A 190,306-nucleotide genomic window follows, 5' to 3' on the forward strand; every position below is an offset into this window, starting at 1 on the left:
GCGCTCGGCGTACGCCAGGTCGTCGCGCCAGAGGCGGCCCGCCGTCCGGCGCATCAACGGCCGCAGGGCGGGCGCCGCGGCGCGCGCCAGGGCGAAGCCCCGGCGGTCCGAGGACGCGACGACGGCCTCGACCACCACAGTCCGCGGGTGCGTGGCGCCGGGTGCGGTGAGCGGCGTGGCATGGGTCTCCACCACTGATCCGGCACCCTCACCGTCGGTGATCCGCATGACCACCGTGCGCGGTCCCGGCGCGGTGAACACGGCCCGCACCGGCACCACCAGCCGGCCCGCGGCCTTGAACGACACCTCGACGGCGAACGCGTCTTCCCCACCGTCCTCAGGAGTGCGGGCCACCTTCAGGCCGACGAACGCGTAGGGGTGGAACCAGGAACCGTGCCAGGGGTCGAGCCGGTTGGCGACCACGTCCTCGGGCTCGCACCGGCCCGCCGCCGTGAACACCGCGTCCACCGCGTTCCCCGGTGCCGGTCGCGGCGGCACGACGGGGCGCTCCAGCGGGCTTTCGCCCCCTGCCGGGTCCAGCCGCACCCAGACCAGCACTCCGTCGTCGTGCACCGGGTACGGCTCCCATCCGGCGAACGGCCCGCCGTCCAGGGACAGGCCGTGCCAGTGGCACATCAGCGTGCCGCACACCACGCGACTGTCGCGCAGCGGGGCCCCCAGATGGGGGCACGCCCCCGGGCCTGCTCGCAGTGCGCCCTCCTGCGACCGCCACAGGACGACCTCCACCCCTGCGATCGTCCTGCCGTACGGGCGGCCCTGTGCCCCGATCTCCCGGGAGGCCCCGACGACGTACCAGTTGCCCGACGGCCGGGCGACGGCCCGCTTCAGCGCCTGGGCGATCAGGGCGGGTTTCGCCTCGCGCCAGGCCGGGGCCTGGTGCTCCCAGCGAACGGCCCGCCGCACCCGCAGCGGTGACGTCCAGCCCCGGTTTCCTCGCGGGGCGTTCACCGCAGAGAGCCCTTCGCCCCGGTGACCGCGTCCTGAGCCGCGACGGGCGGACCGGTCCGCATCCGCGCTCCCAGGATCCGTGCGAGCCCGCCCGCGGCGGTGACGACCCGTCGTCGGCGCGGCACCACGGCACGGCGGTGCAGTACCCGGTGGCCGTCGGCCGCGATCGCGTCCAGGATCCCCCGGTACAGGACGAACGCCGTCCGGATGCAGGGCCGCACGTGCGGATCCAGCATGGCGATGCCCGGTTCCGCCTCCCGGTAGACGCTCCGGATCATCGCCTCGGCGTCGGCGAAGGCGGCCCGGATGCGCGGGTCGTGCCGCCCGGTGCGACGGCTCCACTCGAGCAGGGGCCGCTGCACTCCGTGAGCGGCGAGCAGGTCCGCCGGCAGGTAGACGCGCCCGCGGTCCAGGTCCTCGCCCACGTCCCGCAGGAAGTTGGTCAGCTGGAAGGCCACGCCCAGCGCGGCTGCGTGCGGGGCCGCTTCCTCACGGGGCACGACCGTCCCGAGCACGGGCAGCATCTGGAGGCCGATCACCGCTGCCGAACCGTGCATGTAGGCACGCAGATCGGCGTAGGTCGGGTAGTCGGTGACGGAGAGGTCGCTGCGCATGGACGCGAGGAAGTCGGCGAACAGGACGTGGTCGATGGCATAGCGCTCGGCGGTGTCGGCCACGGCCCTGACCACGGGCTCCACCCCGCCTCCGGTACGGAGTGCGTGGGCGAGGTCGCTCTCCAGCAGCCGCAGCAGGCGGTCGCGTTCCCCGGGCGGCTGCCGGCGGTCGAGGTCGTCCACGATGTCGTCGGCCCAGCGGGCGAAACCGTACAGCGCGTGTACGGCACAGCGGCGTTCCACCGGCAGCAGCCGGGTGGCCAGGAAGTACGTGCGCCCGTGCTGGGCGTTGAGCCGCCGGCACCGGGCGTAGCAGGCGCGCAGGGCAGGCCCGGTGATCCCGGCGGCGTCCAGTTCGCGTCGGTTCATCGGTTCTGCCCTTCCAGGACGGGGGGACGACGGCGGACGCCCGTCGCGCGGGGAGGGCCCGTGATGCGGGCCGCGGCGAGCTTGCCGCTGACGAGTACGGTCGGCACGCCCACCCCGGGTGTGGTCCCGCAGCCGGCGAGGACGACGTTGTCGTAGCCGCGTACGAGGTTGCGCGGCCGGAAGGGGCCGGTCTGCGCGAACGTGTGCGACACGGAGAAGGGGGTGCCCGCCGCGTGTCCCTGGGCCGTCCAGTCCACCGGGGTGACCAGCAGCTCCTGTTCCGTCGAGGCCTCGAAGCCGTCGAGTCCGCGGCGCTCCAGCTCGGCCAGCAGGCTGTCCCGGTAACGCGGTCCCAGGCCGCGCCAGGTGCCCGCCGACGGGCCGGTCGTGGTGTTGGGGCACGGGGCGAGGACGTAGTGCAGATGCCTGCCCCGCGGCGCGAGGGACGGGTCGTGTGCCGTAGGACGGGTGATGAGCAGTGACGGGTCGCTCATCACCCGCCCGGCCCGGGTGAGTTCGTCGAAGGTGTGCTCCCAGGCGGTGCCGAAGGAGAGCGTGTGGTGCGCCAGCTGCGGCCAGGTGCGGTCCGTGCCCGCGTGCAGGACCACCGCCGACGGCGCGTGACGCAGCGGCACGGCGCGGCGCGGCGCCCTTCCCAGGAGCCGGTGGACGACGGGCAGGTCCGGTGTCAGGACGACCGCGTCGCAGGCGATCCGCTCGCCCGATGCCAGTCTCACGGCCCGTACGCGCCCCGCCGAGCGTTCCAGTGCGCTCACCTCCGCGGACCAGCGGAATTCTCCGCCCGCGTCGGCGGCCGCGTCCGCCATCGCCCGGGGGAGGGCGTACATACCGCCCTTCGGGAACCAGACGCCCGCGACCGTGTCCATGTAGGCGATGACGGCGTAGGCCGCGAGCGCGCGGGCCGGGGCGACTCCCGCGTACAGCGACTGGAAGGAGAACACCCGGCGCAGCCGTGGGTCCGAGAGGAACCTGCCGATCTGCCGATCGAGCCGGCCGAAGCCCCCCAGAACCGCCAGCCGGGCGAGGTCGGGGTGCAGGAGCTGGAAGGGCGAGTCGAAATTGGTGTCGATGAAGCGGTGCATCTGCGCCTGGTAGAGCTTCTCCAGCCAGTGGCGCAGCCGACGGTACCCCGCGGCCTCCGACGCCCCGGCGAATCTCCGCACCTCGCACTCCATGGCGTCGCCGTCCGTGTGGACGTCCAGCCCGCTGCCGTCCGCGAAGCGGGCCCGGTAGGCCGGGTGCAGCGGGATGAGCTCCACCCGGCGGTGGAGGCTGTCCCCGACAGCGGCGAAGGCCTCGTCGGCCAGGTGCGGCATGGTCAGGACGGTGGGCCCGGTGTCGACCCGGTAGCCGCCGAGTTCCAGCCGTCCCGCCCTGCCTCCGGGTCCGGCGTCGCGCTCGACGACGGTCACCCGGCGGCCCGCGCCGAGCAGGTGGAGGGCCGTGGCGAGACCGGACAGGCCCGCGCCCACCACCACCACGTGGTCCGTGGGGCCGGACACGGTCCTCATGCGTGCTCCCCTTTCCGGCCGGGTGCGGTGCCCACGGCCCTGGCCACCAGCGCGGCGAACTCCCGCCGGGAGTGGTCGTCCGCTCCGGCGGCCGCGAAGTGACGCAGGCTCGATGCCGACAACCCGGCGATCTCCTCCTCCACCACCGCCCGCGCACCCGTACGTTCCAGGGCGGCGCGCATCCGGTCGGCCGTTCCCCGGCCGGGTGCGGCGCCTTCGGGGCCGAGTACGGCCAAGGCCTCGGTGTCGTTCGACTCGGCGGCGAGCCGGAGCGCGACGGCGAGGAGGTAGGTGAGTTTGCGCCCTCGCAGGTCCTCGCCCGCGGGCTTCCCCGTGACGGCCGGGTCACCGAACGCGCCCAGCAGGTCGTCGCGGAGCTGGAACGCGAGACCCACGCTCCGTCCGGCGGACCGCAGCGTGTCCGTGGTGCGGGTGTCCGCGCCGGCCAGGGACGCGCCCAGGGCGAGCGGACGCTCCACGGTGTAGAGAGCGCTCTTGAGCGTCGCGATACTCCGGGCCTGGGCGGGGTCGGAGGAACCGGTCGCCTGCGCGCGCATGTCCAGGTACTGGCCGGCGACCATCTCCCCGCGCATCGCCTTCCACTCCCGGTGCAACCGGTCGCCGTTCGGGGAGGACAGCGCGGTCTCGGTGAGCAGATCGTCGGCCCACGCCAGCGCCAGGTCCCCGGCGAGCACTGCGGCGGTGGCCGAGTAGGACGCGGCGGAGCCTCTCATACGGCCGGTCCGGTGCATGCGTGCGAAATCGGCGTGCACGGCCGGTGCTCCGCGACGCAGCGGCGATTCGTCCATCACGTCGTCGTGCACCAGCGCGCAGGCCTGCAGCAGTTCCAGGGCCGCACCGATGCGCAGCGGCGTCCGGGGGTCCCCGGCGCCTCCGGCGGCCAGCCACCCGCACCAGACGAAGGCCGTACGCAGCCGTTTTCCGCCGTGCAGGACGAACTGGGCGACCCGGGAAGCCACCTCCTCGGCGAACACCGTGTCAACCTGCCGGGCTTCGCGCAGTCTGGTGTGGAGGTGCTCCGCGAGGACGGCGTCGACGGCTGCGGCTGCCTCCGCGGCGGTGCGCGGGGCCTGCCAGGGGCCGGCGCCTCCACCGGCGCCGGGGTGAGGGCCGGCGCCTCCGCCGGGCACTGCCCGCGTCGTCCGTGGACCGAGCATGGAGAGCCCCTTTCGCCCGGTTGTCCGCTGTCGCGTCCACCGCTGCCTGCAGCCGCGAGGACCGCGGCTGCCCCTATGCCTGCCCGGCGCACGGCCCAGACGGAGCGGAGTTCACCCGGACGGCGGGTCGGACAGGTCAGGACGGCCCGGGGCTCGCGGCCCCACGCGTCGAGGACACCGGACCGCTGCGCATCACGGCAGCGGCCGCACGCCGGGGGCCTCCCCCGCCCCTGCCCGTGGCGCGGAGGGCGCACCGTCCGCCGAGCGGCTCGGCCGCTGCCGATGCCGTGGTCACGTCATGGCCGGGGGGCACCACGTACGGGGTGCTTGCTCATGGCGGAGCCCCGGTCGAAGGCGTGGACGGTGACGGCCACCCGGACCACGGCCGCTGTCTCGCCGCCGGACAGGTCCAGGCGTGCCGGGGCGTACGCGTTCCCTGCGCAGCGTCCACCTGTGGGTGGCACTGCCCGAGACGCACCGGGACACCGGTCGCGACTTCCGGCACCACGCGCCGGAGCCGGTCCACCGGGAGGGAGCCGTGATCAGGGTCTTCCTCGGTTCCCTCGCCGGAGAAGACCTCTTCGGTCCGGGCCTTCCCCCTCTGCTGGAAGCCGCGACCGTCCCCGGCCCGTATGCCACCACGACCCTCACCACCGGCCCGGCCTTCGAACACGGTCTCCTCGCCGGCCGGTGGGCAGGGCCCGAGCTCGGCTACCTCGGCCCCGGGAGCCACGCAGTGACCCTGGCCGACGAGACGGACGCTCCCGCCCGGGCGGTGCTGTGAGCGGCACCCCGTTCGGGGACCGGATCGTCATGTGGTGGGACGTCGCCGGCCGTAGCCATGAGGACGTCGTCGAGGCACGCCAGCACCGGGAGCCGGCCTCCGACCGCTTGGGGTGTGCCGACGGCTGTCCAGGCGGCCGAATCCCCGGCCCTCCCCGACGCCACGATCGCACCGCGTGGCAACCCCCACACGTCTGAAAGGCGGCACACGATGACCCGGGCCGCCGTCCCCACCGTCCGGAACGTGGACGCCAGGCACTGCTACGAGACCCTGTTCGACGGGGCGGGTGCGGGGTTCACCGCCTACCGCGACCACGACGGACAGCGTGTGTTCTTCCACACCGGGAACGATGACGCCCACGCGGGCCGAGGGCCGGCCTGCGTGCTCGTGCAGGAGGTGTGGGGCCATGTGCGGGCCCCGGCAGGCGCGTCGTGCCGGCCTGCCCGTACGTGGCGAAGTTCCTCAGGAAGCACGAGGAGTTCGCCGGCCTCACCGGCCCGGTCGTGCCCGGGATCATCAGGCAGTGGCTCGAGGCCGCCCGTGCCCCGGCCCGCCCGAACAGCGGCCGGGGCACGGCGCGGGCGCCGTCAGGCCGGCCGCAGCTCGAACCAGTCGAAGGCCGGTGCGCCCAGGGTCGCGTACATGCCGATGACCCGGCCGGTGAAGCCGCCCGCGACCTCGGTGGTGAGGTAGCGGCCGTCGAGTTCGGCGAGTACCTCGAACTCCCCGTCACCGGTTTCGTATCCCAGACGAAGGGTGTCAGGGCCTCCGACACGGAGGCCGGACGGTGCGGCGGCTCCGGGGTCCTCGGGACGTGCGGTGACGGTGGGCGGCAGGACGTCCGTGGTGGTCACGTCCACCCGCAGGGTCAAGGGGCCCGTGGACACCGCTCTTTCCGCCACCGTCTGACGCACCGGACCGATGCGGGCGACCGCACGTACCACCCCGCCCTCCGTCTCCACCTGGTAGTGGTGCGCCTCGTCCAGCCGTACGGCCAGGCCGCCGCGGCCTCCTCGGCCGATGTCGACCCGCGTCCGGGCACTGCAGTCCGGATCGCGCTGACGCCTTCCCACGAACAGCGCACCGGGCCTGTCCATGCCCTCCGCACGGGCCCGCAGCACCAGGTGGCCGGGGCGCTCGTCGAGGCGCACGGCGTCCGGGTCGCTCCGTCTCGGCGTCACCCAGCAGGGTGCGAGCGCGGGGGCGTCGAAGTCGTCGCGGTACGGCTCGGCGGGCCAGGGACGCGGAACCAGTTCCGGCGCGGGGGCGCGGAGTTCCAGGGGCCCCGGCAGCGGCCATTCGTCCTCCCACCTGACCGGCACCAGGAACGTCTCCCGGCCCATGCCGTGGAACTTGGGGGTGTCCCCGCGGGGCCGGGTTCCCAGCAGCACCATCCACCACGTGCCGTCGTGCGCCTGCACCAGATCGCCGTGGCCGGTGCTCTGCACCGGATGTCCGGTACTACGGTGGGACAGTACGGGGTTGTCCGGGTGCGGTTCGAAGGGCCCGGGCAGAGAACGGGCCCTGGCCACCGACATCGCGTGTCCGCGCTCCGTTCCGCCTTCCGACAACAGCAGATACCACCAGGCACCGATCCGGTAGAGGTGCGGGCCTTCGGGGTACTGGAGCCCGCTCCCCGACCACATCTCCACCGGCTCACCGAGCAGTTCACCCGTCTTCGGCTCGATGCGCGCCCCGCGGATCCCGTCGTGGGAGAACACGCACCAGCAGTCTCCCCGCTCGTCCCAGGCCAGATCGGGGTCGATGCCGGGTACGGCGACCGGCACGGGCTCCGACCACGGTCCTGCGGGATCCTCAGCGGTCACCAGGACGTTGCCCGCGCCTGCCACCACGGTAGTGATCATCCAGAAGCGGCCGTCGTGGTGCCGCAGCGTAGGGGCGTACACCCCGCACGAGGACGGGGCCGCGTCAGGAAGCGTCAACTGCGAAGGGCGGTCCAAAGCGTGCCCGATCAGCCGCCAGTGCACGAGGTCCCTGCTGTGCCACAGCGGCACCCCGGGTACGTACTCGAAGCTGGACGTCGCCACGTAGTAGTCCTCGCCCACGCGGCAGATACTCGGATCCGGACTGAAGCCCGGTATCACGGGATTGTCGAAGAACGCCATGGTCCGTCCTCGGATCCGGGGGCCAGGGCCGATCCCCAAGGCCGTGGTCGTTGAAGCGCTTCGAAAATGACAGTCGGGCGGAAGAGTGTCAATAGACCCTGCAGAAAGCACGACAGAGGCGGACGGGGAGTCGGAGGCGTGACGCTCGTTCCCGGCACCGGGGGTCAGCGCGTCCTCCGGGGAAGTTCGCTCTGTTGAAGCGCTTCGACAGGGTGTCGCGCGTGCACTCCCTGCTGCGGGGCCCGGGCGGGGCGCCGGAAGCCTCGTCATCCAGGCGGTTTCGGGCCCCCGCGTTCCGGCCGCGTCGCACGGCCCGTCGCCGACCCGGGTGCCCTCCGGCATCCGCGCCCGGTCGCGGTGCCCACGCCGCCCGGCCGACGTCACTCCGTCCCGCGAGCGTGCGGCCCGTCGGCGGCGGCCCGGGCGGCTCTCTGCGGCCTGACGCGTGATCGCCGGTGCCGGGGCGGCACGACAGGACCCGCCCCCGGGGAGGAGCGGGTCCTGTACACGGGCGGGAACCGCTGTTCAGCGGGTCACTTCAGGGCGGGCGGTGCCGCGTCCGCCGAGGTACCCCACCGCGAGGGCTCCGCACCGACCTCGAAGGACAGGTCACGTGTGCCGCGGATGTCGTCGGTGGTCAGGCAGGTCTTCCCGTACGCGGCCCCGTCCGTCCGCGCCGAACGGATGTAGCGCGCCGGGTTCGAGGTGTCGAAGCGCACGAAGGCGCCGTTGCGCTCGGCGGCCGCGGACGAGGCCTTCGAGCCCTCGGTGACCGTGTCGCCCTTCCACGTGCCGGAGGTGCTGAAGGGCCGGTCGAAACAAGTGATCGTGTACACCGTGTACGGCTTGGTGTCCTGGCAGAAACCGCTGCCGGTGACGGCCGTGCCCGCACCGCGCATCCAGTGGGTCCATCTCATGGAAAGCGCACCTCTCAAGACGTAGATAACGTTGTCATACGTACTGTGCGAGCATTCTTGGCCTGTACACATGTACTCGTCAGGAGCCGCGCGGGGCCGAGGCCATCGAGCGGAGTGCCCCGGCGGAAAGATCCTCCACCCGCCGGCGCCCGGCTTCCGCGTACGAAGCGCTTGTCCCGTCAGCGCAGTGCCGCGTAGACGATGAGGTTGTCCATGGGATGGCCGTCGGCGTCGAAGGCCCCGTCGCAGGTGATCAACCGGAGCACGCGCTCCTCGGTGGCCCCGTAGACCTTCTCGGTGGGGAAGGCGTTCTTGCTGACGGTCTCCGTGCCGGTGACCGTGAAGCGGGCCTGCTTCCCTCCCCCGTCGGACACGGTGATGTCCGCACCTTCGGTGATCGCGTGCAGGTCGTGGAAGACGGCCTTGCCGAAGCGCGTGTCGTTGTGGCCGATGAGTACGGCGGCACCGGGCTCTCCGGGCACGGCACCACCCGCGTACCAGCCGGCCGTCATGCCCTTCTCGGCCGGCGGGACCTCGACCGTGCCGTCCTCGTTGAGTCCGAGCCGCAGCAGCGCGGTGTCTATTCCCAGTGACGGGACCGTCAGCCGCGTGGGCGCAGGCGCCTTGGGGGTTTCCGGTGCACGGGGTGCGTCCGGGACCGCCCTGACGGAAGGTTCGGGTGCCTCGGCCGTGCCGCATCCGCTGAGGGGGGTGAGCAGCAGGCAGGCTGCCGCCAAGGACACGGCTGCCCGCCTTGACGCGTGCGAGGGGAGGGGCATGAGTACTCCGGGTGCGGTGAGCGGGTGGAAGCGGGGGCACGAACAGCGGGTGGCGCCGCCCCCCGTGCGGGGGCGGCGCCGTCGCGGGGTGGGGATCAGCCGTTGCGCTGTGCGGTGGACCGGCGGCGCAGTACGAGGACGCCGGCGCCGGCGAGCACTGCCGCGCCGGCCGCGGAGCCGTACAGCGCGGTACCGGCGGCATCCCGCGCCGGGCGCTCCCCGGCGTCGACTCCGCCCCGCGGCACCGTCCCGGCCGGCACGGACTCGGCCGGGACCGGAGTGGCCGCCTCGGTGGGTTCGGCGCGCTCGGGCGCGGGGGTGGCGCTCGGGCTCGCGGTGAGCTCGGTGGGCGCCGGTGCGGGTGTGGCGTCGGCGACGGCCGCGGTGGCCGGAAGCAGGACCGCGCCCAGGCCGGCAACGGCGAGGACTGCGGTGCGCAGGGTCGGGCGAAGGGACATGAAGAACTCCGATTCCAGCTCGGCGTTGGTGGTGCCCGCGCACGGATGCGCGTCGGGCGCCGGGCATGCCCACAGACTGGAGTGGAGTTGTGAGGAAGCTGTCAGACCGCCGTGTTCATCGGATCAGGGCCGGCCGCCGGAAGCCGCAGGGTGAAGACCGAGCCCTGGCCCGCCTTGCTGGTGACGCCGGTCGTCCCACCGTGCGCCTCGACGAGCTTGCGGACGATCGCCAGTCCCAGGCCGCTGCCCCCGGTCCGGCGGCTGCGGGACTTCTCCGCGCGCCAGAACCGGTCGAAGACGTACGGCAGGTCCTCCGGCGCTATGCCGCTGCCGGTGTCCGCGACCTCCATCACCACCGTTCCGTCCGCTTCCCCGGACCCGGCCGCGTACGCCCGCAGCGTCACCCGTCCTCCGGCCGGGGTGTGGCGTACGGCGTTGGACACCAGGTTGCCGATCGCCTGCCGCAGCCGGACCGGGTCGGCCGTCAGCTCGGGGACCTGCTCGTGCCCCTCCACCAGGCCCACGCCGAGGCCGACCCCGGCCGCGTCGGCCTGGGCCTGGTGGGCCGCCACCACATGGGCGAGCAGTTCGTCGATCCGTACGGGTTCGGGGTGCAGGCGCAGGGCGCCGGCATCGGCCGCAGAGAGGTCCTGGAGGTCGTCGATGATGTGCTGCAGCTGCAGCGCCTCCTCCAGGAGCGAGGAGACGAACGTCGCGTCCGCCTCGGCGACGCCGTCCTGGGCCCCCTCGAGCCATCCCCGGATGTTGCTCAGCGGGGTGCGGAGTTCGTGTGCGACATCGCTGACCATCACCTTGCGCTGTTCCTCCAGCCGGGCGCGGTGTGCCGACATGTCGTTGAAGGCGGCGGCCAGGCGGCCGATCTCGTTGTCCGCGGTGACCACCACCTGGGAGGGGTCCTCTCCGTCGCGCATGCGCTGGGCCGCTCCCGTGAGCGCGTGCAGCGGCCGCACGAGCCGGACTCCGGCGAGGACCGAGGCACCGACGGTGAGCGCGAGGACGAGCGCAGCGACACCGGTGATCTTCGCCGTGTTCGAAGGGGAGAGTTCGAAGCCGGGAACGGCGCCGCCGCCCGGGTCGCTGATGAACAGCAGCGCGGGTGAGGCGACGTACGAACTGAGCTGTTCCTGGCGGGCGATGCCGATGCACGAGGCGATGTCCCGGTCGTTCTCGCTGTCGGGGAGGGCGGGGGTGGGCATCATGGTGGGCAGGGAATCCTGCGGAACACTGACGCTGGGCACGGGCACTGGCACGGCTGACGCGGCCACAGGCTCCTCGTCCGTGTCCCATGACAGGTCGAGATCGAGCCGTACCGCTTCTCTCCCCTGCCGGTCCAGGCACGCGTTGACGAGTTCGTTGAGCTCGCCGAGCGCCGTCTCCTCCGTTCCGGTGGGGCTGTCCAGCGCGTCCGTCGGGCACCGGCTGCCGCGCACACGGTCCGGGTCGTTGCCCACGATCTGGATGCGGGGCCTCCCGCTCGGCCCCTCGACGACATCGGAGGCGATCCCGGACCGGCTGAGGCACTGCACCGTCTTCTCCGCGGTGCGCCTCAGGGACCCGCGCTCGGCCTCGGTCAGCCTGAACGGGCCGACGGCCCGCGGGTCGACCCGGTCGCTTCCGGAGCGCTGTCCCCCGTCCGTACCGGGAGCCGCGACCGTGACGGATCCGGCTTCCGACCCCGGCCCTGAGGAGACGGCGGCCACGGACAGCGGGTCCACGACCGCCGACGCCTGGGGAGGCAGAGCGGGCGGCGGCGGGGAGGAGCCGGCCGAGTCCGCGAGGATCTCCCGGCCCTGCGTCGTCAGCGTGATCCGCCTGCCGGACATGCCGGCCAGCTCGTCCACAGTGGCTCCCACGCCCTCCCAGGTGGGGTGCCCCGCCGCGTACGCGAGCAGGGAGTCGAGGACACGGGTGTCGGCGGCGAGATTGCGGCCCTGCTCCTGCTCGATCGCTCCGGACGTGGTCTGCACGGCCAGCCACGCGGTCGCGGCGACCGAACAGGCCGCGACCAGCGCCGACACCGCCAGCAGCCGACCGAGGAGGCTCTTGCGCAGGGGCAGCCGCAGACGCTGCCCGCCGGGCTCAGTTCGCCGGGGCACGCGGGACCCCCTTCAGCGGGTCCGTGAGCTTGTAGCCGACTCCGAAGACGGTGAGCAGCCGGGCCGGGCGCCGGGGGGCGCGCTCGATCTTCTTGCGGAGGTTCATGACGTGCACATCGACCGTACGGCTGCTGATGTACCGGTCGAATCCGTGGAGTTCGGCGAGCAACTGCTCCCGGGTGAAGACCCGGTCGGGCTCGGCAGCCATCGCCGCGAGGAGCCGGAACTCCCCCGGGGTGCACTCGACTCCCGCTCCGTCGACCGCCACCTCGTGGCGCACGGGATCGACGGCGAGCGTCCCCACCCGCAGCACGTGGCTGTTCTCGCGTCCCCCCTCCCGCCGGGTGCGCCGCAGGAGTGTGCGTACACGTGCCATGAGCTCGCGCGGGCTGTAGGGCTTGGTCATGTAGTCGTCCGCACCGAGGTCCAGCCCGAGCAGCAGGTCGTCCTCCGTCGCCCGGGCGGTCAGCATGAGGACCGCCAGCTCCCTCTCCTCGGCGCGCAGGATCCGGACCACGTCGAGTCCGTCCGCCCGCGGCATCATCACGTCGAGGACGAGCAGGTCCGGCGCCCCTCGCCGGGCCTGCTCCAGTGCGGCGAGGCCGTCGGGGACCACCGTGACCGCGTGGCCTTCGCGTTCGAGGTAGCGGCGGACCAGCTCGGCCTGTTTCGCGTCGTCTTCCGCGACTATGACGTTTGCGCACACGGGGATGATCGTAGAGGAGGCCCCGAACCGCGGTTTCCCGCCGGTGGAACGGGCCGGCCCGCGCGGCGGCCGGCGGAGAGGGGGCGTCGCCCCTGTCCGCGGCAGCGGTCGCGGGACCGACCCGGTGTTCAGAAGCCTCAGGCGCTCAGCAGACGCCGTCACCCGGCTCGGGATTGCCCAGGCCGAACAGCGGGCGCAGTTTGAGCCCGAGCCAGGTACCGGCGAGTGCGACCGCTCCCCACAGCCAGCCGCTCAGGCTGCCCGAGGACACACCCGCCAGGTAGGCCCCGATGTTGCAGCCCCCGGCGAGCCGGGCACCGACACCCATCAGCACACCACCGAGCACCGCCGCGACGGCCGTACGCCACGGAATGCCACGGTGCAGGGCCCAGGTGCCGCCGAGCGCTGCGGCCACCGCCGCACCGATCATGATGCCGATGTCCGTGAGGCTGGTCCTGTCGGCGAGCACCGGGCCCGCCAGCATCTCCGCGTTGCCGGGCCGGCGCCACCAGGTCCAGTTCTCCGGGTGGCCGCCGAGCGCGCCTACGAGTTCCGAGCCCCACAGGCTGAACGCACTCGTGACGCCCCAGGCTCCACCGGAGACCAGCAGCACGCCCGCGCCGAGGACGGCCAGCGCCAGTGCGCCGACGGCCAGCGGCCACGAGCCGCGGAGGGCCCGTACGGCCGCGGTGCGCGCCGAGGGCACGGGGCCGAGGGGAGGCGGGTTACGCCGGGCCTGGACCCGTCGCGTGATCACGACGACCAGCGACAGCGCGGCGAGGGTCACCGCCCAGGAGCCGAACCAGCCGATGTGGTCGGAGAGGACGACCGGTTCCCAGGCGGGGAGGTCCTTCCACAGGTCGAACTGCCAGGCGGCGAGCGTGGCGCCCGCGATGAATCCGCCGAGGGTCAGGAGCACCGAGGTCTGTCCCGATCCGACGGCGAAGAGGGTGCCCGAAGCGCAGGCGCCGCCGAGCTGCATCCCGATTGCGAAAAGCAGCGATCCGACGATCAGACCGACTCCGATCGCTCCGCCGGACGGCGTCGGCTGCGCTCCGAACAGCCCGGTGCTCGTACCGATGATCAGCGCGAACAGTGTGGCCGTGGTGCCGAGCAGCAGCGCGTGCGCCCGCAGCCCGGTCCCGTTGCCGACGGCGATGAACTGTCGCCAGGCAGAGGTGAAGCCGAACCGGGAATGGAAGAGGGCGACGCCCAGGCCGAGCCCCAGCAGGAGCAGCACTCCCGGTTTCGCGCCGTGTGCGAACCACACATAGGCGGTGAGGGCCACGGCGAGCAGCCCGGCCACGACGAGTGGCGTCCTGCGCACCGGGGGCAGGGCGGGGGCCTCCGGCTTCGGCACCGAGGTGGGGGAAGGAACGAACAGGGCGGGCAGTGCGCGCGGCGGCGCGGCCGGCCCGGCAGGTGGCGCGGTGGTCACGAAAGGTCTCCGGATGGTGCTCGGACGGACGGCGGCATCAGCTGCCGGCGGCGCGGTACGCGCCGCCGACGCGGGATTCAGCCGCGACAGAGTCCGTCGTCGACGCACCACGCCGAATGCGCGAACAGTGCGAGGCACAGCAACAGGGCCGATACAGACATGCGTACGAATATACGGATGGCGTCCCTCCGGATGCCTGCCTGTCTCACCATGCGGAAATCTTTTTGAGACGGCATCCCGCCGTACCTCACCGGACCGGCGGGCGCGAGGGCCCTGTTGCGGCGGAGTGGGACCGGGCGGCTCGGTACAGGCGGGCCGGTGATTACCTCAGCGGTAATCGACCCTCCGCGACAGATGCGGCACGCTGCGGTAGCAGGCAGGACGACAAGCGGTCGGTGAACCGCCGCCCGGCCGGACCTCTCGCCACTGACGCACGAGACCCGGCCATGCCGTGAACGCGCCGCTCAGGTGCATCCGTACAGACGAAAGGACACCGCTGTGACCCTGCATGAGGACGCTGTCGAACGCTACTTCACCGCCTGGAACGCCTCCTCGCCCGAGGAACTGGCCAAGGCCGTCGCCTCGGCGTTCACCGAGGACGGCACCTACACCGACCCGCTGGTCGAAGCGAAGGGCCACGAGGGGATCGTGGCGGCGATCACCGGCGCCCGGCAGCGGTTCCCGGGTTTCACCTTCGAGCTCACCGGTACGCCGGACGCACACCACGACCTGGTGCGCTTCACCTGGGACCTGGTCTCCGTCGCCGACGGCTCCGCTCCCGCCGCCGGCTTCGACGTGATCACACTGGCCGACGACGGCCGCATCACCGGCGTCGCCGGCTTCCTGGACCGCCTGCCGGGGGCGTGAAGTCTTCCCCCTCAGCGTGCCGTCCGGAGGGCGGTGGCCGTCTCCGTGTCCGCGGGCAGGAACGTCTCGACCGCGAGCTCGGAGACGGTCACGTCCATCGGCGTGTTGAACGTCGTGACCGTAGAGATGAACGACAGCACCCTGCCACCCGCCTCGATCCGGAGCGGCAGCGCGTACGGGTGGGCCGCCGGGCCGTGCCCACAGGCGGGCACGGCCGGACCGGAGGAGGTGGCTCCGGCCGGCACCGGATAGGCGGCGACCTCTTCGTACAGGCCGTGCAGCGCCTCCGAGGAGCGGAGCGCCGCTTGCCGCTCCATCCGTTCCAGCAGGTGGGCCCGCCACTCTCCCAGGTTACCGATCCGCGGGGCCAGGCCCTGCGGGTGCAGGGTCAGGCGCATGGCGTTCATGGGCGGCTGCAACAGGTGATCCGCCACCCCGTCGAGCAGCGCCTGCACGCCCCTGTTGGCGGCCACCACGTCGTACATCCCGTCCATCACCAGGGCGGGGTGTGGTTCGTAGGCGGTCAGCAACTGATCCAGTCCGGCCCGGAGCGCCGTCATCGCCGGGGCGGTCAGCGGCGTCTCCGGATACGAGGGAGCGTAGCCCGCAGCCAGGAGCAGAGCGTTGCGGTCCCTCATGGGGACGTCGAGCTGCTCAGCCAGATGCAGCACCATGGAGCGGCTCGGCGTGGACCTGCCGGTCTCGATGAAGCTGATGTGGCGTGCGGAGCTGTCGGCCTTCAGGGCCAGTTCGAGCTGTGTGACCCGTCGCAGCTTGCGCCAGCCGCGCAGCAGGCTCCCGACGTTCACGTCATCGACCGTCCTGGTCATGGCAGTCGTCATGGCCAGGACGGTATCCGATCGAGAGGGCCCCTCGCCTGCTTCCGACGGATCACACAGGGCGGGCCGGACCGCGCCCTGGCCCGGCGGCACAGGACCGGTGCGGCCGACCTGCTGGACGCCTGATCCGGCACGTGCCTGTGCCGCGTACGGCGCGCCGAACCCTTCCCGCACTTCATGACCACGACGCCGCATACCGGTCCGGATCAGAGCCCGTTCGGCACCCGGCTCCAGATCGCCCGGCTCGACCGCATCGCTGCCTCACCGCACGCGGCGGCCGGGCTCGCGGTGAACTACGCGGGGTCGCCGCTCCCTTGACCGTGAGGGCGTCCGGTCCCGCAGACACACCCGCGGGACCGGGCGCCTCCTCACTCCGTGTCGAGGAGAAGCCCTGCGCCCCGTTGACACGGGCGCAGGCCGCGAGCGAACTCGCACGGCCCAACAGCAGAAATATTTTTCCTTGCGAACACCCCTCTACCGCCGTGGCGTTGGCCCTCTCTGCGGGACAGCCCAGCCGCCATGACGCCGTGACAGGAAGCGAGTGCCCCGTGGCTGCCCCGACCGCCTCCCGGGACAGCCGCCGGCAGCTCGGCCGGGGCCGCTCCCTCCTCGAAGCCCGCTGCACCCCGGGGCCGAGCCTGCCCGGCCGCGCACCGCCGGTCGTGACGCTCCGTGAACCCGGGACGGCTCCCTCGCCGTCAGGCCCCGGGCGCGTACGTGCGTCCGCCCCGCCGGTACGCGATCTCGCCCAGCAGGATGTCGACGGCCAGGAAGACCGCCAGCGGGATGCCCAGCAGCGGCACGAAGTACCCCACGACCGCGGCACCTGCCATCAGCGGTACCAGGACGAGGGGCGGAATCTTCTGCCACGCGCCGCGCGGCGCCGCGCGGCCGAAGGCGGAACCACGTCCGCGCTGCCACCACATCCGGTAGCCGAGGAGGACGAGAACGATCAGACCTGTGGTGAGGGCGGCGAGCACGATCTGGTTGACGAGCCCGAACAGGACGCCGGTGTGCGCGTCGATCCCCCAGCGGGACAGCTTGGCGAGCAGCGGATAGTCGGCGAACCGCACCACATCGGTGACCTCGCCGGTGGCCGGGTCGACGGCGACCGCGTCCGGCTTCTCCGGCCAGCTGCGCTGGATCTGGCGTACGACGTAGGCGGAGGAGGCGTCGGCCGGAGGCACGATCTCCACCGGGTTCGAGAGCCGCTCGCCACGAGCGGCTTCCAGCACGGCGTCCAGGCCGACGTCCTTCCCCGGGGCCTCACCGGATCCGCCCGCATGCATGTGCTCGGCGTGTTCACCCCCGGGCCCGATGCCCGCGGAGACCGTCGGCGTCGTCTGGCTGATCGCCTCGCGCAGATCGGAGACGCTCCGGCCGGCGTACGTCGACCAGGTCAGACCCGTCGCCGACAGGAAGAAGAGTCCTGCCGCCGCCCACACGCCCACTGTGCCGTGCAGGGAGAGCGTGCGCCTGCGTCCGCTCGCGCCGCGCATCCTGCGGCGGGCCCTGCGCCGCCCGAACCACAGGACGAGGCCACCGCCGGCTGTCACCCACAGCCAGCTCGCTGTAGAGGCGGCCCGTCTGGCCCAGGTGCAGATCTCGGTGGAACTCGTCGATCCAGGTACGCAGGGGCAGCGCGCCGCTGGAGCCGTACTGCTCCAGCGCCCCGGTCAGCTCGCCGGTGTACGGGTCCACGAACACGGCAAGGGTGTGGGCGGCGTCCACGCCCTCCACGCCGGACAGCAGTACACGGGTGGTCGCGCCCTCCTCCGGAGCCGGACGGACGGCACTGATCTCCCCCTCCGGACGGGCTTCACGGGCCGCCGCGACCTGCCGCGAGATCGGCAGCTCGCTCGTACCGGCGGGGACGCTCAGTTCATCCGCGTAGACGATCTTTTCCGCCTGGTACGAACCGGTGTAGAGGAGGCCTGTCACGGCGGCGACCAGGAGGAAAGGTGCGATGAGCACCCCTGCGTAGAAGTGCAGCCTCAGCACCAGGGGGCCGAGCGGCGACCATGCGGTGCGCCCGGAGGAGGTGCCGGGCTCTCGGACCTCCTGCTCCGCGGAAGAAGTGAGGACCGGTGGTTCAGCGGTCATGCCTGCTCTCCTGAAGGCGTGGGGGCGTCGGCAGACCGTCACCGACCGGTCCAGAAGTCGGATGCGGACGTAGGCCAGTTCCCGGCACTCACTGTGATCCGCGTCACGGGGTGAGGTGCCGGAGGGAGAGCCGGCCCCCTGTCGGCGTCCACGGCTTCCGGGGAGCCGTCCCTGCGGGCCGGCCGGTACGGTCCTGCAGTCCGGAGCCGCCCGGCCCGGACCGCTTCCGTGTAGCGCGCACGGTCATGGTCCTCGGCCGGACGTCTCACGCGCCGGAACCACCGCCGCGCCCGGACCCAGGGACCCCGCCTCGTCGACGACGGTGACCGGCCCGCTGTCCGCAGGGCAGCGGATCTCCTGCGCGCCGCTCTCGACGGCGGTGCCCCGCCGGCCACCGACGAACAGCTCAGGCATGGCGCCCCCGGCTCGCACCTCGCACGAGGAAGGGAGCGAGGGCGAGGCCGAGCCTGTCGGGCGACCCGGTCGGATGTGACCCCGGCCACACCTGCCCACTCCGTGATCAACACTGCTTTCCGGCCGAAGCCTGGCTTTTCGCGCGAGAACCATTGGAGTATCACAGCAGGTCAGACGGTAGTTTTGGGTTGTACCACCTGATTCTGTCCACATGCCGGACACGCCGCGCGGGTGCCGCGCACCGGCTCCGAACTGCCCGAACGGTCATTCGGTAGGCATGGCGCGTGCGTGTCGGGCCGGAAAGCACTGATCGATGTGCGCTCACTGCCTGCAGGCATCAGACTCCCCACCGCAGTCACCCCCCGAGCGAAGGAGAAACACGAATGCGTGACAAACTCTGCAGAATCGGCGTCATCACCACGGTTTCCACACTCGTCCTGACAGGCACAGCCGCCATGGGAGTCGCACAGGCCCGTCCCGCGCAGTCCGCCGGCCTCTACGCCCCGTCAGCCCTCGTCCTCTCGGTCGGCAAGGGCGACGCGGCCACGGCCACCGTCCAGCGGGCCGTCACCCTGAGCTGCGCGCCCCGCCCTGGCGGAACTCACCCTTCGCCCGCCGCAGCGTGTGCGGAACTGCATTCGGTCAAGGGCGAGTTCACCCAGCTGACCGCACCGAGGCCGCAGGGGAACTGCACGCGCCAGTGGGACCCGGTGGTCCTCGATGCGACCGGTGTGTGGCAGGGCCGCCGCGTCTCCTGGTCGGCCACCTTCGGCAACGCGTGCGAGATGCGGGCAAGCCTGGCCGAAGGACCGGTCTTCTCCTTCTGACCTGCCATGTCCAGCGGGCCCACACCGGGGCCCCGGCCTCGACCGGAGCGGGAGGCGCTCTGGGGCGCCCCCCTCCCGCTCCGGTTCGCCGCGCGGCAGGCGGTGCCCGACACCCAGGGTGGCCCCGTCCTCAGGGCGGGGCCACCGGTATCAGACGGTCACCGGGTGACCGTCCACTTCTGGTTCGCGGCGCCGGTGCAGGTCCAGATCTGCAACCGGGTGGCGTTGGCGCTGCTGCCACCGGCCACGTCCAGACACTTGTTCGCCTGCGGATTCACGATGTCCCGGGCGGCAGGCGTCGCCCACTGCTGCGCCGCCGAACCGTTGCAGTCCCACAGCTGCACCCGGGTCCCGTCCGACGTACCACCCGACGCGACATCCAGACACTTGCCCAGCGCACGGATCGTCCCGTCACCGCCCACCGTCCACCGCTGCGCCGCCGTGCCGTTGCAGTCGTACAACTGCACCGCCGTACCGTTCGCCACCGCGCCACCCGCGACATCCACGCACTTGCCCGCCAGGCCCGTGATGGGCCCCCCGCCGCCCGGCTGGTCGCCGCCTGAGCTGACACGGACGTAATCGACGAGGAGTTGCTGGGGGAAGGCCGTACTTCCGTCGGGGTCACCGGGCCAGTAGCCCCCCACCGCGAGGTTGAGGATGACGAAGAACGGCTTGTCGAAGACCCACTGCCTCCCACCGAGATCGGCGGGGGTGCGCCGCTGGTAGACGGTGCCGTCGACCGACCAGGTGATGGCGCCAGGGCTCCAGTCGACGGCGAAGGTGTGGAACGCGTCGGCGAACGCCTGCCCGCCGGGCAGCGTGTAACCCGCGCCGATGCCTCCGCTGCCGGAGTAACCGGGGCCGTGCAGGGTGCCGTGCACGGTACCGGGTTCGAAGCCGACGTTCTCCATGATGTCGATCTCACCGCTGTCGGGCCAGCCGACCTGCCCGATGTCGTTGCCCAGCATCCAGAAGGCGGGCCAGATGCCCTGCCCGCGCGGAATCTTCATCCGGGCCTCGACACGGCCGTATGTGGTCGTGAACTTGCCGGACGTGTTCAGCCGTGCAGAGGTGTACTCACACCGCCCGTACCAGCACTGGTAGTTACCCGGGTTCTCCTTGCGTGCGGTGATGACCAGGTTTCCCTGGCCGTCGAGAGCGGCGTTGCGGTTGCCGGCGGTGTAGTACTGCCGCTCGTGGTTGCTGACGTTGTCACCGGTCTCGATCTGCCACTTGCCGCCGTCGACGGCGGAGCCGGCGGGCCCGTCGAACTCGTCGGAGAACGTGACGGCCGCAGGCGCGGCGGTGCTGTTCGCGGTGGCCGCGGGCACCGGCGGAGGCGCGCCCTGCGCCTGCCCGGCGGACAGCGACGCGAGACCGAGCGCCATGACGAGGGACACGAGCAGGTGTCGTGACGAACGGGGCGAACCCATGCCTTCTCCCTTCGAGGAGCGGAATACTGACGCGTTCATGTCAGTTTTGAGAATCGAGCGGCACCGCGTCGACCCCTTCCCGCCCCTCGCGGGCCGGACAGAAGGAGTGAAGGGGTGGGAGTCCACAGTTCACTTCTCACTTAGTTCGGTTCTTGATTTAAGGAATGAACAGGGGCCGTGTCAAGGGTTTGGTATAGACCGGAGCCGTGTGTGTCACGGGCCGTTCGAAACCGTCCGGTGCGGCGTCGGCGGATGGTGTCATGGAGACTTGAGATGCTGGAGGCAGCCGCTGCCGGCAAAATCCTCGCAGCCGGCACGGAGGGGCGTGACAAGAGCGCTCCGTGCCACTGACACACCGGACCGACGCCGACGAGGGGGACACGATCGACACCGCCGAAACGGGCCGGCGCCCGCTGGACGCCACCAGCGTGACGAACGCCAGGAACACCCTTCTCGAACTCCTCGGCCGCGCCGGAGTCTTCCGGGGCGAAGCCGAAGAGCTGATCGCGCTCGTCGAGGCCGGCGCGATCGCAGACGCACACAGCGAAGTGGGCAGGAAGCAGGAGGTCCGCGCCGAGGACGGGGACGCGTACGGCGCCGGCCGGTACGACGGCGCCCGGGCCGTCGGTGAGGAACTCGCCCGCGTCGCCGAGCGGGCTCTCGAGCGGGCCATCGGCCCGGCCGTGTCCGGCTCGGCGGGGGATGACGCCGCACCGGTCCGCCATCCTGTCGGGAGGATGGACGTGGAGCGTGCGAAGGTCGCTGTGACACCGCTCTTCCTCGCCTTCAGCGACACCTCGGACCTGGACCCCGAGGTGTCGGACGAGGTCCTCACCGCGCTGCTCGGCACGATGAGCGTCGTGGAACGGATCGGGTACGCCGGAAGGCTGACGCGGTTCGCCGAGTCCCATCGGGAGCGACTGGCTCAGCTGTACGCGCACTACGGACCCCGCAGCCGCATCGCCGTTCACGGCCGCTACTCCCTCCTCCACTCCCCCACGAGCATCGCCGTACTCGAACGCCTCATCGCCGCACCGTCGGCGCTCCGGGCGGAATGGGAGCACGCGGAACTGCCTCCGGCGTGGCTGGAAGGACTCGCGGCGGCCTGGCGTGCGCCGGGGGCACCGCAGGGTTGACACCTGCCCCGCCCCTCGGGCCGGCGGCCGGGGCAGGTGCGGGGCACCTGCCCCGCACCTGCCCCGCACCGGTCGAGAAGCCCGGGAATCAGCTCAGTGGTTCGATCCGGACGTTGCGGAACCGCACTTTGTTCCCGTGGTCCTGCAGACGGATCGCTCCGGCCGACGGACCCTCCGCGAGACCCGCACCGGTCGGTCCGTCGATCGCGATGTCATCGTGGATCTTCCGGCCGTTCCACAGCACCGTCACCCGCGCGTCGGCGGTCTTGCGGCCGCTGCCGTCGAACCGCGCCGCGCGGAAGGTGATGTCGTACGTCTGCCAGGTCTCCGGAGCCGTAGCCGCGTTCACGTCCGGCGCCTTCTTCTGGTAGATCGCCCCGGCCTCGTTCGTGTCGGGGGTGGTGTCTCCGTAGGAATCGAGGATCTGGAGTTCGTAGCGGTCCTGGAGATAGATGCCGCTGTTTCCCCGGTCCTGGCCGGTCACGTCGTCCGGCAGCAGCGGCACCCGGAAGTCCAGGCGCAGCTTGAAGTCCTGGTAGGCGTCCTTGGTGCGGATGTCACCGCAGCACACCTCCATCGACTGCTCGTCGGCCCGCGGCCATTCGACGCGCCTGCCGTCCGTGTGCTGCCACTGCTCCTGGGAAGCGGTGGTGCCGTCGAAGAGGGTGACGGGCGCACCGTGAGGGAGCACGGTGATCATGTCGAGGTTGACATGACCGGCGTCACCGGGATCGAAGCGGTACGAGACGGTGTTGGGCCCCGCGTGCAGGCGGACCCGCTCGGTCTGCGTCGACCAGGCATCCCAGGTACCGGTCGAGGGGAGCTGCGTCTGCCTCAGCTTCTTCCCGTTGACGTGGAGGGACAGTGCCTTGGTGCCCTGGTAGGGGTCGGGGCCGTTGGAGTAACGCAGGTTCACGGCGTAGTCGCCGGCCCTGGGGACCGTCACGTCGAAGGTCGTGGTGGCCTGACCCTCCGTGTGGTAACGGTCGACGAAGCCACTGCCCGAGTAGCCGGGGTGGTCCGTGTTGATGCCGGCCGTCCCGGTGAGCCGCGCCTCCTCCGCCTCGTACAGCGTGGCCGGCGGCGGCTGCTTGCCCGGCAGGGCGTTGAGCGTGTACCAGGCCTCCGTGCTGTACAGCGTCTCGCCGGACGCGGAGGCGAAGGGACGCGGGGAGCGGAGGTGTACGACCCGGCCGGGCTTGAGCCCGTCGAGGAGTACCCGCACGGTCTGTCCGTCGCCGGCGAGCGTCGCCGAGCGCACGGCGAGCTGCTCCTCACCGACCTTCGGACCGCCGTAGTCGGACGTCGGGGTGTAGCGCCACTGGTCCGCCTGGTAGCGGGATGCCAGCTCCTCCGCGGTGGCCTCCGACAGCGGCTGGGTGTACTCCACGTCGAAGCCGCCGGGGACCGCGCGCATCTCCTTGATGTCGAAGGTGTTGCCACCGTTCGGCGTGAGCTTCTGCAGGCCGAACTTCAGTTTCCCTTCCTGGCCCCAGTTACCGTCGGCGCCGAGCCCGCCCGCGTATATCGCACCGTCGGGCCCCATGGTGATGCGGTTGACGCCTGCTTCGAGTCCCTGTGTGTAGCGGAACACGGCTCCCTGGTACTGCCCCTTCACCTTTTCCAGGTAGGCGCGCTGGAGTCCGCCGTAGGTGACGTCACCGATGAGCATCTGCCCGGCGAACCTCCCCTCCTTCAGATGGAGTGGTGTGCTCGGCGAATTGGCGACCTCGTTCTGGGGCAGCCAGAGCACCGGCTGGGTGACGGGCCTTGTGTCGAAGGGGCCCGGCGGCTGGGTGTAGTGGTTGAAGAAGCGGTCCTTCTTGATCTGGACGAGCTTCGACGCCGGCAGCCAGCCGCCCTGGTTGTCCGTGGTGAAGATGTCGCCGCCGGGGCCCCAGCCGATCCCGTTCGGTGTCCGCAGGCCACCCGCGACCGGCTGGATCTTGCCCGTCTTCTTGGACACCTTGTACGTCGTACCGCGGCCCGGAGCCGGCTGCGGAGTGGTGGTGGCACCGCCGTAGTTGATGGCGACGGACAGGTTCACGTAGAAGTGACCGTCACGGTAGAGGAGCCCGAAGGCGAACTCGTGGAAGTTCCCGCTGTACGGCCAGGTGGCGGTCGTACGGTATTCGTCGGTGACGAAGTCCTTGTTCTTGTCGACGAGTCGGGTCAGCTCGTGCTTCTGTGAGACGTAGAGCGAACCGTCGACGTACTTGATGCCCATGGGCTCGCGCAGGCCTTCGGCGATCTTCTTCACCGTCACCTTGTCGCGGCTGGTGTCACCCGTGACGTTGCCGAGGAGATACACCTCGCCGGTCCGGGTCTCGGAGCCGCCCCACGTGGACAGTGCCAGACGTCCGCCGGGCAACCAGTCCATGCCGGTGACCTGGGGTTCGAAACCGTCCGGGCGCAGGTCGGTGAGGTCGAGGTCGGGGCGCACACCGGCGAGCGGCAGGCCGTCACCCGGACTGTCCGCGCCGGATTCGCACTCCTTGCGGCCGGGTGCGGTGACCCGGACGACCCCGGCATCGGTGCTCAGGGATTCGCGGGGGATGACGCCGAAGTCTGCGGCGCCCGGTGGCTTCCACGCGAGCGTCAGCTGCTGATCACCGCTTCGCTCGAAGTAGTCCACCCTGAACGGGTGTGAGCCTGCTGTGAGTTGGGCGAACCCGTCCTTGGGTTCGGCGCCGTGCAGGCCGTCGTGGTCGATGACTTCCCGGTCATCGATGACGAGCCGCGATCCGTCGTCACTGTTCAGGCGGAAGGCGTACGTCCCGTCGGCAGGGACGACCAGGTAGCCGGAGACCTCTGCCACGAAGTTGTCGGCGTAGCCGCCGAAGTCTCCGGTCGTGGACCAGTCCACGGTGGGCATCAGTTTGTCGTAGTTGGGCGTCTGGCCGGGCTTGAGCGTACACAGTTCGCTGAGCGGCACCTGGGTGTCGAAGACGCGCAGGGTGACGCCCGGCTCCTGAGGCGGGATGTCGTCGGGCGCCGCGGCGGCCGGGGGTGCGGCCCAGACGCCTCCCGCGAGGAAGCCCCCGACGAGCAGGGTGGTGAGCTGTTTTCGGGCACGCTGGAACAGCCGTGGATGCATCGGTCCTCCAGAGGGGGTCGCACTCCGGTCGGGCTGTACTGATCCGCGATATGGCACTACGCCTACGGTTGCGCCGCCACGCTAGGGGGCTTCTGCTGGAGAAGTCCATACTTTGTCATCTGCAAGTTCAAAGTCCTTCCTGTGCAGAAGAGTTGATCCCGGACAAGGGGAGACAGAACGGCGTCGGGCCGTCTGATGCCGATGAGGGGTACGAGTCCGCACGCGGAGCCGGCGCCCGGCCGCCGGGCGGACAGCCGGAAGCCGGCCAGCGGCGCGTACCGGGCCCGCAGCCCGTGCACGGTGAAGCCGGCCGGCACCGCCGGCCCCAGCGACACACCGAGCACGGCGGGGAGGGCGCGGCCGTGGGCCATCCCGGTCAGCCCGTACACCGGCGCGGCCGGGCCTGGCGAGAGCAGCAGGGCCCCGTAGCAGGTCGAACGCCGTCCGTTGTGCTTCGACGGCGGCAGCGCGGCACGTGGCGGCGGGCGAGCAGAGCGGCGGCCACACCGGTCAGCGGTGACCGCGAAGCCGAGTTCGCCGGCCTGTCCGCCACCTCGGTGGCCTTCTTGCAGGCGGCCAGATTCCTTGCTCATCACCCCGGACCGCGCTCGTCCGTACCGCCGCCTTGTGGCACCTGTCCGCCGCCGTCACCGGCACGCCCGCCTTCCCGGGCACTTCCGCGCCGGCGTTCGCGTGGGCCCTGCATCCCACCTCTGCCGTCTGTGGGGCTCCAGCCATGACGGCATCTCAGTTCACCGCCCGCACCGGGCCGTCCGACCGCGGGCCCTTCACCGGCATGGTGGGCTGGGGCGACGCACGGGGTGACGGCGCGTGGGTCGTCACGATCGGCTGCGCGGTGCCCGAGGAACGCACGCTACGGCTGCGCGAGGGCGGCGTCGCCGCGTCCGGACTCGGGGCCGAGACCGGGGCCCGGGTTCCGCACCTTCCTCGGTGCCGTGGGAGCCGAGCTGTGAGCACGGAGCTGTGTCCGTCCGGCGGGGCCGGCCGAGTGGCGACGGACGGCCGCCACCTGCTGGATGGCGACCTGGACGAGACTCGGCCCACGGGCTGCCGAAGGCACCGAGGAGCCGCCCCTAACTGCTGGAATCGGCGGGTGACGGCTCGGCGTGGGCGAGCGGGAGGGTGAAGACGAAACGCGTGCCGGGGGTATGACCGGTGTCCAGGGTGATGGTCCCGCCGTGGTACTCGACGATCTTCTTGCAGAGGGCGAGGCCGATGCCGTTGCCCGGATAGGTGTCACGGGTGTGGAGGCGCTGGAAGATCACGAAGATCCTCTCGGCGTACTCCTGGTCGATACCGATGCCGTTGTCGCTCACGGCGAATTCCCAGCGAGGCTCGTCGCCCTCGGCACCGTCCGCGGGCCCGTGGGCGCTGATGTGGATCCGGGGCACGGTGCCCGGAGCACGGAACTTGACGGAGTTGGAGATCAGGTTCTGCAGCAGGACGCCGAGCTGGGTCTGGTCACCGTGGACCGCCGGAAGAGGATCGTGGGTGAGGACCGCCCCGGCCTCCTCGATCACCGTGGCCAGGGAGTTGACCGTACGACGCAGCACGGTCTCGAGGCTGACGTCGGCGTCGTCGGCGTGCAGGCGGCCGACGCGGGAGAACGCGAGGAGATCGCCGATGAGCGTCTGCATACGGTTGGCTCCGTCGACCGCGAAGGCGATGTACTGCTTGGCCCGGTCGTCGAGCTGATCCGCGTAGCGCCGTTCCAGGAGCTGGCAGAAACTGGCGACCTTGCGCAGTGGCTCCTGCAGATCGTGGGAGGCCACGTAGGCGAATTGTTCGAGCTCCTCGTTGGAGCGGCGCAGCTCCGTCGCCTGTTCGTCGAGCTGGGCCCGGGCGCGGTCGCTGAACTCCAGCTCCCCGGCCAGGCGTCGGCGCATCCCGTCCACGTCCGTCGCCAGTGCCCGCAGGTCGGCGGGGCCGGAGAGTGCGATGGAATGCTCGAATCGGCCGTCCGCGATCTCCCGGACGTCCGTGCGCAACCGGTCCAGCGGGACCTGGACGCCGCGGCGCAGCCCGGCGAAGGCGAGCGCGATGAGGGCGAGGACCACGCAGGCGATGGTGGTGAAGACCATGTTGCGCAGATCGCGTGCCGCTCGCAGGTCGTCGCGCGCCTGGTCCCGCTCGGCCTCGATGTGGGCCTGCTGTTCGGTCAGTGCGGCACGGACGGCGTCGAACGCCGCCTTGCCCGACTCGGTGTGCTGCTGGGCGGAGCCGACGGGGTCGGCCGCATCGCTGACGGGCCGGGCGGTGGTGGCCTGCCACCGCCCGGAGAGCTCGCGCACCCGGGCCAGATCGGCCGTCGCCCGCTCGACGCCCTCCGCCAGGCGCGCTAGTTCCCGGTCCGCGGCCTTCTCCTGGGCGACCCCGTCCCGGTACGGCTCCAGGAATTCGCGCTTCCCCGTCATGCCGTATCCACGGATGCCCGTCTCCTGGTTGATCAGGGCGCTCTCCATCCGGACGGAGGCGATCAGAGCCGGTGACCAGCGCTCGGTGAGCCGCCCGTTGACGTCGGTGGCATGACCGAGGGCCCAGACGCCGCAGCCGGTCAGGGCGAGGAGGAGCACCAAGGCTGCCGCGGAGCCGGCTCCCAGCCAGCCGCGGGTGGTCCATCCACCCTGGACGGACCGCGGCGGCAGTATCACCGGGTCCTGCTGAGGGGTGTCGATCTGCACGGCGGGTCCATCCTCCCTGGGCCCGGTGGCACACCGGGCGGGCGCCACCCTACCTGCGGGGACAACCGTGGTTGTCGACGGGGCACCTCGGCGTCTACGGTGCATCCATGGCAGCAGAGACGCAAGTGAGCTCCGAGCAGGAGGAACTGGCTGTACGGGCTCGACAGGCCGTCGCCGAAGCCACCCGGCAGCTCGTCCTCTGCGCGCCGGTGCCGGATGCCGGCACGCGGGGCCCGGACGAGCCCCGCAAGGACGCCCTGGCATCTCTGCGCGCCCTGGCCTACCTCGGCCGGGCCGTGGAGGAGTGCGCGGCACTGGCCGCGCGGACCGCCGCGCAGGAGGGCGCCGGCTACCCCCAGCTGGGGGAGGCCTGGGGCGTGAGCCGCCAAGGGGCCCGCAAACGCTGGCCCGGGCTCGTCTTCACCAGCCGTCCCGCATCACGCCCGCTACCCCATCACCAGACCCGGAGCTCACTCATGAACGGCCTCGTCCCCCGCACGTACACCGTCCTGCTCGTCGAGGACGACATGGCCGACGCCATGCTGATCGAGGAGGCCCTGACCGAGCACGGCATGGCGCGCGGCATCCAGCGGGCCGACGACGGGGTCGCGGCTCTGGAGTACCTCCGCGACCCTCGTACGGACCGGCCGGACCTGATCGTGCTCGATCTGAACATGCCCCGGATGAACGGCCGCGAGCTGCTGAACGTCCTCAAGAACGACAGCGACCTGTCAGGCATTCCCATCGTCGTGCTGACCACGTCCGCCGCACCGGACGACATCGAGGACGCCTACCGCCAGCACGCCAACGCCTACGTCACCAAGCCCGTCAATCTCGACGACTTCATGCAGACCGTGCAGAGCATCGATTCCTTCTTCCTCGACACCGCCACCACCCTCCCGCCCCGCCCGGGTGACGACGGCTGAACGGGCGGGGCGGAAGACGGCCAGGGCTTCAGATCGTCGCGGCGTCGATCACGAACCGGTACCGGACGTCGCTGTTCAGCACTCGTTCGTACGCCTCGTTGATCTCGGACGCGCCGATCAGTTCGATCTCCGCGCCGAATCCGTGTTCGGCGCAGAAGTCCAGCATCTCCTGGGTCTCCCGGATACCGCCGATCCCGGAACCTGAGAGGGACTTGCGACCGCCTATCAGGGAGAACAGGTTGACGGAGACGGGCTCCTCAGGAGCGCCCACGTTCACCAGCGCACCGTCCGTCTTGAGGAGGGAGAGGTAGGCGTCGAAGTCCAGCGGCGCCGAAACCGTCGAAAGGATGATGTCGAACGTGCCGTGCAGCTCCTCGAAGGTCTTCGGGTCGCTGGTGGCGTAGTAGTGGTCGGCACCGAGCTTCAGCCCGTCCTCCTGCTTGCGCAGGGACTGGGAGAGGACGGTCACCTCCGCGCCGAGCGCATGCGCGATCTTGACGCCCATGTGACCGAGGCCTCCCATGCCGAGGACCGCGACCTTCTTGCCGGGGCCGGCGTTCCAGTGCTTCAGCGGGGAGTACGTGGTGATTCCCGCGCAGAGCAGCGGGGCGGCCTCGTCGAGCGACAGGCCGTCGGGGATGCGGAGGGTGTAGTTCTCGTCCACGACGATGTGCGTGGAGTAGCCGCCGTACGTGGGGGCGCCGTTCCTGTCCAGTCCGTTGTACGTACTGGTGCTGCCCTTGAGGCAGTACTGCTCGAGGCCCGCCTCGCAGTTGTCGCACTCGCGGCAGGAGTCGACCATGCAGCCGACGCCCACACGGTCGCCCACGGCGAACTTGGTGACACCGGAGCCGATCTCGGTGACGACGCCCGCGATCTCGTGGCCCGGCACCATCGGGAAGGTTCCCTCGCCCCAGCCGTCGCGGGCCTGGTGGATGTCCGAGTGGCAGATACCGGCGAACTTGATGTCGATCAGGACGTCGAACTCGCCGACGGCGCGGCGCTCGATGGTGGTGCGCTCCAGCGGGGCCTTGGCGGAGGGGGCGGCGTACGCAGCGACGGAAGTCATGCGGGGTTCTCCTAAGGAGTGGGCGTGCGCCCGGCAGTCTTCGGTCCGGACACGTCGTCCAGCTTGCCCCAGCTCCCAGGCTTCACCCAGGCCACGGTTGTGCGTACGTCCGGTGGTCCTACTACTGGTGGGGTCAGGACGGTGTGCGTACGACCGTGGATACTGAACCCATGGATGAGCAGCCTGAAGCCCGGCGGCAGCCCTCCGGCACCCCTGGTGGTGGCGGGCACACCCTCGACCGGCGCGCCGAGCTCAGTGAGTTCCTGCGCAGCCGGCGGGCACGGCTCAAGCCGGAGGATGTGGGGCTTCCCGACTTCGGGCGGCACCGTCGCGTCCCGGGACTGCGCCGCGAGGAGCTGGCCCAGCTGGCCGGGGTGTCCGTGGCGTATTACACCCGCCTCGAACAGGGCAACGGACAGAACGTGTCCGCAGAGGTACTGGGTGCCATCGCGTCCGCGCTGAGGCTGACCAGCGCCGAGCAGGCGCATCTCATGCACCTCGCGAAGCCCGGGCAGCACAGGAAGAAGCCGTCCATGCGGCAGCAGCGGGTGCGTGGGTCCCTCTGTCAGCTGCTCGACACGATGGAGGGTGTTCCCGCGTACGTCACCGGGCGGCGTTCGGAGATCCTGGCCTGGAACCGGATGGCGGCGGCGGTCTTCGGCGACTGGTCCCAGCTGCCCCCGCAGGAGCGGAACTGGGCGCGGCTGGTGTTTCTGAAGCCGGAGTACCACGAGTTGTTCGTGGAGTGGGACCAGAAGGCGTCGGACATCGTCAGTTACCTGCGGATGGACGCCGGCTGCCATCCCGACGACCCTCGTCTTTCCGCACTCGTCGGTGAACTGTCCGTGAAGAGCGAGGAGTTCCGGCGGTTGTGGGCCAGACACGACGTGAAGGAGAAGAGCCACGGCGTCAAGCGGCTGCATCACCCGCTGGTGGGCGAGCTGACGCTCTCCTTCGAGACGTTCGCTCTGCCCGACGACGCGGAGCAGTCGGTCGTCGCCTACTACGCCGAGCCCGGTTCGGCGTCCGCCGAGGCCCTTCGCCTGCTGGCGAGCTGGGGCACGGACGCCATGCGGGCGGGCACCTCGGTTCCCGGGAGGCAGTAGGCCCGCCGAGGTTTCAGCCCGCCGGTCCCGACGACTCCCGGGACGGCGGCCGCCTCCCCCCGGCGGTCAGCGCGGTGACGAGGGGTGCCGCGCCCCGGAACGCGGGGCGCGGCCCAGAGAGGCGGTACTAGTTGCAGGCCCCTACGGTGAGGTAGTTGTCGACGACCACCTGGCTGCCGACCTTCATGTAGGAGTACGCCTGACCGCAGTACCCCTTGTTCTGGTAGACGGGCCCGGCGTAGGAGCTGTACGTGCCGAAGTCCTCGGTGTCGGGGGTGGAGGTGTAGTTGTCCTTCAGACGGATGCCCATGGAGTGCGCGGCGCCGGTGTCGTTGAAGAACACCGCACAGATCGGCTTGTCGTAGTAGCTGTCGCCCGTGGTCTTGCCGTTGGTCCAGGTGTAGGTGGTGCCGTAGGTGCTGTAACGGACGGCCCTGACAGAGACGGTATAGCCGGATCCGCATACGTTGGCAGCGGCCGCGGCAACCCCCGCGTCGGCCGCGATGATCTGCTTGGTTTCGCTCGTCGCCTGCTTGTCGACCTCGACACCCTTGATGTCCACGGTCGCGATCGACGCGCCGGCCTTCGGTTCGGCCTGACCGGCCGCCGACGCAGCGGGCGCAGTCATCGTCACGGCAAGCACGGCGGCACAGATGCTCCCTGCACGCACAGCAGTCTTCACGTTTTCCCCTTGAGGTGACAGTAAGGTGGTTCTGGCGCACGGAGAGTATCGCGCCGAACGCACATGCGAGCGTATTTATTGATCCAGCCGGCCGACGGAGGGCCGGCACTCGGTGATCTACGGGCGTTTTTCCGCCACCCCTCACCTGTCCGTCAGCGCCGGGGTGAGAGCGATGCCGTGCAGGAGCCGAGGCAGCCCGGACGACAGTTACCTGGGCGAACGAACTCGTCGACCACGGAAGTGGCGGAGGGACCAGGGTCACGATCCGGCCAAAAGGCGATCATCAGGCTGAACATCGACGGCACCGGACGCACGTCCGGGCCGGTAGGCACCTCTTTGTTCGGCTTGATCGGGAACGTCCCGAACTCCACAGCACGGCGTACGTGACAGGAGGGCCGGGCCTTCTCCGGCGGTCCGCTCAAAGACCCCTACGTCACGGGTCCTGCCGAGGAAGAACGGCTCCTCGGGCAGCGGCACCTCCTGTCCGCCGAGCCGCCTCGGCGGACCCCGGGAGACCGGTCACACCCGTGACAGCCCAGGAGCGGAATCAGCCAATGTGCTGACCGCGCTTCCCCGGCCCGTACCGCTTCCCTCCACAGCGTCCCCACAGGTCACGTGAGAGGGGCCGCGCCTTCCGGCGCATCGCCGGCATGATCCATTTTTTGCCATGTCCCCAACCAGTCCCTGTTACCTGACGTCACCGTGCCTAGAGTGATCCAGCGCTCAGGGGATCAGGTCTCACCACCCGGTCTCCGTGTGTCGCCGGGGGGCAGGCGGTGCTGACGCAGCACCACGCACGACAGCGTTCCTCCCGTCGCGTCAGCACGAGGAGGAACGGGGGTGTGACAGCTGCGATGAGGGCGGCGACGCTGCGGCCTGGGCCATTTCGGCCATCCAGTCCCTGGCTTTCCGACCGGGCGGAAACGCCGGTCGATGACTCCCCGCCCACACTACAGAGCCTGGACACTCCTTCGTCTCTTCGCCAGAAACCGTCGGCAGCGGCGGGCCGGGCCCCTGCCGCCCTTGCGCGTGCTCAAAACAGGCACGTACATCTTCCGAAGGAGGTCGGCCGAAAAGCGACAGACCAAGGTGCGCGCCGACGGCAACCGTGGTTCGTGCCGCCCCCGTTCCTCGGCTTCGCCACTGCACCGGAACCGGCAGGACGACCCCTCCGGGACCGGCTCATGGCTGACTGCGGCCCGTGTTCCTCGACGCGAGCGTGAGACCTGTCGGCCCTCTCTTCTGCAGCGGACCTGTTCACCCCTACCGACGTACCCGCCCCGCGCGACCACGCGGAGATTCCGCTGTGCCCGCGCATGAGCCTTTCATCGCCTCTCACACAAGGAAGCCAACGCTTTGAGACGGGTTAGCAGATACACGCGAGCGCGTGTTCACATCAGCTGCGCCATAGCCACTGCGGTGGTGCTCGGGACCGTCACGCAGGCGCAAGCCGCCCCGCCGACGCCGCCCCCGAACGCCGCCGAAGGATGGTCCGATCCCGCCGCGCCCCGCGTGAAGGCGGACAAGGACGGCCACAAGGACCGCGTTCCCGCCAAGGAGCGCGGCAAGGTGCTCGGCAGTGGTTACGCCAAGTCCTCCGACACCGCGTGGACCACCATCGGTGATGCCACCGGGTTCCACCTCATGACCGCCGACGAGGCCGACGGCTACCGCTGGAAGACCGCGGCGTCCCTCTCCGAGCCCGGGTTCTTCGACACCGACACCTGGATCGGCAACGCCTGTGTCACCGCCTCCGGTGACCGCGCCCTGGTCGCCTACGCGCCGCGCACTTTCACCAACAAGCCCCAGCTGATGGCCCGGGGCGCGTTCACGGCGGCCGTGGACCTGAATTCGGGGCAGATCACGAAACTGCCGTTCCAGGCGAGTCTCGCCTACTTCTCGCCCGGCTGCGGTGACGGCGAGCAGGCGGTCCTGTCGCAGTTCAGCGACGAGAACATGTCGGACAGGAACGAGACCCGTCTGATCACCGTCGATGCCCGTACGGGCAGGACGGTGAAGAAGACCACGGTGGAGGGTCAGGTCACCTCCGCGGTCCCCACCCGCAACGGCATCGTCGCCGCGCAGGGCAACGCGATCGTGCGGATCACCGGGAGCGGGAAGTCCGAGCTGGTCACCCGCACGGACAACACGCCCTTCAGTCTGTCGGTCACCAAGGACGGCGGGATCGCCTTCCTGGACCGCACGCACGATGACCGGGCCGCGAAGAGCGTGCGGGCCCGAGCCGCCGACGCGAAGCCCGTCGAGGCCGCGTCCGCCGGCACCACCTCCGAGGTCAAGTACCTGACCGGCGGGCAGCTCAAGAGGAAGGCCGTCAAGGCTGTCGAGGCCCGGACGGTCGCCGAAGGCGACCTGACCGGTATGGACCTCACCCGGGCCGCGGACGGGACCGCCGTCGTCACCGGCGCGGCGAAGAACGTCGGCACCCTGCCCGGGAACGTGCGCAACCCGGGCGGGATCGACAAGGACGCCGTCGTCTCCACCAAGGCCCGTGCGGTCGTGAACACCGCCTGGGCCGACGGCAAGGACACCCGTATCCGCGCCTCCGAGTACGAGACGGCGCGTACCGCCCGTATCGAGATGAACCACCTGCCTACCGGCCACAAGCGTGTGTTCGAGGCCAACCCGGCCGCGTCCCCGGTCAACGCGGACCCGGCCGAGGGCGAGGACCGTTCCCCGGCCCTGGGCGCCGCTCCCGCCAAGGACGGCGGCACCGCGGGCGGCAACAAGGTGATGCTGGACATCTCCGAGCCGGAGTCCGAGCGCACCTGTGCGGTGGAGCGGGGCAACCCGCAGAAGCAGGCGTTCCAGCCGAAGCCGCGGCAGATCGAGTGGGCTGTCAACCGGTCCATCGAAGGCACCCTGGACCAGCACGTGCGCCGGGCCGCCAACTGGAAGAACATGGGCATGGGCGCCTATACGCCGCAGGCCCTCGTCGGCGGTCTCACCCCGCTTGCCGGCGGCGGGCGCATCCCGGCCCAGGTGTTCCTCGGCATCACCGCCCAGGAATCCAACATGTGGCAGGCCACCCGCTTCGCCGCACCGGGCACCACCGCCAACAGCCTGATCGGCAACTACTACGGCCTCGTCCACGACGAGCACGGTCAGGTCGATGACCCGTGGGCCATCAGCTGGCCTGCCGCGGACTGCGGCTACGGCATCACGCAGGTCACCGACGGCATGCGCCTGCCCGGCAAGCCGTACGAGGACGGCGAGGTCCGGCCGTCCAAGCCGCGCGCGTACCAGGAGGCCGTCGCACTGGACTACACCGCGAACGTCGCGGCCGGTGTGAACATCCTCGCCGAGAAGTGGAACCAGACCCGCAACGCCGGCCTCACCGTGAACAACGGTGACCCGAAGGGCATCGAGAACTGGTTCTTCGCCCTGTGGGCCTACAACTCCGGTTTCTACCCCCAGTCGGCAGCGGGCGAGAACGCCGGCAAGTGGGGCGTGGGCTGGGCCAACAACCCCGCCAACCCGACCTACAAGCCCAACCGCACTCCGTTCCTGGAGAACTCCAGCGGCGGTGACGACTACTCCCACGCCGCCAAGCCGCAGTACTGGCCGTACCCGGAGAAGGTCATCGGGTGGGCCGCACGTCCGCTGGAGGCCCTGGAAGCGCCGGGCACCCTCGTCCACGGCTTCCGGCCCGCCTGGTGGACCGATCCCGTGTTCCGCACCCTGGCCAAGCCGCCGGTCAACCTGTTCTGCGACGGCTCCAACGAGTGCGACCCGGACAAGATCAAGGAAGGCGCCTCGAACGACTCCCCCGCCACGGGCCCGTGCCAGCGCACGGACTTCAGGTGCTGGTGGAACAAGAAGGTGGAATGGAAGAACTGCGCCTCTGATGCCTGCGGCTTCGAGCTCTTCCGCTTCAACAACACCTACCCGGAGGAGGCGGACGGCAACTCCCACCCGCCCCGGTGCAACTCCGGACTCCCGATCGGCACGACCATCGTCGACAACGTGAACTCCGGTCAGCGGCTCGCGGGCACCGACTTCAGACGATGCACGGACACCGCGCAGACGTCCGGTTCGTTCAAGTTCGACTTCTCCACGCCCTCGGCCAAGATGGACACCCACCAGCTCGGTGTGGGCTACGGGAACCACATGTGGTTCTCCACCACCCGTAAGGCCAGTTCCCCGGGCGATTCGCAGCGGCTGAAGGTCACCGGCACCTGGACCGGCCCCAGCACCGTCAAGGGCTGGACCCGTGTCCTGGTCCACATGCCGAACGTGGCCGCACGCTCCCAGCAGGCCAAGTACACCGTCTCGGGAACCAACTCCACCTCACCCCACCGTGTCGCCCCGCAGCGCATCCGCAGCAACGAATGGCGGTCGCTCGGCGTCTTCAACTTCACCGGAACCGCCTCGGTGGCCCTGTCCAACATCACCGACGATGTGGGGGTGGACATCGCCTGGGACGCCGTCGCCTTCCAGAGGCTGGACGCCAACCCGACGCACGTGGTCGGCATGGGTGACTCCTTCGCCTCCGGCGAAGGCGCCGACACCGAGGGCGGCAAGGACTACTTCCGGGAGACGGACTACAAGGAGGACATCGGCGACGACGAGATCGTCAACAAGTGCCACCGCTCCAAGCAGGCCTGGATCCGGCAGGCCTCCCTGCCCGGCAGGTCCCAGTCCATCGGTGCGATCTCCGACGACTACGGCAACGTCGACCTGAGCTTCATCGCCTGCTCCGGCGCGCGTACCTACAACGTCTGGGCGGGTGGCCAGAACCAGCAGAACTCGTTGCCGCAGATGGACCTCGGTTACCTCGACCAGAACACGGACATCGTGACCATCGCCATCGGCGGTAACGACTCACTGTTCACGGACGTGTTCAACGAATGCGTCTGGGCGGCCGGGTTGAAGCTCTGCCAGAACGCCGAGATCGAGAAGCGGAATCCGGACACGGGCAGCAAGACCGGCGAGATGAGCGGTCCGCTCAAGGACTTCATGCCCGGCTGGATCACCAACGAGGTCAAGCCGAGGATCGTCAAGGTCCTCAACCAGATCAAGACCCGCGCACCGCAGGCCAAGATCTACCTCGTGGGTTACCCGCCGCTCCTGTCCGGGAACGGTCAGTGCATCCCCGGTATCGGAACCGAGGAGGCACCGTGGCTCAACGACGTGGTCGCTCCGAAACTGAGCCTGGAGATGAAGGCCGCCGCGACATCGGTCGGAGCCACCTTCGTCGACCCCGCGTCGGACTTCCTGGGCAAGGCGATCTGCGGTGACCCCGAAACGATCAACGGTGCCGTCTTCTCCGGACAGTCGGAGGCCGACAACGATCTGCCCGCGCCGTCGATGAAGTCGTTCCACCCGAAGATCTCCGGTGCTCGGCTCTACGCCAACGCCCTGGAGCGCGCCCTGTAGTAACCGAAGGGACATGCGCCATCCTGTGGCCATCGTCCGCACACACCCGGTGGGCCCCGACGCACCCGCGTCGGGGCCCATCGGCCTGCGAAGATCAAGGACTCCCGCGATGCAGTACTCACGACATGCCAAAGGCGCCCTCGTCGTCGCCCTCGCCACCGCGGCCTGCCACACCCTCATGTCCGCCGGCTACACGTGGGCTCGCGGCCGCGGAGCCTCGAGCGGGGACACGATGTTCGCCGGCGCCTTCGAGTTCCTGCTCACCACGGCCGCTTCCTGGGCTTTCATGCCTCTCCTGCTGTCGGCCGGCATGCGGATGATGCGGGAGACCGGCAACGTCGCACTCGTGGTCATCGGCGGACTGATCTGGGCAGGGATCTCCGGGTATCACATCGACGACATCGACCGCCCGGGCGGGCACATGCCGGTCCTCGCCCTCGTGGCATACGTTCTTCTCGGTACGGCGCTGGCCGGGCTCGCCCCAGGCCGCCGCCGCTGAGCGCCGGGGAAGTCACGCGATCCGGCCCACGGCCAGGCCCGGCGGGCAGAGGACCGGTTCGTCATCGACCGCAGAACGCCGGGGTCACTGCGTATGCTCATGGGCATGGCATGCCGCATCAGTGAGCTGGTCATCGACGCAGCCGACCCCGATCTGCTCGCCACGTTCTGGAGCAAGGTCCTCGGCTACGTCGAACTCGGCCGGGAGGCCGACGGGAGCATCGAGATCGGGCCGCCCGACGCCGGCTTCGGCGGCCCGCAGCCCACTCTCGTCCTCAGTCCGAGCAGCGACCCACGGGCCGGGAAGACACGGCTTCACATCGATGTCAACGCCACCGACCGCGACCAGGACGCCGAGCTGGAGCGGCTGCTCGCTCTCGGCGCCAGGCCCGCCGACGTCGGCCAGACCGGCGACGAGAGCTGGCACGTCCTGGCCGACCCCGAGGGCAACGAGTTCTGCCTCCTGCGCGCCAGGCTCCGGCCCGCCTGACCGGCGTACGCTCTGCCGTCGAGCCGCTCGGCCGCCGTGCCCGGGACCGTCGGTACCGTGCGGGAGCACCGGCCGTCCGGTTCCGTGGCCGGAGGAGGCCGGTGGCTGACCCGCCGGCAGCCACCGGAGGGCCACAGAAGCACGCCTCTCGCCGCTCCGGCCCCGGCCGGTTCACCGGCGTCGACCAGGCCGGCCGCCTCATGGGCTTCCTCCGCTCGCGTACCGGCCGAGCGCGCGGAAGACCACAGGGGCATCCATGACACCGTGACCGGTGGTACGCACCGACACCGGGGTCCCGCGAGGCGGTCGGACGTGGAGCGGCAGGAGCCCGCCGCGCTTCCCTGAGCGCCTTGAAGCAAGGCGTGCGCAGGGGACACCGACGGGACCTGAGCGGCGGGCCCGGCACGGAGTGGACATGAGGGACGGCTCGTGCGGGACGGGCGTCCCTCCCGGCACCGTTTCCGATGTGCCGGCCCTCCGGAGCCCGTTGCCCGGCCCACGCGGGCCCGCGCGCTCACAGTGACCGATGCGCCGGGCCACGTGAGGACGGGAGGGGCCCGGCAGCTCCATGGTCGGGCGAACCGTTGCCTCACGACGCTCGTGCCGAATCCGGCCGGCCCGTTCTTCACCGCCCTGGCCGTCGGCATGGAGCAGGCCGCTCGTGAGGCCGGTCCCCGAAGCCCGGCGTGACGGCCCGCACCGGGCCCGGCTCTTCCTCACTTATGGATCATCATTTGTCTAATCTATCGTTTCTCGATAGATTTCTATCGCAGTTCAATCGAAGGGGAGATCATGGGAAGACTCACCGTGCTCGCACTGCGGGCCGTGCTCGTGCTTCTGCTGACCGGGTCGGTATTCGTACAGGCAGTGATGGTGCCACTGCTGGCCATCGATTTGAGAGGGATGGACGCGGACATCGAGTACGTCCGGGCGCCGCTCCTCGCGATCATCGTGCTGGGCGTCGTGACGGTCGAGGTCGTTCTGGTCTGCGTATGGCGACTGGTGACGATGGTGCGCCGCGGGACGGTGTTCTCCCACGCCGCCTTCCGGTACGTGCATGTGGTGATCGGCGCGGTCGTGGCAGCCGCCTGCCTCGTCTTCGCGCTCGCGGCCTTCCTGGCACCGGGTGAAGCCGTCGCGCCGGGTGTGGTCCTCCTGGTGGGCGGAGCCGGGTTGGCGGTCCTGGGGGTCGCGCTCGTCGTGCTCGTACTGCGCATGCTGCTCGCCCAGGCCGTCGAGCGCGATGTCGCGGCGGCACAGATGGAGGCCGAGCTGGACGAGGTGATCTGATGCCGATCACGGTCGACATCGACGTCATGCTGGCGAAACGGAAGATGTCCGTGGGTGAGCTCGCGGATCGTGTCGGCATCACGCCCGCCAACCTGGCCGTGCTCAAGAACGGCCGGGCGAAGGCGGTTCGTTTCACGACGCTGGCCGCCCTGTGCGAAGTGCTCGAGTGCCAGCCGGGAGATCTGTTGCGCTGGGAGGGGCCTCCCGGTTCGCCCGCTGACTGATCACCCGGCGGCAGACCGTGCACCACGGCCCGGAAGCGCGCTTGCGGCGGGCACCGATGACAAGGCCTCGGTCGTGAAGCTGTCGCCGGCCGTGGTCTTCCACTGCGTCGTCTTCATGGGACTGAGCACGTTCCTCCCGCTGTACGCCCAGCAGCGCGCCGGAGGCAGTACGGCCACAGGCACAGTGACGCTGTCCGTCCTGTACTTCGGCGGCGCGGTGGGCTCCGTGCCGGGCGGCAGCCTGGCCGGCCGCTGAGACCGGGGCGCTGCCGCCCGCCGGTCGTACCTCCTCACGAGCGGCGCCGTGGGCCGTGCTCACCCCCGGCCCGGTGTTCCGCCTTTTCGTGGCCCTGGCCTCCATCGGCCTGTGCGTCCCCCTTATCCCTGCACGTCACACTCGGACTGGCCGTCAGCGTCGGCGGCCTGGCCGGCCCCCTCATCGGCGCTCTTGCCGACGCGACCTCCCTGCGCCGCCCCGGCACCGCCGATCCTCATGCCCGTGCCGAACTGGCTGCCGTTCCGGACCCTGTCCGAGCCCCTCGCTTCGAAGCCCGGCACGACGGCCCGGCAGACCGAGGCCGGCACGGGTGCCGCATTCCCCCGGCGAACCCGGTGACCGGCGCCCGGCCGTGGAGGCGGTGAACCGCTCCCGTCTCGTCACGGGAAACCCTTCCCGATGAAGCGGGTGCCGGGACGGTTGCGGGGTAGTCGAGCCGAGACACCGGCAAACACAGCTCAACGAGGAGGTTTCGTCATGGCGGGCTCGCTTCGAACTCCGGCACCGGCCCCGCCCCGTAGGACGGGAGGTGACAGCCGGTGTTTCCGACAGATCGAGGAAGGCAGGGTGATGTGCCCATGAGCACGGCAGAGCGGCAGACCCACGCCACCGACGACTCGGTGAGCGTGCTGGTTTCGCGCGCCTCACAGCAGATCTCGGAGCTGGTCCGCGAGGAGATGCAGCTGGCCCGGGCGGAAATGGCCCAGAAGGGCAAGCGCTACGGGAAGGGCGGCGGCCTCTTCGGCGCCGCGGGCTTCCTCGGCATCCTGGCGGCCCAGGCGCTGATCGCGACCTGTATCGCGGCTCTCGCACTCGTGCTGCCGGTGTGGGCATCAGCCCTCGTCGTCACGGCGGTACTGGCGGCCGTGGCGGCCGTGGCGGCCGTGGCCGGGAAGAAGCAGATCACCGAGGCCGGCTCCCCCACCCCCGAGCAGACCGTCGACAGCGTCAAGGCCGATCTGGCCGAGATCAAGGAAAAGGCACACCGATGAACGAAGAATCCCGGACCAACATAGGCACCCCCGTTCCCGATGCCTCCGACTCCGAGGAGTTGCGCGAGCAGGTCGAGCGCACCCGCGACGAACTCGGGCAGACCGTCGAGGCACTGGCGGCCAAGGCGGACGTCAAGGCGCAGGCGAAGGAGAAGACGGCCGCCGCGAAGGAACAGGCATCGGAAAGGGCGGCCCTGGTGGCCGACCAGATCCGTGCGAAGGCGGAGCAGGCCACACAGCTCGTCAAGGACAAGACCCCCGATCCCGTACTGGAGAAGACGGCCCAGGCCGCTGCACAAGTCCGGGAGACCGCGAACCGGGCGGGACAGTACGCCGCGGACAAGGCCCCCGAACCGTTGCGCGAGAAGGCCGGCCGGGCCGCGTCCTTCGCGCGGGCCAACCGAAGTCCGCTCCTCGCGGGCGGTGCTCTGCTCGCCGCCTTCATGCTGGTGCGCCGGAGCAGGGGGCGCCGATGAGTGCGTCCAAGATCGCCTACAAGCCGGTCGGGCTGGTGCTCGGCGCAGCGAGCGGCATCATCGCGACCACCGCGTTCAAACAGGCGTGGAAGATCATCGAAGGCCATGACGACGCCCCTGACGCCTTGGACGAGGACCGTTCCTGGCGGCAGATCCTGCTCGCCGCCGCCGTCCAGGGCGCCATCTTCTCCGTTGTCAAAGCTGCGGTCGACCGCTCGGGCGCCGTGGCCACACGACGCGTGACGGGCATCTGGCCGGGCTGACCCGCCCTGGTACCGGCCCGCTCTCCCAGCGGGCCGGTACCGCCCGGCAGCCACCCCGTCGACGGGCGCCCTCGGTGCATGCGCGAGCAGTGGCGGCGCGGCACAGGCGGCCGCGCCCGGCACAGCCCGTCGGCGCGACGGTACGTACGGGCAGCCGGCCTCTTCGCCCCGGACACAACCGGGGTCCGGCCCCGAGCCCTCACCTGCCGCAGATCCTCCCGGCACCCCGAACGCCTCCGAGCCCACCGGTGATCAGCATATTGCGTCCGCTGAGTCCGTCCGCCGCCGAGGAATCCTCGTCACGTCCCGTGTGCGGCCCTACGGACCTTCCCTGACGCGACGGAACACATCGAACATCCATGCGCCTCCAGGGGGACGTGACCAGGGCTGCGGTGCCAGGGATTTCACGGAGCCAGACGGGCGACCGCGAACCCGCGGCCTCCTGGACCAAGTGGAAGACAGGGCGCCGTCTGCTTGCTGCCGACGACAAGCAGCTCGCACCACCGCTCCCCCGCGCGACGGAGCACGGCGGGGAGACTCTGCTCTGCCGCACTCGACCGCCGTGTCCACCGTCTCCAGGGGGAACGGGCGAGATCCAGCGGGACATCACCGGAAAGACGTACGGCCTGCGGCCGGCCGCGGTGCCGGACCTTGCTCGCCGGAGAGCGCACCGGCGGGCCGAGCAGGAGCCCGGCGTCTACGGCCACGAGCCGCACGACTCCAGGACGCCGGGGCGGCGTTCCGCGTGTGCCGGGGGACGCCGAATCGCTTGTGTTCCTCCCCCGCCTTCCGCGAGCACCCACCCGGACGGACGGGGCGCCAGGCCGGGTTCACCGGAACCTCCGTGTCCTGTTCGCAGTGGCGCGGATTCCGCCGGGCCGTCCCCACCTCGTCGCCGTCCCCATCCGGACACGACAGCCCTCATCCGGTCTCTTTGTCCCGCTACTAGAGGAAGTTGTAGCTCAGTACGTCAAAGGGGTATCTGGCAGGTGTGAAAGCCATTACCTTCCTGATTTGAACCGGACAACAAGGAACGAGTGCCCTCTCCTCCCCCTGCGGGCACCCGTCCCGCTGGCGCGACGGCGCGCGCCTGTGCTTCACCCCGACCCCGTCACCACACGGAGGATTCGCGTGCACAGGAGACCCACCCGGCCCCTCGCAGCACTCGTCTGCGGCTTACTCGTCACCGCCGGCGCCCTCACCGCCGAGCAGAGACCGGCCGAAGCGGCGCCGACGGCCGCCGAGGAATTCCAGCAGGTCACCCTTGCCAAAGGAGTGGCCGAGACCGGTGAGCCGATGACACTCGCCGTCCTGCCCGACAGGTCCGTCCTGCACACCTCCCGGGACGGCACCCTCCGCCTCACGGATGCCGCCGGCACCACCGGGGTCGCCGGGAAACTGGATGTCTACTCGCACGACGAGGAGGGCCTCCAGGGCGTCGGAGTGGACCCGGGCTTCAGCACCAACCGCTTCGTCTACCTCTACTACGCCCCGAAGCTCTCGACCCCTGCGGGAGACGCCCCCGCGAACGGCTCGGCAGCCGACTTCGCACCGTTCGACGGGGTCAACCGGCTCTCACGGTTCGTCCTGCGCACGGACGGCACCTTGGACACCGCCACCGAGAAGAAGGTCCTCGACGTCCCCGCGAGCCGCGGCCTGTGCTGTCACGTGGGCGGAGACATCGACTTCGACGCCCAGGGCAACCTGTACCTCTCCACCGGGGACGACAGCAACCCCTTCGCCTCCGACGGCTACACCCCCATCGACGAGCGGCCCGGCCGCAACCCGGCCTACGACGCCCAGCGTTCGTCGGCCAACACCAACGACCTGCGCGGCAAGATACTGCGGATCAAGGTCGGCGCGGACGGCGGCTACTCCATCCCGTCGGGCAACCTCTTCGCCCCCGGCACCGCGAGGACCAGGCCCGAGATCTACGCGATGGGCTTCCGTAACCCGTTCCGGATGAGCGTCGACAAGCCCACCGGCATCGTCCATGTCGGTGACTACGGTCCCGACGCGGGCACGGCGAACGCCTCCCGGGGGCCCGCAGGGCAGGTCGAGTTCAACCGGATCACCAAGGCGGGCAATTTCGGCTGGCCGTACTGCACCGGCAAGAACAGCGCCTACGTCGACTACGACTTCGCCACCTCGACGTCCGGCTCCGCCTTCTCCTGCGCCGCGCCCAGGAACACCTCGCCGAACAACACGGGCCTGACCGATCTGCCTCCGGCACAGCCCGCCTGGATCCCGTACGACGGAGACTCGGTACCCGAGTTCGGCAGCGGCTCCGAGTCGCCCATGGGCGGCCCGGTGTACCGCTACAACGCGGCGTCGGCCTCCACCGTCAAGTTCCCCGAGACCTTCGACGGCGACTTCTTCGCCGGTGAGTTCGGACGCAAGTGGATCAAACGCATCGAGCAGGGAGCCGACGGCACCGTGCAGTCGGTCAATGCGTTCCCCTGGCAGGGCACGCAGGTCATGGACATGGCTTTCGGTCCGGACGGTGCGCTGTACGTCCTCGACTACGGCACCGGTTACTTCAACGGCGACGCCAACAGCGCGCTGTACCGGATCGAGCACGTCACCGGAGGCCGCTCCCCGCTCGCCAGAGCCACGGCGGACCGGACCTCGGGGAAGGCCCCGCTCACGGTGAGGTTCTCCTCGGCCGGAAGCTCCGACCCCGACGGCGACCCCTTGAGTTACGCCTGGAAGTTCGGCGACGGCACCACCTCGACGGCGGCCGACCCCTCGCACACCTACAGCACCGACGGCCGCTACACCGCGGAACTGACCCTCTCCGACGGGACCGGGAACACCGCGACCGCCTCGGTCCTCGTCACCGTCGGCAACACCGCGCCGACCGTCGGCCTGGAGCTCCCGGCCGACGGTGCCATCATCGACCCGGGCGCCGCCGTGCCCTTCAGGGTGACCGTCACCGACCCCGAGGACGGTGCGATCGACTGCTCCAAGGTCAAGGTCACGTTCATCATCGGCCACGACAGTCACGGTCACCCCCAGACCTCCGCCACCGGCTGCTCCGGCACCGTGCAGACCATCGCCGACGGAGAACACGACCCCAACGCGAACATCTTCGGCGTCTGGGACGCCGAGTACACCGACAAGGGTGCGAACGGTCAGCCCGCCCTGACGACCCACGACCAGAACATCAGCCAGGGCAGCAAGCGCCAGGCCGAGCACTACGGCGCCTCCGCGGGTGTGAGCGTCATCGACAAGGCGGCGGCGAACGGCGGGAGGACGGTCGGGAACATCGACGACGGCGACTGGATCTCCTTCGAGCCGTACATCCTCGGCAACGCCACCTCCCTGACCGCGAGGGTCTCCTCCGGCGGCAGTGGCGGAACCCTGGAAGTGCGGGCCGGCTCCCCCACCGGCACGCTGCTCGGCTCCGCGGCCGTCCCCGTCACCGGAGGCTGGGAGACCTTCCGGAACGTGTCCGCGAACCTCACCGACCGCCCCGCCGGCACCACCACCCTGTACCTCGTCTTCAAGGGCGGCAGCGGATCTCTCTTCGACGTCGACGACTTCACGTTCACCCTCGGTGGAACGCCCGCCCGCAGCGGCCTGATCACGGGGATCGGCGGCAAGTGCGTCGATGTCGCGAACGGGGCGAGTGCGGACGGGACGCAGATCCAGCTGTGGACGTGCAACCAGTCGGCGGCCCAGAAGTGGACGGTCGCCACGGACGGCACACTGCGCGCACTGGGCAAGTGCATGGACATCAGCGGCGGCGGCACGGCCGACGGCACAAAGATCCAGCTCTACGGCTGCAACGGCACCGGCGCCCAGAAATGGGCACCGCAAACCGACGGCACCCTGAGGAACCCGCAGTCCGGCAAGTGCCTCGACGCCTCCGGCGTCTCCTCCGCCGACGGCACCAAGCTCCACCTGTGGACCTGCCTCGCCGCCACCAACCAGAAGTGGAACCTGCCATGAGCCGACTCGTGCGCCTCGCCACCTGGGCAGCCTGCGGCCTGCTCGCCTCAGTTGCCTTCCCCGCAGCGCTCTCCACGGCCGCCGAGCCCGAACCCCCCGTCCGCCCGGTGGCGACGGCCGCCGACCCCGCGTACGACGTGCTGGTCTTCTCCAGGACCGCCGGTTTCCGCCACTCCTCCATCGACGAGGGCACGGCCGCCCTGCGTGAACTGGGCGCCGCCAACAACTTCACCGTTACGGCGACCGAGGACTCCGCCGTCTTCACGCCGGCGAATCTGGCCGGCTACGAGAGCGTCGTCTTCCTCTCCACCACCGGCGACATCCTGAACTCCGCTCAGCAGACGGCGTTCGAGGGCTACATCGAATCGGGCGGCGGCTACGTCGGCATCCACGCCGCAGCCGACACCGAATACGACTGGAGCTGGTACGCGGGACTGGCCGGCGCCCTGTTCCGGTCACACCCGGCGATCCAGCCTGCCACGGTGAAGGTGGAGGACCGCGCCCACGACGCCACCGCCCATCTCGGTCCGGCCTGGCAGCGGACCGACGAGTGGTACGACTACCGCACCAACCCGCGCACCACCGCTCATGTGCTGGCCTCGCTCGACGAGTCCAGCTACAGCGGCGGCTCCATGGGCGGCGACCACCCCATCGCCTGGTGCAAGGACTACCGGGGCGGCCGCGCCTTCTACACCGGTGGCGGCCACACCGAGGACTCCTACGCCGACGCCGCCTTCCGCCGTCATCTGCTCGGTGGCATCCGCTGGTCCGCCGGCATGACCGAAGCCGACTGCCGGCCGGAGACCGGCTACACCACGCTCTTCGGTACCTCGGGAACGCCCGGCTGGAAACAGGCCGGGCCGGGCACCTTCACGAACGCCGACTCGACCCTCACCTCCCAGGGCGGCCTCGGCCTGCTCTGGTACCAGGCCGAGGAGTACGAGTCCTACTCGCTGAAGCTCGACTGGCGGCAGGCCGGTGACGACAACTCCGGCGTCTTCGTGGGCTTTCCCGCCTCCGACGATCCGTGGTCGGCCGTCGACAACGGCTACGAGATCCAGATCGACGCCACGGACGCCACGGACCGCACCACGGGTTCCGTGTACGGGTTCAAGTCCGCCGACCTGGGCGCCCGCGACAAGGCCCTGAATCCTCCCGGCGAGTGGAACACCTACGAGATACGGGTCGAGGGCGAACGCCTGCGGGTGTACCTCAACGGAGTCCAGATCAACGACTTCACCAACACCGTCCCCGCCCGCAGCCTCCAGCAGGGCCACATCGGCCTGCAGAACCACGGCGACGGCGACGACGTGTCCTTCCGCAACATCCGCATCAAGGAGCTCGGAGGTGCCGACGGTCCCAGGGAGGGCGTCATCACGGGGATCGGCGGCAAGTGCGTCGATGTCGCGAACGGGGCGAGTGCGGACGGGACGCAGATCCAGCTGTGGACGTGCAACCAGTCGGCGGCCCAGAAGTGGACGGTCGCCACGGACGGCACACTGCGCGCACTGGGCAAGTGCATGGACATCAGCGGCGGCGGCACGGCCGACGGCACAAAGATCCAGCTCTACGGCTGCAACGGCACCGGCGCCCAGAAATGGGCACCGCAAACCGACGGCACCCTGAGGAACCCGCAGTCCGGCAAGTGCCTCGACGCCTCCGGCGTCTCCTCCGCCGACGGCACCAAGCTCCACCTGTGGACCTGCCTCGCCGCCACCAACCAGAAGTGGGACCTGCCCGGCTGAGCACCCCTCGACTCCGTCGTCGTCGCGGGAGGCGGTGACGACGGAACCGGCCGCGGAACCGGGCCGGTGACGGTGGCGGGGTGCGACGCCGAAGCGCCCCGCCACCGTTCCTCCGTATCTGGCCGGCACTCAGGCCGGCACTGTCCTCCGGGCTCCTGGACCCGTGGGCCGACCGCACGGCGCGGGGGCGGATGTTCCCCGGAGCGGCGGCTCCGTGCCTTCACAAGGCCGGACACGAAGGCGAGCACAAGCCCTGTGATCCGGCCTGCGTCGTCGGTGGCGGACATGTTCACGGTGAACCCGCCATCGCTGTGGTCGCACCCTCCGGGTCCGCTCACCTCAGGAGCTACCGCTCCGTCTTCGCCGGTGCCGTCGAGAGGAAACGTGCCGGTATCACCGGTGGCCGTCCGGCGGCGTCTTGTCCCACGCACTCCCCCGGACCACTGCCGCAGGGGAACGACGACGGGAGAGAGCGGTACTTCACCGTGCCCGTGGCGCAGGAGCGTCGGGGTTCTCGCACACTGGGCGTGCGGAGCGTCCAGCGGTTCGACAGCACCTGTGCTGTCGGTGCTGATCCGGTTGTTGGTGAACTGCCCGTGGACGACGTCGCGGGCTCGCCGTCACCGCTGACGGTGCGTCCGGGCACTCCCCGTGGACCCCGGTGCCCTTCCGGTGTTCCGGAACACGCCGGGCGTGGGCTCGTACCCGGCAGGTGCCTGCGTGCCGATGCGTCACGAGACGTCGGCGGCCCCGGTATCCATCGACGCATACGTTGCGTCACCCTCCACACGGATGTCCTCGGCCGGGATTCGATGCGGCGATGTCACCCCTGGCCGAACCGGTTGTCCGAGCCTTGCCTGCGCCGCGGGTGCCGCCCACGCGATGCATACGCCGACCGCCCCCGCCACTACGCTCAAAGCTGTGAGCCCGCGCAGAGCGCGGCGGATTCTGTACCGCAGAAGCCTCATTTTCCCACCCCTCACTCGTCGCGCCTCGAAGAACAGGCGCTCGACTACCCACAACAGGGCGGAACATGCCGAAGCCGGTGAACGGCCGTGCCGGCCCCGGACGGGGAACACGACCGGGGCCACGGGCTCTCCGATCGCTCGCGGCAGCGCCGCGGCGCGGGTGGTATGGCCGCGAGGACCTGGGGTAGGCGGGCGGGCGAACGGCTCGTGAGCAATGACGGGAAGGAGACCCACGGTGCTGATGGCCCACCCCGCGGTACTGCGGAACCTGGTCGAGCAGTACGACACGCTGCGCATACTGCGCGCGGAGAACGGCGACGCGCAGGTGCAGCAGCGGATGGACGACATCGCCTACACGCTCTGTGTGGCCACAGGAACCAGGGACATCGATTCCGCTCTCGTTGCCGCACGCCATCGGCTGCCAGGCGCGCGCCCCGAGGACGACTCCCTCCTCACCGCCTGAGAGAACCGGGCATCGAGTCGGTCCCGCCCTCGCCCTGACACCACATATGAGTTCCGGTACCCGCTCGGGAGACGGCCGGCCGCGCTCGGCCGGTGCGGGCGCGGTGGCGGCGGTCGCCGACAGCGTCCGCGCGTCCAACTCCTCAGGGCTCGATACGGTGTCATGACGACCGCGGCGGAGCACGCACCTCTGCTGCTGTCCGCTCGTGGAGAAGCCGGTCGGATCAGTGAACCGCCGGAGCCGAACACGGGCGAGGCCGACGCCCGGCAGGGCTCCGAAGGCCGTCACCACCGCCGGTTCACGGTCGCCTTGCTGCCGGTCACCAGGCTCGCCGGCGGAACGTCCTCGGTCACGACCGCCCCGGCGGCGACCACGGCATCACGCCCGATGCTCACGCCAGGAAGGATCGTGGCACCGGCGCCGATCCACACGTTCTCCGCCACATCGATGGGCGCGCCGCTCAGCCACTCCCGTCGTTCCACAGGATCGACCGGGTGGCCGACGGTGATGAACGTGGCTTTCGGGCCGACCATCACGCGCTCACCGAGCCGGATGCCGGCGTAGTCCAGGAACGTGCAGTTCTGGTTGATGAACACGCGCTCCGCGAGGTCCAGGTTGAGGCCGTGGTCCGTGTAGAAGGGCGGATAGACCGTGACTTTGCTCGGCAGTGGCCTGCCGAGGATCTGTTCGAACAGTTCCGCCTTGCGCGCTTCGTCAGCGAAGGGCAGGACGTTCAGGCGAGTGGTGAGTTCGGTGACCTGCAGGACTCTCTCCGCCATGGCCTGGAACTCGGTGCTACGAACACGCATGAGACGGTCGCCGGACATGCCGCATTCCTTTCCGGTGTGCCGGTGGCCGGGAAGAGGCACCAGGCGCTGGTGGGGGGAGCTGCTGTCGGGAGACAGCCGGATCATCTCTGCCGGGGCCCGGGCCGGGTCCTGGACCTGGACCTGGGGCCGTGCGCGGTGTCGCTGTCGCCGTGCCGTGGTGCCGTCGCCCAGGACGGGAGCCATGCCGTCTCAGGGAGTCCTGGCAGGCTCGCGAGGTGGGTGATGATTCCCCGGAGTCCTGGATGCGGGTTCGTTCCGGGGAGGAGGAGGGAGAGCGGGTACGCGAGGACCGGGTCCACCACAGGGATGCGGCGCAGGTCGTGGTTCGCCGGCCAGTTGTACCGGTCGCGTGCCCCCACGAGGGTGGCCACGTCCGCGGAGCCCGCGAGGGTGTCGAGAAGTACTTCGTCTCCGAAGTGCGGTCCTGCCGCGTCGATCCGTAGGTCGAAATCGGTGGCGAGCTGATCGTAGAACTCTGCCCATTCGCTTCGGGGCGCGATACCCGGCACCCATATCCGGTGCTTCCGCAACTGCGGTGGTGTCAGACTCCGCGCGGAGGCAAGGGGATGTTTCGGGCCGACGAGAAGTTCCAGCGGGGAATCGAAAGCGTGAATCATGTGCACGTCGGGGGGCAGTGCGGCCGGATCGGTGACGGTACGGAACGACGCGTCGATATCACCTGCCGCGACGGCGGCGACGGCGGCGCGTGGGTCGTCGACCCGAAGGGTCACCACGTCGAGGTCGGTCCCGGGATGCGACTGCCAGTAGTCGTGGAGAACAACGGCCTGCGCGCTCCGCAGGCCGAGGACGTCGATCCGCAGCGCCCGGGAACCCGGCCTCACCGCGGTGACGGCACGCTCGACACCGGCGACGATGCTCCGCGCGTGGGGAAGGAACGCCTGGCCGTCGAGCGTCAGCTCGACCCCTCGGGCGGTACGCGTGAACAGACGGACTTCCAGCTCGCGCTCCAGGGCGGCGATCCGCTTGGAAACCGCCTGCTGAGTCACGCCCAGTTCATCGGCCGCGTGCCGCAACCGTCCGAGCTGGGCCGCCCGGACGAATGATCGCAGTGCCTCGGTGTCCACCGGTTCACCTTAGACGTGCACAACCGATCGTTGTGGCTCGCCGGGGACCGGTTGTTCGTATCGGCTCCGGCGCGGCCGGTCACGGCTCCCACCGGCTCCGGGGCGACGTGACGAGGGCGCTCGGACGGGCCGTCTGCGCAGCGTACGGCTGACACGGCAGCTGAAGCAGGCGCATCCGTCCTCGGCGGTGCCGTCCCGTCGGCACGTAGCCGTACTCCCTCACCCGTGACGGTCCGGCCCGGCCGGCGGCCGCTGCGGAGAGCCGGCGGGGGAACCGTGCGTGAGGGTGCGGAGCACAGGCGGGAGCGGCCGGGCACGGGAAGCCCATGAGGCGTTCGGACCGGATCTGTCGGACGAGCACCGTTTCACGCCTCGGAGGGCGCGTCGCCCTTCGCCCGTCCGGCGCCGGTGGAATCCGTCGCGGTGGTGCGCTCCGGCCCGCCGCCCGTGCCGCGCCGGGCCCGCCCTGGGGCCGTGCCGCGCTCCCCACCGGCCAGGAACCCGGGGGGACTGCCGCACACCGCGAAGGCCACGGCGGTTCGCGGAGGACCGCGTCATCACCACCACGGTGGTCGCGGGCCCGGTGGCTCCGCGCCGCCTGGCCCCTGCCGCCACCCCTTGCCCCGGCGGGCCGTTGCCGTCGTGCGCCGCACCTCCCCGGACGCCTGGCCTTCGGTTCGGCCCCGGCCCGGCGGCCCCGGGCTCTGCCGACGGTGCCGCTGGAGGCCCCCACGTCCCGCTGCCGTGGCCCCAGGAGGCCACGGCAGCGGGACGTGGGGGCCTCCGTGGTCGTGCGATACGTGGGGTCCTGGCAGTGGTGCAGCCGTACCGGTGCCTGCGGGACGATCAGCACGCCGATGCCCGCCGTCATCGGCCCGACCGCGTCGGCGGCCGTGGCAGGGCCCTCGGGAGCGGGGCGGCCCGGCGGGTGCTCCTGGTCCAGGGTGTCCTCCGGGGCGCGGCACCAGTTCCTCGGTGAGGCCGGCACAGCCACCTCGTCGACCGCCGCGAAGGGGTGCCTCAGGGGCCGCGGCCGCCGTCGTCTCCTCGTGGAGAGGGATCGCCCCGCGGTCGTCCCCTGCCGGCCGGGATCCGGACGAACCACGCATGGGCCTCGCAGACCTCGGTGCCGGGCGCCCGGACGAAGGGCGGGGGTGCCTGGCAGCCCCCGTCCCGGATGCGCGCCCCCTACGAGGGCGTCACCGCGGGCACGTGGAAGAGCCGACACACGGGAGAGGCTTCCGAGCCCGTCACCTCGCTTGGTCACCTGCCGTAGTCACCGGCCGACCCGCCGGAGGGTCCGGGACAGCGGTGGTCCCGCCGTGGCCAGCGGTCGCGCACTCGCTCGGTACCCTCGTCCTATGAGGTCGCACCATTCCGTCCAGGCCGTGAAGCGCCCCACCGCGGCGCGGAAGCCGGGTGTGTACGTCGTGGCCCCCCTCGCCGAGTTCCGGGAGGGCGTGGTCTCGTGCACCGAGTTCGACGCGCTGCAGGCCTGCCCGCCCCAGTGGCCGCGTGACCCGCGCCGGAACGGCCCGCACCCCGTCGTCGCGGTAAAGCCGGGCATCCCCGTGCCGTACCTCCCCCGCGGCGGTGGCACGGAGGCGCTCACGACGCAGCGGATCGAGCACTGGGGGAAGAGCACCCCGGGGCCGGAGCACGCCACGCAGGCCGAGGTCCACGAGGAGACCGTCCGTCTGAAGGCGGAGCAGGACCAGAGGGCGTGGGAGCGCGCCCGGAGCGCCACGCACCCCCGTCCGTGACCTGATCCCGGCGCCTCCAGCCCGGCCGTGCGCGCCCGGGCCCCTCGTACCCGTCGCAGTCCGCGTACGGGTGCAGTCCGCCCAGGAGGGACAATGGAGGCGTACAGCCGCGCACACCGCCGCCCCTCGCACGTCGCATCAGGAGTCACCATGTCCGAGCGCACCTCGTCCGCCGCCCAGCCCGACCTACAGGCCGACTGCGGGAACTGCTTCGGTCTGTGCTGCGTGGCGCTGCCCTTCTCGCGGTCCTCGGACTTCCCGGTGGACAAGTCCGCCGGTACGCCCTGCGGAAACCTCCAGGAGGACTTCCGCTGCGGCATCCACGAGCGGCTACGTGACAAGGGATACAACGGCTGCACGGTGTTCGACTGCTTCGGCGCGGGCCAGAAGGTCTCCCAGGTCACCTTCAAGGGTGTCAGCTGGCGCGAGGAGCCGGACTCGGCCCGCGCGATGTACGAAGTCTTCCCCGTCGTGCGCCAGCTCCAGGAGCTCCTGAAGTACACCGCGCAGGCCTTGGACCTGCCCGCGGCCCGGCCCGTCCACCGGGACCTGCGCCGCGCGTACGAACGGATCGACGCGCTCACCCGGGACACGGTCGAGAGTCTGCTCGCCGTGGACGTGGACGCGCTGCGCGGCGAGGTGAACCCGTTGCTCCTGCGCGCCAGCGAGCTGGCCCGCGCGGCGGTCCCGGGGCGCAAGAAGAACCACCGGGGCGCCAACCTCATGGGCTCCCGGCTGCGCGGCGCGAAGCTGCGCGGTGCCAGCATGCGCGGCGCCCTCCTCATCGCGGCCGACCTGTCCGACGCCGACCTGCGCGACGCCGACCTGATCGGCGCGGACATGCGGGACACCGACCTGCGCGGGGCGGATCTGCGCGGCGCGCTGTTCCTCACCCAGCCGCAGCTGAACGCCGCGCGGGGCGACGCCCGCACGAAGATCCCCCATCCCCTGGAGCGCCCGTCGCACTGGGCGGCCTAGCCCCCGCCCGGCCCCGCCGGGTACTCTCCTGCTTCCTTCCTCGTCACGTGCCGCCGGAGCCCAGGTCGCACTACTGTGACCTGCGAACTCTCATCCAGCCGGGACCGAGGGCCAAAACGGTGTCTCCGTCGGGACCCACCGCGGGGTTCTCCAACCGGTGCCACTACAAGGAGCACGAGATGACCGGGGGCGTTCTCCCTCAGGAACAGATACCGCTGTTCAACCCCTTCGCCGAGGGGTTCACCGACGATCCGTACCCGCAGTACGCGACGCTCCGCGAGACCGCTCCGGTCTATCCGCACCCCTTGGGGTTCTGGGTGGTCACCCGGTACGAGGACGTGTTCGGTCTGCTGCGTTCAGGCGCATCGGTCGAACTGCGCAACGTCGACGCCGGCGCGTTGGAGAACCTGCGGCAGAAGGACGAGTCGCGCAGGACCCCGCTCATCGACGGCTTCTCGATGATCGACCGGGACGCCCCGGACCACACCCGGCTGCGGCGCTTGGTGCAGAAGGCGTTCACGCCGAAGTCGATCCAGGCGCTCGCACCCCGCATCGGTGAACTCGTCGACGGCATGCTCGACCGCGTCGCCGCGGCGGGCGGCGCGGACCTGGTGCCCGCGCTCGCCTCACCACTGCCGTTCACGGTGATCGCGGAGATGCTGGGCGCCCCGCCCACCGACCACGAGCGGATCCGGGAGCTGAGCGGCATCCTCGTCCGCTCCCTGGAACCCGTCGCCGACCCGGCCGTCATGCAGGAGATCGAGAACGCGGACGCGGAACTCGCCGTCCTCACCGCTGAGATGATCGCCTGGAAGCGGCGCAACCCCGCCGACGACCTCATGACGGCCCTGATCGAGGCCGAGGAGGACGGCGACAAGCTCAGCGACGACGAACTGATCGCGCAGATCCAGCTGCTGTACATCGCGGGCCACGAGACGACCGTGAACCTGCTCGCCAACGGCACCCTCGCGCTGCTGCGCCACCCCGAGCAGCTCGCCGCGCTGCGCGCCGACGCGGGCCTGATGCCCAACGCCGTCGACGAACTGCTGCGCTACGACAGCCCGCTGCAGTCGAGCCGCCGCATCACGCTCGAGCCGACCGTGCTCAGCGGCGTCGAGATCCCCGCGGGCGCGATGGTGGTCGCCGCTCTCGCCTCCGCGAACCGCGACGCCGCGCGCTGGGGCGAGGACGCGGACACGTTGCGCCTGGACCGCGAGGGGGCACGTGCACACGTGGCGTTCGGCTCCGGCTCGCACCACTGCCTCGGGGCGGCCCTGGCGCGCCTGGAGGCGAGCATCACCTTCGAGCGGATGCTGAAGCGGTTCCCGGACCTGTCCCTGGCCGGTGACGTGGCCTGGAACGGCCGCATCAACGTGCGTGGCGTGGCCTCGCTGCCGGTGTCGGTCGGCTGACCGGCCCGTTCCGGCATGCGCCTGAGAGGGCGTCAGGGGGGCCACCGCGCCGCGGTGGTCCCCCTTCGCCGTGCCGGCGGGGTCAGACCTGGGCGGGCGCGGCCCGGGTCACCTCCTCCAGGCCCTCGCACAGCCGCCGCATCGACGCCGCGTTGTTGCCGAACTGGTTGATCGCGAACGCACCCCGGTGATCGGGGCCGTAGCCGTGCTTGAGGAAGTTGGCGAAGGAGCCGCTGGCGCTCAGATCGACGAAGTAGTGGCGCGCCGGGTCACGGAACGCGGTGGTCATCAGCTCGTCGAAGCGTACGCGCCCCCGGATGACGTCCCACACGTAGTCGTCCCAGCCGGTCAGCGCCGCGCCGTCCAGCTCTCCGGCGTACGCACACGAATACACGGGCAGATGTGGCGAGTTCACCCTGACCGCGCGTCCCAGGCTCCGGCACTCGTGCTGGATGTCGTCGACGAGGCCGGAGTGGAAGCCGTGGCGCACCGGCAGGCGCACGGCGATCACTCCTTCCCGGTCGAGCGCGGCGCGGGCCTCGCTGACGCGCCCGGCTTCGCCGCTGACGACGAAGTTGCCGGTGGCCTCCCCCGTGAAGTTGACGCCCGCCAGGGCGAGTCCGGCGAACAGGTCGCGGCGCTGTCGGTGGAGGGAGGGCGGAGCGAGGACGCTCAGCATGCCACCGGGACGGCAGCGGAGCCGAAGGAGATGGGCCTGTTTCATCACGAGGTCGAGGCCGTCCTCGAAGGACATCGCCCCGGCGACGGTGGCCGCGACGTACTCGCCGAGACTGTGGCCGAGGACCGCGTCGGGCCGGAAGCCCTCCGCGCGCAGGGCCTCGGTGAGGCTCCAGCCGACGCTGTAGAGCGCCGCGTGCGTATGCAGGATGTCGTCGAAGTCCTCGCCGCGCCGGGTGCCGTCGTGCATCGCGGCGACGAGGGACGTGCCCTGCGCCGACTCGTACAGGGCGCTGCAGCGGTCCATGGCTTCCCGGAACGCCGAGTGGGTGTCGTACAGCTCCTTCCCCATGCGGTAGTACTGGGTGCCCTGGCCGCCGTACATGAAGACGATCTCGGGGCGCCGCAGGGTCCGGTGGAGGGCGGGGCTGGGTCCGGCGGGGGCGGCCGGGGGCCGCGGGGCTGCGGGCTCCTCTACGGCCAGCGGTTCCTCGCGGATCTTGGCGGCGAGCTTGGTCAGTACGTCTCCGGGGCCGATCTCCCGGAAGTCGTCGTGACCGCTTGCCAGCAGCCGGGAGAGGGACTCGTACCACCGCACGGGGCTCGATATCTGCCGCACCAGCAGGTCGGAGTACCCGGTCGTGGGGTACGGGCGCGCCGTGCAGTTGGCGATCACGGGGATCCGCAGCGGGCGGAACTCGACGCCCGGCAGATGGCGGGCGAACTCCTCCTGGACGTCGGTCATGCAGCGCGAGTGGAAGGCCGCGCTCACGTTGAGGGGGATGAACCTCGCTCCCGCCTCGGTGTACGCCGCGCGGACGTCGGGCGCGTGGATCTCGTCGTAGACGCCGGAGAGGATGCACTGGCTCCGGGAGTTGATGTTGGCGATGTCGATGCCGGAGTACGGCAGCGCGGCCAGGATCTCCGCGACGCGCTCCTGGTCGAGGTTGATGACGGCGGCCATCGCGCCCTTGGGGGCGCGGCTCATCAGCTCGCCGCGCCTGCGTACGAGGTCGAGCCCGGTGACGAAGTCGAAGGCGCCCGCGACGAACAGGGCGCTGTACTCCCCCAGGCTGTGCCCGGCGACGACGGCGGGCGGGGCACCGCCGGAGTCCACGTGGTCGAGGTACTGCAGGGCGCTGACCGCGTAGAGGGCGGGCTGGGTGTACTCGGTGCGGTTGAGGACCCGGTCCGGGTCGTCGACGCACAGGTCGCGCAGCGAGTAGCCGAGCAGCCGGTCCGCGCGGGCCACGAGGTCGGGATACCTCTCGAACAGCTCCTTGCCCATGCCCTTGCGCTGGGAGCCCTGTCCGGGGAATACGTACACGGAAGTCATGTGATCACTCAGCCGTCGCGAGAGGTGCCGGTCCGCCGGGGGCGGCGCCGGGGGTGGGGTCGGAGGAGGGCGGGGTGCCGCCCGCGGCCAGGACGCCGTAAGCGGCCAGGCGTTCGGTGAGCAGGGCCGCGGTCTCCCGCAGCAGCCGCTCGGCGATGACGTCGACCCTGCGGCCGCGCCATGGCTCCAGGTCGGTGCCGCGCACCCAGGTGTTGAACGCGCCGAGGGCGGGGCCGCAGTGGATCTGGTAGTCGACGCGCTGGTCGGCACCGCGCAGCGCGAGGCGCGTGGAGTGGACGAAGTACCAGCGGAAGACGTGGGCCATCTTCTGCTTGGGGCTGCGCTCGACCTCCGCGAGCCGGTCCGGGAAGCGGTGTGCCAGATGGGCGCGGGTCTCCTCCCACACCTCGTCGAGGGAGCGTTTGAAGTACTTGTTCTCCAGGGTCGTCCGGGTGCGCGGGTCGAGGTCGTCGAGGGAGTCGTGCCGTACGTAGAGCTCGTACAGCTTCTGGGCGCGGGCGGGGAAGAACGTGCTCTTCCTGACGGCCTGGACGCGGGCGCCGACCTCGAACATGTCGCCCGCGGGTGCGTACTCGGTGTCGTGCACGCCGAGACCCTGGAGGAGGTCCTTGACCGCGTCGCTGGTCCCGGCCTCCACGGTGCACTGGTTGATGGAGCCGGTCACGAGGAAGTCGGCGCCCAGGGTCAGGGCGGCGAGGGCGGCTTCGGGGGTGCCGATGCCGCCCGCGGCGCCGACGCGCACGGCGGCCCCGTCCGCGTAGCCCTGCTCGCGCGTCACGCGGTCACGCAGGGCGCGCATGGCGGGCATGAGGACGTAGGCGTTGCCGCCGTCGGTGTGGCCCGCGGAGTCCGCCTCGACGCACAGGTCCTGCGCCAGCGGGAGGCGGGCGCCGAGTGCGGCCTGCTCAGGGGTGATGAGGCCGTCGTCGAGCAGACGGCGGACCAGGGGTTCCGGGGCGGGTCGCAGGAAGTGTTCGGCGACCTCGGTGCGCGACACCTTGGCGACGATGTGGTGGTCCTGGCGGAGCCGCCCCTCGGCGTCGGTGCCGAGGCCCGCGAGGCGGTAGTGGACCAGCGGCAGGGTGGGATGCAGATAGGCGGACGCCTCGACGGACCGCACGCCGTGGCGCAGGTACAGCTCGACGGTGCGGGCCTCCAGGGCGGGGTCGGCCGGATTGTTCAGGAGGTTCATGCCGAAGGCGCGGCCGGGTGCGAGGCCCTTCCTGATGCGGGTGATCGCGTCGTCGATCTCGTCTAGGGGGAGCCCGCCGGTGCCGAAGAAGCCGAGCATGCCCGCGTTGCCGAGCGCGGTGACCAGGCCGACGGAGGCGATGCCCTTGTACATCGCTCCGGCCGCGTAGGCGTAGTCGACGCCGTGTGCCGCGCGGAAGTGCGCGCTGCCGAGGGCTCGGGGCGACAGGGCGGGGGGCTGCGGCGCGGCGGCGGGCCGCTGGTGCTGTGGTTCCACGGTGGTCTCGCTCGGGGACGGCTGCGGGGGCGGGTCCGGCACCGGGGTGACGGTGGCGTCCGGCGTCGCGGTCTCCCAGGGGAAGACGCCCTCCTCGGCGTAGCGCCGGATGGCCCGCACGTTGTCGGGGTCGCCGAAGACCTGGCGGTTGGTGGCGAGGGCGACGTCCTTGGTGTGCCCGGTCAGCGGGGACAGCTCGCGCAGATACGCCTTGTAGCGGGTGACGCCCTTCTTCGAGAGCCGTCCCAGGCGCTGGAGGTGGCGCTTCAGCAGGGCCTCGCTGGGGGTGCCGAGCGCATCGACGAGCCCCCACTCGTGGGCCTGCCGGGCGTCGATGGTCTGGGTGGTGGCGGCCAGGTAGTGGGCGCGCTGGAAGCCGGTCCTGCGGATCAGGTAGGGCAGCACGACGGCCGGGATCAGGCCGAAGAGCAGCTCGGAGAGGCTGAAGGAAGCGCTCTCGTCGGCGATCACCACATCGCAGGCGGCCACCAGGCCGACGCCGCCCGCGTTGGCCTTGCCGCGCACGTGCGCGACGGTGAGCACGTCGGCGTACGCCATGTGGCGGAAGAGCTCGTACATCGGCTCGGGGTCGAAGGACGTGTCCCGGCCCGTGCGCGCCGCGTCGCTGATCACACCGAAGTCGGCGCCGAAGCAGAACACCTCGGGCAGGCCTTCGAGGACGACGACGGTGGTGTGCTCCGCGCGGGCGGCGCGCGTGACGACGTCGTCGAGTTCGTGGACGAGCGTGGCGTTGATGGCGTTGCCCGCCTCGGGCCGGTGGATCTGGGCGAAGAGCACGCTGCCCTGTTCGCGGACGCGCAGGGTGGAGTAGGTCAGTCGGTCCATGCGTACTCCCGGTGGAACTCCTTGATCGCGCGCAGGACGAGGCGCGGTGACGCGCCTGCGGCGCCCTGTGCGGTACGGGCGACGAAGTCCTGGTTCACGACGGTGTCGCGGGTGCCGACGCGGACGAACGCGCTCTCCTTCAGCAGTTGGTCGTACTGGTCGAGGGAGAGCTCGTAGCGCGCGTCGAGGTGGTCCTCGATGCCCATGGCCCGCAGTCGCTCCGCGCCGTCCGGGGTGACGACGCCGCTGTAGAACTCCGAGCAGCAGCCGGATCCGTACGAGAAGAGTCCGATGCGCCGCGGATCGGGGAAGGCACCGTTGCAGATGGTGCCGGCGAGGGAGAGGAAGACGGTCGCGCCCATGATGTTGCCGACGCGGCCGCAGTAGCTGAGCCCCGGCGTGACGCGGCGCTCGAAGTCCTCGGCGACCTCGGCGCCCCTGGCCTTCGCCACCTTGCGCATCATGGTGCGGTGGGCGCCCTTGACCATGCCGCCGAAGGGGGTGTGGAAGGCGAGGTACTGGAAGGTGTCGCGGTAGTTCGCGCCCTCCACCTTGGCCTCGTAGGCGCGGTAGGCCTGCTCGCAGCAGTCCAGGTACGACATCAGGGACAGGTCGACGTCGCCGGCCTCGCTGTCCGGGGCGGGGCGGCAGGTGTCCATCACCTCGTAGCCGTAGGTGCCGCTGGCGCCGATGTCGAGCTGGAAGACGTGCGGGGCGTCGCTGACGAGCAGGGCCACCGCGCCCGCGCCGCCGCTGGGTTCGGCGTAGGCCCAGTCCTGCGCGGCCACGTCGTCGCCGTCCTCCAGGATGTAGCGCGAGATGTCGGTGGCGATCACCAGGGCCTTGGCACCCGGCGAGGTGCCCGAGAGGATGAAGTTGCAGGCCATCTGGAGGCCGGCGGTGCCCGCGTAGCAGGCCTGCTTGAGCTCGAACATGCGGCAGTTGCGGCTCAGGCCCAGCTGGTCGTGCAGGTATGTGCTCGCCGACTTGGAGAAGTCGAAGCCCGACTCGGTGCAGGTGATGAGGAGTTCGATGCGGCCCTTCTCCTCCTCGCTCATCCGGTCGAGGAGCGGCCGGGCCGCGTTGGCCCCGAAGGTGACCGGGTCCTCGAAGGGCAGCGCGACCGTCTTCTCCTTCATCAGGAGGTTGTTCAGGCGTGTGAGGTCGAGCTCGCGGTGCCGCGCCAACTGCATGACGTCGAGCACGGCCGAGCCGCCGAACACGTTCATCGCTTCGATACCGACGCGGGACATGGGGTTCGCCGTTCTGCTCTCTATGCGGCGCACGCGCTCAGGCACAGTGCGGTGTTGATGCCGCCGAAGCCCATGCTCAGGCTCAGGCAGTGCTGGATGTCGGCCTCGACGGCCTCCCCGCGCACCCAGCGCGGGGCGTCGTCGACGGGCGCTGTGAGGTTACGCGTCGGGTGCAGCCGCCCGTGCCGCATCTGCAGCAGGGAGGCGGCCGCCTCGACGGTTCCGGCGGCCGTCAGAGCGTGGCCGGTGATCGACTTGGTGGCGTTGACCGCCGCGTGGGTGAGACCGCAGGCCTTGAGCGCCGCCACTTCGGTGTCGTCGCCCGTCGGGGACGCGGTGCCGTGCGGGTTGACGTAGTCGATGTCCCGGGCGGTGAGCCCGGCACGGCCCAGGGCCTGGCGGATGGCCGCGGTCTCGCCCGCCAGGGACGGGTCGGGGTTGCGGTTGCCGTCCAGGCGCACGGACCAGCCGCTGAGCCGGGCGTACGGGGCGGGGGCGTCCGGGCGGGCGCCCCCGCGCTCGACGACCAGGGCGGCGCAGGCCTCACCGTAGACGAAGCCGGACCGCGCCTCGTCGAAGGGCCGGCAGGCCTCGGCGGGCGCGTCGGCGTGGCCCTCGCCCGCCATGGCGCCCATGGCGTGCAGGCCCAGCAGCTCCCAGTACGACAGGTCGGCGAGCGCGCCCAGGGCCACGCACACGTCGACGCGGCCGGAGGCGACGGCCTCGGCCGCTTCGATGACCGCGAGCTGCCCGCTGGCCGAGGCCCCGCCCACGGTGTGTGCGAAGCCGCGGATCCCGAAGGCGCTCGTGCACAGGCCGCACAGGTCGGTGTCCAGGAACGACAGACCGTAGCCGGGCCGCAGGAAGTGCGGCTTGGCCCGGTGCCGGTCGTGGGCCCGGACGAGTTCGCGCTGCTGGAGGTTGCTGCCGCCGATGACGAGCCCGACCCGGTCGGCGTCGTAACCGTCGAGGCCTGCCTCGGTCCACGCCTCTTCGAGGGTGGTCAGGGCGACCTGCCCGGTGAGCGACGCGGTGCGCAGCTCCCGGGCGCCGAGCCGGGTGGTCGGCGCCTGGGCGGGCAGTTCGGCACCCACGAAGCGGGTACCGGACTGCCGCCCCGGCCGGTCCATGACGGCGAACCGGTGCTCTCCCGCGAACAGTGCCCGGGCGAAGTCGGCCTTGCCCCGGCCCACGGCGGTGGTGACGCCGATGCCGGTGACGACGAGTTCTGCGGAGTCGCTCACGTCACCCGGCCCTGACCGCTGCCGTGTCGCTGAGGTGCTGGGCGAGCTCGCCCAGGTTCTGCGGCCCGTGGGTGTCGACCAGGGGGATGTCGAGGTCCATCTCCTCCAGGACGGTCATCACTATCTCCGCGCGGTCCATGGAGTTCGCGCCGAGCGCGTCCAGGGTGTCGGTCTCGCTGAAGTCGTGGCCGGCGAGTTCCGGGAGGATCTCGCGGACGGCGTCGACGATCAGGGTGAAGGTCTTTTCCTTGGTCATGTGCGCGCTTTCGCTGGATGGGGTAGGACGGGTGGGGCGGTCGGGACGGGCCGCGGCGTGGGTGGTGCTCATCCGGCACCGCCGTCCGCCGCCGCGTCGCGCAGCCGCGCGAGGCTCGCCCCGGGGTGCGTGACGATCTTGAGCAGCAACCTCTCGTAGGTGGCCGCGAGTTCCCGGGCCGTGCTCCTGGTGTAGAGGTCGGTGCTGTACTCCAGGTAGCCGCGCAGGCCGTCGGGAGTCTCGCGGACGACGAGGTTGAGGTCGAACTTCGCCGTGCCGCTGTCGGTGGGCAGGGGTACGAAGCCGAGGCCGCCGGGGTCCTGCGGCGTGGCTTCGGCCGCGGGCACCAGGTTGAACATGACCTGGAACAGCGGCGAGTGCGCCGGGTCGCGCTCCGGCACCAGGGCCGCCACGAGATCGGCGAACGGGACGTCCTTGTGCTCGTGGGCGGCCGCGGTGACGCCCTTGGCCTGTGCGAGGAGCTCCTCGAAGGCCTGCTCGGGCCGTACGTCCAGGCGCATGACCAGGACGTTGATGAAGTAGCCGACGAGGCGCTCCAGCTCGGGCCGGGGGCGGTTGGTCACCGGCGATCCGATGGCGAGCTCCCGGTCCTCCGTGCGGGCGCCGAGAAGCGTCGCGAACGCCGACAGGAGCGTCAGGTACAGCGTGCCGCCGCGCTCCTTGCTGACGCGCTTGAGCTGGTCGAGCACCGCGGCGGGGACGTTCACCTGGACCGAGGAGCCCTGGTACGACTTCGTCCCGGGCCGCCGGTAGTCGGTGCGCAGCGCGGTGCGGGCCGGCAGGCCCGCGAGCTGGGAGCGCCAGTAGGCCTCCTGCCGCGCACGGGTCCCGGTGTCGCAGGAGCGGCGCTGCCAGAGCGCGAAGTCCGCGTACTGGACCGGGAGTACGGGTAGCGACGGCTCCTCGCCGCGGCTCAGCGCCTGGTACAGGACGTTGAGTTCGGCGATGAACACGCCGGTGGACCAGCCGTCGAAGATGCCCCAGGGACGGGTCACCACGGCGACGTGCTCGTACGGCGTGAGCGTCAGGATGTGGACGCGCAGCATGTACCGGTCCTCGGGCCGGAACGGCCGGGGCCGCTCGGCACGGAGGAACTCGGTGACCGCGCTGTCGCCCGTGACGTCCTCGAAGGCGACGGTGAAGCCGGTGGTGTCGTTCACCCGCTGTACATAGGTGTCGCCGCGCCGCAGGTAGCTGGTGCGCAGCACGGCGTGCCGGGCCACGAGCCCTTCGAAGGCGCGTGCGTAGGCCTGCCGGTCGAGCGGGCCGATGACGCGGTAGGCCATCTGCACGTTGTCGTACGACGAGCCGAGGTGCTCGCGCGGGTCGAGGAACCACAGCTCGCTCTGCTGGAAGGAGAGCGGGCTCTCGTCGCCGGGCCCGGTGAGGGGCACCAGCGGGACGGTCTCGCCGGCCGGGCGGCCCGCCGGCGCGTCGAGTGCGGCGGCCAGCTCGCCGAGGGTCGCGCCTGCGAGGATCGACTGGAGCGGCAGCTCCTTGCCGGTCTCCTGCTTGACGCGGATGGTGAGCCGGGTGGCGAGCAGCGAGTGCCCGCCGAGGTCGAAGAAGCCGTCCTGGAGCCCGACGCGGTCGAGGTCGAGGACGTCCTGGACGAGGCGGCACAGCGTCCGTTCGGTGGCGGTGCGCGGCGCGACGTAGACCTCCTTGTGCACGTCGGCCTCGTCGGGCGCGGGCAGCGCCCGCTTGTCGACCTTGCCGTTGGGGGTGAGGGGCAGCTCTTCGAGGGCGACGAAGACGCTGGGGACCATGTACTCGGGGATCCTGCCCGCCAGGTGGTCCTTCAGGGTGCGGGTCAGTGCCTGGCCGGTGGTGGCGATCTGCGGCACGTTGGCCAGGTGGGCCGCGCCGTACGCGCTCCGGGCGCGGCCGGCCGGCCGCTCGCCCTTGGCGAGGATCAGGTCCAGACCGTCGAGGCGGTCCTGGGACCAGGTCACGGCGGTCCGGTAGCCGAGTTCCTCGGCGTACGCGAGGACGTCCTCCAGGGCGTGCACCCGCTGGACGGCGGCGTCCGTGAGGCGGTTCGCGCCCAGGGGCTCGACGTGCTGCCGGCCGGTGGTGCCGTGCAGACTCTCGCCGGCCCGGACGTCGTCGGCGACGCGCGGGTTGTCGAGGCCCGTGACGCCGAACCGCGGACGGCTTCCGTCGGCGAGCAGGGCGCGCAGTTCGTCGGGCGTGGTGGCGGTCAGCCACGGCAGGTCGTCCTCGGGTGCGGTGGCCGGGCCCTTGGTGAGTACCACGTCGTAGCGGTAGCTGAGCATTTCGTTGCCGCCGGTGCCGCGCTTGACGGTGATGTCGACGGAGCCGATGTCCCCGAACCGCCGGGGCAGCCCGGCGAAGTAGCTCGGGCTGACGAGGAGTTCGGTCTCCTGCTGGCGGCGGCGCTGGACCTGGCGGGCCAGGGCGGACACGGAGGTGCGCGCGGACAGGCGGCTGCGCTCCACGGCGGTGACGTGCGCGGAGAACAGGTCGAGGTTCCTCACGTCCCCGACGAGGATCCGGCCGCCGTCGGCGACGAGCGGCAGCAGCCGTTCGATCACCTCTTCCAGGTAGAGCCGGTTCGGGAAGTACTGGGCCACGGAGTTGATGACGACGGTGTCGAACTTCTCCGTGCCGCCGTCGCCTCCGGGCAACGTCACCGACCGGGCGTCACCCTGCGCGAGGGTGACGTGCGACCAGCCGCGGCGGTCGGCGCCACGCCGCACTCCGGCCAGGGCCGAGGCGGAGATGTCGACGGCGTGCACGGCTTCGCAGGCTCCTGCGTAGCGGAACAGCAGCAGCCCTGTTCCGCAGCCGACCTCCAGGAGTCTGCGGGGCCGCAGCTCCTCGATCCGGTGGACGGTGCCGTCGATCCACTCGCGCATCTCGTGCTCGGGGATGGCGGTACCGGTGTAGCTGCAGTTCCAGCCGACGAGGTTGAGGCCGTCACCGGAGTCGTCGGAGCCGGTACCGGTCGTGGTGGCGCTCGTCTGCTCGTCCGCGTCGGTGCCGTACTGGTCCTCGAAGAGGTCCTGCCACTGCTCCAGCCGGTCGGCGTTCTGCTCGCGCGCGGTGGCGTCCAGCCAGTCGGTCGTGGGCCGTACGTAGGCGACGAGCTTCTTCGTCTCGCCGTCGGCCTGAGTGGTGACGACGGCGCCGCGCACGGCGGGGTGGGACTGGAGCGCGTTCTCGATCTCGCCGAGTTCGACGCGGAAGCCGCGGACCTTCACCTGGTCGTCGACGCGGCCGACGAACTCCAGGGTGCCGTCGGGCAGTCGGCGCACCAGGTCGCCGGTGCGGTACAGACGGGCGCCGGGCTTCGTGGCGAAGGGGTCGGTGACGAACCGCTCCTTCGTCAGTTCGGGATTGCCGAGATAGCCGCGGCCGACGCCCGCGCCGCCCACGCACAGCTCGCCGACGACGCCGAGCGGCACGGGCCGCAGGTGCGCGTCGAGCACGTGGGCGGTGGACTGGGCGATGGGCCTGCCGATGGGGATGACCGCGTCCTCGGCGATGTCCCGGGGGATCACGTGGCAGGTGGAGGCGATGCTGTTCTCGGTCGGCCCGTAGGCGTTGACGACGGTCAGGCGGGGGTGGGCCGCGTGGAGGCGGCGTACGTCCTTGGCGGAGAAGGCCTCGCCACCGACGCCGAGGTACGTCAGTGGCAGCCGCCGCCCCTGCGCGGCCTCGGCGAACGCGGGCAGGAAGGCCGCGGACAGGGCCATCATCGTGACACCGGAGTGCTCGACGCGGTCCAGGAGCGCGCCCACGTCCTTGGAGTCGCCGTCGTGCAGGACGAGCCGTCCGCCGCACAGCAGCGGGCCGAGTACCTCCTGGGAGCCGACGTCGAACGAGATCGAGGAGTGGTGGAGCACGACGGTCTCGTGGTCCGCAGGGAAGTAGTCCGGGTTGCGTACGAGCCGGACGACGCCGCGCTGTTCCACGAGGACGCCCTTGGGGACGCCGGTGGAGCCCGAGGTGAAGATGGCATAGGCCAGGTGCTGGGGTGTGAGGCCGGTGTCGGCGCGCGTCAGGTCGTGCTCCGGGCGGCCGGCGAGCAGCTGTGTGCCGTCCCCGGCGTGTTCGCCGGTGTCGAGGTGGACGATCCGGGGGCGCTCGCCCCCGTCCGCGCCGGCGAGCGGCTCGGACGGCAGGTGGGACTGGCTCAGCACGATGGCGACGCCGGAGTTGGTGACCAGGGTACGGATGCGCTCCTGGGGGTAGTCCGGGTCGATGGGGACGTACGCGCCGCCCGCCTTGAGGATGCCGAGCAGGCCGGTCACGAGCTCGGGTGAGCGGCGGGCGCACAGGCCTACCAGGGTGTCGGGGCCGACGCCCTGCTCACGCAGCCAGTGCGCGACGCGGTTGGCGCGGGCGTTGGTCTCGGCGTACGTCAGCCGCTGCTCGCCGTGTTCGACGGCGATGGCGTCGGGGCGCTTCCGGACGTGCTCCTCGAAGAGTTCGAAGAGGCAGTGGTCCTCCGGGTAGGGCTTGTCCGTGTCGTTCCACTCGGTCAGCAGGCGGTGGCGTTCCGCGGCCGGAAGCACGTCGATGTCGAGCGCCCGTGTGCTGTTGCCGTCGTCGGTGGCGAGGGCGTCGACGAGGCCGGACACCGCGGCTTCCACGTAGCCGAGGACGGCGTCCGGCGAGAGCGCGGCGTCGACCTGGGCGTTGAGGGACAGTTCGGTGCCGGTGTCGTCGACGGACACACCCACCGGGTAGTTGGTGCGGTCGAGGGAGCCCAGCCAGCGGATGCCGAGGCCTTCCAGGGTGGCCGGGCCCAGGTCGCCCCGGCGCGGCTCGAAGTACCGGAAGTTGATCATCGAGCTGAACAGGGTGGCATCGCCGTCCAGACCGCTGGAGCGCTGGGCCAGGGTCAGCGCGCTCTGCTCGTAGGCGATCAGTTCCTTGAGGGACGCGTCCACGGCGGACACCAGGTCCTTGACGCTGCGGTCGGCGAGGCGTACCCGCAGGGGCAGGGTGTTGATGAAGTTGCCGAGCATCCGCTCGACGCCGGGCACGCCCTGGAGGCGGCCGGACAGGACGGTGCCGAACACCACGTCCTCGCGCCCGCCGGTGGCCGCCGTGACCAGGGCCCAGGCGGCGTGGAAGAGCGCGGCGGGGCTGATCCGCAGCCGCTGGGCCTGCTCGCGCAGACGGCTCGTGAGGCCGGTCGGGAGGGAGCGGCGCAGATCGCGCACGCGACTGCCGTCGCCGTGCACGTCCACGAGTTGGAAGGGTGTGGTGGGCTCGGTGACGTCGCCCAGTTCGCGGCGGAAGTACGCCTCGGCGTCGTTGGCGGCGAGCTGGTGCAGGGTGTGGCCGACGAAGTCGCGGTAGGCGGGGGCGGGGGGAAGTGCGCCGGCACGGCCCGCCATGTGCGCGGCGAGCTCTTCGAGGATGAGACGCAGTGAGGTCGCGTCCTCGATGAGGTGGTGGACGCGGAACAGCAGGAAGTGCCGTGCGGAGTGCGGGTCGGCGGCGACGGCGAGCCGCAGCAGCGGCGCCCGGTCGAGCGTGATCGTCCCCGGCTCTGCGAGCCAGGCGCGTGCCTGTTCCTCGGCGGCTTCGGAGTCGGCGGCGTCCAGGGTGCGCCGCTCCACTTCGAGGCGGACGTCGCGCAGGACCACCTGCACGGGTTCGCCGAGGCCTTCGGTGACGACGGCCGTACGCATCACGTCGTGCCGGTCCACCACGGCCTGGAGGGCCGCCACGAAGGTCTCGCACGTCTCCTGGTCGGGGGCGGTGAGCAGGATGGGGATGACGTACGGGTCGCCGGCGGGGTCCATCAGGTGATGGAAGAGGATGCCCTCCTGGGAGGGCACGAGCGGGTAGACGTCCTGGACGTTGAGGGCACCACCGGGCACACGGGAGACGACGGCGTCGACGGCGGCCTGGTCCATGCGGACCAGGGGCAGCATTTCGGGCGTGATCCGCTCGCAGCCCTCCGGGATCGCCGGTGCGGGCACGGTGTAGCCGGTGGCGGCCGGTCCCGCACGGTCGAGGTCGGCGGCGAGGTCGGCGAGCGTGGGGCTGCTGAAGACGCTGCGGACGGTGACATCGAGGCCGCGTTCCTTGAGACGGGCGATGAGGACGGTGATGAGCAGGGAGTGACCGCCGAGCGCGAAGAAGTTGTCGTGCGCGCTGATGCGGTCCTCGTCGAAGCCGAGGAGTTCGGCCCAGGCCGCGGCGAGGGTCCGCTCGGTCCCGGTGCTCGGCGCCACGTGGGCGCGCTGCGCGAAGGCCTCGATGCCGGGTGCGGGCAGGGCCTCCCGGTCGAGCTTGCCGTTGCCGGTGACGGGGAGTCGTTCCAGGGCCACGAAGGCGCTGGGGACCATGTAGTCGGGCAGGGTCCGGCGCAGGTGGCGGGCGAGTTCGGCGCGGTGGTCCGTCTCGCCGGCTCCGGGGTGCAGGACGGTGTAGGCGACGAGCTGCCGGTCGCCGGGGGTGTCCTCGCGGGCGATGACCCGGGCGTCCTGGAGGGCGGGGTGTTCGGTGAGGCGGGCCTCGATCTCACCCAGCTCGATCCGGAAGCCACGGACCTTCACCTGATCGTCGTTACGCCCCAGATACTCCAGCGTACCGTCGGGCAGCCAGCGGGCCAGATCACCCGAACGATACATACGCGCACCCGGCTCCTCACGGAACGGATCGTCCAGGAACCGCTCGGCCGTCAGCTCCGGCCGGTTCAGATAACCACGGGCCACACCCGCACCACCGACATACAACTCCCCCACCACACCCACCGGCACCGGCTGACCACGCCCGTCCAGAACATAGGTACACAAGTCGGGAATACGCTCACCGATAGGACTCACCGAACGCTCGGCATCGGCCTCACCGATCACCCGGTACGTCACATGCACCGTGGTCTCGGTGATGCCGTACATGTTGACCAGCCGAGTGCCCTTGTTCACCGGCCGGCGCAACCACGGCCTGAGCGAAGCCACCTCCAGCGCCTCACCCCCGAAAACCACCACACGCACCGCGTGCGGCTCCGGATCCTCCCCCTGCGCCGCGATCAACTGCCGGAAAGCACTCGGAGTCTGATTGAGGACCGTCACCCCCGCCTCGCACAACAACCCGTAGAAGTCCTCCGGACTACGGGTGACCGCCTGCGGCACCACCACCAGACGACCACCATGCAAAAGCGCACCCCAGATCTCCCAGACGGAGAAATCGAAGGCGAAGGAATGGAACAGCGCCCACACATCCCGGTCACCGAAACCGAACCAGCCATCGGTCGAGGTGAACAACCGCACCACATGACGATGCTCGACCACCACACCCTTGGGCACACCCGTCGAACCCGACGTATAGATCACATACGCCATCGCGGACGGCGTCAGACCCGGCACAGCCAGGTCATCGGCCGACAACGCCGCCCACCGGCCGGCATCCGCACACACATCCACGACCGGGACCGACGGAACGACCAGACCCTCGGGCAGCACACCGTCCCTGACCAGGACACGAGGCGCACTGTCCGACAAGATGTGCGCGACCCGGTCCGCGGGCGATGCCGGATCCAGCGGCACATAGGCACCACCCGCCTTCAGCACCGCGAGCACAGCCACCACCAGATGCTCACTACGCGGCAGACAGAGCGCCACGAGCACCTCCGGCCCCACACCCAGACCACGCAGATACCGCGCCAGCCGATTGGCCCGCGCATTCAACTCCCCGTACGACAGACCACGGCCCTCGAACTCCACCGCCACCGCATCCCCCCTCGCGGCAACGACCTCCTCGAACCACTCATGCAGACACCGCCCCACCGGCTCCACCACACCCACCTCGTTCCACCCCACAAGCACCCGACGACGCTCCTCGGCGTCAAGGGTGCTGAGCCGTGAGAGCCGCTCCCCCGGCGCGGCGACGACGGCGTGGAGCAGCGCGGTGTAGTGGCGGACGAAGCGTCCGACCGTCTCGCGGTCGAAGAGACCGGTGTTGTACTCGACGGCGCCGATCAGCCCGTCGGGGGTCTCGCGCAGGTCGAGCGTCGCGTCGAACTTGGTGATGCCGAAGTCGAACTCGATGAGGGAGACGTCGAGGTCCCCGAGACGCACCTCGCGGTCGGTGTGCGCCTCCTGGAGGACGAACGCGACCTGGAACAGCGGCGAGTGGCTGAGGCTGCGCTCCAGATGCAGGGCGTCGACGACCGCTTCGAAGGGCACGTCCTGGTGGCTGAAGGCCTGCAGGGCCATGTCCTTGACGCGGCCGAGCAGACCGGTGAAGGACGGGTCGCCGGACAGGTCGGCGCGCATCACCAGGGTGTTGGCGAAGAAGCCGATGAGTCCTTCGGACTCGATGCGCTGGCGGTTCGCGACGGGAGTCCCGATGGCGATGTCGGTCTGCTCGCTGTAGCGGTGCAGCAGGAGGGCGTAGACGGACAGCAGCGTCATGTAGAGCGTGACGTCGTGCTGTGCGGCGAGGGCCTTCAGCTGCCGCAGCAGTTCCTCGGGCAGGTGGAAGCGCTCGTGCGCGCCTTCGTACGTCTTGATCGCCGGGCGGGTGCGGTCGGCCGGCAGGGGCAGGCGCGGGTCGACGCCTTCGAGCCGGCGGGTCCAGTAGCCGAGCTGGCGGTCCTGCACCTCGTCGACGAGCCACTGACGCTGCCAGTGCGCGTAGTCCGCGTACTGGATGGGCAGCGGCGCGAGCGGCGACGGCTCACCCGCCTGGAACGCCTCGTACAACGTGACCATCTCGCGGAAGAACACACCGAGCGACCAGCCGTCGGAGACGCTGTGGTGCATGGTCACGAGCAGGGCGTGCTCGTGCTCGGACTCACGGAGCAGGCGGACGCGGATCAGCGAGTCGCGGGCCAGGTCGAAGGGCTCCACGGCCTCGCGCTCGCAGATCGACGGCAGCCGCGCGGGGTCGGTCAGCTCCTCCTCGCCGACCGTGAAGTCCCGTCCGTCGCCGATCTCCTGGTACGGCACGCCGTCGCGTTCGACGAAACGGGTCCGCAGTGCCTCGTGGCGCTGGACGATCGTCTCCAGGGCACGCAGCAGGGCGGGGCGGTCGAGCGGGCCGCTCAGCCGCATCGCCATCGGGATGTTGTAGTACGCGCTGGTGCCGTCCAGCTGCGCCAGGAACCACAGGCGCTGCTGGGCGAAGGACAGCTGGACCGGCTCGTTCCCGGCGTGCGGGCGGGGGCCGATCGCTTCCAGGGCCGACAGGTCGACGCCCTGCTTCTTCAGCATCGCGACGAGGGCGCGCTGCTTGTTGGCGGGCAGCGACTTGATCTTCCGGATCAGGTCGAGGGAGGTGCCGTTGTCCGAGGTGCTCATCGGTGTCGTCGTGGTCACTTGCTCCGGCCTTCCCACGCGTCCAGCTCTTCTTCGCTCATGTTCTCGATCAAGTCGATGCTCTCCAGGATCGCGGCGACGTCGAGTTCCCCGCCCTGCGGCGCGACGGGCGCGCGCCGCTCCAGCTCGGCGGCCATCGCCGCGAGCGTGGGCCCCTCGAAGACGGCCTGCACGGTGAGCTCGGCACCCGTCGCCTGGGCCAGGCGGTTGACGAGGCGGGTGACGAGCAGCGAGTTGCCGCCGAGGGCGAAGAAGTCGCTGTCGACGTCCAGGGTGTCGGCGTCGGTGCGCAGCAGCTCGGCCCAGACGCCCGCGATGGTCCGCTCGGCCTCGGTGCGGGGCGCGACGCGGCGTCCGGCGGGCCGCTGCCGGTCCTCGGGTGCGGGCAGGGCCCGCTGGTCGAGCTTGCCGTTCTGGGTCAGGGGCAGCTCTTCGAGGAGGACGTGCGCGGCCGGGATCATGTACTCGGGCAGCGTCGCGCCCAGTGCGGCGCGTACGTCGGCGAGCAGGGCGGCCCGGCCGGACCAGCGCGGCGGGGCGGCGGCGGACCCGGCCGTCCGCCGTGCGCCCTGTTCGCCGGCGCGGCGGGCGTAGACGTTGTAGAGGGTCGTGTTGCGCAGCAGGCGGTTGTCCTGCTCGCAGACCACGTCGTAGCCGAGCGCCTTGAGGAGGGTGACGATCTTCTCCAACTGCCCGTCGACGTCGTGAAGTTCGACGACGAGCTGTCGGATCTTCGGCCAGTCCCGCCAGTGGATGCCCTTGAGCACCTCGTACTCGGCGTTCTCCACGTCGACCTTCAGCAGGTCGATCCGCTCGAGCGACTCCTCCGCGATGACTTCCGAGAGGGTCCGCAGGCGGCAGGTGAACTGCTCGCTGTCGAGGCGGGCGTCGACCACGGCGTCGACGAGGTCGTCCCCCGCGGTGGTGCCGTCCGCGCCCTCGTCGGTCAGCTCCTCCTGGTTGCGCAGATAGGAGCGCACCAGGTCGTGGGCCTGTTCGGTGGTGGTGACGCTGGAGGAGATGACGGTGTTGTGGCGGTAGAAGGTGAAGGTCTCCTCCTTCGCCTCGGCCGCGAAGCCGCAGTCGTGCACCTTGGCGTTGAGGCCGTGGAGCGCGACGTTGCGGCGCAGCGAGTCGAACACGGGCGGGATCGGCTCGAAGGCGTGGATCCGGGCGCCGGGGCAGCGGCTGCCCACGAACAGCGTGAACAGGCCGATGTTGGCTCCCACGTCGACGACGGTGTCGCCGTCCTCGATGGTGATGCCGTTCCGCAGGTATTCGAGGTGCGTGAAGATCTCGTCGTAGACGAAGTCGGTCTCGCTCCTGTTCTGCTGGAACACCGTCATGCCGTTGGGCAGTTCGTAGGTCCGCGCGAGCGCTTCCGGCTCGGTGCGGCCCAGGCGCAGGAGCTCGCGCACGGCCGGCGCGGCCTCGGGAGACGGTACGACGTAGGCGACGAGGCGCTGGTCCTGGTCGTCGTAGTCGCGCACCAGGACGCGGGCGTCCTGGAGGGCGGGGTGTTCGGTGAGGCGGGCCTCGATCTCACCCAGCTCGATCCGGAAGCCACGGACCTTCACCTGATCGTCGTTACGCCCCAGATACTCCAGCGTACCGTCGGGCAGCCAGCGGGCCAGATCACCCGAACGATACATACGCGCACCCGGCTCCTCACGGAACGGATCGTCCAGGAACCGCTCGGCCGTCAGCTCCGGCCGGTTCAGATAACCACGGGCCACACCCGCACCACCGACATACAACTCCCCCACCACACCCACCGGCACCGGCTGACCACGCCCGTCCAGAACATAGGTACACAAGTCGGGAATACGCTCACCGATAGGACTCACCGAACGCTCGGCATCGGCCTCACCGATCACCCGGTACGTCACATGCACCGTGGTCTCGGTGATGCCGTACATGTTGACCAGCCGAGTGCCCTTGTTCACCGGCCGGCGCAACCACGGCCTGAGCGAAGCCACCTCCAGCGCCTCACCCCCGAAAACCACCACACGCACCGCGTGCGGCTCCGGATCCTCCCCCTGCGCCGCGATCAACTGCCGGAAAGCACTCGGAGTCTGATTGAGGACCGTCACCCCCGCCTCGCACAACAACCCGTAGAAGTCCTCCGGACTACGGGTGACCGCCTGCGGCACCACCACCAGACGACCACCATGCAAAAGCGCACCCCAGATCTCCCAGACGGAGAAATCGAAGGCGAAGGAATGGAACAGCGCCCACACATCCCGGTCACCGAAACCGAACCAGCCATCGGTCGAGGTGAACAACCGCACCACATGACGATGCTCGACCACCACACCCTTGGGCACACCCGTCGAACCCGACGTATAGATCACATACGCCATCGCGGACGGCGTCAGACCCGGCACAGCCAGGTCATCGGCCGACAACGCCGCCCACCGGCCGGCATCCGCACACACATCCACGACCGGGACCGACGGAACGACCAGACCCTCGGGCAGCACACCGTCCCTGACCAGGACACGAGGCGCACTGTCCGACAAGATGTGCGCGACCCGGTCCGCGGGCGATGCCGGATCCAGCGGCACATAGGCACCACCCGCCTTCAGCACCGCGAGCACAGCCACCACCAGATGCTCACTACGCGGCAGACAGAGCGCCACGAGCACCTCCGGCCCCACACCCAGACCACGCAGATACCGCGCCAGCCGATTGGCCCGCGCATTCAACTCCCCGTACGACAGACCACGGCCCTCGAACTCCACCGCCACCGCATCCCCCCTCGCGGCAACGACCTCCTCGAACCACTCATGCAGACACCGCCCCACCGGCTCCACCACACCCACCTCGTTCCACCCCACAAGCACCCGACGACGCTCCTCGGCGCTCAGGACCGGCAGGTCCAGGGCGAGGCGCTGCTCCGCGCCCTGGGTGGTGAGGGCGTCGACGAGGTGTTCCATGGCTGTTTCCAGGTAGCCGATCACCGGCTCGGCGTCCTGGGCCTGGTCGATCTGCGCGTCGAGCGAGTAGGAGTGTCCGAGGTCGTCGACGGACAGGGCGACGGGGTAGTTGCTGCGCTCGATGACGCCCGCGAGGGACTTGACGCCCGCGCGTTCCAGCTCGGTGTCGTCGATGCGGTCGTCGGACTCCAGATGCCGGTAGTTCAGGATCGCGTTGAACAGCGGCGTCTCCGGCGGTACGGCGCTGTGGCCGTGGGCGACGGCCAGCGGGGTCTGCTCGTGGCGCACCAGGTCGCGCAGGGCCCGGTCCGTGGCGCTCACCAGGTCACGCACGCTCGCCCCGGTCAGGTCGACGCGCACGGGGAGGGTGTTGATGAAGTTGCCGAGCATGCGTTCGATGCCGCGCGGGCCCTGGAGGCGGCCGGACATGACGGTGCCGAAGACCACGTCGTCGCGGCCCGAGCACGCCGCCACGACCAGGGACCAGCCCGCGTGGAACAACGTGGCCGGGCTGACCCGCAGGTCCCTCGCACAGGCCCGGATCCGCTCCCCGAGACGGGCGTCCAGCGGCCGGCGCAGGTCGAGGACGCGACGGCCGTCGCCGTGGACGTCCTGGAGCCCGAACATCACGGTGGGCCCGGTGACGTCACCGAGCCGGTCCCGGAAGTGGTCCGCGGGGTCGAGCTCGCGCGCGCGGTGCTGCACGTGGGCGATGAAGTCGCGGTACGGCGCGGGCGGGGCGAGTTCCTCCGTACGGCCCGTCATATGGGCGACGACCTCCCGGAACAGCAGGCCGAGCGAGGTCGCGTCGTCGATGACGTGGTGCAGGTTGAGCACGGCGTACCAGGTGGCCGTGCCGGGCTGCCGGGCGGCGCGCAGCCGGATGAGCGGGGCGCGGTCCAGGCGCATCGCCTGCGGCCGGGAGAGGAGTTCACGGATCTCGGCCTCGGCGTCGCGGCCCTCGGGTACCTCGAACTCCTCCAGTTCGAGGCCGGCGCGGCGCACCACGACCTGGACGGGTCGCGACAGGCCCTGGGTGAGGATCGCCGTGCGCAGCGCGTCGTGCCGGGTGACGGCCGCGCGCAGGGCGCGCACGAACCCGTCGAGGTGGGACCTGCTCTCGAAGGAGAAGACACCGGACAGCACGTACGGGTCGCGGCCGCTCTCCTTGAGGTGGTGGAAGAGCATGCCTTCCTGGAGGGCCGCCAGCGGGTACACGTCCTGGACGTTGGGAGCGCCGCCGGGCACGGCGGCGGCGACCGCCGCCAGCTCGTCCTCGGTCAGGGAGACCAGGGGCAGCATGTCCGGGGTGAGCCGGTCGCAGTCCGCCGGGATGCTGTTCGGCGGGACGGTGAACGCCGTCCGCGCCGGGGCGGCGCCCGCCGCGTCCTGCGCTTCGGGGTCTTCCGCGGCGTGCACCGCGTCGATCGCGACGGCCAGGTCGGCGAGCGTGGCGGCGCCGAACGCGCTGTGCAGCTCGCAGTCGAGCCCCGCGTCGTGCAGGCGCGCGGTCAGCTTCGGGATGAGCAGGGAGTGCCCGCCGAGCGCGAAGAAGTTGTCGTGGAGACCGATGCGCTCCGTCTCGAATCCGAGCAGGTCCGCGCAGACCTCGAGCAGGATCTGCTCAGTGGGGGTGCGGGGAGCGACGCGGTCGCCGGCGACGGCGTACGCGTCGGTGCCGGGGGCCGGCAGCGCCTTCCGGTCGAGCTTGCCGTTCGCGGTCAGCGGCAGGGCGTCGAGGCGGACCAGGGCGCCCGGGACCATGTACTCGGGCAGCGACTGGCCGAGGTGTCGCACCAGGGTGTCGTGGAAGTCACCGGTGTGCGTCTCGTCCAGGACGACGTAGCCGACGAGCCGCGGGTCGCCCGGGCTGTCCTCGCGGACGAGGACGGCGCAGGCCCGCACGGCGGGGTGGCGGGAGAGGCGGTCCTCGATCTCGCCGGGTTCGATGCGGAAGCCGCGCAGCTTGACCTGGTTGTCGAGGCGGCCCAGGTACTCCAGGGTGCCGTCGGGCAGCCACCGGACGAGGTCGCCCGTACGGTACATGCGGGCGCCGGGGTCCGCGGCGAACGGGTTCGGGACGAAGCGCTCGCGCGTCAGGCCGGGGTTGTTCAGGTAGCCGCGGGCCAGGCCGACGCCCGCGATGTGCAGCTCGCCCGCGCAGCCCACGGCCTGCCGCCTGCCCAGGTCGTCCAGGACGTGCAGCTGGATGTTCTGGATGGGGCGGCCGATCGGCACCGTGTGCGCCGTCGTGCCGGGCGGGCAGGACCAGTGGGTGACGTCGATGGCGGCCTCGGTGGGGCCGTACAGGTTGTGCAGGCGAGCGCGGTGCTGGGCGTAATGGCGTGCGGGCAGCTCCGGCGGCAGGGCCTCGCCGCTGCAGAAGACCTGGCGCAGCGAGGTGCAGCGGGCCCAGTCCTCCTGGTCGAGTACGAGGCGCAGCATGGGCGGCACGAAGTGCGCGGTGGTGACGGAGGCGGCCCGGATGAGCGACACCAGGTACGCGGGGTCCTTGTGGCCGCCCGGTGCGGCGACGACCAGGCGCGCGCCCGTGATGAGGGGCCAGACGAACTCCCACACGGAGACGTCGAAGCTGAACGGCGTCTTCTGGAGCACGACGTCGTCGGGGGTCAGCGCGTACTCGTTCTGCATCCACTCGACGCGGTTGACGGCCGCCCGGTGCTCGACCATGACGCCCTTGGGGCGGCCGGTGGAGCCGGAGGTGTAGATGACGTACGCGAGGTCGGTGGGGGTGATGCGGGCGGGCGCGTCCTGGGTGCCGGGCGCTCGGGGCTCCCGGCCGTCGTCGGGAATCGGCTGCCCGTCGGCGTCCAGGCGGAGCACCGTGCGCGCCCCGGTCGGGGCGGGCGTGCCGGTGGCGGACCGGGTGAGGACGAGGGTGGCCCCCGAGTCCTCGATCATGTACTGGATGCGTTCGGCCGGGTGGTCCGGCTCCAGGGGGAGGTAGGCGCCGCCCGCCTTCATGACCGCCCACAGGGCGATCACCATCTCCGCGGAGCGTTCCATGGAGATGCCGACGACCGTGTCCGCGGTGACGCCGCGGCGGCGCAGCTCGGCGGCCAGGGTGTCGGTGCGCGCGGCGAGTTCGGTGTAGGTCAGGGACCGCTCGCCGTACACGAGGGCGGTGCGGTCGCCGTGGCGGGCGACGGCGTCGGCGAGCAGGTCGGGCAGGCTGCGGTCGGCGGAGAAGGACCGGCCTGTGTCGTTCCACTCGTCGAACCGGCGGAGCTCGTCGTCCGACAGGTGCGAGGCCTCGGACAGCCGCTGCTCCGGATCGTCGACGAGGGTGCGCAGCAGGGTCTCGTAGTGGCCGAGGAACCGTTCGACGTCCGCCGCGGCGAAGCGCTCGGCGTCGTACTTGAGGTGCAGCGTACAGGCGTCGGCGGCGTGCTCGACGACCTCCAGGTGGAGCTTGAACTCCCCCTCCTGGGATATCCCCTCCACGAACCGCAGTGAGCGGGCCAGGTCCAGGCCGCGCACGTCACTGTCCGTGAGACGCATCATGCGCTGGTTCTGGAAGACGTACGACACCTGGAAGACCGGGGAGGTGTCGGGTTCCGTGCGCAGGTTCAGGTCCTGCACCATGCGCGGGAACGGGTACGCGGCGTGGTCCAGGCCGTCGGCCATGACGAGCGTCAGGTCGCGTACGAAGTCCGTGAACGGCACGTCGCCGCGCACGCCGTGGCGTACGGGCAGCATGTTCACGAAGTAGCCGACCGCGTCGTCGTAGGCGGCGTCCGGCCTGCCCAGGGACGGCACGCCGACGATGAGGTCGCGCTCACCGCTGTAGCGGTGCAGGAGCAGTTCGTACACGGCGAGGAAGAGCACCGCGGGCTTGACACCCCGGTCCGCGCACAGGTCACGCACCCGCGCGGCGAGGGCCGGGGGCAGCGGCAGGGTGACCGTCTCGCCCACCACGGGTGTGCCGGGCGCGGGGGCGCGCTCGATGCCGAGGCGCAGGACGGGCAGGTCGCCCGCCAGGGTGTCCTGCCAGAAGGCGCGGTGGCGGGCGCCGTCGGGACCCGCGAGGAAGTCCGCCTCCCAGCGCACGAACGCGTCGTAGGCGTCGTGCCGCGCGGACGCGGGCTCGGGGGTGCCGCCCCGGAGCAGGGTGTCGTAGGTGTGGAGCAGGTCGCGGAGCAGGACGGGGGTGGACGCGCCGTCGAACACCAGGTGGTGCAGGACGAGCAGTACGAGGGTCTGCGGTGCGTCGGCCGTGCCCGCGGTGTACACGGCGGCCCGGGCCGGTCCTTCCTGGTACAGGTCGAAGGGCGCCTTGGCCTGCTCACGCACGAGGGCGAGCAGGACGTCGTCGGGCAGCCCCTGCGGCACGGTCCGGTGCCGGAAGGGTATGTCGCCGCCGTCGGGGCGCCGCACCAGGTACGGGGTGCCCTCGTCCTCGACGACCACGCTGTGCAGCAGCGCGTGCCGGGACGTCACCTGCCGGAAGGCCTCCTCGAAGACCGCGGTGTCGAACGGCGCCGACGTGCGGAAGCAGACGGGGACGTTGTACACGTCCGACGCGGGCCTCAGCTTGTGGAGCAGCCACAGCCCCTTCTGCCCCTCGGACAGGGGCCGCCGGCCCGTGTCCTCCGCCTGCGCGGGGTCCTGGAGTCGTTCGTAGAACGCGAGCACGTCCTCGGCGGTGCAGAGGCCCGCCTTGAAGCCCGCCAGAATCTGATCCTCGTTCACGCGCCCGGTGCTTCCTTCATGAGTGACTTGAGTTCTTCGAGGCCGACGTGGCCCCGGCGGAACTCCTCCAGGGCCTTGGCCCGTGCTTCGCGTACGTCCGGTGCTTCGGGTGGCTGCGGGGTCTCGCGCGGTCGCGCGGCCCCGGGTATGTCGTGCCGGCCGGTGCCGGCCGGTGCGCGCTTCGCGGCGAGCCGCTCCGCGATGCGCTCCAGGGTGGCGAGTTCGACGATCTCCCGCGTGGTGAGCGTGAGCCCGAGGTCGGCCTCGACCCCGCGCCGCAGACGCACCCACAGGACCGAGTCGGCGCCCAGGCTGTGCAGGTCCTTGTCCAGCGGGAGTTCGCCGGGGGCGAAGCCGAGGGCGTCGGTGAAGTGGTCCGCGAGGTAGCGGAGGATGTCGTCGCCGGGCTCGCCGCCGTCGGTTCCGGTGGCGGTGACGGAGGGCCGCCCGGTGTGCGTGGGGGCCGCGGCGGGCGCGGGGTCCGCCGTGAGCGTGCCCGTGTGCCCCACCCAGTACCGCTTGCGCAGGAACGGCGTCGTCGGCAGCGGTACGATCCGGCGCTTCTGCCCGGTGTTCAGTGCCTGCCAGGGGACCCGGCCGCCGCGTACCCACAGCTCGGCGAGCCGGTCCAGTTCGCCGTCGGTGACGAGTGCGCGGACGAAGGCCTCGCCGTGGCCGCCGGTGAGCAGGCCGCCCAGGGTGGCGGCGCCGGCCTCGGCGTTGCCCCGGTGCAGCGGGACGTGCGGGGGCCGGTCGGCCAGGAACTCCGCGAGCGTGCGCAGCAGGCCGGCGCGGGAGTCCGTGATGAACGCCAGGCGTTCGGCCAGGGCCTCCCTTCCCGCCCGCAGCGTGTGGGCGATGTTCGCGAGCCGGACGGTGTCGCCCGCGCCCGTGTCGTCCGTCCGCTCGACGAAGTCGTGCAGCAGGCGGGCCGCGGTGCGCAGCCGCTCGGGGTCACCGGCGGACAGCAGGATCAGCTCCGGCGGCCTCGGCCGCCACGCCGCCTCCGCGTGCTCGTCGTGCTCGTCGTGCTGGTTCTCGGGTGCTTCCTCGACGACGAGGCTGACGTGGCTGCCGCCTGCTCCGACGGAGTTGAGCAGGGCGCGGCGGGGCACGCCGGGGCGTGGCTCCCAGGGCGTCAGCGTCTCGCACAGCCGCAACGGGCCGTCTTCCAAGCGGAGTTCGGGATTGGGTACGCCGACCGCCGTACGAGGTGCCAGTTCCCGGTGACGCAGCTGGAGGACGACCTTGGTGAGCTGGGCGATGCCGGAGGCGGCCTCGGGGTGTCCCAGGTTGGACTTCACCGAGCCGAGCGCGATCGGCTCGGTGACGTCGCCGAACACCTCGCGCAGCGCGCCCGCCTCGACGGCGTCGCCGAGCGCGGACCCGTTGGCCGCGGCCTCCACGTAGCTGATGGACGCGGGGTCGCAGCCCGCTTTCTCCAGGGCCCTGCGGGCCACGTTGACCTGCGTCCTGCGGCTCGGCGCCATGAACTGGCCCGCGCGGCCGCCGTGCAGCGAGGCACTGCCCCTGATGACCGCGAGCACGGTGTCGCCGTCACGGCGTGCGGCGGCCAGCGGCTTGAGCAGGACGGCCCCCACCGCCTCGGCGGGCAGGTAGCCGTCGCCGTCGCGGAAGCTGCGGCTGCCCGGGTGGCTGCCGAGCAGGCCCGCCCGGGACAGCGCCCGGTACTTGTCGGGGTGGACGGTCAGGTTCACGCCTCCGGCGATCGCCAGCTCGCTGTCGCCGCTCAGCAGGTCGGCGCAGGCCAGGTGGACGGCGGCCGCCGAGGACGCGCACATGCCGTCCACGGCGAGGCTCGGGCCCTCCAGGCCGAAGAAGTGAGAGACGCGGTTGGCTATGAGGTTGTACGACGCCGCCGAGGTCAGGGCGGAGCGCACCACATCGGCGGTGTCGGCCCGGTACATCTGGTACATCGCGCCGACGTACACGCCGACCCGGCGGCCGTACGTGTGCTCGACGGCCTCCTGGGTGACGCCGCTTTGCTCCAGCAGCTGCCACACCGTCTCCAGGAACAGCCGCTGCTGCGGGTCCATGGTCTCGGCCTCGCGCGGCGAGATGCCGAAGTGCAGCGGGTCGAACTGGTCGACGCCGTCGAGGAAGCCGCCCCACTTGCCGTAGCTCTTCCCGGGCGCGTCACGGTCCGGGTCGAACACCGCGTCGTGGTCCCAGCGGTCTGCGGGGACCTCGGTGACGCAGTCGGCGCCGGAGCGCAGCAGACCCCACAGGGCCTCGGGGTCCGCTGCGCCCGGATAGCGTCCGGCGAGGCCGATGACGGCCACGCCTTCGTCGCGCGGATCCCGGACGGGCGGCACCGGTACGGGCCGGGCCTGTTCCGGCCGGGTCAGCTCGCGCCGGGCCTCGGCGGCGGGCGGTGCGGGAGCGGGTCCGGGCGCGGCGGGGGCCGGTTCGCCGAACAGGGCGCGCAGCGCGTCACCGTGCTGGGCCACGAAGTACTCGGCCAGCTCCCGGACCGTCTGCACCTCGAAGAACAGCGTCTTGGGCAGGATGCCGAAGTCCGTCTCCAGCTGGGCGATCAGATTCATCGCCACGACGGAGTCCATTCCGTAGCGCTCCAGCGGCACCTCCGCGTCGAGCCGGTCGGTGCCGAGCTTGAGGCCTGCCGCCAGGTGGGCGCGCAGATGGCGCCGGGTGCGGTCGAGGAGGGCCCGGTCGGCATCCGCCGCGGCGGAGGGCGGCGCCTGGGCACCGGTCCGCGGCGCGGCCACGGCCTTCGGCTCGGCCTGCGGTGTCCGCGCGGGGCGCGCGACCAGGCGCGGCAGGACCGCCTCGCGCCGCCCGGCGACGACGAGGAGCTGACCGTCCGCGAGACCGCTGCGGCGCGCGGCGACGCCGGTGCGCAGGGCGCCCAGGCCGCTCTCGGTGTCCAGCGGGACGAGGTCCATCCGCCGCAGCCGTTCCTCGACGGCGGCGTCCGTGCCCATGCCGCCGTCGGCCCACAGGGGCCAGTTCAGGGACAGCGTCAGGCCGCGGCGTGCCCCGGAGGCCGCGAGGCGGCCCCGGTGGGCGGCGTAGGCGTCCATGAACGCGTTGCCCGCCGCGTAGTCGGCCTGGCCCGCGTTGCCGAGTGCGCCGGTCGTCGACGAGTAGCACAGGAACAGCTCCAGCGGCTGGTCCCGGGTCAGTTCGTCGAGGTGGACGAGGCCCGCGACCTTCGGCGCGAGGACGCGCTCGAATTCCTCGTGCGTCTTGTTCACGACGAAGTTGTCGCGCAGCACACCCGCGGCGTGCACCACGCCGGTCAGCGGCCCGTGCGTACGCGTGATGTGTGCGACCAGACGTGCGACGCCGGCGCGGTCGGTGATGTCGGTCCGCCGGTGGTCCACGGTCAGGCCCGCCGCACGCAGGTCGTCGAGGGCCCGCCGCTGGGTGTCGTCGAGCGCCGAGCGCCCGGTCAGTACGACGGTGGCGCCTGCGGCGGCCGCGGCGATGTCCCGGGCCGTGACGAGACCGAGGGCTCCGGCGCCCCCCGTGACGAGGTACACGCCGCCCGCGCGCCACGGGGTGGTGCCCGCGCCCTGTGCCGCGGCGAGCTCCGTGAGCCGCCTGACCTCACGGCGGCCCGCACGGTAGCGGACCTCGGGTGCCGTCCCGGGGTCCGTCTCCGCGCGCAGCCGCTCGGCGACGAGGGCCGGTGCGGCGCCGTCGAGGCAGTCCACGAGCTGGGTGCGCAGCTTCGGGTTCTCCAGCGTCACGGTACGCAGCAGACCGCTCAGGCCGCCGAGCACGGTCCGGCCCGCCGGCTCCTGCTCGTGGTCGCCGACGAGTACGACCTGGAGCAGTGCGCCGCCGCGCGCTCCGTCGGCCAGCAGGGCGCGCGCCCGTGCGAACACGTGCCGTGCCGCCGTCGAGTACGCGGTCTCCAGAGGGATGTCGGCCGCCAGGTCCACGGTCTCGTGGTGCACCGCGTCCGGCAGGAGGGCCGTCAGGGCCGTGGCCGGCGTGGACTCCTCGCCGGACGCGAACCGGCCGACGAGGATCACGTGCCGCTCGGCGACGGACTCGGCCGGCACGTCGGCGGCGGCCTCCTCGGCCTCCCAGACGGGGTGCGTCAGGAGCACGTGGTCCGGCGTGGCGGTCCCCCGGATCGCCGTCACGTCCCCGTCCACGTCGAACCAGTGGCGCTCGCGGGCGAAGGGGTAGCCGGGGAGGCTCAGGCGGCGCGGGCGCGTCGCGCCGTCCGCCGCGTACAGCCGGTCCCAGTCGACGGCTTCGCCGCGGGCCCATCCGGCCGCGCACTCCTGGGGCCCGGTGGCCGCGCCGTCAGCGGTGGCCGGGACCTGGTCGGACCGGACGCGGCCGCGCACCCAGTCGCCGGAGGCGGCGGGGTCGGCCAGGAACGCGTCCAGGATCCGCCGGACGGACCCGAGGGAGTCCGCGGTGAACGCGAGGCGTTCCTCGAGGACGACGCGGCCGGTCTGCAGCGTCCAGGCGAGCGCGGCGAGGTCGCCCTCGGCGAGGTCGTCCGTGCGGGCACGCAACCGTCGTGCCGCTTCGACCAGTTGGTCCTCGGTCGCGGCCGAGAGGGGCACGGCGACGGGACGCGGCCGGGGGGCGGGCTCGGGCTCAGGCTCGTACGCGGCCAGGACCACGTGCGCGTTGGCGCCGCCCGCGCCGAAGCTGGAGACGCCCGCGACACGGGGCCCGTGCCACGGCGCGAGGTCGCGCTGCAAGGTGAACGGCGTCCCGTCGAAGTCCAGATGGGGGTTGAGCGTGCTCGCGTGCAGGCTGGGCACCAGTTCGCCGTGGCGCATCTGGAGCAGCACCTTGGTGACGCCCGCGATGCCCGCGGCGCTCTCGCAGTGGCCGATGTTGGACTTCACGGAGCCGATCGCGCAGGTCGGCGCGGCCGCCCCGGTGGTGCGCCCGAACGCCTTGACCAGGCCGGTCAGTTCGATGGGGTCGCCGAGGGAGGTGCCGGTGCCGTGCGCCTCCAGATAGCTCAGCTCGTGCGGCGCGACACCGGCACGGGTGAGCGCGCGGGTGATGACGTCGCCCTGGGCCGCCGGGTTCGGCACCGAGAAACCGTGGGTCCTGCCGCCGTGGTTGAGGGCCGTGCCCTTGATGACCGCGTGGATCCGGTCGCCGTCGGCGAGGGCCCGGTCCAGGGGCTTGAGCAGGACGGCGCCGACGCCCTCACCGGGCACGTAGCCGTCGCCGCCCGCGCCGAAACTGCGGCAGCGGCCGTCGCTGGAGGTGAACTTCCCCTGGCTCAGCATCACGTACTTGTTCGGGTGGACGCTGACGTTGACCCCGCCCGCGACGGCCGCGGCGCACTGACCGCTCCTGATCGCCTCGCAGGCGAGGTGGATCGCGGTCAGCGAGGAGGAGCACATGGTGTCCACGGCCATGCTCGGGCCGTGGAAGTCGTAGAAGTACGAGATCCGGTTGGCGACGGACGAAGGACTGCCGGACAGCGCCACGCGGTGGCCCCGCGCCTGTGCCTGGGCGCCGTACAGCTGGTACTCCTCGTACATCACGCCGACGAACACGCCGACCTTGCCCGCGGGGACGAGGCCCGCCTCGGCGTCGCCCCGTCCGGTGGACTGCCGGGACAGGGTCTCGCCGGTGTAACCGGCGTCCTCCAGGGTGTGGTGGACGCACTCCAGGAACAGCCGCTCCTGGGGGTCGAGGAACTCCGCCTCGCGCGGCGAGATGCGGAAGAACAGCGGGTCGAAGCGGTCGACGCCGTCGAGGAAGCCGCCCCACCGGGAGGTCCCCTCGTGGTCGCGGGGGTCCCAGCGGTCCGCGGGGACCTCGGTGACACAGTCGCGGCCGGAGCGCAGGTTCCGCCAGAACTCGTCGAGGTCCTCCGCCAGCGGGTAGCGGCCGCTCACGCCGACGATCGCGATGTCGGTGACGGGGGCGAGGCCGCCGTCCTGGCTGCCGGGTCGCGCCGGGGCGGGGTGGTCCACGGCCGGGGCCGCGTCCTGTGTGAGGGGCCGGGCGCCGGCGTCCGGACCGAGTGCGGTGCGCAGCCGCTCCGGATACGTGCCGGCGAAGTGCTCGCTCAGCGCCCGGATCGTACGGACCTCGAAGAACAGCGTCTTCGACAGCTCCCCGAAGGCCGACTCCAGATGGTGTGTCAGCTCCATCGCCATCATCGAGTCCATGCCGTAGAACTCCAGCGGCGTGTCCACGTCGAGGCGTTCGGGGGCGATGCCGAGCGCCGTGGCGAGCTGGTCGCGCAGGTACGGCAGCGCGCGCTCGGCGAGGTCCGTGCCGGCAGCCGGCCCGGCGGGGCGCACGGTCCGCCCGGTGGCCTCCGGGACCGCTTCGGCGGGCAGTTCCCGCGCGAGCAGGCCGGTCAGCTCGGCGCACACCCGGCCCTCGGTGTCGAGGAGGGTGATGTCCAGTTTCACGGGCGTGCCGCCGGGGTGGCTGCCGTCCTGGTACCGGATCCAGGCGTACGCCGTGGCCGGGGTGGCGGCCAGGACGTCCACTCCCTGGAGGGCGAAGGGCAGCGCGGGCCGCGTGGGAGCAGCGCCTCCGGCGTCGTCTCCGCCGAGCCCGAGGCCGATGGTGGCCTGGAGGGCTCCGTCGAGGATGCTCGGGTGCAGTCCGTAGGCGTTGGTGGTCTCCGCCGCTCCGGGCAGGCGCAGTTCGGCGAGTGCCTGGGGGCGGCCCGCGGGGTCGGTGCCGACGGCCAGCGTCGTCAGGGAGCGCTGCGCCGGGCCGTACTCCATGCCCACGCGGTCGTACCGGTCGTAGAGGTCGGCGGCGGTGAAGGCGGTCCCGGCGCAGGCGGCGCGCAGGTCCGCGAGCGGGAGCGCGGGACGCCGGGCGGGCGCGTCGGCCAGGTGCGCGCGACCCTGGCTGGACAGCGTCCGCTCGCCGTCGGGGCCGACGGTGTGAAGCGTGTACGCGTACGTGTCCGTGCCCGCCGGCTCCAGGTCGAGGAGCACCTCGAGGCGGTCGCCCGTGGCGCAGGTGGCGGGCCGCAGCCACACCACGTCGCTCAGCCGGACGCGATCCGCCGCCCCTGTGGTGCGGGCGACGGCCGCACGGGCCATCTCCAGGTGCGCGGCGCCCGGCAGGACGCGCAGGCCGCGCACCTGATGGTCCCGCAGGAAAGGCTCTGTGCCGTCGAAAACGGTGCGGTACGCCGTCACGGTGCCGCCCGTGCCGGGGGCGCAGGGCACGGGCCGGTGCAGCATCGGGTGCGCGCGGGGCGTGCTGTCCGGCCGCTCGCCGGTGGGCGCGGTGCCGCGTCCCGCCCAGTAGCTCTCCTCGGCGAACGGGTACGTCGGCAGGCCGGTCCGCACGGGCCGGCTCCCCGGCCCGTACAGGTTCTGCCAGTCGAGGGGGTGGCCGGCCACCCACCGGGTGAGGGCTTCGTCGTACTCCCCCGCCGCGAGGTGGCGGTCGCGGGCCGGTCCGGTCCCGGGCGTGGTGCTCGTCCCGCGGGGCGCCCTGCCGCGGTGCCAGCCCTCGTGGGCCTGCGGGTCCGCCACGAACGTGGTCAGCCGGTGCTCCAGGTCGGTGAGCGAGGTGACCCGGGTCGCGAGTCGCTCCTCCATCGCGTCGCGGCCCACCTGGAGCGTGAACGCGAGGTCGGCGAGGCGTCCCTCGTACCCGTCCCTCAGGTGGTCTCGCAGCGCGTGGGCACGCGCGACGAGCTGCTCCTCCGTGCGCGCGGACAGCGGGATCAGCGCCACGGACGGTGCGGATGCCCCGGCCGTGGGCCCGGTGCCCCTGTGCGCGTCGGCGTGCGATCCCATGGCCGCGTGTCCCCCGTGTCCCTCGGTGCGGTGGTGCCGCTCCTGTCCGTCCCCGGCCGGGCCGTGGCCGGCGCGCTCCTCGATGTGCTCCTCGATGACGACGTGCGCGTTGACGCCGCCGAAGCCGAAGGAGCTGACGCCCGCCCGGCGCGGCAGCGCCCGGCCCTCGGCGTCGCGCGGCCGCTGCCACGGCTGCCGCTCGCGGACGACTTCGAACGGGCTGTCCGCGAAGTCCAGATACGGGTTGAGGTCCGCGCAGTGCAGGCTCTCGACCAGGGTGGCGTGGCGCATCTGGAGCAGCACCTTGATGACTCCGGCCACGCCTGCGGCCAGCTCCAGGTGCCCGATGTTGCTCTTGACCGAGCCGAGGCCGCAGCGGGCCGGGGCGTCGAGGTGGCCCGGCGCGCCCTCCGTCTCCGCGTACAGCTCGCCGAAGGCGCTCTTGAGGCCGTTCAGCTCGACGGGGTCGCCGAGTTCGGTGCCGGTGCCGTGCGCCTCGATGTAGGTGACGGTGCGCGGGTCGACACCCGCGTCGCGGTAGGCGCTCTTGAGGAGGTCGGCCTGAGCGCGCGGGTTGGGCGCGGTGAGGGAGTGGGCGCGGCCTCCGTGATTGACGGCGCTGCCACGGATGACGCCGAGGATCCGGTCGCCGTCGCGCCTGGCGTGTCGCAGCGGCTTCAGGACCAGGACGCCGACGCCCTCACCGCGCACGTATCCGTCGGCCCGCGCGGAGAACGTCTTGCAGCGGCCGTCCTCGCACAGCATGCCCGCGCGGCTGTAGCCGATGTGCAGGTCGGGGCTGACAATGGTGTTGACGCCGCCGACGACCGCGAGGCCGCTGCGGCCGGAGCGCAGCAGCTCGACACCACGGTGCAGCGCGACGAGGGAGCTCGAACAGGCCGTCTCCACCGGCTCGCTGGGCCCGTGCAGGTCGAGCAGGTAGCTGACGCGGTTGGGACCCACGGAGCCGGAGACGCCGGTCGCGGCGTACCCGTCCTCGCCCGCCCGCTCGCCCTTGACGAGGCTGCCGTAACCGCTCGGCGCGGTGCCGATCAGGACGGCGGTGTCGCTTCCGGCCAGGCCGGAGGGCGCCTGGCCGGCGTCTTCGAGTGCCTGCCAGGCATGGGTGAGCAGCAGCCGCTGCTGCGGGTCCATGGTGCGCGCCTCGCGGGGCGAGATGCCGAAGAACAAGGGGTCGAACCGGTCGACACCGTCGAGGAACCCGCCCCAGCGCACGGGCTTCTTGCCGCGCGGGGTCTCCGGGTCCTCCTCCAGGGCACGCCAGTCCCAGCGGTCCCCGGGGATCTCCGTGATGCAGTCCTTGCCCGCGTACAGGTTGTCCCAGAAGGCGGACAGGTCGGGCGCCTGCGGGAAGCTGCCGCTCATGCCGATGACGGCGATGGGCTCGGCGGCACCGGGTGCGCCGGCGCAGGACCGGCCGGCCACGGGCTCGTCGGAGGGGCCCGCCTCGGACGGTTCGCCCTCGGAGGGGGCCTCCGCGACGGGGGCCGTCAGCTCCGGTGCCGTCTTCGCGAGGTGTGCCGCCACGCTGTCCACCGTCCGGTGCTCGAAGAACACCGTCGGTGCCAGGAGCAGGCCGAACCGCTCGCCGAGACGGCTCGCGAGCTCGGTCAGGCTGATGGAGTCGAAGCCGTACTCGCCGAACTCACCGTCCCCGTCGATCTCCTCGGCAGGCACCTTCAGCTGCCCGGACACCTCGTCGATCACGGCCTGCCGCATCTCGTCCAGACCCGGTGCGGCGACCGGTGCGGGCCGCACAGCCCGTGCCGGCTCCGCGACCGGCACGGGGGCGGGTCGCGCCGTGGGGCCCGCGGACGCCGCGGGCGCGTGCTCGGCGATGTGGGCGGCGAGCGCGCCCACGGTGGTGTGCTCGAAGAAGACGGTGGGCGCCAGGCTCAGCCCGTGGGTGTCGTTCAGCCGCTGCGCGAGCTCGGTCAGGCTGATGGAGTCGAAGCCGTACTCGCCGAACTCACCGTCCCCGTCGATCTCCTCGGCAGGCACCTTGAGCTGCTCGGACACCGCGGCGGCCAGCGTGCGCTGCCACTCCTGGCGGCTCGGGCGCGCTGCGGCGGCGGGTGCCTCAGCGGCCGGGGCGGACAGCCGTACCGGCTGCTGCTCCGCGGTGATCTGTGCGGCCAGGCGGCCGAGCAGCCGTTCGCGGTCGCCGCAGAGCAGGAGCGTGTGCCGGGCGCCGCCCGCGACGGCGGCGGTCAGGGCCCGCAGTCCGTCTCCGGTGGGCAGGGGCGTCACGCCGATCCCGCGCAGCCGTTCCAGGGCCACGTCGTCGAGGCGCATGCCGCCGTCGGCCCACAACGGCCAGCCGACGGACACGGCACGGCCGGACCTGAGGCCGCGTGCGGCGAGCTCGGCCCGGTACTCGACGTAGGTGTCGAGGAACGCGTTGGCCGCCGCGTAGTCGCCCTGGCCCGCGCTGCCGAGCACGGCCGCCGTGGAGGAGAAGACGACCAGGTGGTCGAGGGGCAGGTCCGCGGTGGCCTCGTCGAGGTTCACCAGGCCGGTGGTCTTGGGTGCCAGGACTGCGGCCAGGTCGCCGTCGAGCTTGGTGGCGAGGTAGCCGTCGCGGAGCACTCCGGCGCAGTGGAGGACGCCGTGCAGCGCGCCGTGGTGGGAGACGACATCCGCGACGAGCGCGTCGACGGCCCCCCGGTCGGTGACGTCCGCCTGCCGGTACTCCACGGTGACGCCCGACGGGGCGAGGGCGGCCAGGCGGGGCCGCGCGGCCTCGGCGGCGGAGCGTCCCACGAGGACGACCGTGCCGGTGTGCAGGGTGCGGGACAGCTCACCGGCGACGTGGAGGCCGAGCCCGCCGGTGCCTCCGGTGATCAGGTACACGCCGCCGTCGCGCCACGGCGACGCGGCGCCCCCGTGCGCGGGCCGCGCCTCGGCCTCCGTGAGCCGCCTGGCGTACCGCAGGCCGCCCTGCTGCCGGATGTGCTGCTCGGTGTGGGCACGGGCGCCCGCCTCGACGGCTTCGGCGAGCACGTCCGCGGACCGGTCGTCGGCGGTGTCGAAGGGGTCGAGGTGTTCCAGGAGCTGGGTCCGCAGCCACGGGTGCTCGAGCGCGGCCGTGCGCAGCAGCCCGGCCACTGCGGTCAGCACCCGGGCGGCCGGGGCACCGTGCCCCAGGACGACGATCTGTGCGAGACCGCCGTCCGGCACGTCTCCGGCGGCGATCCGGGTGCGCAGCTCGCCCAGTACGTCCGAGGTCAGATGGGCGTACGCGGCGTCCAGCGGACGGTCCGCGGCCACGTCGGTCGTGTGCAGCACCACGGTGCGGGGCAGCCGGGTGCGCAGGGCGCCCGCCGCCGGACCGGCGCCGGGACCGACGAGCCACACGACCCGGTCGGCCGCCTCGGCGCCGGAGGCGGCGGCCGGGGCGGGCAGGGGCCTCCAGCACGGCTCCAGGGCCAGCAGGTCGCCCGCGGCTCCCGGCACGTCGGCGCCCTCCGCGGGTGCTTCGCCGGACAGCCAGTAGGAGTCCTGGGCGAACGGGTACGTGGGCAGGGAGAGCCGGGCCGGGCTCCGGTCCGGCGCGAAGAGCAGCTCGAACGCGACGGCCGCGCCCTGGGCGTACTCCTCGGCGAGCGTCCGCAGCCGGTCCGGGTCCGTCAGTTCCCGGGCCGCTCGCACATCCGGCCGCGCCGCGCGCCGGGGCTTGTGGTCACCGGTGCACGCGGACGGCTCACTGCCGTTCTCCAGCCAGGCGCGCAGCCGCGATACGGCCTCCGCCGTGGTGTCCACGACGAACGCGAGGCGATGGCGGAAGTGCTTGCGGCCCCGTCCCAGGGTGTGGCTGACGTCGCGCAGGCTCAGACCGGGGTGCGCGTCGAGGTGGGCGGCGAGCTGCCGTGCCCGGTCCTGGAGCTGTCCGGCCGTCCGGGCGGACAGCGCGATCAGGCGGGAGCCGTCGGCGTGTCCGGCCACCGGGGCCGCCTCGGTGCCGGGGGCCTCGGCCAGGACGACGTGGGCGTTCGTGCCGCTGTAACCGAAGGAGCTGACGGCGGCCAGGCGCGGCCGGTCCGCACGCCGCCACTCGCGCGCCCGGGTGTTGATGTAGAAGGGCGTGCCGACCAGGTCGATGTGCTGGTTGAGGCGCTCGTGCTGGGCGGTCGGCGGCAGCGTCGCGTGCTCCAGGGCGAGGGCGGCCTTGAGGACGCCGGCCACTCCCGCGGCACACGCGGTGTGGCCGATGTTGCTCTTCACCGAGCCGACGGCACAGTGGCCGCGGCGGTCGGTGCGCGCGGTGAAACTCCCGACGAGCCCGTCGATCTCGACGGGGTCGCCGAGGGCGGTGCCGGTGCCGTGCGCCTCGACGAGCTCGATGTCACCGGGGTCGATGCCGAACTTGTCGTACACGTGCTTCTGGAGCCGGGCCTGCGCGTCCGCGCTGGGGGCGGTGATGCCGTTGGACCTGCCGTCCTGGTTCACGCCCCAGCCCTTGATGACGGCGTGGATCCGGTCGCCGTCCGCCTGTGCGTCCGCGAGCCGTTTCAGGAGCAGGACGCCCACGCCCTCGGCCGGTACGAAGCCGTTGGCACGCTCGTCGAAGGCGTAGCAGCGGCCGTCGGGCGACAGGGCCCGCAGCTGGCTCATCGCCACGTGCACGCCGGGGCCCGGAATGACCCAGACGCCGCCCGCGAGCGCGGTGTCGCTGTCACCGAGGCAGAGGCTGTCGCAGGCCTGGGCGATGGCCACGAGCGACGACGAGCACGAGGTGTCGATGGAGAGGCAGGGGCCCTTGAGGTTCAGCGTGTAGGAGATGCGGCTGGCGAGGATGGCGCTGTTGGTGCCGAGGTTCTGGTGTGCGCTCAGCCCGGCCGCGTCGGCGGTGGCGCCGTAGCCGTTCACGGAGCAGCCGACGAAGACGCCGCACCGGGTGCCGGAGAGGTCGTCGGGGTTGTAGCCCGCCTCTTCGACGCAGCGCCAGCTCTCCTGGAGCAGGACGCGCTGCTGCGGGTCCATGGCGGCGGCCTCGCCGGGTGAGACGGAGAAGAAGAGCGGGTCGAAGCGGTCCGCGTGCTCCAGGACGCCCATCCACTTGCTGGAGGACTTTCCGGGCACTCCGGACCGCTCGTCGTAGAACTTCTCCACGGGCCAGCGTGAGGGCGGCACCTCGGATATGCAGTCGCGGCCTTCGAGGATGTTCCGCCAGAACGCCTCGGTGTTCTCCGCGCGGGGGAACGCGCCGGACATGCCGATGACGGCGATGTCCACAAGGCCGGGGGCGCGCTCGGGCCCGGCCGCGGGGGCGGGCTCCGGGGACGCCTGGGTGACGGGCTGCGGCTCGGGCCCGGCGCCGGCGGTGGGCCCGGGCTCCGCGGCCACGGTCGGCTCCGGCTCGGCGGCGGACCCGGGCCACGGCGCCGCGGCGGCCTCGGGCTGTGCGTCCGCCCCCGCGCCCGGGGCCACGGCACCGTGCTCCTGCGTCAGATACCGTGCCAGGTCGCTGATCGTCGGATGCCCGTAGACCGTGGTGGCGGACAGTGAGAGCCGCAACCGTGTGTTGAGGGACCGGGTCCAGGTGACGCCGGAGATCGAGTCGAGGCCCAGCTCCACGAAGGGCGCCTCGTCGTCCAGTTCGGACGCGGTGAGTTCCAGCTCCCCGGCGAGGCTGGCCCGCAGCCAGGCGGCGAGTGCGGACTCCGCGGCGTGCGCGGATGCCGGGGGCACGGAGGCGGGCGCACCGGGCTCGGGCCCGGTCCCGGGCGTGGCCTCGGCGGGGGCCGGGACCGTCTCTTCCCCGTCAGCGAGCAGCCCGGCGAGGTGACCCGCGAGTTCGTCGACCGTGGGATGGCTGTAGACCTGGGTCGCGGAGAGCGACAGCTGGAAGTGCGTGTTCAGCTTCCGGGTCCAGGTGACGCCGGAGATCGAGTCGAGGCCCAGCTCCGCGAAGGGCGCCTCGTCGTCGATGTCCGACGCGACGAGCTCCAGTTCCGACGCGAGGCTCTCGCGGAGGTACACGGCGATGTCCGGGCGCCGCGGCGCGGACATGCCGCGGGCCGCCGAGGACCCAGGGGGTGTGGCACTCATCTGTTCTCCCATGGCGCCCTCGATCAGGGCGGACAACGTACGGAACGTGGGGTGACCGCAGACCTGGGTCACGGTGAGGGAAAGCCCGAGGGTTCGGTTGACCTCGTGCAGCCACTGGACGCAGCTGAGCGAATCGAGACCCAGCTCCACGAGGGACGCGTCGTCACGGCTCGGAGCCACTTCGGTTCCAAGGACGACGGCCAGCGTGTCGCGCAGGTACCGGTGCAGGTCGCTTCTCGGGTGGATTTTAGTACGTGACGCCTGCATCAGGAATCGGCCCCTTCCGCCGCGGCTCCGGGCCCGCTGCCGTCCTGACCTGCGGCACCGGCCGGGGCGATCTGCTCCAGACGGCGCCGCAGCGCCGCGTTGAAGGTGAGAGGCGCTTCGAGCATCGCGAAGTGCCCGACGCCGTCGACCAGTTCCACCTCGACGCCGTAGCGGCGCGCGGCGGTCAGGTTCGTCGGCATCCAGGACGTCGAGTTGATCAGTACGACCGGTACGTCGAAGTGCTTGGGCACGTCCTGCAGATAAGTGAGCATCTCGCGGAAGGCGGCGGACACCACGGCCGCTCCGGTCTCCTCGCGGGTACGCGCTACCAGGGCGACGAGGTCGTCGGGCGCCCCGTCGAGGAACAGCTCCCGCGCCTCCATCGGCTGCTCGCTGAACGTGCGCACGAACCGGTCGAGCTGCTCGGCCGACAGCGCCTTGGGCTCGAAGTCGTGCAGCGTGTCCACGCCGACCAGGCCGCGGACCCGGCCGCCCAGGAGCCGTTCGGCGGCCAGCATCACGGGTCCGCCGAGGGAGTGGCCGACGAGGATCACGTCGTCGAGGCCCTCCTGGCCGACGACGGCCACGACGTCCTCGGCGAACGCCTCGACGGTCCACCTCTGCCGTGACCTCCCCGATCCGCCGTGCCCGGCGAGGTCGGGAGCGACCACGGTGTAGCGGTCCGCGAAGTGCTCCAGTTGCCGGTCCCAGTACGACGCGTCGCAGCCGAGGCCGTGGATGAGGACGAGGGCCGTCGGCCCGTGGCCGCGCACCCGGTAGCGGATGCGGTTGCCGTCGGCGGAGACGGCCGTCGCGGTGGCCGCCGGGGCCGTGCCGTCCGGCTTGCGGGCGATGACTCCGGCGTGCTCCATGTCGGGGGCGGGCGCGCCGTACGACTCCCGGTCCACGCCCACGGTGCCGAAGAACCCGGCCCGCTCCACGACGAAACCGGCGGCCTCGCACTCCCTGCGGAACACCTCGGGGTCGATGGTGTTGATCAGCGGCGGACCACCGGCGACATGGGCGGCGTCGAAGTGCGCGGCGACGTCGTCGATGTAGCCGGGCCACGGGTCACCGGCGTTCCTTCGCGCCTCGTAGTCGGCGGCCTTGGACGCCCAGTAGCCGAAGTACGGCGAGTCCGAGCTGAGGAAGACCTTGCCGCCCGGCACCAGCCAGTCGTACATCTTGCGCAACGTGAGCCGGAAGTCGTCCGGGGCGAGGAAGTGCATCACGCGGCCGGCGTGCACGGCCGTGAAACGTCCGGCCTCGAAGTCGACGTCGGGCAGCATGCCCTGGCGCAGCGACAGACGCTGCCTGGCCTCGTCGTTGACGCGCTGTCCGAGGATGTCCAGGTGCTTCTGCTCCATGTCGAGCGCCACGACCCGTGCCCCGCGTTCGAGCGCGGCGATGCTCGCCACGCCGTACGCGCAGCCCAGGTCCAGGGCCTCGCCGTCGCTGTCCCCCGCGTACTGCGCGAATTCCTCGGAGTACGGGATCAGCCGCTCGACCATCACACCGGTGCGGTTCAGGGTGGCGACCATCCCGCCGAAGTCGAGGTCGGCCGCCGCCTTGAGGTCCTCCAGGACGTCGTGGTCGCGGGTGACCGGGCGCACAGCCGCGGTGGCGGGCTCCACGTCCGGGCGGGCGGGCGCAGGGGGCAGGGGCACCAGGGACACCTGCGGCCTCACGGCGGCGGGTGTGTCCGGGGTACCGATCCGGTGCGGTACGTCCGCCAGGTCCCGCAGGACGACGGGTTTGCGCGGCCCCGCCGGGACGGCGGGGGCCGGACCCTGTTCCGCCGCGGTCACGACGGCGGGGGCCGGAGCCGGGGCCTGCTGCTCGGCACGCACCCAGTAGCGGTTCCGCGCGAACGGGTACGCGGGCAGCCGCAGGCGCGTGACACGGCGGCCGTCGGGCCGGGCCACGGTGGCCGGGACGGTGTGGCCCGCGACGTAGCCCTGCGCGACCTCGACGAGGGCCGCCCGCCGCGCGGCCGGATCGAGCGCGGCGTCCCGGGCCCTGCCGGCCGCGCTCCGGAGCCGGTCGACGTCCTGCGCCCGCGCGGTGAAGCCGCGCGGCACGACGCCTTCGAAGCACGCGTCGGCCGCGGCGGCCCGCGCGCGGCGCCAGGTGCGCCAGAGAGCGGCGGCCTCGTCGAGGGAGCTCACCACCAGGACACACCGGTGCCGGAAGTGGTGACGTCCGGTGAGGAGCGTGGCGCTGAGCCGGGGCAGGTCGGCGTCCGTCAGGGCGCCGCTCGCGATCCGGTCGAGCAGGGCGTCGACAATCCCCTCCAGAGCCGTGTCCGTCTTGGCTGAGACGGGGAGGAGGTGGGCGGGCTGAGCCGGGGTGGCGGTGGCCGGCCGGCCCGTGTACTCCCGCACGACCACGTGGGCGTTGGTGCCGCTCATGCCGAACGCGCTGACCGCGCCGGTGCGGTGGCCGTGCCGGGGTGCGGGCCACTCCTTCGTCGTCTTGTTGACGTAGAAGGGGCTCGTGCTCCAGTCGATGTACTCGTTGTCACGCTCGCAGTGCAGGCTCGGCGGGATGGCGCGGTGGCGCAGCGCCTCGGACAGACAGACCAGGCCGACCAGGCCGGAGGCCGCGAAGGTGTGGCCGACATTGGGCTTGGTCGAGGTGAGGGCGCAGAACCCGCGCTCGTCCGTGTGCCGGGCGAAGGCCGCGCGGAGCGCGCCCACCTCGACGGGGTCGCCGAGCTTCGTGCCGGTGCCGTGGGTGACGATGTAGCCGATGTCCGCCGGGTCGATACCGCCCCGCTCGTACACGGACTCCAGGAGCTCGCGCTGGGCGTCGCCCGAGGGCGCGGTGATGCCGTTCGTCCGGCCGTCGTAGTTGAGGCCGCTGGCCGTGATCACACTGTGCACGGGGTCGCCCGCGCTCTCCGCGTCCGCCAGCGGGCGCAGCACCAGGGCCGTGACCGCCTCGCCGGGGACCATGCCGTCGGCGTCCTGGCCGAACGTGGCGCACCTGCCTGTGGCCGACAGCATGCCCGCGTCGCTCATGGCGGCGAGGGCCTGCGGGGTCAGGACGAAGTTCGCCGCCGCGACGACGGCGATGTCGCACTCCCCCTGGAGCAGGCTCGCGCGCGCCTGGTGCAGTGCCGCCAGCCCCGACGAGCAGGAGGTGTTGACCGCGAGGACGGGCCCCTTCAGGTCGAGGAAGTACGACAGGCGCGCGGCGAGGACGCCGTCGTGGTTCGAGGTGAGGTTGCCGCCCGATCGGTCGAGGAGCCGGTAGTCGCCCTGCTCGACGCCGACGAACACGCCGACCTTGAGGCCCTCCAGCTCCTGCGCGCCGAGAGCGGCGTCCTCCAGCGCCTTCCAGCATTCCTGGAGGAGGTGCCGCTGGCGCGGGTCGAGCGCCCGCGCCTCCTTGGGTGCGATCTCGAAGAAGGCGGCGTCGAATTCGTCCGCCCAGTCGATGCTGCCCATCCACCGGTAGGGCTCCGGAGCCCCCTCGTCCCGTGCCGGCGCCGCGCCGAAGCGGGCGGGCGGCAGCTCGCGCACCAGGTCCTTGCCCTCGGCGAGCGCGGCCCAGAAGGCGTCCACGTCGCGGCAGCCGGGGAAGATGCCGCTCATGCCGATGACGGCGACGGCGGCGGGGGCGGGGGCGGAGGCAGTGCCGGTGACTTCGGGCGCGGGCTGCGGGGCCACCAAAACTGCCGGGGCCACGACGGACTCGGGCAGCTGGTCCCCCAGCCGGCCGGTCAGGTGGTCGGTCAGGCGCCGTACGGACGGGTGGTCGTACAGGACGGTCGGCTGGAGCGGCGTGCCGAGGCGTTCGGCGAGCCGGTGGGCGAGCTGGGTGAGACGGATGGAGTCCAGGCCCAGGTCCTGGAAGCCGCTGTCGTCGTCGAGCTGGTCCACGGGGGACTTCAGGACGTGTGCGGCGACCTCACGCACCACGTCGGCCAGGGCGGCGCGACGCCGGTCGTGCGCCACGGCCGGCTCGCGCGCGGGGGCCGGTGCGGGACCCGGGTCCGGTGCGACGGCCGTCAGCGGCCGTCGGCGGGCCGCGGGCGCGACGGCCCGTTCGGCCAGGGCCCGGGCCTGCTCGGCGGGCGCGTGCAGCACCAGGGGCGCGGCCGTGCCGGACCGCTCCGCGAGGAGCCGTTCGAGGAGGGCGAGCGCGGTGCCGGTGGCGAGGGGCCGCTGGCCGCTGGCCGCCAAGTACGCGGTGACATGGTCGTGGTCGGCCTCGCGCTGGGCGGCGGCACCCATGCCGCCGTCCTCCCACAGCGGCCAGGCGACGGCGAGCAGCCGTCGCTCGCCGCGCTCGGCGAGGGCGCGCGCGTACGCCGACTGGAAGCGGTTGGCGACCGCGTAGTCGCAGCTGCCGAAGTCGCCGAGGGTGGCGGAGCTGGACGAGAAGAGACAGATGAACTCCGTGGAGCGCCCGGCCCGGGTGCGGGCGAGGGCCCGTTCGACGGCGAGGGTTCCGTGCACCTTCGCGGCGAGGACGCGCTGCGCCGCGTCGCGGGTGGAGTCCGTCACGGCGAGCCGCTGTGCCGTGCCCGCGGCGTGCACGACACCGTCGATGGCGTGCAGTCCGGACGGCAGTGTGCCGAGCGCCTCGACGAGGGCCTCCTCGTCGGTGACGTCGGCACGGCGGCAGACGACCGCGCCGCCGTGCTCGCCGAGCCCCGCGGCCCAGGCCTCGCCGGCGGGGCTCAGGGGCGAGCGGCCGAGCAGGACGAGGTTCGCGCGGTAGACGCGGGCCAGGTACTCCGCGACGCGACGGCCGAGACCGCCGAAGGCACCGGTGATCAAGTACGTGCCGCCCTCGCGCAGGGCGCCCTGCCCGTGCGCGGTGGCGTCGGGCAGGCTCCGCACCTCGCAGACGTGCCGCTGTCCGCCCCGGTACAGGGCAGCGGTCTTCTGCTCCTGGTGCTGCTCGGTCAGGAGCAGTTCCGCCCAGCGGCTCGCGGGCGCGGCGCCCTCGTGCAGCACGACGCGCAGCGCGGTGCCGGGCAGCGGTCCGGCCAGGGAGCGCTCGTAGCCGATCAGGGCGTCGAGGGCGGCCTCCTCCACGGCGTCGTCGAAGTGGCCCGCGACGAGGACGTCGGGGACGGCTCCGCCGGTGGCGGCGAGGGCCCGCACAAGCACGCCGACATCGGCCAGTTCGCGCAGTGGCGGCCTGCCGCCCGCGCGCTCCGTGGGCCACAGGTGGTGGAGGGCGTCGACGGGACCGTGGGCTTCGGCGACGGCGGCGAGCACCCGCGCCAGGGCACGCTCGTCGGCGGGGTCGACGCGGTGACCCGGCAGTTCGGCCGAGGCCGGCTCCGGGGTGCCGGCCTCGGCGATGAACACCAGGAGGGTGCCCGGTGCGTGCCGCAGCGCCGCGGCCCGGTAGGCGTCCTGGGCCGCGCGGTCGGACAGGAGGACCACGACCACGCGCCGGGCGCCGGCGTCCGCGACCGCCTCGGCGTCGCGCGCCACCCACCGCTCCTCGAACAGGTGGGGGGCGACGGCGGTGTCCTCCGCCGGGGCCGGGTGCTCGGCGCGCAGCCAGAAGTGCTGTCCTTCGAACGGGTAGGCGGGCAGGCTCAGCCGGCGCGGGCGCGGCCCGTCCGCGTACAGCCGCCGCCAGTCGACGGGCTCGCCCGCCTCCCAGAGGCGGGCCGCCTTGTCGAGCCTGCGCTCGGCGATCCACTGGTCCAGCAGGGCTCGCCGGTCCTCGTCGTCCAGGACGCCGAGGGCGCCGGGCAGCTGCGCGGGCACCTGTGTGCGCTCCGCGAAGTCCTCGAGGGCGGCGACGAGTTCAGCCACCGTCCCGGCCACGAACGCCGCCCGGCACGCCATGGCTGTGCGGCCCACCTGGAAGGTGAAGGCGACATCGGCGAGGCCCGCCGTCTCCCCCTCGTCGGTGAGGTACCGGGCCAGGTCACGTGCGTAGTGCCGCAGGGCGCCGGGAGTCCGCGCGGACAGGGGTACGAGGTGGGGGCCGGGCAGGTCCGCGCCGGGGCCCTCGCGCGGCGGGGCCTCTTCGAGGACGGCGTGGACGTTCGTCCCGCCGATGCCGAAGGAGCTGACGGCGGCGCGCAGCGGCTCGTCCGACGGCGGCAGCGGGGTGAGCCGGTCCACCACGTGGAACGGGGAGTTCGCGAAGTCGATCTGCGGGTTGGGCGCCTCGTGGTTGATGGTCGGCGGCACCGTGCGGTGGCTCAGGACGAGGGCGGTCTTGACGAGGCCCGCGAGGCCCGCCGCCGCGTCGAGGTGGCCCAGGTTGGCCTTCACCGATCCGATGCCGCAGAAGCCGGTGGCACGTGTGTGCCGCCGGAACGCCTCGGACACCGCATTCACCTCGACGGGGTCGCCGATGACGGTGCCGGTGCCGTGGGCCTCCAGGTACCGGACGGACTCGGCGCGCACCCCGGCGCGGTCGAGCACGGAGGTGATCAGCTCGCTCTGGCCGGTGAGGCTGGGCGCGTAGTAACCCGCCTTGCGGGAACCGTCGTTGTTCATGCCGACGCCGCGCACCAGTGCGTGGACGTGGTCGCCGTCGCGCACCGCCGCGCGGGCGTCCTTGAGGAGGACGACGACGGCTCCCTCACCGCCGACCATGCCGCGTGCGTCCGCCGCGAACGGCTTGCAGTGCCCGTCGGGCGACAGTGTCATGCCCTCCTCGTAGAGGTAGCCGACGGTCTCCTCGCCGTACATCGCGCACCCGCCGACCAGGGCGTGCGTGGTCTGGCCCGACTGGATGCCCTGGCAGGCCAGGGCGAGGCCGGCGAGCGCCGACGAGCAGTTGCTGTGCACGAACAGGCTCGGTCCGCGCAGGCCGAGCCGGTGTGACACGGTGGTCGGCACGGTGCCGGGCTGGGCCTGCAGGAAGCCGACCAGCGCCTCCGAGTCGCGGCGGGTGCCGGGACCCGTGACGGGCGCCTGGTAGAGGGAGTTGGCGGTGGACATGTACACCGCCGCGTCGGCGATGTCCTCGGGCAGGTACGCGGCGTCCTCGACGGCCTTCCAGGAGTGCTGGAGCAGCTGCCGTGCCTGCGGGTCCATGAGTTCGGCGTCGCGTGCCGAGACCTGGAAGAAGGCGTGGTCGAACAATCCCTTGCCGCGCATGCTCGCGCGGACCGGCACGTGTGCCGGGTCCTGGATCAGGTGCTCGTCGACACCGAGGCGGCGCAGCTCGTCCGGCGGGCACAGCTCCACGCTCTCCGTGCCCGCGACGAGGTTGCGCCAGAACGCGCGGTGGTCGTCAGCGCCGGGAAGGCCGACGGAGACGCCGATGACGGCGACCGCGCCTTCGAGCCCGGTGGGCAGATCCGGGGCGCCCGGGGCCGGCTCCGCGGCGCGGGGCGTGTCGTCGGCCGGGACCGCGGCGCGGGGCGTGCCGCCCGGCCGGTGCCCGGCGCCGAGGACCACGCGCAGCCGGGCGGCCGTGCCGGCCGCGTCGACACAGCCGAAGACGTCCGCCGACGTGAAGGGCACGCCGAAGCGCTCGGCGACGCGGTCGGCGAGCACCACCGCGAGGACGGAGTTGCCGCCCGCGTCCAGGAAGGCGTCCGTGGGACGGAGCCCGGCGACGCCGAGCACGTCCCGCCACACGGCGAGTACGTCGCTGTCCTGGACGGTGCCGACGGCACCCGGCCGGGCCGCGCTCCGTTCCCCGGCGGGCGCGTCCGGCAGCGTGATCGGCCGTCGCGCCAGGGCGAGCCGGTCCACCTTGCCGTTCGGGGTCTGCGGCAGGTCTTCGACCGGCAGGACGAAGGCGGGCACCATGTACGCGGGCAGGGTGCGGCGCAGGTGCCCGGTCAGCTCGCGCGCGGTGGCGTCCGCGCCGGTCCAGTAGGCGACGAGCTGGGTGGCGCCGGTCGCGGGCTCGGGCCTGGTGACGACGGCGCACTCGCGTACGGCCGGGTGGCGGGTGAGGGCGTGCTCGATCTCGCCCGGCTCGACGCGGAAGCCGCGCACCTTCACCTGGGAGTCGATCCGCCCCAGGTACTCGACCGCGCCGTCCGCGAGGCGCCGTGCCAGGTCACCGGTGCGGTACAGCCTGCCACCGGGTGTGAACGGGTCGGCGGGGAACCGCTCGGCGGTGAGTTCAGGTTTGTTCAGGTAGCCGAGCGCGAGTCCGTCGCCCGCGATGCACAGCTCGCCGGGCACTCCGACCGGAGCCGTGTCGCCGCCCTTGTCGAGGATGTGGATCCGGGTGTTGTCGATGGGGCGCCCGATGGTGACGCGGCGGCCCGCCTCGACGCGGGCCACCGTGGACCACACGGTGGTCTCGGTGGGCCCGAACAGGTTCCACACCTCGCCGCCGAGCGCGGTGAGGCGCTCGGCGAGGGACGCGGAGAGCGCCTCACCGCCGCACAACACGCGCAGGCCTTCGGCGTTGGTCCAGCCCGCGTGCAGCAGCATCGTCCACGTCGCGGGGGTCGCCTGCATCACGGTGGGCCGCACGCGCGCGATCAGCTCGGCGAGCCGGTCGCCGGAGCGTGCGGTCGCCGGGTCGCTGAGGTGGCACTCGGCACCGGTGACCAGCGGCAGGTAGAGCTCCAGGGCGGCGATGTCGAAGCTGTGCGTCGTCACCGCGAGGACCCGGTCGGCCGCGCCGAGGCCCGGTCGCTTCGCCATCGCGCACAGGAAGTTGGTGAGCGCGCGGTGGGGTACCACGACGCCCTTCGGCAGGCCCGTGCTGCCGGAGGTGTAGATGACGTACGCGGGGTCCCCGGCGCCGGGAGTCACGTCGTGGCCCGGCTCCTGGGCTGCGGGGCCGGCACCGGGGTCGTCGAGCAGGAGCATCCGCTGACCGGGCCGGTCCAGGTCCGCCGACCGTCCGCGCAGCGCGGTGTGGCTGAGGAGGACGGTGGGCGCGGCGTCGTCGAGGATGTGGGCGATCCGGTCGCGCGGGTGGTCCGGGTCGAGGGGGATGTAGGCGCCCCCGGCGCGCAGGGTGGCGAGCAGGGCGACGACGAGGTCGACGGAGCGCTCCAGGTGGACGGCGACGAGACGGCCCGGTCCCACGCCGATCCCGCGCAGCCGTGCGGCGAGCTCCCGGGTGCGCTCGTCCAGGCGTGCGTACGTCACTGATTCCGTGCCCGCGACGAGCGCGACCGCGTCCGGGGTGCGGGCCGCCTGCTCGGCGAACAGTTCGTGGACGCACCGCTCCGGCTGGGTGACGGCGGTGTCGTTCCACTCCACCGCGAGGGTGTGGAGCTCCTGCGGCGAGGCCGCCGAGCAGTCGTCGAGCCGCAGCGGGTCCATGCCCGGGGCCGATTCCAGGAGGTGGGCGTACTGGCGCAGCAGCCGGTCCACCGTCACGGCGTCGAACAGGGCCGGGTCGTACTTCGCCTTGACGGTGTACGCGTCCTCGGCGGCGTGCGGCTCGATGACCTCGATGACGAGTTCGTACTCGCCCTCCTGGTGGATTCCCTCGACGTAGCGGACACCGGGGGATCCGGCCGTGACGTCCTCGTGCCAGTCCTGGTACATGAAGGCGTGGCGGAACACCGGCGCGGAGCCGTCGGCCGTGCCCAGGCCGAGCTCGCGGACCAGCGGGCCGAACGGGCAGGCGTGCGCGAGGGCGTCGAGCAGGGTGCCCTGGACGTCCGTGCACAGCTCGGTGAACGTGCCGCTGCCCGACATCCGGCTCCTGACCGGCACCATGGTGACGAAATGGCCGACCGTGCCGTCGAAGCGGCCGCCGGGCCGGGTGCTGACCGGCATGCCGACGACGATGTCGTCCTGCTGGGTGTACTGCCGCAGCAGGACCTGGTGCGCGGCGAGGAACACCGCGGACGGGTAGACACCCCGCTCGCGGGCGAACCGCACGACGCGGTCGCCGAGGTCCGCCGGGAGCCGCAGGACCTCGGTCGCGCCGTGCCGTCCCTGGTCGGGAGCGGAGCGCGGGCGGTCCGTGGGGAAGGCCGGGGCGGGCGGCAGCGCGGCCAGTTGCCCGCGCCAGAACGCGAGCCGGGCCGTGCCCTCGTCCCCGGCGAGCAGGGCGGCCTCGTCCGCGACGAACTCCGCATACGGGGCGGACTCGGCGGCCGGGAGCGGCGTGGCGCCCTCGGCGGCACTCCGGTAGGCGGCCAGCAGGTCCTTGACGAGGACGACGGCGGAGGCGCCGTCGAGGACGAGGTGGTGGGTGTTCAGGAGCACCCAGGAGGCGGCCGTGCCATGGGCACCGTGGAAGACGCTCAGCCGGCACAGCGGGCCGTTCTCCAGGTCGAACGGTTCCCTGGCGTGCGCGCGCACATGGGCGCGCACCTCGTCCGGGTCCGTCGTGGTCAACTCGTGCTCGGTGACCGCAGGCCGCGCGGCTTCGGGCCGGGCGAACACCAGCCGGTCGCCGTCGCGTCGTACGACGGCCGCGAGCAGCAGGTGACGGGTGAGGACGCTGTCGAAGGCGGTGCGCAGGGCATGCAGGTCGAGGCCGGACACCTGGAAGCAGAGCGGCACGTTGTACACGCTTGCGCCGGGTGCGGACTTCTGGAGGCTCCACAGACCCCGCTGCCCTTCGGACAACGGGTGCGGCACGAATTCATGCTCCTCGTCCGGGACTTGGTCCCCCTGTGGGCGTGCGTCACCGAGATGGGCGGCCAGGGCGTCGACGGTCCGGTGCTCGAAGAGCGCGGCCGACGCGAAGTCCGGGTGGAGCTCGCCACGCACCCGCCGGGAAAGGCGTACCAGACCCATCGACGACACGCCGAGCGCGGCGAACTCCCGGTCGGTGGACACCTCGTGGGGGGCCCCGCCCAGCTCCTCGGCGAGTGCGGCGCGCAGCCAGGCGCGGACGTCGGCGGTGCCGCGCGCGGAGAGCGGTGCGGTACGCGAGGCGGGGTGCGGTTCCGGACGTGCCTCTTCCGGGCTGCCGCCCGCGCTCTCCTCGGCCCGGGGCTGCTCGATCCCGGCGGACTCGTACCCGCGGTGGTTCGCGGCAGGCCCCTGCCCGTCGTTCGCAGCGGGCTCGTACCAGTGGTCGCGCCGCGCGAACGGGTACGTCGGCAGGCTGACGCGGCGCGGCGGGCGCCCGGCGTACAGCTCGCTCCAGGCGACGCTCGCTCCGGCCAGCCAGTTCCGGGCCGCCGCGTGCGGGTCACCGGGCGCGCCACCCGCCACCGAAGGCCTCGCACCGGTGCCGGTGAGGTCGGCGTACCGGTCGGGGTCCGTGACGCCGTGCTCACTGAAGTCGGCGAGTGCGGAGGCGAGTTCGTCGGTGGAACGGACGACGAGCGCGAGGCGAACGGGCAGTTCGTCGCGGCCGGTCTGCAGGGTGTACGCGATGTCACACAGCGGCATCGGGCGTCTCTCGCGCTCCGCATCACCCAGGTGCGTGGCCAGCCGCCCGGCGGCCGTGCGCAGCCGCTCGGGCGTGTGCGCCGACAGGGGGACCAGGCAGGCCTCGCCGGCCGCCGCCTCGTCGGTGCGTGTCCCGCCGTCGGACATGTTCTCGTATCCCTCGATGATCAGGTGTGCGTTCGATCCGCCGGCGCCGAAGCAGGAGATGCCCGCGCGCCGCGGCAGGGGGTGCCCGTCGGCGTCGACCGGGTTCCAGGGGGTGAGCTCCCGCTGGACGTGGAACGGTGACTGCTTGAAGACGATGCCGGTGTTGAGGTCTTCGGCGTTGATCGAGGGTGCGAGCGCGCCGTGGCGCAGCTGCATCAGGACCTTCGTGAGGCCCGCGATGCCCGAGGCGCTCTCGCAGTGGCCGAGGTTGGACTTGAGCGAGCCGACCGCGCAGTACTGCCCCGGGCGGTCACCGGTGAAGGCGCGGCTGAGCGCGGAGATCTCCAGGGAGTCACCGAGGGGGGTCGCCGTGCCGTGGGCCTCCACATAGCTGACCGTGTCCGGTGTGATCCCGGCCCGGGCCAGGGCGCGGGTGACGACATCGCGCTGCGCGTCCAGGCTCGGCATGCTGTACCGGCTGGTGCGGCCGCCGGAGTTGACGGCACTGCCCTTGATCACGCCGTAGACGTGGTCGCCCGCGGCCACCGCGTCGCGCAGCGGCCGCAGCACCACGGCACCGACGCCCTCCGCCGCGAGGAAACCGTCCGCGTGCTCGGAGAAGGGGCGGCACCGCTCGCCCGACGACAGCAGGCCGTGCTCCCGGAGCACGTCGAAGTGGTCCGTACCCAGGAGCAGGTTGACGCCACCCGCCACCGCGCAGTCGCTGTCACCGGACAACAGGCTCTGCACGGCCAGGTGCAGGGCCGTGAGCGACCCGGAGCAGGCCGTGTCGACGGCCACGCTCGGCCCCTGGAAGTCGAAGAGGTACGAGGTGCGGTTGGCGATGGACGAGTAGGCCGTGCGCCCGTCGTACGTGGCGTTCATGACGCCCACGAACACGCCCACGCGGCCGTGCCCGGCGAGAGCGGCGGTCGTGTAGCCCGCGTCCTGCACGGCGCCGTGCGCCGATTCGATGAACAGCCGCTCCTGCGGGTCCATGGCTGCGGCCTCGCGCTCGTCGATGCCGAAGTACTCGGCGTCGAAGGAGGCCACGTCGCCGAGGAAGCCGCCCCAGGGACGCTCCCGGCCCTGCCAGTCGCACCACCATCGGTCGGCCGGGTAGGGCGCGGTCGCGCTCTCGCCCCGGGTCAGGTTCTCCCACAGGCGGGTGGGGCTTTCGGCACCCGGGTAGCGCCCGGCGAGGCCCACGACGGCGATGTCGGCGGGCTGCCGCCCGGGTCCGCGCCGGGGTTCGGGAGCGGGAGCGGTCCTGACCTCGGCGGTCAGCGGTGCCGGGTGGGTGTCCTCCAGCGGCAGCGCCGCGGGGGTCGCCGTGCCCAGGACCTCGGCCAGCCGCGCCGCGTGCGTCTTCGTGACGTACGCGGCCGCCTCGCGGACCGTCGAGTGGTCGAAGAACAGCGTGCTGCTGAGGTCCTCGAAGTCGCGGCCGAGCCTGTCGTTCAGCTGGACCACGAGGATGGAGTCGAGACCGAGGCCGAACAGGTCGGCGTCCGCGTCGAACCGTTCGGGGTCGAGCTTCAGCGTCTCGGCGACGAGGCCGGTGACGTACGCGACGGCCTTGTCGGTGAAGGAGGTGCCACAGGCTCGCGCCGTGTCGGCCTGCGGGCCGCCGGTGCCCCGTCCTTCGAGGCCGAAGAGCGTCCCCAGCTCCGGGCGCCGTCGCTCCACGAAGTGGTCGACCAGCTCGTCCAGCGTGCGCAGTTCGAAGAACAGTGTGCTGCTGACGTCCTCGAAGTCCCGGGCCACGGTGCTGTTCATGCCGGACACGAGGATGGAGTCGAGGCCGTAGTCGTGCAGGTCCTTGGCCGGGTCGAGGTCTCCGTCCGCCAGGTGCAGGGCGTCGCGCAGCAGCCGCTCGAAGTACTCGGCGGTCCGTGCGCGCAGCTCACCCTCGTCGTACACCGGAGGCACCGCCGCGACGGGCTCACGCCGGGTGCCGGGGACGGGAGCGGTCACGGTGGCGGCGGGCCGGGGCGCGACCGGGGCGGGGACGGGGGCCTGGGGGCCGTCCGTCGTCCGGAACCGTCCGTCGCTCTCGGCGACGAGCAGCATCTGCCCCAGGGCGTGGGCCTCCGTGTCCGGCTGGGCACCGGTGCGGAACCCTTCGTCCTCGAGGACCTCGCGCCAGCTCTCGGCGGAGAGCACCGGGCTGCCGGGGATGCGCAGGGCCGCGTCCCGGTACAGCCACCAGCCGTCGGTGAGACCGAAGGTGACGTGCGCGAGGAGTGTGTTGCGGCTCATCTCGTTGAGGAGGAGCAGGCCGCCTTCCCGCAGGGCCGCCTTGACGTTGCGCAGGGTGCGGGAGATGTCGGCGGTGGCGTGCAGGACGTTCGTGGCCACGACGACGTCGAAGCCGCCGAGGTCGACGCCCTGCGGTCCGGGCGCGTGTTCGGCGTTGAAGATGCCGGTGGTCACGTGCGGGTAGCGGGGCTTCAGGAGCTCCTCGGCGCGGAACAGGAACGCCTTGGACAGGTCGGTGTAGTGGTACTCGGCGATGCGGTCGCCGAACGGTTCGAGGGCCTCCAGGACCTTGACGCTGGTCGCGCCGGTCCCGGCACCGACCTCCAGGACACGCAGCCGCCGTCCCGGTTCGGCCGCGCCCCAGGCTCGTACGGCGTCGGCGAGGAGCACGCTGAGCCGGTCGTTGAAGTAGTCGACGACCGGGTCGCCCCGGTAGACGCCCTCGACGCGGGACAGTGAGGAGCCGGGAAAGAGGATCTCGGTGCCCTGGCGCGCGCCGGTGAGGACGTCCGGCAGGGCTTCGAGGCAGGACTCGACCAGGTCCGCCTGCGCCCGCTGGCTGGCGCCCGCCTGCCAGCCGTCGCGCTCGGCCCGCCACCGGCGCCACAGTGCGGCGCCGTCCAGGTCCCGTGCGGCGAGGGCGGGTCCGGCCTCGGCGAACAGCCGGTGGCTCTCCTCCAGCCAGCGCGCGTACCGGGGCAGGACGCGGTGCCCGTCCTGGTCCGGGCGTTCGGCACCGAGGTCGCGGAGCGTCACGTACAGCAGGTCCAGGGTGAGTTCGCACATGCGTGGGTGCGGCAGGAAGCGGCGCAGCCGCTCCACTTCGCCGTGCGGCGGGCGGTGGGCGGACACGACCGCGTCCCGCACGGAGGGCAGCCCCGGCCGGTGGTGGCCCTGCCGCTCGTCCAGGGCGAGGTCGCGCAGCGCCTCGTCGCCGAAGGTGCGCATCAGCGCGATCTGGCCGTGCTCGCCCGCGAGGAAGGACTCCAGGGCGGTGAACGCCTCGTCGGGGTCGAGCGAGTCGACTCCGACGGCGGCCATCCGCTCGCGGTAGAAGGAGTCGCTGACGACGCCGGCGACGCCCCAGTACCCCCAGTTGACCGTCTTGGCCACGGTGGTGCCGCGCCGGTTCAGGGCGTGTGCGAGGGCGTCCTTGAAGGTGCAGCCCGCAGCGTAGTTGGCCTGCCCGGGGGCCCGCACGAAGCTCTCCACCGAGGAGAAGAAGAGCAGGAAGTCCAGCGGTTCGGCCCCGAAGACGTCGGCGACGCGGACACCGACGTCGGCCTTCGAGGAGAGGGCGGCGCGGAAGCGGTCCTCGTCCATGTGCGCGAGGGTCTTGTCGGCGAGGACGATCGCGGAGTGCACGACGCCGTCGACGCGCGGGTGGTCCCGCTTGATCCGCGTGTGCGCGGCCCGCAGGCTCTCGTGGTCGCGGGCGTCGGCCCGGACGTACGAGGGGGCCGCCGCACCCGCGGCACGGGCCCGCGTGGCGAGGTCGGCGAGGCTCCGCTCGACCCCGTCGGTCAGGGGGCGCCGCCCGATCCACACGATCGTCGCGCGGTACCGGTCCACCATGTACCGGCTCCACAGTTCGCCGATGCCGCCCGCACCGCCGATGACGACGTAGACGCCGCCGTGCCGGTAGGGGACCTCGGCCGCTTCCGGGGCGGTGGTGGGCAGCAGTTCCTGGGAGAACCAGCGGCCGCCGCGCAGGGCCACCGTGGTGCCGGGGCGCACCCCGGTGAGCCGCCGCTCCTCGCCCAGGCGGTCGCCGGCGTGGTCGCCGGAATCCTGGTGCGGCAGGTCGACGAGGTCGATCGTCCAGCGCGTGTGCTCCCGGGCGAGGCTGCCCGCCAGGCCGTGGACGCTCGCGTGCGTGGGCGCGACCGGGTCCGGGTCGCGGACGAGCTGGGTGCCGAACGTGTAGAGGGACCAGGCGAGGTCGCGCGTGCCGTGTCCGAGGGCGAGCAGGGCCTTGACGACGCGGAAGACCTCGACGGCGCCGCGCTCCTGGCCCTGGACCATGCCGTCGGGGTTCTCGGCGGGGGCGACCCAGACGATCCGGGCGATCCGGCCGTCGGTGGCGGCGCAGGCGGTGCGGATCAGTGCGGTGACCGCCTCGACGGACGCGCCGTCGGGCAGGTCGACGCGCTGGTGGCCGGGGTGGAGCGCCGCCAGTTCGGCACACAGCCTGCGGTCGGCGTCGAGGACGAGCACCGCGCCCCGCGGGCTCCCCGTGCCGGGGGCTTCGGCGGGATGCCGGGGTTCCCACACCGGCAGCAGCGTGCGCAGCCGGGAGGCACGGCCTGTCCCGGGGCGGGCGGGCTCCCGGCCGTCGGGCGTGGCCAGGGCGCGGTAGGCGAGGCCGCGCAGTGTGGCGCAGACCCGGCCGGCCGGGTCGAGGAGGTCGATGTCGAGCACGCGTTCCGCCCCGGCGGAACGGTTCGCCGTCGGACGCACCCAGGCGTACATCGTCTCGCCGAACGGCGCGTACACGTCGAGCCGGTCGAGCGCGAAGGGCACCCGCGTCGTCCCACCCGTGCCCGTGGGGGCCATGGCGGAGTCGAAGGCCGGGTCCAGGCCGAGCGAGGCGTGCACGGCGGCGTCGAGGAAGCTCGGGTGGAGTGCGTACGCGCCCGCCGTGGCGCGCAGGTGCGCGGGCAGCCGCAGTTCGGCGAGCACCTCGCGGCGCCCGTCGCGCTCGCCCCGGTGCAGGATGTGCACGAGGCGGAAGCCGGGACCGTAGGCAACGCCCGCGCGGGCGATGTGCGCGTAGACGTCCTCGCCCGCGAGGGGCCGCAGGCGCAGCCGGTCGCGCAGGTCGCCGAGGCCGACGCGGGGCGGCGGCGCGGCCGCCTCGGTGGTGGCGCGGCCCTGGACGCACACCTGGTCGCCGTCCGTCAGGAGGGCGAAGCCCAGTGGTCCGGCGGGGACCGTGGCGTCACGGGTGAGCGTGAACTCCACCTGCCTGCCGCCGTCGCCCACGACGACAGGGCGCGCCCACGTCACGTTCTTCACCACGGTGCGCTGCCCGGCCGCCTCCGGCAGGGCCCGCCGCACGGCCGTGCAGGCCATCTCCAGGCTCGCGACGGCGGGAAGCAGCTTCTTGCCGTCGACGACGTGGTCGCGCAGGACGAACTCGTCGCCGGAGAAGGCCGAGCGGTAGCGCTGTCCGTCGAGCCGCGACACGTTCTCGTGCAGCAGGGGGTGCGCGAGCGATGTGCCGGGGGCCGCGTCCGGGCGGGGCCCGGCGGTGGCGCGGGCGTGCGGCACACGGGCCTGGTACGGGTGGGGCACCGGCGCGAAGGCGTAACCGGGAAGGCTCACACGGCGGGCGGGCCGCTGTCCGGTGAGCGGGCTCCAGTCGGCTTCGGCGCCGCGCACCCAGGCCTTCGCCGCCTTCTTCAGCTTGCCTTCGGCGAGCCTGCGGGCGAGCCGTGCGGTGTGGTCGCGCGAGGCGCCGTCGCCGGTGCGTCCGGCGGCGGGTCCGGTGAAGCGGTGCGCGGTGTCGCCGCCGTCCGGGGCCCGCACGAACGCGTCGAGTTCGGCGGCCAGCCGTTCCAGGTCGCGCACGACGAACGCCACGCGGCAGGCCATGGCGACCCGGCCGGTGCGCAGTGTGTGCGCGACGTCGTCGAGGCTCAGCGCGGCGGCGCGGGGCCCGGTCAGGTGCCGGCGCAGCTCGGCGGCCGCGCGCACCAGGTCGTCGCGCGTGCGGGCGGACAGCGGCACCAGCTGCGGCGCGTCCGCGCCGACGGGGCGTGCCGGGGCGGCGTCGGGGACGTACTCCTCGAAGACGGCGTGGGCGTTCGTTCCGCCCAGGCCGATGGAGCTCTGGGCGGCGCGGCGCGGACCGGCTCCCCTAGGCCACTCGCGCAGCCGGTCGACAACCTGGAACGGCGATTTCTCCAGCCGCAGCTGGGGATTGGGCTCGCGGTAGTGGAGCGTCGGCGGGAGCTGCCCGTGGTAGAGGCTCAGGAGCACCTTGACGCATCCGGCGAGTCCGGCCGCGGTGTCGAGGTGGCCGAGGTTCGTCTTCACCGAGCCGATGCCGCAGTAGCCGGTGTCGTCCGTGAACGCGCGGTACGCCTCGGTGAGCGCGGCCACCTCCACGGGGTCGCCGAGCTTCGTGCCGGTGCCGTGGGCCTCGACGTAACCGATGGTGCGCGGGTCGACGCCGGTGCGGTCCAGGACCTGCCGGATCAGCCGGGACTGGCCGTTGACACTGGGGCTGTAGAAGCCGGTGGCGTCGCCGCCGTCGTTGTTGACGGCGATGCCGCGCAGCAGCCCGTAGACGTGGTCGCCGTCGGCGACGGCGTCGGCCGCACGGCGTATGAGCAGGGCCACGACGCCTTCGCCGCCCGCCATGCCGTCGGCGTCCGCGTCGAACGCCTTGACGCGGCCGTCGCCGGAGAGGTTGAGGCCCGCCTTGTGGATGTAGCCGAGCCCGTCGACGCTGTTGGCCGAGGCCGCCGCCACCAGGGCGAAGTCCGTCTCACCGGTCTGCACGGCGCGGGCCGCGAGGGCGAGCGCGCTCAGCGAGGAGGAGCAGTTGGAGTGCACGGACATGCTCGGACCGCCGAAACCGAGCTGGTAGGAGACCATGGAGGCGACGGTGCCGCTCTGGCTCATCACCCACGACAGGTACTGCCGGGGGTCCTCGATGACCGCGGCGGGCGTCTCGCCGGTGTCGTCCGGGGCGCCGTAGTGGTGGTTGCCGGTGGAGACGTACACGCCGGTGTCCGGGATCTCCCGGTGGTCGCGGCCCGCGTCCTCGACGGCCTTCCAGGCGTGCAGCAGGACTTGACGGAACTGCGGGTCCATCAGCTCGACGTGCTGGGGCGAGAGCCGGAAGAACGCGCCGTCGAACTCCTCCTTGCCGTCGAGCCCCGAGCGCAGTGGCACGAAGTCCGGGTCGCGCAGCACGCGTTCGGGCACGCCCGCCGCACGCAGGTCAGCCTCGCTCCAGCGTCCGGCGGAGGCGTGGCCGCGCTTGAGGTTCTCCCAGAACTCCCAGTGGTCGCGGGCGTCGGGGAAGTGGCAGGAGATGCCGACGACGGCGACGGCGTCCTCGGGCAGGGACACGCGCTCCGGCGCCCCGGCACCGTCCGCACGGTCCGTGCCGACCGCGGGTTCCGTGCCGCCCTCGTGGGCCGGCGTCTGCTCCCGCACGTACGCGGCGGCATCGGCAGCGGTGGCGTACTTGAACAGATCGGCGGCCGCGAACGGCACCCCGAGCCGGCGGCTGATGAGGTCCGCGAGCACCACGGCCGACAGCGAGTTGCCGCCGGCTTCGAAGAAGGAGACGGACGGGGTGAGGTCCCGGACCTCCAGGACCTCCTGCCAGCAGGCGAGGACGTCGCGCTCGACGTCACGGGACGGCCGTGCGGTCCGCTCGGCGCGCGCGGGCGGGGCCGGCACCTCGCGCCGCATCAGGGCGGTGCGGTCGACCTTGCCGCTGCCCGTCAGCGGGACGGCGTCGAGCGGCACGTAGAAGTCCGGAACCATGTAAGCGGGCAGCAGCGCGCGCAGGTGCTCCTTGAAGGCGCCGGCGTGAGCACCCGCGCCGCGCGGCACGTAGTAGGCGACGAGTTGCTTGGCGCCGTCCTCGCCGCGTGCGACGACGACGCATTCGGCGACGTCCCGGTGCCGGCCCAAGTGGTACTCGACGTCGCCCAGTTCGATGCGGTAGCCGCGGATCTTCACCTGGAAGTCCTTCCGACCCAGGTAGTCGATCTCGCCATCCTCGGTCCAGCGGGCCAGGTCCCCGGTGCGGTAGAGCTTGCCGCCGGGCACCAGGTCGTGGTCGACGAACTTCTCCGCCGTGAGGTCGGGCCGGTTGACGTAGCCCTTCGCGAGGCCTCTCCCCGCGATGCACAGCTCACCGGTCTCCCCCTGGGGCACCGGCCGCAGGTGCTCGTCGAGGATGTGGACCTGGGTGCGGGCGACCGGCCTGCCGATGGTGGTCGGCCGGTCGTGGCGGACGAGACCGCCGGTGGAGTACACGGTCGTCTCCGTCGGCCCGTACAGGTTCCAGGCCTCGGTGCCGGTGTCGCGGAAGAACTCCTTGAGCGTGCGGGGCAGCGCCTCACCGCCGCAGAAGACCCGTACGCCCTCGGGGTTGCGCCAGCCCGAGTGGAACAGCATGCTCCACGTCGCCGGGGTCGCCTGCATCACTGTGGGCCGCACCCGGGCGAGCCGCTCCTTGAGCCGCTCCACGTCCTTGATCGTCGGACTGTCGCAGACGTGCACGCGGGCCCCGCACACCAGCGGCAGGAGCAGCTCGACCTGTGCCATGTCGAAACTGACGGTGGTGACGGCGAAGAGGGTGTCCGTCGCGTCCATGCCGGGCTCGCGGCGCAGCGAGCCGAGCAGGTTGGTGAAGCCCCGGTGCGGGATCATCACGCCCTTGGGGCGGCCGGTGCTGCCCGACGTGTAGATGACGTACGCCAGGTCGTCGGCGGTCACGGGAACGGCGACCGGTCCTGTGCCGAGGGCGGCCGCGAGGGTTTCCCGCTCCTCGTCGAGCACGAGGAGCGCGGGCGCGGCAGTGCCGTTGCCGTCCGCCAGACCGCGGGCGCGGGCCTCGTGCCGGGCCTGGGTGACGATCATCGGGGTACCGCTGTCCGTCACGATGTCCGTGAGCCGGGCGGCGGGCAGCTCCGGGTCGAGGGGGACGTAGGCCGCGCCCGCCTTGAGGATGCCGAGCAGGGTCACGACCAGGCCGGGCGAGCGGTCGAGCAGTACGGCCACCAGGTCACCGCGCCGTATGCCCCGCGCCACCAGGCAGGAGGCCAGCGCGTCACTGCGGGCGCCGAGCGCCTCGTACGTCAGGATCTCCTCCTGACCGGCCACGGCGACCGCGTCCGGGGTGCGGCGCACCGTCTCCTCGACGAGGTCCTGCACGCACCGCTCGCCGCCCCGCCTCCGCAGTGCGGCCACGGTCGTGCGCGGTTCCTCGCACACCGCCGCCAGGACGTCCAGGAAGCGGGCCGCCAGCTCCTCCACGAAGACGTGGCCGTACAGCTCCGGCTGGTACTTCCAGTACAGCGCGTGACCCCCGCCGCTGCGCCACACCTCCACGGAGAGTTCGTACTCACCTTCCTGGTGCAGCTCCTCGACGAGCCGGTACGGCCGGTCGGCGTCGGCGATGCCGTCGAGGACGTCCTGGAAGACGAACGCCGTCTGGAACACCGGGGAACGTCCGGCCGGGGTGTCGTGCGCAAGCTCCCGCACGAGCGCCGGGAAGGGGTAGCCGTGCAGCAGGTCGTCGGCGACGTCCCGCTGCGCGCGGGTGACGAGCCGCTCGAAGGGCTCCTCGGGCGGGAGCGCGACACGGACCGGCACCATGTTGATCATCAGGCCCACGGTCCGGGCGAGGACGTCGCCGTCGCGCTCGTTCACCGGCATGCCGACGACGAGTTCACCGGCGTCGGAGTACGTCGCCAGGGTCGCCGCGTAGGCGGTGAGCATGGCCGTGGACACGAAGGTGCGCCGCGTGGCGGCGAACTCGGCGACGCGTGCGGCCAGTTCGGCGGGTATCTCGGTCACGAGGGTCTTCCCCGCGAAGCGGTCGGCGAGGGCCGTGCGGGGCCGGTCCGCGGGCAGGTCGAGGACGGGAAGGGGCGCGGCGAGCCGGTTCCGCCAGTACGGCAGGCACTCGGCGCCGCGCCCGGCCAGGGTGCGGCGCTCCTCGCGGACGAAGTCGTGGAAACCCGCGGCGGCGGGGAGGTCGCGGCCCTCGGGCGGGGAGCCGTTCACCCGCGCCTCGTACTCCTCGAACAGCGCGCTCATCACGAGGTTCGCCGACGTGCCGTCGAAGACGATGTGATGGACGACGATCAGGACGAGCGACTCACCCGCCGGGCGGTCGAAGACGCGGACGCGGAAGAGGGCGTCACCTTCCTGTCCCGCCGCCCCGCCGAGGGAGAAGGCCCGCTTGCTCGCGTGCTCGACGGCGGCCAGCGCCTCGCCCTCGTCGAGCGTGCCCGTCAGGTCGACCCGCGCGAAGTCGAGCGCGCGGGCGGGGTCGACGGACTGCGTCGGCTCGCCCGCGTCCTGGCGGATCACCGTGCTCAGCGCGGGGTGGCGCACGAGCAGCGCCCCGCAGGCGTCCCGGAACGCAGCCGCGTCCAGGCCGCTGACGCGGAAGCACAGCGGCACGTTGTACGCGGCCATGTCCGGGTACGCCCGCTGAAGCGCCCACAGTCCGCGCTGGCCCTCGGAGAGCGGGTAGGACCCCGGCACGTCCTGGGGCTGCCGCTCCCCCGTCCGGTCGCGCAGGTCGCGCAGGAGGCCGCCGACCTCACGGGCGTCGACCTTGCCCGCCTTGTAGTCCGCGATGAGGGCGCTGAGCTCGTGCTTCACTTCTGGTGACTCTCTTCGTCGAGGAGCGCGATGGCGTCGTCGAGGTGCAGGGCGCCGGCGCGCAGACCTTCGAGAAGGTCCAGGACGTCGGGCACGGCGGGCCGTTCTTCCGGCCGGGTGGCCGGGCGGTCCGGCTCCGCAGTCTGCGGGCGCGTGGCGACCAGGCGTGCCGGGCCGGCGGGCCACCCGGCCACCAGGTACCCGGCGAGCTCGGCGACGGTGCCGTACTCGAACAGGGCGCTGGGCACGAAGCCCGGCGCGACCGTCGCCGCCAAGTCCTTGCTGAGGCCGACGGCGCCGAGCGACGTCAGGCCGAGCTCGATCAGCCCCGCGTGCGGGCCGACGTCCCGCACGGGCCGTCCCACGCGGGCCGCGACGAGCTGACGCAGATAGCCGCGGACCTTCTCCTCTGCAGGAGGACCGGTCCGGTGGGCGGACGCCGGCGGCTTCGCGCCGTCCGGCACGAAGTGCCAGTGGGCGGTGCCGGTCACGAGGGACGGTTCCTCCGTGGCCGGCGCGTCGGCGGCCCGTACGGAGGCGGTGGGTGCGGAGGCGGTGGGTGCGGGCGCCGTGGCCGGCGCGGTCGTTGCGGGTACCGCCGTCGTGACCCAGTGGCGCCGCCTGGCGAACGGGTACGTGGGCAGGTGCACGCGCCGCGGGACCGCCGTGCCGTGCGGGGCGGGCCAGGCGACCGCGTAGCCGTCGAGCCACAGCTCCACGACCTTGGCCCACTTGCCCTGTGCCGCCCACCGGTCGACGAGTTCCGCGCGTACGTCGTCCTCGTCGAGGAGCCGGGCCTCCCCGGACGTGTCCGCCGCGCGGCCGCGCCACACCTGGACCCCGGCGCCGTCGGCGTCGGTGCCTCGGGCCACGGCCTTCAGGCCCTCACGGACCTCGTCCAGGTCGTGCGCGAGGATCACCGCCCGCTCGGCCAGGGCCACGCGCCCGGTCTGCAGGGTGCGGGCCAGGGCTGCGGGGGCGAGCGTGGCGCCCTCCTCGGTGTCCAGGAAGTACAGAAGCTTCTCCGCGTAGGCGCGCAGCCGGTCTCCGTCGGTCGCCGACAGGGGTACGAGCACGGGACCCGCCGCGTCACCGCGCAGGGCGTGGCCGAGCACCGGCGGCGCCTCCTCGACGACGACGTGGGCGTTGGTGCCCGTGGCGCCGAACGCGCTCACTCCGGCGCGGCGCGGCGTGCCGGGGCCGCCCGTGTCCACCGTCCACTCCGCGAGCTCCGTCTGGAGCCGGAACGGCGAGTCGGCCAGGTCGAGGTACGGGTTGGTCCCGGTGCCACCGACCAGCGGCGTCAGGGTCCGGTGGTGGAGCTGGAGGACGGCCTTGGTGAGTCCGCTGATCCCGGCGGCGGCCTCGGCGTGGCCGATGGCCGACTTGACCGAGCCCAGGGCGCAGAAGCCCTTGGCGTCGGTGTGCTTCTCGAACGCCCGGCGCAGCCCCTGTACTTCGATGAGGTCGCCGATCTCGGTGCCCGTGCCGTGGGCTTCGAGGTAACCGATCGTCCCGGGGTCGACCCCGGCGCGCTCCAGGCAGGTCTCGATGAGCTCCGTCTGCGCGGCGACGGACGGCACCCGGATCCCGGGGGTGCGCCCGGAGTGGTTGACCGCGGTGCCCTTGATGACGGCGTACACGGCGTCGCCGTCGGCCAGCGCGCGGTCGAGTGGTTTCAGGAGCACCGCGCCGACGCCCTCCGCCGCCACGTAGCCGTCACCGCCGGCGCCGAAGGAGCGGGCGGGCGTCTCGCCCGCCAGCAGGCCGAGGCTGCCGTACGTGCGGTACTTGGCGGGATGCAGCGAGAGGTTGACCCCCCCTGCGAGGGCCGCGTCGCACTCGCCGCGCCGCAGGCTCTCCACCGCCAGGTGCACGGCGCTCAGCGACGAGGCGCACACGGCGTCGACCGCGAGGGACGGGCCGTGGAAGTCGCAGAAGTGCGAGACACGGTTGGCGATGGCCGCGGCGTTCAGCGCCAGGGGCGTGGCCGGCCCTTCCGGGCCGCCGGCCGCCGCGTCGTGCTGCACCAGGACGTAGTCCTTGTGCATGACGCCGGCGAAGACGCCGACGGCCCCGCGCCGGCCGCCGTCCTCGGTCCTCGAGAGGCCCGCAGGCGTGTATCCGGCGTCCTCGACGGCCTCCCAGCACACTTCGAGGAACAGCCGCTCCTGCGGGTCGAGCTGCGCCGCCTCCGCGTCGGATATCCGGAAGAACTCCGCGTCGAAGCAGTCGGGGTCGTCGAGGAAGCCGCCCAGGCGGGACACCGGCCGCCCCGAGGGGGTCGTCCCGCCGCCGAAGGCGTCGGGCGCCCAGCGGCCTTCGGGGACCTCGCCGACGCAGTCACGCCCGGTCTTGAGGTTCTCCCAGAACTCGGCGATGCCACGTGCCTTCGGGTACCGGCCGCCTATGCCGACGACCGCGATGTCCTGCCCGGCGGCCGGGGTGGCCGGGAACGGGGCGGGGCGCGGCGCATCCGCGCGCTCGGGTACGCCGCGGACCTCGGCGGGGACGACGGGAACCTCCGCCGGCTCGGCCGCTCCACTTGCCCCGGCCGCCCCACCTGTCTCGACCGGCTCGTGGTGGTGCGCCAAGTGCCTGGCCAGTGCCGTCACCGTAGCGTGCTCGAACAGCAGCGTCGGCGCGAGCTCGGTTCCGAGGCGCTCCCCCAGCTCCGCCGCTGTCCGCAGCAACGTCGCGGAGTCCAGGCCCAGCTCGTAGTAGCTCGCGCCCGTGTCGATCCGGTCCGCGGGTACGCCGAGCCGGCCGGCGACGACCGACCGTACGAGCGTCCGCATCGCGTCGGCCGCTGCCGGTGCGGCCGCGGAGGTGTTCCTGTCCACCGGCGCGGGCACGGCTCCGGGCGCGGGCTCCGGCGTCGCGCTCCGCGCGGGATCGATGTGCCCGGCGTCACGCACCGCCTTCGTGGTGAGCCCGGTCAGCTCGCCCAGCTTGCGGCCGTGGTCGTCGTAGAACTCCATCCCGAAGGTGAGCAGTTCGCCCCCGCGCCTGATTCCGCCGCGCCGCACGCGCGTGTGGCAGGCGCGGCCCAGGGGCGCCGCGGCCCTGAACGAGGCGTAGTGCAGGGGCAGGAAGAGCCGCTGCTCGCCGCCCAGGGCGACGGCGCTGGCCGCCACCGCGCTGCCGTCGATGAGCGCCGGGTGGAACGAACGTACCCTCGTTCCGTCCTGGACGACGGACTCGTCGACCGCCACGCTCACCCAGATGTCGTCGGGCATGGTGCGCACCGAGCCGACGGCCTTCATCACGCCCGAGTGGACGAGTTCCTGCGAGCGGAAGCTCCGGTAGATCTCTGTGAGGTCGCGCGCGCCCTCACCGGAGGCGCGCAGCGCGGCAAGGACACCGGCGGGAACCGTCTCGTCGAAGGCGGTGGTGCTGTCCGTCAGGCGCAGGTCGGCCGTCACGTACGGCGCCGGAGCCTCGCTCTGCGCCGCGTCGGTGACGGTGATCCGCCAGGTGTCCGCGGTCGTGGCACGGGCCTCGACGCGGAGTTCCACGGCGGCACCCTCGTCCACGGCCAGCGGCCGGTAGATCGACAGGTCGCGCAGCGCGAGCCGGGCGGGGGACGCGTCCGGTGCCAGGTCGGCGCAGCAACCGTACAGGAGGTCGATCCAGGCGAGGCCGGGCAGCAGCCGCCGTCCGTAGACGCGGTGTCCGTCCACGACGGCGTCGCGGGCGTCGACGTGCCGCGTCCACACCCGTGCCTCCGTCGCGGTCTCGGGCGTGCCGCTGCCGACAGGTGCGCCGGTACGGACGTCGCGGCGGTCGAGCTCCGGGAGCGCCACGGGTTCCCGGAGCTTTCGGCCGGGGCGCGGTGTCCCGGGCCGGCCCAGGATGACGTGCCCGTTCGTGCCACCGTCGGCGAAGCTGCTCACCGCCGCGTACGCCAGGTCCACGGGCTCGGTGTGCCGGGGCAGGCGGAGCACGGCGGGGTCGATCGTGAAGTGCTCCATGGGCTGTTCGCCCGAAAGGAACGGCACCGTCCGCTGGTGGTGCACCATCAGCGCCACCTTGATGAACGCGGCGATGCCCTCGGCGCAGAGCGGGTGCCCGATGTTGGGCTTCATCGACCCGATGTGCAGCGGCACGGTCCGGTCCGTTCCGTACACCTCCTGGACGGCCTTCAGCTCCAGGAGGTCCGTGAGCTCGGACCCCGAGCCGTTGACGTCCAGGTGGCCCACCTGCTGCGGGACGCATCCGGCCGCGCGCAGCGCCTCCCGCATCACCTGCTTCTGGGCGGTGTGGCTGGGCGTGGCGGGCCCTGCCGTGCGGCCGTCGTTGTTGACGGCGAGGCCCTCGACGACGGCGTACACGGTGTCACCGTCGCGCTCGGCGGCGGCCAGCGGCTTGAGCAGGACCACGCCCGCGCCCTCGCCGAGGACGACGCCGCCCGCGCGGCGGTCGAAGATGTGGAACTCCCCGTCCTCGCGCAGCAGTCCGCGACGCCGGAACAGCTCGTGCGCCTCGGGGCCGGCGAGCAGGCTGACGCCCGCGACCAGGGCCAGGTCGACGGAGCCGGCGGCCAGCGCGTCGGCGGCGACCTTCATCGCCGTCAGCGCGGACGAGCAGGCGGTGTCCATGACCATGGCGGGACCGTGCCAGTCGAAGAACTGCGAGACGTTGGCCGCCAGGTAGTTCTGCCCCACCGTCATGATGGGGTTGCGGGCGCCGTCGGCCGACGTGCCGTCGGGTCGCCACCCGCTGCGGGCGCCCACGTACACGCCGGTGCGCGAGCCCTCCAGATCGGCCGCCCGGTAGCCGGCGTGATGCACGGCCTTGAGGCTCTCCTCCAGCAGGACGAGTGCCTGCGGGTCCATGGCGCGGACGTCCTCCGCGTGCAGCATGAAGTGACCGGCGTCGAAGCCGTACGCGTCGTCGACGAGCCCGGCGCGGAAGCCGGTCGGCCGTCCCCAGCGCTCCGTGGGCACCTCGCGCACGGCACGGCGGCCCTGGGACAGCAGCTCCCAGTACGCGTCGAGGCCGGGCGCACCGGGCAGCCGGCAGGCCATCCCGACCACGGCGACCCTGCGGCCGCCTCCACGCCCCGCCTCCCCGTCCGCGGCGCGCGGCTCGGTACGGACGGGCGGCGCGGGGACGGCGACGGACGGGACCGGGCCGGGGACGGCGACGGACGGGACCGGGCCGGGCCGCGCCGGAGCTCCGCCCGGCTCGCGGTCCTGCCCTGGCTCGTCACCGAACTGTGCGGCGATCTCGGCGGGATGGGTGTCGAGGAGCCAGGCCACGAGTTCGCTCAGGGTCGGGTACTCCAGGAGGACCGACGGGCCGAGCGGCACGTCGAGGCGCCGGCGGATCCGCTGGAGGACCTGCGCGAGCAGGATGGAGTCGGCGCCGTAGTCGGCGTAGGAGGTCTCCTCGTCCAACTGGCCCGACTTGAGTCCGAGTTCACCGCTGAAGGTGTCACTGAGGAAAGCGGTGAGCCGGGCACGCGGGGAATCGGCCCCGGAGGCGTCCCGCCGGACCTCGACGGTACGGCCCTGGGGCGCCGAGGCGGCCGGGGCCGCCGGGCGTGCGTCCAGGAGGGCGGCCGCGTCGAAGCGGTCGGCGTCGACCCGGACCGGCATGACCACGGGACCGCGCGGCACGGCGAGGATCTCGTCGAGGAGGGCGAGGCCCTCGGCGTTGCTGATGCTGAGCAGGCCCGTGTCGGTGTACGCCTTGTTCGTTACCTCGCCGAAGCCGGTTTCGCGCCAGCTCGGCCACTGGACGCTGGTGACGGGCAGTTCGTGGGCGCGCGCCTGGGCGAAGTAGTCCATGAAGGAGTTACCCATGGCGTAGTCGCTCTGTCCGGCGCCCAGGGCCGGCAGGGCCGCGGAGACCGACGAGAAGAGCACGGCGAAGCGCAGGGCGCTCGGGTCGAGCGCCCTGAGCAGGTGCACGGTGCCGTCGATCTTGGGTGAGACGACCCGGGCGATGCCGGCCACGGGCTTGCGGACGAATGCCGGGTTGTCCGCGTCGACGAGACCCGCGGCGTGCAGCACGCCTGCGACCGGCCCGAGCGTCGACTCGACCTGCGCGACGGCCGCGGCCACGGCGGCCGCGTCGTCCAGCGGCAGCGCGAGTACCCGCACCTCGACGCCCTGTGCCTCCAGGGCGGCGACGGCATCGGTCTTCGCCCGCACGGCGGGCGGGCAGACGTCCGGGTCCGTCCACAGGTGGCGGGGCGGCAGGGCCTCGCGGCCCGTCAGGACGAGCCGTCGTACACCGTGCCGGGCGACGAAGTGCCGGGCGCACAGCAGCCCGATGCCCCGAGTGCCGCCGGTGACCAGCAGGACCTCGTCGGCGGCGAAGGCAGGCGGGGTGCGCGGGGGCCCGGTGGGCGCCGGGGACTCGGCGAGGACGGGGGCGAGCCGGATGCCGTCGCGGTGGCAGACCTCCGGCGCGCGCCCGTCGTCGAGGAGCTCCCGGTGGACGACGGCCGCGAGCGCGGCCGCGTCCCGCACGCCGGGGTCCAGGTCCACGTGGCGGGACGCGAGGCCCCGGTACTCGCTCTGGAGCAGCCGGTAGAGCGCTGCCCGCGCAGCCCCCGCCAGGGGCACACGGCGGGACGCACCGGGCCGGGCGGTCCGGGAGGCCCCGGGCGCCGGGGTCTCGGGGGTCTCCAGGCCCTGGGTCACGAACAGCAGCCGGATGTCCCGCGACGCCTTCGCGTCGAGCACGCCCCGCAGCAGCGCGAGCGCGCGGCCGGAGGCGCTGTCCTCCGCGATCCGGTCGATGTCCCCGGCCGGGGCGGTGTCGTCACCGATCCCGGTCAGGTCGATGAGGGCGGAGCACGCGGCGGCACGCCGGCCGACGAACCCGTCCGCGCCGGGGTCCGCCGCGTCCAACAGCGTGGCGTCACCGACGAGTCCGGCGATCCGCTCGGCGAGGTGCCGCGTGCCGTGGTCGTGCAGGACGAGGACGCCGGACGACCCGGACCGCTCGGGCGCGGACGGGGCGGGGCGCCACTGCTTGGTGAGGAAGAGCGCCGTACCGGACACGGGGCCAGAAGCATCGGGCACCACGCCGGAGGAGGCGGCGGAAGCCGCGGAAGGGCCGGGTGCGGCAGCCGCGGCCGTCCGCGTGGCCTCCGGTACCCAGTGCCGCTCGCGCGCGAACGGATACGTGGGCGCGCTGATCCTGCGCGGCGCGGCGACCGCGTCGGTATGCAGGTCCTGCCAGCCGGGCGCGGCGCCGCGCACCCACAGTTCCAGGAGCTCGGTCAGCTTGCCGCGCCGCGCCAATGAGGCGACGGTCTCGGAGAGTTCCTCGGCGGGGACGATGGCCAGCGCCTTCCGGTCCCGCTTGGCGTTGCCTCGGCGGACGCCGTCGACGGCGGTGTCACCGGCCAGGTGGCGCTCCAGCTTGTCGGCGAGCGCGGTGAAGGAGCCGGCGACGACGCCGAGGCGCTCGTCCATGGCCTCGCGCCCGGTCTGGAGGGTGTACGCGAGGTCCGCGGGGGTGACGTCGGCGGTCTTCGCCGTGTCCCGCGCGAAGTCCAGCAGCCGCTCGGCGTAGGCGCGCAGCCGTTCGTCGTCCTTCGCCGAGAGCGGGAACAGCTGCGGGCCGTGTCCGGCCGGGGCCGGGCGGCGGTCGGTGTGCTCGGCCACGATCAGGTGCGCGTTCGCACCCCCGGCGCCGAACGAGGAGACTCCGGCGATCCGTGGCTGCGGACGCCCGTCGACGACGGGGCGCTCCCAGTCGCGCAGCTCCTGGTTGACGACGAACGGTGTACGGGAGAAGTCGATGTGCGGGTTGAGCGTCGCGGAGTGCAGCGACGGGGTGATCTGGCCGTGCTGGAGCTGGAGCAGGACCTTGGTGAGCCCTGCGATGCCGGCGGCGCTCTCGCAGTGGCCGATGTTGGACTTCGCCGAGCCGAGGTAGCACTGGGCCGTGGCTGTCGCGCCGTCCGGCGACGCGGCGGTGAAGGCCTGGCTGAGACCGGTGATCTCGATGGGGTCGCCGAGCTTCGTGCCGGTGCCGTGCGCCTCGACGTAGCTGATCGTCCTCGGGTCGACCCCGGACTCGTTCAACGCGTCCTGGATCGCGGCCTGCTGGGCGCGCGGGTTGGGCACGGTGTAGCCGTTGGTGCGTCCTCCGTGGGACACGCCGCTGCCCTTGATGACGCCGTAGACGTGGTCGCCGTCGCGCTCGGCGTCGCGCAGGGGTTTGAGCAGGACGACGCCGACGCCCTCGCCGGGTATGTAACCGTCGCCGCCGACACCGAAGCTCTCGCAGTGGCCCTGGCTGGAGATGAACTGGCCGGTGCTCAGGCCCAGGTACTTGTTCGGGTGCACGGTCACGTTGACGCCGCCCGCGAAGGCCAGACCGGTGCGGCCGCCGCGCAGGTCGCGGCAGGCCAGCTCCACGGCGGTGAGCGAGCTGGAGCACATGGTGTCCACGGTCATGCTGGGGCCGTGCAGGTTCAGCACGAAGGAGACGCGGTTCGCGACGCTCGCGTAGCTGCTGCCGAGGGCATGAGGGTTGCCGCGGCCCGCGCCCTCGTCGGGGAACAGCAGTTGATACTGCCCCCACATCACTCCCGCGTACACGCCGACCCGTCCTGCGGGGCCCTCGCCGGTGGCGCCCCCGAGCTGTTCCCGGGTGTACCCGGCGTCCTCCATCGCCGTCCAGGCGTGCTCCAGGAACAGCCGCTCCTGCGGGTCCAGGTAGTCCGCCTCGTGGGGCGCGATGTTGAAGAACAGCGGGTCGAAGCGGTCCACCTCACCGATGAAGCCGCCCCACTTGCTGTAGTGGCGGCCGGGCACGGTGCGGTCCCGTTCGTAGTACTCCCGCCAGTCCCAGCGGTCCTCGGGTATCTCGACGACGCAGTCGCGTCCGGCGCGCAGGTTGTCCCAGAACTCGCGTACGTCCCGCGCTTCGGGATAGCGGCCGGACAGGCCGATGACCGCGATGTCCAGGGCGGAGTCCTCCGCCACGGGGACGTCGTGGCGCTGCGGCCCTGGGGTCTTCCGGGCGGCCGTCGCGCGCGCTGCCCCGGGCGTCGCGTGCTCCACGGCCGCGGGCCGCACCCGCGCCTGTCCGGGGCCGTCCGCGAACATCTCCTCCAGGACGGCCCGATGGCCGCCGAGGAAGTAACCGCCGAGGTCGGCGAGCGAGTGGTACTCGAACAGCAGCGTCTTCGGCAGCGAACCGAAGGTCCTCTCCAGGCCCGACGTCAGCTCGGTCGCCAGGATCGAGTCCATGCCGTACGAGCCCAGGGGCTCGGCGTCGTCGATCTCACCCGGCGGCAACTGGGTGAGACGGCACAGCTCCGCCTTGAGGAACTCCAGCGTGCGGGCGCGCAGGGCGCGGTCGTCGGGCTCGCCCGCGCTCGTGCCCCGCGGGGGTGCGGGCCGGGCGGTCTCCGGGGCGGGCGCCGCGTCCTGGAGCGCCCGTACGCCCGCCGCGCGGTCTCCGGCCCAGACGACGACGTGGGGCTCGGCGCTGTCCAGGGCGCGGTGGAACGCCTCGATCCCGGCGTCCGTGGCCAGGGGCAGGAAGCCGCCGCGCAGCCGCAGGGCCCTGCGCGTGTCCTCGTCCGCGCCCATGCCGCCGCTGTGCCACAGCGGCCAGGCGACCGACAGGGTCCGTCCGCTGCGCTCGCCCGCGGTGACACGGGTGCCTCGGTGGTGTGCGAACGCGTCGAGGAAGGCGTTGGCCACGGCGTAGTCGCCCTGGCCCGCGTTGCCGGTCACGCCCATGACGGACGAGAACAGTGCGAAGAAGTCCAGGTCGAGGGCTTTGGTGGCCTCGTCGACGGCATGACAGCCGGCCAGCTTGGGAGCGAGGACGCGGCGGAATTCCGCGACGGACTTGCTCCGGAGGAAGGCATCGTGCAGGACCCCGGCAGCGTGCAGCACGCCGTGCAGAGCCTTGTGACGTCGCGTCAGCTCGCGGACGAGGCGCTCGGTGGCGCGTTCGTCCGTGACGTCGAGGACGTGGTACTCGGGGCGCGCGCCCTCGGCACGCAGTACCGCGAGTTCCGCCTCGATCGCCGGGCCGAGCGGGGACCTGCCGGTCAGGCACAGCACGGCTCCGGGAGCACGGCGGGCGATGTCCCTGGCGAAGATCCGGCCGAGGCCGCCCGCGCCGCCGGTGATGAGGTACACGCCGCCCGCCCGCCACGGCACGGGCGCGGCCTCGGACAGGGCCGTCTCGCCCAGCGGTTCCCAGCCGAGGACCTTGCGGGCGCCGTCGCCGTGGCTGACCCGCTGGTCGCCCGGGCGGCGGCTCTCCGCCTCCAGGATCTCGGCGAGGTACGCCGCCGGCACGTCGGCGGGCACCGCGACGACCTGGCCGACGAGGGCGGGGTGCTCCAGGTGAGCCGTGCGCAGCAGCCCGGACAGCGCCTGGTGGAGTGCCTGCTCGCCCTCCGCGTGGGTCAGGACCTGCAGGAGGACGGATCCCGTCGGCCTGCCGACGAGCAGCCCCCGTATCGCGCGGAGCATCTCGACGGCGTGCTCGGCGACGGCGTCCGGCACCGGGGCGGCGGTCGCCGTCCGGGCGGCGGCCTGCTCGGGCGGCTCCAGAAACGTCACTTCCGGTGCCAGGCCGCGCAGTTCGTCGAGCCGGTCGTCGAAGCCGCAGGCGAGCACGAGCCGCGCCGTGTGCGTGGGGGCCGTGGCGGCCGCCGGGGCGCCGGTCTCGCGCCACACCGGGCGGAAGAGCGTCACGTCGTGGGTGGCCGCTTCCGTGGTGGCCTCCGTGGTCTTGCGCATGGAGTAGCCGCGCAGCCGCGCGAAGATCCTTCCTCGGGCGTCGCAGAGGTCGAGGTCCCACCGCCGCACCTGACGCGAGGCGGTCGGAACGGCACGGATCCAGGCGTACGCGGAACGCGGCGTCGCCCCGTGGACGTCGACGCGGTCGAGGGCGAAGGGCAGCGCGAGACCGCCCGGTTCCGCCGCCCGGACGTCCGGCGCGAAGGCCGCCTGGAGCGCGCCGTCGAGCACGCTGGGGTGCAGGACGTAGTCGTCGAGGGTGGCCGCGACCTCGCCGGGCAGGGCGAGCGTGGCGAGGAGCTCGCCGTCTCCCAGGCGGATCTCACGCACCGCCCGGTGCGCGGGGCCGTAGTCGAGTCCTGTGGTCCGCAGCGTGGCGTAGAAGTCGTCGGCGTCGAGCACCGCCGCGCCCGTGCGGGACCGCAGCGCGTCCAGATCGAGGGGCTCGGGCGGGGCCGTCCGCGTGCGCGAGGCGACTCCACGCGCATGGACGACGCCGGCGGCGCGGATCTCGAAGGCGACCGGGCTGCCCATGGTGACCGGTCCGTCCGCTGAGCCCGGTCCCTCCCCGGCGGCCGGGCTGTTCACGCCCTCCGTGACCACCGTGCGGACCGTGCGCGTCCCGTCCCGTACGACGACGGGCCGCGACCACACCACGTTCTCCAGGCGCAGCACCTCGACTGCGCCGGCCGGGGCCGTGTCCTCGACGTCGTCGGCGGGCAGCGTGCGGCTCACGGCCTCACGTGCCATCTCCAGGGAGGCGACGGCCGGCAGCACCGGCTCGCCCGCCACCCGGTGGTCGCGCAGGAAGAAGTCCTCCGCTGCGAGGGTGGACTCGAAGGAGGCAAGGGCGTCCGCGTCCGCTGTTGCACGCGTCTCGCGCTGGAGCAGGGGGTGCCGGGGCGTGGCCGGCACGGCGGGCCGGCTCCGGTCCGCGCCGCCTCGCGACCGGTCGTCGGCGGGCTCGTCGGCGATCCAGTGGTGGTCGCGGTCGAAGGCGTGCGTGGGCAGCGGCACGCGGCGCGGCCGGGCGCCGCCCTCGTAGCACGCCTCCCAGTCGACGCGGGCACCGCGCACCCACGCGGCCAGCACGTCATCGGCCGCCGCGCCCGGGGCCACGTCCGCGACGTCCCGCTCGGCGCGGCCGCGCAGCACGGCGGACGACGCGCCGTCGCCCGCCACGAAGTCCTCGAGGAGCGCGGTGAGGGAGGCGATGCTCGTCACCGGGAGGCCGAGCCGCTCGGACAGTTCCACGCGGCCCACCTGCGTGGTGTACGCGATGTCCCTCAGGACGGCGGCGGCCGGCCGCTCCTGGCGCAGGTGGTCGAGCAGGCGCTGCGCCTGGCGCAGCAGTTGGGACGTGCTGCGGGCGGACAGGACGACCATGCAGGGCTCATCGGCGCCCCGCCCGTCCTTGTCCGGCGCGGTCCCGGCCTGCGGGAACTCCTCGACGACGACGTGGGCGTTGCTGCCGCCCGAGCCGAAGCTGCTGATCCCGGCGACACGGGCGGCGCGTCCGTCGAGGTCCCAGTCGGAGAGCCGGGTCACGACGGAGAACGGCGAGGCGTCCAGGTCGATGTGCGGGTTGGGGCGCTCGTAGTGCAGTGAGGCGGGCAGCTGCCGGTGCTGGAGGGCGAGGACCGTCTTCAGCAGCCCGGTGATGCCCGCGGCGGCCTCCAGGTGACCCAGGTTCGTCTTCACCGAGCCGAGCGCGCAGGGCACGTCACTTCCGGCGAACGCCTTGGTGAGTCCCTGGACTTCGATGGGGTCGCCGAGGGCGGTGCCTGTGCCGTGCGCCTCCACGTAGCCGATGTCGCGCGCGCTGACGCCCGCGTCGGCGAGGGCGGCCTCGACGAGGCTCGCCTGGAGGGCGGCGCTGGGCACGGTCAGGCCGCCCGCCCGGCCACCGTGGTTGGTGGCGCTGCCCTTGATGACGGCGTGCACCGGGTCACCGTCGGCGAGGGCGGCGGCGAGCGGCTTCAGGAGCAGGACGACGCCGCCCTCGGAGCGCACGTAGCCGTCGGCCGAGGCGTCGAAGGTCTTGCACCGTCCGTCGGGCGACAGCATGCCCGCCCGGTGGTAGGCGATGCTGTCGGCCGGGTGGCACAGCACGTTGACGCCGCCGACCAGGGCGGTGTCGCACTCCCCCGCGCGCAGCGCGCGCAGGGCCGTGTGCACGGCCACGAGGGAACTGGAGCAGGCCGTGTCGAGCTGCACGCTCGGGCCGCGCAGGTCGAAGAAGTACGAGACGCGGTTGGCGATGACGGCCATGGAGGTCGCCAGGCCGCTGTGGGCGCGCACGGGAAGGCCGCGGGTGTCCATGACGCGCTGGTAGTCCGAGCCGCTGGCGCCGACGAAGACGCCTGTCCGGGTGCCCGCGACACCGCTCGGCGCGTATCCGGCGTCCTCCAGACAGGCCCAGGACAGCTCGAGGATCCAGCGCTGCTGCGGGTCCATGTGCCGGGCCTCGTACGGGGTGAGTCGGAACAGGCCCGCCTCGAAGGCCCCGGCGTCGGTGACGAAACCTCCCCGGTCGATGCCGGGGTGGGTGTCGGGCCCGGTGCCGTCGGGCCACTGCCAGCGCCCCTCGGGCAGGGTGCCGATCGCGCTGCCGCCGGAGGTGAGCAGTTCCCACAGTCCGGCGCGGTCCTCGATGCCGCCGGGCAGCCGGCAGGCGGTGCCGATGACCGCCACGTCCCGGGAGTCGTCGGGGCGCGTGGGCCGGACGGTCACGGCCGGCGGCGGGACGTCCGCCGTGTGGCTTGTTTCCTCGGTCCTGAGGTCCTGCAGCCAGGAAACGATCAGAGCGCCGGTGTTGTGCTCGAAGAAGAAGAGCGGGGCGAGTGCAATTCCGTATCGGGTCTCGATCTTTTCCTGAAGATCCAGAAGTCCCGCCGAGTCGAATCCCAGCTCGAAGAGTGGACTTTCCAGAGGGTTCTCGATTCCCTCGTAGTCACCACCGAGTATCGCGTCGAAGAACTCCTGTATTTCCTCGGCGAGTTGCTCGCCGGACGGAATCGAGGCCGCCACTGTCGCCCCTCCCCCGCCCTGGAGAATTCGCACTCGTTCCTGACGGACCGAGAGGTCGTAGACGACGAGTACGCCGTTTCCCTCGTTGACCAGGTCACCGGGTCGATATCCCGGGACGAGCGCGCGGATCTCGGCCCCGTGCAGCTGGTGCATGCGCAGGACGGTGTCCAGGCAGCGGCCCTGGGCGTTCGTCGCGCGGATGTACACGGCCGGCTCCGCTTCCGGGTGCCGGCCGAAGTCCCGGCACCGGGTCACCCCGACCGCGGTCTGCACGGACGGCTCCCCTTCGGCCCACGTCAGCAGGTGTTCCAGCAGCATGTCACCGAAGCGGGAGCTCTGCTTCGAGGGGTCGACGTTCAGCGAGAGGACCTGGGCGACCGGGCCCTCGGGCCGGTGCAGACGGTCGGCGGTGTCGAAGGTCGCGGAGAAGACGTCGTCCGGACTCCCGATGCGCTGGGAGTAGATGACCGCGTGCACCGCGTTGTCGGACTCGACGACGAACTGACCGACGGGATAGGAGAAAAGACGCCGCCGGATGACTTCCTCGGAGACGCGCAGCCGCTCGGGCCAGCACAACTCCTCGAGTTCGAGAAGTCGCGGCATATCGGAGAGGCGGGCATGCCGAATGACGTCAGTGCGCTGCTGAACCATGTGTATGTACGCCCCGTCCCCCGTGCCCGGCGTTTCCCCCCGTCGAGCAGCCGCCCTGCTCACCTACTCACTGACGGCTGTCCCGCAACTCTGCGTCACGAAAGGGTCAAACGTCAAGCGCGACTATCCAGGCCTCGTCCGGCACCGCCTGTTCCACTTGTCCGGGATTCCTGGCGGACCGATGATCCGGTGGGTGCGAGCTGCGGAAATGGACTCACGAGCCGGTCGTCGCGGTGGCTCGAAACATACTTCAGCGCTCCAGGCCCCCTCCGATGTCACGCCGGGGGCGCGGGGAGCTTAGGGTAGCCATCGCCCGCGCACCACTCGCGCGAGCACCACCGGCGGGACCGGGCACACCGGCCGGCCCGTACCACCGGCACGAGCGGAGAAGAGGCACCGTGATGGCAGCGACCGGCAGCGCCTGGATCCGGCGGTTCCATCCGGCGCCGGAGGCGGGCGACCGCGTCGTCTGCTTCCCGCACGCGGGAGGCTCGGCGTCGTACTACTTCCCGTTCTCGGCCGCGCTCTCCCCGGCGGCGGACGTGCTGGCCGTGCAGTACCCCGGCCGGCAGGATCGCCTCCAGGAACCGTGCATCACGGACATGTCGATCCTCGCGGACGAGCTCACCGATGAGCTCGCGCGCTGGGCCGACCGGCCGCTGACGTTCTTCGGACACAGCATGGGCGCCACGGTCGCCTTCGAGGTGGCCCGGCGTCTGGAGGCACGCGGTGTCATCCTGCGCGGCCTCTTCGCGTCCGGGCAGCGGGCACCGTCGCGGCAGCGCGAGGAGCACGTGCACCTGCGCGACGACCAGGCCCTCGTCGAGGAGCTGAAGCGCCTCAGCGGCACCGACTCGGAGCTGCTCGACGACGAGGCGGTCCTGACCATGGTGCTGCCCGCCATGCGCGGCGACTACCGTGCCGTCGAGTCATACCGCCACCGGCCGGGGCCGCCCCTGAACTGCCCGGTCCTCACGCTGGCCGGCGACAGCGACCCCTTGGTCGAGGTCGCCGAGGCCAGGGCCTGGGCGCAGCACACCGTGGCGCCGTTCCGGTTGCGCGTCTTCCCCGGTGGCCACTTCTTCCTCAGCGCTCACACCGAGTCGATCGTGCGGGAGATCACCGACCACCTCGGCGTCACAGCCCCGGGCCGCTGACCTTTTCCGTCTTTCCGCGTACCCGACCGCACCGGACGGAACACAGAGAACAAGGAGCTGGGAGCGCTGGAGCTCGACGAGTACGCGTCCTTCGACGCGGTGGGACTGCGTGAGCTGATCCGGACGCGCCAGGTGACCGCGGCCGAGGTCGAGGACTGCGCGCGGCGCGCTCTGGAGCAGGCCGACGACGAGCTCAACGCACTGACGCAGCCGCCCTTCGACCCGTCCCTCGCCCACGAGCCCGAAGGCCCCTTCGGCGGGGTGCCGTTCGTCATCAAGGACAGCGGGCCCTTCGCGCAGGGCGTGGCGTTCACCATCGGCAGCCGTGCCGTCAAAGGGGCGTACGCGCTTGCCGACCATGACCTGATGGCCCGGTTCCGCGCCGCGGGCCTGGTGGCGCTCGGGCAGAGCACCGCACCGGAGTTCGGCCTGAACTTCGCCACCGAGTCGGTGCGCTACGGCGCGACGCGCAACCCCTGGAACCCCGAGCGCGGTGTGGGCGGGTCCAGCGGCGGGGCGGCCGCCCTGGTCGCGTCGGGCGCGGTGCCGTTGGCGCACGCGAACGACGCGGGCGGGTCCATTCGTGTCCCGGCCTCGTCGTGCGGCCTCGTCGGCCTCAAGCCGGGCCTGGGGCGTACGCCGTGCGGACCGATCAGCGGTGAAGTCGCTTTCGGGCAGTTGGTGGAGTTCGCGGTCACGCGTACCGTGCGGGACACCGCCCACCTCCTGGACGCCGTCTGTGCGCCCGCCGTCGGCGACAAGTACCAGGCGCCGCCGCCCGCACGGCCGTACGCCGAGGCGATCCGCACCGACCCCGGACGGCTGCGGATCGCCCTGACGACCGAGCCGTGGACGGGTGGCACCGTGGACCCCCAGGTCGCCGACGCGACGGTCACCGCGGGCCAGGTCCTGGAGTGGATCGGCCACGCCGTGGCCGGCGACGGACCGGACGTCCACGGCCAGGCCGTCATCGAGGCCGCGATGCTGACGGTCGTCACCACGGGCGGTGCCGTGCTGCGCGGCGCGCCCCGCAGGCCCGACCCCGCGCAGCTGGAGGCGGTGTCGCGGCGCGTGCTCACCGAGACCGAAAGGTTCACCCTGCTCGACGTGATGACCGCGACGCAGGCGCAGAACGAGGTGACGCGGTCGCTCGGCCGCTTCTTCCAGGAGTACGACCTGCTCCTGACGCCCACGCTCGGTCGTCTGCCCGCACCGCACGGGACCCTCGACTACGACCACGACGGGCACTCGGCGCGCTCGTGGCTGCACCGCCTGTTCACGTACGGGCCCTTCACCGCCACGTTCAACGTGTCGGGCAACCCGGCGATCAGCCTGCCGCTCGGCCAGAGCCGTGACGGCCTGCCCATCGGTGTGCAGCTGGCCGCCGCGCACGGCCGTGAGGACCTGCTGCTCCAGGTGGCCGCACAACTGGAGCAGGCCGTCCCCTGGCGGGACCGCGTCCCTCGGGTCTACGTCGGCTGAGCGCGCCGTGGCCTCCCGGACCTTCAGCGACCGTCCCGCCCGCGTCGTGGATCAGCCGCTGAAGGACGCTCGATCATGCTTCGAGCCACACCACGCATCTGTGTCTCCGCCTCGTGTGCTCAGCGGCGCTTCCCCACCCCTGTATGTCTCCTGCAACCGCCGTGGAGGACATACCGGTGTACCGATGCCGGCTCTCCTGCGAGCGGTGACCTGGGTGCGACCGCGCCGAAGCGAACCGGCGCCGGATGGCCGTGATCGGCAGCAGGTGGGTCACCGGCACACCGCCGGCGGTCCGGGCCTCCTCTCGGCACGGTCCTGCCCGGAGTCGGCCCGTGGGCTCGCCGACGAGCTGCCGGAGTGTGAGCCACGGTCCCGGGCCCTGCGGCGTTTCCGGAACGGACGGGATACGCGACGGAATGGCGCCGGCCTCACCGGCATGACCGCCAGGGCACTCCGGACATCACCGGCAGGACGGGGCGGAAATGCCGTCACCAGGGCGTGGGTGACGTGTGAGGGATCCCGTGGCAACTGCACGGCAGAGGACTCAGCCGCCCACCTCGTCACGGGCCGGCCCGCGGCTTCGCCCGATGGGGAAGACTGAGCACATGAGAGACATCGTTTTCACGCGCAGGAGCGGCTGGATCCCGAACGTGATCCGCGAGGACGGTGAGCTGAAGCTGATGCTCGGTGCCGGGGCCGACGCCAACCACGCGCCTCGCACGTTCACCTTCTCGATCGGGGAGGCCCATCTCGCGGTGATCCGGGAGGACCTGGCCAGACACCTGCTGCTGTGGAGTGCGGTCCTTCCGCTGTGCGACGCCGCCGGAACCCGGGGCCGGCTCGACGAGAACGCTGCCGCCGCGCTCCTGGACCCGGTCCTCCTCTCCGCACCCGCGGACGTCGACGCGCTCTTCCGGCACATCCGGTGGGACAGGGGCCGGCTCATCGCCCATGGGGCTGACATCGATCTGCTCGAGCGCGGTCAGGTCTGCGCGGCGATGCGCGCGGCGACAGAGACGTCCGACGCGAAACGGGCTCAGGAGTACCACGCGGGCCGCCGCCGCGCCGAGCGCGGAGTAGTGCTCGGTCCGCTCGACGCCGCGGTTCTGATGTACACGGGCCAGTACCTGCACGGCGCGACGGTTCCGAGGCGGATACCCGATGCCGTCGACCCCGCGCTGCTGCCCGGGGTCATGCGTGTGATCGCCACTGCGGAGCAGGCGTGCGCCGGAATGCGGATCGGCCGCGATCCGCGACGGGGAAAGCGTGCCACGGACAAGCGCGACTGGGATCGGATGGCGGTGACGGTCGACGCGGCCGTCCGTCGCGCACACCCTGAGCTCGTCGATGACGCGGTGCGTACCGTGAGCTTCCTGATGTGCTCGGAGGCCGCGGAGCGCTCCAGGAACACGCCCGTCGAGGATGACCAGGAGGCTGCCGGCGACCGCGTCGGCTCCGGCGGGAGTGCGAGGAAGACGGTTCTGTCGTTCACCGACGACAAGGGTGTCGAGAGGAAGTGGAGCGCCGACGGCCCCCGCACTGCCACGGCGGAGTTCTGGGAGTTCGTCGGCGAGCGCTCCGCCGCGGACAACGAAGTGTTCACCGTCGAGGACGAGGAGATGGGTGAAGGGATTCAGCTCCACTTCTACGCGGACTCCGTCGCCCGGATCACGACGGTGCACGAACGTGAGGGAGGGTCGGATCCGGAGTACCGGGTCGAGTACAGCCTGGTCGACGGGATCGGCGGGTACCGGAACCTGTTGAGCGCCTTCGTCCACGGGGGTTGCGCCGCACTCGACCAGCACGGCTCTTGGATGTCGGATGCCGCTGAGTTGGAGCGCGCGCGCCGGCGGCGTGACGCCGGGTGGTCCCGGCGGAGCGTCTCCCGCTGTGTGCGCTCGATGGCGGTTGACCACCCCCGTACGTCTCCAGCGGCCGCCGTGAAGGACACGCCGTAGCCCCCTCCGGTGCAGGGCTGATGCGTTCTCAGGTGGTGGTGGCCGGCGTGGTCGAGGTGAACCGTGGGTATGCGCGCAGTCCAAGGCAGCTGTCGGCACCGGATCCGGCGACGGCGGTCACGATGCGGCGCCGCCGAGGGCGGCGACCGGGCACGGTGCGGACAACCTCGGTCAGCGCGTTCGTGCGCTGCGTGCCGGCGTTGCCCACGAAGCCGCGCGGCGGCGGCAGGTCACCGCTGGGGCCGGCCGCTACCGGTCAGGGTCCGACCACGCACTCGGCCTGCTTCCTCCCGCAGCCTGAGAACGCCTCACTCCTGTGCCGTCCGGCGGTTCGGCGGTCTCCAGACCGGCGTACGGCACGGGGCCGATGTCCGGAGGAGACCGCGAGCCCGCGCCGGCTCGTGATCGCTGCACGGTCGTGGCCGGACGATCGGCTTCGTTCCGGTGGCGCACATCACGCGCACGGTCCCGGACTGCGGGGAGCGCTGGGGCCGGTCGGCGGTCTCGCGGGTTCCGCGGGCACTCACGGACGAACCGAAGGCCGCCGGCCCGGACGGCTCGGCGAGGTCCGCGACGACGGATACGCCGGTCATCGGGAGAGCGGCCTCATCGCTCGTTCGAACGCCTTCTCCCGAGACGCCGGTATCCGTCCTGAGGGGCGCTGTCACCGGCAGCTGCCGGACGCGATCCGCTCCCTGGCCGCAGGCGGGATTCCGTGACGGACGATGCCCGCGGAGCCCCCCGCCCGGAGCCGGGTCCACGCCTTCGTCCGCCGCTGTCGCGGGCACGGGCTGGTCGCCGAGTTCCACGACCGGCTGCGCGGGAAGGTCCGTGAACGCGAGAGCCGCGCGGCCGGGACCACGGCGGGGACCACCGACGCGCAGTCGGTGCGGACCGACACGACGGTGCCGCCCTCCTCACGCGGTCGGTTACGACGGCGCGAGGAGGGCGTGTACAGGATCCCCGGGCGGTCCGGCGCTGTCAGCGCCGGGGCAGGACGAGCGCGCACAGGGCGAACACGATGGCGCATGCCGCCTGGACGAGCATGCAGATCGCCAGCGCGCTCGTGTAGTCCTGACCCGTCGGGGCTGTGGAACCGGCCAGGGCCGCGGCGAGCAGGCCTCCGGCAACGGCGACGCCGAGGCCCATTGCGGCTTGTTGTGCGGTTTGGAGCACGCCGGACGCTGCTCCCGCAGACGCTGGAGGGACCTCGGCGATCATCGCTCCGACGAGCGGTCCGAACATGAAGGCCTGACCGGCACCGACTCCGACCAGGAGGACCGCGAACGTCCACGGGTCCAGACCGGCTCCCTGGAGGAACGCGGAGACGGCTGTGATGCTCAGGAGCGTGGCTTGGACGAGTCCGCCGATGACGAGGAGCCTGCGGAAGCCGAAACGGGGCGCGAGCTTCCCCGACCAGATCGACACGGTGAGGAAGCACAGGGAGAACGGCAACAGCACGAGGGCCGCGCGCATGGGAGACCATCCGAGCCCGGTCTGCGTGGAGATCGCGTAGAGGAACGTGAACCCGCCGAACGCGGACTGGAGCATCAACGCCATCACCAGCCCGATCCGGTAGGAGCTGAGCCGGAACAGGGGCGGCGGAACGAGCGGAACGCGGTCACCACGGTGCAGCCGCAACTGCCACCGCCAGAACGCCGCGAACAGTACGGGCGTTGCCCCCAGCAGCGCCCGGCACCAGACCGGCCGGCCGAGCGCGCCACCCTGGGAGATCGGGATCATGAGTGCCAGCAGGGCGAGTCCGAGCAGTGTCGTCCCGATCAGGTCGAGCGAGCGGTGGCCGGGCGCACTGGTATCGGGCAGCCAGCGCAGCGCGGCACCGAACGCGATCACGCCCATGAACACGCTCATCGCGAAGATCATTCGCCAGGGAGCACCGGGCAGGGGGACGGACAGCAGCACGCCGCCGAGGACCTGGCCGATCGCCGTGGCCCCGCCCGCTGTCGCACCGAACAGCGCGACGGCCCGGGCACGTTCGGGTCCCTGGGTGGACGCCGTGATCGTCGCCAGCACCTGGGGAACCATGGCCGAAGCAGAGACTCCGGTGAGGGCCCGCGCGGCGATCAACACGGTGACACCCGGGGCCAGGGCCGCGACCAGGGAGAACAGGGTGAACCCGGCCATGCCGAGCAGGAAGAGCCGGCGTCGCCCGTACAGATCCCCGAGCCTGCCCCCGAGGACCATCGGAATGGCGAACCCCAACGCATACACCGACACCACCAGCGACTGCTCGGCAGCCGTGGCCCCCAGAGAAGCACCGATGTCGGGCACGGCGATACCCGCCGCCGCGAAACTGACCACCGACAACAGCAGTGCCGACAGTGTCGTCAGGAGCCGGGCCGTCCCCAGTCCCGGAGCCGGAGGTTCGGACAGACCTGGTGCGGGCGGCGGCGCGGCGCGGTCGCCCTCCCTGCCGGGTTCGCCGGTACGGGAGAGGGGAGTGCCATGCGGTGCGGAAGACGTGGTCATGCCGTCGATCATGAAGCGCCGCTTATCCTGGAACCAGGAGCCTGTTCATGGGGGTACTGCCACCACCCGGATACCGGGGTTCTCCGTACGGGAGGATGAACACATGACAGAGACCGGGCCCGCCGCGATCCGGCGCGAGGTCGGTGAGTTCCTCCGCAGCCGGCGCGAACGGGTGACGCCGCAGCAGGTAGGTCTCCCGTCCACAGGGCGACGGCGGACACCCGGCCTACGGCGCGAAGAGGTCGCCGTCCTCGCGGGGGTGGGCGTCACCTGGTACACCTGGCTCGAACAGGGCCGTCCCATCAACGTCAGCGCACATGTCCTGCAGGCAGTCGCCCGGGCCCTGCGACTGGACGACACCGAGAGGCGGCACCTGCACCGGCTCGCCGGGTCGAGTACGCCGAAAGCCGAGCCCTCCGGATGTGACCCGGGGCTCATCGCGGCGTTTCAGCCCGTCCTGGACAAGCTCGACCCGTTCCCTGCGTGCCTGCAGACCCCGCTGTTCGATGTGGTGGCATACAACCGTGCCTACCGGTTCCTGTTCACCGACATGGACCTCATCCCGCCGGGGGAACGCAACTGCGCGGTGCAGTTCTTCACCGACCCTGACTGGCGCAGCCGCTACGTCGACGGCGACCTGGTTGCCGCCCGGATGGTCGCGAGACTGCGCGCCGAGGTGGGCGCCGACATCGGCGCCCCTGCCGCTGCCGGGATCGTTGACGAACTCCGGGACCGATCGAAGGAGTTCGCCCGGCTGTGGGCTCGTCACGACGTACTGCCCCAGCAGTACGAGACGAAACGCCTCGAGAGCCCCCTCGTCGGGCATCTCCGGCTGAACTTCGTCTCCACCAGTGTCTCGGAGACGGGACACCGGATGACCGTGATGACGCCGGCCGATGAGTCCACCGCCCTGAGCCTGACCCGGCTGGCGGACCTCACTGTCGCGACCACGCGGGTGCGGCGCTGAAGGGAACCGCCGCACGGGGCGCGGGTGCTGTTGATCCCGGGCCGTAGCCGCAGGGGCTCCTGGAGGCTGTCACGGCTGCTTCCACTCTCCGGGAAACGTCCTCGCTGTGCACTCGGCGGCGGTCCCTGACCCCGAAAGGACTCCAGCAGCCGCCGTAGAAGCTAGGCGCCACGAGGCCGGGCGCGTTGCGTCAACCGAACCGGAACGGGCTGTCCGTCCCGGTCCGGGCCAGGATCCGGACCGGGCCCCGAAACCGCGCCGCCGACTGGTCCCACCGGGCCCCGAGCCCTCTCGTGCTCCTCTCGTCCCACGGGTAGCGGCGGCCGCTGTGCTGTGGGTCACGTTCGCGCGTGGCGGGGTGTGCCCCTGCTGTGAAGGTCGGGCATTCTCTCTCGGCGGCCGTGCGAAGGGGCACGGCCCGGTGACCGGCTGGGGGAGAGATGTCGCGACACGCGGGCGGGGAACAGCAGCGGGGGACGGACCGCGGGAGAGGCGTGATCGAGGGGGCGTTCGCGCTCCTGGAGGCGTTGCGCAGGTGCGGCGGGGAGGCAGGGCTCACCGAGATCGCCGCGGCCTGCGCCCTGCCCAAGGGGAGCGCGCACCGGCTGCTGGAGCAGTTGCTGCTGGTGGGCGCGGTGGAGCGGCGGGGCAGCCGCTACCGCGTCGGCTCGCAGCTCTACCGTCTCGGGCAGGCGTGGGAGCCGCACCCGGGCTTACGGGTGGCGGCCCGTCACCCGCTGCACCGACTGCGGGCGGCCACCGGGGCGAGCGCCCTGCTGACCGTCCTGCACGACGGCCGGGCGCTCACCGTGGCGTCCGTGCCGGGTGAGGTGGAGCCGCTGGTGCCGGTGCGGAACGGGATGAGCTTCCTGCTGGACACGGCGGCCGGCCAGGTGCTGAGCGATCGGGGCCGGGCCGGCTCCGGCGGCAGGCTGCCGGGGGCGGTGCTGGAGTGCGCGGAGGTGATGGACGGGGTGTGCTGCGCGGCGCTGCCGGTGCGGGGACGCGACGACCGGACCGTCGCCGCGATCGCCGTCATGACGTTGTCCGCGCAGGGGCTGCAGCGGGCGGCCCAGGAGGCGGCGCGGGCGGCCGCGGCCGTCACCGCGGCCCTCGTCCGGGCCGGTGCCTCGCCCCGTCTGCCTCCCGTCCTACACTACTGACGCGCCGTCAGATATGGCGTTCTTGACGTGACCGGCTCTTCTCCACGCACCGGTTCCGCTCAGTGGAACGCGCGTAGAACGGCGGACAGCTGTCCGGCAGTCTGTTCTTCGAGCCGGTCGGGGGACCGGCGAAAACCTGAGACCACGGGGGACAAGATGACCGTCCGACGACTGACCGCCTTCGCCCTGACGGGCGCACTGGGCCTCACCTCGCTGGTGGGTGCCGCCGGCGCCGCGCAGGCCGATCCGGTCGACTACGTGCAGATCCAGCTCGTCGACCTGTACTGCGGCGACGAGAGCGAGGGCGACCACGACGAGGCCTATCTCAACATCGCGGCGAACGGTGGCAAGGCCGTGAAGCTCTGGCCCGCCAACGCGTCATACCAGACCATGGGCACCGGCTACCGCCGCGCCCTGGACGAGAGCAACGGCAACGCGCTGCTGGTCCTCGGCAAGACCGAGTCCCGCACGCTCTCGTTGTGGGACTACGACAGCACCAGCAGCGACGACCGGCTCGGCTCGGTGACCGTCACGGGCAACGAGGCCGGCGCGGAGACGCAGTACCGGGTGCTGGAAGGCTCCGGTGGCGTCTACACCATCGCCTACCGGGTCGTCGACATCTGATTCGCCGTTCCGGCCGGGCCCGACCGGTCCGGCCGGAACGCGGCAGGAGCACGGACGCAGTACCGTCCGGCGGGGTCCGCACCGCCGGACGCGCACATGACGACCGTCCGGAAGAAGGCGTACGTGGTCCCCGACGGCACCGTGCTGACGATCGGCCGCATCGCCGGCGACCGGCCGTACCACTCGGGGAGGAAGAAGCACCACGGGATGAACGCGCAGGTCCTCGCCGGTCCCGCCGGACGCCTGACCCGGGCCTCGGACGCACTGCCGGGAGCCACGCGACCTGACCGCGGCGCGGATCCACGGCATTCCCGCCGCCCTCGCCGCAGACGACGTCAGGTGCTGGGCCGACAAGGCGCATCAGGGCGCTGGCCCTGCGCTCCGTGTCCCGGCCCGGGGCAAGCACCAGCGCGGCTGGCGCCGACGTCACAACCGCGACCACGCCAAGACCCGCACCCTCGGCGAACGCGCCACGGCCATCCTCAAGTCCTGGCGGCTCCTGCGGAAGCTCCGCTGCAGCACCACCCGGATCACAGCCGTCGTCCGTGCCGTCCTCGCCCTCGAACTCACCACCTGGTCAAGAGGGAAAAGGCTCCCTACGTTGTTCTGCGGGATGGGGGAGCCCTTTCAGTGTTCATGCCTTCGCGGACGACCTGCCGGACACTCCCGGTCTCGCGACGCCTCCCGCTGCGTTGACCGCGAGTGCCGGGCAAGACGCTTCGGCGCAGCCCTGCGACGCCGAAGGTGGCTGAGCCCTGCGATAACCCCCTCGATGCGGGTCAGTGGGGATCGCTGGTTGCCCTGACCGAACGCGGAAAAAGAGAGCGAAGCAGACGAAAGTGTGTCGTATTCGCCGCTCCTCCTTGATCTCCCTCATGAAGCGCTGACGCCGCGTTGCGCGGGACATGCGGACTAGCTGTGGTGTCTCAGGACGTTGGTTCCACGGCCTCCTCGAAGGTGAGCTGCTGCGGGATCGTGTCGAGTGGCTTCGGCGGCTGGTCGAACACGATGCGGTAGTCGCTGCCGGAGGTCCGGCTGATGGGTGGCCGGCCTCCGAGCGCGGAGTGCGGGCGCTCGTGGTTGTAGTAGTTGAGGAAGTTCGCGAGCGCGGCCCTGCGTTCCTGCCCGGAGGTGTAGGCGCGCACGTAGGCCCACTCGCGGGCCAGCGTCCCGTTGAACCTCTCCACCTTCCCGTTTGTCCGTGACGTGTACGGCCTGGTGCGCTTGTGCTTCGTTCCCGTCACGACCAGGGCAGCGGCCCAGGTGCGAGAGCAGCAGCAGGAGCCGTTGTCGGTGAGGACGCGGCGGATCGGCGTGATGTCATGGGCGGCGAAGAACGCGACGGAACGATGCCGGAACGCGGCTGCGGTCACGGCCTTCTCGTCGTCCAGAGCCTCGGTGCAGGCGTGCCGGGAGTGGTCGTCGATCGCCGTGTGCAGGTACGTGTAGCCGACCTTTCCGGTACCGGGACCGGTGCGCTTGGCGGCCCGTGCGGCTTCGGTGCCGCGGTCGTGCATTCGCCAGCCACCACCGGTGGGGATGCCACCGGGCTTCTTGACGTCGACGTGGACCAGGTCGCCAGCCCGGTCGTGCTCGTAGCGGACGACTTCGCGCAGTTGCTCGCCGGTGGGCGGATCGAGGTCGCGCAGGCGGCTGAGCCCTCGCCGGACGAGGACTCGGTGCACGGTGGCCGGTGCCACGGTGATGCCGTACAGCTTCTGCAGTTCGGCGGCGAGCCGGGCGGACCCGTACTTGGTCTGGCGCCGCAGCGCCTCTACCAGATCGGCGATGTCCTCGCTCGTGCGGTTGGGGCTGGCGATGGGCCGGGAGGAGCGATCCGTCAGGCCGTCCCCGCCGTGGGCGAGCCAGCGGGCGTACCACTTGGCCAGGCAGCGGCGGGAGATTCCTGCTTCCGCAGCGACGTGTGCGATCGGACGTCCGGCATCGACCCGCAGGCACAAGCGCAGACGTCCTTCAGGGGTCAGCGGTGCGTTCCGATGTCCCCTGCTGGTGGCGCTCCTGGACTCGGCGGCCGCGTTCACCGGGAGCCCCTGAGTTTTCGGGGCTCCCGCGTGAGCAGCTGTGCGTGGCGTCAGCGTGCGAACTTTTCGATGGCCTCCGGGGTGACGGGGGTGAAGAAGTTGACGAGGTTGCCGTCGGGGTCGCGGAACAACAGCGACCGGTTGCCCCAGGGCATCGTGGTGGGCTCGTTGACGAAGTCGGTGACGAAGCCGGTCAGGTTCTGGTGAACGCGGTCCACGTCGTCGACGAGGAACTCGATGATCACGCTGTGGTTGTCCGCCGGGCGGGCAGAGCCCGGGGCGAACAGCGGGACGGTGCGGGTGCCGGCGATCGCGAGGGTTGCGCCCGCGGTCTTGAGTTCGGCGAAGTCCTCGGTGGCCCGTATCGCCTGCATCCCTGTAGCTCGCTCGTAGAACTCGACGAGGCGTGCGACGTCGCTGGTGATGATGCGGATCGAGACGAAGTCCATGGGTATCTCCTTGGTTGTGCTGGAGGCGTGCAGTCTCAGGCTAGGAGAAATAGTGGACAGAATCGGTCCTGTATGCGCGTTAGGCTGCGAATATGTCACGACCCACCGGCCGCGTGCTGAGACTCCTGGAGCTACTGCAGTCGGGCGGCACCCGGACTGTGGCCGAGCTCGCCGACCGTCTCGGCGTCGAAGGGCGCACTGTGCGGCGGTATGTGGACCAACTGATCGAGCTGGACGTGCCCGTGGAGTCGGTGCGCGGCCGCTACGGCGGGTACCGGCTGGCTCCCGGGTACCGCTTGCCTCCGCTCATGCTCAGCGACGACGAGGCGCTGGCCGTGCTGCTCGGCCTGGTCGCCGGCCGCCGGGCAGAGCTGACGACGACGGAGCGCACGGCAAACGAGACGGCGTCAGCGAAGATCCGGCGGGTGCTGCCCAAGCACATCGCCCGCCGGCTCGACACACTCCTGGAAGCTCTCGCCTTCACGGATCAGCCCGGCGAGCTGGACCACCCGGACGCCGGGCTCCTGCTCACCATCGCCGATGCGGTGCGCCACCGCCGACCGGTCTCGATCCGCTACACCGACCGCGACGGACGGCGCAGCGAACGCACACTGCACGCGTACGGGATCGTCGCCCATGCGGGCCGGTGGTACGTGACGGGCAAGGACGCCCAGGTCGGCGAGGACCGAACCTTCCGGCTCGATCGCATCGCAGCCGCGAGGGCCCTGCCCGGCTCATTCGAAGCGCCCGTGGGTCCCGGTCCGGCACAACGCGTGTTGTCAGGATTCGCCACGGCCGAGTACAGGCATCAGGTCATCTTGCGGATCCACGGGACAGTTGAGCAGATCCGCGCCCACCTCCCCGCCGGCGTCGCGAGTCTGGAGGAGCACGAGCCCGCGGCCGGCCAGGACCCGGCGGCCGAGCACTGGCTGCGCGTCGAGCTACGGGCGGAGCGGCTCGACTGGTTGCCTCCGGTACTCGCCTCACTCGACCGGCCGTTCGCCATCGAGCACCCCGATGAACTCCGCGCCCTCGTCATCGCGCTCGCCGATCGCTTCACGTCCTATGCCCGCCAAGCCTGACAGGCGAAGAACCAATGTCATGAGACGGCACACCTAGCCGCACGCCAGTTGACGACTAAGGGCTGTCCCGCCATGAGCCGACGGCCGTCCTGGTTCGTATCTTCCTCGGCCGCAACGCACAACCAGGGGATTCAACGGGCCTGCCCGAGCGAGGCGCACCTGCCGACAATCGGCCACAGGTTCGGCCATGCGCCCCACCCGCCCCCCGGTGTCTAGCCTCGACGGCGGCTCCTACCCCCTAAACGACTCCAGCAGCCGCAGCCACACCTCGCTGATCGTCGGGTAGGCGGGGACCGCGTGCCACAGGCGATCGATCGGTACTTCGCCGGTCACGGCGATCGTCGCCGAATGCAGCAGTTCGCCGATGCCCGGTCCGACGAAGGTGACGCCGAGCAGGATCTCGCGGTCCAGGTCGACGATCATCCTGGCCCGGCCCTTGTACCCCTGTGCGTACAAGCCGGAGCCGGCGACCGAGGCCAGGTCGTGGTCGACGGCGCGGACCCGGTGACCCGCCGCTTCCGCCTCGGCGAGCGTGAGGCCGACCGAGGCGGCCTCCGGGTCCGTGAACACGACCTGGGGGACGGCGGCGTGATCGGCGGTGGCCGCGTGCGCACCCCAGCGGCCCGTCTCCAGCACGGGGTTTTCCTGCGCTCGGGCCGCGATCGCGGCTCCGGCGATGCGGGCCTGGTACTTGCCCTGGTGGGTCAGCAGGGCACGGTGGTTCACATCGCCGACCGCGTACAGCCAGTCGCTGCCTTCCACCAGGCAGCTGTCGTCGACGGCGAGCCAGGATCCGGGTGTGAGCCCCACCGTGTCGAGGCCGAGGTCATCGGTGCGGGGGGCACGGCCGGTGGCGAAGAGGATCTCGTCGGTCTCCAGCCGTTCCCCGTTGTCCAGTTCGACGGTGACCGGGCCGTCGCGGCCCGCCCTGCGCACGTCCCTGGCCGACACTCCCGTCAGGATCCGCACACCGGCGCCGGCCAGGGCCTCGGCGACCAGCTCACCCGCGAAGGGCTCCATCCTGGGGAGCAGCCGCTTGCCCCGGATCAGCATCGTCACCTCGGCGCCCAGTCCCTGCCACACGGTGGCCATCTCCACGCCGACCACTCCCCCGCCCACGACGACGAGACGGCCCGGCACCTCTTTGGCGCTGGTCGCCTCGCGGCTGGTCCACGGCCGGACGTCCGCGATGCCGGGCAGTGCGGGGACGACAGCCCGGCTCCCGGTGCAGACGGCGACGGCGTGCCGCGCGGTGAGGTGCTGTTCCGACCCGTCGGCGGCCGTGACGGACACCTGCCGGACCCCGGTCAGCCGGCCGGTGCCGCGGTAGATGTCCGCGCCGACGGACTCCAGCCAGGCGACCTGGCCGTCGTCCTTCCAGTGGGAGGTCTCCTCGTCGCGGTAGGCCAGGACGGCGTCCGCGTCGAGCGGCCCCTGCACCGCTCCGCTCAGACCAGGGACACGGCGTGCGTCGGCGCGGGCGAGAACCGGACGCAGCAGTGCCTTGCTGGGCATGCACGCCCAGTACGAGCACTCACCGCCGATGAGCTCGGACTCGATCACCGCGGTGCTCAGTCCGGCGGCCCTGGCGCGGTCCGCCACGTTCTCACCCACCGGACCGGCCCCGATGACGACGACGTCGTATTCCCTGTTCTGCACACCAGCAACATCATTCATGGGAACAGTGTCCTCGCGGGTGTGCGTCGCGGCCACATGGGCAGGCGGAATACCGCACGTGGCGTCGCGGTTGTGCCGGACAGGTCCGAGCAGCCCCAGGAAGAGGTACAGAGTATGAGCACTGTAGAGCTCACCAAGGAAAACTTCGATCAGGTCGTGAGCGACAACGAATTCCTGCTGATCGACTTCTGGGCTTCCTGGTGCGGTCCGTGCCGGCAGTTCGCCCCTGTCTACGATTCGGCGTCCGAGCGCCACCCCGACCTGGTCTTCGCCAAGGTCGACACGGAGGCGCAGCAGGAACTGGCAGCTGCCTTCGAGATCCGGTCCATCCCCACGCTGATGATCGTCCGAGAGAATGTGGCCGTCTTCTCGCAGCCCGGCGCGCTCCCCGAGTCCGCCCTGGAGGATGTCATCGGTCAGGCGCGCAACCTCGACATGGACGAGGTGCGCAAGTCCGTCGAGGAGCAGCAGCGGGCGCAGCAGGCACAACAGGAGCAGCAGTAGCCCCTGAGGACCTGCGGCAGACGTGAGGTCGGCCCGGCCGCTCTCGGCCGGGCCGTCGTCGTGTGACGGCGCCGGTTCAGCTGTTCCGGGGTGGCCCGGGTCGCGGCGCTTCGCCGCCGTGGTACCCCTCTGCTGCCTCCGTCCCGCCGATGTGCTCGGCGATCCTGACGGTGAGGCCGTAGGTCAGCTCCGAACCGTCCACCAGGAGGGCCTCCACGGTGTGTGAGGCCGGGTCGATGTCCGCTTCCATGCCGTCCCCGGTGTAACGCGGGTAGCCCGATGTCCCGGTGTCCCCGGTGGCTGCCACGACCGCGGAGCGGATGGCGGTGCCGGGCGCGGGTGTCCCGGCGGCGGATTCCTCCGGTTCCGGGAACAGCAGGATCTCGTAGCTCTGCGGATGGCTCATGCCGACGACGCTAGACATCCGCGGCCTGCCGCGCATGTCGCAACGCCTTGGCCGCCGTCAGGGAGGCGCCCGAAGACAGCAACGAGTCCGGTTGCTCACTCGTGCGCACCGGAGGGGAACGGTGCGGCCATGAGGCCGGGTCTGCGGCCCGTTTCGCCGCCCCGCTCCACGAATCGGACCGTACAGGTCCTACGGTGTTGCGATGACGTTCCAGCACACCAACCACAGCAGCGACAGCACGACCGACTTCCCCGGTCGCAGCGGACCGGCCGCCACCGCGCAGGCCGAACCCCACGATGTGGGACCCGTACGGACCTCGTACGCTCCCGACCGCGACGGCGCCCCGGATCCCGGTGAGATCGTCTGGACCTGGGTTCCGTTCGAGGAGAGGGACGGGCGCGGCAAGGACCGGCCGGTTCTCGTCGTAGCCCGGGAGGAGGAGGGCACCCTTCTCGCCGTACAGCTGTCCAGCAAGCAGCACGAAGGGGACCACGAGTGGATCGCGCTCGGCGCGGGTCCGTGGGACAGCTCGGGACGGCCGTCCTGGGTGGATCTGGACCGGGTACTGCGGGTGCATGAGGACGGGATGCGGCGCGAGGCCTGTGCGCTGGACCCGGGCAGGTACGACCTGGTCGTGGGGCGGCTGCGGGAGCGCTACGGCTGGAGCTGACCGCCGAACGCCCGGGCGAAGGCCGCCGGGACCGCGGAATCGGGATCACGGTCCGGGACGCCGGAGACGATCTGCTCGAAGTGACCCGCGAACCGCCCGCCGCCGGTGAGCAGGACGCGGAACGCGTCGGTCACCTCGGCCGGGTCGTTCATGAAGACGCCGTAGCCCACGCGCCCGGTACCAGCCGCCGGTAGCCACGGGCGGCCTCGAGCACCCGCTCGGCGCGGTCCGCCGGGGCGGCGGGTGTGCGAGGGACCAGGCCGGGGCCCGGCGGCGGAGGACTTCGGCGTCGGGTGCGGGTGAGGTGAGGGATCCGGCGGCACACGGGGACTCCAGCAGTCTGCCCCGGCCGTCGCGGAAGACCGGCACGCCAGGTGGGTGGATGACCCGGCCGGTGTGGAAGCACCGCGCTCGGCACGGTGATGTGCGCAGGACCCGGGGGCCCGCAGCAGCGTGGCGTGGAGTGCGGAACCGCGGCACAGGGGCTCCTCCTGGGCCTGCGCACCGTTCAGACAGCCGCCGCCGGGGTTGCGGGCGGAGGCGTGGTTCGGCACGGCGACCTCGGCGGCCGCCTCACCCCTCATCCGCCGCGCCGCCTGCAGGCTCGTCTCGTCCGCCACCTCGACGACCGGGCTGCGATCGGTGTCCAGGACGGTCATGGGCACGTACAGCCGAGTGCCCGGGAACGCGTCGGCCAGAGCACGCTCGATCGTCACCTCGCGCTCCTCGGGGTGCGGCACCGTCCGGCCGGCACGATGGACTCGGTCTTTCGCGCGATGCCGCGCAGTGGTGCGCGCATGGGCGCGTCCCCGTGTGGTGCATACGGGGCATGCTGGATGCCACGGCGGCATGGACGCAACCGGTTCTCCGCCACTGAGGGGCACCCTTGTGCGAACTGCCGGTAAGGGTTTGGGTGGGAAGGAAGCACCCGAAGAGGAGGCCCAGCATGCCCCCGGACACTCTTGGCCGGCACGGCCCGCCCGTCGACGGCGCGCCCCTCGGTGAGGAAGAGGCGGAGGGTCTCCTCCACGGCATATGTTTCAAGACGGGACCGCCCCGGACGGTCGGGGTGGAGCTGGAATGGCTCATTCACGACCGTGAACATCCCGAGGCCGTCGTCTCCCACGACCGTCTGCGCGCCTCGGCGGACGCCGTGCGCGCGACCTCGCTGGACGCTGCCCTGACTTTCGAACCGGGTGGTCAGCTGGAGCTGAGCTCCCGCCCCGCGGGCTCCCTGATGGCGTGCATCGACGCCACGGCCGCCGATCTGGCCTCCGTACGTGACACCCTCGGCCGTGCCGGGCTGGTCCTGGCCGGCATCGGTGTGGACCCGTGGCATTCGCCTCGCCGTCTGCTGCGGGAGCCGCGTTACGACGCCATGGAAATCGCGCTCGACCGCTCGGGTTCCGCCGGCCGCGCCATGATGTGCACCTCCGCCTCCGTCCAGGTCTGCCTGGACGCCGGGGAGGAGGAGCCGGGGCCACTGGGTTACGGGCGGCGCTGGCAGCTCGGGCACCTGTTGGGCGCGGTGCTGGTCGCCGCGTTCGCCAATTCGCCGTTCCGGCGGGGGCGGCGCACGGGCTGGCGTTCGACCCGGCAGGCGCTGTGGGCCGATCTCGATCCGCACAGGACGCTCGCGCCGCAGAGCCTTCTCGCGCCCCGGGACGCCTGGGCCTCCCACGTGCTCGCCACACCCGTGATGTGCGTCCGGACCGATGACGGTCCCTGGGACGTGCCGGACGGTCTGACGTTCCGGGACTGGATCCGCGGCGGCGGGCCGAGGCCGCCGGTGCGGGCCGATCTCGACTATCACCTCACCACGCTCTTTCCCCCGGTGCGCCCGCGCGGGCATCTGGAGCTGCGCATGATCGATGCCCAGAGCGGCACCGACGGCTGGCTGGTGCCGCTGGCCGTCACCACCGCTCTGTTCGACGATCCGGAGGCGGCGGAAACCGTGTACCGCACCGTGAAGCCTCTGGCCGAGACCGCGGGGTCTCCCGCAGCCCCCCGCAACCCGCTCTGGACGGCTGCGGCCCGCGAGGGGCTGAGCGATCCGGAGCTCGCGGCGGCGGCAGCCGTGTGCTTCAGGGCCGCGCTGGAGGCGCTGCCCGGGCTCGGGGCGAGTGACCACGTCATCGGTACGGTCGCCGCCTTCCACGAACGTTATGTGGCCCGGGGCCGGTGTCCGGCCGACGATCTCCCCGACCCCGCACAGGGACCGTACGGAAAGGGCTTGGTCCGATGACTGGCACTCCTGCTCCGCGCACCGGCCGGGAACCGGACGCGGAGACGCTGCGCGAACGCACCCTGGCCGCACTCCTCGGTGCCCGCGAGCGCACCGCCCTGCTCACCGACAGCGTCGACGATCACGACCTCACCGCACAGCACTCCCCCCTGATGTCGCCGTTGGTCTGGGACCTGGCGCACATCGGCAACCAGGAGGAGCTGTGGCTGCTGCGGGCCGTGGGCGGCCGCGAGGCGATGCGCCCCGAGATCGACGGACTGTACGACGCCTTCGAGCACTCCCGGGCCAGCCGGCCCTCGCTGCCCCTGTTGGCGCCCGCGGAGGCACGGACGTACGCCGCCGAGGTACGCGGCCGGGCCCTGGACATCCTCGGTGGCGCGCCGCTGCACGGCGGGGGCCGTCCGCTGGAGCGGGCGGGATTCGCCTTCGGCATGGTCGCTCAGCACGAACAACAGCACGACGAAACGATGCTGATCACCCACCAGCTCCGGTCGGGTCCGGCGGTGCTCACGGCTCCGGAACCCCCGGGACCGTCCGGCGCAGCCGGGCTGCCCTCCGAGGTCCTGGTCCCCGAGGGCCCCTTCACCATGGGGACCTCCACCGAACCCTGGGCCCTGGACAACGAGCGCCCCGCGCACCGGCGCGAGGTGGCGGCGTTCCACATCGACACCGCCCCGGTCACCTGCGGGGCCTACCAGCGGTTCATCGAGGACGGCGGCTACACCGACGAACGCTGGTGGGCGCCCGAGGGCTGGGCGATGGTCCGCGGACACGACCTGGCCGCCCCCCTGTTCTGGCACCGGGACGCCGGGCAGTGGCTGCGGCGGCGCTTCGGGGTGACCGAGCCCGTGCAGCCGGACGAGCCTGTCCTCCACGTCAGCTGGTACGAGGCGGACGCATACGCCCGCTGGGCGGGCCGGCGCCTGCCGACCGAGCCGGAATGGGAGAAGGCCGCCCGCCACGATCCCGTCTCCGGGCGTTCGCTGCGCTATCCCTGGGGCGACGGCGACCCGACACCCGAACGGGCCAATCTGGGGCAGCGGCACCTGCGGCCCGCAGCAGCCGGCGCGTACCCGGCCGGCCGCTCGCCGGCGGGCGCGGGCCAGCTGATCGGCGATGTGTGGGAATGGACCTCGAGCGACTTCCTGCCCTATCCGGGCTTCGTCGCGTTCCCGTACCGGGAGTATTCGGAAGTGTTCTTCGGGCCGGGGCACAAAGTACTGCGCGGCGGTTCGTTCGCCGTGGACCAGGTAGCCTGCCGCGGCACGTTCCGCAACTGGGACCTTCCCGTCCGCCGTCAGATCTTCTCCGGGTTCCGCACGGCGAGGGACGCCTGATGTGCCGCCACATCGCTTACGTCGGTTCCCCTGTGGCGCTCGGCGAGATACTCACCACCCCTCATCACGGGCTCGTGCGCCAGTCCTGGGAACCCCGGCGTCAGCGGTACGGCACCGTCAACGCCGACGGGTTCGGAGTCGGCTGGTACGCGGACGGGGACCCCGTGCCGGGCCGCTACCGCGGTGCCGGTCCCGTCTGGGGCGACGAGACCTTCGCCGATCTGGCCCGGGTGGTGCGCAGCACGGCACTGCTCGCCGCGGTCCGTGACGCGACGTTCGCCGGGGCGGACGGGGAGGCGGCCGCTGCTCCCTTCACCGAAGGGCCTCTGCTGTTCAGCCACAACGGTGCGGTGCGGGGCTGGCCCGGCTCCCTGGCGCCTCTGGCCGGTGCTCTGCCGCCCGAGCGGCTGCTCACCCTGGCTGCGCGGAGCGATTCGGCGCTGATATGGGCGCTGGTGCTGCACCGGACGGCGCAGGGTGACGAGATGGCGCAGGCGGCCGCGGACACGGTTCTCGATGTCGGCACCGCCGCACCCGGTTCACGCCTCAATCTGCTGCTCACCGACGGTTCCACCGTCGTGGCGACCGCATGGGGCGATTCCCTCTGGTTCCTCCATTCCCCGGGCCGCCGCACGGTGGTGGCCTCGGAGCCGTACGACGACGATCCGTCCTGGCGCGAGGTCCCGGACCGTACTCTGCTGGCGGCGACGCGCACCGATGTCCTGCTGACCCCGCTCAAGGAGCCCACTGCGTGAGTCCCTTCCTGCTGACCCGCACCCTGCCTGCGGACGCGACGGACGCGGCGCTGCGCGCCGACGTGCTGAGCGGTCTGACGCGGCGCCCGAAGGCGCTGCCGCCCAAGTGGTTCTACGACGCGCGCGGCAGTGAACTCTTCGAGGAGATCACCCGGCTGGCCGAGTACTACCCGACGCGTGCCGAACGGGAGATCCTGATCGCCCGTGCCGATGCCATCGCCGCGGCGTCCGGGGCACGGACCCTGATCGAGCTGGGGTCCGGCTCCTCGGAGAAGACGAGGCATCTGCTGGACGCGCTGCCGGCGCTGCACACGTATGTGCCGGTCGATGTCAGCGAGAGTGCCCTCACGGGCGCGGCGGAGGCGCTGCTGGCCGAGCGGCCGGGGCTCTCCGTGCATGCGCTCGTGGCCGACTTCACACATGCCCTGGAACTGCCCGAGAGCCCCGGTCCGCGGCTCGTGGCGTTCCTCGGCGGCACTCTGGGCAACCTGCTCCCGGAGGAGCGTGCGGAGTTCCTGCGGTCCGTGCGCACGAGGCTGGTGCCCGGGGACGGGCTGTTGCTCGGGACGGACCTGGTCAAGGACGAGGCCGCTCTCGTCGCGGCGTACGACGACGCCGCCGGGGTGACGGCCGACTTCAACAAGAACGTACTGGCGGTGGTCAATCGTGAGCTGGGAGCGGACTTCCCGGCCGGCGACTTCAGCCATGTGGCCCTGTGGGACCCGGACCACGAGTGGATCGAGATGCGGTTGCGTGCCCGGCGGGCGCTGACGGTCAAGGTCCGGGAGCTGGATCTCGTGGTGCGGTTCGAGCAGGGCGAGGAACTGCGTACGGAGGTCTCGGCGAAATTCCGTGAGGAGAGGGTCCGGGACGAGCTGGCCGCGGCGGGGCTGCGGCTGGATCAGTGGTGGACGGATGCGGCGGGCAGGTTCGCGCTGTCGCTGGCGACGGTGGCCTGAGCCGCACGCACCGGTGTCCGCCGTCCGGGTCCGGCATCCACGGGGACGGGCGGGAGGGTCCGGGTCTCTGCGGCGAGGCCGGCGGCGGGCACCACGCACCACAGCGAGGCGGCGAGACGGATCGTCCCCGGCGGAAGCCGCGGCCCCCGCTGTGCTCCTTACCGCCGTCCGGCAGCCGATGCGGACCGGGCGGACGGTGGTGCCGACGTCGACCGCGGCCTGGAAGGCGGCGGGCCGGAGCCGGCCGCCGTCGCTCCGGCCGTACCGGGTGCTGCCCTGCGGGACACCGCCGCCCGTGACCCGGGGGCCGGTGCCCCGGGCGCCGGGCAGCACGTACGTCGTCCTGGCCGGTGGCCGGGGAGGCCCGGTAGCCCAGGGGAACGGCGGGGCAGGAACCTGACGCGGCGCGGGTACGCCTGCGGGAGCGGGTGGGGCGAGGGGCAGCACGGCCATGGCAGTGTCCGGGGGCGGATCGGCGGGGCGGTCGCCGGGCTGTCGCGGGAGCGCGGGGCCCGGCCCCTCCTTCTTCCGTGACCGGCTGGAGCCGGCATGACCGCTGTGGAGCACGGGGGTGGGCGACGGCTGGATCCCGTGGTTCGCGGGCCCGGGCCTCCGGTGCCGGTCAGCCGGTGATCAGCGCGGAGGTGATGCGGTCGGACGCCTTCCTCGCCTCTTCCGCCGGATCGCCGCCCTTCAGCACCGCCGTCATGTACGGCTTGATGGGGTTGTCCGCCTCGACGGCCGGCCAGTGGGGCGAATTGGGGGTGGCGCGGCCCTCGGTTGCTCCCTCCGCCATCGCGGAGGCTCCCTCCTGGCCTTCGACGGCACGCGCGAGGGCCGGCTTGTTGGGCACGTAGCTCATGGCCCGGGCGAGCTCCGTCTGCCACTTTTCCCCCGCGAGGGCCTTGACGACCTCGATGCCCTCCGCCCGCCGGTCGGCGTCTTCCGGCACGATGAGGTCGGACCCTCCGGTGAAGACCGCGCCCGGCTTCTTCGCACTCCTGCCGGGAATGGGGAAGTAACCCAGCCTTCCCTTGAGTCCGGGGTTCTGCTGTTCGATGAGCGCGGCGCTGCCGGGCACGGAGATGATCTGGGCGACGTCGCCCTCCGCGAACACATCGGTCTCCGGCGGCGACTGCTCGTCGGCGTCCACGGGTCCGTCGCCGAGCGCCTGGAGTGTCTTGTAGAAGTCCATCCCCCGCAGTGCTGCGGGGGAGTCGAGTGCGCCCTGCCAGCCGCCGCCGCTGTCGTCGGCCAGCTCTCCGCCCTCGTCCCAGACGAAGCCGGCGAGGACGTACCAGTTCTGCCCGGCGAGGTAGATGCCCTGCCGGTCGGCGGTGTCCAGTCCCTCGCTGATGTCCACCCACTCCGCACGGGTCCGGGGGAGTTCGGTGATGCCGGCCTGTGCGAAGAGGTCCTTGTTGTAGATCACGACGCGGTTGGCCGCGTACCAGGGGATCCCGTACTGCCCGCCGTTGACCTTGCCCGGTTCCGCGAGCCCCGGCAGCCAGTCCTCCCCGCCCAGGTCACGCATCGACTCCAGGGTGAGATCGCGCAGTTCACCGCTCTTCGCGTACTGGGCGACCTGGGTGTTGCCGACCTCGATGACGTCCGGTGCGTCGTCCCCCTCGATCGCCTCGAGGACCTTGGGGCCGATGCCGCCCCACTCCTGAACGATGAACTCCAGTTCGACAGAGGGGTGCTCGGTCTCGTACGACTCCTTGAAGCGGTCCACGAAGTCCTGGGAGGCACTGCCTTTCATCAGCCACACCGTCACCGTGGTGCGGTCGGCGCCGCCTGTCCCGGGAAGGTGCCCGCAGCCGCTCAGCACGAAGGAGGAAACGAGCGCGACGGCTCCGGCCAGTATGCGGATCTTCACGGGGTCACCTTCTGCGAAACGGCACGACGGCAGGACAGGACCCGGATGGGGGGACTGCGGGCGACGCTCGCACGGGTGTATGGCCCGGAGTTTGGTATGGACCAATCCACAGGTCAAGTCCCTGGCGCCCACAGGTCACCGACCGGGACACCTCGCGCGCCGACGAGGAGTGAGGCACCGTGGAATCACGAAAGGAGACATTAGATGTCCAATCACACCTACAGGGTCACCGAGATCGTGGGAACCTCCGAGGAAGGGCTGGACGCGGCGATCCAGAACGGCGTCGCGAGGGCCTCCGAAACGTTGCACAACCTCGACTGGTTCGAGATGACCCAGGTCCGCGGGCATATCGAGAACGGCCGCATCGCCCACTACCAGGTGGGACTCAAGGTCGGCTTCCGGCTCGACGAGAACGCCTGACCGGCACGTCGGCCGGGGACGCGGCTGCGGAGCCCTGCCTCAGGTGCGTCCCTCGCGCTCCTGCGCGTCCTTCAGCGTCGGCGGGGTGACGGCCCATCGGGCACGTACGACCGTGAATCCGGCCCGCTCGGCCGCGTCACACACCAGCTCGTCGTCATCGACGAGGACACGTACCTCGCGTTCCCGGCCCAGCCGCTCCAGGATCTCCAGTTTGGTGCGGCGGGCCGGCCGCCGGTCGGCGTTGCGCCGCATGTGGACACTGCCCTTCGGCAGCCCCTGCCGCTCCAGCCAGGCCAGGGTGTCCCTGCGGCACTTCTCTGGCCTGCCGGTCAGATACACGATCTCGCATTCCCCGGCACGCGCCAGCACCAGGCTCACGCCTGCCTCCAGCGGGGGATCATGGGGCGCCGCCGAGAAGAAGCCCTCCCAGTCGCGCCGCGAGCCCTCCAGGAAGTGCTGCCGATGGCCGGTGTCGGCGAGCGTGTTGTCCAGGTCGAAAACGGCCAGCGGCCGGGTGTCGTCACTCACGGTGCCCACCCTAGAAGCCGCAGGAGGACACGACGGGGACGGGTTCCTCCGCTCCGGCGCGCGGTCCTCAGCGACCGGGTGCCTTGCGCAGCTGTTCCTTGTCCGTCGAGGACCGGCCCCCGGGGCCGGGCTTCCTGGCCTGCTCGTACGGCTGGCCCTTCGCCGGTCCCTGCGCTCCGCTGCGGGAGTGCCGCCCACCGCGCCCGGAAGCCGGTTCGGGGTTCCGGAGGGACGATCGGCTCGTGGTCCCGGACACTCCCGAGCGGGCCCGCTCCTTGTTGACGGTGCGCGCCGCGATGTCCTCGGCGCGCTTCGTGGGCGTGCCGCGCTTCCCGGCCCCCTCCTCGATGCGCTCGTACCGACGTCCACGCCTGGAGCTGGACCCTGCGTGCATGACGCCTCGCCTCGCTGTCCGACGGTGATGTCGCGCCGCGGCACCCGCACCTGCCGGGCGAGGGAGCCGGACGGGGCACGGCGTCCGGCAGGTGCGGGTCGCGGAGCGTGGCCGTTCGAGATGCAGGCGGGCCCCGGCGCTGCTTCGCTGAGAAGGTCTGCTCCCCCACAGATCCAGGAGTGATCATGAGCGTTGCAGGTGAGTCCGGCGGCCGTGCCCAGCAGCTGCGTGCCAAGGCACAGGAACTGAACGAGGCGGCGGAACGCGCCACCGACCCGGAGCAGCGGCAGCGGCTCCAGGACAAGGCCCGCCGCCTGCGGGAGCAGGGCGAGAAGGAGAGCTCCATGAACGACCGGGGCATGGACCCGATGGTGTAGGCCCGCGGACCGGGCTGCCGGTGGTCCTCACCTGTGCGGGAGGATCACCGGCAGAAGCACGCCCATCCCGCCGATCCCTCACGGAGCCGTACCACCGATGTCCACCCCCCATGATCCGTACGTCCGGGTGCGCGGCGCGCGCGAGCACAATCTCCGCGATGTGGACGTCGACATTCCGCGCGATACCCTCACGGTCTTCACCGGCGTCTCCGGATCGGGGAAGTCCTCCCTGGCATTCGGGACGATCTACGCGGAGGCCCAGCGCCGCTATTTCGAGTCCGTCGCCCCCTACGCCCGTCGGCTGATCCACCAGGTCGGAGCCCCCGACGTGGACGAGATCACCGGGCTGCCGCCCGCCGTGTCGCTGGAGCAGCGCCGGTCGGCTCCCGGGGCGCGCTCATCGGTGGGTACGGTCACCACGCTGTCCAATTCCCTGCGCATGCTCTTCTCGCGCGCCGGTGACTATCCGCCGGGTGCCGAGCGGCTCGACTCCGACTCCTTCTCGCCGAACACGGCGGCCGGGGCCTGCCCCGAGTGCCACGGCCTGGGGCGGATCCACCGCACCACCGAGGAGCTGCTCGTACCTGATCCGTCGTTGTCGATCCGGGAGGGGGCGATCGCGGCCTGGCCCGGAGCCTGGCAGGGCAAGAATCTGCGCGACGTGCTGGACGCCCTCGGTCACGACGTCGAGCGGCCGTGGCGGGAGCTCGAGCCGGCGGACCGTGAATGGATCCTGTTCACCGACGAGCAGCCGGTGGTGACGGTCCACCCGGTGCGCGAAGCGGGCAGGATCCAACGTCCTTACCAGGGGACGTACATGAGCGCGCGCCGTTATGTGATGCACACGTTCGCGGATTCCAGGAGCCGGACGCTGCGGGCGAAGGCGGAGCGCTTCCTGACCGGCGCGCCGTGTCCGGTGTGCGGCGGCAGCCGGCTGCGGCCGGAGGCCATGGCGGTCACCTTCGCCGGCCGGACGATCGCCGACTTGGTCTCGCTCCCCCTCACCGCCCTCACCGAGATCCTGCTGGAGGCGGGTGACGGGAGCGGCACGGCACGGGTGCTGACGGCCGACCTGCTGGCCAGGATCGGCTCCGTGACCGAGCTGGGTCTCGGCTACCTCAGTCTCGACCGCACCGCCCCGACCCTGTCCTCGGGCGAACTTCAGCGGCTGAGGCTCGCCACGCAACTGCGGTCAGGGCTGTTCGGCGTCGTCTACGTGCTGGACGAGCCGTCGGCAGGCCTCCACCCCGCCGACACGGAGTCACTGCTCGGTGTGCTCCGCAGGCTCAAGGAGGCGGGGAACTCGGTGTTCGTGGTGGAACACCAGATGGATGTGGTGCGGCAGGCCGACTGGCTGGTGGATGTGGGGCCGCTGGCGGGCGGGCACGGAGGCCGGGTCCTGCACAGCGGCCCTCCGGCCGGCCTCGCCGGGGTGAGCGGATCCGCGACCCGGCGGTTCCTCTTCGGTGAGGGCCCGGCGCCGGTGCGCGAGCCTCGCACCCCCTCGGGGTGGGTCACGCTGCGCGGGGTCGACCTGCACAATGTGCGCGGTGTCGACGCCGCTTTCCCGCTCGGCGTGCTGACCGCGGTCACCGGCGTGTCGGGGTCGGGCAAGTCGACCCTGGTCGGGCAGGTGCTGGCGGGGGTGCTCGCCGACCGGCGGCCGGCGGAGACGGCGCAGGACATGGCCGCCCCGGTGGCGCGGGGCTGTGCTTCGGCGGAAGGCCTGGACGCGGTGGACCGGCTCGTGCAGGTCGACCAGCGGCCCATCGGCCGTACGCCCCGGTCCAACCTGGCCACCTACACGGGATTGTTCGACGTCGTACGGAAGCTCTTCGCGGACACGGAGACGGCGCGGGCCCGGAAGTACCGGGCGGGCCGGTTCTCGTTCAATGTCGCGGGCGGGCGGTGCGAGACCTGCCAGGGCGAGGGATTCGTCTCGGTCGAGCTCCTCTTCCTGCCCAGTACGTACGCGCCCTGCCCGGACTGTCACGGTGCGCGTTACAACCCTCGGACGCTCGAGGTCACCTTGCGCGGTCTCACGATCGCCGGGGTGCTGGACCTGACGGTGGAAGCGGCGGCCGGCTTCCTCGCCGGAACTCCGGCGGCCGAGCGCAGTCTGCGGGCCCTGCTGGACGTGGGGCTCGGTTATCTGCGTCTGGGACAGCCGGCGACGGAACTGTCCGGTGGTGAGGCGCAGCGGATCAAGCTGGCCACGGAGCTGCAGCGTGCCCGGCGGGGGCACACGCTCTATCTGCTGGACGAGCCGACGACGGGCCTGCACCCGGCCGATGTCGAGGTGCTGATGCGGCAGCTGCACGGTCTGGTGGACGCGGGGAACACGGTGGTGGTCGTGGAGCACGACATGGCGGTGGTGGCCGGCGCCGACCGGGTGATCGACCTGGGTCCCGGTGGCGGGGACCGGGGCGGCCGGATCGTGGCCACCGGAACGCCCCGGGAGGTCGCCAGCGCTGGGGGGAGCCGCACGGCCGCGTACCTGACGGAGGCACTGCGGACGGGCTGACTCCCCGCGCTCGGCAGGATCAGCGGCGCACCTTGCGGTTGGCGCGCAGCCACTCCTTGTTCATCGCGGTGATCGAGGGCAGCGGGATGCCCTTGGGGCAGGCGGTGGCGCACTCACCGGTGAGTGTGCAGCCGCCGAAGCCCTCGTCGTCCATGGTGGCGACCATGTCGAGCACCCTGGTCTCCCGCTCGGGGGCCCCTTGGGGGAGGACGTTGAGGTGGTTGACCTTGGCGGAGGTGAAGAGCATCGCCGAGCCGTTCGGGCAGGCGGCGACGCAGGCGCCGCAGCCGATGCACTCGGCGTGCTCGAAGGCCGAGTCGGCGTCCGGCTTGGGCACGGGGATGGCGTGCGCGTCGGGCGCGGTGCCGGTGGGTGCGGAGATGTATCCGCCGGCCTGGATGATCCGGTCGAAGGAGGAGCGGTCGACGACGAGGTCCTTGATCACCGGGAAGGCCGAGGCACGCCACGGCTCGACGTCGATGGTGTCCCCGTCGCCGAAGGACCGCATGTGGAGCTGACAGGTGGTGGTCCGCTCGGGACCGTGGGCGTCGCCGTTGATGACGAGGCTGCACGCGCCGCAGATGCCTTCGCGGCAGTCGTGGTCGAAGGCGACGGGCTCGTCACCCTTGAGGATGAGTTCCTCGTTGAGGGTGTCGAGCATCTCCAGGAACGACATGTCCTGCGAGATCCCGTCGACTTCGTACGTGGCCATGGCGCCGGGCGCCTCGGCGTTCTGCTGGCGCCAGACGCGCAGGGTGAGCTTCATGCGTAGCTCCGCTGAGTGGGGTGGACGTACTCGAAGACGAGGTCTTCCTTGTGCAGGACGGGGGCCTCGCCGGTGGCGCTGAACTCCCAGGCCGCGGCGTAGGAGAACTCCTCGTCCCGGCGGGCGGCCTCGCCGTCCGGGGTCTGCGATTCCTCACGGAAGTGGCCGCCGCAGGATTCGGCACGGTGCAGTGCGTCGAGGCACATGAGCTCGGCGAGCTCCAGGTAGTCGACGACGCGGTTGGCCTTCTCCAGCGACTGGTTGAACTGTTCGCCCGTGCCGGGCACCTTGATGCGGCGCCAGAACTCCTCGCGGATCCGCGGGATCCGGTCCAGGGCCTCACGGAGCCCTTCCTCGGAGCGGGCCATCCCGCAGAACTCCCACATGAGTTCACCGATCTCACGATGGAAGGAGTCCGGGGTGCGGTCCCCGTCGACAGACAGGAGGAGGTTGATCCTGTCCTCGGTCTCGGCGACGGCTTCGGTGACCGCCGGGTGTCCGGCGTCGATCTCCTCGGTGTGCGGGTTGCGGGCCAGGTAGTCGTTGATCGTCGACGGCAGGACGAAATAGCCGTCGGCCAGTCCCTGCATCAGCGCGGAGGCGCCGAGACGGTTGGCTCCGTGATCGGAGAAGTTGGCCTCACCGATGGCGAAAAGACCGGGGACCGTGGTCTGGAGGTCGTAGTCGACCCAGAGGCCGCCCATCGTGTAGTGCACGGCGGGGTAGATGCGCATCGGCGTCTCGTACGGGTTCTCCGCGGTGATCCGCGCGTACATGTCGAAGAGGTTGCCGTACTTCTCCTCGACCTTCTTCCTCCCCATGCGCGCGATGGCCTCGGCGAAGTCGAGGTAGACGCCCTGGCCGCCGGGGCCGACGCCGCGGCCCTCGTCGCACACGTTCTTCGCGGCACGGGATGCGATGTCACGGGGCACGAGGTTGCCGAAGGCCGGGTACATGCGTTCCAGGTAGTAGTCCCGCTCGTCCTCGGGGATCTGGTTCGCCGGGCGGTCGTCGCCCTTGGCCCTGGGGACCCAGATGCGTCCGTCGTTGCGCAGCGATTCACTCATCAGCGTCAGCTTCGACTGGTGGTCGCCGGTGCGCGGGATGCATGTGGGATGGATCTGGGTGAAACAGGGATTCGCGAAGTAGGCGCCCCGGCGGTGGGCACGCCAGATCGCGGTGGCGTTGGAGTTCATGGCGTTCGTCGACAGGTAGAAGACGTTGCCGTAGCCACCGCTGGCCAGGACCACGGCGTCGGCGAAGTAGGTATCGGTCTTCCCGGTGACGAGGTCGCGGGCGACGATGCCGCGGGCCTTGCCGTCGACGACGATCAGGTCGAGCATCTCGGTGCGGGGGTGCAGTTCCACGTTGCCCGCGGCGATCTGGCGGGACAGTGCCTGATAGGCGCCGAGGAGGAGCTGCTGCCCCGTCTGGCCGCGGGCGTAGAACGTACGGGAGACCTGGACGCCGCCGAAGGAGCGGTTGTCGAGGAGACCGCCGTACTCACGGGCGAAGGGGACGCCCTGGGCGACGCACTGGTCGATGATCTCCACCGAGATCTCGGCCAGGCGGTGGACGTTGGACTCACGGGCGCGGAAGTCGCCGCCCTTGACGGTGTCGTAGAAGAGGCGGTGGACCGAGTCGCCGTCGTTGCGGTAGTTCTTGGCCGCGTTGATCCCGCCCTGCGCGGCCACGGAGTGGGCCCGCCTGGGCGAGTCCTGGAAGCAGAACTGGACGACGTGGTAGCCCTGTTCGGCGAGTGTCGCGCCGGCCGAGCCACCCGCCAGGCCGGTCCCGACGACGATGACGGTGTGTTTGCGGCGGTTGGCGGGGTTGACGAGTCTGGCCTGGAAGCGGCGGGTGTCCCAGCGCTCGGCCACCGGGCCCGTGGGTGCCTTGGTGTCGACGACGGGCTCGCCGGTGCGGTAGTTCGTGTAGTCGCTCATGTCAGCTCACCACTCCGGTCATCACGGCGACGGGCACGGAGACGAAGCCGGCCGTCAGTACCACTGCGAGGACATTGGCGAGGGTCTTCAGTACGCGGTTCCGGGTCGCGCTGCCCACGCCGAGGGTCTGTGCCGCACTCCAGAACCCGTGCTGGACGTGCAGCCCGAGGGCGAGCACGGCAGCGATGTAGATGACGTTGCCGTACCAGGTCGAGAAGGTGTCGAGCACGTTCTGGTAGGGGCGCCCGGACTGGAATCCTCCGGTGTGCACGGTGCCGGTCGTCAGGTCCAGGATGTGCCAGACGATGAACAGCGCGAGGATGACGCCGCCGTAGCGCATGGTCCGGGTGGCATAGCTCGAACGCGCCTTCCTGTGGACGTACGCCGTGGGGCGCGCCCTGAGATCGCGGCGGCTCAGCTGGTACGCGGAGGCGGCGTGCAGGACGACGGCCGCGACGAGCACCACACGGACGATCCACAGGGCCCACTCGTGGTGCAGGAAGGGCTCACCGAGGGTCCTGAGCCAGTGCGCGTAGTGGTTGAACTCGTCGGATCCGAAGAAGATCTTCAGGTTGCCCAGCATGTGGACCACCAGATAGCCGAGCATGACCAGTCCGCTCACAGCCATGATCGTCTTCTTGCCGACGGACGAGTCCCAGAGCGTACGCGTCATGGACGGCCGTCGGTCCGCCCGCGTTGCCAATGCCATGGACACGACGCTAGAGGCGAAGGGCATCATCAGTCCAAGACATGAAATGACTCATCTCCATAGGCGGCACCTATGGACCCCGCTATCGTCGGCTGCATGCACTTCCAGCAGCTCGCCTATTTCGTAGCCGTGGCCGAGGCCAGACACTTCACCCGGGCCGCCGAGGAGGTGCACGTGTCCCAGCCCTCGCTCTCCCAGCAGATCAAGGCCCTGGAGAACGAGCTGGGTGCCGAGCTGTTCAGCAGGGCACGCGGCAACATCGCGCTGACCGACGCGGGCGAGGCACTGTTGCCGCTCGCCCGCAGGATCCTGGCGGACGCCGACACCGCACGGCACGAGGTGCAGGAGCTGGTGCAGCTGCGCCGGGGGCGGATCAGGCTCGGCGCCACCCCGAGTGTCTGCACGGGCCTGCTGCCCGAGGTGCTGCGTGCCTTCCACGGCGCCCACCCCGGGATCCAGCTGCTGATCGAGGAGGGCGGTTCCCACGACCTCGTACGGCAGCTGGCCCGGGGTGCGCTGGATCTCGCGCTGCTCGTGCTGCCGCTGCCCGCCGCCTCACCCGCGCTCACCACGGTGGAGCTGCTGCACGAGGACCTCGTGGTGGTCTCGTCGGCCTCCCGGCCCGCCCCCGGACGGAAGGGCTCCGTGCACGTCGCCGATCTGGAGAACGAGCCGCTGGTGATGTTCCGGCACGGTTACGACCTGCGGGAGCTGACCGTCGCCGCCTGCCGGGCGGAGGGTTTCGAGCCGTCGTTCACGGTGGAGGGCGGTGAGATGGACGCCGTACTCGGATTCGTACGCGCGGGCCTCGGGATCGCCGTCGTCCCCCACATGGTCGCCGCGCGGGCCGGCCAGGGCCTGCGGACGACGCCGCTGGCCTCGCCGGGTCTTCGGCGCACCATCGCACTGGCGCACCGCAGCGATGTCGAACCGCCGCGTGCGGCGCGCGAGCTGCAGCGCATGCTCCTGGGGGCGGGTCCGCCCACCGTGTCCTCGGCCGCCGGCGGGCCCGCCCCGGCCGGCGGCTGAGAGGGGCCCTCAGACCGCGTCCGCCAGCAGCAGCGAGTGGATACGGTCCGGGGCTCCCGGACGCGCGTAGTACCAGCCCTGAGCGGTGTCGCAGCCGAGCTGTCGCAGCTGCTCGGCCTGGGCGCCGGTCTCGACCCCCTCCACCGTGACCGCGAGGTCCAGGCTGTGGGCGAGTGAGACGATGCCCTCGACGATCTTCAGGTCGACCGGGTCGGCCGGGTGGTGCTGCATGCCCTGGGTGAAGGAACGATCCAGCTTGAGCACGCTCACCGGCAGGCGCCGCAGGTTCGCCAGATTCGAGTAGCCGGTGCCGAAGTCGTCCAGCGCGATGTCGACGCCCATCTCCGCCAGCTGGCGCAGCGGTTTGAGCAGATCGTCGTCCGCGCCGATCAGCGCGGACTCGGTGACCTCCAGGCAGAGGGCCCCGGGCTCCAGGCCGGAACGTTCCAGCACGTCGACGGTCTCGGCGACCAGCCTCGGGTGGTGCAGCTGGGTGGGCGAGAGGTTGACGTTGATCCGCAGGGGGCCGCCATCGGTGTGGCGCTCCTGCCAGAAGTTCGCCTGGCGGACGGACTCCTCCAGGACCCAGCGGCCGAGCGGAACGATCAGCCCGGTGTGCTCGGCGAGCGGGATGAACCGGTCCGGGCCGAGCACACCGTGCTGCGGATGGCACCAGCGCACCAGCGCCTCGGCGCCGTGCACACTGCCGTCCCCGAGGTGCACCAGGGGCTGGTACTCGATGAAGAACTCGTTGCGGTCCAGTGCCGTCGGCAACGCCGTGGTCAGTCCGTGCCGGGTGATGGCGCGGGCATCGGCCTCGGCGTCGGCGAGAGCGAAGCGGTTCCCGCCCGCCGCCTTGGCCCGGTACATCGTGATGTCGGCACTGCGCAGCACCTCGGCCGCGGTGCGTTCGCCCGACGGGCCTTCGACGAGGCCGATGGATCCGCGTACGGTCAGCTCCCGGCCGTCGAGACGGATGGGGGTGGCGAGCGCCGAGAGGATGCGTCCCGCCAGTTCGTGGACCTCTTCCTGCGTACGCGGCCCGGTCGTGAGGGCCACGAACTCGTCACCGCCGAGCCTCGCGACCATTTCGCCGGGGGCGGTCGCGCAGCTCTGCAACCGGTCGGCCACCTCCACCAGGAGCCGGTCCCCCGCCGCATGGCCCAGGCTGTCGTTGATCGCCTTGAAGCCGTCCAGGTCCAGATAGCAGAGGCCGAAGCGCATGCCCTCCCTGGGCGCGAGAGCCTTCTCCAGGCGTTCGAAGAACAGCGTCCGGTTGGGCAGGCCGGTGAGCGCGTCGTGGGTGGCCTCGTAGCGCAGCCGCAGATTGAGCAACCGCCGCTCGGTGGTGTCCTCCAGGAGGGCCAGCTGGTACTGCGGCCGCCCCTCCGGGTCCCGCAGCAGCGAGACGGTGAGGTTGGTCCACAGCACGGTGCCGTCGTTGCGGTAGTAGGGCTTCTCGACGTTGTAGTGCTCGCGCTCGCCACGCACCAGTTCTTCGTAGTACTTCCATACGTACGGCGAGTCCTCGGGATGTACCCACTCGTTCACCTTGTGGCTGCGGACGTGGTGCTCCAGACCGCCGAACATCCGGGTGAGGGTGTCGTTGATCTCCAGGATGTTCCCGTCGAGGTCGGCGATACCGATCCCTACGGCGGCGTCCTTGAAGACAGCGCGGAAGCGCGCCTCGGTCGCGTGCAGCGCCTGCTCGGCATGCGAACGGGCGGTGAGGGCCGAGCGGGCGATGGCCTCCTGCTCGGCGAGTGTCCGTTCGCGCAGCGCCTGGCTGAACCCGCCTGCGAGCGCGTGCTGGATGCGTGCGCACCGGGCCCGGCTGTCCTCGGTCGACAGCTCCACCGGCCCGTTGCCACCGCAGTAGAGGACCAGGTAGGAGTCGACAACGCCCAGTGTGGAGCTCAGGGCGTCGGGGTCCGTGCAGTGCGCGGCGACCAGTGCGGCTCCGACACGGTGCGCGGGCGTCGCGTCGAACACCCGTGTGTGAAGGATGTCGTTGAGCTCCCGGGCGAGTGGCAGCAGGTGTTTCTCGAACTCCGGACGGGTCATGGAGGTGGCCGTGGACGGAAAGATCGCCCTGCTCCAGATGGTGGCGAATCTTCGGAGCCGGCCTTCGGGACCGTCGGGCTCCGCGTCCGGCTCGCCGGACGACTGGGCGGGAATGCTCACGCCTTGCGTCCAACCCCGGCGAAGCCCGAGTAGGCGAACGGGTCTTCCTGCGCGAGCGTCTCGGGGGACTCGGGGCGCCACTCGGGCATGGCGACGAGCCCGGGCTCGATCATCTCGTACCCCTCGAAGAAGCGGCTGATCTCCGTGCGCGAACGCATGATCAGCGGATTGCGGATGGTGCGGTAGACATCGACCGTTCCCCCCGCCTCCTCCTGGCTGAGCGGCATCCTCTCGTACGAGGCATGGGTCAGGACCAGCAGACTGCCCGGAGCCAGTGCGTCGCGGAGCTCGGCGACCGCCGCGTACGGGTCGTCCGCGTCCTCCAGGAAGTGGAGTACCGCCACCAGGAGGAGCGCCACCGGCTCGTCCAGGTCGAGGAGGCCGTTGATCTCCGGGTTCGCCAGGATCTCCCGGGGCTTGCGCAGATCCGCGGCGGCGATGACCGCACGCTCGTTGCCTTCGAGCACCGCCTGGCTGTGTGCGACCGCGACGGAGTCGTGGTCGACGTAGGCGATCCGGGCTTCGGGGTCGGCCGCCTGGGCGACTTCATGAACATTGCCGAAGGTCGGTATGCCGGATCCTATGTCCAGGAACTGATTGACACCCGAAGCGGTGGCGAAGCGCACGGCCCGTCGCATGAAGGCACGATTCGCCTGCATGACCTTGGGCAGACCCGGCATGAACTCCATGGCCTTGCGGGCCGCTTCCCTGTCCACCTCGAAATTGTGCGAACCGCCCAGGTAGAAGTCGTACATGCGAGACACGCTCGGCACCGAGATGTCAATGCCCTGCGGTGCCCAGGCGGGACGCTCCATCGATGTCTCCAACAAGTCGCCACGGCGATCCGGCCATGTTCATGGTCAGTGTTGACCAGAGGCTACTGATCGACCGCCAAGAGAGCGAGTGGAAACGGAAATTAGAGATCCGTTATTGGTCACACACCGGAGGCATGTGCGGCCGGCCCGTCGCTGCGTGTACACATTCGACAACGGACCGGTACCGCCGGAGTCCCGTGAGTGCCGTTCGGGGATCCGATCGGCTTCGCCCCGGGCGAGGCGTTCCGCCACGTATTCGTGTCGGCTTCCGCTCACCTCTGCCGCCCGTCCGGAACGCGCGTCCGCGTCTTTCCTGACCCTGGGTACGACCGATGAGCAGGCACGGGCCCGTAGAAGTCCGGGAAAATTTTCGACAGGCGCACATATGAATGGCCGAATGTCCCTCCATCAGGCGAATCAATACCTCTCGCCGCGTGTCCACCGGCTGGAGGGAACATGCTGCCCGGCGTGTACGGATCACGCATATGGCGGCTGACAGCCGCCACCCTGCTCCTGCTGCTCTCCGCTCCGCTGCCGGCGGCCGGCGACGACTGCGCGGTTGCCTCCATCGGGCAAGGGGACGGCGGCTCGTCCGTCGCGGTGGCGGGCGAGGGGTGGTGCGGTGCGGTCATCGGCGAGCCCGAACCTGAACCGGTACCGCCCCCGCCACCCCCGCCACCTCCACCTCCACCTCCGCCTCCCCCACCGCTTCCACCACCCCCGCCCCCGCCCCCGCCTCCTCCCCCTCCTCCGCCTCCCGCACCCGCGCCCCCACCCGCACCACCGGAACCGGAAGCGGAATCCGCGCCGTCGCCGTCTCCACCCGTCGCGCGCCCCACACCACCGATCCCGGCGTCCGTGGCCCTCCCCACCTACAGAAAACCGCCTCGCAAAACAGTGCGGACCGGGCCGTCACTGGTCTCGCTCACCCTTCTGATCACCGCACCCGCCGTTTTCGCCGTGGCCGTGCTGCGACCCCGCTCGTCTCGCTGACCGAAAAAGGGAACCCATGTCGGAATGGCTTGTTCTGACCATTGCGATGGCGTCGGCATGTGCTGTCGTCCTGACCATCGCCGTACTGAGCAACCGTCGCCTCGCCGACGACGACGATCCGTCCGAGACGCCTGACGTCATCGAGTACATGACGATGATGATCGGCGTGGTGTATGCGATCGTGCTCGGCCTGGCCATCGCGGGCGTCTGGGAGGGCCGTAGCGCCGCCCAGGAGTCGGTGCGACTGGAGGCGCAGGCTCTGCACGAGGTGAGCGCACGTTCAGCCGTCTACCCGGCCGAGGTCCGCGACCGCATCCGCGCCGACGTCGACGCGTACGTGGCCCATGTCGTCGGCGACGAGTGGAGGTCGATGACGGACCACGGGAGTCTCACCGAGGAGGGCACCAGACTTCTCGACCGGGTGCGGGCCGACGTGACGGAGTACAAGCCCCGGACGGACCACGAAGGGCAGGCGTACCAGCCGCTGGTGGACCAGGTGGCCGCCGTCGACGACGCACGGGGGGCCCGGGGGCAGAACGCGGGCGCGACGATGCCGGGGGTGGTCTGGTTCGGCCTGATCACCGGGGCCGTGGTCACCGTCGGGCTGATCTTCACGCTCCAGATCCGCAGAACCTTCCGCGAACTGCTGCTGGCGGGCCTCTTCAGCGTACTGATCGCATTCCTGCTCTTCCTGATCTGGGACTTCGACGCCCCCTTCGGCAGGGGCATCTCGGCGACCACGGCCCCCTTCGTCGACCTGTTCCCGAACGCCGCGGAGAGATAGGAGCACCCTCCCGACCTTGTCCCCCGGCCGGTCGGGGGACAAGGCTGCCCCATTCGCCTGACACCGATAGCGGTCGATATGTGACACTCATACCGTTTCGGGCATCGAGGTGCACGTCTCATGTCTCGCGGAAATCCGTTCCGCGGCTGCTCCTCGGGACCCGGAGGATTCACCATGCGCGCGATACGTGTCGCACCCGTCGCCCTGCTGGGCGCCGCCGCCTGTTTCCTGACGGCACCGGCCGCATCGGCCGATGTCTCCAACGGCGGCACGTCCACCTCGTTCACCCCGACCATCACTCCGTCGACGGTCGCACCGGGAGGCCGGGTCACACTCGGCGCCATGGGCTGCAGAAGTGACGCGACCGCGTTCTCGGGCGTGTTCGACACGACCACCATCCCGAGCGGCAGGTCTGCCACGGCCACGGTGGACCGGGACGCCAGGCGCGGCGCGGTCTACGAGGTGACCTTCCGTTGCGGCACCACCACACGATCGGCCAACCTGACCATCACGAGCGCCGCCACGAGCTCCCCCACGGCCCTCCCCACCACGGCCCCCACGACCAGCTCCACCGCTTCTCCCAGCGGCGTACTGGGCGGGCTCGGCGGCAGCGTCGACACGATGGACCCCGCGGAGATCGCGGCCGGTTCCGCCTTGGTCGCGCTCGCTTCGGCCGGCGCCTTCCACGTCCTGCGCAAGCGCCGTACCAGCCGTCAGCACTGACGGCCCGCCACCGCATACGGCACACGGAAGTCGCCCCGGGTCCTGATCGAGGACTCGGGGCGACGGGCGTATCGGGCCGGACGGGAGGTTCGACGCGTCAGACCGCCGCATTGCTCATCCGGCGACGCACGACGAAGACGGCACCGCCGAGGGACGCCGCCGCGACAAGGCCACCGCCGACCTGCATCTCGACGGAACTGGGGCCCGTCGACCCCCCGAGCCCGCCCTGCGCGCCCCGTGAGGGAAGCACGGTGAAGCGAGCCGTCGCGACCTGGTCACCATTGCCGCCCTGGCCGCCGTTGCCACCCTGACCGCCGTTGCCACCCTGACCGCCGTTGCCACCCTGACCGCCGTTGCCGCCCTGGCCGCCGTTGCCGCCCTGGCCGTGCTCACCGCCGTTGCCGCCCCGGCCGCCGTCATCGCCCTGGCCGCCGTCACCACCGTTGCCGCCGCCGAAGTTGTTGTTGCTGTCGTTGCACCTCACGGACAGGCTGTACTGACCGGGCGTCGCGTTGTCCCGGATACGCGCCGTGGCGTAACCGACCCGGCCCGGTGAGAGGTTCACCGTCGGGAACGCGTTCGACCACACCCTGCCGCCGGAGCGCCCGCAGCCCTCTGCACTGATCTGCATCGTGGCGCCCTGGTGCACCGAAGACGGGTTGACGGTGACATTGGTCGGAAAATTGTTCGGGTTGCTGCCCGGCCCGCCGCCGGCGGCGGCCAGCGGGGCAGCGAGCCCGACTGTCGCGAATGCGGTCGCGGTCACCGCGAGAACGCGTGAAGCACGCATTTTCGAACCTCCAGCGGGAAGCGCCCCGGAGTCTTGTCCTCCAGGATCAGTCGACGCATACGCATCCCATGACAAACCCTCACCAAATACCGCATGTACCGCACTTCGGCACTACTCCACCCCGGTGAGCCGACACGCCGTGGGCCGAGCCCTGAATCTGACGGAGGCGCAGGTCACGGACCGTCAGGATTCTTATCCGTTGATTACTCCGAAAAGAAGACACCGCCGTCGGTGCCCGGTCGGCCACCACCCGTTCGCCCTTCCCTGATCGCCTCGGCGCGGACCCGCGCCTAGCGTGGCCGTGTCGCGAACGAAGGGAGAGCCATGGGCCGGGACCAGTGGGGCGCCGAGCGGAGCAGACGCACACCGTGGGGCGCGATCGCCCTGGTGATGCTGACCGGGCTCGCTCTGATGCGCAACGGTGTGGAGACGTCCCCCGGGCCGCCGCAGCCCGCTGCCGCGGCCTCGGTGGCCGGCCCCCGGGACACCGCGGTGTCCGCGCCGGTCGAAGGCGAGCCCGTACAACCGCTCGCATACGCCCCCGCCGAGCGCATCCGGATCCCGTCCATCCAGGTCGACGCACCCGTCGTCGATGTGAACCTGGACCCGGCCGGCTGGATCGAGGCGCCGCCCGCCCAGGACCCGAATCTCGCCGGCTGGTACCAGAACGGCATCGCCCCTGGTCAGCGTGGGACCGCCGTGATGGTCGGCCATGTCGACAACCTCGCCGGCCCTGCGGTCTTCTACGGGCTGGGTTCTCTCGGCAAGGGCCGGCAGGTCGAGGTGTCCCGCTACGACGGCCGGGTCGCGGTGTTCGAGATCTACGGTGTCGAGGTCTTCTCCAAGAACGACTTCCCCGGAGCACGGGTGTACGGCGACACCGGGTACGCCGAACTCCGGGTCATCACCTGCGGCGGGGCCTATTCGAAGGCCGGAGGTTACGAGGGGAACGTGGTGGTCTTCGCCCGGCTGGTCGAGACGCGATAGCCGGGGGCGGAAGGGTGCACCGCTCCCGTCAGCTGCGGTGCGGGACGGTCGGGCGGTAACCCTTCCCGATGAGCGCGGGCAGGTACCGGCGCAGGGCCGCCACGCTCTGGGACCGGTTTCCGCCCGCGTCGTGCGACAGCACCACGACGCCGGGCGCCGCGCCCTTGTCGACCCGGCGGACGATGGTGTCGGTGCCCGGCGAGGTCCAGTCCAGCGTGTCGAGGGTCCAGGCCATCGGTTCCATTCCCATCGCGGCGCCGATCTCGAAGGAATTGCGATTCCAGGCGCCGTACGGGGCGCGGTACCAGAGGGGCGGAGCACCCAGGGTCTTCTCGACCACTTCGCTGGTGCTGCCGAGTTCGTCCCGGATCGCACCTCGGGAGAGCTTCGGGATCAGGGGGTGCGACCAGGAGTGGTTGCCGACCACGTGCCCGTCGTCGGCCATCTCCCGGAGCAGGTCGCGATTCTCCACCGCCATCTCGCCGCATACGAAGAACATCGCGCGGGCGCCGTATCTTCGCAGCGTGGCCAGGATGTCCGGGGTGTACCGCGGGTCGGGTCCGTCGTCGAAGGTGAGCACCAGGGCGTCGCTTCCGGGCGCGGGCAGCTTTTCGATCGGCCGGGTGCGGACGGGTGGCGCCGCGGGCAGGAAGCGGGGTGGTGCGGTCGAGGTCATGGGGCGCAGCCGGTAGGCACCGGAGCCCGCCTGGGCGCGTGCCGGGGGCCCGGAGGCCGGGGGCGGCGGCGCACCGCCGGAGCGTGCGGGTGTCCTGACCGGGCCCGTCGGGATCAGGTGCACCGCGGTGGCGGCCCCCAGTGCGAGGGCGAGGCGCAGCACGGTGCGGCGTTCCGCTGGAATCTGATCATGTTTCATGACCAACTGCTCGCACGGAGTTACGCCCGCGCCCGTCGTCGACACCGGGTGTGCGGTGTTTTGCACCCGATGGACGGAGTGCCTCTGCGGTATCCGGCGGGAAGGGTGCCGGGCCCTCGCGGAGGGGCCCGGGAAACGGTCGGAGGAAGCGGCTAACCTCAGGGCCGTGACCGATCAGCAACAGCACCGCTTCGAGCGCGGCACGGACGGCCCCAAGGTGATCGTCGCGGGCCTCGACGGCTCCGGGTCATCGATGCGGGCTGCGGCGTACGCGGCGGGCCTCGCCCGTCGGCAGAACGCGATGCTCGCCCTCGTCTACGTCCAGCCGGTGATGTCGGCCGGCGCCGCCCTGGGGGCCCCCGTCGCCGACACCACCGGGGAGGTCGCCGAAGGGCTGGTGCACGAGATCAGGACCGCGGCCGAACGGCTGAAGGACATATGGAATGTCCGCTGGGAATTCCACACCTTCCCCGGCGACCCGTACAACGGGCTCGTGACGGCGGCCGACGACCTGAAGGCGGACGCCGTGGTCGTGGGCGCTTCGGAGTCCGCCGGACATCGCTTCATCGGCTCGGTGGCGGTCCGGCTGGTGAAGGCCGGGCGCTGGCCGGTCACCGTCGTACCGTGACGCCCCGCGAGCAGGCCCCGTGCGGTGAGGCCGCGGGCAGCCCGCGTGCCGTGACGCCCACGCGGGGCAGCCTTCGTACCGGGCCGCCCCGGCGGATGCCGGGCATCACTTCCCGACGACGAGACCGTCCTGGGCCGCACCGCGGCTGAGGACGACGCCGCGGATGCGGTCGCGGATCTCCCGCAGGCGACCGCCGGCCGCTCCGGCCGGGGCGGATGCATCGAGGTCCGGACGGACGACGCGTCCCGCCCCGGGATCGAACCACTGCGGAATGAACTCGGCCTTCCTGACAGCCCATCGCTGTCCCGGTTCCGCGGGCGGCCCGAAGGTGAAGCGGCCCATCGAGCTCTCGCCGGCGCGCGGGTCCCGGACCCCCTCATGGTTGATCATGGCGCCGGCGACCTGGTTCCCCATGCCGTACACGACCCAGGTGCCGTTGACCTTCTCGTACGCCTGCGGGACATGGGCGCGGGTGCCGAGGATCAGGTCGATGTCGGGGCGTCCGCCGGTGCGGGAAGCCGTGAGTTCGCGGCCGAGCCCGAGCTGGGCGTCATCGGGGGTGTCCTGCCACTCGGTACCCCAGTACAGGGAGACGACGACCACGTCGGCACCCGCCTTGCGGGCCGCCCTGGCGTCCGCGACGATCTGCCCCTTGTCGATCAGGCCGACCGCCCAGGGCTGCCCGGCGGGCAGGGGGGCGCCGTTGGTGCCGTAGGTGTATGCGAGGTGGGCGACCTTTGCCGCGTTCTTCCCCTTGCCCGCCCTGAGCAAGGCGGGGCGGGACGCCTCCTCGGCCGAGCGTGCGGATCCTGCGTGGGCGATGCCCGCACGGTCCAGGGCGTCGAGTGTGCGTCCGATCCCCTGGGCGCCGTCGTCCAGGGTGTGGCCGGAGGCGGTCGAGCAGGAGTCGAAACCGGTGGCGCGGAGTGCGGTCGCCACTTCGGGCGGCGATTTGAAGGACGGATAGCCGGTGTAGGGGCCGCCGTCCTGGCCGTACACCGTCTCCATGTGGCAGATGGCCAGATCCGCCCCTGAGACCACGGGAGCGGCGCCCTTGAGCATCGGCCGGAAGTCGTAGCCGCTGCCGCCCGCGTCGGCGGCGGCCCGGTCGAGGACCGAGGAGTGCGGCAGGATGCCGCCCGAGGCCAGCAGCGTGAAGGTGCGTGCGCTCCCCGCTTTTTCGGCTCCTGCCCCGTTCACACCCCGCTCGGCAGGAAGGTGCCGCCCGGCGAACCCGGGGGGCGAGGACAGTTGGCCGGTACAGGCGGTTGCGGTGGCGAGGAGACCGGCGACACCGATCGCCGCGCTCCGTCGGATGCGCTTCGTCATCTGTACGACTCCCAGTTCGGACGATTTCAGCTATCCGAATACATATATATTCATACTGATCAGTCAAGAACAAAAGCCTCCGAGTACCTGAATCGGCCGTATCCCCTCCTGCCGACCGCTCACCGCACCACTCGTCGCTCCGTGCGACCGCTCGGCGCACACCTCGGCGTAGCGCCTGTTCCTCCGTGTCCCGATGCGTTCGTATACGCCAGGCGGGAGCGAGGCGTCAGGGGCCTCTCCGGGAAAGGACGTTCACGATGACCACGACGACGACCGATGAGCGGGCCATCGCGCAGTTGCAGCGGGAACACGGGCCCGCGCTGTTCCGCTTCCTGCTGGGACTCACGTTCGGCGACCGGCAGCGGGCGGAGGACCTGTTGCAGGAGACGCTGGTGCGCGCCTGGCAGCATCCGGAGGCGTTCGACGCTCCTTACGACTCGATGCGCCCATGGCTGTTCACCGTCGCCCGGCGGCTGGCCATCGACGCCCGCAGGTCCCGCCAGGCCCGGCCGCCGGAGGTCAGCGACGCGCTCCTGGAGAGCACCCCCGCCCAGGACGACACCGCGGCCTCGGCGGTCCGCGCCCTCGACGTACGCGAGGCCGTGAGCACACTCAGCCCCGAGCACCGTGCGGTGCTCGTGCAGATCTACTTCCGGGGGCTCAGCGTGGGCGAGACCGCCCAGGCCCTCGGCATACCGGCGGGCACCGTCAAGTCCCGTTCGTACTACGCCCTTCGGCTGTTGAGGCGCAATCTGCCCGGCTATTCCAGCAGGTCGTCCACGTTGATCAGGGCGAGCAGGGAGGCTGCGTCCATGATCTCCACGTAGGCCGCGGCACACGCTCCGCACTGCTGGAGGTGCCGGGCGACCGTTCCGCTCTCGTCCGCTTCCAGGGCATCGAGCACATAGGCGCCCAGCAACTGCCGTACATGCGGGGTGTCGCCCGGGTCGGCGGTCATCGCACCTCGTATCTCCCGACGGATCCTGCCCTTCTGCCCACGCGAAGCGCTTGCCCCCGGTTCAATGCTGCGTGTAGCCCGGTGCCGAGTCGACGAAAGAGGCGAGACGGGATGCGTCCCGAACATCACGAAGAAACCGGCGGGGGCGGGCTGCTGGTCCCGATGGCCTGGATGTACTCCGAGTACATCGCCGACGAGGTGCTCGTGACCGGCGACCTGATGGAGCCGACGACCCTGGAGTACCGGGCGGGACGTGACGCGCTCGCCCTGACGATCTTCCTCTCCGACGGCGCGGTCGCCGATGAGCTCCCCGTGGCGCGGGTGGACGAACTGCGGTTGCTCACCGCCTACGGCGCCGCCTGGAGACGCTGGGTCTGCGCCCGGCTGGAGGCGCTGGCGCGGCCGACCGCTCCCGCAGGGGCCCCGGATCCCGATCTCGCGCTGGCGCGGGCCACTTGGCGGTGGCTGGAGGAGACCGAACTGCTGGCCGCGGACCTCGACGCGATCGGCCCGCCGCCGTGGGAGCCGGTGGAGGAGGACGAGGAGGGCAGGACACGGGTGTGGACGCCGGCCTGGCAGCTGGGGCTGCCGCTGGGGCATCTGGCCGTCCATCTGTACTGAGCGACGGGCGGATCACGTACCGTGCACGCCCGCACGGTACTTGGGAAACCTCAGGGTGATCTTCATGCCCGCTCCGACTCCCGTCTCGATGACGAGCCCGTAGCCGTCCCCGTACACCTGGCGGAGCCGTTCGTCCACGTTGAGGAGACCGATACCGGTGGAGGTACCGCCCTCGCCGCGCAGGATCTGGCGGAGACGTTCCGGCTCCATCCCGGCACCGTCGTCCTCGATGACGACCTCCGCCTCGGCGCCCGCGTCCAGGGCGCTGATCGTGATGCGGATCGGGGTGTCACCCGCCCGGACGGGACCATGCGGGCGGGGGAGGCCGGCGGCACCCTCCAGACCGTGTTTGACCGCGTTCTCGACCAGGGGCTGGAGACAGAGGAACGGAAGCGAGACCGGGAGCACCTCCGGGGCGACCTGGAGGGTCACCGAGAGCCGTTCGCCGAAGCGCGCCCGCACCAGCGCGAGATACTGGTCGATGGAGTGGAGTTCGTCGGCCAGAGTGGTGAACTCCCCGTGCCGGCGGAACGAGTAGCGGGTGAAGTCAGCGAATTCCAGGAGGAGTTCACGCGCCCGCTCGGGGTCCGTCCTGACGAACGAAGCGATGGCGGCCAGTGAGTTGAAGATGAAGTGTGGTGAGATCTGGGCACGCAAGGCCTTGATCTCGGCCTCGATGAGCTGCGTGCGGGACCGGTCGAGCTCCGCGAGTTCCAGCTGTACGCAGACCCAGCGGGCCACCTCCCCCGCCGCTCTGGCCAGCACGGCCGACTCACGGGGCGCATAGGCGACGAGGGTGCCGAGCACCCGGTGGTCGACCGTCAGCGGGACGGCGACGGCCCAGCGCAACGGGCAGTCGAGGTCACCGCAGTCGCTGCGGAAGGCGGTACCCCTCCCGCTGGCGAGAAGCCCCTCGACGTGGTCCATCACGTCCTTGCCGTGGTGGTCGCCCTCGCCGTCCCACACCAGCACCCGGTCGCGGTCGGTGAGGCACAGGGCGTCGGTCCCCAGCAGCGAGCGCAGTCCGCGTGCCGACCTGCGCGCGCTTTCCTCTGTGAGTCCCGTCCGCAGCGGGGGCGCGGCGAGGGAGGCCGTGTGCAGGGTCTCGAAGGTGGCGTGCTCGACGGGTGTGCCCACGTCGCTGGTGCGTACGGGGCGGGCAGTACGCCCCAGGAGGAAGCCCGTGCCGAACAGCAGCAGGACGAGCACGGTGATGACGGCGCCCCCTGCCCCGGTCATCGTCCGCGCCCCGAGGTCAGCGCTTCGGGCAGGTGGAAGCGGGTCATGGCCGCGTTGGTGCCCGGCGGTATCCGTCCCGGCGTGGCGAGGGAGACCAGGATCATCGCGAGGAAACCGACCGGCACCGACCAGACGGCGGGCCATGCCATCAGGGCGTGCGGCCAGCCCGGCGGACGCACCGCTCCGCTGACGGTGACGGCCACGGACAGCAGCGCGGAACCGCCGCCCAGCAGCAGCCCGGCGATCGCGCCCGGTGGTGTGAGCCTCCGCCACCAGATGCCGAGGACGAGCAGCGGACAGAAGGACGACGCGGAGACCGCGAAGGCCATCCCCACGGCGTCGGCCACCGGCACCCGGCTGACCACCAGCGAGCCGGCCAGCGGCACGGCGATGGCCAGTACGGTGGCCAGCCGGAAGTGCCGTACCCCTCGCGAGGGCAGGACGTCCTGGGTGATCACTCCGGCGACGGCCATGGTGAGCCCGGACGCCGTGGACAGGAACGCGGCGAACGCGCCGCCCGCGAGGAGCGCGCCGAGCAGATCGCCGCCGAGGCCGCCGATCACCCGGGCGGGCAGCAGCAGCACGGCGGCGTCGGCGTCACCACCGTGCATGAGTTCGGGCGCGTACAGCCGGCCCAGGGCCCCGTACACCGGGGGCAGCAGGTAGAACAGTCCGACGAGGGCGAGGACGGCGACGGTCGTGCGGCGGGCATCACGGCCGTTGGGGCTGGTGTAGAAGCGGACCACCACATGGGGCAGGCCCATGGTGCCGAGGAAGGTCGCCACGATCAGGCCGTACGTCGCGTAGAGCGGATGGTCGGCGCGGAAGACGGACATCTGTTCCTCGAAGCTGACGCGGGGGCGCCCGTCGCCCTGCCAGGCCAGTACCAGGAAGAGCGCGGGCACCAGCAGGGCGGTGAGCTTCAGCCAGTACTGGAAAACCTGTACGAAGGTGATCGAGCGCATGCCGCCCGCCGCGACGGCGACCACCACGACGGAGGCGACGAGGACGTCGCCGAGCCAGCCGGGCGCTCCGGTGAGGATCTTCAGAGTGAGGCCGGCGCCCTGGAGCTGCGGCACGAGGTAGACCCAGCCGGCGCCCACCACGAACACGCTGACGAGTCGGCGCACCTGCCGTGATTCGAGCCGCCCTTCGGCGAAGTCGGGGAGGGTGTAGGCCCCCGAGCGGCGCAGCGGGGCGGCGACGAACACCAGCAGCACGAGGTATCCGGCGGTGTAGCCGACCGGATACCAGAGCATGTCGGGGCCGTGCACCAGGACCAGGCCCGCGATGCCGAGGAAGGAGGCGGCGGACAGGTACTCCCCGCTGATGGCAGCGGCGTTGAGCCTCGGGCGTACGGTGCGCGACGCGACGTAGAAGTCGGAGGTGGTACGGGAGATGCGCAGCCCGAACCCGCCGACGAGGACGGTGGCCAGGACGACGAGGGCGACCGCCACCACCGCCGCCGGGTGGCCGGGTGTGCTCACGGTGCGGGGAGGCCTTCCACGAGTCTGGCGAAGTCGCGCTCGTTGCGCTCGGCCCTGCGCACGTACCACCAGGCGGCCAGTGTGAGGGGCGGATAGGTGGCGAAACCGAGTACCGCCCAGACCAGGGCGTTGCTGTGGAGCGCCTCGAAGACGAGGGGCAGGGTTCCGGCGACGAGCGCGAGCACGGCGAAGGCGGTGAGCCCGGCACGGAGCTGGCTGCGCATCAGTGAGCGGACGTAGGCACCGCCGAGGGCGGTCTGCTCGTCGATCTCCGACTGCGCACGGTAACGGGGCAGCGGACGCACCCGTCGGGGCTCGCCCGTGACCACTTCGCGCCGGGGCGTGCTCTCTGCGGACATGGGCCCGGAGTGTAGGCGGCGCAGGGCCGGCTGGGAAGAGCTGTCCGTCCGGTAGGGCCAGGTCAGCGGCCGGTCTGCCGCATCAGGAGATCGCGGAGGGCACGGGTGTGGCGCCGGCTGACCGCGAGCTCCGCGTCCCCGATGCGTACGCTCATGCTGCCGGCGTCGAGCCGGAGTTCGTCGATCCGGTTCAGCGCCACGAGGTGGCGGCGGTGGATGCGTACGAAACCCCGGGATCGCCAGCGTTCCTCCAGGGCCGTGAGCGGTATCCGTACGAGGTGGCTGCCGGTCGCGGTGTGCAGCCGGGCGTAGTCGCCCTGTGCCTCGGCGTACGCGATGTCGTCGACGGGCACGAAGCGGATGACTCCGCCCAGTTCCACCGCGACCTGGTCGGCGGACACGTCGTGGACGGGCGCGGAGCGTTCACCGACCAGGTCGGCGACACGGCGGACGGCCTCGGCCAGACGCTCGCGGCGGACGGGTTTGAGGACGTAGTCGACGGCTTTGAGGTCGAAGGCGTGTACGGCGAAACCTTCGTGGGCGGTGACGAAGACGATGAGCGGCGGTGCGGCGAAACCTGCCAGGAGCTGGGCGACGTCGAGTCCGGTCAGTCCCGCCATGTGGATGTCGAGGAAGACGACGTCGATCGCAGAGGGGTCCTCGGGTCCGGCATCGACGGCGCCTCCGATGCGGCGCAGCGCCTCGGTGGCGCCCGTGGCGCCCTCGGCGCTCCGGATGCGGGGGTCGGCGCGCAGGAGGTAGAGGAGTTCCTCCAGAGCGGGTTCTTCGTCGTCGACGGCGAGCACACGCAGCATGAGGCCGGAGTCTAGGTCCTTCAGCAGCGTGACGGCGTGAGCGGTTCACGGCCTCGCCACGTGACTGAGGACATACCCGCCATCGCTGCTCGAGCAGGCGGGACGGCCGCCGGCCGGCGAGGGGCTTTCCGCCGGCCGGGCATGGCGGGACGGTACCGCGGTGACGAGACGGCCGTCGGGGAAGTGCCGCAGAGCTTCGGCTCCCGGCGGTCCGGGCATGCCTCCGGCTCGTCCCGACGGTTCTGCGCATGCCTGCCGGACAACGGGCACGTGTTCAGACGGCGGGCGCCCGCAGTCCGTAGACCCGCTGCGCGGTTTCCGCGAAGACGGACCGCTGCTCGTCCTCCCCGAGCCGGTCGGTCAGCTCGCGTGCGGCGCCCAGGACCTCGGCGTATCCGGCGGCGAGCCGGCACACCGGCCAGTCGGAGCCGAACATCAGCCGGCCGGGTCCGAATGCCTCGATCGCGGTGTCCGCGTAGGGCCGCAGGTCCTCGACGGTCCAGGAATCCGGGTCTGCCTCGGTGACCAGGCCGGAGAGTTTGCAGACGGTGTTGGGCAGGGCGGCGAGCGCCCGCAGGCCGTCGGCCCAGGGGCGGGTCGTCCGCCGCGCCACCGGTGGCTTGCCCGCGTGGTCGAGTACGAAGGTGAGCTCCGGCAGCAGCGCGGCGGCGCGGGCGGCGGCGGGCAGCTGGTGGGGCCGCACGATCAGGTCGTAGACGAGGCCGGCGGCGGCGACGGCCCGTAGCCCGCGCAGCACGTCGGGGCGCAGCAGCCACCCCGGGTCGTCCTCGCCCTGGACCTGGTGGCGGATTCCGGCGAGCCGGCCGCCGCCGGGCAGGGCACGGAGGGTGGCGAGGGTGTCGGCGACGTCCGGCGCGGTGAGGTCGGTCCAGCCGACGACACCGGCGACGAGGGCGCTCTCCTCGGCGATCGCGAGGAGTTCGGGCGTCTCCTCGGCGACGGTCACCGTCTGGACGAGGACAGTGGCGGTCACGCCTGCCGCACGGGCCTCGGGCGCCAGATCGGCGAGGGTGAAGGTGCGTCGGATGGGGGCGAGTTCCTCCCCGGTGATCCACTCCTGGTCGCGGACAGCGAGGTCCCACACATGGTGGTGGGCGTCGATGACCGGCAGTGCCGTCATGTCACAGCAGCCCTTCCGCGCGCAGGTCGTCCCAGAGCGCGTCCGGTACCGGCGTGCGGAGCTGTGCCGCGGCGTCCCTCACCTCGTGCGGGGAGCGGGTGCCGACCAGGACCCCGGCGACAGCCGGATGGTCCAGCGGATAGCGCAGGGCAGCGGCACGCAGCGGGACGCCGTGCCCTTCGGTGACGGCCCGCATGCGCACGGCCCGTTCCAGGAGGGGTGCGGGGGCCGCCGCGTAGTCGTACGTCGCGCCGGGCCCGGGATCGGCGAGCAGCCCGGAGTTGAACACACCTCCGACGACCACGCTGCGGCCCCGGGCGGCGGCCTCCGGCAGCAGTGTGTCGAGGGCGCTGTGGTCGAGGAGCGTGAAGCGGCCGGCGCAGAGCACGGCGTCGACGTCGGTCTCACGCAGGAAACGGGTGAGCATCGCGGTCTGGTTCATGCCCGCGCCGATGGCGCCGACCACGCCCTCGGAGCGCATCTTCTCCAGCGCCGGGTAGCCCTCGCGGAAGGCCGTCTCCCCGTGGTCGTCGGGGTCGTGCAGATAGACGACGTCGATCCGGTCGAGACCGAGGCGGCCGAGGCTGTCCTCGATGCTGCGGCGAATGCCGTCGGCGCTGAAGTCCCACCGGCGCCGGTGGGTGTGCGGTACGGCGAATCCGTCGGAGAGGCCGTGGCGCGCCGCCGTCTCGGCGGAGGTCAGCGGGTCGAGCAGGCGGCCTGCCTTCGTGGACACCACGTACGCGTCCCGGGGGCGCTCCCGCAGGGCCTCACCGAGGCGGCGTTCGGAGAGCCCGAGGCCGTAGTGCGGTGCGGTGTCGAAGTAGCGGATGCCCTCGTCCCACGCCGCGTCGACGGCGGCGGCGGCCTGCCCGGGATCGACCTCGGCGAAGAGGTTGCCGATGGCCGCCGCCCCGAAAGCGAGTTCCGTGATCTCGACCGCGCTGCGTCCGAGCCTGACGTGCCGCATGCCCTTGTCACCCCCGCCGGTGCTTCCTGATGCCTGTCCAGGACTATTCATCGGATCATTGGGTTACGTCAACAGGGTGCGGAATACCGACCTCACGCCGGAGTGGGCACCGTGGGCACGAGTGTGTGCAGGTCGTGCAGGTCGTGCAGCTCGTCGTGCACGGCGAACGCCAGCTGATCCAGATCGGGCAGCGCCTTTCCGTCGGCGACCAGTCCGACCTGTACCCGTCCGCCGTACGTGGACAGCGCCACGGCCAGTGACTGTCCACGGGCCAGCGGTGCCATGGGGTAGACGGCGCGCAGCGGGCAGCCGCCGAGCGAGAGCGCCGAGCGGGGCAGGGGCACGCTGGTGACCAGGATGTCGAAGAGCATCCGGGCCGCGTTCCCCGCCAACGGCGCTCCGAACCGGTGGGCCAGCGGGGGCAGCTGGTCGGCCAGTACCGCGACGGCGCCCGCGCCGCGCAGCGGCCCGGCCGCCTTGTTGCGCTCCATGCCCGTGCGCACCAGGCGCAGTCGTTCCCGGGCGTCGGGTTCGTTGACGGGGAGCCCCAGCAGGTAGGCGGAGAGCCTGTTGCCGGCGGCCGCTGCACCGGGCCGCCGCCGGGACACCGGAACCAGGGCGCGCGGATCGGCCCCGGGAAGCGCCTCACCCCGTCCGAGCATCCAGCGGCGCAGCGCCCCGGCGATCACGGCGAGCAGGACGTCGTTGGCCGTACCCCCCTCGGCGCGCCGGATCCACTGCACCGTTCCGGCATCGAGCTCGGTGGTGGCCAGCCTGCGCGTGCCGCTGGAGCGTGCGGTCAGGGCTGTCGTGGAGCGCAGGTCGAAACGGCTGGCGCGTACGACGGAGGCACCCACTCCGAGCGCCCGGCCGACGTCCCCGAGCCGGCCCATCGCCATACCCGCCGCCGCGTAAGCGCCGGGCAGCCAGGTCCGGGGCGGCACCGGGGCCCGGCGGCGCACAGCGCCGCGGCCGGTACCGGTGGGGGCCAACTGGTCGAAGATGCCGGCGCCGATGGCGACGGCCCGCATCCCGTCGGCGAGCGCGTGGTGCAGCTTCACGAGTACGGCGAACGGGCCGTCGCCCGCACTGTCGAGGAGGAACATCCGCCAGGGCGGCAGGCCCCGCCCGAGCGGCCGTTCCATGAGCTCCCCGGCGAGCCGGGTCGCCTCCGCCATGAAGTCGCCCTCGGGGAGCACGACCCGTCCGACGTGCCGCTGCACGTCGAAGTCCTTGTCGTTGAACCAGGCCGCGCCGCCGACGGGCAGCAGGACGTCACGCACCCGCATACGCAGCCGGGGAATGGCGGCCGCCCGGGCCCCGAGCAGCTCCAGCAGATCCTGCGGGGCCACTCCGGCCACCGGGTCGAAGACGGCGAGCGCGCCGAGGTGCATCGGATGGGCGTCGGTCTCGAGATGCCAGAAAGCCAGATCAAGCGGTGCCAGGAGCTCGGTACTCAACGGGGCCTCGCGTCTTCGACAGCGGAACAGCAGGATCGCAGTCAATCCCGCGGTGTCGGTTACGGTCAAGCATGGACATGTTACGTACTGTTACAGTCTCGCGATGTCACCGAGACGGCGCTACCGGTACTCCTCGATGTCGAATTCGCACCACACACACTTACCGTTGCCCCGGGACTCCACTCCCCAGATGTCGGCCAGCCGGTCGACGAGCATGAGCCCGCGGCCCGAGACCCCGGAGTCCCCCGCGTCCTTGCGTCGCGGAAGCGCGCTGGAGCGGTCCTCCACGTCGACCCGGAGGCGGCGTCCGGGTCCGGCGAGCACCCGGACGGTGACGATGGCGCCGCCGTCGGTGTGCATCAGTGCGTTGGTGATCAGCTCGTCGGCCGCGAGCTCGGCCTCGTCCGCCCGGCTCTTCGCCCCCCAGGCCCTCACGGCCGCCCGGATCATGTGGCGGGCGGACGTCAGCGCCTCCGGATCGTTCTGCGCGACGTGCTGCTGGAGTCTGCCGCCCGGGTGAGGGGCATGAGCCGCGTCACGCCGTAGCAGCAGCACCGCCATGTCGTCCTCGCCGCCACGCTCGTCGACGACCTCGCAGAGCCGGTCCGCCAGCTTCTGGAGGTCCTGCGGGCCCCCGCTCACCGTCGCGGCGAGCAGCCGCATGCCTTCGTCGAGGTCGGTGCCGGGCAGCTCGACCATTCCGTCGGTGTAGAGGACCAGCATCTGGCCCGGGTCCAGGTCGACGGTGCTGACCGGATATTCGAGCTGCCCGAATTCCGCGGAGAGCCCCAGCGGCAGCCCGCCCTCCACCGGAAGCTTGTGACAGCTCCCGTCGACCTCCCGCAGGGCCGGATCGACATGCCCGGCCCTGACCAGCTGCACCACTCCGGTGGTCAGGTCGGCCTCGGCGTAGGTACAGGTCGCGAAGCGGTCGGTGTCGAGTTCGTGCAGGAAGACGGAGGCCCGCGCCATGACCGTGGCCGGACTGTGCCCTTCCGCCGCGTAGGCACGCAGCACGATCCGGAGCTGCCCCATGACGGCCGCCGCGTGCGTGTCGTGCCCCTGGACGTCACCGATGACGGCGCCGACCCGGCCGCCGGGCAGCGAGATGAGGTCGTACCAGTCGCCGCCGATGTCCCTGCCGAGCCGTGCCGAGCGGTAGCGGACGGCGACCTGCGCTCCGGGCACCTCGGGAATCCGGCGCGGCAGCATCGCCTGCTGGAGCCCTTCGGCGAGATCGTGCTCCTGCTCGTAGAGCATGGCCCGCTGCAGGCTCTGGGCGATCGAACTGCCGAGAGCCACCAACAGGTTCCGCTCGTCGCCGGTGAAGCCCGCCTTGTCGCCGTAGAGGAGCCCGAGCGCACCGATGGGGCGGGCCTGGGCGATGAGCGGCATGTAGGCGGCCGCGGTGATGCCGAGGCCGCTGATGTGGGGCCACAGGAGGGGATACGAGGCCGCGAAGTCCTCGGGGGTCTCGATGAAACGCGGCGTGAGCGTGCGGATCACCTCGCTCATGGGGTAAGGCTCGTCGGTCCGGGTGTAACGGGTGCCCTGCACGTGCGCCCCTTCCGGGCCGTCCGCGACCAGATGGATACGCCCGGACTCGAGCAGCCCCATGACGAGACTGGTGGCGCCGAGGTTGGCCAGTCCCTGTGAGCTCTTCAGCACATCGGTGACGTCCTTCACCGTCCGGGCGTGGGCCAGGGCCGCCGTGGTCCCTTCGACCAGACTGGTGCGGCGCCGCTGTCCCTCGTCGACGGTCCGGCGTGCGGTGGACTCCGCCAGTTCCTGGGTGGCGTCACGGATGATCCCGATGATCCGGCGGGGCCGTCCGGTGCCGTCGCGCCGGATGAATCCCTGAGTGTGGGTCCAGCACAGCGCGCCGTCCCGCCGAGTCCTGCGGAAGTACGCGCCGTAGTCGCTCCGGCCACTCTTGAGGGCCTGCGAGACCATGCCGTCGAGCCGGATCGCCTCGTCGGCGGGCACACGCTGCGAGAGCGTCGCCGGGCGGCCGTCGTACTCCTCGGCACGCAGGTCGAACACATCCAGTGCGGGCTCGTCCATGTGCATGAGGCCGCTGTCCAGATCCCAGTCGAAGCTGCCCATTCGGTTCAGGGCGAGACTGAGGTCCGGGTGGGCGGGCCAGTCATCCGGGAGTGACAGGGCACCCGCTACCCGATCATCCATGCGCGCCACTCTGCCACCATTTGCCCGTTTTTTCGACCGCCTCATTTCCTTGAACACGTTCAAGAAAACTCGTACGCTCAGGACCTCGGAGATGAACACGTTCAATTCGTACGGCCGGTGCATCCGTCCGGGTGGGGGTGGCGCAATGTCCGTACTGGTCGGGCTGATCGTGATGCTGGGCATGCTGGTGATCGTCCCGTTGGGCCTGGGGCTCGCCGGAGACCCCGCACTCGACCGGATACGGCGCCTCTGGCCGCTCTTCGCGGCGCCCGGCGCCGTCTCCCTCTGGCTGCCGCGTGGTGGCGCCGCCACGGCGCTCGCCCTCTGCTACGCGCTGGGGACGCTGCTTCTCGCCACACACGCACCCCGGCGCCTGGCCCGCACGCGCAGCGCACGCCCGGTGGAGGCCGCCCTGCTCACCGCGCTGGTCGCCCCGTCGGTCGCCGCACTCGCTCTCGTCGGCGAGCGCGCCGGCCACGAACTGTTCGGATTCGGGCCAGGCGTCCTGGCACTGACCGTGCCCCACTTCCACTTCGCCGGTTTCGCCGCCGCGCTCGTCGCCGGGCTCGTCTGCCGGGCCCAGGAGGGTGCGGCGGGCCGGTTCGCCGCCCTGAGCGTTCCGCTCGGCACACTGCTCGTCCTCATCGGATACTTCACCGGGGACCGGACCGAACTCGCCGGGACGGTCGTGCTCACCGCCGGGATGTGGACCGTCGCCCTCCTGACCTGGCGCACCGCCCCCGCTCCCGGCCGGGACCACGTCACCCGCACCCTGCTCGCCGTGTCGGCCGGCGTGCTGGTGGTGACCATGGCGCTCGCACTGAGCTGGGCGCTCGGCGAGGCCACCGGGCTGCCGCATCCCACCCTCACCTGGATGGCGGCCACGCACGGGCTCGGCAACGCGCTGGGCTTCGCGCTCTGCGCACTGCTCGCTCGGCGCCGGCTCCAGGGCCTCACCCATCCGGAAGGCAGGACCGCATGAGCACCCTGACGTATCCCGAGGTCGGAGCCACCCGGCTCGGACCGCTCCCGGACGGCTACAGCCACCTGCACCACCGCACCCCGGTGGGCAGGGGCCGGCCGGCCTTCGAGGCCGCCGGTGCCGCCGTCACCGAGTGGCGCATGCACCGTGCCGCCGGAGCCCGGGTGAGCGCCTCCGCCGCACGGGCGGCCGCCGGAGTGGCCGTCGAGGTGTCGGCGGGCATCGGGCCGCTCCGCGTCACCGCGCCCTGCGAGGTCGTCTGGAGCGTGCACGAGAAGGACCGCACCGGCTTCGCGTACGGCACCCGGCCGGGGCACCCGGAATGCGGGGAGGAGAGCTTCGTGGTGGAGCTGGCGGACGACGGGAGGGTGTGGTTCACCGTCGTGGCGTTCTCACGGCCCGCCTCCTGGTACACCCGGCGGGCGGGTCCTCTCGTCCCGATGGCCCAGCGGTGGTACGCCCGACGGCTCGCCGCCGCACTGCGCCGGGCCGTGCCGGCCGCCTGACGGGCGGAATGCGTCGGATACTGGAGACGATGGAGTGGTTCACCGCAGACGGCTACTGGCTGAGCAGGCTGATCTTCCAGCGGGCGCTCGCCGTCGTCTACCTGGTCGCGTTCGTCACCGCGGCGCTCCAGTTCCGGGCGCTGATCGGTTCGCGGGGCATGCTCCCCGTGCCCGTCCTCCTGCGCCGGACCTCGTGGCGGGCCGCGCCCGGCCTGTTCCGGCTGCACTACTCCGACCGCTTCTTCGCCGTGGTCGCCTGGACGGGCGCGGCGGTCTCACTCGTCCTCCTGGCCGGCCTGGACACGTACGTCCCGCTGGGGGCGGCGATGGCCCTGTGGGCGGTGCCATGGGTGCTGTACCTGTCGATCGTCCAGGTCGGCCAGGTCTGGTACGGCTTCGGCTGGGAGTCGCTCCTGCTGGAGACGGGCTTCCTCGCCGTGTTCCTCGGCAATGCCGACACGGCGGCCCCTGTGCTGGTGCTGTGGCTGCTGCGCTGGCTGCTCTTCCGGGTGGAGTTCGGCGCCGGCCTCATCAAGGTCAGGGGCGACGAGTGCTGGCGGCGGCTGTCCTGCCTGGACTTCCATCACGAGACCCAGCCCATGCCGGGCCCGCTGAGCTGGTTCTTCCACCGGCTTCCGAAAGCGGCACACCGGGCGGAGGCAGCCGCCAACCACGTCACCCAGCTCGTGGTGCCGTTCTTGCTGTTCACCCCGCAACCGGTGGCGAGCGTCGCGGCCGGACTGATGGTGGTGACGCAGCTGTGGCTGGTGCTGTCGGGGAACTTCGCCTGGCTCAACTGGCTGACCGTCACCCTCGCCCTCGCCGCGGTCGACTGGTCCCTGATCGCCGGCCCACCGCCCGCGCAGCCGGGGGCACCGCTCTGGTACGAAGTGGTGGTCATCGCCGCCGCCGCCCTCGTCCTGGCTCTCAGCTACCGTCCCGCACACAATCTCCTCTCGCGCCGCCAGGTGATGAACCGGTCCTTCGACCCGCTCCACCTGGTCAACACCTACGGCGCCTTCGGGAGCATCAGCAGGATGCGGCTCGAGGTGGTGATCGAGGGCACCGAGGAACCGGTGATCCACGAGGGGACCCGCTGGCGCGAGTACGGCTTCCGGGGCAAGCCCGGCGATCCGCGCAGGCTGCCGCGCCAGTTCGCCCCGTACCACCTGCGGCTGGACTGGATGATGTGGTTCGCCGCCCTCTCCCCCGCATATGCACGCTCCTGGTTCGGACCGCTGGTCGAGCGGCTGCTGCGCAACGACCGTGACACTCTGCGCCTCCTGGGCCACAACCCGTTCCCCGACAGCCCGCCCGCTCACATCCGGGCCAGGGTTTTCCACTACCGCTTCACGGACTGGCAGGGGCTGCGAGCCACCGGACGCTGGTGGGACCGGACCTGCGTACGGGACTTCATGAGGCCGGTCGCACGGCCCGTTCCGCTCCGGCCGGGACCGGAGCACGGGGACGAGTGACGGCGGAGGGCCGCGGCCCACGCGCGGGCACGGAGCGCGATCCGCCGGCGGGAGACCGCCCCGCCCTGGGCGGAACCGGGGCGGGACGGCATCCGCGCGGACTGGCCAGTCGCCCGGCCGCCCGGCACGACGCAGGAGCGGCTGTCCTCCGCCTTGAACGTTCTCTCGTGGTTCTCCTCCGATGGCTCCCCCACAACGCCGCCCGAGCTGTGACAGCGTTGTCGGAAGACGGTCGACGCCCGGCCGCATCCACCGTCCACCGGGCCGCACCCCTGCGCCTGGCCCCCGGTGCGGATGACGCGCCGCTGCCGTACATGACGCCCGATTGTTGCGGCCACCGGAAAGGCTTCTGCCCCCGTCCGCCGGACGGGGGCAGAAGCCGGTGCGCCGCTCGGACAGGTACCGGTCAGTCGATGCCGGGCAGGATGTGCGGCTCGGCCAGATCGTCCTCGTAACCGGCCAGCCTGATCGGTGCCGACCGGGCCCAGACCTCGATGTTCCGGAGCTTCTCGGGCCGTCGGGCCCGGTCCCCGGCCAGTTCGGCCGGGTGTGTCTCGGTCTTCGTCATTTCAGGTGTCACCGCGGACTCCTTCGTGTCGCGACACCCCGGGGCAGTGGCGACGCTACGGCTGCGAGAACCGTGTCGACCACCCCCTGCGGGGCAGGGGAAGAAACAGTTCGGTCGCGGTGGCGCCGGTACGGGGTGGGACGGCGGACTGCTTACAGACCTGCCCCAGGACGGCCGAGGAAGTTTCGTGGATCCCTTGGTGGCGTCCGTTGAGTCCAGACTAACCAAATGAGCACCGTCCCGCTCGACAGAACGTGTGTCCTGGGTCACTTTCAGCCAGCAGAACGGCGGCGGCCCCGTGGTTCACGGGGCCGCCGTGCCGCCTGTTGTCGCAGCTGACGGCAGGGGCTGGAGGTGCGTCCGAGGAGCCGGAGGGGCCGACCGGCCCGGGGATCACCAGCCCGCAGGCGCGTAATCCTTCAGGAAGCAGCCGTACAGTTCCTCGCCCTGCTCACCGCGCACGATCGGGTCGTAGACACGGGCGGCTCCGTCGACAAGGTCGAGCGGGGCGTGGAAACCCTCCTCCGCAAGACGGATCTTGTCGGGGTGCGGCCGCTCGTCCGTGATCCAGCCGGTGTCGACGGCCGTCATGAGGATGTGGTCCTTCTCGAACATCTCCTGGGCGCTGGTGCGGGTCAGCATGTTCAGCGCGGCCTTGGCCATGTTGGTGTGCGGGTGTCCCGCTCCCTTGTAGCCACGGCCGAACACGCCCTCCATCGCCGAGACGTTCACCACGTAGGCGCGCTTCGCCGTGGTCCGCGCCATCGCCGGACGGAGGCGGCTGATCAGGATGAAGGGCGCCGTGGAGTTGCAGAGCTGGACCTCGAGGAGCTCGATCGGTTCGACCTCCTCGACGGTCTGGATCCAGCTGTTCGTGTCGTGCAGGTCGGGGACCAGTCCCCCTGCGTCGATCGCGGTGCCCGCGGCGATGCGGGCCGGCGAGGCGGATCCCGTCACCAGGGCCAGGTCCGTGACGTCCTGCGCGCTCAGGCCCTGCCCCTCCTTGCGGGCGGCGGGCAGCGCGGCGACACGGTCGACGGTGCCGCTGCCGAAGGTGCCGATCACCTCGGCGGTGGGGAGCTCACCCGACGGCAGCGGCGCGGACTCGGCCGCGAGCAGTTCGCTGTAGGCCTGCGGTGAGCGGCGGACGGTCTGCGCGGCGTTGTTGATCAGGATGTCCAGCGGCCCCTCGGCGGCGACGGAGTCGGCGAGCGCGACGACCTGGGCGGGGTCACGCAGGTCGATGCCGACGATCTTCAGGCGGTGGATCCACTCGTCGCTGTCCGGCATCGCCTTGAAGCGGCGGATGGCGTCGTTGGGGAAACGGGTGGTGATGGTGGTGTGGGCGCCGTCGCGCAGCAGCCGCAGGGCGATGTACATGCCGATCTTGGCGCGTCCGCCGGTGAGCAGGGCACGGCGTCCGGTGAGGTCGGTGCGCGCGTCACGCCGGCTGCGGTTGTCCTTGGCGCACTGCTGGCAGAGCTGGTGGTAGAAGGCGTCCACCTCGACGTACCGGGTCTTGCAGATGTAGCAGGACCTGGGGCGCTGGAGTATGCCCGCGATCTCGGCGGTGGCCGAGGAGGACGGGAGGACGCCCTGCGTCTCGTCGTCGATGCGCTCGGCGGAGCCGGTCGCCGTGGCTTCGGTGACGGCCTTGTCGTGCGCGGTCTTGGCGGCGCGGCGCTCCTGTCGGCGGCGCTGCTTCACGGTTCGGTAGATACCGGCGGTGGCCCGGCGTACGGCGATGGCGTCCGGATGGTCGACCTCGATGGAGTCCAGTTCGTCGAGCACGCTCAGGCAGACGGCCAGCCGCTCCGGGTCGATACCGGGACCGAACCCGTCGATACCCGGAGCGAACTCCTGGCTGTCCTCTGTCACCGTCATTGCCGTTCCTCTGTCACTCGTCACTCATGCCTCTGCCGGGCTTCGGTGGGGAGTGATCCGGCCGGGGCCGGCGAGGGCAGGCGCGCACGGGCCGAACGCCCCGGTCAAGTCTGCCATGAGTCGGGCGTTGCTCCGCTCTGCTGTCACCCCGTGCCCTCGGTGACCGAGAGGGGGGTCGCGATGTCCTCGAGGGACTTCTGTTCGGCCGCCACCGCGAAGAAGAGGGCGACCAGGCCTGCGGCCACCATGAGCGCGGCACCGATGCAGAAAGCCAGGACGGTGTCGCCGACCACCCCGCTCGCGGTCAGGTCCGCGAAGACCAGCGGCCCGGTGATGCCGCCCGCCGCGGTTCCCACGGCGTAGAAGAACGCGATCGCCATCGCCCGGGTCTCCATCGGGAAGATCTCGCTCACCGTCAGATAGGCCGAACTGGCTCCGGCGGAGGCGACGAAGAGGACCAGGCACCAGCAGCCGGTCATGGTGACGGCGGTCAGGGACCCGGCGTCGAAGAGCCACGCGGTGCCGAAGAGGAGCAGGCCGGAAAGAATGTACGTCCCCGAGATCATCGGCCTGCGCCCCACCGTGTCGAAGAGCCGGCCGAGGAAGAGCGGACCCAGGAAGTTGCAGAAGGCGATCACGGCGAAGTAGTAGCCGGTGGCACCGCTGGGGACGTCGAAGAACTTCACGAGGATCGAGCCGAAACCGAAGGTGATGGCGTTGTAGAGGAAGGCCTGCCCGATGAAGAGGGCGAGTCCGAGGACGGCCCGCTTGGGGTACGAGCGGAAGACGGTCCGGGCGATCAGTCCGAAGCCGATGCCTTTGCGCTGTCGCACGGTGATGGCGGGCTCTGCCGGAGGCAGCCTCCTCCCGGTCTCCGCCTCCACCTCGTGCTCCACCTCGCCGACCAGTTGCTCCGCCTCCTCGTCACGCCCGTGGATGAACATCCAGCGCGGGCTCTCCGGTACGTGGCGGCGTACCAGCAGGATGACGAGTCCGAGGACCACGCCCAGTGCGAAGGTGAGGCGCCAGCCGATGTCCTTGGGGAAGATGCCGGTGTCCAGCGCCAGGACGGAGAGCAGGGAGCCCGCCACGGCCCCGAGCCAGAAGCTGCCGTTGATGATGAGGTCGACACGGCCCCTGTACTTGCTGGGGATCAGCTCGTCGATGGCCGAGTTGATCGCCGCGTACTCCCCGCCGATCCCGAATCCCGTCAGGAAGCGGAAGAGGAAGAACCACCACGAGGAGAAGGAGACGGCGGTGAGCGCGGTGGCCGCCAGGTAGACGGCGAGGGTGATCAGGAAGAGCTTCTTGCGGCCGTAGCGGTCGGTGAGCCACCCGAAGACCAGGGCGCCGGAGCATGCTCCCGCCACGTACAGCGCTGCGGCGATGCCGGTGACCTGGGCGTCGGTGATGGCCAGTCCGCTGCCGTCCTCGGACAGCCGACTGGCGATGTTGCCGACGACCGTGACCTCGAGTCCGTCGAGGATCCAGACCGTGCCCAGGCCGATCACGATCATCCAGTGCCAACGCGACCAGGGCAGCCGGTCCAGTCGTGCCGGGATCCTGGTGGTGACGGTCGGTCCGCCCGCCGTGCCGGTGCCGCTCATGAGCCCCTCCTCCGCTTCCGGAACACACAGGTGCCCTGAACGAGGCATGACTCACACCTCAGCGAAGAAGAGTAACGGGAACCGCCTGGTCGATCACGGAACGATACGTCGATCGGGTCCCGCCCGGCTCGTTTCCGGCCCACCGCGAGATTTTTCGAAATTCGGTGGCATTACTTCCGGATGTCGGGGCATCCGCCTCTCACTGCACAGTTTTCCAGGGAGGGCGACACCATGACGGCCATGTCAGTGCGAACCACTGAGGCGATCGGCACGGCGGCGACGCAGCGTGACGAAGCGGGTACGGCTGCCGGCATGGCTGCGCTTCCGTGGATCGAGGACGCCGGCAAGGTGGCTCCACGGGACGCCCGGGCCATGTCGAAGCTCTTCTTCGACCGGCTCCAGGTCCTCGAGGAGGGAACGCACGAGTACCAGTACGCCCGCAACACCCTGATCG

103 protein-coding genes and 9 pseudogenes (1 of these 112 cut by a window edge) are annotated in these 190,306 nt (G+C 71.7%); 52 read left to right on the forward strand and 60 right to left on the reverse strand.

Annotated elements, in window-relative coordinates; translation table 11 throughout:
- The 4 genes in view from ACF1FZ_RS11545 to ACF1FZ_RS11560 are tightly spaced (each overlapping or abutting the next) and all read right to left on the reverse strand, a layout consistent with a single transcriptional unit that may run on beyond the window.
- A protein-coding gene (locus ACF1FZ_RS11545; protein ID WP_391773161.1) for a DUF5914 domain-containing protein crosses the window boundary here: on the reverse strand, window positions 1-969 show its 5' portion. 39 nt of this gene lie to the left of the window's left edge; the window shows 969 of its 1,008 coding nt (coding positions 1-969); its start codon is at window positions 967-969; its stop codon lies off the left edge, out of view.
- Window positions 966-1,952, reverse strand: coding sequence for a phytoene/squalene synthase family protein (locus ACF1FZ_RS11550; RefSeq protein ID WP_391773162.1), 987 nt, complete (start codon window positions 1,950-1,952; stop codon window positions 966-968). The genes ACF1FZ_RS11545 and ACF1FZ_RS11550 overlap by 4 nt, the downstream gene beginning before the upstream one ends.
- Window positions 1,949-3,484 carry a phytoene desaturase family protein gene (crtI, locus tag ACF1FZ_RS11555; RefSeq protein ID WP_391773163.1) on the reverse strand — a complete coding sequence of 512 codons (1,536 nt, stop codon included), beginning with the start codon at window positions 3,482-3,484 and terminating at the stop codon, window positions 1,949-1,951. The genes ACF1FZ_RS11550 and crtI overlap by 4 nt, the downstream gene beginning before the upstream one ends.
- A complete protein-coding gene (locus ACF1FZ_RS11560; protein ID WP_391773164.1) occupies window positions 3,481-4,662 on the reverse strand; it encodes a polyprenyl synthetase family protein in 1,182 nt (393 codons plus the stop codon). Before ACF1FZ_RS11560 ends, crtI begins: the two co-directional genes overlap by 4 nt.
- A 415-nt stretch (window positions 4,663-5,077) precedes the next feature.
- Between ACF1FZ_RS11560 and ACF1FZ_RS11565 the strand changes: the two genes are divergently transcribed.
- Both ACF1FZ_RS11565 and ACF1FZ_RS11570 read left to right on the forward strand, forming a co-directional pair.
- The gene (locus tag ACF1FZ_RS11565; protein WP_391773165.1) at window positions 5,078-5,446 is read left to right on the forward strand and encodes a hypothetical protein; all 369 of its coding nucleotides are present in this window, start codon (window positions 5,078-5,080) and stop codon (window positions 5,444-5,446) included.
- 210 nt (window positions 5,447-5,656) lie between these two features.
- Window positions 5,657-5,982, forward strand: a pseudogene (locus tag ACF1FZ_RS11570) (GNAT family N-acetyltransferase); the annotation flags it as partial.
- Between the two features lie 51 nt (window positions 5,983-6,033).
- Here ACF1FZ_RS11570 and ACF1FZ_RS11575 read toward each other — a convergent pair.
- The 7 genes and pseudogenes from ACF1FZ_RS11575 to ACF1FZ_RS11605 form a co-directional block, all read right to left on the reverse strand.
- Entirely contained in the window at window positions 6,034-7,572 is a 1,539-nt protein-coding gene (locus ACF1FZ_RS11575; RefSeq protein WP_391773166.1) for a glycoside hydrolase family 43 protein, read from the reverse strand.
- A gap of 701 nt (window positions 7,573-8,273) precedes the next feature.
- A pseudogene (locus tag ACF1FZ_RS11580) lies at window positions 8,274-8,468 on the reverse strand (hypothetical protein); the annotation flags it as partial.
- 200 nt (window positions 8,469-8,668) lie between these two features.
- Window positions 8,669-9,268 carry a class F sortase gene (locus tag ACF1FZ_RS11585; protein ID WP_391773167.1) on the reverse strand — a complete coding sequence of 200 codons (600 nt, stop codon included), beginning with the start codon at window positions 9,266-9,268 and terminating at the stop codon, window positions 8,669-8,671.
- A gap of 95 nt (window positions 9,269-9,363) precedes the next feature.
- Window positions 9,364-9,726 carry a hypothetical protein gene (locus ACF1FZ_RS11590; RefSeq protein ID WP_391773168.1) on the reverse strand — a complete coding sequence of 121 codons (363 nt, stop codon included), beginning with the start codon at window positions 9,724-9,726 and terminating at the stop codon, window positions 9,364-9,366.
- A gap of 101 nt (window positions 9,727-9,827) precedes the next feature.
- Window positions 9,828-11,843, reverse strand: coding sequence for a sensor histidine kinase (locus ACF1FZ_RS11595; RefSeq protein ID WP_391773169.1), 2,016 nt, complete (start codon window positions 11,841-11,843; stop codon window positions 9,828-9,830).
- Window positions 11,827-12,549 (reverse strand): response regulator transcription factor, encoded by a 723-nt coding sequence (locus ACF1FZ_RS11600; RefSeq protein WP_391773170.1) that lies wholly within the window; start codon window positions 12,547-12,549, stop codon window positions 11,827-11,829. Before ACF1FZ_RS11600 ends, ACF1FZ_RS11595 begins: the two co-directional genes overlap by 17 nt.
- A gap of 145 nt (window positions 12,550-12,694) precedes the next feature.
- Window positions 12,695-13,987 carry a YeeE/YedE family protein gene (locus tag ACF1FZ_RS11605; RefSeq protein ID WP_391773171.1) on the reverse strand — a complete coding sequence of 431 codons (1,293 nt, stop codon included), beginning with the start codon at window positions 13,985-13,987 and terminating at the stop codon, window positions 12,695-12,697.
- A 498-nt stretch (window positions 13,988-14,485) separates the two neighbouring features.
- Between ACF1FZ_RS11605 and ACF1FZ_RS11610 the strand changes: the two genes are divergently transcribed.
- Window positions 14,486-14,854, forward strand: coding sequence for a nuclear transport factor 2 family protein (locus tag ACF1FZ_RS11610; protein ID WP_391773172.1), 369 nt, complete (start codon window positions 14,486-14,488; stop codon window positions 14,852-14,854).
- An 11-nt stretch (window positions 14,855-14,865) separates the two neighbouring features.
- On the opposite strand, the gene ACF1FZ_RS11615 is transcribed toward ACF1FZ_RS11610, so the two are convergent.
- Complete coding sequence (locus tag ACF1FZ_RS11615) at window positions 14,866-15,684, reverse strand: helix-turn-helix domain-containing protein (RefSeq protein ID WP_391773263.1); 819 nt, start codon at window positions 15,682-15,684, stop codon at window positions 14,866-14,868.
- Window positions 15,685-15,870: 186 nt separating this feature from the next.
- Between ACF1FZ_RS11615 and ACF1FZ_RS11620 the strand changes: the two genes are divergently transcribed.
- Window positions 15,871-16,011 (forward strand): hypothetical protein, encoded by a 141-nt coding sequence (locus tag ACF1FZ_RS11620; protein ID WP_391773173.1) that lies wholly within the window; start codon window positions 15,871-15,873, stop codon window positions 16,009-16,011.
- Between the two features lie 380 nt (window positions 16,012-16,391).
- Here ACF1FZ_RS11620 and ACF1FZ_RS11625 read toward each other — a convergent pair.
- Both ACF1FZ_RS11625 and ACF1FZ_RS11630 read right to left on the reverse strand, forming a co-directional pair.
- Window positions 16,392-17,796, reverse strand: a pseudogene (locus ACF1FZ_RS11625) (PepSY-associated TM helix domain-containing protein).
- 243 nt (window positions 17,797-18,039) lie between these two features.
- Complete coding sequence (locus ACF1FZ_RS11630; protein WP_391773174.1) at window positions 18,040-18,210, reverse strand: hypothetical protein; 171 nt, start codon at window positions 18,208-18,210, stop codon at window positions 18,040-18,042.
- A 383-nt stretch (window positions 18,211-18,593) separates the two neighbouring features.
- Between ACF1FZ_RS11630 and ACF1FZ_RS11635 the strand changes: the two genes are divergently transcribed.
- On the forward strand, window positions 18,594-19,037 hold the full coding sequence (locus tag ACF1FZ_RS11635) for a subtilase-type protease inhibitor (protein ID WP_391773175.1): 444 nt from the start codon (window positions 18,594-18,596) through the stop codon (window positions 19,035-19,037).
- Window positions 19,038-19,195: 158 nt separating this feature from the next.
- Here ACF1FZ_RS11635 and ACF1FZ_RS11640 read toward each other — a convergent pair whose 3' ends face one another.
- Window positions 19,196-20,470 (reverse strand): lectin, encoded by a 1,275-nt coding sequence (locus ACF1FZ_RS11640; RefSeq protein ID WP_391773176.1) that lies wholly within the window; start codon window positions 20,468-20,470, stop codon window positions 19,196-19,198.
- Window positions 20,471-20,811: 341 nt separating this feature from the next.
- On the opposite strand from ACF1FZ_RS11640, the gene ACF1FZ_RS11645 reads away from it, so the two are divergent.
- On the forward strand, window positions 20,812-21,606 hold the full coding sequence (locus tag ACF1FZ_RS11645) for a hypothetical protein (RefSeq protein WP_391773177.1): 795 nt from the start codon (window positions 20,812-20,814) through the stop codon (window positions 21,604-21,606).
- Between the two features lie 88 nt (window positions 21,607-21,694).
- Here the strand turns inward: ACF1FZ_RS11645 and ACF1FZ_RS11650 are convergent, their stop codons facing one another.
- Window positions 21,695-24,703 (reverse strand): family 16 glycoside hydrolase, encoded by a 3,009-nt coding sequence (locus ACF1FZ_RS11650; protein ID WP_391773178.1) that lies wholly within the window; start codon window positions 24,701-24,703, stop codon window positions 21,695-21,697.
- A 598-nt stretch (window positions 24,704-25,301) separates the two neighbouring features.
- On the opposite strand from ACF1FZ_RS11650, the pseudogene ACF1FZ_RS11655 reads away from it, so the two are divergent.
- Window positions 25,302-25,677: pseudogene (locus tag ACF1FZ_RS11655) on the forward strand (chorismate-binding protein); the annotation flags it as partial.
- A gap of 120 nt (window positions 25,678-25,797) precedes the next feature.
- Here the strand turns inward: ACF1FZ_RS11655 and ACF1FZ_RS11660 are convergent.
- Window positions 25,798-27,405, reverse strand: coding sequence for an ATP-binding protein (locus tag ACF1FZ_RS11660; RefSeq protein WP_391773179.1), 1,608 nt, complete (start codon window positions 27,403-27,405; stop codon window positions 25,798-25,800).
- A 107-nt stretch (window positions 27,406-27,512) separates the two neighbouring features.
- Between ACF1FZ_RS11660 and ACF1FZ_RS11665 the strand changes: the two genes are divergently transcribed.
- Window positions 27,513-28,331, forward strand: coding sequence for a response regulator (locus ACF1FZ_RS11665; RefSeq protein WP_391773180.1), 819 nt, complete (start codon window positions 27,513-27,515; stop codon window positions 28,329-28,331).
- A gap of 28 nt (window positions 28,332-28,359) precedes the next feature.
- Here ACF1FZ_RS11665 and ACF1FZ_RS11670 read toward each other — a convergent pair whose 3' ends face one another.
- Complete coding sequence (locus ACF1FZ_RS11670; protein ID WP_391773181.1) at window positions 28,360-29,400, reverse strand: NAD(P)-dependent alcohol dehydrogenase; 1,041 nt, start codon at window positions 29,398-29,400, stop codon at window positions 28,360-28,362.
- A 170-nt stretch (window positions 29,401-29,570) separates the two neighbouring features.
- Between ACF1FZ_RS11670 and ACF1FZ_RS11675 the strand changes: the two genes are divergently transcribed.
- On the forward strand, window positions 29,571-30,506 hold the full coding sequence (locus tag ACF1FZ_RS11675; RefSeq protein ID WP_391773182.1) for a helix-turn-helix domain-containing protein: 936 nt from the start codon (window positions 29,571-29,573) through the stop codon (window positions 30,504-30,506).
- Between the two features lie 127 nt (window positions 30,507-30,633).
- Here ACF1FZ_RS11675 and ACF1FZ_RS11680 read toward each other — a convergent pair whose 3' ends face one another.
- Window positions 30,634-31,188 (reverse strand): hypothetical protein, encoded by a 555-nt coding sequence (locus tag ACF1FZ_RS11680; protein WP_391773183.1) that lies wholly within the window; start codon window positions 31,186-31,188, stop codon window positions 30,634-30,636.
- A gap of 1,419 nt (window positions 31,189-32,607) precedes the next feature.
- On the opposite strand from ACF1FZ_RS11680, the gene ACF1FZ_RS11685 reads away from it, so the two are divergent.
- From ACF1FZ_RS11685 to ACF1FZ_RS11740, 12 genes are all read left to right on the forward strand, one after another.
- Window positions 32,608-36,585, forward strand: a complete 3,978-nt coding sequence (locus ACF1FZ_RS11685) for a GDSL-type esterase/lipase family protein (protein ID WP_391773184.1) — start codon at window positions 32,608-32,610, stop codon at window positions 36,583-36,585.
- Between the two features lie 109 nt (window positions 36,586-36,694).
- Complete coding sequence (locus ACF1FZ_RS11690; RefSeq protein WP_391773185.1) at window positions 36,695-37,084, forward strand: hypothetical protein; 390 nt, start codon at window positions 36,695-36,697, stop codon at window positions 37,082-37,084.
- A gap of 105 nt (window positions 37,085-37,189) precedes the next feature.
- Complete coding sequence (locus tag ACF1FZ_RS11695; RefSeq protein WP_391773186.1) at window positions 37,190-37,573, forward strand: VOC family protein; 384 nt, start codon at window positions 37,190-37,192, stop codon at window positions 37,571-37,573.
- Window positions 37,574-38,365: 792 nt separating this feature from the next.
- A complete protein-coding gene (locus tag ACF1FZ_RS11700) occupies window positions 38,366-38,863 on the forward strand; it encodes a DUF2975 domain-containing protein (RefSeq protein ID WP_391773187.1) in 498 nt (165 codons plus the stop codon).
- Complete coding sequence (locus ACF1FZ_RS11705) at window positions 38,863-39,087, forward strand: helix-turn-helix domain-containing protein (RefSeq protein ID WP_391773188.1); 225 nt, start codon at window positions 38,863-38,865, stop codon at window positions 39,085-39,087. The genes ACF1FZ_RS11700 and ACF1FZ_RS11705 overlap by 1 nt, the downstream gene beginning before the upstream one ends.
- Window positions 39,088-39,160: 73 nt before the next feature.
- Window positions 39,161-39,343 carry a hypothetical protein gene (locus ACF1FZ_RS11710; protein WP_391773189.1) on the forward strand — a complete coding sequence of 61 codons (183 nt, stop codon included), beginning with the start codon at window positions 39,161-39,163 and terminating at the stop codon, window positions 39,341-39,343.
- Between the two features lie 599 nt (window positions 39,344-39,942).
- Window positions 39,943-40,356 carry a phage holin family protein gene (locus ACF1FZ_RS11715; protein WP_391773190.1) on the forward strand — a complete coding sequence of 138 codons (414 nt, stop codon included), beginning with the start codon at window positions 39,943-39,945 and terminating at the stop codon, window positions 40,354-40,356.
- The gene (locus tag ACF1FZ_RS11720; RefSeq protein ID WP_391773191.1) at window positions 40,353-40,832 is read left to right on the forward strand and encodes a DUF3618 domain-containing protein; all 480 of its coding nucleotides are present in this window, start codon (window positions 40,353-40,355) and stop codon (window positions 40,830-40,832) included. Before ACF1FZ_RS11715 ends, ACF1FZ_RS11720 begins: the two co-directional genes overlap by 4 nt.
- Window positions 40,829-41,095 (forward strand): DUF4235 domain-containing protein, encoded by a 267-nt coding sequence (locus ACF1FZ_RS11725; RefSeq protein ID WP_391773192.1) that lies wholly within the window; start codon window positions 40,829-40,831, stop codon window positions 41,093-41,095. The genes ACF1FZ_RS11720 and ACF1FZ_RS11725 overlap by 4 nt, the downstream gene beginning before the upstream one ends.
- 1,131 nt (window positions 41,096-42,226) lie before the next feature.
- Window positions 42,227-45,049, forward strand: coding sequence for a PQQ-dependent sugar dehydrogenase (locus tag ACF1FZ_RS11730; protein ID WP_391773193.1), 2,823 nt, complete (start codon window positions 42,227-42,229; stop codon window positions 45,047-45,049).
- Window positions 45,046-46,794, forward strand: a complete 1,749-nt coding sequence (locus ACF1FZ_RS11735) for a ThuA domain-containing protein (protein ID WP_391773194.1) — start codon at window positions 45,046-45,048, stop codon at window positions 46,792-46,794. The genes ACF1FZ_RS11730 and ACF1FZ_RS11735 overlap by 4 nt, the downstream gene beginning before the upstream one ends.
- Before the next feature lie 1,203 nt (window positions 46,795-47,997).
- Window positions 47,998-48,225, forward strand: a complete 228-nt coding sequence (locus tag ACF1FZ_RS11740) for a DUF5133 domain-containing protein (protein WP_391773195.1) — start codon at window positions 47,998-48,000, stop codon at window positions 48,223-48,225.
- 284 nt (window positions 48,226-48,509) lie between these two features.
- Here ACF1FZ_RS11740 and ACF1FZ_RS11745 read toward each other — a convergent pair whose 3' ends face one another.
- Together ACF1FZ_RS11745 and ACF1FZ_RS11750 are read right to left on the reverse strand one after the other, a co-directional pair.
- Window positions 48,510-49,052: a DapH/DapD/GlmU-related protein gene (locus ACF1FZ_RS11745; RefSeq protein ID WP_391773196.1), complete on the reverse strand. Its 543-nt coding sequence runs from the start codon at window positions 49,050-49,052 to the stop codon at window positions 48,510-48,512.
- Between the two features lie 83 nt (window positions 49,053-49,135).
- Entirely contained in the window at window positions 49,136-50,140 is a 1,005-nt protein-coding gene (locus ACF1FZ_RS11750; protein ID WP_391773197.1) for a LysR family transcriptional regulator, read from the reverse strand.
- Window positions 50,141-51,501: 1,361 nt separating this feature from the next.
- On the opposite strand from ACF1FZ_RS11750, the gene ACF1FZ_RS11755 reads away from it, so the two are divergent.
- From ACF1FZ_RS11755 to ACF1FZ_RS11765, 3 genes are all read left to right on the forward strand, one after another.
- The gene (locus ACF1FZ_RS11755) at window positions 51,502-51,903 is read left to right on the forward strand and encodes a DUF5997 family protein (protein ID WP_391773198.1); all 402 of its coding nucleotides are present in this window, start codon (window positions 51,502-51,504) and stop codon (window positions 51,901-51,903) included.
- A gap of 150 nt (window positions 51,904-52,053) precedes the next feature.
- Window positions 52,054-52,881 (forward strand): pentapeptide repeat-containing protein, encoded by an 828-nt coding sequence (locus ACF1FZ_RS11760; protein WP_391773199.1) that lies wholly within the window; start codon window positions 52,054-52,056, stop codon window positions 52,879-52,881.
- A 179-nt stretch (window positions 52,882-53,060) separates the two neighbouring features.
- Window positions 53,061-54,293 carry a cytochrome P450 gene (locus ACF1FZ_RS11765; protein ID WP_391773200.1) on the forward strand — a complete coding sequence of 411 codons (1,233 nt, stop codon included), beginning with the start codon at window positions 53,061-53,063 and terminating at the stop codon, window positions 54,291-54,293.
- Window positions 54,294-54,375: 82 nt separating this feature from the next.
- On the opposite strand, the gene fabD is transcribed toward ACF1FZ_RS11765, so the two are convergent.
- From fabD to ACF1FZ_RS11815, 10 genes and pseudogenes are all read right to left on the reverse strand, one after another.
- Window positions 54,376-56,298, reverse strand: coding sequence for an ACP S-malonyltransferase (gene fabD, locus ACF1FZ_RS11770; RefSeq protein ID WP_391773201.1), 1,923 nt, complete (start codon window positions 56,296-56,298; stop codon window positions 54,376-54,378).
- A gap of 13 nt (window positions 56,299-56,311) precedes the next feature.
- Window positions 56,312-58,642, reverse strand: coding sequence for an enoyl-CoA hydratase/isomerase (locus tag ACF1FZ_RS11775; RefSeq protein WP_391773202.1), 2,331 nt, complete (start codon window positions 58,640-58,642; stop codon window positions 56,312-56,314).
- Entirely contained in the window at window positions 58,630-59,895 is a 1,266-nt protein-coding gene (locus ACF1FZ_RS11780; protein ID WP_391773203.1) for a hydroxymethylglutaryl-CoA synthase family protein, read from the reverse strand. Before ACF1FZ_RS11780 ends, ACF1FZ_RS11775 begins: the two co-directional genes overlap by 13 nt.
- Before the next feature lie 20 nt (window positions 59,896-59,915).
- Window positions 59,916-61,139 carry a beta-ketoacyl synthase N-terminal-like domain-containing protein gene (locus ACF1FZ_RS11785; RefSeq protein WP_391773204.1) on the reverse strand — a complete coding sequence of 408 codons (1,224 nt, stop codon included), beginning with the start codon at window positions 61,137-61,139 and terminating at the stop codon, window positions 59,916-59,918.
- A gap of 1 nt (window position 61,140) precedes the next feature.
- Window positions 61,141-61,395, reverse strand: a complete 255-nt coding sequence (locus ACF1FZ_RS11790; protein WP_391773205.1) for an acyl carrier protein — start codon at window positions 61,393-61,395, stop codon at window positions 61,141-61,143.
- Between the two features lie 68 nt (window positions 61,396-61,463).
- Complete coding sequence (locus ACF1FZ_RS11795; RefSeq protein ID WP_391773206.1) at window positions 61,464-70,724, reverse strand: amino acid adenylation domain-containing protein; 9,261 nt, start codon at window positions 70,722-70,724, stop codon at window positions 61,464-61,466.
- Between the two features lie 137 nt (window positions 70,725-70,861).
- Window positions 70,862-78,376 (reverse strand): annotated as a pseudogene (locus ACF1FZ_RS11800) (amino acid adenylation domain-containing protein); the annotation flags it as partial.
- Window positions 78,373-92,478 carry an SDR family NAD(P)-dependent oxidoreductase gene (locus ACF1FZ_RS11805; protein ID WP_391773207.1) on the reverse strand — a complete coding sequence of 4,702 codons (14,106 nt, stop codon included), beginning with the start codon at window positions 92,476-92,478 and terminating at the stop codon, window positions 78,373-78,375. The gene ACF1FZ_RS11805 and the pseudogene ACF1FZ_RS11800, both read right to left, overlap by 4 nt.
- Window positions 92,478-114,527, reverse strand: coding sequence for an amino acid adenylation domain-containing protein (locus ACF1FZ_RS11810; RefSeq protein WP_391773208.1), 22,050 nt, complete (start codon window positions 114,525-114,527; stop codon window positions 92,478-92,480). The genes ACF1FZ_RS11805 and ACF1FZ_RS11810 overlap by 1 nt, the downstream gene beginning before the upstream one ends.
- Complete coding sequence (locus ACF1FZ_RS11815; protein WP_391773209.1) at window positions 114,524-128,899, reverse strand: SDR family NAD(P)-dependent oxidoreductase; 14,376 nt, start codon at window positions 128,897-128,899, stop codon at window positions 114,524-114,526. Before ACF1FZ_RS11815 ends, ACF1FZ_RS11810 begins: the two co-directional genes overlap by 4 nt.
- 449 nt (window positions 128,900-129,348) lie before the next feature.
- On the opposite strand from ACF1FZ_RS11815, the gene ACF1FZ_RS11820 reads away from it, so the two are divergent.
- The 3 genes from ACF1FZ_RS11820 to ACF1FZ_RS11830 all read left to right on the forward strand — a co-directional run bounded on the left by ACF1FZ_RS11820 (window position 129,349) and on the right by ACF1FZ_RS11830 (window position 133,544).
- The gene (locus ACF1FZ_RS11820; RefSeq protein ID WP_391773264.1) at window positions 129,349-130,104 is read left to right on the forward strand and encodes a thioesterase II family protein; all 756 of its coding nucleotides are present in this window, start codon (window positions 129,349-129,351) and stop codon (window positions 130,102-130,104) included.
- A gap of 99 nt (window positions 130,105-130,203) precedes the next feature.
- The gene (locus tag ACF1FZ_RS11825) at window positions 130,204-131,586 is read left to right on the forward strand and encodes an amidase (protein WP_391773210.1); all 1,383 of its coding nucleotides are present in this window, start codon (window positions 130,204-130,206) and stop codon (window positions 131,584-131,586) included.
- A gap of 605 nt (window positions 131,587-132,191) precedes the next feature.
- A complete protein-coding gene (locus tag ACF1FZ_RS11830) occupies window positions 132,192-133,544 on the forward strand; it encodes a DUF6357 family protein (protein WP_391773211.1) in 1,353 nt (450 codons plus the stop codon).
- A gap of 981 nt (window positions 133,545-134,525) precedes the next feature.
- Here the strand turns inward: ACF1FZ_RS11830 and ACF1FZ_RS11835 are convergent.
- The gene (locus ACF1FZ_RS11835; RefSeq protein ID WP_391773212.1) at window positions 134,526-136,034 is read right to left on the reverse strand and encodes an MFS transporter; all 1,509 of its coding nucleotides are present in this window, start codon (window positions 136,032-136,034) and stop codon (window positions 134,526-134,528) included.
- 103 nt (window positions 136,035-136,137) lie between these two features.
- Between ACF1FZ_RS11835 and ACF1FZ_RS11840 the strand changes: the two genes are divergently transcribed.
- The 4 genes and pseudogenes from ACF1FZ_RS11840 to ACF1FZ_RS11855 form a co-directional block, all read left to right on the forward strand.
- The gene (locus ACF1FZ_RS11840) at window positions 136,138-137,001 is read left to right on the forward strand and encodes a helix-turn-helix transcriptional regulator (RefSeq protein ID WP_391773213.1); all 864 of its coding nucleotides are present in this window, start codon (window positions 136,138-136,140) and stop codon (window positions 136,999-137,001) included.
- Window positions 137,002-137,441: 440 nt separating this feature from the next.
- Entirely contained in the window at window positions 137,442-138,164 is a 723-nt protein-coding gene (locus tag ACF1FZ_RS11845; RefSeq protein WP_391773214.1) for an IclR family transcriptional regulator, read from the forward strand.
- Between the two features lie 156 nt (window positions 138,165-138,320).
- Window positions 138,321-138,788 carry a hypothetical protein gene (locus ACF1FZ_RS11850; protein WP_391773215.1) on the forward strand — a complete coding sequence of 156 codons (468 nt, stop codon included), beginning with the start codon at window positions 138,321-138,323 and terminating at the stop codon, window positions 138,786-138,788.
- 96 nt (window positions 138,789-138,884) lie between these two features.
- Window positions 138,885-139,362: pseudogene (locus ACF1FZ_RS11855) on the forward strand (transposase family protein); the annotation flags it as partial.
- Window positions 139,363-139,816: 454 nt separating this feature from the next.
- On the opposite strand, the pseudogene ACF1FZ_RS11860 reads toward ACF1FZ_RS11855, so the two are convergent.
- Together ACF1FZ_RS11860 and ACF1FZ_RS11865 are read right to left on the reverse strand one after the other, a co-directional pair.
- Window positions 139,817-140,830, reverse strand: a pseudogene (locus tag ACF1FZ_RS11860) (IS481 family transposase); the annotation flags it as partial.
- Between the two features lie 50 nt (window positions 140,831-140,880).
- Window positions 140,881-141,279 (reverse strand): VOC family protein, encoded by a 399-nt coding sequence (locus tag ACF1FZ_RS11865; protein ID WP_221354536.1) that lies wholly within the window; start codon window positions 141,277-141,279, stop codon window positions 140,881-140,883.
- 92 nt (window positions 141,280-141,371) lie between these two features.
- Here ACF1FZ_RS11865 and ACF1FZ_RS11870 point away from each other — a divergent pair, with 92 nt between their 5' ends.
- A complete protein-coding gene (locus ACF1FZ_RS11870; protein ID WP_391773216.1) occupies window positions 141,372-142,361 on the forward strand; it encodes a helix-turn-helix transcriptional regulator in 990 nt (329 codons plus the stop codon).
- 231 nt (window positions 142,362-142,592) lie between these two features.
- Here the strand turns inward: ACF1FZ_RS11870 and ACF1FZ_RS11875 are convergent, their stop codons facing one another.
- The gene (locus tag ACF1FZ_RS11875; RefSeq protein ID WP_391773217.1) at window positions 142,593-144,038 is read right to left on the reverse strand and encodes a dihydrolipoyl dehydrogenase family protein; all 1,446 of its coding nucleotides are present in this window, start codon (window positions 144,036-144,038) and stop codon (window positions 142,593-142,595) included.
- Between the two features lie 114 nt (window positions 144,039-144,152).
- Here ACF1FZ_RS11875 and trxA point away from each other — a divergent pair, with 114 nt between their 5' ends.
- Window positions 144,153-144,542 carry a thioredoxin gene (gene trxA, locus ACF1FZ_RS11880; RefSeq protein WP_391773218.1) on the forward strand — a complete coding sequence of 130 codons (390 nt, stop codon included), beginning with the start codon at window positions 144,153-144,155 and terminating at the stop codon, window positions 144,540-144,542.
- Between the two features lie 76 nt (window positions 144,543-144,618).
- Here the strand turns inward: trxA and ACF1FZ_RS11885 are convergent, their stop codons facing one another.
- On the reverse strand, window positions 144,619-144,948 hold the full coding sequence (locus tag ACF1FZ_RS11885; RefSeq protein ID WP_391773219.1) for a hypothetical protein: 330 nt from the start codon (window positions 144,946-144,948) through the stop codon (window positions 144,619-144,621).
- 202 nt (window positions 144,949-145,150) lie between these two features.
- Between ACF1FZ_RS11885 and ACF1FZ_RS11890 the strand changes: the two genes are divergently transcribed.
- Window positions 145,151-145,618 carry a type II toxin-antitoxin system PemK/MazF family toxin gene (locus ACF1FZ_RS11890; RefSeq protein WP_391773220.1) on the forward strand — a complete coding sequence of 156 codons (468 nt, stop codon included), beginning with the start codon at window positions 145,151-145,153 and terminating at the stop codon, window positions 145,616-145,618.
- On the opposite strand, the pseudogene ACF1FZ_RS11895 reads toward ACF1FZ_RS11890, so the two are convergent.
- Window positions 145,603-146,417: pseudogene (locus ACF1FZ_RS11895) on the reverse strand (TIGR02452 family protein). The gene ACF1FZ_RS11890 and the pseudogene ACF1FZ_RS11895 sit on opposite strands and share 16 nt — an antisense overlap.
- Window positions 146,418-146,564: 147 nt before the next feature.
- Between ACF1FZ_RS11895 and egtA the strand changes: the two are divergent.
- The 4 genes from egtA to egtD are packed head-to-tail and all read left to right on the forward strand — an operon-like array spanning window position 146,565 to window position 150,914.
- Complete coding sequence (gene egtA / locus ACF1FZ_RS11900; protein ID WP_391773221.1) at window positions 146,565-147,863, forward strand: ergothioneine biosynthesis glutamate--cysteine ligase EgtA; 1,299 nt, start codon at window positions 146,565-146,567, stop codon at window positions 147,861-147,863.
- Window positions 147,860-149,200, forward strand: a complete 1,341-nt coding sequence (egtB, locus tag ACF1FZ_RS11905; RefSeq protein ID WP_391773222.1) for an ergothioneine biosynthesis protein EgtB — start codon at window positions 147,860-147,862, stop codon at window positions 149,198-149,200. Before egtA ends, egtB begins: the two co-directional genes overlap by 4 nt.
- Window positions 149,200-149,955: an ergothioneine biosynthesis protein EgtC gene (gene egtC, locus ACF1FZ_RS11910; protein WP_391773223.1), complete on the forward strand. Its 756-nt coding sequence runs from the start codon at window positions 149,200-149,202 to the stop codon at window positions 149,953-149,955. Before egtB ends, egtC begins: the two co-directional genes overlap by 1 nt.
- Window positions 149,952-150,914, forward strand: coding sequence for an L-histidine N(alpha)-methyltransferase (gene egtD, locus ACF1FZ_RS11915; protein WP_391773224.1), 963 nt, complete (start codon window positions 149,952-149,954; stop codon window positions 150,912-150,914). Before egtC ends, egtD begins: the two co-directional genes overlap by 4 nt.
- A 622-nt stretch (window positions 150,915-151,536) precedes the next feature.
- On the opposite strand, the gene ACF1FZ_RS11920 is transcribed toward egtD, so the two are convergent.
- Complete coding sequence (locus ACF1FZ_RS11920) at window positions 151,537-152,793, reverse strand: extracellular solute-binding protein (protein WP_391773225.1); 1,257 nt, start codon at window positions 152,791-152,793, stop codon at window positions 151,537-151,539.
- Between the two features lie 204 nt (window positions 152,794-152,997).
- Here ACF1FZ_RS11920 and ACF1FZ_RS11925 point away from each other — a divergent pair, with 204 nt between their 5' ends.
- Entirely contained in the window at window positions 152,998-153,213 is a 216-nt protein-coding gene (locus ACF1FZ_RS11925) for a dodecin (protein ID WP_391773226.1), read from the forward strand.
- A 39-nt stretch (window positions 153,214-153,252) separates the two neighbouring features.
- Here the strand turns inward: ACF1FZ_RS11925 and ACF1FZ_RS11930 are convergent, their stop codons facing one another.
- Both ACF1FZ_RS11930 and ACF1FZ_RS11935 read right to left on the reverse strand, forming a co-directional pair.
- Window positions 153,253-153,741 carry a hypothetical protein gene (locus tag ACF1FZ_RS11930; protein WP_391773227.1) on the reverse strand — a complete coding sequence of 163 codons (489 nt, stop codon included), beginning with the start codon at window positions 153,739-153,741 and terminating at the stop codon, window positions 153,253-153,255.
- Window positions 153,742-153,808: 67 nt separating this feature from the next.
- The gene (locus tag ACF1FZ_RS11935; protein WP_391773228.1) at window positions 153,809-154,135 is read right to left on the reverse strand and encodes a plasmid stabilization protein; all 327 of its coding nucleotides are present in this window, start codon (window positions 154,133-154,135) and stop codon (window positions 153,809-153,811) included.
- Window positions 154,136-154,320: 185 nt separating this feature from the next.
- Between ACF1FZ_RS11935 and ACF1FZ_RS11940 the strand changes: the two genes are divergently transcribed.
- A complete protein-coding gene (locus ACF1FZ_RS11940; RefSeq protein WP_391773229.1) occupies window positions 154,321-154,512 on the forward strand; it encodes a DUF6381 family protein in 192 nt (63 codons plus the stop codon).
- 97 nt (window positions 154,513-154,609) lie between these two features.
- Window positions 154,610-157,036: an ABC transporter gene (locus ACF1FZ_RS11945; RefSeq protein WP_391773230.1), complete on the forward strand. Its 2,427-nt coding sequence runs from the start codon at window positions 154,610-154,612 to the stop codon at window positions 157,034-157,036.
- Between the two features lie 19 nt (window positions 157,037-157,055).
- Here the strand turns inward: ACF1FZ_RS11945 and ACF1FZ_RS11950 are convergent, their stop codons facing one another.
- Genes ACF1FZ_RS11950 through ACF1FZ_RS11960 form a run of 3 tightly spaced genes read right to left on the reverse strand, consistent with a single transcriptional unit; the run spans window position 157,056 to window position 160,457 of the window.
- Window positions 157,056-157,802 (reverse strand): succinate dehydrogenase/fumarate reductase iron-sulfur subunit, encoded by a 747-nt coding sequence (locus ACF1FZ_RS11950; RefSeq protein WP_391773231.1) that lies wholly within the window; start codon window positions 157,800-157,802, stop codon window positions 157,056-157,058.
- Window positions 157,799-159,748: a fumarate reductase/succinate dehydrogenase flavoprotein subunit gene (locus ACF1FZ_RS11955; RefSeq protein WP_391773232.1), complete on the reverse strand. Its 1,950-nt coding sequence runs from the start codon at window positions 159,746-159,748 to the stop codon at window positions 157,799-157,801. The genes ACF1FZ_RS11950 and ACF1FZ_RS11955 overlap by 4 nt, the downstream gene beginning before the upstream one ends.
- Before the next feature lies 1 nt (window position 159,749).
- Complete coding sequence (locus ACF1FZ_RS11960; protein WP_391773233.1) at window positions 159,750-160,457, reverse strand: succinate dehydrogenase; 708 nt, start codon at window positions 160,455-160,457, stop codon at window positions 159,750-159,752.
- A 96-nt stretch (window positions 160,458-160,553) separates the two neighbouring features.
- Here ACF1FZ_RS11960 and ACF1FZ_RS11965 point away from each other — a divergent pair, with 96 nt between their 5' ends.
- Entirely contained in the window at window positions 160,554-161,486 is a 933-nt protein-coding gene (locus ACF1FZ_RS11965) for a LysR family transcriptional regulator (RefSeq protein WP_391773234.1), read from the forward strand.
- Window positions 161,487-161,495: 9 nt separating this feature from the next.
- On the opposite strand, the gene ACF1FZ_RS11970 is transcribed toward ACF1FZ_RS11965, so the two are convergent.
- Together ACF1FZ_RS11970 and ACF1FZ_RS11975 are read right to left on the reverse strand one after the other, a co-directional pair.
- Complete coding sequence (locus ACF1FZ_RS11970) at window positions 161,496-163,670, reverse strand: putative bifunctional diguanylate cyclase/phosphodiesterase (protein ID WP_391773235.1); 2,175 nt, start codon at window positions 163,668-163,670, stop codon at window positions 161,496-161,498.
- The gene (locus tag ACF1FZ_RS11975) at window positions 163,667-164,485 is read right to left on the reverse strand and encodes an SAM-dependent methyltransferase (RefSeq protein WP_391773236.1); all 819 of its coding nucleotides are present in this window, start codon (window positions 164,483-164,485) and stop codon (window positions 163,667-163,669) included. The genes ACF1FZ_RS11970 and ACF1FZ_RS11975 overlap by 4 nt, the downstream gene beginning before the upstream one ends.
- Before the next feature lie 1,009 nt (window positions 164,486-165,494).
- On the opposite strand from ACF1FZ_RS11975, the gene ACF1FZ_RS11980 reads away from it, so the two are divergent.
- Window positions 165,495-166,262, forward strand: coding sequence for a hypothetical protein (locus ACF1FZ_RS11980; protein ID WP_391773237.1), 768 nt, complete (start codon window positions 165,495-165,497; stop codon window positions 166,260-166,262).
- Window positions 166,263-166,436: 174 nt separating this feature from the next.
- The gene (locus ACF1FZ_RS11985) at window positions 166,437-166,985 is read left to right on the forward strand and encodes a hypothetical protein (protein ID WP_391773238.1); all 549 of its coding nucleotides are present in this window, start codon (window positions 166,437-166,439) and stop codon (window positions 166,983-166,985) included.
- Between the two features lie 97 nt (window positions 166,986-167,082).
- On the opposite strand, the gene ACF1FZ_RS11990 is transcribed toward ACF1FZ_RS11985, so the two are convergent.
- Window positions 167,083-167,775, reverse strand: coding sequence for a hypothetical protein (locus tag ACF1FZ_RS11990; protein WP_391773239.1), 693 nt, complete (start codon window positions 167,773-167,775; stop codon window positions 167,083-167,085).
- Window positions 167,776-168,099: 324 nt separating this feature from the next.
- On the opposite strand from ACF1FZ_RS11990, the gene ACF1FZ_RS11995 reads away from it, so the two are divergent.
- On the forward strand, window positions 168,100-168,762 hold the full coding sequence (locus ACF1FZ_RS11995) for a class F sortase (protein ID WP_391773240.1): 663 nt from the start codon (window positions 168,100-168,102) through the stop codon (window positions 168,760-168,762).
- A gap of 28 nt (window positions 168,763-168,790) precedes the next feature.
- Here ACF1FZ_RS11995 and ACF1FZ_RS12000 read toward each other — a convergent pair whose 3' ends face one another.
- A complete protein-coding gene (locus ACF1FZ_RS12000) occupies window positions 168,791-169,636 on the reverse strand; it encodes a polysaccharide deacetylase family protein (RefSeq protein ID WP_391773241.1) in 846 nt (281 codons plus the stop codon).
- Window positions 169,637-169,802: 166 nt separating this feature from the next.
- On the opposite strand from ACF1FZ_RS12000, the gene ACF1FZ_RS12005 reads away from it, so the two are divergent.
- Window positions 169,803-170,264: a universal stress protein gene (locus ACF1FZ_RS12005; RefSeq protein ID WP_391773242.1), complete on the forward strand. Its 462-nt coding sequence runs from the start codon at window positions 169,803-169,805 to the stop codon at window positions 170,262-170,264.
- 105 nt (window positions 170,265-170,369) lie between these two features.
- Here the strand turns inward: ACF1FZ_RS12005 and ACF1FZ_RS12010 are convergent, their stop codons facing one another.
- Window positions 170,370-171,593 carry a CapA family protein gene (locus ACF1FZ_RS12010; RefSeq protein WP_391773243.1) on the reverse strand — a complete coding sequence of 408 codons (1,224 nt, stop codon included), beginning with the start codon at window positions 171,591-171,593 and terminating at the stop codon, window positions 170,370-170,372.
- Between the two features lie 257 nt (window positions 171,594-171,850).
- Here ACF1FZ_RS12010 and ACF1FZ_RS12015 point away from each other — a divergent pair, with 257 nt between their 5' ends.
- Window positions 171,851-172,420, forward strand: coding sequence for a sigma-70 family RNA polymerase sigma factor (locus ACF1FZ_RS12015; protein WP_391773244.1), 570 nt, complete (start codon window positions 171,851-171,853; stop codon window positions 172,418-172,420).
- Here ACF1FZ_RS12015 and ACF1FZ_RS12020 read toward each other — a convergent pair.
- Window positions 172,354-172,551: a zf-HC2 domain-containing protein gene (locus tag ACF1FZ_RS12020; protein ID WP_391773245.1), complete on the reverse strand. Its 198-nt coding sequence runs from the start codon at window positions 172,549-172,551 to the stop codon at window positions 172,354-172,356. The two genes, ACF1FZ_RS12015 and ACF1FZ_RS12020, sit on opposite strands and share 67 nt — an antisense overlap.
- 111 nt (window positions 172,552-172,662) lie before the next feature.
- Here ACF1FZ_RS12020 and ACF1FZ_RS12025 point away from each other — a divergent pair, with 111 nt between their 5' ends.
- On the forward strand, window positions 172,663-173,172 hold the full coding sequence (locus ACF1FZ_RS12025) for a hypothetical protein (RefSeq protein ID WP_391773246.1): 510 nt from the start codon (window positions 172,663-172,665) through the stop codon (window positions 173,170-173,172).
- Between the two features lie 12 nt (window positions 173,173-173,184).
- On the opposite strand, the gene ACF1FZ_RS12030 is transcribed toward ACF1FZ_RS12025, so the two are convergent.
- From ACF1FZ_RS12030 to ACF1FZ_RS12065, 8 genes are all read right to left on the reverse strand, one after another.
- Window positions 173,185-174,411 (reverse strand): sensor histidine kinase, encoded by a 1,227-nt coding sequence (locus tag ACF1FZ_RS12030; RefSeq protein ID WP_391773247.1) that lies wholly within the window; start codon window positions 174,409-174,411, stop codon window positions 173,185-173,187.
- A complete protein-coding gene (locus ACF1FZ_RS12035; RefSeq protein WP_391773248.1) occupies window positions 174,408-175,898 on the reverse strand; it encodes a cation acetate symporter in 1,491 nt (496 codons plus the stop codon). Before ACF1FZ_RS12035 ends, ACF1FZ_RS12030 begins: the two co-directional genes overlap by 4 nt.
- On the reverse strand, window positions 175,895-176,257 hold the full coding sequence (locus tag ACF1FZ_RS12040) for a hypothetical protein (RefSeq protein WP_099175792.1): 363 nt from the start codon (window positions 176,255-176,257) through the stop codon (window positions 175,895-175,897). The genes ACF1FZ_RS12035 and ACF1FZ_RS12040 overlap by 4 nt, the downstream gene beginning before the upstream one ends.
- Window positions 176,258-176,319: 62 nt before the next feature.
- Window positions 176,320-177,072, reverse strand: a complete 753-nt coding sequence (locus tag ACF1FZ_RS12045; RefSeq protein WP_391773249.1) for a LytR/AlgR family response regulator transcription factor — start codon at window positions 177,070-177,072, stop codon at window positions 176,320-176,322.
- Window positions 177,073-177,346: 274 nt separating this feature from the next.
- A complete protein-coding gene (locus ACF1FZ_RS12050; RefSeq protein ID WP_391773250.1) occupies window positions 177,347-178,213 on the reverse strand; it encodes an amidohydrolase family protein in 867 nt (288 codons plus the stop codon).
- A 1-nt stretch (window position 178,214) separates the two neighbouring features.
- Complete coding sequence (locus tag ACF1FZ_RS12055; protein WP_391773265.1) at window positions 178,215-179,183, reverse strand: aldo/keto reductase; 969 nt, start codon at window positions 179,181-179,183, stop codon at window positions 178,215-178,217.
- 92 nt (window positions 179,184-179,275) lie between these two features.
- Window positions 179,276-180,643 (reverse strand): wax ester/triacylglycerol synthase family O-acyltransferase, encoded by a 1,368-nt coding sequence (locus tag ACF1FZ_RS12060; protein WP_391773266.1) that lies wholly within the window; start codon window positions 180,641-180,643, stop codon window positions 179,276-179,278.
- A 120-nt stretch (window positions 180,644-180,763) separates the two neighbouring features.
- Window positions 180,764-182,830: a SpoIIE family protein phosphatase gene (locus ACF1FZ_RS12065; protein WP_391773251.1), complete on the reverse strand. Its 2,067-nt coding sequence runs from the start codon at window positions 182,828-182,830 to the stop codon at window positions 180,764-180,766.
- 145 nt (window positions 182,831-182,975) lie between these two features.
- On the opposite strand from ACF1FZ_RS12065, the gene ACF1FZ_RS12070 reads away from it, so the two are divergent.
- The 3 genes from ACF1FZ_RS12070 to ACF1FZ_RS12080 are packed head-to-tail and all read left to right on the forward strand — an operon-like array spanning window position 182,976 to window position 185,793.
- On the forward strand, window positions 182,976-183,812 hold the full coding sequence (locus tag ACF1FZ_RS12070; RefSeq protein WP_391773252.1) for a YndJ family protein: 837 nt from the start codon (window positions 182,976-182,978) through the stop codon (window positions 183,810-183,812).
- A complete protein-coding gene (locus ACF1FZ_RS12075; protein ID WP_391773253.1) occupies window positions 183,809-184,318 on the forward strand; it encodes a DUF1990 family protein in 510 nt (169 codons plus the stop codon). Before ACF1FZ_RS12070 ends, ACF1FZ_RS12075 begins: the two co-directional genes overlap by 4 nt.
- A gap of 29 nt (window positions 184,319-184,347) precedes the next feature.
- On the forward strand, window positions 184,348-185,793 hold the full coding sequence (locus ACF1FZ_RS12080; RefSeq protein ID WP_391773254.1) for a lipase maturation factor family protein: 1,446 nt from the start codon (window positions 184,348-184,350) through the stop codon (window positions 185,791-185,793).
- 406 nt (window positions 185,794-186,199) lie between these two features.
- On the opposite strand, the gene ACF1FZ_RS12085 is transcribed toward ACF1FZ_RS12080, so the two are convergent.
- The 3 genes from ACF1FZ_RS12085 to ACF1FZ_RS12095 form a co-directional block, all read right to left on the reverse strand.
- Window positions 186,200-186,373, reverse strand: coding sequence for a hypothetical protein (locus tag ACF1FZ_RS12085; protein WP_325747683.1), 174 nt, complete (start codon window positions 186,371-186,373; stop codon window positions 186,200-186,202).
- 381 nt (window positions 186,374-186,754) lie between these two features.
- Entirely contained in the window at window positions 186,755-188,245 is a 1,491-nt protein-coding gene (locus ACF1FZ_RS12090) for an SDR family NAD(P)-dependent oxidoreductase (RefSeq protein ID WP_391773255.1), read from the reverse strand.
- Between the two features lie 143 nt (window positions 188,246-188,388).
- On the reverse strand, window positions 188,389-189,852 hold the full coding sequence (locus tag ACF1FZ_RS12095) for an MFS transporter (protein ID WP_391773256.1): 1,464 nt from the start codon (window positions 189,850-189,852) through the stop codon (window positions 188,389-188,391).
- 231 nt (window positions 189,853-190,083) lie between these two features.
- Between ACF1FZ_RS12095 and ACF1FZ_RS12100 the strand changes: the two are divergent.
- Window positions 190,084-190,306: pseudogene (locus tag ACF1FZ_RS12100) on the forward strand (RNA polymerase sigma factor SigF); the annotation flags it as partial.

The sequence above is a fragment of the Streptomyces sp. NPDC014623 genome (assembly GCF_043088245.1).
In the GTDB taxonomy this organism is placed as follows: domain Bacteria; phylum Actinomycetota; class Actinomycetes; order Streptomycetales; family Streptomycetaceae; genus Streptomyces.

What these genes read in the sequence shown, in the direction of transcription:
- ACF1FZ_RS11955 (WP_391773232.1), bottom strand. Translation starts at nt 159,748, where the DNA reads ATGAGCGACTACACGAACTACCGCACCGGCGAGCCCGTCGTCGACACC.
- ACF1FZ_RS12025 (WP_391773246.1), top strand. Translation starts at nt 172,663, where the DNA reads ATGCGTCCCGAACATCACGAAGAAACCGGCGGGGGCGGGCTGCTGGTC.
- ACF1FZ_RS11755 (WP_391773198.1), top strand. Translation starts at nt 51,502, where the DNA reads ATGAGGTCGCACCATTCCGTCCAGGCCGTGAAGCGCCCCACCGCGGCG.
- trxA (WP_391773218.1), top strand. Translation starts at nt 144,153, where the DNA reads ATGAGCACTGTAGAGCTCACCAAGGAAAACTTCGATCAGGTCGTGAGC.
- ACF1FZ_RS11650 (WP_391773178.1), bottom strand. Translation starts at nt 24,703, where the DNA reads ATGCATCCACGGCTGTTCCAGCGTGCCCGAAAACAGCTCACCACCCTG.
- ACF1FZ_RS11560 (WP_391773164.1), bottom strand. Translation starts at nt 4,662, where the DNA reads ATGCTCGGTCCACGGACGACGCGGGCAGTGCCCGGCGGAGGCGCCGGC.
- ACF1FZ_RS11885 (WP_391773219.1), bottom strand. Translation starts at nt 144,948, where the DNA reads ATGAGCCATCCGCAGAGCTACGAGATCCTGCTGTTCCCGGAACCGGAG.
- ACF1FZ_RS11745 (WP_391773196.1), bottom strand. Translation starts at nt 49,052, where the DNA reads ATGTCCGGCGACCGTCTCATGCGTGTTCGTAGCACCGAGTTCCAGGCC.
- ACF1FZ_RS11720 (WP_391773191.1), top strand. Translation starts at nt 40,353, where the DNA reads ATGAACGAAGAATCCCGGACCAACATAGGCACCCCCGTTCCCGATGCC.
- ACF1FZ_RS11735 (WP_391773194.1), top strand. Translation starts at nt 45,046, where the DNA reads ATGAGCCGACTCGTGCGCCTCGCCACCTGGGCAGCCTGCGGCCTGCTC.
- ACF1FZ_RS11820 (WP_391773264.1), top strand. Translation starts at nt 129,349, where the DNA reads ATGGCAGCGACCGGCAGCGCCTGGATCCGGCGGTTCCATCCGGCGCCG.
- ACF1FZ_RS11835 (WP_391773212.1), bottom strand. Translation starts at nt 136,034, where the DNA reads ATGACCACGTCTTCCGCACCGCATGGCACTCCCCTCTCCCGTACCGGC.
- ACF1FZ_RS11630 (WP_391773174.1), bottom strand. Translation starts at nt 18,210, where the DNA reads ATGCCTGAGCTGTTCGTCGGTGGCCGGCGGGGCACCGCCGTCGAGAGC.
- ACF1FZ_RS11815 (WP_391773209.1), bottom strand. Translation starts at nt 128,899, where the DNA reads ATGCCGCGACTTCTCGAACTCGAGGAGTTGTGCTGGCCCGAGCGGCTG.
- ACF1FZ_RS11780 (WP_391773203.1), bottom strand. Translation starts at nt 59,895, where the DNA reads ATGTCCCGCGTCGGTATCGAAGCGATGAACGTGTTCGGCGGCTCGGCC.
- ACF1FZ_RS11715 (WP_391773190.1), top strand. Translation starts at nt 39,943, where the DNA reads ATGAGCACGGCAGAGCGGCAGACCCACGCCACCGACGACTCGGTGAGC.
- ACF1FZ_RS11990 (WP_391773239.1), bottom strand. Translation starts at nt 167,775, where the DNA reads ATGCGTGCTTCACGCGTTCTCGCGGTGACCGCGACCGCATTCGCGACA.
- ACF1FZ_RS12080 (WP_391773254.1), top strand. Translation starts at nt 184,348, where the DNA reads ATGGAGTGGTTCACCGCAGACGGCTACTGGCTGAGCAGGCTGATCTTC.
- ACF1FZ_RS11640 (WP_391773176.1), bottom strand. Translation starts at nt 20,470, where the DNA reads ATGGGTTCGCCCCGTTCGTCACGACACCTGCTCGTGTCCCTCGTCATG.
- ACF1FZ_RS11840 (WP_391773213.1), top strand. Translation starts at nt 136,138, where the DNA reads ATGACAGAGACCGGGCCCGCCGCGATCCGGCGCGAGGTCGGTGAGTTC.
- ACF1FZ_RS12095 (WP_391773256.1), bottom strand. Translation starts at nt 189,852, where the DNA reads ATGAGCGGCACCGGCACGGCGGGCGGACCGACCGTCACCACCAGGATC.
- ACF1FZ_RS11950 (WP_391773231.1), bottom strand. Translation starts at nt 157,802, where the DNA reads ATGAAGCTCACCCTGCGCGTCTGGCGCCAGCAGAACGCCGAGGCGCCC.
- ACF1FZ_RS11805 (WP_391773207.1), bottom strand. Translation starts at nt 92,478, where the DNA reads ATGCAGGCGTCACGTACTAAAATCCACCCGAGAAGCGACCTGCACCGG.
- ACF1FZ_RS11995 (WP_391773240.1), top strand. Translation starts at nt 168,100, where the DNA reads ATGGGCCGGGACCAGTGGGGCGCCGAGCGGAGCAGACGCACACCGTGG.
- ACF1FZ_RS11550 (WP_391773162.1), bottom strand. Translation starts at nt 1,952, where the DNA reads ATGAACCGACGCGAACTGGACGCCGCCGGGATCACCGGGCCTGCCCTG.
- ACF1FZ_RS12055 (WP_391773265.1), bottom strand. Translation starts at nt 179,183, where the DNA reads ATGCGGCACGTCAGGCTCGGACGCAGCGCGGTCGAGATCACGGAACTC.
- ACF1FZ_RS11945 (WP_391773230.1), top strand. Translation starts at nt 154,610, where the DNA reads ATGTCCACCCCCCATGATCCGTACGTCCGGGTGCGCGGCGCGCGCGAG.
- ACF1FZ_RS11940 (WP_391773229.1), top strand. Translation starts at nt 154,321, where the DNA reads ATGAGCGTTGCAGGTGAGTCCGGCGGCCGTGCCCAGCAGCTGCGTGCC.
- ACF1FZ_RS11985 (WP_391773238.1), top strand. Translation starts at nt 166,437, where the DNA reads ATGCGCGCGATACGTGTCGCACCCGTCGCCCTGCTGGGCGCCGCCGCC.
- ACF1FZ_RS11620 (WP_391773173.1), top strand. Translation starts at nt 15,871, where the DNA reads ATGACCACGACGCCGCATACCGGTCCGGATCAGAGCCCGTTCGGCACC.
- ACF1FZ_RS12065 (WP_391773251.1), bottom strand. Translation starts at nt 182,830, where the DNA reads ATGGATGATCGGGTAGCGGGTGCCCTGTCACTCCCGGATGACTGGCCC.
- ACF1FZ_RS11845 (WP_391773214.1), top strand. Translation starts at nt 137,442, where the DNA reads ATGTCGCGACACGCGGGCGGGGAACAGCAGCGGGGGACGGACCGCGGG.
- ACF1FZ_RS11865 (WP_221354536.1), bottom strand. Translation starts at nt 141,279, where the DNA reads ATGGACTTCGTCTCGATCCGCATCATCACCAGCGACGTCGCACGCCTC.
- ACF1FZ_RS11695 (WP_391773186.1), top strand. Translation starts at nt 37,190, where the DNA reads ATGGCATGCCGCATCAGTGAGCTGGTCATCGACGCAGCCGACCCCGAT.
- egtC (WP_391773223.1), top strand. Translation starts at nt 149,200, where the DNA reads ATGTGCCGCCACATCGCTTACGTCGGTTCCCCTGTGGCGCTCGGCGAG.
- ACF1FZ_RS11705 (WP_391773188.1), top strand. Translation starts at nt 38,863, where the DNA reads ATGCCGATCACGGTCGACATCGACGTCATGCTGGCGAAACGGAAGATG.
- ACF1FZ_RS11830 (WP_391773211.1), top strand. Translation starts at nt 132,192, where the DNA reads ATGAGAGACATCGTTTTCACGCGCAGGAGCGGCTGGATCCCGAACGTG.
- ACF1FZ_RS12030 (WP_391773247.1), bottom strand. Translation starts at nt 174,411, where the DNA reads ATGACCGGGGCAGGGGGCGCCGTCATCACCGTGCTCGTCCTGCTGCTG.
- crtI (WP_391773163.1), bottom strand. Translation starts at nt 3,484, where the DNA reads ATGAGGACCGTGTCCGGCCCCACGGACCACGTGGTGGTGGTGGGCGCG.
- ACF1FZ_RS11790 (WP_391773205.1), bottom strand. Translation starts at nt 61,395, where the DNA reads ATGACCAAGGAAAAGACCTTCACCCTGATCGTCGACGCCGTCCGCGAG.
- ACF1FZ_RS11725 (WP_391773192.1), top strand. Translation starts at nt 40,829, where the DNA reads ATGAGTGCGTCCAAGATCGCCTACAAGCCGGTCGGGCTGGTGCTCGGC.
- ACF1FZ_RS12040 (WP_099175792.1), bottom strand. Translation starts at nt 176,257, where the DNA reads ATGTCCGCAGAGAGCACGCCCCGGCGCGAAGTGGTCACGGGCGAGCCC.
- ACF1FZ_RS11615 (WP_391773263.1), bottom strand. Translation starts at nt 15,684, where the DNA reads ATGACCAGGACGGTCGATGACGTGAACGTCGGGAGCCTGCTGCGCGGC.
- ACF1FZ_RS12050 (WP_391773250.1), bottom strand. Translation starts at nt 178,213, where the DNA reads ATGACGGCACTGCCGGTCATCGACGCCCACCACCATGTGTGGGACCTC.
- ACF1FZ_RS11700 (WP_391773187.1), top strand. Translation starts at nt 38,366, where the DNA reads ATGGGAAGACTCACCGTGCTCGCACTGCGGGCCGTGCTCGTGCTTCTG.
- ACF1FZ_RS11765 (WP_391773200.1), top strand. Translation starts at nt 53,061, where the DNA reads ATGACCGGGGGCGTTCTCCCTCAGGAACAGATACCGCTGTTCAACCCC.
- egtA (WP_391773221.1), top strand. Translation starts at nt 146,565, where the DNA reads ATGCCCCCGGACACTCTTGGCCGGCACGGCCCGCCCGTCGACGGCGCG.
- ACF1FZ_RS11675 (WP_391773182.1), top strand. Translation starts at nt 29,571, where the DNA reads ATGGATGAGCAGCCTGAAGCCCGGCGGCAGCCCTCCGGCACCCCTGGT.
- ACF1FZ_RS12020 (WP_391773245.1), bottom strand. Translation starts at nt 172,551, where the DNA reads ATGACCGCCGACCCGGGCGACACCCCGCATGTACGGCAGTTGCTGGGC.
- ACF1FZ_RS11690 (WP_391773185.1), top strand. Translation starts at nt 36,695, where the DNA reads ATGCAGTACTCACGACATGCCAAAGGCGCCCTCGTCGTCGCCCTCGCC.
- ACF1FZ_RS12090 (WP_391773255.1), bottom strand. Translation starts at nt 188,245, where the DNA reads ATGACGGTGACAGAGGACAGCCAGGAGTTCGCTCCGGGTATCGACGGG.
- ACF1FZ_RS12075 (WP_391773253.1), top strand. Translation starts at nt 183,809, where the DNA reads ATGAGCACCCTGACGTATCCCGAGGTCGGAGCCACCCGGCTCGGACCG.
- ACF1FZ_RS11890 (WP_391773220.1), top strand. Translation starts at nt 145,151, where the DNA reads ATGACGTTCCAGCACACCAACCACAGCAGCGACAGCACGACCGACTTC.
- ACF1FZ_RS11665 (WP_391773180.1), top strand. Translation starts at nt 27,513, where the DNA reads ATGGCAGCAGAGACGCAAGTGAGCTCCGAGCAGGAGGAACTGGCTGTA.
- ACF1FZ_RS11850 (WP_391773215.1), top strand. Translation starts at nt 138,321, where the DNA reads ATGACCGTCCGACGACTGACCGCCTTCGCCCTGACGGGCGCACTGGGC.
- ACF1FZ_RS11925 (WP_391773226.1), top strand. Translation starts at nt 152,998, where the DNA reads ATGTCCAATCACACCTACAGGGTCACCGAGATCGTGGGAACCTCCGAG.
- egtB (WP_391773222.1), top strand. Translation starts at nt 147,860, where the DNA reads ATGACTGGCACTCCTGCTCCGCGCACCGGCCGGGAACCGGACGCGGAG.
- ACF1FZ_RS11575 (WP_391773166.1), bottom strand. Translation starts at nt 7,572, where the DNA reads ATGGCGTTCTTCGACAATCCCGTGATACCGGGCTTCAGTCCGGATCCG.
- ACF1FZ_RS12070 (WP_391773252.1), top strand. Translation starts at nt 182,976, where the DNA reads ATGTCCGTACTGGTCGGGCTGATCGTGATGCTGGGCATGCTGGTGATC.
- ACF1FZ_RS12000 (WP_391773241.1), bottom strand. Translation starts at nt 169,636, where the DNA reads ATGAAACATGATCAGATTCCAGCGGAACGCCGCACCGTGCTGCGCCTC.
- ACF1FZ_RS11975 (WP_391773236.1), bottom strand. Translation starts at nt 164,485, where the DNA reads ATGGAGCGTCCCGCCTGGGCACCGCAGGGCATTGACATCTCGGTGCCG.
- ACF1FZ_RS11585 (WP_391773167.1), bottom strand. Translation starts at nt 9,268, where the DNA reads ATGCCCCTCCCCTCGCACGCGTCAAGGCGGGCAGCCGTGTCCTTGGCG.
- ACF1FZ_RS11590 (WP_391773168.1), bottom strand. Translation starts at nt 9,726, where the DNA reads ATGTCCCTTCGCCCGACCCTGCGCACCGCAGTCCTCGCCGTTGCCGGC.
- ACF1FZ_RS11760 (WP_391773199.1), top strand. Translation starts at nt 52,054, where the DNA reads ATGTCCGAGCGCACCTCGTCCGCCGCCCAGCCCGACCTACAGGCCGAC.
- ACF1FZ_RS11670 (WP_391773181.1), bottom strand. Translation starts at nt 29,400, where the DNA reads ATGACTTCCGTCGCTGCGTACGCCGCCCCCTCCGCCAAGGCCCCGCTG.
- ACF1FZ_RS12045 (WP_391773249.1), bottom strand. Translation starts at nt 177,072, where the DNA reads ATGCTGCGTGTGCTCGCCGTCGACGACGAAGAACCCGCTCTGGAGGAA.
- ACF1FZ_RS11980 (WP_391773237.1), top strand. Translation starts at nt 165,495, where the DNA reads ATGTCGGAATGGCTTGTTCTGACCATTGCGATGGCGTCGGCATGTGCT.
- ACF1FZ_RS12010 (WP_391773243.1), bottom strand. Translation starts at nt 171,593, where the DNA reads ATGACGAAGCGCATCCGACGGAGCGCGGCGATCGGTGTCGCCGGTCTC.
- ACF1FZ_RS11635 (WP_391773175.1), top strand. Translation starts at nt 18,594, where the DNA reads ATGCGTGACAAACTCTGCAGAATCGGCGTCATCACCACGGTTTCCACA.
- ACF1FZ_RS11935 (WP_391773228.1), bottom strand. Translation starts at nt 154,135, where the DNA reads ATGCACGCAGGGTCCAGCTCCAGGCGTGGACGTCGGTACGAGCGCATC.
- ACF1FZ_RS11870 (WP_391773216.1), top strand. Translation starts at nt 141,372, where the DNA reads ATGTCACGACCCACCGGCCGCGTGCTGAGACTCCTGGAGCTACTGCAG.
- ACF1FZ_RS11775 (WP_391773202.1), bottom strand. Translation starts at nt 58,642, where the DNA reads ATGGACCGACTGACCTACTCCACCCTGCGCGTCCGCGAACAGGGCAGC.
- ACF1FZ_RS11960 (WP_391773233.1), bottom strand. Translation starts at nt 160,457, where the DNA reads ATGGCATTGGCAACGCGGGCGGACCGACGGCCGTCCATGACGCGTACG.
- ACF1FZ_RS12015 (WP_391773244.1), top strand. Translation starts at nt 171,851, where the DNA reads ATGACCACGACGACGACCGATGAGCGGGCCATCGCGCAGTTGCAGCGG.
- ACF1FZ_RS11875 (WP_391773217.1), bottom strand. Translation starts at nt 144,038, where the DNA reads ATGAATGATGTTGCTGGTGTGCAGAACAGGGAATACGACGTCGTCGTC.
- ACF1FZ_RS11965 (WP_391773234.1), top strand. Translation starts at nt 160,554, where the DNA reads ATGCACTTCCAGCAGCTCGCCTATTTCGTAGCCGTGGCCGAGGCCAGA.